This window comes from Pseudonocardia halophobica (assembly GCF_050948485.1).
Classification (GTDB): Bacteria; Actinomycetota; Actinomycetes; order Mycobacteriales; family Pseudonocardiaceae; genus Pseudonocardia; species Pseudonocardia halophobica.
Genome location: NZ_CP192046.1, coordinates 3,908,577 through 4,137,750, shown reverse-complemented (window position 1 = coordinate 4,137,750; position 229,174 = coordinate 3,908,577). Strand labels below are relative to the sequence as shown.

208 protein-coding genes and 1 pseudogene (2 of these 209 only partly in view) are annotated in these 229,174 nt (G+C 74.4%); 136 read left to right on the top strand and 73 right to left on the bottom strand.

Going from position 1 to position 229,174, the window contains the following annotated elements; all coding sequences use genetic code 11:
* A protein-coding gene (locus ACQP04_RS19775) for a ThuA domain-containing protein (protein WP_433502043.1) crosses the window boundary here: on the bottom strand, positions 1-194 show its beginning. 502 nt of this gene lie to the left of the window's left edge; only the first 194 of its 696 coding nucleotides appear in the window; its start codon is at positions 192-194; the stop codon falls past the left edge of the window.
* A 240-nt stretch (positions 195-434) separates the two neighbouring features.
* Here ACQP04_RS19775 and ACQP04_RS19770 point away from each other — a divergent pair, with 240 nt between their 5' ends.
* On the top strand, positions 435-728 hold the full coding sequence (locus tag ACQP04_RS19770; RefSeq protein WP_433502042.1) for a hypothetical protein: 294 nt from the start codon (positions 435-437) through the stop codon (positions 726-728).
* Between the two features lie 6 nt (positions 729-734).
* On the opposite strand, the gene ACQP04_RS19765 is transcribed toward ACQP04_RS19770, so the two are convergent.
* Complete coding sequence (locus ACQP04_RS19765) at positions 735-2,120, bottom strand: GAF domain-containing protein (protein WP_433502041.1); 1,386 nt, start codon at positions 2,118-2,120, stop codon at positions 735-737.
* A 129-nt stretch (positions 2,121-2,249) separates the two neighbouring features.
* Complete coding sequence (locus ACQP04_RS19760; protein WP_433502040.1) at positions 2,250-3,497, bottom strand: hypothetical protein; 1,248 nt, start codon at positions 3,495-3,497, stop codon at positions 2,250-2,252.
* Positions 3,498-3,791: 294 nt separating this feature from the next.
* On the opposite strand from ACQP04_RS19760, the gene ACQP04_RS19755 reads away from it, so the two are divergent.
* From ACQP04_RS19755 to ACQP04_RS19740, 4 genes are all read left to right on the top strand, one after another.
* Positions 3,792-3,980: a hypothetical protein gene (locus ACQP04_RS19755; protein WP_433502039.1), complete on the top strand. Its 189-nt coding sequence runs from the start codon at positions 3,792-3,794 to the stop codon at positions 3,978-3,980.
* A gap of 191 nt (positions 3,981-4,171) precedes the next feature.
* The gene (locus ACQP04_RS19750) at positions 4,172-4,612 is read left to right on the top strand and encodes a MarR family winged helix-turn-helix transcriptional regulator (protein WP_433502038.1); all 441 of its coding nucleotides are present in this window, start codon (positions 4,172-4,174) and stop codon (positions 4,610-4,612) included.
* A 7-nt stretch (positions 4,613-4,619) separates the two neighbouring features.
* On the top strand, positions 4,620-5,105 hold the full coding sequence (locus ACQP04_RS19745) for a MarR family winged helix-turn-helix transcriptional regulator (RefSeq protein ID WP_433502037.1): 486 nt from the start codon (positions 4,620-4,622) through the stop codon (positions 5,103-5,105).
* A 215-nt stretch (positions 5,106-5,320) separates the two neighbouring features.
* Complete coding sequence (locus ACQP04_RS19740) at positions 5,321-5,602, top strand: hypothetical protein (protein ID WP_433502036.1); 282 nt, start codon at positions 5,321-5,323, stop codon at positions 5,600-5,602.
* 103 nt (positions 5,603-5,705) lie between these two features.
* On the opposite strand, the gene fmdA is transcribed toward ACQP04_RS19740, so the two are convergent.
* The 3 genes from fmdA to ACQP04_RS19725 all read right to left on the bottom strand — a co-directional run bounded on the left by fmdA (position 5,706) and on the right by ACQP04_RS19725 (position 8,023).
* On the bottom strand, positions 5,706-6,959 hold the full coding sequence (gene fmdA / locus ACQP04_RS19735) for a formamidase (RefSeq protein WP_433502035.1): 1,254 nt from the start codon (positions 6,957-6,959) through the stop codon (positions 5,706-5,708).
* A 40-nt stretch (positions 6,960-6,999) separates the two neighbouring features.
* On the bottom strand, positions 7,000-7,653 hold the full coding sequence (locus ACQP04_RS19730) for an AmiS/UreI family transporter (RefSeq protein WP_433502034.1): 654 nt from the start codon (positions 7,651-7,653) through the stop codon (positions 7,000-7,002).
* A gap of 88 nt (positions 7,654-7,741) precedes the next feature.
* Positions 7,742-8,023, bottom strand: a complete 282-nt coding sequence (locus ACQP04_RS19725; RefSeq protein ID WP_433502033.1) for a zinc ribbon domain-containing protein — start codon at positions 8,021-8,023, stop codon at positions 7,742-7,744.
* 196 nt (positions 8,024-8,219) lie between these two features.
* Here ACQP04_RS19725 and ACQP04_RS19720 point away from each other — a divergent pair, with 196 nt between their 5' ends.
* The 6 genes from ACQP04_RS19720 to ACQP04_RS19695 all read left to right on the top strand — a co-directional run bounded on the left by ACQP04_RS19720 (position 8,220) and on the right by ACQP04_RS19695 (position 14,082).
* The gene (locus ACQP04_RS19720; RefSeq protein WP_433502032.1) at positions 8,220-9,026 is read left to right on the top strand and encodes an enoyl-CoA hydratase-related protein; all 807 of its coding nucleotides are present in this window, start codon (positions 8,220-8,222) and stop codon (positions 9,024-9,026) included.
* Between the two features lie 60 nt (positions 9,027-9,086).
* Positions 9,087-11,087, top strand: a complete 2,001-nt coding sequence (gene ligD, locus ACQP04_RS19715; protein ID WP_433502031.1) for a DNA ligase D — start codon at positions 9,087-9,089, stop codon at positions 11,085-11,087.
* 116 nt (positions 11,088-11,203) lie between these two features.
* Positions 11,204-11,851, top strand: coding sequence for a HemK2/MTQ2 family protein methyltransferase (locus tag ACQP04_RS19710; RefSeq protein ID WP_433502030.1), 648 nt, complete (start codon positions 11,204-11,206; stop codon positions 11,849-11,851).
* Positions 11,844-12,053, top strand: a complete 210-nt coding sequence (locus ACQP04_RS19705) for a CDGSH iron-sulfur domain-containing protein (RefSeq protein ID WP_358202868.1) — start codon at positions 11,844-11,846, stop codon at positions 12,051-12,053. Before ACQP04_RS19710 ends, ACQP04_RS19705 begins: the two co-directional genes overlap by 8 nt.
* Positions 12,050-13,066: an iron-containing redox enzyme family protein gene (locus tag ACQP04_RS19700; RefSeq protein ID WP_433502029.1), complete on the top strand. Its 1,017-nt coding sequence runs from the start codon at positions 12,050-12,052 to the stop codon at positions 13,064-13,066. The genes ACQP04_RS19705 and ACQP04_RS19700 overlap by 4 nt, the downstream gene beginning before the upstream one ends.
* 20 nt (positions 13,067-13,086) lie before the next feature.
* Positions 13,087-14,082 carry an L-histidine N(alpha)-methyltransferase gene (locus ACQP04_RS19695; RefSeq protein WP_433502028.1) on the top strand — a complete coding sequence of 332 codons (996 nt, stop codon included), beginning with the start codon at positions 13,087-13,089 and terminating at the stop codon, positions 14,080-14,082.
* On the opposite strand, the gene ACQP04_RS19690 is transcribed toward ACQP04_RS19695, so the two are convergent.
* A complete protein-coding gene (locus tag ACQP04_RS19690; RefSeq protein WP_433502027.1) occupies positions 14,070-15,155 on the bottom strand; it encodes a spore photoproduct lyase family protein in 1,086 nt (361 codons plus the stop codon). The two genes, ACQP04_RS19695 and ACQP04_RS19690, sit on opposite strands and share 13 nt — an antisense overlap.
* Before the next feature lie 436 nt (positions 15,156-15,591).
* Here ACQP04_RS19690 and ACQP04_RS19685 point away from each other — a divergent pair, with 436 nt between their 5' ends.
* The 3 genes from ACQP04_RS19685 to msrA all read left to right on the top strand — a co-directional run bounded on the left by ACQP04_RS19685 (position 15,592) and on the right by msrA (position 18,337).
* Positions 15,592-16,515: an NADP-dependent oxidoreductase gene (locus ACQP04_RS19685; protein WP_433502026.1), complete on the top strand. Its 924-nt coding sequence runs from the start codon at positions 15,592-15,594 to the stop codon at positions 16,513-16,515.
* A gap of 19 nt (positions 16,516-16,534) precedes the next feature.
* Positions 16,535-17,578 (top strand): methyltransferase domain-containing protein, encoded by a 1,044-nt coding sequence (locus ACQP04_RS19680; protein ID WP_433502025.1) that lies wholly within the window; start codon positions 16,535-16,537, stop codon positions 17,576-17,578.
* 243 nt (positions 17,579-17,821) lie between these two features.
* The gene (msrA, locus tag ACQP04_RS19675; protein ID WP_433502024.1) at positions 17,822-18,337 is read left to right on the top strand and encodes a peptide-methionine (S)-S-oxide reductase MsrA; all 516 of its coding nucleotides are present in this window, start codon (positions 17,822-17,824) and stop codon (positions 18,335-18,337) included.
* Between the two features lie 62 nt (positions 18,338-18,399).
* Here msrA and ACQP04_RS19670 read toward each other — a convergent pair whose 3' ends face one another.
* Together ACQP04_RS19670 and ACQP04_RS19665 are read right to left on the bottom strand one after the other, a co-directional pair.
* Entirely contained in the window at positions 18,400-20,250 is a 1,851-nt protein-coding gene (locus ACQP04_RS19670; RefSeq protein ID WP_433502023.1) for a putative nucleotidyltransferase substrate binding domain-containing protein, read from the bottom strand.
* A 60-nt stretch (positions 20,251-20,310) separates the two neighbouring features.
* Entirely contained in the window at positions 20,311-21,309 is a 999-nt protein-coding gene (locus tag ACQP04_RS19665) for a beta-ketoacyl-ACP synthase III (protein ID WP_433502022.1), read from the bottom strand.
* Between the two features lie 264 nt (positions 21,310-21,573).
* On the opposite strand from ACQP04_RS19665, the gene ACQP04_RS19660 reads away from it, so the two are divergent.
* Genes ACQP04_RS19660 through ACQP04_RS19645 form a run of 4 tightly spaced genes read left to right on the top strand, consistent with a single transcriptional unit; the run spans position 21,574 to position 24,612 of the window.
* Positions 21,574-22,080 carry an SRPBCC family protein gene (locus tag ACQP04_RS19660; RefSeq protein WP_433502021.1) on the top strand — a complete coding sequence of 169 codons (507 nt, stop codon included), beginning with the start codon at positions 21,574-21,576 and terminating at the stop codon, positions 22,078-22,080.
* Positions 22,080-23,138 (top strand): LLM class flavin-dependent oxidoreductase, encoded by a 1,059-nt coding sequence (locus tag ACQP04_RS19655; protein ID WP_433502020.1) that lies wholly within the window; start codon positions 22,080-22,082, stop codon positions 23,136-23,138. The genes ACQP04_RS19660 and ACQP04_RS19655 overlap by 1 nt, the downstream gene beginning before the upstream one ends.
* Before the next feature lie 51 nt (positions 23,139-23,189).
* Positions 23,190-23,792 carry a DUF1326 domain-containing protein gene (locus ACQP04_RS19650; RefSeq protein ID WP_433502019.1) on the top strand — a complete coding sequence of 201 codons (603 nt, stop codon included), beginning with the start codon at positions 23,190-23,192 and terminating at the stop codon, positions 23,790-23,792.
* Positions 23,793-23,796: 4 nt separating this feature from the next.
* Positions 23,797-24,612, top strand: coding sequence for a DUF2182 domain-containing protein (locus ACQP04_RS19645; RefSeq protein ID WP_433502018.1), 816 nt, complete (start codon positions 23,797-23,799; stop codon positions 24,610-24,612).
* A 69-nt stretch (positions 24,613-24,681) separates the two neighbouring features.
* Here ACQP04_RS19645 and ACQP04_RS19640 read toward each other — a convergent pair whose 3' ends face one another.
* The gene (locus ACQP04_RS19640) at positions 24,682-26,346 is read right to left on the bottom strand and encodes a sigma-54-dependent Fis family transcriptional regulator (protein ID WP_433502017.1); all 1,665 of its coding nucleotides are present in this window, start codon (positions 26,344-26,346) and stop codon (positions 24,682-24,684) included.
* A 181-nt stretch (positions 26,347-26,527) separates the two neighbouring features.
* A complete protein-coding gene (locus tag ACQP04_RS19635) occupies positions 26,528-26,677 on the bottom strand; it encodes a hypothetical protein (RefSeq protein WP_433502016.1) in 150 nt (49 codons plus the stop codon).
* A 220-nt stretch (positions 26,678-26,897) separates the two neighbouring features.
* Here ACQP04_RS19635 and ACQP04_RS19630 point away from each other — a divergent pair, with 220 nt between their 5' ends.
* The gene (locus tag ACQP04_RS19630) at positions 26,898-28,415 is read left to right on the top strand and encodes a catalase (RefSeq protein WP_433502015.1); all 1,518 of its coding nucleotides are present in this window, start codon (positions 26,898-26,900) and stop codon (positions 28,413-28,415) included.
* Between the two features lie 42 nt (positions 28,416-28,457).
* Here the strand turns inward: ACQP04_RS19630 and ACQP04_RS19625 are convergent, their stop codons facing one another.
* Complete coding sequence (locus ACQP04_RS19625) at positions 28,458-29,537, bottom strand: class I SAM-dependent methyltransferase (protein WP_433502014.1); 1,080 nt, start codon at positions 29,535-29,537, stop codon at positions 28,458-28,460.
* A gap of 65 nt (positions 29,538-29,602) precedes the next feature.
* On the opposite strand from ACQP04_RS19625, the gene ACQP04_RS19620 reads away from it, so the two are divergent.
* Together ACQP04_RS19620 and ACQP04_RS19615 are read left to right on the top strand one after the other, a co-directional pair.
* Entirely contained in the window at positions 29,603-30,670 is a 1,068-nt protein-coding gene (locus ACQP04_RS19620; protein WP_433502013.1) for a 2,3-butanediol dehydrogenase, read from the top strand.
* Positions 30,667-31,431 carry an acetoin reductase gene (locus ACQP04_RS19615; protein WP_433502012.1) on the top strand — a complete coding sequence of 255 codons (765 nt, stop codon included), beginning with the start codon at positions 30,667-30,669 and terminating at the stop codon, positions 31,429-31,431. Before ACQP04_RS19620 ends, ACQP04_RS19615 begins: the two co-directional genes overlap by 4 nt.
* Positions 31,432-32,068: 637 nt before the next feature.
* Here the strand turns inward: ACQP04_RS19615 and ACQP04_RS19610 are convergent.
* Both ACQP04_RS19610 and ACQP04_RS19605 read right to left on the bottom strand, forming a co-directional pair.
* Positions 32,069-32,446: a hypothetical protein gene (locus tag ACQP04_RS19610; RefSeq protein WP_433502011.1), complete on the bottom strand. Its 378-nt coding sequence runs from the start codon at positions 32,444-32,446 to the stop codon at positions 32,069-32,071.
* Between the two features lie 225 nt (positions 32,447-32,671).
* A complete protein-coding gene (locus tag ACQP04_RS19605; RefSeq protein WP_433502010.1) occupies positions 32,672-33,220 on the bottom strand; it encodes a dihydrofolate reductase family protein in 549 nt (182 codons plus the stop codon).
* A gap of 101 nt (positions 33,221-33,321) precedes the next feature.
* Here ACQP04_RS19605 and gabP point away from each other — a divergent pair, with 101 nt between their 5' ends.
* The gene (gene gabP / locus ACQP04_RS19600; RefSeq protein WP_433502009.1) at positions 33,322-34,746 is read left to right on the top strand and encodes a GABA permease; all 1,425 of its coding nucleotides are present in this window, start codon (positions 33,322-33,324) and stop codon (positions 34,744-34,746) included.
* Here gabP and ACQP04_RS19595 read toward each other — a convergent pair.
* Positions 34,683-36,503 (bottom strand): acyl-CoA dehydrogenase, encoded by a 1,821-nt coding sequence (locus tag ACQP04_RS19595; protein ID WP_433502008.1) that lies wholly within the window; start codon positions 36,501-36,503, stop codon positions 34,683-34,685. The genes gabP and ACQP04_RS19595 overlap by 64 nt on opposite strands.
* Positions 36,504-36,580: 77 nt before the next feature.
* Here ACQP04_RS19595 and ACQP04_RS19590 point away from each other — a divergent pair, with 77 nt between their 5' ends.
* From ACQP04_RS19590 to ACQP04_RS19575, 4 genes are read left to right on the top strand one after another with little or no spacing between them, the layout of a single operon-like run.
* Positions 36,581-37,225, top strand: coding sequence for a TetR/AcrR family transcriptional regulator (locus tag ACQP04_RS19590; protein WP_433502007.1), 645 nt, complete (start codon positions 36,581-36,583; stop codon positions 37,223-37,225).
* 4 nt (positions 37,226-37,229) lie between these two features.
* Positions 37,230-38,018 (top strand): carbon-nitrogen hydrolase family protein, encoded by a 789-nt coding sequence (locus ACQP04_RS19585; protein WP_433502006.1) that lies wholly within the window; start codon positions 37,230-37,232, stop codon positions 38,016-38,018.
* Between the two features lie 15 nt (positions 38,019-38,033).
* Positions 38,034-38,876 carry an MBL fold metallo-hydrolase gene (locus ACQP04_RS19580; protein WP_433502005.1) on the top strand — a complete coding sequence of 281 codons (843 nt, stop codon included), beginning with the start codon at positions 38,034-38,036 and terminating at the stop codon, positions 38,874-38,876.
* 28 nt (positions 38,877-38,904) lie between these two features.
* Positions 38,905-39,900 carry an adenosine deaminase gene (locus ACQP04_RS19575; RefSeq protein ID WP_433502004.1) on the top strand — a complete coding sequence of 332 codons (996 nt, stop codon included), beginning with the start codon at positions 38,905-38,907 and terminating at the stop codon, positions 39,898-39,900.
* Between the two features lie 45 nt (positions 39,901-39,945).
* Here ACQP04_RS19575 and ACQP04_RS19570 read toward each other — a convergent pair whose 3' ends face one another.
* Positions 39,946-41,232 (bottom strand): acyl-CoA dehydrogenase family protein, encoded by a 1,287-nt coding sequence (locus ACQP04_RS19570; RefSeq protein WP_433502003.1) that lies wholly within the window; start codon positions 41,230-41,232, stop codon positions 39,946-39,948.
* A gap of 248 nt (positions 41,233-41,480) precedes the next feature.
* On the opposite strand from ACQP04_RS19570, the gene ACQP04_RS19565 reads away from it, so the two are divergent.
* Both ACQP04_RS19565 and ACQP04_RS19560 read left to right on the top strand, forming a co-directional pair.
* Positions 41,481-42,293, top strand: coding sequence for a siderophore-interacting protein (locus tag ACQP04_RS19565; protein WP_433502002.1), 813 nt, complete (start codon positions 41,481-41,483; stop codon positions 42,291-42,293).
* Positions 42,294-42,345: 52 nt separating this feature from the next.
* A complete protein-coding gene (locus ACQP04_RS19560; protein WP_433502001.1) occupies positions 42,346-42,927 on the top strand; it encodes an Rv1733c family protein in 582 nt (193 codons plus the stop codon).
* A gap of 186 nt (positions 42,928-43,113) precedes the next feature.
* Here the strand turns inward: ACQP04_RS19560 and dinB are convergent, their stop codons facing one another.
* The 3 genes from dinB to ACQP04_RS19545 all read right to left on the bottom strand — a co-directional run bounded on the left by dinB (position 43,114) and on the right by ACQP04_RS19545 (position 47,298).
* The gene (gene dinB, locus ACQP04_RS19555; protein WP_433508402.1) at positions 43,114-44,328 is read right to left on the bottom strand and encodes a DNA polymerase IV; all 1,215 of its coding nucleotides are present in this window, start codon (positions 44,326-44,328) and stop codon (positions 43,114-43,116) included.
* 164 nt (positions 44,329-44,492) lie between these two features.
* On the bottom strand, positions 44,493-45,971 hold the full coding sequence (locus tag ACQP04_RS19550; protein ID WP_433502000.1) for an aldehyde dehydrogenase: 1,479 nt from the start codon (positions 45,969-45,971) through the stop codon (positions 44,493-44,495).
* Between the two features lie 76 nt (positions 45,972-46,047).
* Positions 46,048-47,298 carry an aspartate aminotransferase family protein gene (locus tag ACQP04_RS19545; RefSeq protein ID WP_433501999.1) on the bottom strand — a complete coding sequence of 417 codons (1,251 nt, stop codon included), beginning with the start codon at positions 47,296-47,298 and terminating at the stop codon, positions 46,048-46,050.
* Positions 47,299-47,429: 131 nt separating this feature from the next.
* Between ACQP04_RS19545 and ACQP04_RS19540 the strand changes: the two genes are divergently transcribed.
* From ACQP04_RS19540 to ACQP04_RS19530, 3 genes are all read left to right on the top strand, one after another.
* The gene (locus ACQP04_RS19540; protein ID WP_433501998.1) at positions 47,430-48,176 is read left to right on the top strand and encodes a dienelactone hydrolase family protein; all 747 of its coding nucleotides are present in this window, start codon (positions 47,430-47,432) and stop codon (positions 48,174-48,176) included.
* Positions 48,177-48,179: 3 nt separating this feature from the next.
* A complete protein-coding gene (locus tag ACQP04_RS19535) occupies positions 48,180-48,437 on the top strand; it encodes a DUF6295 family protein (RefSeq protein ID WP_433501997.1) in 258 nt (85 codons plus the stop codon).
* Positions 48,438-48,545: 108 nt separating this feature from the next.
* Positions 48,546-49,316, top strand: coding sequence for a DUF5995 family protein (locus tag ACQP04_RS19530; protein WP_433501996.1), 771 nt, complete (start codon positions 48,546-48,548; stop codon positions 49,314-49,316).
* A gap of 19 nt (positions 49,317-49,335) precedes the next feature.
* Here ACQP04_RS19530 and ACQP04_RS19525 read toward each other — a convergent pair whose 3' ends face one another.
* From ACQP04_RS19525 to ACQP04_RS19505, 5 genes are read right to left on the bottom strand one after another with little or no spacing between them, the layout of a single operon-like run.
* Positions 49,336-50,991, bottom strand: coding sequence for a thiamine pyrophosphate-dependent enzyme (locus ACQP04_RS19525; RefSeq protein ID WP_433501995.1), 1,656 nt, complete (start codon positions 50,989-50,991; stop codon positions 49,336-49,338).
* Positions 50,984-52,303: an MFS transporter gene (locus tag ACQP04_RS19520; protein WP_433501994.1), complete on the bottom strand. Its 1,320-nt coding sequence runs from the start codon at positions 52,301-52,303 to the stop codon at positions 50,984-50,986. Before ACQP04_RS19520 ends, ACQP04_RS19525 begins: the two co-directional genes overlap by 8 nt.
* Entirely contained in the window at positions 52,300-53,919 is a 1,620-nt protein-coding gene (locus ACQP04_RS19515; RefSeq protein ID WP_433501993.1) for an amidohydrolase, read from the bottom strand. The genes ACQP04_RS19520 and ACQP04_RS19515 overlap by 4 nt, the downstream gene beginning before the upstream one ends.
* A 3-nt stretch (positions 53,920-53,922) precedes the next feature.
* Entirely contained in the window at positions 53,923-55,596 is a 1,674-nt protein-coding gene (locus ACQP04_RS19510; protein ID WP_433501992.1) for an urease subunit alpha, read from the bottom strand.
* Positions 55,593-56,174 carry an urease subunit gamma gene (locus ACQP04_RS19505; protein ID WP_433501991.1) on the bottom strand — a complete coding sequence of 194 codons (582 nt, stop codon included), beginning with the start codon at positions 56,172-56,174 and terminating at the stop codon, positions 55,593-55,595. Before ACQP04_RS19505 ends, ACQP04_RS19510 begins: the two co-directional genes overlap by 4 nt.
* Positions 56,175-56,248: 74 nt before the next feature.
* Between ACQP04_RS19505 and ACQP04_RS19500 the strand changes: the two genes are divergently transcribed.
* The 10 genes from ACQP04_RS19500 to ACQP04_RS19455 all read left to right on the top strand — a co-directional run bounded on the left by ACQP04_RS19500 (position 56,249) and on the right by ACQP04_RS19455 (position 64,594).
* Positions 56,249-57,442, top strand: coding sequence for a PucR family transcriptional regulator (locus ACQP04_RS19500; protein ID WP_433501990.1), 1,194 nt, complete (start codon positions 56,249-56,251; stop codon positions 57,440-57,442).
* A gap of 11 nt (positions 57,443-57,453) precedes the next feature.
* A complete protein-coding gene (locus ACQP04_RS19495) occupies positions 57,454-57,822 on the top strand; it encodes an ArsR/SmtB family transcription factor (RefSeq protein ID WP_433501989.1) in 369 nt (122 codons plus the stop codon).
* Entirely contained in the window at positions 57,819-58,304 is a 486-nt protein-coding gene (locus ACQP04_RS19490) for an SRPBCC family protein (RefSeq protein ID WP_433501988.1), read from the top strand. The genes ACQP04_RS19495 and ACQP04_RS19490 overlap by 4 nt, the downstream gene beginning before the upstream one ends.
* Before the next feature lie 152 nt (positions 58,305-58,456).
* The gene (locus ACQP04_RS19485) at positions 58,457-59,032 is read left to right on the top strand and encodes a biotin transporter BioY (protein WP_433501987.1); all 576 of its coding nucleotides are present in this window, start codon (positions 58,457-58,459) and stop codon (positions 59,030-59,032) included.
* The gene (locus ACQP04_RS19480; protein WP_433501986.1) at positions 59,029-60,297 is read left to right on the top strand and encodes an AMP-binding protein; all 1,269 of its coding nucleotides are present in this window, start codon (positions 59,029-59,031) and stop codon (positions 60,295-60,297) included. Before ACQP04_RS19485 ends, ACQP04_RS19480 begins: the two co-directional genes overlap by 4 nt.
* A complete protein-coding gene (locus ACQP04_RS19475; RefSeq protein ID WP_433501985.1) occupies positions 60,294-61,436 on the top strand; it encodes a thiolase family protein in 1,143 nt (380 codons plus the stop codon). The genes ACQP04_RS19480 and ACQP04_RS19475 overlap by 4 nt, the downstream gene beginning before the upstream one ends.
* Positions 61,433-62,110, top strand: a complete 678-nt coding sequence (locus ACQP04_RS19470) for an energy-coupling factor ABC transporter ATP-binding protein (protein ID WP_433501984.1) — start codon at positions 61,433-61,435, stop codon at positions 62,108-62,110. The genes ACQP04_RS19475 and ACQP04_RS19470 overlap by 4 nt, the downstream gene beginning before the upstream one ends.
* Positions 62,107-62,793, top strand: coding sequence for an energy-coupling factor transporter transmembrane component T family protein (locus ACQP04_RS19465; RefSeq protein WP_433501983.1), 687 nt, complete (start codon positions 62,107-62,109; stop codon positions 62,791-62,793). Before ACQP04_RS19470 ends, ACQP04_RS19465 begins: the two co-directional genes overlap by 4 nt.
* A gap of 65 nt (positions 62,794-62,858) precedes the next feature.
* Complete coding sequence (locus ACQP04_RS19460) at positions 62,859-63,803, top strand: alpha/beta fold hydrolase (RefSeq protein ID WP_433501982.1); 945 nt, start codon at positions 62,859-62,861, stop codon at positions 63,801-63,803.
* Positions 63,800-64,594, top strand: a complete 795-nt coding sequence (locus ACQP04_RS19455) for an acyl-CoA thioesterase (protein ID WP_433501981.1) — start codon at positions 63,800-63,802, stop codon at positions 64,592-64,594. The genes ACQP04_RS19460 and ACQP04_RS19455 overlap by 4 nt, the downstream gene beginning before the upstream one ends.
* 147 nt (positions 64,595-64,741) lie before the next feature.
* On the opposite strand, the gene bldD is transcribed toward ACQP04_RS19455, so the two are convergent.
* Positions 64,742-65,233, bottom strand: coding sequence for a transcriptional regulator BldD (gene bldD, locus ACQP04_RS19450; RefSeq protein ID WP_037038677.1), 492 nt, complete (start codon positions 65,231-65,233; stop codon positions 64,742-64,744).
* 606 nt (positions 65,234-65,839) lie between these two features.
* On the opposite strand from bldD, the gene pyrR reads away from it, so the two are divergent.
* The 11 genes from pyrR to coaBC all read left to right on the top strand — a co-directional run bounded on the left by pyrR (position 65,840) and on the right by coaBC (position 77,484).
* Positions 65,840-66,502 carry a bifunctional pyr operon transcriptional regulator/uracil phosphoribosyltransferase PyrR gene (gene pyrR, locus ACQP04_RS19445; protein WP_433501980.1) on the top strand — a complete coding sequence of 221 codons (663 nt, stop codon included), beginning with the start codon at positions 65,840-65,842 and terminating at the stop codon, positions 66,500-66,502.
* On the top strand, positions 66,499-67,443 hold the full coding sequence (locus ACQP04_RS19440) for an aspartate carbamoyltransferase catalytic subunit (RefSeq protein ID WP_433501979.1): 945 nt from the start codon (positions 66,499-66,501) through the stop codon (positions 67,441-67,443). Before pyrR ends, ACQP04_RS19440 begins: the two co-directional genes overlap by 4 nt.
* Complete coding sequence (locus ACQP04_RS19435) at positions 67,440-68,729, top strand: dihydroorotase (protein ID WP_433501978.1); 1,290 nt, start codon at positions 67,440-67,442, stop codon at positions 68,727-68,729. The genes ACQP04_RS19440 and ACQP04_RS19435 overlap by 4 nt, the downstream gene beginning before the upstream one ends.
* A complete protein-coding gene (gene carA, locus ACQP04_RS19430; protein WP_433501977.1) occupies positions 68,726-69,925 on the top strand; it encodes a glutamine-hydrolyzing carbamoyl-phosphate synthase small subunit in 1,200 nt (399 codons plus the stop codon). Before ACQP04_RS19435 ends, carA begins: the two co-directional genes overlap by 4 nt.
* On the top strand, positions 69,925-73,227 hold the full coding sequence (gene carB, locus ACQP04_RS19425) for a carbamoyl-phosphate synthase large subunit (RefSeq protein ID WP_433501976.1): 3,303 nt from the start codon (positions 69,925-69,927) through the stop codon (positions 73,225-73,227). Before carA ends, carB begins: the two co-directional genes overlap by 1 nt.
* A gap of 82 nt (positions 73,228-73,309) precedes the next feature.
* The gene (gene pyrF, locus ACQP04_RS19420; RefSeq protein WP_433501975.1) at positions 73,310-74,140 is read left to right on the top strand and encodes an orotidine-5'-phosphate decarboxylase; all 831 of its coding nucleotides are present in this window, start codon (positions 73,310-73,312) and stop codon (positions 74,138-74,140) included.
* Positions 74,141-74,310: 170 nt separating this feature from the next.
* Positions 74,311-74,700 (top strand): response regulator transcription factor, encoded by a 390-nt coding sequence (locus ACQP04_RS19415; protein WP_433501974.1) that lies wholly within the window; start codon positions 74,311-74,313, stop codon positions 74,698-74,700.
* 302 nt (positions 74,701-75,002) lie between these two features.
* Positions 75,003-75,317, top strand: a complete 315-nt coding sequence (gene mihF / locus ACQP04_RS19410) for an integration host factor, actinobacterial type (protein WP_037038688.1) — start codon at positions 75,003-75,005, stop codon at positions 75,315-75,317.
* A gap of 11 nt (positions 75,318-75,328) precedes the next feature.
* Positions 75,329-75,946: a guanylate kinase gene (gmk, locus tag ACQP04_RS19405; protein ID WP_433501973.1), complete on the top strand. Its 618-nt coding sequence runs from the start codon at positions 75,329-75,331 to the stop codon at positions 75,944-75,946.
* 2 nt (positions 75,947-75,948) lie between these two features.
* Positions 75,949-76,221 carry a DNA-directed RNA polymerase subunit omega gene (gene rpoZ, locus ACQP04_RS19400; RefSeq protein WP_051736485.1) on the top strand — a complete coding sequence of 91 codons (273 nt, stop codon included), beginning with the start codon at positions 75,949-75,951 and terminating at the stop codon, positions 76,219-76,221.
* A gap of 48 nt (positions 76,222-76,269) precedes the next feature.
* Positions 76,270-77,484 carry a bifunctional phosphopantothenoylcysteine decarboxylase/phosphopantothenate--cysteine ligase CoaBC gene (gene coaBC / locus ACQP04_RS19395; protein ID WP_433501972.1) on the top strand — a complete coding sequence of 405 codons (1,215 nt, stop codon included), beginning with the start codon at positions 76,270-76,272 and terminating at the stop codon, positions 77,482-77,484.
* A gap of 82 nt (positions 77,485-77,566) precedes the next feature.
* On the opposite strand, the gene ACQP04_RS19390 is transcribed toward coaBC, so the two are convergent.
* Positions 77,567-78,088: an SH3 domain-containing protein gene (locus ACQP04_RS19390; RefSeq protein WP_433501971.1), complete on the bottom strand. Its 522-nt coding sequence runs from the start codon at positions 78,086-78,088 to the stop codon at positions 77,567-77,569.
* 332 nt (positions 78,089-78,420) lie between these two features.
* Here ACQP04_RS19390 and metK point away from each other — a divergent pair, with 332 nt between their 5' ends.
* From metK to ACQP04_RS19325, 13 genes and pseudogenes are all read left to right on the top strand, one after another.
* Complete coding sequence (gene metK, locus ACQP04_RS19385; RefSeq protein WP_433501970.1) at positions 78,421-79,623, top strand: methionine adenosyltransferase; 1,203 nt, start codon at positions 78,421-78,423, stop codon at positions 79,621-79,623.
* Between the two features lie 91 nt (positions 79,624-79,714).
* Positions 79,715-81,784: a primosomal protein N' gene (locus tag ACQP04_RS19380; protein WP_433501969.1), complete on the top strand. Its 2,070-nt coding sequence runs from the start codon at positions 79,715-79,717 to the stop codon at positions 81,782-81,784.
* Positions 81,785-81,875: 91 nt separating this feature from the next.
* A complete protein-coding gene (def, locus tag ACQP04_RS19375) occupies positions 81,876-82,424 on the top strand; it encodes a peptide deformylase (protein ID WP_433501968.1) in 549 nt (182 codons plus the stop codon).
* Positions 82,421-83,353: a methionyl-tRNA formyltransferase gene (gene fmt / locus ACQP04_RS19370; protein ID WP_433501967.1), complete on the top strand. Its 933-nt coding sequence runs from the start codon at positions 82,421-82,423 to the stop codon at positions 83,351-83,353. Before def ends, fmt begins: the two co-directional genes overlap by 4 nt.
* Before the next feature lie 524 nt (positions 83,354-83,877).
* Positions 83,878-85,323 (top strand): annotated as a pseudogene (locus ACQP04_RS19365) (RsmB/NOP family class I SAM-dependent RNA methyltransferase); the annotation flags it as partial.
* 103 nt (positions 85,324-85,426) lie between these two features.
* Positions 85,427-86,116 (top strand): ribulose-phosphate 3-epimerase, encoded by a 690-nt coding sequence (gene rpe, locus ACQP04_RS19360; protein WP_433508401.1) that lies wholly within the window; start codon positions 85,427-85,429, stop codon positions 86,114-86,116.
* Positions 86,117-86,154: 38 nt separating this feature from the next.
* The gene (gene ribD, locus ACQP04_RS19355) at positions 86,155-87,144 is read left to right on the top strand and encodes a bifunctional diaminohydroxyphosphoribosylaminopyrimidine deaminase/5-amino-6-(5-phosphoribosylamino)uracil reductase RibD (RefSeq protein WP_433508400.1); all 990 of its coding nucleotides are present in this window, start codon (positions 86,155-86,157) and stop codon (positions 87,142-87,144) included.
* Between the two features lie 31 nt (positions 87,145-87,175).
* Positions 87,176-87,847 (top strand): riboflavin synthase, encoded by a 672-nt coding sequence (locus ACQP04_RS19350; RefSeq protein ID WP_433501966.1) that lies wholly within the window; start codon positions 87,176-87,178, stop codon positions 87,845-87,847.
* Positions 87,848-87,852: 5 nt separating this feature from the next.
* Positions 87,853-89,172, top strand: a complete 1,320-nt coding sequence (locus ACQP04_RS19345) for a bifunctional 3,4-dihydroxy-2-butanone-4-phosphate synthase/GTP cyclohydrolase II (protein WP_051736563.1) — start codon at positions 87,853-87,855, stop codon at positions 89,170-89,172.
* A 70-nt stretch (positions 89,173-89,242) separates the two neighbouring features.
* The gene (ribH, locus tag ACQP04_RS19340) at positions 89,243-89,725 is read left to right on the top strand and encodes a 6,7-dimethyl-8-ribityllumazine synthase (protein WP_433501965.1); all 483 of its coding nucleotides are present in this window, start codon (positions 89,243-89,245) and stop codon (positions 89,723-89,725) included.
* Positions 89,722-90,222 carry a PH domain-containing protein gene (locus ACQP04_RS19335; RefSeq protein WP_433501964.1) on the top strand — a complete coding sequence of 167 codons (501 nt, stop codon included), beginning with the start codon at positions 89,722-89,724 and terminating at the stop codon, positions 90,220-90,222. The genes ribH and ACQP04_RS19335 overlap by 4 nt, the downstream gene beginning before the upstream one ends.
* An 85-nt stretch (positions 90,223-90,307) precedes the next feature.
* Positions 90,308-90,958 (top strand): MSMEG_1061 family FMN-dependent PPOX-type flavoprotein, encoded by a 651-nt coding sequence (locus ACQP04_RS19330; RefSeq protein WP_433501963.1) that lies wholly within the window; start codon positions 90,308-90,310, stop codon positions 90,956-90,958.
* 186 nt (positions 90,959-91,144) lie between these two features.
* The gene (locus tag ACQP04_RS19325) at positions 91,145-91,876 is read left to right on the top strand and encodes an HAD family hydrolase (protein WP_433501962.1); all 732 of its coding nucleotides are present in this window, start codon (positions 91,145-91,147) and stop codon (positions 91,874-91,876) included.
* Between the two features lie 30 nt (positions 91,877-91,906).
* Here ACQP04_RS19325 and ACQP04_RS19320 read toward each other — a convergent pair whose 3' ends face one another.
* Entirely contained in the window at positions 91,907-92,698 is a 792-nt protein-coding gene (locus ACQP04_RS19320; RefSeq protein ID WP_433501961.1) for a DUF2786 domain-containing protein, read from the bottom strand.
* Positions 92,699-92,850: 152 nt separating this feature from the next.
* On the opposite strand from ACQP04_RS19320, the gene uvrC reads away from it, so the two are divergent.
* The 9 genes from uvrC to ACQP04_RS19275 all read left to right on the top strand — a co-directional run bounded on the left by uvrC (position 92,851) and on the right by ACQP04_RS19275 (position 102,045).
* Positions 92,851-94,962, top strand: coding sequence for an excinuclease ABC subunit UvrC (uvrC, locus tag ACQP04_RS19315; protein WP_433501960.1), 2,112 nt, complete (start codon positions 92,851-92,853; stop codon positions 94,960-94,962).
* Between the two features lie 161 nt (positions 94,963-95,123).
* Complete coding sequence (rapZ, locus tag ACQP04_RS19310) at positions 95,124-95,981, top strand: RNase adapter RapZ (protein ID WP_037039238.1); 858 nt, start codon at positions 95,124-95,126, stop codon at positions 95,979-95,981.
* A 65-nt stretch (positions 95,982-96,046) separates the two neighbouring features.
* Positions 96,047-97,030, top strand: a complete 984-nt coding sequence (locus ACQP04_RS19305) for a gluconeogenesis factor YvcK family protein (RefSeq protein WP_433508399.1) — start codon at positions 96,047-96,049, stop codon at positions 97,028-97,030.
* 55 nt (positions 97,031-97,085) lie between these two features.
* A complete protein-coding gene (gene whiA / locus ACQP04_RS19300) occupies positions 97,086-98,069 on the top strand; it encodes a DNA-binding protein WhiA (RefSeq protein WP_433501959.1) in 984 nt (327 codons plus the stop codon).
* 107 nt (positions 98,070-98,176) lie between these two features.
* Entirely contained in the window at positions 98,177-99,190 is a 1,014-nt protein-coding gene (gap, locus tag ACQP04_RS19295) for a type I glyceraldehyde-3-phosphate dehydrogenase (RefSeq protein WP_433501958.1), read from the top strand.
* Positions 99,187-100,365, top strand: coding sequence for a phosphoglycerate kinase (locus tag ACQP04_RS19290; RefSeq protein ID WP_433501957.1), 1,179 nt, complete (start codon positions 99,187-99,189; stop codon positions 100,363-100,365). Before gap ends, ACQP04_RS19290 begins: the two co-directional genes overlap by 4 nt.
* Positions 100,366-101,151: a triose-phosphate isomerase gene (tpiA, locus tag ACQP04_RS19285; protein ID WP_433501956.1), complete on the top strand. Its 786-nt coding sequence runs from the start codon at positions 100,366-100,368 to the stop codon at positions 101,149-101,151. It begins immediately after the preceding gene.
* 252 nt (positions 101,152-101,403) lie between these two features.
* Positions 101,404-101,640 (top strand): preprotein translocase subunit SecG, encoded by a 237-nt coding sequence (gene secG / locus ACQP04_RS19280; RefSeq protein ID WP_037038713.1) that lies wholly within the window; start codon positions 101,404-101,406, stop codon positions 101,638-101,640.
* A 63-nt stretch (positions 101,641-101,703) separates the two neighbouring features.
* A complete protein-coding gene (locus ACQP04_RS19275) occupies positions 101,704-102,045 on the top strand; it encodes an RNA polymerase-binding protein RbpA (protein ID WP_233302257.1) in 342 nt (113 codons plus the stop codon).
* Between the two features lie 76 nt (positions 102,046-102,121).
* Here the strand turns inward: ACQP04_RS19275 and ACQP04_RS19270 are convergent, their stop codons facing one another.
* Both ACQP04_RS19270 and ACQP04_RS19265 read right to left on the bottom strand, forming a co-directional pair.
* Positions 102,122-105,373 (bottom strand): bifunctional cytochrome P450/NADPH--P450 reductase, encoded by a 3,252-nt coding sequence (locus ACQP04_RS19270; protein WP_433501955.1) that lies wholly within the window; start codon positions 105,371-105,373, stop codon positions 102,122-102,124.
* Positions 105,363-106,100 (bottom strand): hypothetical protein, encoded by a 738-nt coding sequence (locus tag ACQP04_RS19265; RefSeq protein ID WP_433501954.1) that lies wholly within the window; start codon positions 106,098-106,100, stop codon positions 105,363-105,365. Before ACQP04_RS19265 ends, ACQP04_RS19270 begins: the two co-directional genes overlap by 11 nt.
* Before the next feature lie 233 nt (positions 106,101-106,333).
* On the opposite strand from ACQP04_RS19265, the gene ACQP04_RS19260 reads away from it, so the two are divergent.
* Both ACQP04_RS19260 and ACQP04_RS19255 read left to right on the top strand, forming a co-directional pair.
* Positions 106,334-107,593 carry a TrpB-like pyridoxal phosphate-dependent enzyme gene (locus tag ACQP04_RS19260; protein WP_433501953.1) on the top strand — a complete coding sequence of 420 codons (1,260 nt, stop codon included), beginning with the start codon at positions 106,334-106,336 and terminating at the stop codon, positions 107,591-107,593.
* Between the two features lie 64 nt (positions 107,594-107,657).
* Entirely contained in the window at positions 107,658-108,782 is a 1,125-nt protein-coding gene (locus ACQP04_RS19255; RefSeq protein WP_433501952.1) for a lysylphosphatidylglycerol synthase transmembrane domain-containing protein, read from the top strand.
* Positions 108,783-108,787: 5 nt separating this feature from the next.
* Here the strand turns inward: ACQP04_RS19255 and ACQP04_RS19250 are convergent, their stop codons facing one another.
* The 3 genes from ACQP04_RS19250 to ACQP04_RS19240 form a co-directional block, all read right to left on the bottom strand.
* Positions 108,788-109,237, bottom strand: a complete 450-nt coding sequence (locus ACQP04_RS19250) for a rhodanese-like domain-containing protein (RefSeq protein WP_433501951.1) — start codon at positions 109,235-109,237, stop codon at positions 108,788-108,790.
* 81 nt (positions 109,238-109,318) lie between these two features.
* Positions 109,319-110,542 carry a formate-dependent phosphoribosylglycinamide formyltransferase gene (gene purT / locus ACQP04_RS19245; RefSeq protein WP_433501950.1) on the bottom strand — a complete coding sequence of 408 codons (1,224 nt, stop codon included), beginning with the start codon at positions 110,540-110,542 and terminating at the stop codon, positions 109,319-109,321.
* A 41-nt stretch (positions 110,543-110,583) separates the two neighbouring features.
* On the bottom strand, positions 110,584-111,072 hold the full coding sequence (locus tag ACQP04_RS19240; RefSeq protein WP_433501949.1) for a VOC family protein: 489 nt from the start codon (positions 111,070-111,072) through the stop codon (positions 110,584-110,586).
* Positions 111,073-111,191: 119 nt separating this feature from the next.
* On the opposite strand from ACQP04_RS19240, the gene ACQP04_RS19235 reads away from it, so the two are divergent.
* A complete protein-coding gene (locus ACQP04_RS19235) occupies positions 111,192-111,689 on the top strand; it encodes an Lrp/AsnC family transcriptional regulator (RefSeq protein ID WP_433501948.1) in 498 nt (165 codons plus the stop codon).
* A 64-nt stretch (positions 111,690-111,753) separates the two neighbouring features.
* Here the strand turns inward: ACQP04_RS19235 and ACQP04_RS19230 are convergent, their stop codons facing one another.
* From ACQP04_RS19230 to tkt, 7 genes are read right to left on the bottom strand one after another with little or no spacing between them, the layout of a single operon-like run.
* Positions 111,754-112,128 (bottom strand): hypothetical protein, encoded by a 375-nt coding sequence (locus ACQP04_RS19230; protein ID WP_433501947.1) that lies wholly within the window; start codon positions 112,126-112,128, stop codon positions 111,754-111,756.
* Between the two features lie 10 nt (positions 112,129-112,138).
* Complete coding sequence (gene pgl / locus ACQP04_RS19225) at positions 112,139-112,918, bottom strand: 6-phosphogluconolactonase (protein WP_037038728.1); 780 nt, start codon at positions 112,916-112,918, stop codon at positions 112,139-112,141.
* The gene (gene opcA, locus ACQP04_RS19220; protein ID WP_037038730.1) at positions 112,915-113,859 is read right to left on the bottom strand and encodes a glucose-6-phosphate dehydrogenase assembly protein OpcA; all 945 of its coding nucleotides are present in this window, start codon (positions 113,857-113,859) and stop codon (positions 112,915-112,917) included. Before opcA ends, pgl begins: the two co-directional genes overlap by 4 nt.
* Positions 113,860-113,869: 10 nt before the next feature.
* Positions 113,870-115,432, bottom strand: a complete 1,563-nt coding sequence (zwf, locus tag ACQP04_RS19215; protein ID WP_051736492.1) for a glucose-6-phosphate dehydrogenase — start codon at positions 115,430-115,432, stop codon at positions 113,870-113,872.
* Positions 115,433-115,469: 37 nt separating this feature from the next.
* Positions 115,470-117,230 (bottom strand): hypothetical protein, encoded by a 1,761-nt coding sequence (locus tag ACQP04_RS19210; RefSeq protein ID WP_433501946.1) that lies wholly within the window; start codon positions 117,228-117,230, stop codon positions 115,470-115,472.
* Between the two features lie 45 nt (positions 117,231-117,275).
* Positions 117,276-118,388, bottom strand: a complete 1,113-nt coding sequence (gene tal / locus ACQP04_RS19205; RefSeq protein WP_433501945.1) for a transaldolase — start codon at positions 118,386-118,388, stop codon at positions 117,276-117,278.
* A 29-nt stretch (positions 118,389-118,417) separates the two neighbouring features.
* Positions 118,418-120,511 carry a transketolase gene (gene tkt, locus ACQP04_RS19200; RefSeq protein WP_433501944.1) on the bottom strand — a complete coding sequence of 698 codons (2,094 nt, stop codon included), beginning with the start codon at positions 120,509-120,511 and terminating at the stop codon, positions 118,418-118,420.
* A 433-nt stretch (positions 120,512-120,944) separates the two neighbouring features.
* Here tkt and ACQP04_RS19195 point away from each other — a divergent pair, with 433 nt between their 5' ends.
* The gene (locus ACQP04_RS19195; RefSeq protein ID WP_037039253.1) at positions 120,945-121,814 is read left to right on the top strand and encodes a heme o synthase; all 870 of its coding nucleotides are present in this window, start codon (positions 120,945-120,947) and stop codon (positions 121,812-121,814) included.
* A gap of 91 nt (positions 121,815-121,905) precedes the next feature.
* Here ACQP04_RS19195 and ACQP04_RS19190 read toward each other — a convergent pair whose 3' ends face one another.
* Positions 121,906-123,921 carry a prolyl oligopeptidase family serine peptidase gene (locus ACQP04_RS19190; RefSeq protein ID WP_433501943.1) on the bottom strand — a complete coding sequence of 672 codons (2,016 nt, stop codon included), beginning with the start codon at positions 123,919-123,921 and terminating at the stop codon, positions 121,906-121,908.
* 156 nt (positions 123,922-124,077) lie between these two features.
* On the opposite strand from ACQP04_RS19190, the gene ACQP04_RS19185 reads away from it, so the two are divergent.
* Positions 124,078-125,250, top strand: coding sequence for an MFS transporter (locus tag ACQP04_RS19185; protein WP_433501942.1), 1,173 nt, complete (start codon positions 124,078-124,080; stop codon positions 125,248-125,250).
* Positions 125,251-126,073: 823 nt separating this feature from the next.
* On the opposite strand, the gene ACQP04_RS19180 is transcribed toward ACQP04_RS19185, so the two are convergent.
* The 4 genes from ACQP04_RS19180 to mptB all read right to left on the bottom strand — a co-directional run bounded on the left by ACQP04_RS19180 (position 126,074) and on the right by mptB (position 130,404).
* Complete coding sequence (locus ACQP04_RS19180; RefSeq protein WP_433501941.1) at positions 126,074-127,030, bottom strand: COX15/CtaA family protein; 957 nt, start codon at positions 127,028-127,030, stop codon at positions 126,074-126,076.
* A 25-nt stretch (positions 127,031-127,055) separates the two neighbouring features.
* Positions 127,056-127,772 (bottom strand): ABC transporter permease, encoded by a 717-nt coding sequence (locus ACQP04_RS19175; protein ID WP_433508398.1) that lies wholly within the window; start codon positions 127,770-127,772, stop codon positions 127,056-127,058.
* A gap of 59 nt (positions 127,773-127,831) precedes the next feature.
* The gene (locus tag ACQP04_RS19170; protein ID WP_433508397.1) at positions 127,832-128,746 is read right to left on the bottom strand and encodes an ABC transporter ATP-binding protein; all 915 of its coding nucleotides are present in this window, start codon (positions 128,744-128,746) and stop codon (positions 127,832-127,834) included.
* An 89-nt stretch (positions 128,747-128,835) separates the two neighbouring features.
* A complete protein-coding gene (gene mptB, locus ACQP04_RS19165) occupies positions 128,836-130,404 on the bottom strand; it encodes a polyprenol phosphomannose-dependent alpha 1,6 mannosyltransferase MptB (RefSeq protein WP_433501940.1) in 1,569 nt (522 codons plus the stop codon).
* Between the two features lie 229 nt (positions 130,405-130,633).
* Here mptB and ACQP04_RS19160 point away from each other — a divergent pair, with 229 nt between their 5' ends.
* From ACQP04_RS19160 to ACQP04_RS19130, 7 genes are read left to right on the top strand one after another with little or no spacing between them, the layout of a single operon-like run.
* Positions 130,634-131,401 (top strand): helix-turn-helix transcriptional regulator, encoded by a 768-nt coding sequence (locus ACQP04_RS19160; protein WP_433501939.1) that lies wholly within the window; start codon positions 130,634-130,636, stop codon positions 131,399-131,401.
* Positions 131,398-132,834, top strand: coding sequence for a Fe-S cluster assembly protein SufB (gene sufB, locus ACQP04_RS19155; RefSeq protein WP_433501938.1), 1,437 nt, complete (start codon positions 131,398-131,400; stop codon positions 132,832-132,834). The genes ACQP04_RS19160 and sufB overlap by 4 nt, the downstream gene beginning before the upstream one ends.
* On the top strand, positions 132,831-134,051 hold the full coding sequence (sufD, locus tag ACQP04_RS19150) for a Fe-S cluster assembly protein SufD (protein WP_433501937.1): 1,221 nt from the start codon (positions 132,831-132,833) through the stop codon (positions 134,049-134,051). Before sufB ends, sufD begins: the two co-directional genes overlap by 4 nt.
* A gap of 31 nt (positions 134,052-134,082) precedes the next feature.
* Positions 134,083-134,841 carry a Fe-S cluster assembly ATPase SufC gene (gene sufC / locus ACQP04_RS19145; RefSeq protein WP_433501936.1) on the top strand — a complete coding sequence of 253 codons (759 nt, stop codon included), beginning with the start codon at positions 134,083-134,085 and terminating at the stop codon, positions 134,839-134,841.
* Positions 134,838-136,130 (top strand): cysteine desulfurase, encoded by a 1,293-nt coding sequence (locus ACQP04_RS19140; RefSeq protein WP_433501935.1) that lies wholly within the window; start codon positions 134,838-134,840, stop codon positions 136,128-136,130. Before sufC ends, ACQP04_RS19140 begins: the two co-directional genes overlap by 4 nt.
* A complete protein-coding gene (gene sufU, locus ACQP04_RS19135; protein ID WP_037039267.1) occupies positions 136,130-136,582 on the top strand; it encodes a Fe-S cluster assembly sulfur transfer protein SufU in 453 nt (150 codons plus the stop codon). The genes ACQP04_RS19140 and sufU overlap by 1 nt, the downstream gene beginning before the upstream one ends.
* Positions 136,579-136,992 carry a metal-sulfur cluster assembly factor gene (locus tag ACQP04_RS19130; protein WP_433501934.1) on the top strand — a complete coding sequence of 138 codons (414 nt, stop codon included), beginning with the start codon at positions 136,579-136,581 and terminating at the stop codon, positions 136,990-136,992. Before sufU ends, ACQP04_RS19130 begins: the two co-directional genes overlap by 4 nt.
* 147 nt (positions 136,993-137,139) lie before the next feature.
* Here the strand turns inward: ACQP04_RS19130 and ACQP04_RS19125 are convergent, their stop codons facing one another.
* The 4 genes from ACQP04_RS19125 to ACQP04_RS19110 form a co-directional block, all read right to left on the bottom strand.
* Complete coding sequence (locus tag ACQP04_RS19125) at positions 137,140-138,207, bottom strand: adenylate/guanylate cyclase domain-containing protein (RefSeq protein ID WP_433501933.1); 1,068 nt, start codon at positions 138,205-138,207, stop codon at positions 137,140-137,142.
* A 7-nt stretch (positions 138,208-138,214) separates the two neighbouring features.
* The gene (locus tag ACQP04_RS19120; RefSeq protein ID WP_037038748.1) at positions 138,215-138,664 is read right to left on the bottom strand and encodes a universal stress protein; all 450 of its coding nucleotides are present in this window, start codon (positions 138,662-138,664) and stop codon (positions 138,215-138,217) included.
* 82 nt (positions 138,665-138,746) lie between these two features.
* A complete protein-coding gene (locus ACQP04_RS19115) occupies positions 138,747-139,946 on the bottom strand; it encodes a lycopene cyclase family protein (protein WP_433501932.1) in 1,200 nt (399 codons plus the stop codon).
* Positions 139,947-139,948: 2 nt separating this feature from the next.
* A complete protein-coding gene (locus ACQP04_RS19110; protein ID WP_433501931.1) occupies positions 139,949-140,728 on the bottom strand; it encodes an SDR family oxidoreductase in 780 nt (259 codons plus the stop codon).
* Positions 140,729-140,869: 141 nt separating this feature from the next.
* Here ACQP04_RS19110 and ACQP04_RS19105 point away from each other — a divergent pair, with 141 nt between their 5' ends.
* The 5 genes from ACQP04_RS19105 (at position 140,870) to ACQP04_RS19085 (ending at position 147,019) form a co-directional block, all read left to right on the top strand.
* Positions 140,870-142,492 (top strand): ABC-F family ATP-binding cassette domain-containing protein, encoded by a 1,623-nt coding sequence (locus tag ACQP04_RS19105; RefSeq protein ID WP_433501930.1) that lies wholly within the window; start codon positions 140,870-140,872, stop codon positions 142,490-142,492.
* 220 nt (positions 142,493-142,712) lie between these two features.
* On the top strand, positions 142,713-142,922 hold the full coding sequence (locus tag ACQP04_RS19100) for a helix-turn-helix domain-containing protein (protein ID WP_028932228.1): 210 nt from the start codon (positions 142,713-142,715) through the stop codon (positions 142,920-142,922).
* A gap of 245 nt (positions 142,923-143,167) precedes the next feature.
* Positions 143,168-145,084, top strand: coding sequence for an ABC transporter ATP-binding protein (locus ACQP04_RS19095; RefSeq protein ID WP_433508396.1), 1,917 nt, complete (start codon positions 143,168-143,170; stop codon positions 145,082-145,084).
* A 67-nt stretch (positions 145,085-145,151) separates the two neighbouring features.
* Positions 145,152-146,597: an MFS transporter gene (locus tag ACQP04_RS19090; protein WP_433501929.1), complete on the top strand. Its 1,446-nt coding sequence runs from the start codon at positions 145,152-145,154 to the stop codon at positions 146,595-146,597.
* Complete coding sequence (locus ACQP04_RS19085) at positions 146,594-147,019, top strand: MarR family winged helix-turn-helix transcriptional regulator (RefSeq protein ID WP_037038754.1); 426 nt, start codon at positions 146,594-146,596, stop codon at positions 147,017-147,019. The genes ACQP04_RS19090 and ACQP04_RS19085 overlap by 4 nt, the downstream gene beginning before the upstream one ends.
* A gap of 18 nt (positions 147,020-147,037) precedes the next feature.
* Here the strand turns inward: ACQP04_RS19085 and ACQP04_RS19080 are convergent, their stop codons facing one another.
* Entirely contained in the window at positions 147,038-148,006 is a 969-nt protein-coding gene (locus ACQP04_RS19080) for a helix-turn-helix domain-containing protein (protein WP_433501928.1), read from the bottom strand.
* A gap of 217 nt (positions 148,007-148,223) precedes the next feature.
* Between ACQP04_RS19080 and ACQP04_RS19075 the strand changes: the two genes are divergently transcribed.
* The gene (locus ACQP04_RS19075; protein WP_433501927.1) at positions 148,224-150,353 is read left to right on the top strand and encodes a molybdopterin-containing oxidoreductase family protein; all 2,130 of its coding nucleotides are present in this window, start codon (positions 148,224-148,226) and stop codon (positions 150,351-150,353) included.
* A 100-nt stretch (positions 150,354-150,453) separates the two neighbouring features.
* Here ACQP04_RS19075 and ACQP04_RS19070 read toward each other — a convergent pair whose 3' ends face one another.
* Positions 150,454-151,065 carry a TetR/AcrR family transcriptional regulator gene (locus ACQP04_RS19070; protein ID WP_433501926.1) on the bottom strand — a complete coding sequence of 204 codons (612 nt, stop codon included), beginning with the start codon at positions 151,063-151,065 and terminating at the stop codon, positions 150,454-150,456.
* A gap of 110 nt (positions 151,066-151,175) precedes the next feature.
* Here ACQP04_RS19070 and egtA point away from each other — a divergent pair, with 110 nt between their 5' ends.
* From egtA to ggh, 6 genes are all read left to right on the top strand, one after another.
* Positions 151,176-152,561 carry an ergothioneine biosynthesis glutamate--cysteine ligase EgtA gene (gene egtA / locus ACQP04_RS19065; protein ID WP_433501925.1) on the top strand — a complete coding sequence of 462 codons (1,386 nt, stop codon included), beginning with the start codon at positions 151,176-151,178 and terminating at the stop codon, positions 152,559-152,561.
* Positions 152,558-153,928, top strand: coding sequence for an ergothioneine biosynthesis protein EgtB (egtB, locus tag ACQP04_RS19060; RefSeq protein WP_433501924.1), 1,371 nt, complete (start codon positions 152,558-152,560; stop codon positions 153,926-153,928). Before egtA ends, egtB begins: the two co-directional genes overlap by 4 nt.
* Positions 153,929-153,931: 3 nt before the next feature.
* Positions 153,932-154,762, top strand: a complete 831-nt coding sequence (egtC, locus tag ACQP04_RS19055) for an ergothioneine biosynthesis protein EgtC (protein ID WP_433501923.1) — start codon at positions 153,932-153,934, stop codon at positions 154,760-154,762.
* A 54-nt stretch (positions 154,763-154,816) separates the two neighbouring features.
* Positions 154,817-155,800, top strand: a complete 984-nt coding sequence (egtD, locus tag ACQP04_RS19050; RefSeq protein ID WP_433501922.1) for an L-histidine N(alpha)-methyltransferase — start codon at positions 154,817-154,819, stop codon at positions 155,798-155,800.
* A gap of 171 nt (positions 155,801-155,971) precedes the next feature.
* Entirely contained in the window at positions 155,972-156,298 is a 327-nt protein-coding gene (locus ACQP04_RS19045; RefSeq protein WP_433501921.1) for a hypothetical protein, read from the top strand.
* A 314-nt stretch (positions 156,299-156,612) separates the two neighbouring features.
* Positions 156,613-158,028, top strand: a complete 1,416-nt coding sequence (ggh, locus tag ACQP04_RS19040) for a glucosylglycerate hydrolase (protein WP_433501920.1) — start codon at positions 156,613-156,615, stop codon at positions 158,026-158,028.
* Positions 158,029-158,090: 62 nt separating this feature from the next.
* On the opposite strand, the gene ACQP04_RS19035 is transcribed toward ggh, so the two are convergent.
* The 3 genes from ACQP04_RS19035 to ACQP04_RS19025 all read right to left on the bottom strand — a co-directional run bounded on the left by ACQP04_RS19035 (position 158,091) and on the right by ACQP04_RS19025 (position 163,866).
* Positions 158,091-158,801, bottom strand: a complete 711-nt coding sequence (locus ACQP04_RS19035; protein ID WP_433501919.1) for a sulfite exporter TauE/SafE family protein — start codon at positions 158,799-158,801, stop codon at positions 158,091-158,093.
* 443 nt (positions 158,802-159,244) lie between these two features.
* Positions 159,245-162,076 (bottom strand): aconitate hydratase, encoded by a 2,832-nt coding sequence (locus tag ACQP04_RS19030; RefSeq protein ID WP_433501918.1) that lies wholly within the window; start codon positions 162,074-162,076, stop codon positions 159,245-159,247.
* Between the two features lie 248 nt (positions 162,077-162,324).
* Positions 162,325-163,866, bottom strand: a complete 1,542-nt coding sequence (locus tag ACQP04_RS19025; RefSeq protein ID WP_433501917.1) for a flagellar basal body protein FliL — start codon at positions 163,864-163,866, stop codon at positions 162,325-162,327.
* 251 nt (positions 163,867-164,117) lie between these two features.
* Between ACQP04_RS19025 and ACQP04_RS19020 the strand changes: the two genes are divergently transcribed.
* From ACQP04_RS19020 to ACQP04_RS18990, 7 genes are all read left to right on the top strand, one after another.
* Positions 164,118-165,443 carry an NlpC/P60 family protein gene (locus tag ACQP04_RS19020; RefSeq protein WP_433501916.1) on the top strand — a complete coding sequence of 442 codons (1,326 nt, stop codon included), beginning with the start codon at positions 164,118-164,120 and terminating at the stop codon, positions 165,441-165,443.
* Between the two features lie 62 nt (positions 165,444-165,505).
* Positions 165,506-166,615, top strand: a complete 1,110-nt coding sequence (locus tag ACQP04_RS19015; protein ID WP_433508395.1) for an AAA family ATPase — start codon at positions 165,506-165,508, stop codon at positions 166,613-166,615.
* Complete coding sequence (locus ACQP04_RS19010) at positions 166,612-167,565, top strand: DUF58 domain-containing protein (RefSeq protein WP_433501915.1); 954 nt, start codon at positions 166,612-166,614, stop codon at positions 167,563-167,565. Before ACQP04_RS19015 ends, ACQP04_RS19010 begins: the two co-directional genes overlap by 4 nt.
* Positions 167,562-168,557 carry a VWA domain-containing protein gene (locus ACQP04_RS19005; RefSeq protein WP_433501914.1) on the top strand — a complete coding sequence of 332 codons (996 nt, stop codon included), beginning with the start codon at positions 167,562-167,564 and terminating at the stop codon, positions 168,555-168,557. The genes ACQP04_RS19010 and ACQP04_RS19005 overlap by 4 nt, the downstream gene beginning before the upstream one ends.
* A gap of 46 nt (positions 168,558-168,603) precedes the next feature.
* On the top strand, positions 168,604-169,314 hold the full coding sequence (fabG, locus tag ACQP04_RS19000) for a 3-oxoacyl-ACP reductase FabG (protein ID WP_433501913.1): 711 nt from the start codon (positions 168,604-168,606) through the stop codon (positions 169,312-169,314).
* Between the two features lie 44 nt (positions 169,315-169,358).
* Entirely contained in the window at positions 169,359-170,135 is a 777-nt protein-coding gene (gene fabI, locus ACQP04_RS18995; protein ID WP_037038772.1) for an enoyl-ACP reductase FabI, read from the top strand.
* A gap of 36 nt (positions 170,136-170,171) precedes the next feature.
* On the top strand, positions 170,172-171,200 hold the full coding sequence (locus ACQP04_RS18990) for a ferrochelatase (RefSeq protein ID WP_433501912.1): 1,029 nt from the start codon (positions 170,172-170,174) through the stop codon (positions 171,198-171,200).
* 162 nt (positions 171,201-171,362) lie between these two features.
* On the opposite strand, the gene ACQP04_RS18985 is transcribed toward ACQP04_RS18990, so the two are convergent.
* Positions 171,363-172,247 (bottom strand): SCO6745 family protein, encoded by an 885-nt coding sequence (locus ACQP04_RS18985; RefSeq protein WP_433501911.1) that lies wholly within the window; start codon positions 172,245-172,247, stop codon positions 171,363-171,365.
* Positions 172,248-172,312: 65 nt separating this feature from the next.
* Positions 172,313-173,494 (bottom strand): FAD-binding oxidoreductase, encoded by a 1,182-nt coding sequence (locus ACQP04_RS18980; protein WP_433501910.1) that lies wholly within the window; start codon positions 173,492-173,494, stop codon positions 172,313-172,315.
* A gap of 70 nt (positions 173,495-173,564) precedes the next feature.
* Here ACQP04_RS18980 and ACQP04_RS18975 point away from each other — a divergent pair, with 70 nt between their 5' ends.
* Complete coding sequence (locus ACQP04_RS18975; protein WP_433501909.1) at positions 173,565-174,422, top strand: LysR family transcriptional regulator; 858 nt, start codon at positions 173,565-173,567, stop codon at positions 174,420-174,422.
* Between the two features lie 170 nt (positions 174,423-174,592).
* On the opposite strand, the gene ACQP04_RS18970 is transcribed toward ACQP04_RS18975, so the two are convergent.
* Positions 174,593-175,381 (bottom strand): hypothetical protein, encoded by a 789-nt coding sequence (locus tag ACQP04_RS18970; RefSeq protein ID WP_433501908.1) that lies wholly within the window; start codon positions 175,379-175,381, stop codon positions 174,593-174,595.
* A 168-nt stretch (positions 175,382-175,549) separates the two neighbouring features.
* Here ACQP04_RS18970 and ACQP04_RS18965 point away from each other — a divergent pair, with 168 nt between their 5' ends.
* The 3 genes from ACQP04_RS18965 (at position 175,550) to ACQP04_RS18955 (ending at position 178,102) form a co-directional block, all read left to right on the top strand.
* Positions 175,550-176,374 carry a DUF3097 domain-containing protein gene (locus ACQP04_RS18965; protein ID WP_433501907.1) on the top strand — a complete coding sequence of 275 codons (825 nt, stop codon included), beginning with the start codon at positions 175,550-175,552 and terminating at the stop codon, positions 176,372-176,374.
* 70 nt (positions 176,375-176,444) lie between these two features.
* A complete protein-coding gene (locus ACQP04_RS18960; protein ID WP_433501906.1) occupies positions 176,445-176,876 on the top strand; it encodes an NfeD family protein in 432 nt (143 codons plus the stop codon).
* A gap of 14 nt (positions 176,877-176,890) precedes the next feature.
* Entirely contained in the window at positions 176,891-178,102 is a 1,212-nt protein-coding gene (locus tag ACQP04_RS18955; RefSeq protein ID WP_433501905.1) for an SPFH domain-containing protein, read from the top strand.
* On the opposite strand, the gene ACQP04_RS18950 is transcribed toward ACQP04_RS18955, so the two are convergent.
* The 5 genes from ACQP04_RS18950 to ACQP04_RS18930 all read right to left on the bottom strand — a co-directional run bounded on the left by ACQP04_RS18950 (position 178,103) and on the right by ACQP04_RS18930 (position 181,819).
* A complete protein-coding gene (locus ACQP04_RS18950) occupies positions 178,103-178,888 on the bottom strand; it encodes an energy-coupling factor ABC transporter ATP-binding protein (protein WP_433501904.1) in 786 nt (261 codons plus the stop codon).
* Positions 178,885-179,649 (bottom strand): cobalt ECF transporter T component CbiQ, encoded by a 765-nt coding sequence (gene cbiQ / locus ACQP04_RS18945; RefSeq protein ID WP_433501903.1) that lies wholly within the window; start codon positions 179,647-179,649, stop codon positions 178,885-178,887. The genes ACQP04_RS18950 and cbiQ overlap by 4 nt, the downstream gene beginning before the upstream one ends.
* Before the next feature lies 1 nt (position 179,650).
* Positions 179,651-180,019 carry a PDGLE domain-containing protein gene (locus tag ACQP04_RS18940; RefSeq protein WP_433501902.1) on the bottom strand — a complete coding sequence of 123 codons (369 nt, stop codon included), beginning with the start codon at positions 180,017-180,019 and terminating at the stop codon, positions 179,651-179,653.
* On the bottom strand, positions 180,016-180,741 hold the full coding sequence (locus ACQP04_RS18935; RefSeq protein ID WP_433501901.1) for an energy-coupling factor ABC transporter permease: 726 nt from the start codon (positions 180,739-180,741) through the stop codon (positions 180,016-180,018). Before ACQP04_RS18935 ends, ACQP04_RS18940 begins: the two co-directional genes overlap by 4 nt.
* Before the next feature lie 184 nt (positions 180,742-180,925).
* Entirely contained in the window at positions 180,926-181,819 is an 894-nt protein-coding gene (locus ACQP04_RS18930; protein WP_433501900.1) for a glycosyltransferase family 2 protein, read from the bottom strand.
* A gap of 419 nt (positions 181,820-182,238) precedes the next feature.
* Here ACQP04_RS18930 and ACQP04_RS18925 point away from each other — a divergent pair, with 419 nt between their 5' ends.
* From ACQP04_RS18925 to ACQP04_RS18895, 7 genes are all read left to right on the top strand, one after another.
* Entirely contained in the window at positions 182,239-183,462 is a 1,224-nt protein-coding gene (locus tag ACQP04_RS18925) for a glycosyltransferase (protein WP_433501899.1), read from the top strand.
* 208 nt (positions 183,463-183,670) lie between these two features.
* Positions 183,671-184,048, top strand: a complete 378-nt coding sequence (locus ACQP04_RS18920) for a hypothetical protein (protein ID WP_037038788.1) — start codon at positions 183,671-183,673, stop codon at positions 184,046-184,048.
* Complete coding sequence (locus ACQP04_RS18915) at positions 184,045-186,108, top strand: hypothetical protein (protein ID WP_433501898.1); 2,064 nt, start codon at positions 184,045-184,047, stop codon at positions 186,106-186,108. The genes ACQP04_RS18920 and ACQP04_RS18915 overlap by 4 nt, the downstream gene beginning before the upstream one ends.
* Entirely contained in the window at positions 186,105-186,503 is a 399-nt protein-coding gene (locus ACQP04_RS18910; RefSeq protein ID WP_433501897.1) for a hypothetical protein, read from the top strand. Before ACQP04_RS18915 ends, ACQP04_RS18910 begins: the two co-directional genes overlap by 4 nt.
* 132 nt (positions 186,504-186,635) lie before the next feature.
* On the top strand, positions 186,636-188,339 hold the full coding sequence (locus ACQP04_RS18905; protein ID WP_433501896.1) for a choline dehydrogenase: 1,704 nt from the start codon (positions 186,636-186,638) through the stop codon (positions 188,337-188,339).
* Between the two features lie 52 nt (positions 188,340-188,391).
* On the top strand, positions 188,392-189,642 hold the full coding sequence (locus ACQP04_RS18900) for a glycosyltransferase family 2 protein (RefSeq protein WP_433501895.1): 1,251 nt from the start codon (positions 188,392-188,394) through the stop codon (positions 189,640-189,642).
* A 100-nt stretch (positions 189,643-189,742) separates the two neighbouring features.
* A complete protein-coding gene (locus ACQP04_RS18895; RefSeq protein ID WP_037038794.1) occupies positions 189,743-190,615 on the top strand; it encodes a glycoside hydrolase family 16 protein in 873 nt (290 codons plus the stop codon).
* Positions 190,616-190,686: 71 nt separating this feature from the next.
* Here the strand turns inward: ACQP04_RS18895 and ACQP04_RS18890 are convergent, their stop codons facing one another.
* Together ACQP04_RS18890 and ACQP04_RS18885 are read right to left on the bottom strand one after the other, a co-directional pair.
* Positions 190,687-192,069 (bottom strand): glycosyltransferase family 4 protein, encoded by a 1,383-nt coding sequence (locus ACQP04_RS18890; protein ID WP_433501894.1) that lies wholly within the window; start codon positions 192,067-192,069, stop codon positions 190,687-190,689.
* 36 nt (positions 192,070-192,105) lie between these two features.
* Positions 192,106-193,806 carry a hypothetical protein gene (locus ACQP04_RS18885; RefSeq protein WP_433501893.1) on the bottom strand — a complete coding sequence of 567 codons (1,701 nt, stop codon included), beginning with the start codon at positions 193,804-193,806 and terminating at the stop codon, positions 192,106-192,108.
* 298 nt (positions 193,807-194,104) lie between these two features.
* Here ACQP04_RS18885 and ACQP04_RS18880 point away from each other — a divergent pair, with 298 nt between their 5' ends.
* The 3 genes from ACQP04_RS18880 to ACQP04_RS18870 all read left to right on the top strand — a co-directional run bounded on the left by ACQP04_RS18880 (position 194,105) and on the right by ACQP04_RS18870 (position 196,122).
* Positions 194,105-194,704: an N-acetyltransferase gene (locus tag ACQP04_RS18880; RefSeq protein WP_433501892.1), complete on the top strand. Its 600-nt coding sequence runs from the start codon at positions 194,105-194,107 to the stop codon at positions 194,702-194,704.
* A gap of 142 nt (positions 194,705-194,846) precedes the next feature.
* Positions 194,847-195,275, top strand: coding sequence for a hypothetical protein (locus ACQP04_RS18875; protein ID WP_433501891.1), 429 nt, complete (start codon positions 194,847-194,849; stop codon positions 195,273-195,275).
* Between the two features lies 1 nt (position 195,276).
* Positions 195,277-196,122, top strand: coding sequence for a polysaccharide deacetylase family protein (locus ACQP04_RS18870; protein WP_433501890.1), 846 nt, complete (start codon positions 195,277-195,279; stop codon positions 196,120-196,122).
* A 73-nt stretch (positions 196,123-196,195) separates the two neighbouring features.
* Here the strand turns inward: ACQP04_RS18870 and ACQP04_RS18865 are convergent, their stop codons facing one another.
* The 4 genes from ACQP04_RS18865 to ACQP04_RS18850 are packed head-to-tail and all read right to left on the bottom strand — an operon-like array spanning position 196,196 to position 200,595.
* Positions 196,196-197,320 carry a DegT/DnrJ/EryC1/StrS family aminotransferase gene (locus ACQP04_RS18865; protein WP_433501889.1) on the bottom strand — a complete coding sequence of 375 codons (1,125 nt, stop codon included), beginning with the start codon at positions 197,318-197,320 and terminating at the stop codon, positions 196,196-196,198.
* Positions 197,321-197,327: 7 nt separating this feature from the next.
* Entirely contained in the window at positions 197,328-198,452 is a 1,125-nt protein-coding gene (locus ACQP04_RS18860; protein WP_433501888.1) for a DegT/DnrJ/EryC1/StrS family aminotransferase, read from the bottom strand.
* 8 nt (positions 198,453-198,460) lie between these two features.
* Positions 198,461-199,465 (bottom strand): NAD-dependent epimerase/dehydratase family protein, encoded by a 1,005-nt coding sequence (locus ACQP04_RS18855; RefSeq protein WP_433501887.1) that lies wholly within the window; start codon positions 199,463-199,465, stop codon positions 198,461-198,463.
* Positions 199,462-200,595, bottom strand: coding sequence for a Gfo/Idh/MocA family protein (locus ACQP04_RS18850; RefSeq protein ID WP_231497986.1), 1,134 nt, complete (start codon positions 200,593-200,595; stop codon positions 199,462-199,464). Before ACQP04_RS18850 ends, ACQP04_RS18855 begins: the two co-directional genes overlap by 4 nt.
* A 688-nt stretch (positions 200,596-201,283) precedes the next feature.
* On the opposite strand from ACQP04_RS18850, the gene ACQP04_RS18845 reads away from it, so the two are divergent.
* Positions 201,284-202,639 carry a lipopolysaccharide biosynthesis protein gene (locus tag ACQP04_RS18845; RefSeq protein ID WP_433501886.1) on the top strand — a complete coding sequence of 452 codons (1,356 nt, stop codon included), beginning with the start codon at positions 201,284-201,286 and terminating at the stop codon, positions 202,637-202,639.
* A gap of 67 nt (positions 202,640-202,706) precedes the next feature.
* Here the strand turns inward: ACQP04_RS18845 and ACQP04_RS18840 are convergent, their stop codons facing one another.
* Positions 202,707-204,179 carry an NAD-dependent succinate-semialdehyde dehydrogenase gene (locus ACQP04_RS18840; RefSeq protein ID WP_433501885.1) on the bottom strand — a complete coding sequence of 491 codons (1,473 nt, stop codon included), beginning with the start codon at positions 204,177-204,179 and terminating at the stop codon, positions 202,707-202,709.
* A 66-nt stretch (positions 204,180-204,245) separates the two neighbouring features.
* On the opposite strand from ACQP04_RS18840, the gene ACQP04_RS18835 reads away from it, so the two are divergent.
* Together ACQP04_RS18835 and ACQP04_RS18830 are read left to right on the top strand one after the other, a co-directional pair.
* On the top strand, positions 204,246-205,427 hold the full coding sequence (locus ACQP04_RS18835; RefSeq protein WP_433501884.1) for an acyl-CoA dehydrogenase family protein: 1,182 nt from the start codon (positions 204,246-204,248) through the stop codon (positions 205,425-205,427).
* Positions 205,424-206,452, top strand: a complete 1,029-nt coding sequence (locus tag ACQP04_RS18830; protein WP_433501883.1) for an acyl-CoA dehydrogenase family protein — start codon at positions 205,424-205,426, stop codon at positions 206,450-206,452. The genes ACQP04_RS18835 and ACQP04_RS18830 overlap by 4 nt, the downstream gene beginning before the upstream one ends.
* 54 nt (positions 206,453-206,506) lie before the next feature.
* Here ACQP04_RS18830 and ACQP04_RS18825 read toward each other — a convergent pair whose 3' ends face one another.
* Both ACQP04_RS18825 and ACQP04_RS18820 read right to left on the bottom strand, forming a co-directional pair.
* Positions 206,507-206,992, bottom strand: coding sequence for a pyridoxamine 5'-phosphate oxidase family protein (locus ACQP04_RS18825; RefSeq protein WP_433501882.1), 486 nt, complete (start codon positions 206,990-206,992; stop codon positions 206,507-206,509).
* Between the two features lie 17 nt (positions 206,993-207,009).
* On the bottom strand, positions 207,010-208,155 hold the full coding sequence (locus ACQP04_RS18820; protein ID WP_433501881.1) for a cobalamin-independent methionine synthase II family protein: 1,146 nt from the start codon (positions 208,153-208,155) through the stop codon (positions 207,010-207,012).
* A 134-nt stretch (positions 208,156-208,289) separates the two neighbouring features.
* Here ACQP04_RS18820 and ACQP04_RS18815 point away from each other — a divergent pair, with 134 nt between their 5' ends.
* The 5 genes from ACQP04_RS18815 (at position 208,290) to ACQP04_RS18795 (ending at position 214,766) form a co-directional block, all read left to right on the top strand.
* On the top strand, positions 208,290-210,836 hold the full coding sequence (locus tag ACQP04_RS18815; protein WP_433501880.1) for a PEP/pyruvate-binding domain-containing protein: 2,547 nt from the start codon (positions 208,290-208,292) through the stop codon (positions 210,834-210,836).
* A 23-nt stretch (positions 210,837-210,859) separates the two neighbouring features.
* Positions 210,860-211,969 (top strand): type III PLP-dependent enzyme, encoded by a 1,110-nt coding sequence (locus ACQP04_RS18810; protein WP_433501879.1) that lies wholly within the window; start codon positions 210,860-210,862, stop codon positions 211,967-211,969.
* An 11-nt stretch (positions 211,970-211,980) separates the two neighbouring features.
* Positions 211,981-213,225 (top strand): adenosylmethionine decarboxylase, encoded by a 1,245-nt coding sequence (gene speD / locus ACQP04_RS18805; protein WP_433501878.1) that lies wholly within the window; start codon positions 211,981-211,983, stop codon positions 213,223-213,225.
* 114 nt (positions 213,226-213,339) lie between these two features.
* Positions 213,340-214,212 carry an SGNH/GDSL hydrolase family protein gene (locus ACQP04_RS18800; RefSeq protein ID WP_433501877.1) on the top strand — a complete coding sequence of 291 codons (873 nt, stop codon included), beginning with the start codon at positions 213,340-213,342 and terminating at the stop codon, positions 214,210-214,212.
* Positions 214,213-214,253: 41 nt separating this feature from the next.
* Positions 214,254-214,766: a pyridoxamine 5'-phosphate oxidase family protein gene (locus ACQP04_RS18795; protein WP_433501876.1), complete on the top strand. Its 513-nt coding sequence runs from the start codon at positions 214,254-214,256 to the stop codon at positions 214,764-214,766.
* 89 nt (positions 214,767-214,855) lie between these two features.
* On the opposite strand, the gene ACQP04_RS18790 is transcribed toward ACQP04_RS18795, so the two are convergent.
* Both ACQP04_RS18790 and ACQP04_RS18785 read right to left on the bottom strand, forming a co-directional pair.
* On the bottom strand, positions 214,856-216,520 hold the full coding sequence (locus ACQP04_RS18790; RefSeq protein WP_433501875.1) for a bifunctional 3'-5' exonuclease/DNA polymerase: 1,665 nt from the start codon (positions 216,518-216,520) through the stop codon (positions 214,856-214,858).
* 44 nt (positions 216,521-216,564) lie between these two features.
* On the bottom strand, positions 216,565-218,133 hold the full coding sequence (locus tag ACQP04_RS18785; protein WP_433501874.1) for an FAD-dependent oxidoreductase: 1,569 nt from the start codon (positions 218,131-218,133) through the stop codon (positions 216,565-216,567).
* A gap of 118 nt (positions 218,134-218,251) precedes the next feature.
* On the opposite strand from ACQP04_RS18785, the gene ACQP04_RS18780 reads away from it, so the two are divergent.
* On the top strand, positions 218,252-219,103 hold the full coding sequence (locus ACQP04_RS18780; protein ID WP_433501873.1) for an LLM class F420-dependent oxidoreductase: 852 nt from the start codon (positions 218,252-218,254) through the stop codon (positions 219,101-219,103).
* Positions 219,104-219,142: 39 nt separating this feature from the next.
* On the top strand, positions 219,143-221,356 hold the full coding sequence (locus ACQP04_RS18775; RefSeq protein WP_433501872.1) for an FUSC family protein: 2,214 nt from the start codon (positions 219,143-219,145) through the stop codon (positions 221,354-221,356).
* Here ACQP04_RS18775 and ACQP04_RS18770 read toward each other — a convergent pair.
* A complete protein-coding gene (locus ACQP04_RS18770) occupies positions 221,329-222,840 on the bottom strand; it encodes a DHA2 family efflux MFS transporter permease subunit (RefSeq protein WP_433501871.1) in 1,512 nt (503 codons plus the stop codon). The genes ACQP04_RS18775 and ACQP04_RS18770 overlap by 28 nt on opposite strands.
* Positions 222,841-222,920: 80 nt before the next feature.
* Here ACQP04_RS18770 and ACQP04_RS18765 point away from each other — a divergent pair, with 80 nt between their 5' ends.
* The 7 genes from ACQP04_RS18765 to ACQP04_RS18735 form a co-directional block, all read left to right on the top strand.
* Complete coding sequence (locus tag ACQP04_RS18765) at positions 222,921-223,652, top strand: enoyl-CoA hydratase (RefSeq protein ID WP_433501870.1); 732 nt, start codon at positions 222,921-222,923, stop codon at positions 223,650-223,652.
* Positions 223,653-223,862: 210 nt separating this feature from the next.
* The gene (locus tag ACQP04_RS18760; RefSeq protein WP_433501869.1) at positions 223,863-224,603 is read left to right on the top strand and encodes a L,D-transpeptidase; all 741 of its coding nucleotides are present in this window, start codon (positions 223,863-223,865) and stop codon (positions 224,601-224,603) included.
* 55 nt (positions 224,604-224,658) lie between these two features.
* Positions 224,659-225,012 carry a BlaI/MecI/CopY family transcriptional regulator gene (locus ACQP04_RS18755; RefSeq protein WP_232868589.1) on the top strand — a complete coding sequence of 118 codons (354 nt, stop codon included), beginning with the start codon at positions 224,659-224,661 and terminating at the stop codon, positions 225,010-225,012.
* A gap of 29 nt (positions 225,013-225,041) precedes the next feature.
* A complete protein-coding gene (locus tag ACQP04_RS18750; protein WP_433501868.1) occupies positions 225,042-225,944 on the top strand; it encodes a M56 family metallopeptidase in 903 nt (300 codons plus the stop codon).
* A 144-nt stretch (positions 225,945-226,088) separates the two neighbouring features.
* Positions 226,089-226,595, top strand: a complete 507-nt coding sequence (locus ACQP04_RS18745) for a pyridoxamine 5'-phosphate oxidase family protein (RefSeq protein ID WP_433501867.1) — start codon at positions 226,089-226,091, stop codon at positions 226,593-226,595.
* A 66-nt stretch (positions 226,596-226,661) separates the two neighbouring features.
* Positions 226,662-228,062 carry an ATP-binding protein gene (locus ACQP04_RS18740; protein ID WP_433501866.1) on the top strand — a complete coding sequence of 467 codons (1,401 nt, stop codon included), beginning with the start codon at positions 226,662-226,664 and terminating at the stop codon, positions 228,060-228,062.
* Positions 228,055-229,174 carry the 5' portion of a vWA domain-containing protein gene (locus tag ACQP04_RS18735; protein WP_433501865.1) on the top strand. Its footprint extends 836 nt past the window's final position, so 1,120 of the gene's 1,956 nt are visible here — the first part of the coding sequence; its start codon is at positions 228,055-228,057; its stop codon lies beyond the right edge, outside the window. Before ACQP04_RS18740 ends, ACQP04_RS18735 begins: the two co-directional genes overlap by 8 nt.

The window sequence follows — 229,174 nt, the reverse complement described above, 5'->3', positions numbered from 1 at the left end:
CCGGTCATGGACCACCGCAGGGCGTTGACGACGAACAGGGCCGCACCGGGCAGCGCCTCCAGGGCCGAGTCGACACCCGCCGTGCCGGTGTGTACCTCGACGGCGAACCCGGCCTCGTCGAGCAGGGTCTCGAGGCAGGCGGTGGTGGCGGGGAAGTCGTGGGTGAGCCCGCCCGACAGCACCACCGCGCGCACGGCCCACCTCCGCGTCGTCGTCCAGCTGTCGTCCACTCGTCGTCACAAGGCTGACGACTACTGGGACCCTAGCGGGGCGAGGGCCCCGGATCCAGCGCCGCGGCGCCCTCGCCGGGGCGTGCCCGGGTACCGGCTCAGGGTCCCCCCGGCCCTGCCGGGAGGGCCGGTGGTCCCTGTCGTCGGCCTGCCGCGTCGGTCAGGCTTCCGCCGTCCGCTGCACCGGCGGCGGGAGGAGGTCCGATGCGCGAGCTGTCCGAGCCGGTGCACCCGAGTCGGGTCGCGGCCGAGCGGGCCGCCCTGCTCGTGCGGCTCTGCCTGGACCTGGACCGGCGGGGCGCCCCGCCGGCCGCCCGGCTGGCCGCCCTCGACCAGGCGCGAGCGGCCGTCGCGACGGTGCCGCCGGGACGGATCCGGGACCGGCTCGCCACGGTGTGCGACATCCTCACCGACCTGCACCGCGACGACACCGCCGAGGCCGTGCGCGCCGCGATCGTCCGGGCCCGCGCGGCGCTCGGCCAGCCCGCCGCGGGCTGACGGGCCTCAGCCCACCCGGGGGTCCTCCGGCCGGTCGAGGTCGAACACGCTCGACCCGATGCCGCGGGCCACGCGGTCGAGGCGGTCCGCCTGGGCGAGCAGCTTGGCGCGGTGCACCGACGAGGTCACGCTGCCGGCGAGGCCGGTGAGGTCGGTGGCCACGGCGAGCAGCTCGGTGATGACCGAGGTGTTGAGGTCGTCGGCGATCCGGTCCCGGTCGTCGAGCCTGCGGCGCAGCTCCTGCTCCACCCGGACGCGGGCGTAGGCGGCCACGAGGCCGGCGTGCCCGGCCAGCGAGGCGACGGCGTCGAGGTCCTCCCGCCGGTAGGGCTCCCGGCCGCGGCGGCGGCACACCGCGAGCGCGCCCCGCGGGGCCCCGGCCGCGGTCAGCGGCGCCAGCAGCGCGGGCCCGACGTCGAGCCGGCCCAGCGGGATCCCGCCGAGCCGCGGGTCCGCGCGGGCGTCGGAGCTCGCCACCGCCTTCCCGGCCATCAACGCCCGGCCGGCCGCGCTGTCCCGGGCCCGCAGGCGGGTGTTCTCCACCTCGGCGAGGGAGTCGCCCTCGGCCACCGCCACCAGGAACTCGCCGGCGCCCTCGGCAGGCACCAGCAGAGCCGCCCCGTCGCTGTCGCTGAGGTCGCGCAGCGTCGCGACCAGGCCCTCCAGCACCTCGGCGGGCTCCTCGCCGGCGAGCAGGTCCGTCGCGACCTGCGTCGACGCGGCCTGCCAGGCCTGCCGGCGCCGGGTCTCGGCGAACAGCATGGCGTTCTCGATCGCCACCGCGGCCGACGTCGCCAGGGCCTGGACCAGCTCCTCGTCGTCCGCGCTGAAGCCGCCGCCGGCCTGCCGGTCGGTGAGGTAGAGGTTGCCGAACACCTCGCTGCGAACCCGGATCGGCACCCCGAGGAAGTTGGTCATCGGTGGGTGCCCGGGCGGGAACCCGGCGAAGCGTGGGTCGTCGTGCAGGGACGCGAGCCGGATCGGGTGGGGATCGTCGATCAGTACGCCGAGCAGGCCCTCGCCGCGCGGCGGCCGGCCGATCGCGCGGACCGTCTCGTCGTCCATGCCCTCGTGCAGGAACTCGACGAGGTGGCCGTCGGCGCCGAGCACGCCGAGCGCGGCGTAGCGGGCGCCGACCAGCGCGCGGGCCTCGGTGACGACGCGCTGCAGCACGACCGGCAGCTCGAGGTCCGCGCCCACCGCACGGTGGGCCCGGAGCAGGCCGCGCAGCCTGCCCTGGCTCGCCATGACCTCCTCGGCGCGCTCGACGATCTGCTCCAGGAGCTGGTCGAGCTCGAGCCGGGGGACGTCGACGAAGCCCAGGTCGGCATCCGGGTCGTTGTCGCCCGGCCCCCCGAGGCCGTTGCCGTTCTGCGGCCGCACCTGCACCACCGGCCGTCACCACCCGTCGCGTCGAGAGGTTCCCACCGACCGCTCGGGGGCACGGCCCGTGCGGCGAGACGTCCCACTATGGGCCCGGTGGCGGGCGCTGTCCAGACGCCCGCCCGGTGCGCCCCGGGCTCAGGACCAGCGGCCGCCGTCCCACTCGTCGTCACCGTGGGTGTCGGCGTACCGGTACTCGTCGTCCCACGAGTCGTCCCAGCGGTCGTGCCGGCCCCCGTCCCACGTCCTGTCGTAGGTCCTCTCCCAGGTCCCGTGCCGGGTGTCGTGCCCGGTGTCCCGATCGTCCGCGTCGCCGGGCGGGCGGGGAATCGGGGCCTCTGCGGGAGGGCGGGGCGGAGTCCGTGGAACCTCGCGGGAGCCGGGGTGCGCGGAGGCCCGCAGGGCCCGGGTGACCTGGGCCTGTGCCCCCGCCACGGCCTCGGCCAGCACCGGGATCACCACGGGCGGCGCGGGCAGCACGGTGGCGTCCCGAATCCCGGCCGACGCCGGCTCGGCCGCCCCCGCGGCGGCCGCGGCCGGGGTGGCGGGCGCCGGGGCGACGGGCCCGCCCGGGCCGAACGCGGGTCGGCCGACGACCACCGCGACCGCGGCACCCAGCGCCGCGACCACCGCGACCCGGCGGTGCGCCGTCGGCCGGGCGGGCCGCGCGGGCCCGGGGTCGCCGACCCGCCCGCACTCCCGGACCAGCCCGGCGGCGAGCCCGGCGGCGGTGGGCCGCGCGGCCGGGTCGGCGGCTGCCGCGCCGGCCAGCAGCGCCGCGACCCCCGCGGGCACCCCGGGCGCGGCCCGGCCCCACGAGCGGCGCGGGAGGCAGCGGTGGAGCAGCCGGCCGAGCTGGGCGACGTCCGCGGCGGCGCGGGCGTCGAAGGCGGTGGTGCCGTACGCCGCCTCCGGGGGCCGGTGGACGCGGCCGAGCAGGTGCGCCTCGCCGCCGCGGTCGAACCGCACCGCGTCCGGCTCCACCGCGCCGTGCGCCACGCCGTGGGCGTGCAGGTAGGCCAGGGCCTCGGCGACCCGGGTGCCGGCGGCCAGGAGCGCGGGCACCGACAGGGTGCGCCGGGTGGTGGGGTCGGCCAGCGACGGGCCGTCGACGAGCTGGGTGACGACGAAGTGCCCGTCGCCGCAGCTCCCGACGTCGTACAGCGCGGCGAGGTTCGGGTGGTGCAGCCCGGCCACGGCAGGACCGGTGGGGGAGGGCTCCAGGAGCTCGACGACGATGGGGCGGCACAGCACGTCGTCCCAGGCGCGGTAGAGACGCCGGCGCCGCCCGGAGCCCAGGCGGGCGTCGAGCCGGTACCGGTCCGGCAGCCCCGCCGGCCGCTCCGGTTCCCCCGCCTGCCGCACGACGTCACTGGTCGTGGCCACGCGCGTACCCCCCGTCGGCAGCCGGCCACCTGCGGACGCGCGCATGGTGGCCGTGCCGGTCGCGGTCCCCGGGCGCCGTGCCGGCCCCTGCCGGCGGCGCCCCTGTCGGTTCCCGCGTACCCCCGATTTCCCCCGGACTACCCCGCCCCGTGCCACGCACACCCTTCCGCACCCCACCGCGCGGGGGCAGGGCCGAAAGTCACGGCCCCGGGCGTGACGGGACGTCCGACCCTGGTGGGGGTGCGCAGGGGCCGGGCACGATCGCCCGGCTCGCCGGTCACCCAGGAGGTCACGATGCCGTCCGCACCGCACTCCGCGCCCGTCCCGGGCCGCTGGCCGAGGTCCGGCCACACGCACACGACGGGCTGCTACTGGGACGTCCAGGTGTGCTGCTGGCACTGTCCGCCCGCCACCGCCGAGCCCGTGCCGCCGCCGGCGGTCGACGCCGTCCCACCGGCCGAGCCCGCCGTGGCCCCGGTCTGACGCCGGCGGGGCCGCGCGTCCACCGCGGGCCGTGCCGGTCCGTGCCGGTCCGTGCCGCCCGCGAGGAGGAGGCCGTGGGGCCGTCGGTGGAGGTCGTGGAGGCCGGCGAGGAGCTCGACCGGCTCTCCGCGGTGCCCGACCGTCACCCAGCTTTCGCTAGGAAACCTAGCGACCGGCTAGGGTGCCGCGCCATGAGCACGGACAACGAGGTCGCCCGCGCCGTCCGCGACCTCGTGCTGGCCGGGGACCGGTACCGCGGGGCGGTCGGCCGGTCCGCGGGCCTGGGGGCCAGCGGGGTCAGCACCCTCGCGCTGCTCTTCCTCGAGGGGCCCGCCACGCCGGGCGCCATCGCACGGCACCTCGGGATCACCACGGCGTCGGCCACCCAGCTGCTCGACCGGCTCGAGGCCGCGGGCCACGTCCGCCGCCGGCCCAACCCGGCGGACCGCCGCTCCTGCCTCCTCGAGCTCGAACCCGTCGGCCGGCGGTACGTGGCGGCGACCTACGACGACTTCGCCGAGCGCATCGGCCGGGCGGTGGCCGGGCGTTCCCACGCGGAGATGGCCGCCGTCGCGGGGTTCCTGCGCGCGGCCAGCAGCATTCTGGCGGGCCCGGGTGCCGTCGCGGGGTGAGGACGCCGTGCGGACGCTGGCGGAGCGGGTGCGCGAGCTCGTCGTCGCGACCGACGAGTACCGGCGCACGATGGCGCAGGCCGCCGGGGTCGGCATCCACGAGGCCACGACCCTGGGCGAGCTGCTGCACCGCGGCCCGCTGCCGCCGTCGGCCATCGCCCGCCGCCTGGGCATCGCCTCGGCCAGCGTGACCTCGCTGCTGGACCGCATGACGGTCGCCGGCTTCGTCGAGCGGCAACCCAACCCGGTGGACCGGCGCAGCGTGCTCGTCGTGCTCACCCCCGGCGGCCGCTCGACGATCAGGGCGATGTTCGACCTGTTCACCGACGACGTCGAGCAGGCCGTCCGCACGGCGGAACCCCGGTACGTCGCCGAGTTCGCCCGGGCCCTGGGGCGGATGGCACCCGCGCTGCGGGCACGCGCGGCCGACCGTGCCGCCCTGGAGGAGGAGCTCACCCGCCGCACCCGGCGCCCGGACGGGACCCGGGGATAGCCGCAGGAACCGGACTTCTCGCGCACCGAACATCTCCGCCGGGAGTTGCGCCGTCCGGCGGTGGACCGCGCGCGGGGCGGGAGGGTGGGATCGGGCCACCCCAACGGCGAGTACCCCGGCGGTGACCCGTGCCCGATTACCGTCCCGACGACCCCGGTGGCGAGCTTCGCGCCCGCGCCGACGCACGGCCCCTCCCGCCCGGTCCCGTGGACCGGGTGGACGACCCCCTCGACCGGCCCAGCCGCCGGCGCGCCTCGATGCCGAACGACCAGCGCGTGCGGCTGCGCAGGGCCGCCCTGCTCGCCCCGGAGCGGTTCCCCGGCCCGGTCGGCGAGCTGCTCGCCCGCGAGCTGCTGATCTGGGAGGACTTCGGGCACCGCTTCGGCGCCCACGCCCTGGTCGCGCGGCTCGTCGAGGAGATCCTCGAACCGACGGTCCGGGCCGCCGTGCCGAACACGGCGTCCCCCGCCGAGCCCAGCGGCGGCACCGCCGCCTGAGCCGCGCACGGACCGGGGCCGCGCACCCCAGCCTGCGCGGCCCCGCCCCCCACCCCGCCCGGGTCCGGCCCGGGCGGGGTGGGGACGCCCGGGCCGGTGCGGGTCAGGCGCGTGCCACCGGCACGCCGGCACCCGGGTCGACCTTGTGCGGCTCGCCCTTGCCCGGGCGCACCTCGAAGTCGAAGATCTCCGTCGGCAGGTAGACCGTCGAGCACGAGTTCGGGATGTCGACGACGCCGGACAGCCGGCCCTCGATCGGCGCCGCACCCAGGATCATGTAGGCCTGGATGTCGGAGTAGCCGAACTTCTGCAGGTAGTCGATCGCGTGCAGGCAGGCCCGCTGGTAGGACAGGTGCGAGTCCAGGTAGCGCTGCTCGCCGCCGAGCGTCACCGAGGTGCCGGAGAAGGCCAGCCACTCGCTGTACTGCGGGTCCGTGCGGCCCGGCATGAACAGCGCGTTCTCGGACACGCCGAAGGTGTCCATCCCGCCCTTGATCACGTCGACGCCCAGGTCCATGAACCCGCCCATCTCGATGGCGCCGCAGAAGGTGATCTCGCCGTCGCCCTGGGAGAAGTGCAGGTCGCCCATGGACAGGTTCGCGCCCTCCACGAACACCGGGTAGAAGATCCGCGAGCCCTTGGTCAGGTTCTTGATGTCCTGGTTGCCGCCGTTCTCGCGCGGCGGGGCGGTGCGGGCGGCCTCGCGGGCCACGCGGTCGAAGTCGTCGCCGCCGAGCGAGCCGAGGATCGCCGAGTCCGGGTTCGGCGGCAGGGCCAGCGGGGGTACGCGGTCCGGGTCGGTGTCGATCAGGGCCTGCTCGCGCGCGTTCCACTTGCGGAGCAGGTCGTGCGACGGCGCCGTGCCCATCAGGCCGGGGTGCACGATCCCGACGAAGGACACGCCGGGAACGTGCCGGGAGGTGGCCACGCCGCCCCGGAAGTCCCAGATCACCTTGTAGGCGTCGGGGAACTGCTCGGTGAGGAAGCCGCCGCCGTTGCGGGTGGCGAACACGCCCGTGTAGCCCCAGCCCTGCCCGGCGAGCGGGCCGGAGTCCTCCTGCGGGATGGGCCCGACGTCGAGGATGTCGACGATCAGCAGGTCGCCGGGTTCCGCGCCCTCGACCGAGATCGGGCCGCTCAGTACGTGCACGCTCGGCAGCGGCGCGTTGAGGATGTCGTCGGCGGAGTCGTTGTTGTGGATGGCCCCGTCGAACCACTCCCGGCAGTCGACCCGGAAGGTGTCGCCCGGCTTGGCCCGCACCAGCGCGGGGATGTCCGGGTGCCAGCGGTTGTGGCCGACGATCCGCTGCTCGGTGAACCTCTTCATCGAGTCCAGGGGGAAGACGACCTCGGGCATGGTGGTACCTCGATTCGTGTGCCGGCGGAACGGGTGCGGATCAGGGTGAGACGGCCGCGCCGCGGTCCTGCGGCGTGCGCTCCGTCGGTGGGGTGGTGTCCGCGCTCGGGCGGGTCAGGCGCGGGTAGAGCAGGCCGAAGACCACGACGGCGAACACGGCGAGCCCGATGGCGGTCCACCCGGCCGAGTAGCCCCACCAGCCGTTGAGCAGCACGAACGCCGGGATCGCTCCGGTCACCCAGCCCTGGATCGCCGCGACCGCACCCGTGTAGCGCCCGATCCTGCCGACCCCGCGGCCCAGCAGCGCGTAGAACAGTGCCCACAGGAAGGCCCAGTAGAGCCAGATGACGCCGAAGACGGGGTCGCCGAGCTTGACGAAGTTGAGCACGGAGTACCCGATCGCGCAGATCGCGACGAACAGGGAGAAGTAGCCGACCCCGGTGCCGTCGAGCCCACCCCAGAGGTTGCACGCCACGTAGAGGTAGGTGAAGCCGAACAGGTACAGACCGGAGGCGTTGAGCACGATCGTCGGGTCACCGGCCGCCGTGAAGATCAGGTAGGTCGGGGTGACGACCTGGAGCAGGCCGACGAAGAGGTTCAGGGGTGCCGCGGACTTGGCCTCGACCCAGCCGAGCAGCATCGCGCCGTTCAGGAAGAGCACCGCTCCGACGTACAACAGGCCGACGCTGGCCATGAGATCTCCTCTCCGGGCAGGGCGGACCGCCCCGCGTCCGGTCCGGTCGTCCCGGCCGTGTCGTGGGGCGGCATGCCCGCCGGGCGGGTCAGGGGCGTGGCAGGCGCCGCTGCGCCGGGGTCGGCGCGACCGTGCGGCCGCCGGGCCTGCCGGGTACGCGGGTGACCACTTCCGGCTCGGTGCGGCTGCGCTCCGCCAGGTCGATCGCCTCGACGGCCGCCCGCGGTGCGAGGGAGACCATCGGCGCGGTCCAGACCCGGCGCATCGGCAGGCCGCACACCGGGCACGGCGCCACGGCGGGCGCCAGGCCGAAGCCGCGGCGGACGTCGACCGTGCCGTGCTCCTCGCACCGGAACGAGTACGTGGTCACCAGGTGTCGCTCCTTCCCGCTCGACGGGACGCCGAGAGTTCCAGTGCTCCCACCTGGCGCATCCGGGCGGAGGGCCCGGCACCGCCGGGCCGTTGGTCCCTGGGCCGCTCACCCCGGACGCCGTCCGCGGCCTCCTAGGCTCGGGCGGGGCGGTCCGCCCGGGCGCCCGTGACGACGATCGGAACGAGGTGGCCGAGTGCCCCGGTTCGAGGGGTCCGAGCACGTGCTCGTGTCCCGGCCCGAGCCCGGCGTGGCCGTGCTGGAGCTGGCCCGCGGCAAGGTCAACGCGATCGACCACGCGTTCTACGCCGAGCTCGGGGAGGTGTTCGACGCCGTCTCCGCCGACGAGGAGATCCGATGCGCGGTCCTGACGGGCCGCGGCCACGTGTTCTGCGCCGGCAACGACCTGCGGGACTTCGCGGCGATGGACGCCCGACACGGCGAGGAGCACATGCGGACGGTGCGGCGCTGCTTCTCCGCGCTGCTCGAGTGCGCGGTCCCGGTCGTCGCCGCCGTGAACGGGCCGGCGCTGGGCAGCGGGCTCGGCCTGGTGGCGTCGTGCGACCTCGTGGTGGCCTCCGAGCGCGCCACCTTCGGCCTGCCCGAGATGGGCGTCGGCGTGCTGGGCGGCGGCCGCTTCACCGCGCGGATGCTCCCGCAGCAGGCGGTGCGGCGGCTGTTCTTCACCGCCGAACCGGTCGACGCGGCCACCTTCCGGGACTGGGGCGCCCCGGCCGAGGTCGTCGCGCACGAGGAGCTGCTGCCCGCGGCGCTGCGGCTGGCCCGGTCGGTCGCGGCCAAGGACCGCCACGCCCTCACCCTGGCCAAGCAGTCGCTCAACGGCTGCGAGCCGCTCGACCTCGAACGCGGGTACCGGCTGGAGCAGACGTTCACCGTGCGGCTGTCCGAGCACGCGTCGTCGAGGGATGCGGTGGCCGGGCGGATGGCGGAGCTGGGCATGGCGGGGCCGAACACCGCGGACCGGGGCACGGCGGGGCCCTGACCTGCCACGACCGGGTGGTCCACGGTGGCCGCCCGGCCGCGGAGTCGGCAGGGTGGAGCCGTGCCCACCTCCTCCGCGAACGGCGACGAGCTACGCCCGATGCTGGCCACGGCCGGGCGGCCGCCCGTCGACCCGGGGTGGGCCGTGGAGTTCAAGTGGGACGGCGTGCGCGCCCTCGTGGTGGTCGAGGGCGGGAGCGTGCGGTTCGTCAGCCGCAACGGCAACGACGTCACCGGCGGCTACCCGGAGCTGGTCGCGGCGGTGCCGACCGACCGGGACCTCGTGCTCGACGGGGAGATCGTGGCCCTCGACGCCGCGGGCCGGCCGGACTTCGGGCTGCTCCAGCACCGCATGCACGTGCGGACCCCGCCGGCCACGCTGCTGGAGTCGGTCCCGGTGGAGCTGTACCTGTTCGACGTCCTGCGGATCGACGGCGGGTCGCTGCTCGGCGAGCCCTACGACCGCCGCCGCGAGCGGCTGGCCGACCTCGGGGTCGACGCGTGGCGCCGGGTGTCCGTGCCGCCGTCGTTCACCGACGTCACGCCCGCGCAGGCGCTGGAGGTGGCCCGCGAGCACCGGCTGGAGGGGATCGTCGCCAAGCGCCGCACCTCGCGGTACGAGCCGGGGCGGCGCTCGGCGGCCTGGGTGAAGACGGCGCTGTTCCACGGCCAGGAGGTCGTGCTCGGCGGGTGGACCGCCGGCCGCGGCAACCGCGGCTCCACCCTCGGCTCGTTGCTCCTCGGCGCGCACGACGCGGACGGCCGGCTGCGCTACGTCGGCAACGTCGGCACCGGCTTCACCGAGGCCACCCTGCAGGCGCTGCTGGAGCGGCTGGGCCCGCTGCGCCGCGCGACCAGCCCGTTCGACGAGCCGGTGCCGCGCGACCAGGCCCGGGGCGTCACGTGGATCGAGCCGTGCCTGGTCGGGGAGGTCGAGTACCGCACCCTGACCCACGACGGCCGGCTGCGGCACTCGGTGTGGCGGGGCCTGCGCCCGGACCGCGAGCCGGAGGAGGTGGTGCTGCCGGCCCTTTCCGCCGCGGCCGTACCGGCCCGCACCGAGGAACGCGCCGCGCCCCCGCCGCCCGACGACGAGCCGGGCGGCACCGTCACCCCCGACACCGTCACCCCCGAGGAGCTTGCCGCCCTGGACCTGCTGCGCCGAAAGGGCATCTGGGAGGTTGGGGGCCGCGAGCTGGCGCTGACCAACCTGGACAAGGTGCTGTTCCCCGGGCGCCGGGACGACCCGCTGACCAAGCGGGACGTGATCCGGCACTACGCCGCCGTCGCCCCCTACCTCGTGCCCTACCTGCGCGACCGGCCGGTGAACCTGCACCGCTACCCCGACGGCGTCGACCGTCCGGGGTTCTGGCAGAAGGAGGTCCCGTCGCACGCGCCGGAGTGGCTGCGGCGCTGGCGGAACCCGGAGGCCGACCCGGGGGAGACCCAGGTCTACGCGGTGGTCGACTCCGCCGCCGCGCTGGTCTGGATGGCCAACTTCGGCGCTCTGGAGCTGCACCCGTGGACCTCCGGGCTGCCCGACGTCCACGAGCCGACCTGGGCGCTGATCGACATCGACCCGGGGACGAACAGCACGTTCGCCGACGTCCTTGTGCTGGCCCGGCTCTACCGCACGGCGCTCGACCACCTGGGCGTGCGCGCCGCGCCGAAGGTCACCGGCAAGCGCGGTGTGCAGATCTGGGTGCCGGTCGAGGCGGGCTACACCTTCACCGACACCCGGCGCTGGGTGGAGCGGCTGTCGAAGGCGGTCGGCCGCATGGTGCCCGAGCTCGTGACGTGGGAGTGGTACACCGACCGCCGCTCCGGGCTGATCCGCCTCGACTACACCCAGAACGCGATCAACAAGACGCTCGTGGCCCCGTTCAGCGCCCGCCCCGCGCCCGACGCGCCGGTGTCCGTGCCGATCGAGTGGGACGAGCTCGACGACGAGGACCTGCGCCCGGACCGCTGGACCGTCCGCACCCTGCCGGCCCGCCTCGCCGCGCACGGCGATCCGCTCCGCCCGCTCATCGGGCTGCCGCAGACCCTGCCGCCCCTGTAGACCGGGCCGGGGAAGAACGGCATAGTCGCCCGGCGTACGGGTAGCTCCGCCTTGTCGCCCACCACGCTCACCCCTCCGCCCCCGGCGACGGGCCCGACGACAGGCAGGACCCCGACGTGATCCTCTTCTGCCCGCCCGGCGTCTACCGGGCCCAGTCCGACACCGAGCTCCTCTCCGGCAGCCTGTCCCGGCACGCCGCCGGCCGCGACGTGCTGGACCTCGGTACCGGCACCGGTGCCCTGGCCCTCGCGGCCTGGCGCGAGGGCGCGGCGTCGGTGACCGCGGTCGACCTCTCCCGGCGCTGCGTGGCGGCGACCCGGCTCAACTGCCTCCTGCACGGGGCGCCCGTGCGCGTGCACCGCGGCGACCTCTTCGCGCCCCTGCACGGCCGCCGGTTCGGGATGATCGTGGCGAACCCGCCGTACGTGCCGTCGGAGAGCTCGGTGCTGCCGCGGCACACCCCCGGCCGCAGCTGGGACGCCGGACCGGACGGGCGCGCGGTGCTCGACCGGATCTGCGACGGCGCCGCCGACCACCTCGAGCCCGACGGCGTGCTGCTGATCGTGCACTCGCAGGTCTGCGGCCCCGAGGCGACCGTCGAGCGGCTGGAGCGCACCGGTCTGGCGGCCGAGGTCGTCGAGCGTGCGCGGATCCCGTTCGGGCCCGTGATGCGCTCCCGGGCGAGCATGCTGGAGAAGCATGGCCTGATCGAGCCGGGCGACAGGTTGGAGGAGCTGGTGGTCGTGGAGGCACGCCGTGGCTGATCCCGAGCCGACGCGCGTCCTGCTCACCGACGAGGGCCCGGCGCTGATCTCCGGACCCGTCGAGCTGGAGCTGCCCGACGGCACCCGCGTCCGCTCCGACCGGGCCGTGACGGCCGTCTGCCACTGCCGGCGCAGCAAGCGCTACCCGATCTGCGACGCCAGCCACCGCCGCAAGGTGCGGCAGGAAGGACCCGACGCGTGACCAGCACCCTCGCACCGAGCTTCCTGGACCAGGCGGGGTCGCCGGAGCTGCCCGCACCCCGCGGCCCCCTCTCCGACGCCGTGATCGGAGCGCTGCGCGGCGGCCCGCTCGGCCCCGTGGACGCAGCCGGCGCCGAGCCCTACGGCGACGATCTGCAGCTCGCCCTGCACTGCTGCTACGAGCTGCACTACCGGGGCTTCGCCGGGGTCGACGCCGAGCGCGAGTGGGACCCGGAGCTGCTCGGCGTGCGCCGCGAGCTGGAGCGGGTGTTCCTCGCCGCGCTGCGGGCGGACGTCGAGCCCGGGGACGACGTCACCGCAGAGGTGGACGCACTCCTCGTCGAGCCGATCGGGCCGGGTGTGCGCGGGGTGTCGCACCACCTGCAGCGCGAGGGGACGCTCGAGCAGCTGCGCGAGTACGTGGCGCACCGCTCGATCTACCACCTCAAGGAGGCCGACCCGCAGGCCTGGGCGATCCCGCGGCTCAGCGGCGCGGCCAAGGCGGGGCTCGTCACCGTCGAGCACGACGAGTACGGCTCCGGGCGGCCCGAGCGCATGCACGCGCTGCTCTTCGCCGAGATGATGACCGAGCTCGGGCTCTCCGACGCCTACTGCGCCTACGTCGAGCACGTGCCCGGCGAGACCCTCGCCGAGGTCAACCTGATGTCGCTGTGCGGCCTGCACCGCAGCCTGCGCGGCGCCTCGGTCGGACAGTTCGCGATGGTGGAGCTGACCTCGTCGCCCGGCTCGGAACGACTGGTCCGCGGCATGCGCCGGCTGGACTGCGGGCCCGCCTCGATCCGGTTCTACGACGAGCACGTGGAGGCCGACGCGGTGCACGAGCAGGTCGTGCGGCGCAGCGTCCTGGCGCCGCTGCTGGCGGCGGAGCCGGAGCTGGCCGCGGACGTCGTGTTCGGGATCCGCGCGAGCCTGTTCCTCGGCGAGCGGATGGGGGAGCGGTTGCTGGGCTGCTGGGACCGCGGGGAGTCCAGCCTCCGCATGCCGCTGGCGTAGGTCGCCCCCACCATGGGCCCATGGACACCGAGATCCTCCCGGTCGACGACTCGTTCTGGGACGACGGCGAGCTGCTGGCCGCGTGCCTGCGCGAGCCGGTGCCGCGGATCCCGCCGCACTTCGGGTACGACGCCCTGGGGTCGCAGCTGTTCGAGGCGATCACCGAGCTGCCCACGTACTACCTGACGCGGGTGGAGCGGACCCTGCTCGAGCGGTACGCCGGGGAGATCGCGGCCGCGCTGGACACGCCCCGGCTGGCCGAGCTGGGCAGCGGCAGCGGGAAGAAGACCCGGCTGCTGCTTGACGCCTGCCTGCGCCTGCGGCCGACGACGTACCTGCCGGTCGACGTCAGCCGGGAGATGCTGGAGCACAGCGCCGCGGAGCTCATCGCGGCGCTGCCCGGGTTGGTCGTCCGCGGGCTGTGGGGGCGGTACGAGGCGGGGCTGGCGCAGCTGCGCGCGGACGGCGAGCCGGTGGTCGTCGCGTTCCTGGGGAGCAACGTCGGCAACACGACCCCGGCCGAGCGCCACGCCCTCTACGGCGAGATCGCCGCCGCGCTGCGGCCGGGCGACGGCCTGCTCGTCTCGGCGGACCTGGTGAAACCGTCCGGCGAGCTGGAGCGCTGCTACAACGACCCGCCGGGGTACGACGCCTTCCGCCGGTTCCGGCTCAACCACCTCAGCCACCTCAACCACCGGTTCGGGGCCGACTTCCGGCTGGAGCGCTACGAGCCGCGGGCCCACGCCGTCGGCCCGGTCGTCGAGGGGCACCTCGAGGTGCTGGCGGACCACACCGCCGCGCTCCCGGCGCTCGGGATGGAGCTGGACCTGCGCCGCGGCGGCTCGATCAACGTCGGCTTCTCGGCGAAGTTCGAGCCGGAGGGGATCGCCGCGGAGGTCGGCCGGCACGGCTTCACGCCGCAGACCGAATGGGTCGACGACGAGCACGCGTACGGGATCTTCCTGTACCGCCGAGCCGATCCCGATGCCGACGCCGGCTCCGATCAGGTCCAGTAGAGCAGCCGTCCGGCCGGCAGCAGGTCCGCCAGTGCGGCGGTGAACCACGTGCGCATCTCGGCCATCTCCGCGGCCGGGTACACGTACTTCACCGCGCCGAACCTGCCGTGCTTGCGGGAGCGCCGCTCGGGGTCCATCTCCAGCTTCGTGCGCGGGTACCAGCCCTCGAGCACCTCCTTGGAGCCCGGCGTGAACCGGTGGGTGATGCACTCGACGGTGAGGTCGAGCCCCGGCACGCCGTCGAGCTCCGCGGCGGCGTCGGCGAGCAGCGCGGTGTACCGCCCGCGCCAGCCGTCCACCGGCATGATCGGCGCGATCGTCAGGCCGACCGGGTAGCCGGTCCGGGCCAGCGCGCCGAGCCCGGCGAGCCGCACGGCCACCGGGTCGGTCCCGCCCTCGAACCGGCCGGCGACGGCGTCGGCGTTGACCGACGCGCGGATCCGGGTGCGCCCGTGGTGGGGAAGGTCGAGCAGCGGTTCCACCGCACCGAACTTGGTGGTCGCCCGCAGCTGCACGGGCCCGCCGAAGTCGTGCGTCCCGACGTGGGTGATCGCCGCGGCGAGGCTGCCGGTGACGTGCTCGATGACCAGCGGGTCGGTGTAGCAGGAGGCCTCGAAGGTCGTGCCCTCGTGGCCGCGTGCCTCGGTGCCCGAGGTGACCGCGCCGCTGCCGACGTAGGCGTGCATCCCGGCGAGGATCGTGTCGAGGTCGGCGTAGACCCGCGTGACCGGCGGGCCGCCGAGCGAGCCGGCCAGGTAGCAGTACTGGCAGTGCGCCGGGCAGCCGCGGGCCAGGTCGACGCGCCAGTCGGCGCTGGGCGGGATCGGCTGGAGCTTCCGGGCCGACGGTGGGCTGACGACCACGGCGAGCGTGGATTTGGCCCGCGCGTAGGTGGCGCGCTCGTCCGCGCCGCGCAGGCCGGTGAGGCGGTCGGAGCGCAGGAACTCGACGTCGTCGACGCCCGCGGCCTCGCAGCGGGCGAGGATCCCGGCGGTGTGCGGGAGCTCGGCGGCGGACCGGGTGACGACGACGTGCTTCGGCACCCAGAGCCGGGTGCGGAGGGGTGTGCTCATCTCACCTGTCAGAACACGCGGGGGGAGCCGCGCCGTCCCGTGGGGGACGAGACGTGCGCGACTCCCCGAGGTCGGAAGTCAGGAGGGGTCCTACTCGACGCCCACGATCTCCTCGGCCAGCGACGCGAAGTGCGTCTGCGCGGCGGAGACCACGCTCGAACGGTTCTTGTGCCGCTCCTCGTACCGGATCACGGCCCGGACGCCGTCCGCGGTGCGGAGCTCTGGAGCTCGGTGCGGGTGAGCTGTTCGAGCGTGCGGAGCTGGCTGATGACGGCGGCGTTCGCCATGGATGACCTTCCTCGTGCGTCGGTGAGGGCGTGCGATTCGGGTTGCTGCTCAAGGGTTTGCACGTGATCGACGCCGCGACACCCGGGTCCCGGCGGGGCCTGGCTCACCTTCCGGGGTGCGATCATCGGTCGCGGCGGAAGGAGCACCGATGCGGGCGTACGGCTTCATGGCGGTGGGCGGACCGGAGAACGAGGCGTTCCTCGAGGTGCCGGTCCCCGAACCGGGCCCCGGCGAGCTGCGCGTGCGGGTGCGCGCGGCCGGGGTGAACCCCGGCGACTGGCGGCTGCGCGAGGGCTCCTACGGCACGGTCGGATCGGCGGTGCTCGGCCGCGAGGTGGCCGGGACGGTCGTGGCCCTCGGTCCGGGCGTCGACGCGTTCGCGGAGGGCGACGAGGTCTTCGGCGGCTGCCCCGGGATGGTCGGGGGCTGGGCCGAGGAGGCACTGGTCACGGCCTCCTTCGCGGCACACCGGCCGGAGGGCGTCCCGCCGGAGGTCGCGGCGGCGCTGCCGGTGGCGGCCGGCACCGCGTACGACGCGCTCGAGGACCTGAAGCTCACACCGGGCTCGACGCTGCTGGTCAACGGCGCGGGCGGCGGTGTCGGCGTGCCCGTCGTCCAGCTCGCCCGGGCCCGCGGGATCCGTGTGGTCGGCACCGCGAGCCCGGCCAAGCGCGACCTGGTCGCCGGGCTCGGCGCCACCCCGGTGGCCTACGGCGAGGGCGTGCTCGACCGGATCCGGGAGGCGGCGCCGCAGGGGATCGACGCCGTGTTCGACCTGGTCGGCGGCGAGGCCCTGCGCACCGTCGCCACGCTGCTCACGGACCGGACCATGCTCCTGTCGGTCGCCGACAAGCCGCTGGTGAAGGAGCTGGGCGGGCGGGACGTGGAGCGCGACCGCAGCACCGCGGTGCTCACCGCGCTGGTCCGGCTGGTCGAGGAGGGCGCGCTCGACCCGCACGTCACGCGGGTGCTGCCGCTCGACGAGGCCGGGGCCGCGCTCGCCGAGGTGGAGGCGGGTCACGCGCAGGGCAAGGTGGTCCTCGTGATGCCGACCGCGTTCCCGGCGGCCTAGTTCCGGGCGGGAGGAGCGCATGGAGGGGACGCCGTCCGAGCGGCTGGCGGACATGCTGGCCGGCCACGTCGTGGTCACGATGGTCGCGCTCGGGCACCGGCTGGGCCTGCTCGACGCGCTGGCCGTGGGGCCGGCGTCGGCCGCGGAGCTCGCCGAGCGGGCCGGGGCCGACGCGCGGTACGTCCGCGAGTGGCTGGGCGCCCTGGTCGGCGCCGGGTTCGTCGAGGTCGACGCGGCCGGCGGGACCTACCGCTTCGCCGACGACGCCGCGGGCGTGCTCAGCGGGCCGACGGCCGCGAATCTCGCCCCGATCGCCGACATGCTCGTGCGGCTGACCGGGATGGCGCCCGAGGTCGCCGCGCGGTTCGGCGACGGCGCGGGCATCCCGCCGCAGGTCTACGCGGAGCGGGCCGGCGAGGCGCTCGGCGGTTCCCGCCGCTGGCTGTACGAGGAACGGTTCGTCGCGGGCTTCCTCGGCCCGGTCCCGGGGCTCGCCGACCGGCTGCGCGCCGGGGCCCGGGTGCTCGACGTCGGGTGCGGCGCCGGGCAGGTGGCCCGGCTGGTGGCCGACGCGTTCCCGGCGAGCACGGTGACGGGCGTCGACGTCGTCCCCGAGGCGGTCGCGGCGGCCGAGGCCGGGCGTGGGGAACGGCCGAACCTGCGGTACGAGGTGGCCGACGCGGCCGCGCTGCCGGGCGAGGCCGGGTCCGTCGACGTCGTGCTGGCGGTGGACGTGGTGCACGACCTCGCCGACCCCGGGGCCGCGCTGCGCGGGGTCCGGCGGCTGCTCGCGCCGGACGGGCTGTTCGTGATGGTCGACATCTCCTACACCGGCCACCTGCCCGACCTGGCCGGCGACCCCGGTGCGACCTCGGCCTTCGGCATCAGCGTCCTGCACTGCCTGCCCGTCTCCCTCTCCGGCGGTGGGGCCGGGCTCGGCGCGATGTGGGGCCACGAGCGCGCGGAGGCGCTCCTGGCCGAGGAGGGTTTCGCGGTGGAGGCGCGCCTGCCCTCCCCGCGCCCGCAGAACGCGATCTACGTGGCGCGGCCGGTAGGTGCCTGAGCTGCGACGGGCCGGTCCCGACGTCGAGATCCCGGGGGCGCGTGCAGTGCACATCACCCGCCGCTACGGCATGAGGACCGCGCGACCCTGGCCGGGCCGGCCCGCACGATCCGGGCGCACGACGACGCCGGGGCACGCTGGGCGATCACCGGTGGCGCCGGGGTACGGGACTATCGACGGACGCCGATCCGTTGACAATCGTGGGACTGCACAGCGCGGGAACAGCACGAGAAGGGAGCAGTGATGAGCCGCTACGAGAAGGCGATCCTGGCAGGGGGCTGCTTCTGGGGCATGCAGGACCTCATCCGCAAGCGGCCGGGCGTGGTGTCGACGCGCGTCGGCTACACGGGTGGGGACGTCCCGAACGCCACCTACCGCAACCACGGCACGCACGCCGAGGGCATCGAGATCGAGTTCGACCCGGAGCGGACCAGCTACCGCGAGCTGCTGGAGTTCTTCTTCCAGATCCACGACCCGACCACGAAGAACCGGCAGGGCAACGACGTCGGCCTGTCCTACCGCTCGGCGATCTACTACCTCGACGACGAGCAGAAGCGCGTCGCCGAGGACACCATCGCCGACGTCGACGCCTCCGGGCTCTGGCCGGGCAAGGTCGTGACCGAGGTCGAGCCGGCGGGCGACTTCTGGGAGGCCGAGCCCGAGCACCAGGACTACCTGGAGCGCATCCCGTGGGGCTACACCTGCCACTTCCCGCGGCCGGACTGGGTGCTGCCGAAGCGGGCCGAGTCCAAGGCCTGACCCACAGCCGAGCGAACGGCGCTCTCGTTCACCAGATGTGAGCGAGAGCGCCGTTCGTGCGTTCAGGCGTGGTCGGGGCGGCCCCACTCCTGCGGCGAGGTGTATTGCAGCAGGTTGTAGAGCCGCTTCTGCACCGTGGCGATCTCCCGCACCGACTGCGCGACCAGGCTGCGGTCGAGCGGGGAGAGGCGGCGCATCCACACGACGTCGGACAGCGGCTCGCCGCGGTCGAACTGCGCGAGCTGCTGGCGCAGCCGCACCCGCTGGAGCACCTCGAACACCTCGATGAGCGTGGTGCCCTGGTCGCGGGACAGCAGCACCGAGCCCGCCGCCGCGGCGAGCCGGGCCCGCGTCGACAGCTCGGGGGACCGCACGCTCAGCGCCGCCCACCGGGCCATCTCGACGACCGGCCGCAGGGCGTGCGCCTTGAGGTCGAACGTGCCGCCGCGCCCGGCGAGCACGTCGCGCACCGACCGCAGGTGCGCCCGGTGCGACAGCGACTCCCGGACCAGCAGCTTCATCGTGGCCGGGTGGTCGCGCACGCCGGCGAACACCTCGGTCACCACGGGCCGGGCGGGGTCGCCCTGGATGGGGCGGCCGTCGAGCAGCAGGGACGCCATGAGCATCCCCTGGCCGTCCAGGGGCGAGACCAGCCACTGCTCGGCGGCCGCGCGCCACTGGGACCGCGTGCGCGCGAAGGTGGGCGACGCCGGGGTGGCGCCGTGCGCGTCGACCCGCAGGCCCGCCCGGCGCAGCACGTCGGCGACCTCGGCGAACGCGCCCCGGTAGGCGGCCGCCCGGCGCGCGTCGACGGACTCGGCGAACACCACCGCGGAGTCGATGTCCGAGCCGAGGGTCGGTTCGCGGCGGGCGTTGCTGCCCAGCAGCATCCAGGTGACCTCGGCCTCGTCGAGGTCCGGACGCCCGGCGAGGACCAGGGTCAGGACCCGCCGCATCACGGCGTCGACCACGGTGGAGTACGCCGCCGTGGTCTCCGAGGCCTCCCGCCGCTGCCGGACGAGGTCGCCGAGCAGGAGCGGGAGCCGGCGGGCGAGGCTCACCACGTCGTCGAGCCCCTCGGCCCGCACCACCTGCTCGCGCAGCACCACCCCGGCCGCCGACGGCGAGGCGAGGAAGTCCTGCGGGTCCACCGCCCCGCGCAGCCGGCCGTCCGCGTCGACGACCAGCAGCAGGTCGAGCCGATGCTCGGTGAGCTCCTGCAGCACGTCGGCGGTGGGCGTGCCGGTCCGCACGGTGCGGGCCACCGGGGTCATGACGTCGGTGACCGGTGTGTCCCCGGGCCGCCCCTCGGCCACGACCCGCGCGCGCAGCACGGCGTCGGTGACCAGCCCGAACCGGCCGTCGCCGACCGGGACGGCGACATAGCCCGCCCCCCGCTCGGTCATCAGCCGCGCCGCCTCCGCCACCGTGGTCTCCGGCGTGCCGAGCACGGGCTCGGACACGACCAGGTCGTCGACGGTCCGGAAGCGGGGCGCCGGGCCGGTGCGACTGCGGGCGTCGAAGAGGTCGTGGGCGAGCAGCCGGACGCCCGCGGGGGAGGAGAACGCCGAGGCCACGGCCTTGCGCGGGATCCGCACCAGCCGCACCGGGCCGAGCGCCACCGCCCGCGGCCCGACGGCGGCGCCGGTCAGGACGGACGTCTGCCCGAAGACCCCGCCGCGGCCGACCGTCTCGTCGGCCGGCCGGTCGCAGGCGTCGTCGACGGTCCACATCTCGACCTGGCCGGAGAGCACGACGTGGACCGCCTCGCCGGCCTCCGCGAACGCGTCGAGGATCTGCGCGCCCGGCGGATGGTCGACGACCTCGGCCGCCTCGGCGACCCGCCGCAGCTCGCGCTCCGGCAGCGAGCTGAACGGCGCGGTCCGCCCCAGGAAGCCCGCGAGATCGTCCACGGGCGCCATCGTGGCAGGCGCCGGCCGCGGACCGGTCGACGCGGGCGGTCCGGACCGGCGTCAGCCCAGGTCGGGCCAGGTGAGCGTGGCGGCACCCCAGGTCGCACCGCCGCCGAACGCGGTGAGCACGACCTTGTCGCCGGGGCGCAGGATCCCGCGGTCGTGCGCGTCGGACAGCGCGACCGGGATGGAGGCGGCGGCGGTGTTCCCGACGCGGTCGAGGTTGGCGACGACCCGGTCCGCGGCCACGCCGAGCCGGTGGGCCACGGCGTCGAGGATCCGGCGGTTGGCCTGGTGGCCCACGAAGCGGTCGACCTCGTCGACGGCCCAGCCGGTGCGGTCGAGGATCTCCCGGGTGGAGCCGGTCATGCGGTCGACGGCCTGCCGGTAGACCGCCTGGCCCTGCATGGTGAACCAGCGCTCGTCCGACCCCGGCTCGCGGGAGCCGCCGCCGGGCGTGATGATCAGGTCCTCCTGCCCGCCGTCGCTGCCCAGGACGATGTCGTGGACCGTGGGGGCGTGCCCCGTGCGTGCGCCGCCGGCCCGCAGCACCACGGCCCCGGCGCCGTCGCCGAAGAGGAAGGCGGTGCGGCGGTCCGCGGGGTCGACGATGGTCGAGAACGTGTCGGCGGCGACCAGCAGCACGGAGTCCGCGGCGCCGGCGGTGACCATCGCGCTCGCCGTGGACAGGCCGTAGAGGAACCCGGAGCACACGGCGTTGACGTCGAACGCCGGAACCGTGCCGAGACCCAGCCGGTGCGCCACGAGCGGCGCGGTGGCCGGACAGGTCCGGTCCGGGGTGGTGGTCGCGAGCACGACGAGGTCGACCTCGCCGGTGCCGCCCGTGTGCAGGTCGGCCTTGAGCGCGCGGGCGCCGGCCTCGGCGGCCAGGTCGGAGGTCGCGGTTCCGGGGTCGACGTGGTGGCGGGTGGCGATGCCGCTGCGGCTCCGGATCCACTCGTCGGACGTGTCGAGCGTCCTGGCGAGGTCGTCGTTGGTGACGACCCGGGCGGGCAACGCGTGCCCGAGTCCGGTGAGGCGCGGAGCGCGGTCCTGCATTTCGTGGCACCCGGTTCCGAGTCGGCGACGGCATACCGGGTCGAGTGTCGTACCTCGCCCCGCATGCCCACAACCGGGCTGTGACCTGCGAATCTTCGAAGCAGCGCTCTACTCGTCGGTAGGGCGGTCACGCGCGGAGGATCGGCGCTGCGGGTCCTGGACCGACCGGCGGTGCGGAGCAGGACGACACTTGGGTTTTCGTGCGCAACTCTCCGTGCGACACTCTTCGGGACGACTACCCCGAGGACGAGGAGTGCCGCGCCGATGGAGTGGACCGGAGCCCGCTACGCCGACCAGCCGACGGTCGAGGTCGAGACCTGGGTCGACGCGCCGCCGGAGCGGGTGTGGCCCGCGGTGGTCGACGTCGAGGCGATGCCCGGGCAGAGCCCCGAGGTCCGGCGCGTGGAGTGGCTCGAGGGCGGCGCCCCGGCGGTGGGGGCGCGGTTCCGGGGCCACAGCGCGCACGACGCGCTGGGGGAGTGGTCCACGGTCTCGCACGTGGTCGAGTGCGAGGAGCCGCGGGTGTTCGCGTGGGCCGTCGAGGACCCCGAGAACCCCACCGCGACCTGGCGTTTCACCCTCGAGCCCGCCGACGGCGGCACCCGGCTGCGGCAGTGGATGCGGATGGGCCCGGCGCGGTCGGGGCTGAGCCTGGCGATCGACCGGATGCCGGACAAGGAGCAGAAGATCGTCTTCGTCCGGCTGCGGGAGTTCGAGGCGAACATGACCGGCACCGTCGAGGCGATCAAGAAGCGCGTCGAGGGTGCGTGATGCGCACCGCCACCACGGTCGAGGGCTCGGGCGGCGATTTCCGGCGGACCGTCGAGCTCGTCGTCGAGGCCGAGAAGCTGGGCATGGACGCGGTGTTCGTCGCCGAGGCGTGGGGGTCGGACGCCCCGTCCGTGCTCGGCTACCTGGCGGCACGCACGGACCGGATCACCCTCGGCTCCGGCATCGTGCAGGTCGGCACGCGCACGCCGGTCGCGATCGCGCAGGCGGCGCTCACGCTGGCGGACATGACGGAGGGCCGGTTCGTCCTGGGCCTCGGCCCCTCCGGCCCGCAGGTCCTGGAGGGCCTGCACGGCGTCCCCTTCGCCCGCCCGCTCACCCGGACCCGGGAGACGATCGCCGTGATCCGGCAGGCCTTCGCCGGGGAGAAGATCGCCTTCGACGGCGGGACCGTGCACATCCCGCTGCCCGGCGGTGAGGGCCGGCCGATGCGGCTGTCCACCGCGCCGAACCCGGACATCCCGATCTACCTCGCCACCCTGTCCCCGCGGATGCTGCGGCTCACCGGCGAGACCGCCGACGGCTGGCTCGGCACGAGCTTCGTCCCGGAGGGCGCCGCGGCCTACTTCGACCCGCTCGACGAGGGCCTGGCCGCGGCCGGCCGCACCCGCGCCGACCTCGACGTCTGCCAGGGGGCCGAGGTGGCCTTCGCCGCCGACGAGGACGAGCTGCACGGCATGGTCGCCGAGCGGAAGCAGGGTCTGGCGTTCAGCCTCGGCGGGATGGGCTCGGCGAGCACCAACTTCTACAACGAGGCCTACAGCCGGCAGGGCTGGGCGGAGGTCGCCGCCGAGGTCCGCGAGCGGTGGCAGGCCGGCGACCGCGCCGGGGCGGCCGGCCTGGTCACGGACGAGATGGTGCTGGGCACCACGCTCATCGGCACCGAGGAGATGGTCCGCGCCCGACTGCGGGTCTGGCGGGACGCGGGCGTGGACACCGTGCGGCTCTACCCGGCCGGCGACACGCTCGACGCGCGGCTGACGACGCTGGGGCGGGCCCTCGATCTCGTCCGGCAGATCGGCAGGTCGGACGACCGTTGACCGGCCGTTCGCCACAGCGGACAATCGTCGCCCTCGCGGAGGGAGCCGACGATGGCGTGGAACCTCAGGGGACGGTTCGTCGAGACGTGTTCGTGCGAGCTGATGTGCCCGTGCAACCTGACGCTCGACCACGGCGCCACCTACGACTTCTGCCGGGCGACCCTGGCCTTCGACATCGTCGACGGCGAGGTCGACGGCACGGACGTCCGGGGCCGCCGGGTGGTCGCCGTCATCGACACGCCGAAGGTGATGACGGACGGCAACTGGCGCCTCGGGATGTTCGTCGACGACGAGGCCACCGACGAGCAGTTCGACAAGCTGGTGAAGGTGTTCGGCGGGCAGCTCGGGGGCCCGATGGCCGCGCTGGCCCCCCTCGTGGGCGAGGTCGTCGGGATCGAGCGGGCGGCGATCGAGCTCGACCACGACGGGCTCCGGCACAGCGTGCGCGTCCCCGACCGGATCGACTTCGAGGTCGAGGACATCGTGCCGTTCGGCGCCGAAGACGGGCGGCCGGTGCGCTTCGACGGCATGTTTCACCCGGCCGGCTCGAACCTGACCATGGCGGAGGCGCGGCGCTCGCGGATCGACGCGTTCGGCATCCGGTACGAGGGCAAGACCGGGTTGTCCACGTCCGACTTCTCCTGGGCCGCCTGACCCGATGAGCGCCCCGGCGCAGGACCCCGGCCGGACCGGCGGTCTCGCGCCTGCGTACGCCGCCGTCCGGGCCCGGCTCGGACTCGTCGTCGTCCTCTTCGTCCTCGCCGCGCTCGCCTGGTGGTGGACGGCCGGCCGGATGCAGGGCATGGACGAGGGGCCGTGGACCGGCCTGGGCGAGCTCGGCTGGTTCCTCGGCATCTGGGTCGTGATGATGGCCGCGATGATGTTCCCGGCGGTGTCCCCGACCGTCGCGCTGTACGCCCGCCTGACCCGGGAGCGGTCCCCGGTGTCGCCGCTGTTGTTCACCGCGGGGTACGTCCTGACGTGGACCGGTGCCGGCCTGACCGCCTTCGCGATCGCCACGACGGCCAGGTACGTCCCCGGGGACGTCACGGCGTGGGACGGTGCGGGGCGGTGGGTCGCCGGGGGCACCCTCCTCGTCGCGGCCGGGTACGAGCTGACGCCGCTCAAGGACGTCTGCCTCGCCAAGTGCACGAGCCCGCTCGGGTTCCTGCTCACCTCCTGGCGCGAGGGCCGCTGGGGCGCCGTGCGGATGGGCGCGAAGAACGGGGCCTGGTGCGTCGGGTGCTGCTGGGCGCTGATGGCGTCGCTGTTCGCGCTGGGGGTCATGAGCATCACCTGGATGGCCGCCGTCGCCGGGCTCATCACCCTCGAGAAGACGTTGCCGTGGCGCCGGTTCACGACCTACGCGACGGCGGTCCTGCTGCTCGCGCTCGGCGTGCTGCTCCTCGTCGCCCCCGACGCGGTGCCGGCCCTCACCGTGCCCGGCACGGCACCGATGGACGACATGTCCTAGAAGACTGCTGAAGCACCCCGGTCGTCGTGAGCGGCGTCGCGCAGCAGGCCGGGGTGCTTCAGCGGTCTCCTAGATCCCGAACTCCCGCAGCTTCCGGTAGAGCGAGGACCGGGCGATCTGCAGCTGTGCGGCGGCCGCGACCTTGTTGCCCCCGCAGTCCCGCAGGGCCTCCCGGATCGCGTCGGCCTCGGCGGCCTCCATCGGGGTCAGCCGGGTCCGCGGGGCGTCGGCGCGCAGCCGGGCGGGCAGGTCGTCGGCGTCGACGACGGCGCGGTCCTGCCGGGCCAGCCAGCGTGCGACCCCGGCGAGCTGGCGGAGGTTGCCCGGCCACGGGTGCCGGCGCAGCAGCTCGGTCGCGGCCGGGGTGAGCCGGGGCCGCGGCGCGCGGCGGTCGACCGTCAGCTCGTCGAGCAGGCCGTCGAGCAGCGCGGGGATCTCGTCCGCGCGGCTGCGCAGCGGCGGGACGACGACGGCGTCGAGGTCGAAGCGGTCGAGCAGCGCCTGCTGGGCCGGGGTGGCGGTGGCGGGGTCGCCGGACCAGGTGCCGGCGATCCGGGCGGGCTGGCCGACGTCGTCGAGCAGCGCGCCGAGGGCCGCGCAGGCCGCCTCGTCGAGCGTGTGGAGCCGGGTCAGGGCCACCCCACCGCGAAGGTCGCTGCGCACCCCGTCGAGCCAGGCCGGCAGGCCGGTCGTGGGCACCCGCGCGGCGTCGTGCACCGCGAGGCCCACGCCGCCGAGCAGGGTGGCCTTGCCCGTGCCCGGCTCGCCGTGCACGAGCAACGGCTCGGCCCCGAGCCGGCGGCGCACGGTGTCGGCGAGCCCGTCGCCCGACGCGGAGGCGGCCGGCAGATTCGTGGGCAGGCCGGGCCGTTCGCCGGCCTCGGGGACCGTGACGATCAGGCCGACGGTCCGGCCTGCCGACGTCACGGTGCGGCAGCGGACCTCCGGCCCGTGCGGGCCCGCCGGGACGGTCACCTCGGTGGCCCCGGCAAGCTCGTCCTGCGCCCGGGCCCACCAGGCCCGGTGATCCAGCTCCAGGCGGGCGCCGGCGCGGTTGGCGATGAGGATGTCGCCGTCGAGCACCACGACCGCCGCCGAGCTGCGCCGCCGGGCGCTGAGGTAGTGCCGGAAAAGCTCGCGCTCCCGCGCGCTGCTGGTGCCGTAGAGCTCGGCCTCGATCTCCCGGACGAGCTTGAGCAGCGTGGGCCGGACCAGCGGGTTCGCGTCCTCGGCGCGGCAGGTCATGTTCAGCGCGCCGAGCACGCGCCGGGTCATCGGGTGCCGCACCGGGGCGGCCGCGCAGCTGAACCCGTGCAACGCGCCGGAGTAGTGGTCCGCGCCGGTCACGACGACCGGGCGGGCGGTCTCGAGCGCCGTGCCGATCCCGTTGGTGCCGACGTGCTCCTCGGCCCACTGGGTGCCGACCACGACCGAGCGCCGGTCCAGCCGGCGGCGCAGGCCGTCCGTGTCCGTCCAGCGCCACAGGACCGTGCCGGTGGGGCCGGTGAGCATCAGGCTCGTGTCGGCGCCGACCAGGGTGTCCGCCGCGGCCTCCAGCACCGGGGTCGCGGTGCGGCTGAAGCGGCTCTCCTCCGGCTGCGCCTGAGGTAGCTCGAGCTGGTCCGGATCGACCCCGGAGAGGCGCGAGCGCCGCCAGGACTCGACGATCTCGGGCCGGCGCGGAATGCGCCCGACCTCGCCGGCGAGCAGCCGCTCCCGGTCCCTGTCGATCATCCGTTGATCACCGCCCGCGCACCACCGCGCAGCCCCGTCGCCGTCGGACGTCCGACGCTACACGGCGCGGCGAGGCCGATCACCTCGGCGAAGGGTGAGGATCGGGGGAGATCGGGCCGGGGAGATCGGGCCGGGGAGATCGGGCCGGGGAGATCGGGCCGGGGAGATCGGGCCGGGAAGATCAGGACAGTGCGCGCAGCTCGCCGCGGGCGGGCTCGGCCAGCGACCGCACCACGTCCCACAGCTGGTCCTCGTCCATCGCCATCACGGTCGGGGGCGCCGCGGGGACCGTCGCGTCGTCGTTCTGGGGGAGCCGGTCGTCGTCGACCATCACGCACACCTCCGTGCTCGGACCAGACCGTCACTACCCCCGCAACGAGCGCGGTATGCAGCCCGGCGATACGCGGACCCGGACGCGTCGACGAGCGGCGGCGGAGGTGTCGCGCGCGCGAGGCCCGGGTACGCCTACCGACGGTGGCGGCGCGTCCGGCGCCGCCGGCCCGCCCACCACGCGAGCCCCCATCGATCGATCCACGAGGAGGCGCACCCCCGTGACGAGCACGCGCCCGAACCCCACCACCACCGATGCCGGCATCCCGGTCGAGAGCGACGAGCACTCGTTGACCGTCGGCCCCGGCGGGCCGATCCTGCTGCAGGACAGCTACCTCATCGAGCAGATGGCGCAGTTCAACCGGGAGCGCATCCCCGAGCGCCAGCCGCACGCGAAGGGCAGCGGGGCGTTCGGGTACTTCGAGGTCACCAACGACGTGAGCGCCTACACCAAGGCGGCGCTCTTCCAGCCCGGCACCCGGACCGAGCTCGGCGTCCGCTTCTCGACCGTGGCGGGGGAGCGGGGCAGCCCCGACACGTGGCGCGACCCCCGCGGGTTCGCGATCAAGTTCTACACGTCCGAGGGCAACTACGACATGGTCGGCAACAACACGCCGGTCTTCTTCGTGAAGGACCCGATGAAGTTCCAGCACTTCATCCGGTCGCAGAAGCGGCGCGCCGACAACAACCTGCGCGACCACGACATGCAGTGGGACTTCTGGACGCTCTCGCCGGAGTCCGCGCACCAGGTCACCTGGCTCATGGGCGACCGCGGCATCCCGCGCACCTGGCGGCACATGAACGGCTACACGAGCCACACCTACATGTGGATCAACGCGGCCGGCGAGGAGTTCTGGGTCAAGTACCACTTCAAGACCGACCAGGGCATCCAGACCTTCACCCAGCACGAGGCCGACCAGATGGCCGCGGCGGACACGGACTACCACACCCGTGACCTGTTCGAGCACATCCGCGACGGCGACCACCCGTCCTGGACCCTGTACGTGCAGATCATGCCGTACGAGGACGCGAAGACGTACCGCTTCAACCCGTTCGACCTGACGAAGGTGTGGCCGCACGGCGACTACCCGCTGACCGAGGTCGGGCGGATGACGCTGGACCGCAACCCCACGGACAACCACACCGAGATCGAGCAGATCGCGTTCCAGCCCAACAACCTGGTGCCGGGCATCGGGCCGTCGCCGGACCGCATGCTGCTCGCCCGGCTCTTCTCCTACGCCGACGCCCACCGCCACCGCCTGGGCGGCAACTACCAGCAGATCCCGGTCAACGCCCCCGTCGTGGAGACGCACTCGTACTCCAAGGACGGCGCGATGCGGGTGAAGAAGGTCTCCGACCCGGTGTACGCGCCGAACTCCTACGGCGGCCCGGCCGCGGACACCTCGCAGCACGTCCCGACCTGGCAGGTGGACGGCGACATCATGCGGTCCGCCTACGTCGACCACGCCGAGGACGACGACTGGGGTCAGCCCGGCACGCTCGTCCGCGAGGTGATGGACGACGCAGCCCGCGGTCGCCTGGTCGACAACGTCGTCGGGCACCTGCTCAACGGCGTCTCGGAGCCGATCCTCGAGCGCGCGTTCGAGTACTGGCACAACATCGACAAGGAGATCGGCGACCGGATCGAGGCCGGGGTCCGAGAGAAGTCCGCGGAGAAGGACCCGAAGGCGGACGACCAGGGCAACCCCGCGCGGGAGAGCATGCAGGCCAAGGCCTGAGGACCGCCCCGGGGGACCGGGGGGTGACCGGAGCGGCCGGGCTCAGCCCGGCCGCTCCGTCGCGTAGATCAGGTTGAGCGCCTGGCCGGGCGCCGGCGCCACGGTGACCTCGCCGAACCCGGCCTCGCCCAACATGCGCACCGCGAGCTCCTTCCCCCACGCCGCGCCCAGCCCGGCGCCGCCGCCCGCGAGCGAGACGGTCATGCAGTGCAGGGTGCTGATCGTGTAGATCCACGGGGCGAAGGGGTTGCCGACGTTGTCCGCGAGGTCGGTCTCCGCCGCCATGTCCACCATGACGAAGCGGCCGCCGGGCACCAGCGCGTCGTGGATCCCGCGCAGCACCGCGGCCGGATCGACCTGGTCGTGCACGGCGTCGATGGCGAACGCGACGTCGACGGGCTGGGGCGGGCGGAAGGCGGCGGCGTCGGCGCGCTCGAACCGCACATTCGTCAGCCCCTCGGCGGCGGCCTCGGCGCGGGCGTGGTCGAGGGCGTCCTCGGCGATGTCGTAGCCGGTGAACGTCGAGGCCGGGAACGCCTTCGCGAGGATCACCATCGCGTGCCCGGTCCCGCAGCCGACGTCGGCCACCCGAGCGCCCGCCGTCAGCCGCTCCGTCAGCCCGGGCACCAGCGGGAGCCAGGCGTCGACCAGCAGCTCGTCGAGCGGGCGGCGGTTGAGCTGGTCCATCACACCGGTGAAGTCGGGCGCGAACGCGTCGTAGGGCAGGCCGCCCCCGTTGCGGAAGACCTCGGCGACGGCGTCGAGGTTGCGGCCGAGCAGCGGCACCATGGCCGCCATCGGCGCCATGTTCTTCGAGCCGGGACCCGTCAGCGCGGCGGCGTGGGCAGCCGGCAGGGCGTACCGCCCGTCGTCGAAGGTCATGATCCCGCCGGTGACCATCGCGCCGAGCCATTCGCGCACGTAGCGCTCCTGCAGCCCGGCCCGCTCCGCCAGCTCGGCCGACGTCGCCGGGCCGCGCGCCGCGGCCTCGAACAGCCCGGTGCGGTGCCCGAGGTCGATCATCATCGTCAGCCCGCCGGCGGTGTAGACGCCGAAGAGGTGGCGGGCGAACTCGCGCACCGCGCGTCGGTCGGGGACGTCGGTGTCCGCGCTCGTGGTCATGGGGTGATCCTGCAACCTCGCTGCAACCGTTGCCCAGGGCCCCGCTCCGGCGTGACCGTGGACACATGAGAGCAGCGCGGTTCCACGGTCCCGGCGACATCCGCATCGACGAGGTCCCCGACCCGGTGGTGGGGCCGGGCCAGGTCGAGGTGTCGGTCGACTGGTGCGGCATCTGCGGCACCGACCTGCACGAGTTCCTCGAGGGGCCGATCTTCATCCCGAACAAGGGCGAGCCCCACCCGCTCACCGGCGTGGAGATGCCGGTCGTGCTCGGCCACGAGTTCGCCGGCGTGGTGTCGGCCGTGGGCTCCGGGGTGAGCGGCGTGGGCGAGGGCGACCGGGTCGCCGTCGAGCCGTACTGGGTGTGCGGGGAGTGCGTGGCCTGCAAGGCGGGCCGCTACAACATCTGCCGCAGCCTCGGCTTCGTCGGGCTGGCCGGTGACCAGGGCGGCTTCGCCGAGCGCTGCGTGGTGGACCAGCGGTGGGTGCACCCGCTCGGGGACCTGCCGACGGACCTCGGCGCGCTCGTCGAGCCCCTCGCCGTCGGCTACCACGCCGTACGCCTGTCCGGGCTGCGCGAGGGCGGCACCGCCGTGGTCTACGGCGCCGGCCCTATCGGGCTGGTCACCACCGCGGCACTCAAGGCCGCCGGTGCCTCGCAGGTCGTCGTCGTGGAGCCCGCGGCCGCGCGCAAGGCCAAGGCCACGCCCGCGGGTGCCGACGTGATCATCGACCCGATCGCCGACGACGCCCCCGCCGCGATCCTCGACCTCACCGGCGGCGGCGCGGACGTCGCCTTCGAGTGCGCCGGGATCGACGCCGTGCTGGCCTCGGCCATCGGCTCCGTACGCCCCGGCGGCACCGTCGTCAACGTGGCGATCTGGGGTCACGTCCCGCAGGTCGCCGTGAACGACCTGGTCATGAGCGAGGTCAACCTGATCGGCTCGCTCGCCTACTGCGGCGACCACCCCGACACCATCGCGCTGCTGCGCGACGGGAAGGTCGACGCCGCCCAGTTCATCACCGGCCGGATCGGGCTCGAGGACATCGTGTCCGGCGGGTTCCGGGAGCTGATCGACAACAAGGAGGAGAACGTGAAGATCCTCGTCTCGCCGAAGGAGGTCCTCGGATGACCGCCGCGCTGGTGACCGGGGCCGGGCGTGGGATCGGCCGGGCGATCGCCCTACGGCTGGCGAAGGACGGGCACGCCGTCGCCGTCAACGACGTCAACAAGGCCAACGCCGAGTCCGTCGCCGGGGAGATCGCCGACGCCGGCGGGTCGTCCGTGGCGCTGCCCTTCGACGTGACCTCGCGGGACGCGGTGTTCGAGGGCGTCGCGGCCACCGTCGAGCAGCTCGGCGGCCTCGACGTGATGGTCAACAACGCCGGGATCGCGCAGGTCAAGACACTGCTCGAGCTCACGCCCGACGACCTGCGGACCGTCTTCGACGTCAACGTCTTCGGGGTGGTCTACGGCATCCAGGCCGCCGCCGAGCACATGAAGGACCACGGCGGCGGAAAGATCATCAACGCCGCCTCGATCGCGGGGCACGCGGGCTTCGACTTCCTCGGGCACTACTCGGCCACGAAGTTCGCCGTCCGCGCGCTCACCCAGGCCGGGGCGAAGGAGCTGGCACCGCACAAGATCACGGTGAACTCCTACTGCCCGGGCATCGTCGGCACCGACATGTGGGACCTCATCGACGAGAAGATGGGCCCCTACCTGGGCAACGAGCGGGGTGAGACGCTCAAGCAGTACACCGAGCTGATCACGCTCAAGCGGGTCCAGACCCCCGAGGACGTCGCCGGCTTCGTCTCCTACCTCGCCGGCCCGGACTCGAACTACATGACCGGCCAGTCGGTGATGATCGACGGTGGGATCGTGATGGTCTAGGTCGGAAGGGCGGCTCCTCGTCGGGCTCCTCGTCGAGGTCGACGGCGGGCCGGTCCCGGGTTCGGGCTGCGCGGGTTCGATCAGCCCGCAGGCCTCGTCGTCGGGTCGGACGAAGGGCGGGACGTCGAGGTCGGCCAGGGCGCGGCGGATCGCGGACAGGACCGGACGCCAGTCGTGCCCGCCGGCGTCCGGTACCGAGTCCGGCGGTCCGCCCGCCCTCGGTCCGAGAAGGGCGTCGAGCTCCGCCTCGGTGAGCAGGATGTCGACCAGGCCGCCCGTCGGCCGGCTGGCGGTGCGAATTCGTGGTGGCGGATCGGTCGGCGAAGGCGGGCGTGCCCGCACGATCCCGCCTCTGACGTACCGGCCCTGCTGGTCGACGAGGGCGAACCGCCACAACGCCCCGCGCTGTCGTGCGACGACGCCGCGCCCGACCGAGGCCGGAATCGGTCCCTGGCCGGGCAGGAGGACGTGACGATCGTCCGCACCCAGCAAGGTGCTCAGCGCAGCCCGCACATGAACACCCCGCCGGGCGTGGTCGGTGGGCTCCTCCAGCGAAGCACCGCTGACCGCCTCCAGCTCGGGCACTGCCGCGGGTGTGAGGCGGATGTCAGCAGTGCTCGCAGTATCGCCCCGATCGTCACCCTCGCATTTGCCGCCAGGGCCGCGGTCGTTTTCGCGGCTCTCGCTGCCAGCACTGCTGTCGCCGCGTGACCGGCGGGGGCGCCATCCACCTCAATCGCGGTGCGGGTGAGGAACTCCCTGATGATCTGGTCTCGGGTGAGGTGATGCAGGGAGCCGTCGAGCAGGCCGAGAAAGACGTCGGCGCGCAGGTGGGCACGGGCGAGGGGTGCCCGGCGCGGCGGATCGCGAGGGCGAGGCGGTCGACCCGGTCGATCGCGGCCTGGGCCTGGTCGGCGGGCAGGCCGACCGCGGTGATGGTGACCGTGCCGTCGGCCAGCTCCGGGCCGGGCGGCATCACCGCCAGGTCCTCCGGAAGATCCACCACCTGCCGCATGGATCGAACATCATTCGACCACCGACAGAATCGGGCCACCCGGTGCAGCCCGGCCGACTTGCAGGTCGCACCACTGGGTCCTCCTGCATGTAGCGGACTGCCGTTCGGTGCGTCGTTCTCGAGCCCACGCACGCCCGGCCGGCTCCCCCTTCGCCCCGCCGCCCGCAGCTCGTCGAGGTGTGCGGCAAGCCGCCCGCGGCCTGATCCGCCCGCGGTCAGCCAGGACTACCCCCCAGCCTTGACCACCCGGTACCAGAGCGTGGTGGCGTGGGGGAGCCCCGTGAGCCGGGTCCGTTCCAGCTGCACCGACACCCCGCCCGCCTCGTGGAACAGCCGCACCCCGTCGCCGATCATCTCCGGCACCACGGACACCGCGATCTGGTCGACCGCGCCGAGCGCGAGGCACTGCCGCGCGAGGTCGGCGCCCAGGATGTGGACGTCCCGGTCCCCGGCGGCGGCGCGCGCCCGGTCCAGCCCCTCCACGACGGTCCCGACGAACGTGACGTCGGGCGGTGGCGCGGCGTCGGGGTGGTGGGTCACGACGATCGTCGGCCCGGACCACGTGCCCCCGAAGGCGCCCTCGGCGTCGGTACCGGCGTTGGGGTCGTCGCCGCGGTAGGTGCGGGCGCCGACGAGCAGCGCGCCGGCGCCCGCCGCGAGCTCCTCGGCGTCGGGGTCCGGCCCGAAGTGCCGTGCGAGCCAGGCCATGTCGCCGCCGGGGCCGGCGATGTAGCCGTCGAGGGACATGGCGGCGGAGTACACGACGCGGGCCATGCCGCGAACAGTGCCAGGCCGGGCTCCGCGCTGCGCGGACCGTTGCGCGGCGTGATGATTCCCGGACGCACTGTCGGGTGAGGCGGTCGAAGGGAGCCGGCATGACGGGGGACTCGCAGCTCAGCGCGGGCCTGAAGAACCGGCACATCACGATGATCAGCATCGCGGGCGTGATCGGGGCGGGCCTGTTCGTCGGCTCCGGCACGGCGATCGCGACGGCGGGGCCGGCGGTGCTGCTGGCCTACGCGTTCGCGGGGCTGCTGGTCGTCCTCGTGATGCGGATGCTCGGCGAGATGGCGGCCGCGACCCCGGACCCGGGCTCCTTCTCCACCTACGCCGACCGCGCGATCGGTCGCTGGGCCGGGTTCAGCGTCGGCTGGTTGTACTGGTGGTTCTGGGTGCTGGTCATCCCGGTGGAGGCGACGGCGGCCGCCACGATCCTCAACTCGTGGATCACGGCCGTGCCGCAGTGGACGTGGGCGCTGGTCATCACCCTGCTGCTGACGGTCACGAACCTGTTCAACGTGGCCAACTACGGCGAGTTCGAGTTCTGGTTCGCGCTGCTCAAGGTGGTCGCGATCGTCGCGTTCATCGCGATCGGCGTGCTCGCCGTGCTCGGGATCCTGCCCGGCACGCAGGTCAGCGGCGTCAGCCGCCTCTGGGACGCCGGCGGCTTCCTGCCCAACGGCGTGGGCGCCGTCGTCGCCGCCGTGCTCATCACGATGTTCAGCTTCATGGGCACGGAGATCGTGACCATCGCGGCGGCGGAGTCCGAGAACCCGGCCGAGAAGATCGGCCGGGCCACGCGCTCGGTGATCTGGCGGATCTCGGTCTTCTACCTGGCGTCGATCCTGCTGGTCGTGGCCCTGGTCCCGTGGACAGACCCGGGGCTGCCGCAGAACGGCTCGTACCAGACCGCCCTCGACGCCATCGGCGTCCCGGGCGCCAAGCTGATCGTCGACGTCGTGGTGCTGGTCGCCGTCGCGAGCTGCCTGAACTCGGCGCTCTACACCGCCTCGCGGATGATCTACTCGCTCGGCCGCCGCGGGCAGGCCCCGCGGGCGGTCATGCGAACCACCGCGGGCGGCGTGCCGCGGATCGCCGTGCTCGCGTCCACGGCCGTCGGCTTCCTCACCGTGATCGCGAACTACGTCTTCCCCGAGGAGGTCTTCTCGACGCTCCTCGCGACGTCCGGCGCCATCGCGCTGCTCGTCTACCTCGTGATCGCCGTGTCGCAGCTGCGGATGCGCCGCCGGCTGGAGCGGGAGGACGCCGCGCTCCCCGTGCGGATGTGGGCCTACCCCGTGCTGACCTGGGCGGTCATCGTCGTGATCCCGGTGATCCTGGTCTACATGGCCTTCCGCGAGGGCTCGCGCTTCGACCTGGCGATGACGGCGCTGATCGCCGTGGCCGTGGTCGTCGTGGGGATCGTGCTCACCCGCCGCGCCGGGCCGGACCCCGCTCAGAGCCAGGCGGGGTCGGTGTCGAGCGAGGTCCGGTCGAGCGAGGCCAACAGGTCCAGCTGAGGGCCGACCTTCGGCAGCTCGAACCGGAAGAAGTACCGCGCGGCGGCGCGCTTCCCGCGGCCGAGGTCGTCGTCCCGCCCGGCCGCGGCCAGCAGCTGTTCGAGCCAGACCCAAGCGACGACGACGTGCCCGGCCGCCTCGAGGTAGACCGACGCGTTGGCCAGCCGCTCCTCGGCGTCCGGATGGGCGTGCAGCACGGCCGTGACCTCGACGAGCCGGGCCAGCGCGGCCCGCAGCGCCGCGGCGTACTCGGCGGCGTCCCCGCCGGCCTCGGCCGCCCGCGAGATCGTGGCGGAGAGCGTCTCCTGCAGCGCGGTGAACCCGGCACCGCCGGCCATGACGACCTTGCGGCCGAGCAGGTCGGCGGCCTGGATGCCGTGCGTGCCCTCGTGGATCGGGTTGAGCCGGTTGTCCCGGTAGTGCTGCTCGACGTCGTACTCGCGGGTGTAGCCGTAGCCGCCGTGCACCTGGATGGCGAGCGAGTTGGCCTCCGGCCCCCACTGCGAGGGCCAGCTCTTGGCGATCGGGGTGAGCGTCTCGAGCAGCAGGTGCGCCCGGGCCCGCTCCGCCTCGGTCGGCGCCGTGCGCTCCTCGTCGACGAGCAGGCCGCAGTAGAGGACGAGCGCGAGCGCACCCTCGGCGTAGGCCTTCTGGGCGAGCAGCATCCGGCGCACATCGGCGTGCCGGACGATCGGGACCATCGGGGCGGCCGGGTCCTTGGCCCCGGCCGGACGGCCCTGCGGGCGGGATCTCGCGTAGTCCAGCGACTTCAGGTACCCGGTGTACGCGAGCGCGGCCGCGCCCGCACCGACCCCGATCCGGGCCTCGTTCATCATGTGGAACATGGCGGCCAGCCCGCCGCCGGCCGGGCCCACGAGGTACCCGACCGCTCCCGGTTCGCCGCCCGGGGTGTGCGCGCCCTCGCCGAGGTTGAGCAGGGTGTTGACGGTGCCGCGGTAGCCCATCTTGTGGTTCAGCCCGACCAACGCGACGTCGTTGCGCTCGCCGGGCCTCCCGTCGGCGTCGAGCAGGTACTTGGGCACCAGGAACAGCGAGATGCCCTTCACCCCGGCCGCGCCGCCCGGGATCTTGGCCAGCACCATGTGGACGATGTTCTCGCCGAGCTCGTGCTCGCCGCCGGAGATCCACATCTTGGTGCCGCGCAGCCGGTAGGTGCCGTCGGGCTGCGGCTCGGCGCGGGTGGTGATGTCGGCGAGCGACGACCCGGCCTGCGGCTCCGACAGGCACATCGTCCCGTGGAAGCGGCCCTCGAGCATCGGCGGCACCCAGGTCGCGATCTGCTCCGGCGTGCCGTGGGCCTGCAGAAGGTTGGCGTTGGCCACGGTGAGCATGGCGTAGGCCCAGGTGCCGATGTTGGCGGCGTGGAACCAGGCCTGCACCGCCGTGCCGACGACGTGGGGCAGCTGCAGCCCGCCCACCTCGGCGTCCATCGTCGCGGACAGCAGGCCGGCCTCGGCGGCGGCGCGCAGGGCGGGCGCGACCTCCTCGTGCAGGCGGACCCGCCCGACTCCGTCGGTACTGACGAACTCGGGCTCCTCGGCGTCGTTGCGCTTGTTGTGCGGCGCGAACTGCTCCGCGGCGAGGTCGGCGGCCAGCTCCAGGACCGCGTCGACCGTCTCGCGCGAGTGCTCGGCGAACCGCTCACGCTTGGTCAGCTCGTCCACGTGCAGCCAGTCGTGCAGCAGGAACCGCACGTCGTGGCGGGACAGGATGAGGTCGCGGTCGTCCCGTGCCATCGTCGCTCCCGAGTGGTTACTGATCGATCAGTAAGTAGAGTGGGCGCGTCGGGCGGCGGCGTCAAGGGGAGCGGGCCATGGGGCAGGTCACGGCGGACAGCACGAGGGCGGGCGAGCGGATCCTCGCCGGCCTCGACCTGTGGGCGGAGTGGCCGACGGCGACGCAACGGGCGATCGTCGGGGCCGCCCTGGAGTCGTTCGCCGAGCGGGGCTTCCACGGCACGTCGCTCAAGCACATCGCGCAGGGCTCCGGGCTGAGCACGGCCGCGCTGTACGTGCACTTCGCCTCGAAGGAGGAGCTGCTCTTCGCGCTGAGCCGGCGCGGCCACACCATCGCCCTGGAGCTCGTCCGGGCGGCCGCCGCGGAACCCGATCCGGGGGAGGCGATGCGGGTGCTGGTCTACTCCTTCACCCGGTGGCACGCCGAGCAGCGCACGACCGCCCGCGTCGTGCAGTACGAGCAGGGCGCGCTCACCGCCCCGCACGCCGAGGTGGTCGCGGAGCTGCGCGGGGACACCGAGCGGGTCGTCCGCGGCGTGATCGATCGTGGTGTCGCGGCGGGCGCGTTCACCGTGCCCGACGTCCGCGGGGCCGGCGCCGCCGTGCTCTCCCTCGGCATCGACGTCGCCCGGTGGTTCGTCCCGGGCGGGCCGTGGACGCCCGACGCGCTGGGCCTGCTGTACGCAGGGTTGGCGGGCCGCATGCTCGGGATGCCAGCCTGAGGTCATGCGGATCGCCCTGGCCCAGATCGTCTCGACCCCGTCGCCGGAGGAGAACCTCGGGCTCGTCGCGGACGGGGCCCGTGCGGCCGCCGCGGCCGGTGCGCGCATCGTCGTGTTCCCCGAGGCCACGATGTGCTGCTTCGGCGTGAAGCTCGGTCCCGTCGCCGAGCCGCTCGACGGCCCGTGGGCGGACCGGGTGCGGGCGATCGCCGAGGAGGCCGGGGTCACCGTGGTCGCCGGCATGTTCACCCCGGCCGAGGACGGGCGCGTGCACAACACGCTGCTGGTCACCGGCGGCGGGGTCGAGGCGTCCTACGAGAAGATCCACCTGTTCGACGCCTTCGGGTTCGCCGAGTCGGACACCGTCGCCCCGGGCACGGGGCTGCGCACGATCCAGGTCGACGGCCGCACGCTCGGCCTCACCACCTGCTACGACCTGCGCTTCCCGGGCCTGTACCAGGAGCTGGGCGACCGCGGGGCGCACCTGGTCCTGGCGCCGGCGTCGTGGGGCGCCGGGCCGGGCAAACGGGAGCAGTGGGACCTGCTGGTGCGCGCCCGGGCCCTGGACTCGACGGCCTTCGTGGCCGCCTGCGACCAGGCCGACCCCGAGACCGTCGGCCGGGAGCGCGGGAAGGCACCGACGGGGATCGGTGCGAGCCTGGTGGCGAGCCCGTACGGCGCGGTGGTCGCGCAGCTGGGGGAGGAGCCCGGGCTGCTCGTAGCCGACGTCGACCTGGACGAGGTCGACGCGGCCCGCAAGGCCATCCCCGTCCTGGCCAACCGCCGGTTCTAGAGAGGGGTGGGCGCGATGTCCTGGACCGTCGACGGTGTGCGGATCAGCCGGGTGGTGGAGCACGTGATGCCCTTCCCGATCGACTTCTTCGCCGAGGCCACCGCGGCCGACGTGGCCGCGGAGCCGGACCTCGCGCTCGACTTCGTCGACGCCCACGGCCGGTACCGGATGAGCCTGCACTCCTACCTGCTCGAGACGGACGGCCGGCGCATCGTCGTCGACACCTGCTGCGGGAACGGGAAGGTCCGCCCGCTGATCCCCGAGTTCGACCACCGCACCGGCCCGTACCTGGCCGATCTCGTGGTCGAGGGCTTCGCGCCCGACACCGTCGACGCGGTCGTCTGCACGCACCTGCACCTCGACCACACCGGCTGGAACACCCGTCTCGTCGACGGCGAGTGGGTGCCCACCTTCCCCCGCGCCCGGTACCTGCTCGGGGCGGCCGACATCGAGGCGTGGGGACGCTCCGACGACCCGCTGCACGCCCCGGCGTTCGCCGACTCCGTCCGGCCGGTGCTCGACGCGGGACTCGTCGATCCGGTCGAGGGCGACCTCCCGCTCGTCGGCCCGATCCGGCTGCGGGCCACGCCGGGACACACGCCGGGCCACCTCAGCGTCTGGATCGGCGACCGGTGCGTGATCACCGGCGACGTCCTGCACCACCCGATCCAGTGCCGGCACCCCGGGTGGACGGCGACGGGCGACGGCGACCCGGACCTCGCGCGGGCGACCCGGAGGGCGCTGCTGGAGGAGGCGGCGTCCGCGGACGCGTTGGTGCTCGGCACGCACTTCGCCGGCAGCAGCGCGGGGCACGTGGTGCGCGACGGCGACGCGTACCGGTTCGTGGCCGAGGACTGAACCCGAGCGCCGGGGGAAGGTTCGCAGGATGAGCGCTCCCACCCCGCCCACGGCCGAGCTGCACCTCCACGTCGAGGGCACGATCGAGGCCGAGCTGCTGGTGCGGCTCGCCGACCGGGACGGCCTCCCGCTGCCCTCCCGCGACCCCGCCGTGCTGCGGGAGCGGTACGAGCACTTCGCCGACCTGCAGTCCTTCCTCGACGTGTACTACGCGAACCTCGCCGTGCTCCGCACCGAGGAGGACTTCCACGACCTGGCGACGGGCTACCTCGACCGTGCGCGGGACGCGGGGGTGCGGCGGGCCGAGGTGTTCTTCGACCCGCAGACGCACGTCGACCACGGGGTGCCGCTCGAGGCGGTGATCCACGGGCTGAGCAGCGCCTTCTCCGCGGCCGTGGAGACGCACGGGGTGTCCGCGGCGATGATCCTCTGCTTCCTGCGCGACCTCGGCCCGGAGGCGGCGGAGGAGATCCTTCGGGCGGCGCTGCCCTTCCGCGAGCACTTCATCGGCGTCGGGCTGGACTCGGCGGAGGTCGGGTACCCGCCGTCGCTCTTCACCCGCGTCTACGCGATGGCCGCCTCCGAGGGCCTGCACCGGGTGGCGCACGCGGGGGAGGAGGGCGGCCCGGACTACGTCCGCGAGGCCCTCGATCTGCTCCATGTCGAGCGGGTCGACCACGGCATCCGTGCCATGGAGGACCCGGAGCTGGTGGCGCGGCTGCGCGAGGAGCGGATCCCGCTGACGGTGTGCCCGCTGTCCAACGTGTCCCTGCGGGCCGTCGACACGCTCCCCGACCACCCGCTCCCGCGGATGCTCGACGAGGGACTCGTCGCGACCGTGAACAGCGACGACCCGGCCTACTTCGGTGGGTACGTCGACGAGAACTACCGGGCCGTCGCCCGCGACCTCGGCCTCGACCGGTCGCGGCTCGCCCAGCTCGCCCGCAACTCCGTCGACGCCACCTTCGCACCGGAGGAGGACAAGCGGCGCTGGCACGCCGAGATCGAGGACTGGGCGGGCTGAGTTGCGCCGGCCGGGATCCCCCGTCGGATCCCGGCCGGAGCGGGCTCAGTTGTTCGCCGTGGCGAGCTCGAGGTACTCGGCGAACTTCGTGCGGGCGGCCTCGGTGCGCGTCGGCACGTGCTCGGACGGCACGTCGTGGGCCTCGTAGCCGCGCAGGATCCGCTTGGCGACGGTGGCCTTGTGCACCTCGTCCGGGCCGTCGTAGATACGGGCGGCGCGGGCGGCCCGGTACATCTGCTCCAGCGGCAGGTCGCCGGAGAACCCGAGCGAGCCGTGGATCTGGATGGCGCGGTCGATCACGTCGTGGAGCACCTTCGCGCCCCAGAACTTGATGATCGCGATCTCGTTCCGGGCGTTCGACGCGCCGACCTGGTCCATCTTCCACGCCGCCTGCAGGGTCAGCAGCCGCGCGGCCTGCATCTCCGCCGCCGAGGTCGCGACCCAGTCCTGGATCATCTGCTTGTCGGCGAGCACCGAGCCGTGCGCGTAGCGCGACACCGCACGCTCGCACAGCATGTCGAACGCGCGCTTCGACTGGCCGAGCCAGCGCATCGCGTGGTGGATGCGGCCCGGGCCGAGGCGCTGCTGGGCCAGCTTGAAGCCGTCGCCGGGGTTGCCGACGAGGTTCTCCTTCGGCACCCGCACGTTGTCGTAGATGATCTCCGCGTGCCCGCCCTCGAGACGCGGGTGCACCGTCGAGTGGTCCATGACCGGGATGTCGCGGAGGATGTTCACGCCGGGCGTGTCCGTCGGCACGATGATCATCGACGAGCCCTGGTAGGGCGAGACGTCCGGATCCGTGACCGCCATCACGATGAGGAAGTCGGCGGCCGAGGCGTTCGACGAGAACCACTTGTGGCCGTTGATCACGTACTCGTCGCCCTCGAGCACCGCGCGCGTGGTGAGGAGGGTGGGGTCGGCACCGGCGCCCGGCTCCGTCATCGAGAAGCAGGAGCGCAGCTCACCGCGCAGCAGCGGGTGCATCCACTGCTCCTTCTGCTGCGGCGAGCCGCCGATGGCGAGCAGCTCGGCGTTGCCCGAGTCCGGCGCCTGGTTGCCGAAGATGCCCGGCGCGAACTTGCACTGGCCCAGGATCTCGTGCATCAGACCCAGCTTGACCTGCCCGAACCCGCCGCCACCGAGCTCCGGCGGCAGGTGCGCCGCCCACAGGCCCTGCTCCTTGACCTTCTCCTTCATCGGAGCGGTGATGCGGGCGTAGGTCTCGCGGTCGATGTCCAGGGTCTCGAGCGGGATGATCTCCTCCCGGACGAACTCCTGCATCCACTCCAGCTTCTTCTCGAACTCCGGCTCGGTGGAGAAGTCCCACGCCATCGTGCCCGCACCTCCGCGACTCGCTTCGCCGACGCCTGCGTCGGTCGTTGCCTGGAGGCTAGTTGATGCAGGCGCCTTACGGCAGACCCCTCGTCGAAAGCCGGAGTGTGTCGAGCGCCGCGTCGAGCGCGGCCTCGAGATCGAGATGCGACGGGCGGTCCGATCGGGGGCGGTGGATCGACGGCGGGGTCCGGATTGGTTAGCCTCACCTCCGTTCCCCGAACGTCGTCCGTGGAGGTCCGCACGACATGGCCACCGAGCTGGAGAACGGGCCCGTCACCGTCGTGACGGAGACCGTCGAGCGGCTGTCGCCGACCCTGGTGCGCGTGGGCCTGGGCGGTCCCGGGCTCGCCGGCCTCGACTCGCTCGGGGTGCCGGACGAGGCCCTGGTCCTGCGGTTCCCCGGCGCCGAGGTCGGCCGCTGGTACACCGTGCGGCGGTGGGAGCCGGCTCGGTTGACCGTCGACATCGTGCTGCACCCCGGCGGGATCGGTGGCGAGTGGGCCGCGCTGGCACGCGTCGGCGACGAGCTGGAGATCACGCACCGCAACAGCTGGTTCCGCCGGCCCGAGGGGGCGCGCTGGCAGCTGCTGCTCGGCGACGTCACGGCGCTCCCCGCGATCGGCCGGATCGTCGAGGAGTCGGCGGACCGGCTCCCGACCACCGTGCTCGTCGAGGTGCCGGACCGCGAGGACGCCCAGGAGCTGCCCGGCGCCCAGGTGCGGTGGATGCACACCGCCGGGCTGGGGCACACGCCGAGCCGGCTGGACGAGCTCGTGCGCGGCGCCCGGCTGCCGCCCGGTCCCGGTTACGTCTACGTCGCGGGGGAGGCCTCGGCGACCCGGGCGGTGCGCCGCTACCTGCGTCAGGAGCTCGGGCTGCCGGCCGGTTCCTACGGGGTCGTCGGGTACTGGCGCGCCGAGTCCGAGAAGTGGTTCGCGCGGGTCGCCGAGACCGGCACCGACACCGCCGCCATCTACGCCGAGGAGCTCGACGCGGGCGGCGACCCGGAGGACGTCCGCGCCCGCTACGAGGAGCGTCTCGCCACCCTCGGGCTGTGACGGCCAGGGTCCCTGCGTAACGGGGAGGGTGGGCCCCGACGAGATCCCGGCCGTGGAGAGGCGACGCCGCGGGCTGCCGCGCAGGCGGACGGACCGGATCGAGGACGTCGTGGCCGTCCTGCTGTGCGGTCTCGGGGTCGTCGCGATGGTGCTCGCCGGGCTGGTCGGCACCGCCGCGCACGGCGCCGTGTCCGCACGGGCGTACCAGGAGGCGGCGGACCGCAGCCGGGTGGTCGTGACGGTCGTCGAGCCCGTGGACCTCGCCGGGTCGACGGAGGGCGTGGGCCCGGGCACCCGCCGCGCCACGGCCACCTGGACCGCGCCCGACGGCACCGCACGCGCCGGCGAGGTCACGATCCCGATGAGCGCCAAGGCCGGCTCGGCCGTCCCGGTGTGGGTGGACCGCGCCGGCACGCCCGCGCCCGCGCCGACCTCGCCCCGCGCCGGCCTGCTCGTCGGCGTGGTGGCCGCCGGTTGGGTCGCCGTTGCCGGCGTGCTCCTGCTCCTGGCCGCGTGGCGGCTCGTGCAGCGTTGGACCGCCCACCGCAACGACGCCGAGTGGACCCGCCGGTGGGCCGAGGTCGAGCCGGAGTGGTCGGGCCGCACGGCGGGACCGGCGGACCGGACCGGCTGATCAGGCACGCGGCACCGGCTCGCGTCCGGGTCCCCTGCACTTCACCCCGATGTCCGGAGCGTTCACGCGCCCGCAACGAACCCGACGGGCAACTCCCGGCGCCTCCGCTCGTTGAACCGAGTGCCGGTATCGGCGGGGACTGGGGAGCCCCCTCGCCGATACCGGCAGATCCGGCTCCGGGGCCGGTCAGCCGTCCGGCAGGATCGGCACCTCCAACCCCTGGTCGCGGCCCAGTCGCGCCGCCCGCGTGACGGACTCCGACCCGAACCGGGTCCGCAGCGAGTCCAACGTCCGGTCGAGCTCCGGCCCGCTCGTGCGGTTGAAGGGCAGGGCGAGCTGCATCGCGTCCTCCGTGTCGAGGTTCGTGAGCGAGATCCCGATGAGCGTGAGCCCGCGGTCGAGGATCATGCTCAACGACTCGCGGAGCAGCCGCCGCGCGGCCTCGAGCAGGGTCGGGGTGTGGTCCGTGGCCCGGGCGAGCGTGTGCGAGCGGGTGGCCCGGGTGTAGTCGCCGAAGCGCAGCCGCAGGACGACCGTGCGGCAGGTCCGGTCCGCCCCGCGCAGCCGCTTGCCGAGCCGGTCGACGATCCCGGCCAGGATCGCGTCCATCTCCTCCGGCGAGCGGAAGCGACGGCCGAGCGCCCGCTGGGAGCCGATGGACCGGCGGCGCCGGCCGGTCTCGACCACCCGCGGGTCGTGGTTGTGGGCCAGCGCGTGCAGGTGCCGTCCGCTCGCCCGGCCGAGCAGCGAGACCAGCGCCGGTTCGCCGAGGTCGGCCACCTCGCCGACGGTGCGGATCCCCAGCGCGTGCAGTTTCGCCGCGGTGACCTTCCCGACGCCCCACAGCCGCTCGACGGGCAGCGGGTGCAGGAAGTCCAGCTCGCCGCCCGGCGGGACCTCCAGCAGCCCGTCCGGCTTCGCGACCCCGCTGGCCACCTTCGCCAGGAACTTCGTGCAGGCCACGCCGACCGTGATCGGCAGGCCCGCCTCGGCCAGCACCCGGGCCCGCAGCCGCTCGGCGATCGCCACCGGCGCGCCCGCGATCCGCCACAGGCCCCCGACGTCGAGGAACGCCTCGTCGATCGACAGTCCCTCGACCACCGGCGTGGTGTCCTTGAAGATCGCGAAGACCGCCTTGCTGGCCTCGCCGTAGGCCGAGAACCGCGGCGGCACCACGATCGCGTGCGGGCAGAGCGCCCGGGCCTGCCGGCCGCCCATCGCGGTGCGTACGCCGAAGGCCTTGGCCTCGTAGCTGGCGGCGAGCACCACCCCGCCGCCGACGATCACCGGCCGCCCGCGCAGCCGCGGTGCGTCCCGCTGCTCGACCGACGCGTAGAAGGAGTCGAGGTCGGCGTGCAGGATGCTCGCCTCGGCGCGACTCTCGATCCGGGACACGAACAGATGTTCGCATGCGCCCCTGACAGAAACCGCCCCCGATCGCACGAACGGCGCGTTCGCTCACACCTACTGAACGAACGCGCCGCTCACCCACATCGAGCCTCGCCGGCACGAGCGGCGCTCTCGCTCACCAGGTATGAGCGAGAGCGCCGTTCGCTCGTTCAGGTCTAGCCGAGGGTGAAGGGGTCCCTCGTGCCGCCCGTGAGCTCCACCCAGACCGACTTGTTCTCCAGGTACTCGTCGACCGCGGCGACGCCGTTCTCCCGGCCCAGCCCGGAGGCGCCGAAGCCGCCGAAGGGCACGCTGGGCGCCACCACGCGGTAGGCGTTGATCCACACCGAGCCCGCCCGGATCCGCGCGGCGACCCGGTGCGCCCGGTGCACGTCCTTGGTCCACACGGCGCCGGCCAGGCCGTAGGGCGTGTCGTTGGCCAGCTTCACCGCCTCGTCCTCGTCGGTGAAGGTGTAGGCGGACAGGACCGGGCCGAAGACCTCCTCGCGCACCACCGTCGACGCGGGGCCGACGCCCGTGAGCACGGTCGGTTTCACGAAGTACCCGCCGAGCCCGTCCTCGGCCGCCCCGCCGTACGCGACGGTCGCGCCCTCGTCCTGCGCCGTCCGCAGGTAGCCCAGGACCTTCTCGTACTGCGGGGCGTTGGCGACCGGGCCCATCTCGGTCTCCGGGTCGTTCGGGTCGCCGAGCTTGATGGTGGCCGCGCGCTCGGCCACGAGCCGGACCAGCTCGTCGTGCACCGACTCGTGGACGATCAGCCGCGACCCGGCCATGCAGGTCTGCCCGGTCGCCGCGAACACGCCCGCGATCAGCCCGTTCGCCGCGGCCTGCAGGTCGGCGTCGGGGAACACGATCTGCGGCGACTTCCCGCCGAGCTCCAGGGTGACCTTGTTGAGGTTCTCCGCCGCGGCGTGCGCGACCGCGCGCCCGGTCGCCGTCGAGCCGGTGAAGGCCACCTTGTCGACGCCCGGGTGCCCGGCCAGGTGCGCGCCGACCTCCCGGCTCAGCCCGGTCACCACGTTGACGACGCCGGGCGGGAACCTGGCCTGCTCGATCAGCTCGGCGAACCCGAGGGTCGAGGCGGGCGCGTGCTCGGACGGCTTGACCACGATCGTGCAGCCCGCTGCGAGGGCCGGGGCGAGCTTCCACGTCATGAGGAGCAGCGGCGAGTTCCAGGGCGTGATCGCGGCGACCACCCCGACCGGCTCGCGGCGCGTGTACACGAGGTAGTTCGGGTTGGGCGAGGGGATTTGCCGGCCCTCGATCTTGTCGGCCAGCCCGGCGTAGTAGTGGTACCAGGAGCCCAGGCCGTTGAGCTGGCCGATCATCTCCCGGTACAGCTTCCCCGAGTCGTTGACCTCGAGCCGGGCGAGCCGCTCGGCGTTCTCGCCGACCAGGTCGCCGAGCCGGCGCAGCAGCGCGGCCCGCGTGAACCCGGTGGTCCGGCCCCACTCGCCGTCGAGCGCGGCCCGGGCGGCGGCGACCGCGGCGTCGACGTCCTCGGTGCCGGCGTCGGGGATCTCTGCCCAAGGTTCGCCCGTGTAGGGGTTCTGCGACTCGAAGGTGCGCCCCGACGCGGCGTCGGCGGGCTTGCCGCCGATCAGCATGCGGAACCGTTCCAGTCCTGCGCTCATCTGCCGTCCTCCTCGACGTTCCCGGACCGACCCTAGGGGAGTGGCATGCCACACTCCAGGGGCGTCACACGACCCGTCAGAGCACGCCGTCGAGGCCCTTCCGGACGGCGTCGGCCAACAGGTCCAGGTGCTCCTCGGTGGCGGTGAGCGGCGGCGAGAAGCCGAGCGAGGAGATCATCGGCCGGACCAGCACGCCGTGGTCGCGCACGGCGTTCGCGACGGCGCCGGACAGGCCGGGCGTCGCGGCCACCCGCTCCGGGTCGAGCTCGAGCGCGCCGAGGAAGCCCGTGCCGCCCCGGGCGTGGTCGACGAGCGGGTGGTCGGTCAGACCGGTGAGGCGCTCGGCCAGCGGGCCCTCCAGGGCGACGGCCCGGTCGAACAGGCCGTCGCGCTCGTAGACCTGGATCGTCGCGAGCCCGGCGGCGCAGGCGGCGGGGTGCCCGGAGTAGGTCTGGCCGTGCCGGAACACGCGGCCCGGCTCGTCCCAGAACGGGGAGGCCACCCGCCCCGACGCGACGACGCCGCCGAGTGGCTGCACCCCGGACGTCACCCCCTTGGCGAAGACGACGAGGTCCGGCCGCACCCCGAAGCGCTCGACGCCGAACCAGTTGCCGAGCCGGCCGAAGCCGCAGATCACGGCGTCGGCCACGAACAGCACGCCGTGCCGCGCGCACACCTCCGCCGCGGCCTCGACGTAGCCCGGGGGCGGCGGGAGCACCCCGCCCGCGCCGATCACGGGCTCGCAGAAGAAGGCGGCGACCCGCTCGGCGCCGATCTCCCGGATGGTCTCCTCGAGCATCTCGGCGTCGTTCCAGGCCGTCTGCACGACGTCCGGCACGAACGGCGGCGCCACCCGGTTCCCCGGGATGCCGGCGAGCGAGGTCCCGAGCCCGTGCGTGCCGTGGTAGCTGTGCTCGCGGTGCAGCAGGATCGTGCGGTCGGGCTGCCCGGTGAGCGCGAAGTACGCCCGCGCCATCTTGGCGGCGGTGTCGATCGAGTCGCCGCCGCCGCTGGTGAAGAAGACCCGGCCGTCGTCGACGGGCGCGCGGGCCGCGATCTCGTCGGCGAGCCGGAGCGCCGGCTCGTTCGCGAAGTCGGTGAACAGGTGGTAGGCGTCGAGCTCGCGCAGCTGTGCGGCCACGGCGTCGACGATCTCGCGCCTCCCGTGCCCGGCGTTGGCGTACCAGAGGCTGGCGGTCGCGTCGAGGTAGCGGGTGCCGGCGCTGTCCCAGAGCCAGACGTCCTCGGCGCGGGTGATCGTCACCTGCGACCGCCGCACCGCGTGCATGGCGGCGAACGGGTGCCAGAGGGTCTCGGTGCCGGTCACGGCGTCTCCTTCGGATCGGTTCGGGCGGTTCGTCCACGGGGTCGGCGCGGGCTGCGCGGCAGCAGGCTCGCCGGAGCCGCCCCCGGGAGAGTAAGCAGGGCGGGGACACGAGATCTTCGAGGAGGCGCGAAGTGGCGTACGACGCCGTGCTGGCCGAGACCGTGGGCATCCGCGGCCACGGCGACGACCTGGTCGAGGCCTACACCGCCCGGCCGATGGCCCCCGGCCCCCGCGGCGGGGTGGTCGTCATCCACCACATGCCCGGCTTCGACCGGGAGTCGAAGGAGGTCGTGCGCCGGTTCGCGGTGCTCGGCTACGACGCGATCTGCGTCAACCTCTACAGCCGGGAGGCGCCGGGCGCGGCCCCGGACGACGCCGCCGCGACCGCCCGCGCGCACGGCGGCGTGCCGGACGAGCGGTTCGTGGGCGACGCGAAGGCCGCGGCCCGCTGGCTGCGCGACCTGCCGACGTCGAACGGCAAGGTCGGCACGATCGGCTACTGCTCCGGCGGCCGGCAGGCCTTCCTGAGCAGCATCGAGGTCGACGTCCAGGCGGCCGTGGACTGCTACGGCGCGTTCGTCGTCGGGACGCCGCCGGAGGGCTTCCCGCTGCAGGTGCAGCCGCTCGCGGACCGGGTCGGCGAGGTGCGGGCGCCGATCCTGGGCCTGTTCGGCAACGACGACTCCTACCCGACCCCGGAGCAGGTCGACGAGCTGGAGAAGCTGCTGCAGGAGCACGGCAAGACCTACGAGTTCCACCGCTACGACGGCGCCGGGCACGCGTTCTTCTCCGTCGACCGGCCCAGCTACCGGCCGGAGGCGGCGGTCGACGGCTGGCGGCACGTCGAGGCCTTCTTCGCGACCCACCTGGCGGGCTGACCCGTGTGCACCTACTCCACGGAGAAGATCGAGGTCGCCCGCAGCAGCGGGAAGGGGGCCGCGGGCTGGTTCCCGCTGCGCACCGCGACGGTCTACTACGACCACCCCGTCCACGCCCCGGACGAGCACACGGTCAACATCGACTTCCTCAACCCCGAGCAGGGGCCGGGGGCGCGGGTGGCCGTGGAGCTCAGCCTCGACACCGCCCGTGAGCTGCTCGCCGCGCTGCAGACGACCCTGGAGCGCGCCGCCCACCACTGAGCCGCCCACTGCTGCTCCAGAGCCGAAGGTCCGGGCCGTCGGTCGGTATCGCCGGACCGCCGTCCGTGCTCTCCTCCTGCGGGGCGGGTGACGAGGGGAGCACGGACGGTGGCACGGAACCTGGCGGACTGCTGCAGCGACGTCGCGACGATCGCGGACGTGGTCACGGTGCTCGGCGCGATCCGGGACGCGTCGGCCGAGGACATCATGCGTCCGGAGGTCGACGGCATCTCCTGCTTCTCGCGGCTCTACACGATCATCACGCAGAACGTGCTGGACACCGTGGAGGGCCGCAAGCCGAAGCGGGAGTTCAAGGACCCGGACTTCCTGACCCTGCTCGACCTCGAGTTCGCGCGGCGGTACATCGCCGCGATCCGGGCGTACGAGGCCGGCCGCGGGGACACTCCGAAGAGCTGGGACGTGCTGTTCGAGCGCCGGCGCAAGGCCGGCATCGGGCACGTCAACTTCGCCGCCGCGGGCGTGAACGCGCACGTGAACTTCGACCTGGCCTTCGCGCTGCTCGAGACGTGGAAGACGTTCCCGCCGAACCCCGACCGGCGCTCGGACTACGACCAGGTCAACGAGATCTTCGCCGAGGAGATGGACCAGCTCCGCGAGGACTTCGACGCCTTCCTGGCCGAGGTCGCGCCGGACGGCAGCGCGGTCGATCGGTTCGGCAACGCCGCGTCGGACCTCCTCGTCCGGGTCACCCGGGCGCTCGCCTGGGAGGCGGCCGAGGAGGTCTGGGAGCACCACGACGAGAAGCAGGCGGACGGCGGCCAGGCCTACCGGAAGGCCTTCGACCGGATGGAGCGCCGGCTCGACCGCACCGCCTGGATCCTCGGCTGGGGCGTGCTGACCGCACCCGACCTGCCCTGACCCCACGGACGCCGGCACCTCACACCCCGCGCGGCTGGAGGATCTCCGGGTCCACGTCGAGGTGCAGCACCGCGGCCCGGCCCCCCGCGACGGCGGCGAGGGCGCGGTCGAGCGCGGCCGGGACGTCGTCGGTGCGGGAGACCCGCTCGCCGTGCAGTCCGAAGGAGCGGGCCAGTGCGCCGAAGTCCGGATTCACCAGCGCGGTGCCGCTGGGCCGGCCCGGGTGGTGGCGCTGCTGGTGCTGGCGGATCGTGCCGTAGCCCGAGTTGTCCGCGATCACCACGAGCGGCGTGGCGCCGTAGGCCGCGGCGGTGGCGAGCTCCTGGCCGTTCATGAGGAAGCAGCCGTCGCCGGCCACGCAGACGACCTGTCGCCCGGGGTGGACGAGCGAGGCGGCGACGGCGGCGGGCAGCCCGTAGCCCATCGCCCCGTTGCGCGGCGCGAGCAGCGAGGGGAACGAGTGCCGCGGCAGGAACCGCTGCGCCCAGATCGCGTGCTGGCCCGCGCCGTGGGCGACGATCGCGTCCGGCGTCATCCGCTCCGCCAGCGCGGCGGTGGCCACGTCGAGGTCGACGTACTCGCCGCGCACCGGCGCGCCGGGCGTCGCGAACTTCTCACGGGCGGCCCGCAGCCCCTCCCACCACCCCGGCTCCGCGGCGGGTCCCTCGGGGAGCGCGCCGGCGAAGGCGGCCGGGGTCGCCAGCAGGTGCAGGTCGACGCGGCGCTGGTGCGCCCGCAGGTCGGGGTCGGCGGAGACGACGACCGTCGGCGCGTCCGGGTTCCCCCGTGTGTAGCCGCCGGAGAGGACGTCGCCGTACTGCCCGCCGACGAAGAGCAGCAGGTCGGCGCGGTCGAGGGCGTCGAGCAGGCCGGGATCGGAGCCGTAGCCGAACCAGCCGGCGTAGGCGGGACTGTCGTGGTCGACCATGTCCTGGCACCGCCAGTCGGCGACGACCGGGAAGCGCCGCCGCTCGCACCACGCGGTCACGGCGGCCGCCGCGTCGGCCGTCCAGCCGATCCCGCCGACGATCACGAGCGGCCGCTCCGCCCGGCCGAACAGCACCTCGAGCTCCTCGGCCTGGGGTGCGGAGACGGCACCGCCGGAGAAAGCCCGCGCCGGGACGACGGGTGCGGAGGTCTTGGCCGTGAGGACGTCCTCGGGCAGCCCGATCACCACGGGGCCCGACCGGCCCGCCGTCGCCACCGCGAACGCCTCGGCCACCTGCTCGGCCGCGCGCTCCGGCCGGTCGAGGGTGATCACCCGCTTCGCGGTGGTGCCGAACCAGCCGCCGAGGGAGAACTCCTGGAAGGACTCCCGGTCCCGGTCGGCGACCGGGACCAGGCCGACGAGCAGGACCATCGGCGTGGCGTCCTGCCAGGCGGTGTGCACCGCGATGGCCGCGTTGGCCGCGCCCGGGCCGCGGGTCACGGCGACCACGCCGGGACGGCCGGTCAGCCGGGCCTCGGCCAGGGCCATGAACCCGGCGCCGCCCTCCTGCCGGCACACGACCATGTCGATCGGGGAGTCGTGCAGCGCGTCGAGCACCTCGAGGTAGCTCTCGCCGGGCACGCCGTACACGCGCGGCACCCCGAGCGCCTCCAGCTGCGCGACGAGCAGCGCGCCCGCGGTCCGCTCCACATCGGTCCGGACGGCCCCTGCCGACTTCTCACCCACGGATGTCGACCTCCTGCACCTCGTCGTCCCGCCCGAGGGCGACCTTGGGGGCGAGCATGCCCGAGATCGCGGTGATCAGGGCGATCACGATCAGCAGCAGCGCCGCCGTCCACGACGCCCCGCCGGCCCCGGCGAGGAAGGCCGAGGCGACGAGCGGCACGAACCCGCTGACCACGCCGGCGACGTTGGCCGACAGGGCCACGCCGGAGTAGCGGAGCCGGGCCGGGAACAGCTCGGTGAGCAGCGCACCGGAGACGGCGTAGGGGATCGACAGGCAGGCGACGCCCAGGGTCACGCCGATGATCACCAGCGCGGCGGCCTTCGAGTCGATCAACCAGAACATCGGGAACGCGGCGACCGCGGAGATGACACCGCCCGCGACGGTGACCCGGGCCGCCCCGTACCGCTCCGCGAGCCGGCCGCCGGTGATCAGCACGAGGATCTCGACGGCGGCCGCGACCAGCGTGGCGCCCAGCATCAGCGCCTGCGGCAGCTTGAGCGTGGCCGTGCCGTAGCTGATCACGAACGTGGTGGCCAGGTAGAACCCGCCGACGCCGAGGAACGCCGAGCCGGCGCCCACCATCAGCTGCGGGAAGGACCGCAGCAGGACGTCCTTGACCGGCGAGCTCGCCCGCTCGTCCTCGGCCAGCAGCTGCTCGAACAGCGGCGACTCCTCGACCCGGCGCCGCAGGTACAGCGCGACGGCGAGCAGCGGGAAGGCGATCAGGAACGGGATCCGCCAGCCCCAGGAGTCGAAGCTCTCCTTCGGCAGCGCGGACACCGCGAGGAAGGCCCCCGAGGACAGCAGCGTGCCGATGGGCGAGCCGATCTGCGGCATCGCGGCGTAGCGGCCGCGCTTGTCCTTCGGCGCGTGCTCCACGGCGAGGGTGACCGCGCCGCCCCACTCGCCGCCGACCGCGATGCCCTGCAGCAGCCGCAGCACGGTGAGGGCGATCGGGGCGAGGACGCCGATCGACAGGGCGGTCGGCAGCACGCCGATCAGCCCGGTGACGATGCCGATCATCGTGACGGTGACGATCAGGCAGGTCCGCCGGCCGATCCGGTCGCCGAGGTGGCCGAACAGGATCGCGCCCAACGGCCGGGCCGCGAACCCGACGGCGAACGTCGCGAACGCCGCGAGCGTGGCCGCCACCGGTGATCCGGTGAAGAACAGCCGGTTGAACACCAGCGAGGCCGCCGTGCCGAAGAGGAAGAAGTCGTACCACTCGAGGGCGGTGCCGACGAAGGCGCCGAAGGCGACCTTGCGCGCCTCGCGGTCGCTGACGACCGCGGTGCCTGCCGGTGTGCTCATGACATCTCCTGGGTGTCGAGACCGAGCGTGGTGGAGCCGTGGGTGGGACGGCCGCCGAGGAGGGTCGCGACCACCTCGGTCGCGCCGATCCGGTCGGCGGGGACGGCCAGCACGTCGTCGCCGAGGACGACGAGGTCGGCGTGCTTGCCGGGGGTGAGGGAGCCGCGGACCCGTTCGTCGCCGGCGGTCCACGCGGCGTCGAGGGTGTAGGCGCGCAGGGCCGCGGCGGCCGTGACGCGCTCGTCGGGGCCGAGCACCGCGCCGTCGCGCGTGCGCCGCTCGACCATCGACTGCATCCCGAGCAGCGGCGCGCCGAGCGCGACGGGCCGGTCGGAGCTGCCCGGGACGCGCAGGCCGGCACGGTGGAACCCGCCGACCCGGTAGAGCGAGTCGGCGCGGTCCGGTCCGACGGCGGCGGCCATCGTGTCGCCGATCTCGTAGAGGAACCGCGCCTGCGGGACCGGCGTGACGCCGAGGTCGGCCATCCGCGCGATCTGCGCCTCGGTGGTCACGGCGGCGTGCTCGATCCGGTGCCGCACCTCCGGCCGCGGGCGCTCCTTCTGCGCCTCGGCGAAGGTGTCGAGGGCGAGGTCCACGGCCCGGTCGCCGATGGCGTGCGCCGCGACGGTCCAGCCGGACACGTGCGCGTCGACCACGCGCCGGCGCAGCAGCTCCGGATCGTCCTGCAGGTAGCCGTGGGAGTGCCGGTCGCAGAAGGGGTGCAGCATGGCCGCGGTCCGGGCGACGAGCGAGCCGTCGAGGAAGATCTTCATCGGGCCGAGCCGCAGCATGTCGTCGCCGAAGCCGGTGCGCAGGCCGAGGTCGAGGCCGAAGCGGTCCGGGTCGCTCGCGTGCCCGCGCAGCGGGTGCAGGGCGTCGGAGACCGGCATGACCTGCACGCGGACCGGGAGGGGGCCGGCCTGCTGGTAGGCGCCGAGCTCGAGCCCGGACCGGCCGATCCAGCCGCCGCCCACGCCGCACTCGGTGACGTGGGTGAGGCCCTCGGACGCGTAGACCGCGGCCGCCCGGCGGATCGCCGCCGACAGCTCGGCCAGCGGGTGGGGCACCACGAGCTCGCCCACCAGGTTCTGGGCCTGCTCCTCCAGGGTCCCGGTCGGCCCGTCCGCGTCGGTCACGACCACGCCGCCCTCGGGCACCGGCCGGTCCCCGATCAGGTCGAGCACCGGCGAGTTGACCGTGCAGACGTGCCCGGAGCGGTGCTTGAGCCAGACCTTGCGGCCGCCCGCGGCCCGGTCCAGCTCCCGCCGGTGCGGGTGCCCGCCGAGGGTGGTGTCGTCGTAGCCGGAGCCGACCACCCAGGCGTCGGCGGGTAGGGTCGCCGCGCGCTCGGCGACGGCCGCGTACAGCGCGTCGAGGTCCGGCAGGCCGGCGAGTGCGATCTCGGAGAGGGACTGGCCGAACCAGCCCATGTGGTTGTGCGCGTCGCCGAAGCCGGGGACCACGGTGGCGCCCTGCAGATCGATCTCGCGGCGGGCGCGCAGGCCCTCGGGATCGAGGGCGAACACCCTGCCCTGGTGTATCGCGACGGACCGGGCGCGCGGGTGGTCGGCGTCCAGGGTGTGGACGGTCGCGTTGTGCAGCAACAGGTCGATCACTTGTCACCCCAGGTGGTGGAGCCGGGTCAGGGGCAGGGCGGGCGAGCGGTGCAGTGGCACGTCGCGGCCGTCGACGCGCACCGGGATCGGCTCGGGGGCCACCTCGACCTGTGGCGTCGCCGTGTTGTGCAGCATGTCCGCGCAGGTCAGGCCGCGGCTGTCCGCGATGCTCGCGTAGACGCGTCCGGCGGGCAGGCCCGCGCGCTCGGCGTGCTCGGAGACGAAGACGTGCGCCAACCGCGCCGGCGCCGTGCCGAGCCCGCCGTAGAAGGGCCGCATCCGCCGCGGCTGGGTGAGCCGCGTCGAGCCGGAGCCCGAGCCCGCTGCGCCCCAGGCGACGAACCCCGACTTGAGCACCAGGTCGGGCTGCGCGCCGAACCAGACCGGGTTCCACAGCACGAGGTCGGCGAGCAGCCCGGGCCGGACGGAGCCGACGTGGTGCGCGAGCCCGTGCGCGACCGCCGGGTTGTGCGTGAGCTTGGCCAGGTAGCGCAGGACGCGGGCGTTGTTGACGACGTCGGGGCCGGTCTCCCCGGCCAGCGTCGCCTGCACGTGGGCGAGCTGCCAGGTGCGGCGGGCGGTCTCGCCGATCCGGCCCATGCCCAGGGCGTCGGAGTTGACGATCGCGATCGCGCCTGAGTCGTGCAGGGCGTTCTCCGCGGAGATCGCGTGCTCGCGGATGCGGCTGGCCGCGATGCTCGCGTCGCTGGGCACGTGCGCGTGCCCGCGGTGCACCGTGAGGGTCATCGGGCCCAGCTCGGCGACGGTCGACGGGGTGAGCGGCAGCGTCGGCGTCGTCGACGAGGTGAGGACGTTGTCCTTCGAGACGATCTGCAGCAGGTCGGGATGCCCGCCGCCGCCCTCGACGTGGTAGGCGTGCACCGTCCGGCCGCCGACGGCGCCGAGGGTGTCGGCGAGGTAGCCGGACTCGTTGAGGGTGTCGGTGTGCAGGGCGACGGGCAGGTCCGCGCCCTCCGCCACGCCCAGGCAGGTGTCGATCACCGGGGGAGTGGCGCCCCAGTCCTCGTGGATCTTGAACCCGCCGGCGCCGGCGGCCACCGCCTCCTCGAGCAGCGCGGCGCTGGTGGAACTGCCGCGGGCGAGGAACGCGGCGTTGATCGGCACGTCCGCCCAGCCCTCGATCAGGGTGTGGAGGTTGGTGCGGGGGTTGGCGCCGACGTCCCACACCCCGCCCATCCCCATCCCGACCAGCGTGGTCACGCCGGCGGAGAGCGCGGCACCGGCGAGGTCGGCGTTGGACAGGTGCACGTGCGAGTCGACGACGCCGGGGGTGCAGATCAGCCCCTCGCCGGTGATCATGGCGGTGTGGGCGTCGACCTCCAGCTCGACGCCGGCCTGGACCTGCGGGTTTCCCGCCCGGCCGACGCCGACGACCCGGCCGTCCTTGATCCCGATGTTGGTCTTGCGGACGCCGAGCAGCGGGTCGACCAGCACCACCCCGAGGACGATCATGTCCAGGGCGCTGGCCCGGTCGGCGGAGCTGCTGACCAGGGCGCCGTGCCGCGCGGTCTTGCCGCACCCGCCGAGGAGCTCCTCGCCGGGCTCGGTGTCGTCGGCCTCGATCTCGATCCAGAGGTCGGTGTCGGCCAACCGGACCCGGTCGCCCGTCGTCGGCCCGTAGAGGCGGGCGTACTCGCGGCGCTCGACGGTCGTCATGCTCGCGTCCTTCCCATCCGGACCACCGGGACTTGCCGTTCCGCGCCGGCTTCCACCTTCAGCGACGTCCCGGCCGGCAGATCGAGGCGGAAGCTCCCGGCGTCGGCGAGCTCGACCTCCAGCGCCGGGTTGAGCCGGTCGAGCTGGACGTGCGACGACACCCAGATCGCCAGGTGCCCGCGGTTGCGCAGGCGCGCGTTGCCGCGCTCCCGGCCCGGGGCGAGCTCGCGGGGCGGGCCCTCCGCGCGGACGGCCCCCGGCCCGTCGGCGGGCGGGGCACCGAAGGGCTGGTCGACGTGCACGAGCACGGTCCCGTGCGGAAACAGGGCCTCGACCTGCAGCGCCGGCACGGCGGCGGCGACGCCGTCGACCAGGCGGGCCGGGTCGACGACCGTGCGGGCCCGGGCGACGACCTCCTCGTAGGGCAGGTCGTCCCAGGCCATCTCGCAGATCTCGTCGCAGACCAGGGCGATGGCGTCGGGCGCGCCGAGCTTCGCGCCCCGGTCGAGCCGGCGGCGCGCGAGCGACGCCGCGCTGTGCAGCAGCAGCCGCTCGGTCTCTCGCGGGGTCAGGTGCACGGGCACAGCCTGGCCGTTCCGCAGTCGATCCGGTAGCACTTCGCGCAGCGCGATGTGAGCTGGATGATGTGCAGATGCACAGCCCGCGTGACACGGACGCGAACTCCGCCGACGACGCCCGCTGGGCCGTCCTCGTCGGCCGGCTGCGGGCGGACTCCGGGGGACTGGTCGACGAGTTCGTGGAGCGGGTCCGGCGGATCGCCCCGTACGGCCGCGGGCTCGTCCCGCCGGACCGGCTGGTCACCGACGCGGACCTGACCTTCGACCACCTGCTGCGCCGGATCGCGGGGCAGGACGTCCCGGAGCGGCTCGCGGGCGTAGGCGAGGCGATCGGGCGGGACCGGGCCCGGCGCGGCGTCCCGCTCAACGAGCTGCTGTCGGCGGTGCGGCTCGATTTCCGGGTGCTGTGGTCGGCCCTGCGCGACCGCGCGACGCCCGAGGAGCGCGACGTGCTGGTCGCGCGGGTCGAGCAGGTGTGGGCGGTGGTCGAGGACTACACGCTGCAGATCCAGTCCAGCTACCAGGAGGAGGCCGCGCTGCTCGCGCGCGAACGGCACGGGGAGCGGACGGCGCTGGTGGGCGAGCTGCTCGGCAGCGAGAACCCCGACCCGGACCAGGTCGAGCGGGTGGCGCTCGCGCTGGCCGTCGACGTCGACGCGGACTTCCTCGTCGCCGCCGCCGGCGCGGCGTCCGGTGCGGCCCTGCGGCGGGCCGCGGAGGGGCTGGCAGCGGGGGACCGCGTGGTGCACGTCCAGTCGACGGGGGCGCACAGCGTGCTGATCGCGGAGTGGCAGGGCGTGACGGGCGCGCCGGTCAGGGCGGTGCTCGACGGCGTGCAGTGCGGGGTCGGGCCGCTCGCCCACGGGCTGGCCAACGTGCCCCGGTGCGCCCGGCTGGCGACCGAGATCGCGTCGGTCACCACCGGGCCCGGCCCGGTCGAGGTGTCCGCGGCCTGGCTGCCGCTCGCCGCCGGGCGGCTCTCCGACACCGCGGCCGAGCTCGTCGACTCGGTGCTGTCCGGGCTGGCGGCCGCGGCGCCGGGAGAGCGGGAGCGGCTGCTGGAGACGGTGCGCGCGTTCGCGGACTCGGGCTCGATCAAGGAGGTGGCGGAGCGGTCCTTCTGCCACCGCAACACGGTGCTCAACCGGCTGCGTCGCTTCACCGCCCTGACCGGGCGCGATCTCGCGGTGCCCGCGGACGCCGCGGTGGTGCTGCTGGCGCTGGCCGCCGCGAACCGGGGGCTTGTCGCGCTCGGGCGGATGCCCTAACGTACAACCATGTGGTTGTACGTGAGCTGAGCCCGGACGAGGTCGACCGGATCTTCCACGGCCTCGCCGACGCCACCCGGCGGGACATCGTCGAGCAGGTGCTGCGCGAGGCGCAGTCCATCTCGACGCTCGCCCGCCGGTACGAGATGAGCTTCGCCGCGGTGCAGAAGCACGTGGCGGTGCTCGAGCGGGCCGCGCTCGTCACCAAGCAGCGACGTGGACGGGAGCAGCTCGTGCACGGCAACCCGGAGGCCCTGCAGCGGGCCGCGCGCCTGCTCGAGGACTACGAGCGGATCTGGCGGCACCGCGTGCGGGCGATCGAGGACATCCTCGCCGAGGACGCCCTCATCCAGGATCCCGAGGAGAGGACCGGACCGTGACCGTGATCGACGTCCGCAAGGACCCGCAGGCCCTCACACTGACCTTCGTCGCCGAGTTCGACGCGCCCGTCGAGCGGGTGTGGGAGGTCTGGGCGGACCCGCGCCGTCTCGAACGGTGGTGGGGCCCGCCGACCTGGCCGGCCACGTTCGTGGAGCACCAGTTCGTCGTGGGCGGGCGGTCGCGCTACTACATGACCGGTCCCGAGGGGGAGAAGGCCGGCGGCTGGTGGGTGATCACCGCGATCGACGAGCCGCACCGCCTCGAGTTCGACGACGGCTTCGCGGGCGAGGACGGAGAGCCCAACACCGCCATGCCCACGACCCACGCCGTCGTCACGCTGGAGGCGGCGGGTCCGGGCACCCGCATGACCACCGTCAGCACCTTCACGAGCCTCGAGGACCTCGAGAAGCTCACGGCGATGGGCATGGAGGAGGGCATGCGCGAGGCGATGGGCCAGATCGACGCGGTGCTGGCGGGCTGAGGGGCGCGGCCGCGAGATCGTGGGGCCGCGGGTGCGAGGGGTGCCCGCGGTCTCCAGGTGCCGCAGGCGCCGACGTCCCACGGACCGGTGAGTGGCGCGGCTGACAGGGGTCGGACCTCGGGGAACGGCGTGCGGCTCGTTAGCCTCGTCGGGTGTCCGCCCGAGCGTCGTCGCCCGCCACCGATCTGGCCACCACCGTGGTGTTCGCCGCGTTCATCGCGGTGCTCGGTCTGTTCCCGGGGGTGTACGTCGGCGCCACCGGCGTGCCGATCGTGGTGCAGAACATGGGACCGTTCCTCGCGGGCGTCCTGGTCGGGGCGAAGCGGGCCGTGTTCGCGGTCGTGCTGTTCCTGGCGCTGGTGGCGATCGGCCTGCCGCTGCTGTCCGGCGGCCGCGGCGGGCTCGCCCCGTTCGTCGGGCCCAGCGGCGGGTTCCTGCTGGGCTGGATCCTGTCGGCGCTGGTGTCGGGCCTGATCGCGCAGGCCGGTGCGCGGCGCGGCCGGCCCGGGTTCCCCGTGCTGCTCCTGGCCGCCTTCGCCGGCCTCGTCGCGGACTACGTGATCGGCGTGCCGTGGCTGGCCGTGTACACCGGCTCGTGGAGCACCGCGTTCACCGGGTCGCTGGTCTTCGTGCCCGGTGACCTCGTCAAGGTGGTGGTCGCGGCGCTGATCGCGTCCGTGGTGCACCGCGCCCTCCCCGGACGCCTGGTGGGGACGCGGGCGCGGTGACCGCCGCAGCCGACCGGCCGGTCCCGCCCGTGCTCGGCGGGGCCGTGGTCCCCGCCGGCCTGCTGGCCCGGGCGCACGCCGCGGCCGCGGAGCTGGCGCGGCAGGGTGTGCGGAAGGGCGGCCGGGTCGCCCTGGAGGGGAGCGACGACCTCCTCGCGTGGTTCCTCGGCGCGGACCTGCTAGGCGCGGCGACCCTGGTCGTCGAGCCGCGGTGGACCGCCCGCGAACGGACGGCCGTGCTCGACGACGCGCGCCCGAACGTCGTCGTCCGGCCCGTTGCGACGGAGCCGGGCCCCGCCACCACGCCCGCGGGCGACGACCGCACCCCCTTCTACCTGCCCACCACCTCCGGCAGCAGCGGCCGCCCGACGGTGCTGCAGCGCTCGCGGGAGTCGTGGCTGCGCAGCTTCGAGGCCCTCGGCCCCGTGCCCGGCCCGGTGCTGATCGCGGGCCCGCTGAGCTCGTCGCTCTTCCTCTTCGGAGCGCTGCACGCGCTCCGGTGCGGCGCCGAGCTCCGCCTCGGGCGGGCCACGGACGCCCGCGCGGCCGCGACGACCCATGTCGTCCCGGCCATGCTCGCCGACCTGGTCGCCACCCAGGAACGCGCGCCCACGAAGACCGCGCTCCGGACGGTCGTCTGCGGCGGGGCGCACCTCGGCGACGGCCTGCGCGCGCGGTTCCGGAAGGCCTTCCCCGAGGCCGAGCTCGTCGAGTACTACGGCTCGGCGGAACACTCCCTGATCGCGGTCCGGCGCGGCGAGGGGCTGCGGCCGGTGCCGGGCGTCGACCTGGACGTCCGGGACGGCACGCTCTGGGTCCGCTCGCCCCTCGCCGCCGACGGCGCGCTCCGCGCCGGTCGCCTCGAGGCGGCCGAGGAGTGGACCACCGTCGGCGACCGCGTCGATCTCCACGACGGCCTGCTCACCGTGCACGGCCGCGGCTCCGCCGTGATCTCCAGCGGCGGCCGGCTCGTGGCCGCCGAGGAGGTGGAGACCGTGCTGCGCGAGGTCCCGGGCGTCGACGACGTCGTGGTCACCGGGACCCCGCACGCGCGCCTCGGCGCGTTGGTCACCGCCGTCGTCGAGGGGGAGCCCGCGCCGGCCGAGCTGCGCGCGGCGGCCCGCCACGCCCTCGAACCCGGCAAGCGGCCGCGGGTCTGGCTGCGGGCGAAGGCGTTGCCGCGCACCGCCTCCGGCAAGCCCGCCCGGGCCGTGATCGCCGACGAGCTGGCCGCGGGGACCCTCGGCGCGGAGCCCCTCCGATGAGCGCACCCGTCGTCGTCGCCGCCCGTCGCACCCCGATCGGCACCGCGGGCGGCGTGCTGCGCGACCTCGCCGCGGACGAGCTGGCCGCCCCCGTGCTCCGCGCCCTGCTCGACGAGGCCGGGTTCACCACCGTCGACGACGTCCTGCTCGGCAACGTCTTCGGCCCCGGCGGCAACACCGCCCGGGTGGCCGCCCTGCGCGCCGGCCTCGGCGCGGAGGTCCCCGGCCTGACCGTCGACCGGCAGTGCGCCAGCGGGCTCGCGGCGATCACGCTGGCCGCGACGCTGATCGGCGGGGGGGAGGGCGAGGTGTACCTGGCGGGCGGCGTCGAGAGCGCGTCGACCGCCCCGCACCGCCTGTGGCGCACGGATCCGCCGGCGCCGTACACGCGGGCCCCCTTCGCGCCGGCCGAGTTCGGCGACCCCGAGATGGGGGAGGCGGCGGACCTGGTCGCGGCGGAGGCAGGGATCTCCCGCGAGCGGCAGGACCGCTTCGCCCTGCGCAGCCACGAGCGCGCGGTGGCCGCCCAGGCCGCCGGCCGGTTCGACGACGAGCTGGTCGAGGTCGCCGGAGTCCGGCGCGACCAGCGGCCCCGGCCGGGGTTCACCGCTGCGCGGCTGGCCCGCTTCCGGCCCGCCTTCACGCCCGACGGCACGGCGACGGCGGCCAACTCGTGCGGCGTCAGCGACGGTGCCGCGGCCGTGCTGATCGTGTCCGAGCGCGTGCGGCGCGAGCTGAACCTGCCCGGGCTGCGGCTGGTGGCGAGCGGGACCTCCGGCTGCGACCCGCGGCGGCTCGGGCTGGGAGTCGTCCCGGCGCTGCGTGACATGCTCAAGCACGGCACGCCGCAGGTCACCGAGTTCACCGAGGCCTTCGCCGGGCAGGCGCTCGCCTGCCTCGACGCCGTCGGCCTCGACGAGGAGGCGGTCAACCCCGACGGCGGCGCCATCGCCCTCGGCCATCCCTGGGGCGCCTCGGGCGCGGTCCTGGTGGTGCGGCTGTTCTCGCAGCTCGTGCGGCAGGGGCGGGGCGGGGTCGGGCTGTCCGCGCTGTCCGCGGGCGGCGGGCTGGGCGTCGCGGCCCTGTGGCAGGCCGTCGGGCCGGACGGGTCGCCGGTGCCGGCAGGGGCGCCGCGGTGATCACGTTCGAGGGCGTCGGGCACCGCTACGAGGAGCGGGTGGTGCTGGAGGACGTCGACCTCGCGCTCCCGGAGCGGCGGATCGGCTTCGTCGGGGCCAACGGCTCGGGCAAGTCCACGCTGGCGCGCATGGTCAACGGGCTGGTCCTGCCGAGCGAGGGCCGGGTGGTCGTCGACGGCCTCGACCCGGCCGAGAAGGGCCCCGCGGTGCGCCGCCGGGTCGGGTTCGTGTTCACCAACCCGGACAGCCAGATCGTGATGCCGACGGCGGGCGAGGACGTCGCGTTCTCGTTGCGCCGCAGCGGGTTGTCGCGGTCCGAGCGCGCCGACCGGGCCGCCGAGGTGCTCGCCGCGCACGGCCTCGAGGGCTACGCCGACCATCCCGCGCACCAGCTCTCCGGCGGCCAGAAGCAGCTGCTCGCGCTGTGCGGGATGCTCGCCCTGGATCCCGACGTCCTGGTCTGCGACGAGCCGACGACCCTGCTCGACCTGCGCAACACCCGCCGGTTCGCCGAGATCGTCGCCGGGCTGCGGCAGCAGGTGCTGCTGGTGACCCACGACCTCGACCTGCTGGCGGACTTCGACCGGGTCGTGGTGCTCGACGAGGGCCGGGTCGTGGCCGACGACGAGCCGGAGCCCGCGATCCGGCACTACCGGAAGCTGTGCGACACGTGACCCCGCTCGGCCTCTACTCGCCCGGGGACAGCCCGCTGCACCGCGCGCCGGCCGGACCGAAGCTGCTCGTGCTGCTGGCGCTCGTGACCGCGGTCGTGCTCGTCGGGTCGCCGGCCTGGCTCGGCGGCGCGTGCGCGCTCGTCGCCGCCGGCTACGCGGTCGCGCGGATCCCGGCGCACCGGATCCTGCCGCTGGTGCGCACCCTGCTCCTGCTCGCCGTGCTGGTCGGGGCGTTGCAGGTGTGGCTGCTCGGCTGGCGCCCCGCCCTCGTCACGGTCCTGCGGCTCGCGGCCTCCCTCGCCGCGGCGGGCCTGTTCACGTTGACCACCCGCATCGACGCCGTGGTCGCAACCGTCGAGCGCGCGCTCGGCCCGCTGCGCCGGACCGGGGCGCGGCCGGACCGGCTCGGGCTGCTCGTCGGACTGACGGTGCAGGCCGTCACCACGTTGTCCGGCATCGCCGGGTCGGTGCGCGAGGCCGCCCGGGCGCGCGGCGCGGAGCGGTCGCCGACGGCGTTCGCGGTGCCCTTCGTCGTGCGCACCCTCCGGCACGCCGACGAGCTGGGCGAGGCGCTGGCCGCCCGCGGGATCGGCGACGAGGCGGACGACCCCGCCGATCATGACCGTCCCGACCACCCCGACACCGCTCCCGGACGGGGCCGGGGCGACCGTCCGGTGCCGTAACGTCCCGAACCGCGTCACCCATCACGACGACCGTCACGACCACCACCGCGACCCAGGAGCCGCCCGTGCCGCAGCCCGTGTCCGGGCGCGATCCCGCGCCCGGTACCCCGCCCGGTACCCCGCCCGACGCCCCGGCCTGGTTCCGGGCCGCCCTCGCCGCGGAGCCCGGGACGGGCGCGGTCGACGTCGACGGCGCCGCGGTCGCGTTCCGGGCGTGGGGCCCGCCCGGCGAGGGCGTCCTGCTGATCCACGGCGGCGCCGCGCACGCCCGCTGGTGGGACCATCTCGGGCCGCTGCTCGTCGGGCCCGAGGGCCGGCGGGTGGTCGCCATGGACCTCTCCGGGCACGGGGACTCCGGCCGGCGCGAGCGCTACACGCTGCAGCAGTGGGCCGCGGAGGCGCTCGCGGTGGCGGACGCCGCCGGCCTCGCCCCGATGCCGGTGATCCTGGGCCACAGCATGGGCGGCATGGTCGCGCTGATCGCCGCGCAGGAGTTCGGCGACCGGCTGGGCGGCGCCGTCGCGATCGACACCCCGGTGCGCGAGATGCCGCCGGAGGACAAGGCCGCCCGGCAGCGCCGGGCCTTCGGGCCGCTGCGCGTCTACGCCGAGCGGGAGCGCGCGATCCGGCACTTCCGGACCGTGCCGCCGCAGGACGGCGAGCCGTACGTGCTGGCGCACATCGCCGAGCACTCGCTGCGCGCGGTCGAGGGCGGGTGGTCGTGGAAGTTCGACCCGCGGGTGTTCGCCCGCAACCCGCTGACCCCGGACGACCTCGACATCCCCGGCTGCCGGGTCGCGCTGTTCCGCGCCGAGCACGGGCTGATGCCGAAGCACATGGGCGAGATGGTGAGCGACCGGCTGGGCCGCGGCGTCCCCGTCGTCGAGATCCCGGCCGCGGCGCACCACGTGATGATCGACTCACCGATCGCACTGGTCACCGGCCTGCGTACGCTGCTGGCCGACTGGCGGCACTCCCGAGCCGCGACCCCCGGGGAGGTTCACGCATGACGGCGACCGAGTCGCGCCGCACCCAGCCCACGCTCCGCGACCTGCTGGAGCTCGAGCGGATCGACCGCGACCTGTTCCGCGCGTGCACGGTCTTCGAGGAGGACTACGCGCTGTTCGGCGGGCAGGTCGCCGCGCAGGCGCTGCTCGCGGCCGGGCGCACGGTGGCCGACGACCGCGCGCCGCACTCGTTGCACGGCTACTACCTGCGCGGCGGGCACGCCTCGCGGCCCACGGTCTTCCAGGTGCACCGGGACCGCGACGGCCGCTCGTTCACCGCGCGCCGGGTCGTCGCGATCCAGGACGGCGAGGTGATCTTCAACATGGCGGCGTCGTTCGCGGTGCCGCAGGACGGCCCCGACACGTCCGTCGATCCCGTCCCGGAGGCGCCGGACCCCGACACGCTGTCCGGTGCGCCGGTGCCGCGGGTGTTCGGCTTCGAGGGCCGGACGGTGCACGCGCACCCGGGCGCCCGGAGCTACCCGGTCCGCTACTGGACCCGGTGCACCGAGCCGCTGCCGGAGGACCCGCTGGTGCACGCCTCGGCGCTCACCTACATCTCGGACATGTTCGGCGCGTTCCCGCCGGTCGACGGGGGCGTGCCGGGCCCGAGCCTGGACCACGCGATCTGGTTCCACCGGCCGGTGCGGGCCGACGAGTGGATGCTGATCGACCTCGTGCCGCGCAGCGCCGCGGGCGGCCGCAACTGGTACACGGGCACGCTCCACGACCGGACCGGCCGGCACGTCGCCAGCCTCACCCAGGAGTGCCTGTTCCGGGCACCCCGGTCCTGAGCCCCTCGAGGGGAGCACGACGGCGGCGGTCCGCAGCCCCGGGACCGCCGCCTCCGCATCGTCGCCCGCCGACCTCGTCCCGGTGCCGCGCGCCCTTCCCCGGTGCGCGGTCCCGTGCGGAGCGGGGGACCCGATGCCGTCGTGCCCCTACTCGACCCGGTGCGACGGCCGCGCCTCCGGCGGCAGCACGCCCCAGTCGATGAGCTGGTCGGTCAGCTCGCCCGGGGTCATGTCGTAGATGATCGCCAGCGAGCGCAGGTCCTCGGCACGGATGGAGAGGACCTTGCCGTTGTAGTCGCCGCGCTGGGACTGGATCGCGGCGGCGTAGCGGGCCAGCGGGCCCACCTTGTCCGCGGGCAGCTGCTGGAGGCGCTCGAGGTTGATGACGATCTTCGTGGCCGGCTCGGAGCCGGAGGGGACACGGCCCTCGGGCAGCAGCTCGGCCACCGGGACCCCGTAGAAGTCGGCCAGCTCGGCGAGCTTCTGGACGGTGACCGCGCGGTCGCCGCGCTCGTACGAGCCGACGACCACCGCCTTCCAGCGGCCCCCGGACTTCTGTTCGACGCCGTGCAGCGACAGCCCCTGTTGCTGCCGGATGGCCCGGAGCTTGCTCCCGAGGGCCTTGGCGTAGTCGCCCATGTGGCGATCTCCTCATTCCTGGTCTTCTCGGCCGTGGTGGGCCGAAAGCGGACCTCGTACCGCTGAGTGGTGAGCGGGTGGTGCTGAGCGCCGACGCGCTCCGGTGGTGCTCGCTGGTCTCGTCGTGGGACGAGGTCGGTGTCGCCGCCGCGGCGGCCACCCTCGCCACTGTCGATCAATACGCAGAGTAATCATGCGCCGGTGTTGCGTCGCAGGTCAAGCCGGGTGGCCCCGGACGGGTGCCAGGTGAGGCTTTCCCACCCAATCGAACGACGGTTCGTCCCCCGACGGCGGTATCAATCGGGCAGTCCGCCCGCCCGGCCGCGACGCCCCGCGAGCGTTGGGACGCATGGTGAACATGTGGGTGTGGCCCTGCGTGACGGTACGGGCCGTGACCGTCGCCGTGTGTCCGGGCGCGGTGCGCGGGCGACCGGACGGGGACCGGTGCGTTGCCCGATCGTGACGCCCCCGTGACCTGGCGGACCGGTGCCGCGGACGTGACGGACGGCGCTCCCGGCCGGGCGCGACGAACGCCCGCCGCTTGCTAACCTCGGGCACCGACAGTCCTTTAACCCCGTCCCGTGAGGCGGGAAAGGAGAGCACCTCGTGGCGAACGATCGCCGCGGGGACGTCGGCGCGGGGCAGCCCCCTGCCCGCGAGCTGCTGAGCAGCGCCGACGTCGCCCGCACCATCGCGCGCATCGCGCACCAGATCATCGAGAAGACGGCCTTCGGGCCCGGCAACACCGGCGACCTCGTCCTCCTGGGCATCCCCACCCGCGGGGCCGTGCTGGCCCGCAGGCTCGCCGCTGCGATCACCGAGTTCACCGGCGTCGCCCCCGCCGTCGGCTCGATCGACGCGACCCTCTACCGGGACGACCTGCGCCGCGGCCCGGCCCGCGCGCTCGTCGACACCGCGGTGCCGGAGAGCGGGATCGACGGCAAGCTCGTCGTGCTGGTCGACGACGTCCTCATGTCCGGCCGCACCACCCGCGCCGCGCTCGACGCGCTGAGCGACGAGGGCCGCCCGCGCGCGGTGCAGCTGGCCGTGCTGGTCGACCGCGGCCACCGCGAGCTGCCGATCCGGGCGGACTACGTGGGCAAGAACGTGCCGACCTCGCGCGCGGAGAAGATCCTGGTCCGGCTCATCGAGTCGGACGACCGGGACGGGGTGCTGATCGAGCGGCCGGAGGCGGAGCCCGCGGAGCCGACCGTCGGTGCGGAGGCGGAGCCCGCGGAGCCGACCGTCGACCGAGAGGAGCGCGGGTGAAGCACCTGCTCTCGATCGCGGACCTGGACGCGGCCACCGCGACCGGCCTGCTGGACACCGCGAGCAGGCTCAAGGACACGCTGCTGGGCCGGGAGGTCCGCAAGCTGCCGACGCTGCGCGGCCGTACCGTCGTCACCCTGTTCTACGAGGACTCCACCCGCACCCGGGTGTCGTTCGAGATCGCCGGCAAGTGGATGAGCGCCGACACGATCAACGTCAGCGCCAAGGGCTCGTCGGTGTCGAAGGGCGAGTCGCTGCGGGACACCTCGCTGACGATCTCGGCGATGGGCGCCGACTGCGTGATCGTCCGGCACCCGGCCTCCGGTGCGGCGCACCGGATCGCCGGGTGGGCCGACAAGGACGCCGGTACGACGGGCACCCACACCTCGATCGTCAACGCGGGCGACGGCACGCACGAGCACCCCACGCAGGCGCTGCTCGACGCGGCCACCCTGCGGGAGCGGCTCGGCTCGGTCGCGGGCCGGCGGATCGGGATCGTCGGCGACGTCCTGCACTCCCGGGTCGCCCGCTCCAACGTGCTGCTGCTCTCCACGCTGGGCGCCGAGGTCGTGCTGATCGCCCCGCCCACGCTGCTGCCCACGGGCGTCGGGGAGTGGCCCTGCCGGGTCGCGCACCACCTCGACGCCGAGCTCCCCGCGCTCGACGCGGTGATGATGCTGCGCGTGCAGGCCGAGCGGATGCACGGCGGCTTCTTCCCGAGCGCCCGCGAGTACTCGATCGCCTACGGGCTCAACGAGCGCCGGCTCGCCCTGCTGCCCGAGGGCGCGCCCGTGCTGCACCCCGGCCCGATGGTGCGCGGCATGGAGATCACGCCCGCCGTGGCCGACGCCCCCAACGCCGCGGTCCTCGCGCAGGTGCGCAACGGCGTGCACGTGCGGATGGCCGTCCTCTACCACCTGCTGGCCGGAGCGCCCGAATGACAGACCTGCTCATCACGAACGCCAAGCCCTACGGCGAGGAGGCCGTCGACCTGCTGGTCCGCGACGGGGTCGTCGCCGAGATCGGCACCGGCCTGACCGCCGAGGGCGTCGAGACCCTCGACGCCGGCGGCCACGTCCTGCTGCCCGGCCTCGTCGACCTGCACGTGCACCTGCGCGAGCCCGGCGGCGAGGAGTCCGAGACCATCGAGACCGGCTCGCACGCCGCCGCGCTCGGCGGCTTCACCGCGGTCTTCGCCATGCCGAACACGGATCCGGTGGCGGACACCGCCGTGGTCGTGGAGCACGTGCGGCGCCGCGGCGAGGAGGTCGGCCTGGTCGACGTGCACCCGGTCGGCGCCGTCACCACCGGGCTGCGGGGCGAGAAGCTCGCCGAGCTCGGGACCATGGTGGCGTCCGCGGCACAGGTCCGGATGTTCTCCGACGACGGCCGCTGCGTGAACGACCCGCTGATCATGCGCCGGGCGCTGGAGTACGCCGGCGCGCTCGACGTCGTGATCGCCCAGCACGCCGAGGACCACCGGCTCACCGGCGGCGCCCAGGCGCACGAGGGGGCGATCGCGTCCCGGCTGGGCCTGGCCGGCTGGCCCGCGACCGCCGAGGAGACGGTCATCGCGCGGGACGTCGCGCTGGCCCGCGAGGCGGGGGCGGCACTGCACGTCTGCCACGTCTCCTCGCTGCACTCGATCGCGGTGCTGCGGGCGGCGAAGGCGCAGGGCGTGCGGGTGAGCGCCGAGGTCACCCCGCACCACCTGCTGCTCACCGACGGCCGGCTGACCGGCTACGACCCGGTCAACAAGGTCAACCCGCCGCTGCGCACCGGGGCGGACACGCAGGCCATGCGGGAGGCGCTGGCCGAGGGCGTGATCGACGTCGTCGCGACCGACCACGCCCCGCACGCGTCGCAGTACAAGGACACGGAATGGGCGGCCGCGAAGCCGGGGATGCTGGGGCTGCAGACGGCGTTGTCGGTCGTGATCCACACGATGGTCGAGCCGGGCCTGCTGGACTGGCACGGGGTCGCGCGGGTGATGTCGGAGCGGCCGGCCGAGATCGGCAACCTGCCGGACCAGGGCCGGCCGATCGCGGTCGGGGAGCCGGCGACGTTCGCGCTGGTCGACCCGGACGCGCAGTGGACGGTGCGCGGCGCGGCGCTGGCCAGCAGGGCGGCGAACACGCCGTACGAGGGAATGCGGCTGCCCGGAGCGGTGGTCGCGACGGTTCTGCGTGGCCGGATGACGGCCCGCGACGGGAAGGTTGTGGCATGACCAGCCCCACCATCGACGCAGTGCTCGTCCTCGAGGACGGGCGGATCTTCCGGGGCGAGGCCTTCGGTGCCGTGGGGGAGACCCTGGGCGAGGCCGTGTTCACCACCGGGATGACGGGCTACCAGGAGACCCTGACGGACCCGTCGTACCACCGCCAGATCGTGGTGCAGACCGCCCCGCAGATCGGCAACACCGGCTGGAACGGCGAGGACGACGAGTCCACCGGCATCCAGGTCGCCGGGTACGCGGTGCGCGACCCCAGCCGCCGGCCGTCGAACTGGCGGTCGACCGGCTCGCTCGAGGACGCGCTGCGCACGCAGGGCGTCGTCGGGATCGCCGGGATCGACACCCGCGCGGTCGTGCGGCACCTGCGCGAGCGCGGCGCCATGCGCGCCGGCGTCTTCTCCGGCACCTCGCTGGGTTCGGACGAGATGCTCGTCGAGCGGGTCCGGCAGAGCCCCGGCATGGAGGGCGCTGATCTCTACGGCGCGGTCACCACGAAGACCCCCTACGTCCGGGAAGCGATGGGGGACAAGAAGTTCACCGTCGCCGCCCTCGACGTGGGGATCAAGTTCAACACCCCGCGGATGATGGCCCAGCGCGGCATCGAGGTGCACGTGCTGCCGGCCGACACCACCCTCGAGCAGTTGCTCGCCGTCAACCCCGACGGGGTCTTCATCTCCAACGGCCCCGGCGACCCGGCCACGGCCGACGTCCCGGTCGCGCTGACCCGGCAGGTCCTGGAGCGGCGGATCCCGCTGTTCGGCATCTGCTTCGGCAACCAGATCCTCGGGCGGGCGCTCGGCCGCGGCACCTACAAGCTGCGCTACGGGCACCGCGGCATCAACATCCCGGTCGTGGAGCACGCCACCGGACGGGTCGCGATCACCTCGCAGAACCACGGCTTCGCGGTCGAGGGCAGCGCGGGCGAGCGCTTCGACACCCCGTTCGGCACCGGCGTCGTCAGCCACACCTGCCCCAACGACGGCTGCGTCGAGGGGCTCACCGGCCTGGACTTCCCGGCCTTCAGCGTGCAGTACCACCCGGAGGCGGCCGCCGGCCCGCACGACGCCGCGGACCTGTTCGACCGCTTCTGCCAGCTCATGACGGACAACCCGGTGACCCACGGGCCGGCCGGGGCCGAGGAGTCCGGCGGCCGACACCGCCTGCTCGACCAGAACGGGGGAGCGGTCTGATGCCGCGCCGCGAGGACATCCGGCACGTGATGGTGATCGGCTCCGGCCCGATCGTCATCGGACAGGCGTGCGAGTTCGACTACTCGGGCACCCAGGCCTGCCGCGTGCTGCGCGCCGAGGGGATCCGCGTCTCGCTGGTCAACTCCAACCCGGCCACGATCATGACGGACCCGGAGTTCGCCGACGCCACCTACGTCGAGCCGATCACCGTCGAGTTCGTCGAGAAGGTCATCGCCGCCGAGCGGCCCGACGCCATCCTGGCCACCCTGGGCGGGCAGACCGCGCTGAACACCGCGATCGCCCTGCACGAGAACGGGGTGCTGGAGCGCTACGGCGTCGAGCTGATCGGTGCGGACGTCGACGCGATCCAGCGCGGCGAGGACCGGCTGAAGTTCAAGGAGATCGTGCAGCGGGTCGGCGGCGACGTGCCGCGCTCGGCCGTGTGCCACTCCATGGACGAGGTCCGCGCCGCGGTCGGCGAGCTGGGGCTCCCGGTCGTCATCCGGCCGTCGTTCACCATGGGCGGGCTCGGGTCCGGCATGGCGCACACCGACGAGGAGCTCGAGCGGCTCGCCGGGGCGGGGCTGGCCGCGTCGCCGGTCACCGAGGTGCTGATCGAGGAGTCGGTGCTCGGCTGGAAGGAGTTCGAGCTCGAGCTCATGCGCGACCACCACGACAACGTGGTCGTCGTCTGCTCGATCGAGAACCTCGACCCGATGGGCGTGCACACCGGCGACTCGATCACCGTCGCGCCGGCCATGACGCTCACCGACCGCGAGTACCAGCACATGCGGGACGTGGGCATCGCCGTGCTGCGCGAGGTCGGCGTCGACACCGGCGGCTGCAACATCCAGTTCGCGATCCACCCGGAGACGGGCCGACTCGTCGTCATCGAGATGAACCCGCGCGTGTCCCGGTCGTCGGCGCTGGCGTCGAAGGCCACCGGCTTCCCGATCGCGAAGATCGCCGCGAAGCTCGCCGTCGGCTACACGCTCGACGAGATCCGCAACGACATCACCGGCGAGACCCCGGCGGCGTTCGAGCCGACGCTGGACTACGTCGTGGTGAAGATCCCGCGGTTCGCTTTCGAGAAGTTCCCGGGCGCGGACCCCGAGCTCACCACCACCATGAAGAGCGTCGGCGAGGCCATGGCGCTCGGCCGGTCGTTCCCGGAGGCGTTCGGCAAGGCACTGCGCTCGATGGAGCGGCGCGCGATCGGCTTCTGGACCACCCCGGACCCGGCCGCCCCGCCGACGGACGACGAGATCCGCACGCCCACGGACGGCCGCATCTACGCCGTCGAGCGGGCGCTGCGGGCCGGGCGGACCGTCGACGAGGTCGCGGAGATCTCGGGCATCGACCCGTGGTTCCTCGACCAGATCCAGCTGGTCGTGGAGCTGCGCGCCGAGATCGAGGCCTCGCCCGTGCTCGACGCCGCGCTGCTGCGCCGGGCCAAGCGCGCGGGCCTGTCGGACCGCCAGCTCGCCGCGATCCGCCCGGAGTTCGCGGGCGAGGACGGCGTGCGCGCGCTGCGGCACCGGCTGGGCATCCGGCCCGTCTACAAGACGGTCGACACCTGCGCCGCGGAGTTCGCGGCGAAGACGCCGTACCACTACAGCGCCTACGAGACCGACCCCGCCGCGGAATCGGAGATCGCCCCGCAGACCGAGAAGCCGAAGGTGCTCATCCTCGGCTCCGGGCCCAACCGCATCGGCCAGGGCATCGAGTTCGACTACTCCTGCGTGCACGCCGTTCAGGCGCTGCGCGAGGCCGGGTTCGAGACCGTCATGGTCAACTGCAACCCGGAGACGGTCTCCACGGACTACGACACCGCGGACCGGCTGTACTTCGAGCCGCTGACCTTCGAGGACGTCCTCGAGGTGGTGCACGCCGAGCAGCGGTCCGGGCACGTCGCGGGTGTGATCGTGCAGCTCGGCGGGCAGACCCCGCTCGGCCTGGCCCAGCGGCTCACCGCGGCCGGCGTGCCGGTCGTCGGGACCTCCGCGGCCGCGATCGACCTGGCCGAGGACCGCGGGGCGTTCGGGGAGGTGCTGCGCAAGGCGGGCCTGCCCGCCCCGGCCTTCGGCACCGCGACCAGCTTCGAGCAGGCCCGGGAGATCGCCGAGCGGATCGGCTACCCCGTCCTCGTCCGGCCGTCGTACGTGCTCGGCGGGCGCGGCATGGAGATCGTCTACGACGAGTCCACGCTCGCGGGCTACATCGCCCGCGCCACCACGATCTCGCCGGACCGGCCGGTGCTCGTCGACAAGTTCCTCGACGACGCGGTGGAGATCGACGTCGACGCCCTGTGCGACGGCGAGGAGGTCTTCATCGGCGGCGTGATGGAGCACATCGAGGAGGCCGGGGTGCACTCCGGCGACTCCTCCTGCACGCTCCCGCCGATCACGCTGGGGCGCAGCGTGCTCGCGGCCGTGCGGACCTCCACCGAGGCGATCGCGCACGGCGTCGGGGTGCGCGGCCTGCTCAACGTCCAGTACGCGCTGCACGGCGAGACGCTCTACGTCCTGGAGGCCAACCCCCGGGCGTCGCGCACGGTGCCGTTCGTGTCCAAGGCCACCGCGGTGTCGCTGGCCAAGGCCGCCGCGCGGATCATGCTCGGCGCCTCGATCGCGGACCTGCGGGCGGAGGGGATGCTCCCGCAGCAGGGCGACGGCGGCGAGCTGCCGGCCGACGCGCCGGTCGCGGTCAAGGAGGCGGTGCTGCCGTTCAACCGCTTCCGCACCCCGAGCGGGCAGGGCGTCGACCCGCTGCTCGGCCCGGAGATGAAGTCGACCGGCGAGGTCATGGGCATCGACGCGTCCTTCGGGCCCGCGTTCGCCAAGTCCCAGGCCGCCGCGTACGGCTCGCTGCCGGGCGAGGGCAAGGTCTTCGTGTCGATGGCGGACAGGGACAAGCGCGCCATGGTGTTCCCGGTGCGCCGGCTCGCCGACCTGGGCTTCGAGGTCCTCGCCACCGAGGGCACCGCCGAGGTCCTGCGCCGGCACGGCATCACGACCACCGTCGTGCGCAAGCACTCGCAGAAGGACGAGGGCGAGACGATCGTCGACCAGATCCTGGCGGGCGACGTCGCGCTGATCGTCAACACGCCGTACGGCAACTCGGGGCCGCGCGTCGACGGCTACGAGATCCGCGCGGCGGCGGTCTCCCGCGGCGTCCCGTGCATCACGACGGTGCAGGGCGCCTCGGCGGCCGTGCAGGGCATCGAGGCGAAGCTGCGCGGCTCGATCGGCGTGCGGTCGCTGCAGGACGCGCACGCGGCGCTCAAGAAGTCCCGCCCGTGATCGCGGTATGGAACCATGATGCGATTCTCAACCGCCTTGTCGAGCGTCATGGAACCATGATGCGACTGGATCGGGGTGCGTCGTGAGCTTCGGGGAGCGGCTCGTGGCGGCGGTCGACCGCCTCGGGCCGCTCTGCGCCGGCATCGACCCGCACCCCGGGCTGATCGCGGAGTGGGGCCTCACGGACGACGCGGACGGGCTCGCCCGGTTCTGCAATGCGGCCGTCGAGGCCCTGGCCGGGCACGTGGCCGTGGTGAAGCCGCAGGCGGCGTTCTTCGAGCGGCACGGGTCGCGGGGGATCGCGGTCCTGGAGCGCACCCTCGCCGACCTCGCCGGCACCGGGACGCTCTCGCTGCTCGACGTCAAGCGCGGCGACATCGGCTCGACCATGGACGGGTACGCCGACGCCTACCTCGGCGTCGGCGCGGCCGTCGCGGCCGACGCGATCACGGTCTCGCCCTACCTCGGGTTCGGGTCCCTCGAGCCGGCCTTCCGGGCCGCCGAGGAGGCCGATCGGGGCGTGTTCGTGCTGGCTCGCACCTCGAACCCGGAGGGCGGGTCGGTGCAGCTGGCGACTGCCGACGGGCGCACCGTCGCGCAGGCGATGGTCGACGGCGCGGCGGGCCGGAACACCGGCGCCGCGCCGCTGGGCGGGGTCGGCGTGGTCGTGGGCGCCACCCACGACCACGGGCTGCAGCTCGGCGCCCTCAACGGCGCCGTGCTGGCGCCCGGGCTCGGCGCCCAGGGCGCGACCCCGCGGGACGTCGCCGAGCGGTTCGCGGGCCTCTCCGGGCTCGTCCTGCCCGCGGCGTCGCGTTCGATCCTGAAGGCCGGGCCGGGGGTGGCGGCCCTGCGGTCCGCCGCCGAGGCCCACCGGGACGAGCTGGCTGCGGCCCTCACCGCCCTCCGCTGACGACCGGCCCGCGAACGGCCGGGGCGGCCGGTGATACCTCCGGCGCTCGGATTCACCCGTTCGGAGGGGATGGTGGCACCATGGTGCCCGGCGCCGCGGCCCGGCACGCTGGGCGGACCGCGCGGTCGGGACCGGTGCCGCGCGGGTCGGGGAGCGCGGAGGTGTCGGCAGTGGCCGGAACGGTGGACGAGGTGGTGGACGTCCTCATCGTGGACGACCAGCGCCCGTTCCGGACGGTGGCGCGCACCGTCGTCGGGATGGTCGGCGGCTGGCGCGTCGCCGCCGAGGCCGAGACGGGCGAGCAGGCCCTGGTGGAGGCCGAACGGGTGCATCCCGCGGTCGTCCTCATGGACATCAACCTGCCCGGGATCAGCGGGATCGAGGCCACCCGGCGGATCCTGGCGAGCGATCCGGCCGCCGTCGTGGTGCTCCTGTCGACCTACGCGCTCGACGATCTCCCCGGCGACGCCGCGCAGTGCGGCGCCGTGGCGTACATCAACAAGGAAGACCTCACACCGGCACGCCTGCGCGCCCTGCGGTCGGTGGAGCAGGCCGGCTGAGCGCCGGAGCGCCCCCGCACGCACGATTCGTGACGCATTCGTGACGGAGACCACCGGCGACGCGCCGGTCCCGCGCGCCGAACGGGCGCGTCGCCGTAGCCTCCGCGCGGTTGCTCGTGGTATCACCCGGACGGGTGTGGACGACCGGGCCTGTGGCATCAAACCCACAGGTGGCACCCCCGTTGGCATCACGAACGGGTGCGTGGGTACGTTCGCTCCCGGCCCCCGGCACAACCCACCGGGGACGGCGGCCGCCGCCACCGGGCGACCGCCCTCGCGCACGACGAAAGACGGAGGAGACCGTGGCCCTTCCCCAGCTGACCGAGGAACAGCGTGCCGCCGCGTTGGAGAAGGCCGCGGCCGCCCGCCGGGCCCGGGCAGAGCTGAAGGACCGGCTCAAGCGCGGCGGGATCACCCTCGCCGAGGTGCTGAAGCAGTCCGACACCGACGAGGTGCTCGGCAAGATGAAGGTGTCGGCCCTGCTCGAGGCCCTGCCCAGCGTCGGCAAGGTCCGTGCGGCGCAGATCATGGAGCGCCTCGAGATCGCCCCGAGCCGCCGCCTGCGCGGCCTCGGCGAGCGGCAGCGCAAGGCGCTGCTGGCCGAGTTCCCTTCCTGAGAGGGGGCGGCGTGCCGGCAGGACCGCCGCCCCGCCGGGGCCGGCTGATGGTGCTCGCAGGGCCCTCCGGGGTCGGCAAGAGCAGCATCGTCGACCGGCTCCGCTCGGAGCTCCCCGACCTCCACTTCAGCGTCTCCGCGACCACGCGGGCGCCGCGGGAGGGGGAGGTCGAGGGGATCCACTACCACTTCGTGGACCGCACGGAGTTCGACCGGCTGATCGCCGACGGCGAGCTGCTGGAGTGGGCCGAGGTGCACGGCGGCCTGCAGCGCTCCGGCACCCCGCGCGAGCCCGTGGAGCGCGAGCTCGCGGCCGGCCACCCGGTGCTCGTCGAGGTGGACCTGCAGGGGGCGCGCTCGGTCAAGCAGGTCATGCCCGACTCGGTCACCGTGTTCGTCGAGCCGCCCTCGTTCGAGGAGCTGGCCCGCCGGCTCACCGACCGGGGCACCGAGACCCCGGAGGTCCGGGAGCGCCGGCTGCGCACCGCGGTCGAGGAGATGGCGGCGCGTGACGAGTTCGACGTCGTCGTGGTCAACGACGAGGTGCAGGCCGTCGTCGACCGGTTGGTAGAGTTGCTGGTTGCACCTGCGGGAGTCCCGCATTCGTCCGTCTCTGGAGTTTCTGAGTGAGCATGCCGCTGACCGGCGCGGTCGCCGGTTCCACCCCCGAGGGCATCACCAACCCGCCGATCGACGACCTGCTCGACAAGGTCAGCTCGAAGTACGCGCTGGTGATCTACGCGGCCAAGCGTGCCCGGCAGATCAACGACTACTACTCCCAGCTCGGCGAGGGCCTGCTGGAGTACGTCGGGCCGCTGGTCGAGCCCGGCCCCCGCGAGAAGCCGCTGTCGATCGCCATGCGCGAGATCCAGAGCGGCCTGCTCGAGCACACCGAGGGCGAGTGAGCCCGGCCGGCTGCGCGCGAACGGCATGTCCCGGGGCGTGAGGACGGCATGACCGCACCGAAGGTCCTGCTCGGCGTGGCGGGCGGCATCGCCGCCTACAAGAGCGCCGAGCTGCTCCGCCGGCTCACCGAGACCGGGCACTCCGTGCGGGTCGTCCCCACGGGGTCGGCGCTGAACTTCGTCGGCGCCGCCACCTTCGAGGCGCTGTCCGGGCAGCCGGTGCACACCGGCGTCTTCTCGGACGTGCCGTCGGTCCAGCACGTGCGGCTGGGCCAGGAGGCCGATCTCGTCGTCGTCGCCCCCGCCACCGCGGACCTGCTGGCCCGCGCGGTGCAGGGGCGGGCGGACGACCTCCTCAGCGGCTCCCTGCTCGTCGCCCGGTGCCCGGTGCTGTTCGTGCCGGCGATGCACACCGAGATGTGGGAGCACCCCGCCACCCGCGCCAACGTGGCGATGCTGCGCGAGCGGGGCTCGGTCGTCATGGAGCCCGCGTCCGGCCGGCTCACCGGCAAGGACACCGGCCCCGGCCGGCTGCCCGACCCCGCCGAGATCGCCGAGCTCGCCCGGCTGCTGCTGGAGCGGGCCGACGCGCTGCCGCGGGACCTCGCGGGCCGGCGCGTGGTCGTCTCGGCCGGGGGTACCCGCGAGCCGCTCGACCCCGTGCGCTACCTCGGCAACCGGTCGTCCGGCCGGCAGGGGTACGCGCTGGCCAAGGTCGCGGCCCAGCGCGGCGCGCACGTCACGCTCGTCGCAGGCCACACCGCCGAGCTGGCCGACCCGGCGGCCGTCGAGGTCGTGAAGGTCGGGTCCGCGCTGGAGATGCGCGAGGCGATGCACGCGGCCGCCAAGGGCGCCGACGCCGTGGTGATGTCCGCCGCGGTCGCCGACTTCCGGCCCGCCGCCCTCGCCGCACACAAGATCAAGAAGGACGGGTCCGAGCCCGAGCCGCTGCACCTGGCGCTCAACCCGGACATCCTCGCCGAGCTCGTCGCCGCCCGGGAGCCGGGCCAGGTCGTGGTCGGGTTCGCCGCCGAGACCGGGGACGACACCGCGGACGTGCTGGAGTACGGCCGCCGCAAGCTCGCCAAGAAGGGCTGCGACCTGCTGCTGGTCAACTGGGTCGGCGAGGGCGGCGCCTTCGAGAACACCGAGAACCAGGGCTGGCTGCTCGGTGCGGACGGTGGCGAGACGCAGATCCCGAACGGGTCCAAGGCGCTGTTGGCGTCGCGCCTGTGGGACGCGGTGGCGGCCCGGCTGGCCTGACCCGGGCTCCGCGAGCCGCGAGAACGCACGAGGGGCGGTCCCACCGGGACCGCCCCTCGTCTCGTGTGCGTGACGCCGGGCGTCAGCCGCCGAGCAGGCCGGGCACGCCGCCGCTGCGGGCCGGGGCCGGCTCCGCCGGGGCCTCCTCGTCGGCGCCGGTGCCGTCGGCGCCGTCCGCGCCCTCGGCCGGGGCGGCGTTCTCCGGCGAGTCGGTGCCGGAGGCCGGCGGAGTGGTCTCCGGAGCGCCGTCGTTGGCGTCGCCGCGCGACGGGGTGAGGCCGGCGTCGTCCGGGGTCTCGGCGGCGGTGCCGGTGCCGTCCGTCTTCACGTAGTCCTTGACGGCCCAGCCGTCGAGGTTCTCGAGCTTGACGAAGCCGTTGCGGGTCTCGCCGACCTCGACCTCGGTGCCGCGGTCGCAGACGGCCACGATGTCGGCGTCGGCCGCCGGCTCCTCGCGGACGTTGACGTTGTCGGTGCAGGTGCCCGTGGTCGCCGCGGACGCGGTGCCGGCCAGCACGGCCATGAGCCCGGCGGCGCCGACGGCGAGCACGCCGCCGACCGCCGCGGCCGCGCGGCCCGGTCGCTGCAGAGCAGTCACCTTCATGGGGAGGAACCTCCGAGAGTGTCGACCGCGACCCGGTTCGGGCGACGCGAGGGCGTCGGTGGGGCGCGGCTGCGGTGTCACCGGGCCCAACGACGCCGCTCGTTACCGATTCGGGACCCCGCTCGGGGTCCACCCGAAGGGGTGGTGGACGGCGCGCTCACGACACGGTCCGTCACGCAGCGTCATCGGGCGAGGTGTCCTCACCTGTGGAGGCCCGCGGTCGACTACCCTGCCGTCCGACAGCATCCAGCGATCTGCACCCCGCCCCGCCGCACGACGCGGCGGAGCCGGCAACGAGGCCAGGGGAGCGACGACCTCGGCAGGAGTGGCGCGTGGCGAACGTGGGCCGTCGGCTCTTCACCAGCGAGTCGGTGACCGAGGGTCACCCGGACAAGATGTGCGACGCGATCAGCGACACGATCCTCGACGCGCTCCTCGCACAGGACCCGCGCAGCCGCGTCGCGGTCGAGACCCTGGTGACCACCGGGCAGGTGCACGTCGCCGGCGAGGTCACGACGAGCGCCTACGCGGACATCCCCGGCCTGGTCCGGGAGAAGATCCTGGAGATCGGCTACGACTCGTCGTCGAAGGGCTTCGACGGCAACTCCTGCGGCGTCAACGTGGCGATCGGCGCGCAGTCGCCGGACATCGCCCAGGGCGTCGACACCGCGTACGAGAGCCGGGTCGAGGCGAGCGAGGACGAGATCGCCCGCCAGGGCGCCGGCGACCAGGGCCTGATGTTCGGGTACGCGAACACGGACACGGACGAGCTGATGCCGCTGCCGATCGCGCTCGCGCACCGGCTGTCGCGCCGGCTCACCGAGGTCCGCAAGTCCGGCGTGCTGCCCTACCTGCGGCCGGACGGCAAGACCCAGGTCACCATCGAGTACGACGGCGACAAGCCGGTCCGCGTCGACACCGTGGTCCTCTCCACGCAGCACGCGGCGGACGTCGACCTCGACGGGATGCTCGCGCCGGACGTGCTGGAGAAGATCGTCACCCCGGAGATCGCCGACCTCGGGCTGGACACCTCCAACGTCCGGCTCCTGGTCAACCCGACCGGGCGGTTCGTGATCGGTGGGCCGATGGGCGACGCCGGGCTCACCGGCCGCAAGATCATCGTCGACACCTACGGCGGGTTCGCCCGGCACGGCGGCGGCGCCTTCTCGGGCAAGGACCCGTCGAAGGTGGACCGCTCCGCGGCGTACGCCATGCGGTGGGTGGCCAAGAACGTCGTGGCGGCCGGGCTGGCCGAGCGCATCGAGGTGCAGGTCGCGTACGCGATCGGCAAGGCGGCGCCCGTCGGCCTGTTCGTCGAGACCTTCGGCACCGCGCGCGTCGACCCGGCGAAGATCGAGTCGGCCATCACCGAGGTGTTCGACCTCCGTCCGGCTGCGATCGTGCGCGACCTCGACCTGCTGCGCCCGATCTACGCACCGACCGCGGCCTACGGCCACTTCGGCCGCAACGACATCGCCCTGCCGTGGGAGGACAGCTCGCGCGCCGAGGCGCTGAAGTCGGCCGCGGGCGCCTGAGCCCGGCGTTGACCGCACGAACGGCACTCTCGTGCGTCAGGTCCGCGCGAGAGTGCCGTTCGTGCATGACGGGAGTGCGTGAGGGGCTGGTGTGAGCAGGCCGGTGCGGAAGGCGCCCGCCTCCCGGACGCGCGGCGAGTGGAGCGCGGCAGCCGTGCAGCCCGTCGCGCGGGTGGCCGTCGACGTGCCGCTGCCGCACCTGGACCGGCCGTTCGACTACCGGGTGCCCACGCACCTGGACGAGCAGGCCCGGCCCGGCGTCCGGGTGCGGGTCCGGTTCGCCGGGCGGCTGGTCGACGGGTTCCTGCTCGAGCGGGCCGAGGAGTCCGGGCACACCGGGCGGCTGGCGTGGATCGACAAGGTCGTCTCGCCCGAGCCGGTGCTGACCCCGGAGGTCACGACCCTGTGCCGGGCGGTGGCCGACCGGTACGCCGGGGTGTTCGCCGACGTCGTGCGGATGGCGGTGCCGCCGCGGCACGCCCGCGTCGAGGCGGAGACCCCGCGCGAGCGGGAGCTGCCGCCCGTCGAGGCGCCCGATCCCGCGGGGTGGGCGCGCTACCAGCACGGCGCGGCCTACCTCGACGCGCTCGCCGGCGGCCGGGCCGCGCACGCCGTGTGGCAGGCCCTGCCGGGGGAGTCGTGGGCCGCGCGGTTCGCCGAGGCCGCCGCGGCGACCGTCGCGGCCGGGCGCGGGGCGCTCGTCGTGGTGCCCGACCAGCGGGACGTCGACGCCGCCTGCGCCGCGCTCGGCGAGCGCCTGGGCCCCGACGCGGTGGTCGCGTTGACCGCCGAGTTGGGTCCTGCCGAGCGATACCGGCGCTGGCTCGCCGTTCGCCGCGGCGCCGTGCGGGCGGTCGTGGGCACCCGGTCGGCAGCGTTCGCGCCCGTCGAGAAGCTCGGCCTGCTCGCCGCGTGGGACGACGGCGACGACAGCCACGCCGAGCCGCGCGCCCCGTACCCGCAGGTCCGGGACGTGCTGGTGGCCCGGGCGCACGCCGCCGGAGCCGCGCTGCTGGTCGGCGGCTACTCCCGCACGGCCGAGGCCCAGCTGCTGGTGGAGTCCCGGTGGGCGAGCCCGATCGTGGCCGACCGGGCCACCGTGCGCGCCGCCGCGCCGCGGGTCACCGCGATCGGCGAGACCGACACCCAGCTCGCCCGCGACCCCGACGCCCGGGCGGCGCGGGTGCCCGCCGTCGCATTCGAGGCCGCGCGGCAGGCGCTCGGCGCGGGCCGGCCGGTGCTCGTCCAGGTGCCGCGGGCGGGCTACCTGCCGTGGCTGTCCTGCGCGCACTGCCGCGAGCCCGCCCGCTGCCGGCACTGCGCCGGCCCGCTCGGCCTGCCCCGAGGCGGGACGGACGCCGATCCCGGGCTGCCGATTTGCCGGTGGTGCGGCCGGGCGGAGCCCGCGTTCCGGTGCAGTGGCTGCGGGTCGCGCCGGCTGCGCGCGGGCGTCGTCGGGTCGCGGCGGACCGCCGAGGAACTGGGCCGGGCCTTCCCCGGGGTGTCCGTGCGGACGTCCGGGGGCGGGGCGCCGGTGCTGGCCACGGTGCCGGCGAAGGCCGAGATCGTCGTCGCGACGCCCGGGGCGGAGCCCGACGTCGAGGGGACCGCGGCCGGGTACGGCGCCGCCCTGCTGCTCGACGGCTGGGCCCTGCTCTCCCGGGCCGACCTGCGGGTGGCCGAGGAGGCCCTGCGCCGCTGGCTCGCGGCCGCGGCGCTGGTCCGGCCGCACGCCGAGGGCGGGCGCGTGATCGTCGTCGCCGAGTCCGCGGTCCCGGTGGTGCAGGCGCTCGTGCGGTGGGACCCGGCCGGGTTCGCCGCCGAGGAGCTCGCCTCGCGCGCCGAGGTCGGGTTCCCGCCGGCCGTGCGGATGGCGGCGGTGGAGGGCACGCCGGGCGCGGTGGCCGACGTGGTCGACGCCGTCCTGGCCGCCGCGCAGGACGGCGGGCCGGAGGTCGAGGTGCTCGGCCCGGTGGAGATCGACACTCCGCCCGAGCCCGGGGAGGCCGCGGGCGAGGTGCGGGAGCGGGCGCTGCTGCGCGTGCCGCGCACGGACGGCCGCGCGCTGGCCCGGTACCTGCACGCGGCCCAGGCCGCCCGGAGCACGCGCAAGGCACCCGACGCCGTCCGGGTGCGGCTGGACCCGGCCGAGATCGGCTGACCCCGGCCCCTGCCGGCGGAGCACCGGCGGCGCCAGGCCCGGCCGGGCCCGGGTGGCACAATCGGGGCAGATCCCGATCGTTTGGAGTTCCGTGTCCGTTCAGCCCGTCCGCCTGTTCGGCGATCCGGTGCTGCGCACCCCCGCCGCGCCCGTCACCACGTTCGACGCGGAGCTGCGCAAGCTCGTCGCCGACCTCACCGACACCATGCACGACGAGGGCGGCGCCGGCCTCGCCGCGCCCCAGATCGGCGTCGGGCTGCGCGTGTTCACCTTCGAGGTCGACGGCGTGGCCGGGCACATGGTCAACCCGACCTGGAACGCGGTCGACGGCGAGGAGCAGTTCGGCCCCGAGGGCTGCCTGTCGATCCCCGGGCTCGGCTGGGACTGCCGCAGGGCGCTGAACGTGGTCGCGACCGGCTGGAACATGCACGGCGAGCCGATCACGGTCGAGGGCACGGCCAAGCTCGCGCGGGCCATCCAGCACGAGACCGATCACCTCGACGGCGTGCTGTTCGTCGACCGGCTCGACCCGGAGACCCGCAAGCTCGCGATGTCCGAGATCCGGGCCGCCGAGTGGTTCGGCCGCCCCGACCCCGTCGTGAAGGTCAGCCCGCACCCGATGTTCGGGAAAGCCCGTTGAGACTGCTCTTCGCGGGCACCCCGGAGCCGGCCGTGCCGGCGTTACGGGCGCTGCTCGACTCGCCGCGGCACGAGGTCGTCGGGGTGCTGACCCGGCCGGACGCCCCCGCCGGGCGCGGCCGCCGGCTCGTCCGCTCGCCCGTCGGTGCCCTGGCCGACGAGGCCGGCCTCCCCGTGCTCACCCCCGTCAGGCCCCGCGACCCCGACTTCCTCGAGGCGCTGCGCGAGTTGGCGCCGGACTGCGTCCCGGTCGTCGCCTACGGCGCGCTGGTGCCGCGCGCGGCGCTCGACGTCCCGGCCCACGGCTGGGTCAACCTGCACTTCTCGCTGCTCCCGGCGTGGCGCGGGGCCGCGCCGGTGCAGGCGGCGATCAAGCACGGCGACGAGATCACCGGCGCCACCACGTTCCTGCTGGAGGAGGGCCTCGACACCGGCCCGACCTACGGCGTGGTCACCGAGGCCATCGGCGAGCGGGACACCTCGGGCGACCTGCTCGGCCGGCTCGCGCGCTCCGGCGCCGACCTGCTCGTCGCGACCATGGACGGCATCGAGGACGGCACGTTGCGCGCGGTGCCGCAGCCCGCCGACGGTGTGTCGCACGCGCCGAAGGTCACCGTGGCCGACGCGCGGGTGGACTGGTCGGCATCCGCGGTGCCGCTGGACCGGCTGATCCGGTCGACCACCCCCGAGCCGGGTGCCTGGACGGAGTTCCGGGGTGCGCGGCTGGGCCTGCGGCCGGTCACGCCCGTGCGCACCGGGGAGACCGACCTCAAGCCCGGCGAGCTGCGGGCGGAGAAGAAGCGTGTACTGGTGGGCACGGCCACGGTGCCCGTGCAGCTGGGCGAGGTGCGCCCGGTGGGGAAGAAGGCGATGCCGGCGGCGGACTGGGCCCGCGGCGTCCGGATCGAGGCGGGGGAGTCGCTGTCGTGAGCGAGCAGGACGACGAGCGGCGCCGGGACGACCGGCCCCGCGGCGACCGCACCGGTGGCGACCGGTTCGGCGACGACCGGCGTGGCCCGTCCGGTGGCGGCCGGCGTGATGGCGACCGGCGTGGCGGCGATCGGTCCGGTGGCGACCGGTCCGGCGGCGATCGGCGCGGCTCCGGTGACGGACCGCGCGGGGGCTCGCGGGGTGGTTTCCGCAGCGGCCCCCGTGAGGGCGGCTCCCGCGGCGGTCCGCGTGAGGGCGGCTTCCGCAGCGGCCCGCGTGAGGGCGGGTCGTGGGGTGGCCGGGCCGGCGGGGGCGTCGGCGGCCGGCGCGACGATCCGGGCGGTGGTGCCCGGCGCGAGCAGGGCCGCGACTTCGGCGACCGTTCCGACCGCGCCGCCCGCGGCGACCGGAGCGACCGCGACCGGGGCCGGGGCGACCGCGACCGGGGCCAGTGGGGTGATCGCGACCGGGGCGGCCGCGGTGAGAGGGGTGGTGACCGGGGCGGTGACCGCCGGCACGGCGGCCCGCGCCGCGACCGCAGCGCCGGTCCCCGCAACTCCGGCCCACCTCGTCGTCGGGCGAACCCGCCCGGCCCGCCCGCGGGCGACCCGGCCCGGCAGGCGGCGTTCGAGCTGCTCACCGCGGTGCGCGAGCGCGACGCCTACGCCAACCTCGTGCTGCCGTCGATCCTGCGCCGGTACCGGCTGAAGGACCGCGACGCGGCCCTCGCCACCGAGCTCGGCTACGGCACCCTGCGCGCCGCCGGCCAGCTCGACGCCGTGATCGAGGCGTGCGCCGACCGTCCGCTGCACCGCATCGAGGGCCCGCTGGTCGACGCCATGCGGCTCGGCACCTACCAGCTGCTGCGGATGCGCGTGCCCGAGCACGCGGCCGTCGCGACCTCGGTCGACATCGTCCGCGGCCTCGCGGGCTCCCGCTCGTCCGGCTTCGTCAACGCGATCCTGCGCAAGGTCGCCGAGACCGCCGCGGCGAAGGGGGCCGAGGAGTGGCTCGCGGAGCTCGCGCCCGACGAGAAGGAGGACCCGATCGGGCACGCGTCCTTCGTGCACGCCCATCCGAGGTGGATCGGCCAGGCCTTCGCCGACGCGCTCGGCTCCCACGAGGAGCTGCCCGCCGCGCTCGCCGCGGACGACGCCCGCCCCGCCGTGCACCTGCTGGCTCGGCCCGGCGAGATCACCGCCGAGGAGCTGGCGCTGGTCACCGGCGGCACCGAGGCGCCGTACTCGCCGTACGGGGTGCACCTCGAGCCCGGCAGCGGCGAGGTCGGCGAGCTCGACGCGATCCGCGAGGGCGTGGCGACGGTGCAGGACGAGGGCAGCCAGCTCGTCGCGCTGGCCCTGTCCCGCGCGGAGCTGGTGGGCGAGGACACCGGCCGCTGGCTCGACCTCTGCGCCGGCCCGGGCGGCAAGGCCGTGCTGCTCGGCGCGCTCGTGGGCCTCGACGGCGGCACGCTCGACGCCGTCGAGCAGACCGAGCACCGCGCCGACCTGGTGCGCAAGTCCACCGACGGGCTGCCGGTCACGGTGCACCACGCGGACGGCCGTGAGGCCCCGCTGCCCGACGGCGCGTTCGACCGCGTGCTCGTCGACGCGCCCTGCACCGGGCTCGGGGCGCTGCGCCGGCGGCCGGAGTCGCGCTGGCGGCGCAAGCCCGAGGACGTCTCCGCGCTGGCCAAGCTGCAGCGCGAGCTGCTCCTGGCGGCCCTGCGCCACGTCCGGGTGGGCGGGGTCGTGGGGTACGTCACGTGCTCGCCGCACCTGTCCGAGACCGTCGGCGTGGTCGGCGGGATCGTCCGCCGCAAGGACCTCGGGGTCACGGTCGAGCGGCTCGACGCGCGCGGGTACCTGCCGGGCGTCCCGGAGCTCGGCCCGGGCCCGCACGTGCAGCTCTGGCCGCACCGGCACGGCACGGACGCCATGTTCCTGACCCTGCTCCGCCGCACGGCCTGAGCGGGCGCCTCCGGCCCGGCGTGACCTGCCTCGCCCGGTCCGGCGAGGGGTGCGCGGGGGCGGAGGGGCGGCGGCCGGGCGATACCCTGCGGTGGTGCGTCCCCTGATCGCCCCGAGCATCCTGTCCGCCGACTTCGCCCACCTCGCCGACGAGGCCGCGAGGGTCTCCGACGCGGCCGCCGGTGGGGGACGGGGCGCCGACTGGCTGCACGTCGACGTGATGGACGCCCACTTCGTCCCGAACCTCACGCTCGGCCTGCCGGTGGTGGAGTCGCTGCTGAAGGCGACCGACATCCCGCTCGACTGCCACCTCATGATCGAGGACCCGGACCGCTGGGCGCCGGGCTACGCCGAGGCCGGCGCGCACAACGTGACGGTCCACGTCGAGGCCGCCGCCGACCCGGTGATGCTGGCCAAGAACCTCCGCGCGGCCGGGGCGAAGGCCGGGCTGTCGATCAAGCCGGGCACCCCGCTCGACCCGTACGTCGAGGTCCTGAAGCACTACGACACCCTGCTGGTGATGAGCGTCGAGCCGGGCTTCGGCGGGCAGGCGTTCATGCCCGAGGTGCTGGACAAGGTCCGGGCCGCGCGCCGGCTCGTCGACACCGGGCACCTCACCCTGCTCGTGGAGATCGACGGCGGCATCGCCGCGTCCACCATCGAGGCCGCGGCCGAGGCCGGCGTGGACTGCTTCGTGGCCGGCTCGGCCGTCTACGGCGCCGACGACCCCGGCAAGGCGGTGGCGGCGCTGCGGGAGCAGGCGGTCGCCGCCCATCCGCGGTGGTCGGGGTGACCGCTCCCGCCGGTCCGACGCCGCCGGTCGAGCGGGCGATGCGGCGCGCCCTGGAGGCCTCGGTGGCAGTGCACGGGGCGACCAGCCCCAACCCGCCGGTGGGCGCGGTGGTGCTCGACGCCGCGGGCGAGATCGTCGGCGTCGGCGCCACGGCCCCGGCCGGCGGCCCGCACGCCGAGGTCGTCGCGCTCCGGGAGGCGGGGGAGCGGGCCCGTCGCGGCACCGCCGTCGTCACCCTGGAGCCGTGCGCCCACCACGGACGCACCCCGCCCTGTGCCGAGGCGCTGCTCGGGGCCGGGATCGCGGCGGTGCACGTGGCCGTCGCCGACCCGAACCCGCTGGCCGCCGGTGGCGCGGAGGTATTGCGCCGGGCCGGCGTCGAGGTCAGTGTCGGAACGCTCGCCGACGCGGTCGCGGCCGGGCCGCTGCGGGCGTGGCTGCACGCCGTGCGCGCCGGGCGCCCGCACGTGACCTGGAAGCTCGCCGCGACGCTCGACGGGCGGAGCGCGGCCGCCGACGGGACCAGCCGCTGGATCACGGGTCCGGAGGCGCGCGCCGAGGTGCACGAGCTCCGCTCCCACGTCGACGCGATCGTCGTCGGCACGGGCACCGCCCTGGCGGACGACCCGGCCCTCACCGCCCGCCACCCCGACGGCACGGACCGGGAGCGCCAGCCCCTCCGCGTTGTGGTGGGCCACAGTGACATTCGCCGGGGATCGCGGCTCGACGCGCCGGACGTGCTACACCTGCGGACACACTCGCCGGACGACGTGTTGAAGGCGCTCACCGACCGTGGCGCCGTCGACGTGCTGCTGGAGGGCGGCCCGCGGCTCGCGGGGGCCTTCCTCGCCGCCAACCGGGTGGACCGGGTGCTGGCCTACCTGGCGCCCGCGCTCCTCGGGGCGGGCCCGGCGGCGCTGGCCGACGCGGGTGTGGGAACGATCGCCGGGATCCGGCGGTTGCAGGTGGACACGGTGCGCACCGTGGGGGGCGACGTGCTGGTGGACGCGCGTCCCGCCGCGGGGTAGAGCGGAGCGGGAAGGCAGGAGAGGCGGAGCCATGTTCACGGGGATCGTGGAGGAGGTCGGCGAGATCGTCGACGTCCGGCAGTCCGGTGAGGTGGTCGTGCTGACCGTGCGGGGACCGCGCGTGTCCGACGACGCCGCGCACGGCGACTCGATCGCGGTGAACGGCTGTTGCCTCACCGTCGCCGACCCCGGCGGCGCCCAGGGCGACGAGTTCCGCCTCGAGCTGGTGCCCGAGACGCTGAAGCGGACCTCGCTCGGCGGCGCCGCCCCCGGTGTGAAGGTGAACCTCGAGCGGGCGCTGCAGGCCGGCGCGCGGCTCGGCGGGCACATCGTGCAGGGCCACGTCGACGGCGTCGGCACGCTTCTCGAGCGCACCCCGGGCGAGCGCAGCGACGAGGTGCGGTTCAGCCTGCCCCCCGACCTGGCCCGGTACGTGGTCGAGAAGGGCTCGATCACGGTCGACGGCGTGTCCCTGACGGTGGCCGGCACGGACGGCGACACCTTCTCGGTCGCGCTCATCCCCACCACGCTCGCCGACACCACGCTCGGCCTGCGCGCCCCCGGCGACCCGGTGAACCTCGAGGTCGACGTCGTCGCCAAGTACGTGGAGCGGCTGACCGCCGGCTACCTCGGCGGCCCGACCCCCGCTCGGCGCGAGCCCGGGCAGCCCCAGGACCAGCACGGACAGGACGGTGCCAAGTGACCGAGATCGCTCACCAGGGGGCCGCCGCCGCAGCCGGCCTCACGGGCGGCTTCGAGCGGATCGAGCGGGCCCTGCGCGACCTCGCCGAGGGCAAGCCGGTCGTCGTGGTCGACGACGAGGACCGCGAGAACGAGGGCGACCTGATCTTCGCCGCGGAGAAGGCCACGCCCGAGCTGGTCTCCTTCGTGGTCCGCTACACCTCCGGCTACGTGTGCGTGGCGCTCACCGACACCGAGTGCGACCGGCTGGACCTCCCGCCGATGCACCACACCAACGCCGACGCGTACCGCACGGCCTTCACCGTGACCGTCGACGCGAAGGAGGGGGTGAGCACCGGCATCTCCGCGGCGGACCGCGCCCACACGATCCGGCTGCTCGCCGACCCGACCACGCAGCCGAACGACCTGGTCCGGCCCGGGCACGTGCTGCCGCTGCGCGCCCGCGAGGGCGGCGTGCTGCGCCGCCCCGGGCACACCGAGGCCGCGGTCGACCTCACCCGCATGGCCGGGCTGTCGCCCGCCGGCGCGCTCTGCGAGATCGTGTCGCAGAAGGACGAGGGCGAGATGGCCCGCGGCGACGAGCTGCAGGTCTTCGCGGACGACCACGAGCTCACCCTGGTCACCATCGCCGACCTCATCGCCTACCGGCGGCGCTTCGAGAAGCACATCCAGCGCGTCGCCCAGGCCCGGATCCCCACCGCGCACGGCGAGTTCGTGGCCTTCGGCTACGACTCCCTGCTCGACGGGATCGAGCACATCGCCATGGTCAAGGGCGACGTGGGCACCCCCGAGGGCGACGGCGAGGACGTGCTGGTCCGGGTGCACTCGGAGTGCCTGACCGGGGACGTCATGGGCTCGCTGCGCTGCGACTGCGGCCCGCAGCTCGACGCCGCGCTCGAGGCCGTGGCCCAGGAGGGCCGCGGCGTGGTGCTCTACATGCGCGGGCACGAGGGCCGGGGCATCGGCCTGCTGCACAAGCTGCAGGCCTACCAGCTGCAGGAGGCCGGGGCCGACACCGTCGACGCCAACCTCGCGATGGGCCTGCCCGCCGACGCCCGGGACTACGGCATCGGCGCGCAGATCCTCTCCGACCTCGGCGTGAAGTCGATGCGGCTGCTCACGAACAACCCGGAGAAGCGGGCCGGCCTCGAGGGCTACGGCCTGCGGATCACCGAGCGGATCGCGATGCCGATCCGGCCCAACCCGGAGAACCTGCGGTATCTGCGCACCAAGCGGGACCGGATGGGGCACGACCTGCCGAACCTGGGCGAATCGGACGGACCGGGCAACCTGTCCGACGGTCTGTCGGACGGCCTGGGCGGCTGACCCGGGCGCTCCGCGGCGGCCGGACCTGGGAGACTGGAGCCATGGACTCGAGTGGTGCCGGAGACGTGCGGTGAGCGGTGAGGGCAGGCCCGCGGACGCGGGCGACCTGACGGGCGCGGCGGGGCTGCGGGTCGGCGTCGTGGCGGCCACCTGGCACGCCGAGGTGGTCGACGCGCTCGTGGAGCGGGCGCTGGCCACGGTGGAGAAGGCCGGGGCGGTGCCCACGGTCGTCCGGGTGCCGGGGACGGTGGAGCTGCCGGTCGTGGCGCAGGAGCTGGCCCGCACGCACGACGCCGTGGTGGCGCTGGGCGTGGTGGTGCGCGGCGGCACCCCGCACTTCGAGTACGTGTGCGACTCGGTGACCGCCGGGCTCACCCGGGTGGCGCTCGACGAGTCGACCCCGGTCGGCAACGGCGTGCTCACCACCAACACCCTCGAGCAGGCCGTGGACCGCAGTGGCGTGCCCGGCAGCAGCGAGGACAAGGGCGCCGAGGCCACCGTGGCCGCGCTGCGGACGGCGATCGTGCTCGCCGAGCTGCGGGCGCTCTCGTGAGCGCGGAGACCCCGGTGTCGGCCGACGTGAGCGAGAAGCCGGCGCGCCCCGGTCGCGGCCCGGGCGCGGTGACGATCCGGCCGCGGCTGGCGCTGTGGCTCGGCTGGGTCTCCGCGGCGGCGGTCCTGGTGATCTTCGTCGTGATCGCGGTGATCCTGCGCAACACGGCGACCGGTGTGTTCTTCCGGCTCGCCGACCAGGTGGCCATGGTGCTGCTCGGGCTGTTCATCGCGGCGGGGCTGGCGCTGTTCGCCCGGCCGCGGGTGCGGGCGGACGAGCACGGCATCGAGGTCCGCAACGTGGCCCTGCCGCGGTACCTGCCCTGGTCGCAGGTGGAGCGGGTCGCCTTCCCCGACGGCGCCTCGTGGGCCAGGCTGGACCTGCCGGACTACGAGTACCTGCCGGTCCTGGCGATCCAGGCCGTCGACCGCCAGCATGCCGTCGACGCCATCCGCACGGTCCGGGCGCTGCACGCCGCAGCCCACCGCGGCGACTGAGCCCCGCCCGGCACTGAGCGTCCGCTGAGCGCGGGCCGGGGGACGGGCTCCCGCCGCGGCGGGAGTAAGGGTTACCTTACCCGTCATGGAGATCGCTCCCGCCCCGGCCGCGGCACCGGACCTGCAGACCGTCACCACCCTCGACGAGCTGCGGGAGGTGGTCCCCGAGCCGCACCCGTCGCTGTGGGAGAAGGACATCGGGCGGATCGACGAATCCGCCCGCACGTTCGTCGAGGCCTCGCCCTTCGTCCTCCTCGCGACCTCGGGCCTGGACGGCACCTGTGACGTGACGCCCCGGGGCGACCCCGCCGGCAGCGTCCTGGTGCTCGACGAGCACACCCTGGTGATCGCCGACCGGCGCGGCAACCGCCGGCTCGACGCCTTCCGCAACATCCTCGACAACCCCCATGTCGGCCTGCTCTTCGTGATCCCGGGACGGTCGGACACGCTGCGGGTGAACGGCACGGCGCGGCTCGTGCGCGAGGCCCCCTTCTTCGACCGGCTCACCGTGCAGGGCGTGCGCCCGGTGCTGGCGGTCGTGGTGACGGTCGAGGAGCTGTTCCCGCACTGCGCGAAGGCCTTCCTGCGGGCGGGGCTGTGGGAGCCCGGGTCGTGGCCCGACCCCGCGTCGGTGCCGAGCGTCGGCGAGATGGCCAAGGCGATGAAGAACCTCGACGTGGCCGCCGAGGAGATCGACGCCGCCCTCGCCCACGACGCCGAGCACAACCGCTACTGATCGACTTGCCCGCCGACCTGCCGCTGCTCGTCGCGAGATCACGACCGCTCGGCGCCGGCCGCCACTCGGAGCGCCGTGCGCGCCGCATGCCGGGTGAGGATGTTGCCCGCGTTGCGGAGCGTGATCGAACGCATACGGAATGCCGGGTCTCCCCGCCGCGACGCCCCGGCACGGTGAGGTGGACGCATGGCGATGGGTCACGGCGGGCGCGCCGGGGGACCACGGGCCGGAACGGCGGCGCCGCGGCGTCCGCGCCGCCCGCGGGCCGTCCTCGTCGACGTCTACGACACGGTCCTGCGGACGGACGCGCTGCGCCGCCGGTTCGTCGACGTGGGGCGGCCCGAGCACGAGTACGAGCTGTTCCTCGCCCACGCGCTGCGCGACGCCATGGGCTTCGCGCTGGCCGGCACCCCGACCGCCTTCGGCCGGGTGCTGACCGACGCGTTGCGCTCCGCGACCGGCCACAAGCTCTCCGACGACGCGCTCGCCCACATCCGGGCGGGCTTCACCGCCCTGCCCGCCTTCGCCGACGCCGAGCCCGCCCTGACCGTGCTCGCCCGCTCCCGCATCCCCGCCTGGGCGGTGGCGCAGGGCAGCGGCGACCACACCTCGGGCGCGCTCGACGCCACCGGGCTGCGCACCTACCTGCGCGGGACCGTGGCCAGCGACGACCTGGGGGTGCTGCCGCCGGACCCGGAGGCGTACCGGCTCGCCTGCGCCGCCGCACGGGTCGACCCGGAGACCACCGCCTTCGTGTCCGCCCACGGGTACCTCGTGCACGGGGCGATGCGGGCCGGCCTGGTCGGTGCGCTGGTGCTGCGCGAGGGCGAGGGCGCCCCCGCCACGATCGACCTGCCGCACGTGACGGGCACCTCGCTCGTCACGACCGTCGAGGCGCTGCTCGACCTGCCGAGCTGATCCCGGCTCGGCGGGGCCCGGGCCCGGCGGTCAGCCCGGGCCGGCGGCCAACCCGTGTGGCCCCGAGCGGCGACCGTCGATCCGCCGCCCGCCCAGGTCGGCCCGGCGGCCCGCCTCGGCCCCCTCGGCGAACCCGCTGCCCGAGAGCGACGGCCGCCGCGCCCGGGCCAGCTGCGGGAACGCCTCGGCGTAGGCCCGGTCGACCTGCGCACCGCGGTCGACCAGCACCAGCGCGGTGCCCACGGCCCGCTCCCCGCCGTCGCCCGCGGTCGCCTCGGCGGCGGCCCGCTCCTCGGCCTCCAGCAGCCGCTGGTGCACCTGGGCCGCGAAGCCCTGCAGCCAGGACCGCCGGTACGCCGCGACCGACTCGCCCGGCCAGGGCGGTCTCAGCCGCACCAGCTGGCCCGTGGCCTGCAACAGCAGCGAGGTGTAGAGCAGCTCGACCCGCTCGCGGTCCGACCCGAACCCGAACACCGTGACGGCGGCGACCTTGCCGCCGGCGGCCCCGTGCATCACCCACCGGCAGCGCAGCGCCGCCGCGGTCCAGCCCAGCAGCCGGGCCTTGCCCGCGGAGTACGGGTCCTCCATCCCGATCCGGACCATGCCGATCTCGTCCCGCCGCGGATCGTCCGCCGCGAGCAGCGCCTCGTCGATCCCGTGCCGGGCCATCAGCTCGACGGCCTTGGCGTTGTAGGTCTCGGCCTCCTCGGGCGTGCCGGCCCGCTCGGCCTTGGCCAGCAGCTTGCGGACGCGGTCCAGCCGGTCCGCACGATCGGCGCGGGCGGGGGAGACGCCGGGCGAGAGGGGGGTGCCGGTGGTCATCGGGGGAGCCTTCCTTCGAACGGCCGTTCGGGTCGAGGAACGGTCTACCCGACGGCACCGACAGTTCCGGTTGGATACACCCCCGGCCGCCGGGCGCCGACACCGCCCGGGCGGCACGGCGTGTCGGGGGGCCGCTCTACGCTGGGGAGGCCATGCCCGACCCCGCCACCTACCGCCCGGCCCCGGGGACGATCCCCGAGGCCCCGGGCGTGTACCGCTTCTCCGACCCGCAGGGCCGGGTGATCTACGTCGGCAAGGCGAAGAGCCTGCGCCAGCGGTTGAACAGCTACTTCGCCGACATCGCCGGCCTGCACCCGCGCACCCGGCAGATGGTGACCACCGCCGGCCACGTGCAGTGGACGGTCGTCGGCACCGAGGTCGAGGCCCTCCAGCTCGAGTACAACTGGATCAAGGAGTTCGACCCGCGGTTCAACGTCCGCTACCGGGACGACAAGACCTACCCGGTCCTCGCGGTCACGCTGAACGAGGAGTACCCCCGGCTGCACGTCTACCGCGGCCCGCGGCGCAAGGGCGTCCGCTACTTCGGCCCGTACGCCCACGCGTGGGCGATCCGCGAGACCCTCGACCTGCTCCTGCGTGTGTTCCCCGCGCGGACCTGCAGCGCGGGCGTGTTCAAGCGGCACGGCCAGATCGGCCGCCCCTGCCTGCTCGGCTACATCGACAAGTGCTCGGCGCCGTGCGTCGGCCGGGTGGACGCCGAGGAGCACCGCCGGATCGTCGAGGACTTCGCCGAGTTCCTGTCCGGCCGCACGGACCGGATGGTCCGCGAGCTGGAGCGCCGGATGCAGACCGCGTCCGAGGAGCTGGAGTTCGAGAAGGCCGCCCGGCTGCGGGACGACATCGGCGCCCTCAAGCGGGCCATGGAGCGCCAGGCCGTGGTGCTGGGCGACGGCACGGACGCGGACGTCGTGGCCTTCGCCCAGGACGAGCTCGAGGCCGCCGTCCAGGTCTTCCACGTGCGCGGCGGCCGGGTCCGCGGGCAGCGCGGCTGGGTGATCGACAAGACGGACGACACGCCGGACACCGCGGCGCTGGTCGAGCGGTTCGTCACCCAGTTCTACGGCGAGCAGGCGGCGCTGGCCGAGTCCGCCGACGACGCCTCCCAGCCGGTGCCGAAGGAGATCCTGGTCCCCGAGCTGCCGGTCGACGCGGGGGCGCTGCAGCAGTGGCTGACCGGGCTGCGCGGGTCCCGGGTGAGCCTGCGGGTGCCGCAGCGCGGCGACAAGCGCGCGCTCGCCGAGACCGTCGAGCGCAACGCCAAGGAGGCGTTCACCCAGCACAAGCTGCGCCGCGCCGGGGACCTCACGGCCCGGTCGGCCGCGCTGCAGGAGCTGCAGGAGGCCCTGGGTCTGGACCAGGCACCGCTGCGCATCGAGTGCATCGACGTCAGCCACGTGCAGGGCACCAACGTCGTCGCGTCGCTGGTGGTGTTCGAGGACGGGCTGGCGAAGAAGTCCGACTACCGCCGGTTCGAGGTCCGCGACGGCGCCCAGGGCGGCGACGTCGCGTCGATCGCCGAGGTGGTGCGCCGGCGGTTCCGCCGCTACCTCGCGGAGAACCGGGACGGGGCCGACGGCGCAGCCGGGATCGACGGGGTCGACGGTCCCGAGGACACCGCCGCCGGGTCCGAGGCCGTCGACGAGTCGATGCCGAAGGTCCGCACCGGCATCGACCCCGAGACCGGCCGGCCCAAGAAGTTCGCCTACGCCCCGAACCTGCTCGTGGTCGACGGCGGCCAGCCGCAGGTCGAGGCGGCCGCGGACGTGCTGGCGGACCTGGGCATCCACGACGTGGCGGTGTGCGGGCTGGCGAAGCGCCTGGAGGAGGTCTGGCTGCCCGGCGACCCGGACCCGGTGATCCTCTCCCGGACCAGTGAGGCGCTGTACCTGCTGCAGCGCGCGCGGGACGAGGCGCACCGCTTCGCCATCACCTACCACCGCCAGCGTCGTTCCAAGAGCATGGTGGCGTCCGAGCTCGACGGGGTCCCGGGCCTCGGCCCGGCCCGGCGGCAGGCGCTGCTGAAGCACTTCGGGTCGATGCGGAAGATCCGGGCCGCGGAGGTCGACGAGATCGCCGGCCTGCCCGGCTTCGGCCGGCGCACCGCGGAGGCCGTGGTCGCCGCCCTCCACCCGGCGGACGGCGCCGACTCCGGCGGCGGTAACCCGGGGGCCCGAAGAGACGAACAGCCCGCAGCCGAGCATCAGGCAGCGGGAACGAGCGCGGAGGGGGCGCCCGGCCGGTGAACGAGGAAGGCGAACCGACGACGACGGACACGGCGCCGGCGGTGGATCCGGGGGGCGGCCCCGGCGACACGGCGGCGGCCGCGGCGGCCCGGCGGGCGCCGTCGGCCCCCGCGGTCGGGCCCGGCGACGCCGGGGGCGGTGCGCCGCACGCCCCGTCGGGCATCGAGGTCGCGCTGGTCAGCGGCCTGTCCGGGGCGGGCCGCAGCACGGCGGCGAAGGTGCTGGAGGACCTCGGCTGGTTCGTCGTGGACAACCTGCCGCCCGAGCTGATCGAGACCATGGTCGACCTGGGGGCGCGCTCGAGCGGCGAGGTCACCCGGATCGCGGTCGTGATGGACGTCCGCAGCCGGGCCTTCACCCGGGACCTCGGCTCGGTGATCCGGGACCTCGACGCCCGCGGGTACAAGCCGCGGCTGCTCTTCCTCGAGGCGTCGGACGCGGTGCTGGTGCGCCGGTTCGAGCAGAACCGGCGCAGCCACCCGCTGCAGGGCGACGGCCGGCTGGTGGACGGCATCACGGCCGAACGCGAGCTGCTGCGCCCGCTGCGGGAGAACGCCGACCTCCTCGTCGACACCTCCACCCTGTCGGTGCACCAGCTGCGTTCCCGGATCGAGCAGGGCTTCGAGACGGGCGCCCCGGAGCCGACCCGGGTGAACTTCCTGTCCTTCGGCTACAAGTACGGCCTGCCGATGGACTCCGACCTGGTCGTCGACATGCGCTTCCTGCCGAACCCGCACTGGATCCCGGAGCTGCGCGAGCACACCGGACGGGACGCGGACGTCCGCGACTACGTGCTCTCCCAGGAGGGCGCCGAGGAGTTCCTGCGCCGGTACGTCGAGCTGCTCACCCTGGTCGGCGCGGGCTACCGCCGCGAGGGCAAGCGGTACCTGGCGGTGTCGGTGGGCTGCACCGGCGGCAAGCACCGCAGCGTGGCGATCAGCGAGGAGCTGGCCCGGCGGCTGGCCGGCGCGGAGGGGGTCGCGGTGAGCGTGACGCACCGCGACCTGGGCCGCGAGTGACCGGGCCCGGCACGGCGGCACGCGTGCCCGGACCGCGCGCGGACGGCGGCGCCGCCCGCGGGGGCCTGCGCGCCGTCGCGCTGGGCGGCGGGCACGGCCTGTCCGCGACCCTCGCGGCGCTGCGGCACTTGCCGGAGGTCGCCGACGTCACCGCCGTGGTCACGGTGGCGGACGACGGCGGCTCCTCCGGCCGGATCCGCCGCGAGCTGGGCGGCCTGCTGCCCCCGGGCGACCTGCGGATGGCGCTCGTCGCGCTCGCCGCGCAGGACGACGGCGGCCGCCGCTGGGCCGAGCTCGTCCAGCACCGCTTCGGCGGCACCGGGGCACTGGCCGGGCACGCCGTCGGCAACCTGCTGCTCGCCGGGCTGATGGAGATCCTCGACGACCCGGTGGAGGCGCTCGACGAGGTCTGCCGGCTGCTCGGCGTCCGCGGCCGGGTGCTGCCGATGAGCCGGGTCCCGCTGGACATGGAGGCCGAGGTCAGCGGCCTGGACGAGACCGAGCCCGGCCGCGTGCACCGCATCCGCGGGCAGGTCGCCGTGGCCTCCACCCCGGGCCGGGTCGAACGGGTGTGGCTGCACCCGGACCGGCCGCCGGCGTGCGAGCAGGCGGTCGAGGCCGTCCGCGCGGCCGATCTCGTGCTGCTCGGGCCGGGCTCGTGGTTCACCAGCGTGCTGCCGCACCTGCTGGTCCCGGGGCTGCGCGAGGCCCTGCACGAGACGGCCGCCCGGCGGGTCGTGGTGCTCAACCTCGCGCCCGAGCCCGGGGAGACCGCGGACTTCTCGCCGGAGCAGCACCTGGCGGTGCTCGCGGCGCACGCCCCGGAGCTGCGGGTGGACGCCGTGCTGGCCGACGCGGCGGCCGTGGCGGTACCCCATCGGCTGCGCCGGGCGGCACGGGCGATGATGGGACCCGGCGGCCGGGTGCACCTCGCCCCGGTCGCGGCGGAGGACCCGCTCGTGCCGCGGCACGAGCCGGCGGCGCTGGCGGCGGCGCTGCGGGAGGTCCTGGCGGCCTCCGCACCGATGCCGGCCGGGGGGCGGGCATGAGGGGGCAGGCGTACGCGACCGGCGTGCGGACGGACCGGAGGGGGAGGCGCACGGCATGGCGATGACCGCGGCGGTGAAGGACGAGCTCAGCAGGCTCACCGTGACGAAGCCCTCGTGCCGACGGGCGGAGGTCGCCTCGCTGCTCCGGTTCGCCGGCGGCCTGCACATCGTGGGCGGCCGCGTGGTGATCGAGGCCGAGGTCGACACCGGCTCGGTCGCGCGCCGGCTGCGCAAGGAGATCCACGACCTCTACGGCCACCAGGTCGAGGCGCACGTGATCACCGCGGGCGGGCTGCGCCGGGGCAACCGGTACGTCATCCGCGTGGTACGCGACGGCGAGGGGCTCGCGCGGCAGACCGGCCTGCTCGACCAGCGGGGGCGCCCGGTGCGGGGCCTGCCCCCGGCCGTCGTCTCCGGTGACCTCGACGACGCCGAGGCGGCCTGGCGCGGGGCGTTCCTCGCGCACGGCTCGCTCACCGAGCCCGGCCGCAGCTCCGCGCTGGAGGTGACCTGCCCGGGCCCGGAGGCCGCGCTGGCGCTGGTCGGCTCGGCGCGCCGGCTCGGGGTCACGGCCAAGGCGCGCGAGGTGCGGGGGGCGGACCGGGTCGTCGTCCGCGACGGGGACGCGATCGGCGCCCTGCTCACCCGGATGGGCGCGCACGAGTCCGTGATGGCGTGGGAGGAGCGGCGGATGCGCCGCGAGGTCCGGGCCACCGCGAACCGGCTCGCCAACTTCGACGACGCGAACCTGCGCCGCTCGGCGCGCGCGGCCGTGGCGGCCGCCGCCCGCGTGCAGCGGGCCCTGGAGATCCTCGGCGAGGACGTCCCGGACCACCTGCTGGCCGCGGGCCGACTGCGCGCCGAGCACACCCAGGCGTCGCTGGAGGAGCTCGGCCAGCTCGCCGACCCGCCCATGACGAAGGACGCGGTCGCGGGCCGGATCCGCCGGCTGCTGCACATGGCGGACAAGCGCGCCGCCGACCTGGGGATCCCGGACACCGAGTCCGCCGTCACCCCGGAGATGCTCGAAGAGGCGTGACCACCTGCGCAAATGCCGTGCAGGTCACGCCCGCGGGGCCCCTGTGGAGGGCGGCCGATGCCGCTAGGGTTGCCCCGATCCCCAAGACGACACCACAGGAGGTTCGTGTGACGGTCCGGGTAGGCGTGAACGGCTTCGGCCGCATCGGCCGCAACTTCTGGCGGGCGGTGGACGCCCAGCGCGCCGCCGGCACGAGCGACATCGAGATCGTGGCGGTGAACGACATCACCGACAACGCGACTCTGGCGCACCTGCTGAAGTACGACTCGATCCTCGGCAGGCTGCCGTACGAGGTCTCCTCCACCGACGAGGAGATCGTCGTCGACGGCAAGGGCTTCAAGGGCCTCGCGGTCCGCGACCCCGCCGAGCTGCCGTGGAAGGACCTCGGCGTCGACGTCGTCGTGGAGTCGACCGGTCTCTTCACCAAGCGCGAGGCCGCGTCCAAGCACCTCGACGCGGGCGCCAAGAAGGTCGTCATCTCCGCGCCGGCCACCGGCGAGGACATCACGATCGTCAAGGGCGTCAACGACGACCAGTACGACGGCAGCCAGACCATCGTCTCCAACGCGTCGTGCACCACCAACTGCCTCGCGCCGCTGGCCAAGGTGCTCGACGACCTGCTGGGGATCGAGAAGGGTCTGATGACCACGATCCACGCGTACACGCAGGACCAGAACCTGCAGGACGGCCCGCACAAGGACCTGCGCCGTGCGCGGGCCGCCGCGCTGAACATCGTGCCGACCTCGACCGGCGCCGCGAAGGCGATCTCGCTGGTCCTGCCGCACCTCAAGGGCAAGCTCGACGGCTACGCCCTGCGCGTGCCGATCCCCACGGGCTCGGCCACCGACCTCACGGTCGAGGTGCGCAAGGAGGCCTCCGCCGAGGAGATCAACGCGGCGTTCAAGGCCGCCGCCGAGGGCCCGCTCAAGGGCATCCTGAAGTACACCGAGGACCCGATCGTGTCGTCGGACATCGTGACCGACCCGCACTCCACGATCTTCGACGCCGGTCTGACCAAGGTCATCGGCAACCAGGTCAAGGTCGTCGGCTGGTACGACAACGAGTGGGGCTACTCGAACCGGCTCGCCGACATCACCGCGCTGGTGGCGTCGAAGCTGTGAGGACGGTCTCCGACCTCGTCTCCGAGGGCGTGAGCGGGCGCGCCGTGCTGGTGCGCTCGGACCTGAACGTCCCCCTCGACGGCGAGACCATCACCGACGACGGCCGCATCCGCGCGTCCGTGCCGACGATCTCCGCCCTGGCCGACGCCGGGGCGCGGGTCCTCGTCACCGCGCACCTCGGCCGGCCGAAGGGCGGGGCCGACCCGAAGTACTCGCTGGCCCCGGTGGCGGAGCGGCTCGGCGAGCTGCTCGGCAAGGAGGTCCCGCTGGTGCCGCACGGGCAGCGCCCGGAGCTGGCCGACGGCGGGGTCGCGCTGCTGGAGAACATCCGGTTCGACCCGCGCGAGACCAGCAAGGACGACGACCAGCGGGCCGAGTTCGCCCGCGAGCTCGTCGACCTCGTCGGGCCCGACGCGGCCTTCGTGTCGGACGGATTCGGCGTGGTGCACCGCAAGCAGGCCTCGGTCTACGACGTGGCGCAGGACCTCCCGGCCTACGCGGGCGGGCTGGTCCTGTCCGAGGTCGAGGTGCTGACGACGCTCACCGGCGATCCGGAGCGGCCGTACGCGGTCGTGCTCGGCGGCTCGAAGGTCTCGGACAAGCTCGCCGTGATCGAGGCGCTGCTGCCGAAGGTCGACTCGCTGCTGGTCGGCGGCGGGATGTGCTTCACCTTCCTCGCCGCGCAGGGTTACGGCGTGGGTTCGTCGCTGCTCGAGTCCGACCAGATCGACTCGTCCCGCAAGCTCCTGGAGTCCGGGAAGATCGTCCTGCCCACGGACGTCGTGGTCGCGGACAGGTTCGCCGCCGACGCCGCGACCGAGACCGTCCCGGTCGACGCGATCGAGGACGGCTGGATGGGTCTGGACATCGGGCCGGAGTCGGTCCGGGCGTTCGCCGAGGTGCTGTCCGGGGCAAAGACCGTGTTCTGGAACGGGCCGATGGGTGTGTTCGAGCTGGCGCCGTTCGCCGAGGGCACCCGCGGGGTTGCCCGGGCGATCGTGGACAGCACCGCCTCGGGGGCGTTCAGCGTGGTCGGCGGCGGGGACTCCGCCGCGGCCGTGCGCGCGCTGGGCCTGCCCGAGGACGGCTTCTCGCACATCTCCACGGGCGGTGGCGCCTCCCTCGAGTTCCTCGAGGGCAAGTCCCTGCCCGGCGTCGCGGTCCTGGAGCGGTAGATGGCACGCAAGGTCCTCATCGCCGGCAACTGGAAGATGAACCTCAACCATCTCGAGGCCATCGGCCTGGTGCAGAAGGTCGCCTTCGCGCTGCCGGAGAAGTACTACGACCACGTCGACGTCGCGGTGATCCCACCGTTCACGGACATCCGGAGCGTGCAGACCCTGATCGACGGGGACAAGCTCAAGCTCGTCCACGGCGCGCAGGACCTCTCGCCGCACGACTCCGGGGCCTACACCGGGGACGTGTCCGGGGCGATGCTCGCGAAGCTCGGCTGCACCTACGTCGTGGTCGGGCACTCGGAGCGGCGCGAGATCCACGGCGAGGACGACGGCGTCGTCAACGCCAAGGTGCGCGCCGCGCTGAAGCACGGCCTGCAGCCGATCCTCTGCGTCGGCGAGGGGCTCGACGTCCGCGAGTCGGGTGCGCAGGTCGCGCACACCACCGCGCAGCTGGTCGCGGCCCTGGAGAAGGTCACGGCCGAGCAGATCGGCCAGGTCGTCGTGGCCTACGAGCCGATCTGGGCGATCGGCACCGGCAAGGTGGCGAGCCCGGCCGACGCGCAGGAGGTCTGCCACGCGCTGCGCGAGGCGGTCCGCGAGAAGTACGGCGACCAGGTCGCCGACGCGCTGCGGATCCTCTACGGCGGCTCGGTGAAGGCGAAGAACGTCGGCGAGATCGTGGCCGAGGCGGACGTCGACGGCGCGCTCGTCGGCGGGGCCTCGCTCGACGCGGACGAGTTCGCGCAGCTCTGCGCGATCGCCGCGGGCGGCCCGCTGCCCTAGGCGTCCGGTCCGTACCCGGCGAACGGCGCTCTCGCTCACATCTAGTGAGCGAGAGCGCCGTTCGTGCGTTCGCGGGCCGGGGAACCCGGAGTGCTTCGCGGCCGTTGGACGGTCGGCGGGGTGCGGTCGGCGGTCCGGTAACGGAGCGCCTGCTCCCGGCGACCCACGGAACACGGCCCGGGGCGAGCGGGCGAGCGGCGCCGGTTACAGTGGACACCCCTGCCGGGCTTCGAGAGGGCGGATGAGAACGGGATGATCCTGGCGCTCCAGATCGTACTGATCGTCTCCAGCGTCGTGCTGGTGCTGCTGATCCTGCTGCACCGCGGACGCGGGGGCGGGCTGTCGAGCCTCTTCGGCGGCGGTGTGCAGTCGAGCCTCTCGGGGTCGAGTGTCGTCGAGAAGAACCTGGACCGGCTGACGCTGTTCACCGCGGCGATCTGGCTGGTCGCCATCATCGGGACCGGCCTGCTGGTCAAGGTCGGGGCCTGACCGAACGCCCTGCAGTCACGCCCTGCACCACAGCGGCGTCGAGCGGAGGAGAGCACCATGGCGATGTCCGGCGGCAACGCGATCCGAGGTACCCGGGTCGGGGCCGGCCCGATGGGGGAGTCGGAGCGGGGTGAGACCGCCCCGCGCGCCCGGATCCCGTACTTCTGCGCCAACGGCCACGAGACGCGGCCCTCGTTCGCGGCCGAGGCGGAGATCCCGGAGTTCTGGGACTGCCCGCGCTGCGGCCTCCCGGCCGGTCGCGAGCAGGCCTCGCCGCCCGCCGCCCCACGCAACGAGCCGTACAAGACGCACCTCGCGTACGTGAAGGAGCGCCGCTCGGACGAGGACGGCGCCGCCATCCTCGAGGAGGCCCTCGCGCGGCTGCGCGCCTCGCGCGAGCTCTGACCCGCAGCGAGACGCCTGCTGAGACCGGCCGCCGGCCCCGCTTCCCGCGGGGCCGGCGGCGTTCTCGGGGGTGGCGTCAGCCGGTGCCGCTGCCCCAGATGTCCTCCAGGAACCGGTCGGCGGCGCGCAACCCGGTCAGCCACGCGTCGGCGTCGGCCTCGGACGCGCCGGTCCGGTCCCGGAACACCTGCCGCAGCGCCGCCCGTACCCCCGGGGCGATGGTCGAGGCGTTGCCGCACACGAACACCGCGGCCCCCTGCTGGAGCAGCTCCCACACCTCGTCGGCGTGTTCGAGCATCGACTCCTGCACGTACTGCCGGGGCGCCCCGGCGTAGCGCGAGTACGCCGGGACGACGTGCACGAGGCCCTGCTTCTCGAGCCCGCGCAGCTCGTCGGCGTAGAGCTCGTCGGTCTCCGGGCTGCGGCAGCCGAAGAACAGCAGCGAGCGGCCGACGGTCCGCCCCTCCGCGGCGTCGGCGGCCCGGTCCTGCAGGAACCCGCGGAACGGCGCGAGCCCGGTCCCCGCCCCGATCATGATCATCGGGGTGCTGGGGTCGGCCGGCGGGCGGAAGGCGATCGTCGGCTTGCGCACGAACACGAACGCCGTTCCCTGCTCCGGCAGCGCCGACAGGTGCCCGGAGCAGGTGCCCTGGTAGACACCCGACCCCGAGCGGGCGGGCCCGCGGACCACGCCGACGGTGATGCTGCAGTCGTCGTGGCCCGCCCGCGGCGACGAGGAGATCGAGTAGTACCGCGGCCGCAGCGGGGGCATGAGGTCGAGGAACTCCGCGAAGGGCAGGTCGCACGCCGGGAACGCCTCGAGGAGGTCGAGCACCGAGCGGTAGGGCTCGGCCACTCCCGCGCGGTACCCGTCGCCGGCGAGCGCCTCGAGCTCGGCCCTCGTGGCGGGGTCGTCGGTGTAGCGGGCGAGGGTCTCGACGTCGCCGCGGGTCGCCACGTCCTGCAGCTCCACGCAGGTGGCGAGCACCCCGAGCAGCGGGGCGGGTTCGTCGACCGGCAGATGGGTCGGCGCCGTGCCCGTCGGGATGATCGTGAGGTACTGCGCGCCGTCGAGGCCGAAGTGCGTGATCACGCGGCGGATCGGGTCGATCCCGTTGCGCGGCAGCACGCCGAGGTGGTCGCCCGCCCCGTAGGTCACGCCCTCGGGCAGCGCGATCTCCACGTGCCGGGTCGAGCGCTCCGGCGGCTTGCCGTCCGACCCGAGGATCATCTCGCGGTTGGCGGTGATCCGGCCCGGCCGCGCGTGGTACGAGAGCACCACCGGGTTGGTGACCTGCCGGTTCGTGAGCGTGACCGTCAGCCGCGGGCCCTGCCGCAGCTCCGCGCCCACCTCGCCCGGCAGGCCGAGCGCTCCGGCCAGGTCGGCCCACAGGCCCGCGTGCCAGTCGCGGTAGGCCGCGTCGAAGTCGCCGCTCGCGTCGCCGCCGGCGCGCGGGTGGACCCGCCGGCCGCCCGCCGCGGCCAGCCCGTCGTCGAGCCGGGTCGGGACGGCCTGGTAGGTGCCGGCCCACTCGCTGTCGCCGCACCCGAAGACCGCGAAGGCCGTGCCCGGCACCCGGGCGTCGGGCCCGCCGAGCCAGTCGCAGAACTTCGCGGCGTTGTCCGGCGGGGTGCCGTTGTACGAGGAGCTGACGACGATCGCCGCGCCCTTCTCCGGCAGCGCGCCGACGTGGTCGTCGAGCGGGCCGAGGGTCACGTCGAACCCGCGCGCGGTGCCCTCGCCGGCGAGCGTGGTCGCCAGCGCCTCCGCGGTGCCGAGGTTGGACCCGAACAGCACGGCGAGCGGGGTGCCGTGCCGCCCGACCAGCGGCTCCGGTGCCGCGGCGGGCACGGCCTCGCGCACCGTCCCGGTGCCCGCGCCGTCGTCCGTGGCCGGGGCCGCGCGGAGGGTGCGGCCGGCCCGCGGGCGCACGAGGATCCGGAAGTCGTCCGGCTTGACGGTCAGGGTGGTCTTCGTGTGCAGCTGGTAGTCGAGCTGGTCCTCGAGCTCGAACCGCTGCAGCAGCATGCCGAGCACCAGCGTGGCCTCCTGCAGCGCGAACTGCCGGCCGATGCAGGCGCGCTGCCCGGTGCCGAACGGCTTGTAGGCGTGCGGCGGGAGGGCCGCGATCCTGTCCGCGGCCATCCGGTCGGGCTCGAAGCGCTCCGGGTCGTCCCAGACCGAGGTGTCGCGGTGCAGCGCGCCCGCCAGCACGGTGATCGGCGTGTCCGCCGGGATCGCGTAGCGGCCGCCGATGACCGTGTCCTCGCGCGGCCGGCGGGTGAAGCCGGGCGCGGTCGGCCACAGCCGCAGCGTCTCGTCGAGCACCTGGCGGACGTACCGGAGCCGGCCGATCTGCTCGAAGGTCGGCGCGGCGTCGTCGCCGAGGATCTCGTCGACCTCGTCGCGGGCCCGCTGCGCCGCCTCCGGGTTCTTGAGCAGCTCGTAGATCGCGAAGGACAGCAGACCGGAGGTGGTCTCGTGGCCGGCGATGAGGAAGGTGATGCACTGCGCGCGGATGTTCTCGTCCGGCAGCGACTCGCCGTCGCGGGTCCGGCCGACGAGCATGCGGCCGAGCAGGTCGGTGTTGTCGGCGGCCTCGCCCTGGGCCCGGCGGTCGCGCACCAGGCCGTCGACGAGGTCGCTCATGAAGGTCGCGTCCTCCTCGAGCTGCCGTTGCGCGCGCACCCGCAGGCGGGTCTGGATGGGCAATTGCCGCTGCCGGCCCTGTGCCTCCGTGAGCACCCGGGTCATGGCCTGCACGAAGGGGTGCGGGGTGTCGCGGTAGAAGGAGTTGAACCGGTAGCCGAACCCGCAGAGCGCGATCGTGTCGAGGGTCAGCCGGGTCATGTCGGCCGGGACGTCGACCTCCTCGCCGGGGTTGAGTCGCGCCCACTTCTCCATGAGCTGCTCGGCGATGTCGACCATCCGCGGCACGTAGTCCCGCATCGCCCGCATCGAGAAGGGCGCCATGAGGATCTCGTGCGCCCGGTGCCAGAGCGGGTCGTCCGTCCGGGAGGTGAACAGCCCGTTCCCGATCGGTCCCTCGCTGAGCTGGGCCAGCCCGCCGCCCAACGCCTTGTCGAACCGGCTGTCGTCGAACACCTCCTGGGCGAGCGCGGCGCCGGAGAGGATCAGCCGCGACCCGCCCGGCATGCTGATCCGGTAGATCGGCCCGTACTCCTTCGCCATCCGCGCGAACCCGTCGAGCGGGGCCACGCTGTCGATGTCGAGCAGGTTGCCGAGCAGGGGCAGCGGGTGCGGACCGGGCAGGTCGTCGATCCCGATGATCCCGCCCGTCCCTGCGCTGCCGGTCTCACTGCTCATCCTGGTCCTCCTTCGTGGGGCCGTCCTCCCGCCCCGGGCGGCGCACCAGCAGCAGGACGCTCAGCACGAGCACCCAGCCCGGGAACACCAGCAGGACCGAGGGATGGAACGTGGTACTGACCAGCAGGAATGCCGCGGCCAGGTAGAAGACGACGGCGAGCGGCCGGGGGAGCGCGCGACCCAGCCCGGTCGTCGTCGTGATCATGAACATGCCGGCGGCGCGGACGCCGTAGACGAAGACCATGGTGAAGCCGACCGTCATCAGGGTGCGGACGACGTCGGGCGGCGGGGGCGCGGCGGACGAGAAGCGGGTGAGCAGGGCGGCGCCGCCGGCGGTGGCGGTGCCGGCGAAGAGCAGGGCCACGAAGAGCACGCCCGACGCCAGGTGCAGCCAGTGCGGGATCCGCGCCCACGAGCGCGGCGCCATGACCTGCAGGTACGTCCGGGTCGCCGCCATGTGCCAGAGGAACGCGATCCCGGTGAAGGGCACCACGTAGAGGCCGACGGAGACGAGCAGCGAGTCGCGGCCGGTGGTGAAGAAGGCGGTGTAGGCGTCGTCCGGGGCGTCGAGGCCGGGGCCCTGCGACACCAGCACGAGCGCGACGACGAACAGCGCGGCGAACACGATCCCCGAGCCGCCGGCGGCACGGGCGAGTGCGGTGGCCTCGGCGCGGTCCGGCCGGGCCACGGGAGCGGTGGGCGGGTCGGGACGGACCGGTGCCGGCATGGAGCCTCCCGCGACGGCGCCGCCGCGACCCCGGCCGGGCAGGGCGCCCGGCCGGCCGCCGCGACCGCGCGGCCGTGCTGTGCGGGCGATGCTCGTGACGCCGCCGCGGGCCGGTCAAGGACCACAGGTCCCGCTCCGTCCGGGCGGACCCGGCCGGACGTGCGTACGCAGGTGCCGGCGGAGCAGTCGGTGGGCCCTTCCTCCTCGGCCGGGTGATCGCTAGCCTGCGCGCCATGAGTCGCTGGACGCTGCCGCCCGACAGGATCCCGAGCGCCTGGTTCAACGTGGCGCCGCACCTGCCGGAGCCGGTGGACCCGCCGCTGCACCCGGCCACGCGCGAGCCCGTCGGTCCCGAGGACCTGGCGCCGCTGTTCCCGATGGAGCTCATCGGGCAGGAGGTGTCGACCGCGCCGTGGGTCGACGTCCCCGGCGAGGTCCTGGACATCCTGAAGCTGTGGCGCCCCACCCCGCTGGTCAGGGCCGAACGGCTGGAGCGGGCGCTCGGCACGCCCGCCCGGATCTACTTCAAGGACGAGTCCGGCTCGCCGTCGGGCAGCCACAAGACCAACACCGCCGTGCCCCAGGCGTTCTACAACGCCAAGGAGGGCATCACCCGCCTCACCACGGAGACCGGGGCCGGGCAGTGGGGCACCGCGCTGTCCTACGCGGCCGCGCAGTACGGCCTGGAGCTGCAGGTCTACATGGTCCGCGCCTCGTACGAGCAGAAGCCGTACCGCCGGATCGCGATGGAGACCTGGGGCGGCTCGGTGGTCCCGTCCCCGGTCGACGAGCCCGGCCACCCCGGCTCGCTCGGTGCCGCCATCTCCGACGCCGTGCGGGACTGCGTGGGCCGCGAGGACACGCACTACGCGCTGGGCTCGGTGCTCAACCACGTGCTGCTGCACCAGACCGTGATCGGGCTCGAGGCCAAGGAGCAGCTGGAGCTGGCGGGCGAGCGGCTGCCGGACGTCGTCCTCGCCTCCTGCGGCGGCGGGTCCAACCTGGGTGGGATCACGTTCCCGTTCGTGCCGGACGAGGGCGTGCGGCTGCTCGCCGTCGAGCCGCTGTCCTGCCCGACCCTGACCCGGGGCCGGTTCGACTACGACTTCGGTGACGTCGCCGGGCTGACCCCGCTGATGCCCATGTACACCCTCGGGCACGACTTCGTCCCGCCGCCCATCCACGCGGGCGGCCTGCGCTACCACGGCGACTCACCGCTGGTGTCGTCGCTGGTCAAGGCGGGTCGGATGGAGGCGGTGGCCTACCCGCAGGGCAAGGTGTTCGAGGCGGCGGTGCAGTTCGCCAGGGTCGAGGGCAAGATCCCGGCGCCGGAGTGCGCGCACGCGGTCCGGGCCGCGATCGACGAGGCGTTGGCTGCCAAGGAGACCGGGGAGGAGAAGGTGATTCTCTTCAACTACAGCGGCCACGGCTTCCTCGACCTGTCGGCCTACGACGACCACAACAACGGCCGGCTGCCGGAGGAGCAGGGCTGAGACCCGGTCTCCCGCCCGGACCGGGGGCTAGCCTGGGTCGGAGGCGGAGCACCGGGGAGGGTCGATGGCAGCACCACGCCTGCGTTCGGCCCTGACGTGGCCGCTGCGGCACCTCAAGACGGTGCTGCACTGGATCCTGGTCGCGGCCGCGCTCGGCTACATCGCGTGGCAGCTGCCGGAGATGGCGCGCGCCGTCCGCGAGGCGGACGAGCCGCTGTCGCACCTGCGTCCGGGCTGGCTCGGGCTCGCGGTGGCACTCGCCGTGGCCGCGCTCATGCTCTACGGCGAGCTGCACCGCCTGATGCTCGTGATCGGCGGGGCGCGGGTGTCGGGCCGCACGGTCCAGGCCATCACCTTCGCCGAGAACGCCATCGCCAACACGGTCCCGGTCGTGGGCGGGGCCGGTGCGCTCGCGTACTCCATCGCCCGGCTCCGCAGCCGCGGCGTGGACGCGGCCCTGGCCTCGTGGTCGGTGTTCCTGCCCGGCGCACTGTCCACGATCGTCCTGCTGGTCGGCGCGGTGTTCATCGTCAGCGCGGCCGGCTGGATGCCGATGTGGCTGGCCCTGATGGTCGCGGCCGCCATCGCCGTCGGCACGATGGGGTTCTGGTCGGTGCTCACGCACGCCTCGGTGCTGCACCGGATCCTGCTCGGCCTGGTGCACCTGTGGCGCCGGGTGCCGGGCGTGTGCCACGACTGCCGCGGCGGCTGGGCGTCGGACCCGGAGGCCACTGCGAACCGGCTGACCGAGCGCATCAACATCCTGCACCCGACGCCCTGGCAGTGGTTGCTGCTCACCGGCACCGCCCTGGCCAGCTGGGCCGCGGACTTCCTGGCCCTGCACGCCTGCGCCACCGCCCTCGGGCTCGACGCCCGGTGGACGACCCTCGCCCTCGGTTTCCTCGTCGTCCAGCTCAGCATCGCGCTGCAGGTGCTGCCCGGCGGGGCGGGCCTGGCCGAGACCGGGCTGCTCGGCGTGCTGCTCGCCTCGGGTGCGCCGGCCGCGCCCGCCGCCGCGACCGTGCTGGTCTACCGGCTGATCACGTGGCTGGGGCTGTCGGTCGCAGGCTGGATCGTCTACGCCGCGCAGATCCACCTCACGCCGCCGCACTGGCACCGCCACCGCGCCGCGGACGGCACCTCGGACGGGGAGCGGGAGCTGCCGCCGGGCACCGTGCCCAGCACCTGACCCGCTCAGCAGCCGCAGGGCGTGGTCAGCGGGTCCGGCTCGCCTCTGCGCAGACCCTCGGTGGTCTCGACGGGGAAGCCCTCGCGGATCCAGTACTCGATCCCGCCCAGCATCTCCTTGACCCTGAAGCCCGCGCGGGCCAGCGCGAGCGCGCCGCGGGTCGCGCCGTCGCAGCCCGGGCCCCAGCAGTAGGTGACCGCGGGGACCGCCGGGTCGAGATCGCCGGGGAGCGCGGCGTGGGGGAGGTGCACCGCGCCAGGTACGTGCCCCTGGTCCCAGGCCACGCGGCTGCGGGTGTCCACGAGCACGAAGCCGGGGCGTGGTCTCGTGATGGCGGCGTGCACGTCGGCGACGTCGGTGAAGAAGGCCAGCCGCGCCGCGAAGTGGGCGGCCGCCTCGGCGGGGGACGCGGGCGGGACGGCCAGGACGGGCGAGACCGGAGCGGAGATCGTCATGCCCCCGACGCTAGGCAGGCGCCGCGACCTCGGGAAGGCAGAATCCACGGCGCACTAGCGTCGTCGCCGTGGATTCCCCGGTCACTCCGTGACGACGCGGATGAGTCCGGCGGCCTCCTTCGCCCGCTCGCGGGCCGTCCCGACGTCGTCGGCCGCGGCGACCGCCACACCCATCCGACGCTTCAGGAAGCTCTCGGGCTTACCGAAGAGGCGGAGGTCCGAGCCCGGTACGGCCAGCGCCGCGTCGACGCCCTCGAACCCGACGGCCTTGGCGTCGACCCCGCCGTAGATCACCGCCGAGGCGCCGGGGGAGCGGAGGGTGACGTCGACCGGCAGGCCCAGCACGGCGCGGGCGTGCAGCTCGAACTCCGAGAGCCGCTGGGTCGCCAGCGTGACCAGCCCGGTGTCGTGCGGACGCGGGGAGACCTCGGAGAACAGCACCTCGTCGCCGCGCACGAACAGCTCGACCCCGAAGATGCCGCGGCCACCGAGGGCTTCGGTGATCCGGCCGGAGACGTCCCGGGCCGCCGCGGCCGCAGCCTCGGACATGGGCTGCGGCTGCCACGACTCGACGTAGTCCCCGTCCTCCTGCACATGTCCGATCGGCGCGCAGAAGTGGGTGCCGGTGGTGTGGTCGGGGCCGGCCGCCCGCACCGTGAGCTGGGTGATCTCGTAGTCGAAGTCGACGAAGCCCTCGACGATGACCCGGGTCCCGGCGACCCGGCCCCCGGCCATCGCGTACTGCCACGCCGGCTCGAGGTCCGCCGCCGAGCGCAGCACGGACTGCCCCTTGCCCGACGACGACATCACCGGCTTCAGCACGCACGGGTAGCCGATCCCGCCCCCGGGGCCGCTGTCGATCGCGTCACGGACCTCGTCGAGCGAGTCGGCGAAGGCGTACGGCGAGGTGGGCAGGCCGAGCTCCTCGGCAGCCAGCCGGCGGATCCCCTCGCGGTCCATCGTCAGCCGGGTGGCGCGGGCGGTCGGGACGACCGTGGCCGTGCCCGCCTCCTCGACGGCCAGCAGCGCGCTGGTGGCGATGGCCTCGATCTCGGGGATGACGTAGTGCGGCTGCTCCTGCTCGATCAGCGCCGTGAGCGCGACCGGGTCGGTCATGTCGATCGCGTGGGCGCGGTGTGCGACCTGGTGACCGGGCGCGCCGGGATACCGGTCGACCGCCACGACCTCGACGCCGAGCCGCTGGAAGGCGATCACGACCTCCTTCCCGAGCTCGCCGGAGCCGAGCAGCATGACGCGGGTGGAGGAGGGGGCGAGCGGGGTGCCGATACGCACGTGGCCGGTCATGCGACCAGCGTAGGTTCCGCGTGGATCGACACCCCGGCCGCTCAGGCGTCGGCCGTCTCGCCGAGGTGGGCCTTGCGCATCGCCTCGACGTCCGGCTTGCCGAACTGGGACAGCATGGCCTGCATCGTGCGGTTGGCCGCCGCGGTGTCGGGGTCCTTCATCCACTCCTCGGCCTCGAGCGACACGACCTGCCAGGACACGCCGAACTTGTCCTTCAGCCACCCGCAGGGCTGGGGCTCACCGCCCTCGATCAGCGCGTCCCAGTAGTGGTCGATCTCCTCGGTGGTCTCGCACGGCACCACGAACGAGATCGCCTCGGTGTGCGGGAACTGCGGTCCGCCGTTGAGCCCGGCGAACTCGCGCCCGTCGAGGGTGAAGTACACGATCATGACCTCGCCGGCGGGCCCGGGCGCGCCCTCCGGATAGCGCTGGATCTCGGTGATCTCCGAGTTCGGGAACACGGAGGTGTAGAACTCCGCGGCCTGCTGCGCCTGGCCGTCGAACCACAGACAGGTGGCGATCTGCTTCATCGGGGACTCCTCGTGCTCGGCTCGTGCGGTTCCTGCTCGGTTGCAGGGGAGACGGCACGAAGCGGACGAACTCATCGGTGGCGGGCAGGAGCCGTGGATTCGACGGCTAGAGTGCCGCCATGCCCGCGGATTCCCTGGACGACACCGACTGGCGTCTGCTGGAAGCACTCCAGCGCGACGGGCGGGCGAGCTACGCCGACCTGGGCCGGCTGGTCGGGCTCTCGCCCAGCGCGGTCACCGAGCGGGTGCGCCGGCTCGAGGAGAGCGGGGTGATCACGGGCTACGGCTGCGAGGTCGACCCCGAGAAGCTCGGTCTGCCGATCATGGCGCTGGTCCGGCTGCGCTACCCGAGCGGCAACTACACGCCCTTCCGCGACCTGCTCGCCACCACACCGGAGATCATCGAGGCGCACCACGTCACCGGCGAGGACTGCTTCGTGCTCACCGTCCGGACCCGCACCATGCGGCACCTGGAGGAGGTCACGGGCCGGGTCGCCGGGCTCGGCGGGGTGACCACCAGCGTCGTCTACTCCAGCCCGCTGCCGCGCCGCTCCGTCGTCGCCGGCGCGGTGCACGCCCGCGCCGCCGCGGCCGCCCGCTCCACCCGCGGCCGCTGACCCCGCCCCGGAACTGCACGAACGGCACTCTCGTGCGCTAGGTCCGCACGAGAGTGCCGCTCGTTCACAGGAGGGCGAGGAGGGCGCGGGGCTTGACGGTGGTGGCGCCGACCGCGTGGAGGAGCCGGGTGAGCTCGCGGTCCGCGGTCACCACGCACACGTCCTCGTCCCGTTCGCCGAGGTCGTGGGCGAGCTCGACCATCGCCGAGTCGCCGTCCCGCGGGGCGAGCAGGACGTCGAGGTCCTCGGGCACCTCGGCGCGTCTGGCCGCACCCTCCAGCACCAGCAGGACCCGGTCGCCGAGCTCGGCCAGCGCCCCCGACCGACGGGCCTCGGCGAGCTGCGCGGCGAGCCGGCCGGCCGCGCCCGCCCGGTCCCGCCACCAACCGTCCGGCCGGGAGCCGACCACGTTGGCGCCGTCGACGATCAGGTGCCGCACGGAGCCGCCGCTACGGGTTGCGCAGGTCCGACGGCAGCTTCGACGCGGCGGCGCGGTCGAGGAGCCAGCGGGTCCTCAATCGGCCCCGCGCCCCCGCGACCGGGATCGCCACCTCGCCTGCCCCGCCGAGCGCCATGCTCACGGCCGCGGCCTTCTCCTCGCCGGCCGTGACGATCCAGACCTCCTGGGAGGTGCGGATGGCCGGGAGCGACAGCGAGACCCGGGTCGGCGGGGGCTTGGGGCAGTTGTAGACCGGCACCACGGTCCGCTCGGTCTCGTAGACCGCCGGCGACTCGGGGAACACCGAGGCCGTGTGCCCCTCGCCGCCCATGCCGAGCAGCGTGATCTCGAACGCCGGCACGTCCCCGTGGTCCTCGGGCCGCGCCTTACGGGCCAGCAGGTCCGCGTACTCCGCGGCCGCCTCGTCCGCACCCGACGGACCGGTGCCCACGTCCGCGCCCATCGGGTAGACCAGCGACGGGTCGACGTCGACGTGGTCGAGCAGCGCCTCGCGGGCCTGGGTCTCGTTCCGCTCGGGGTCGCCGGCGGGCAGGAAGCGCTCGTCGCCCCAGTAGAACTCCACACGCGACCAGTCCACCGCGGCGCGGGCCGGCGAGTCCCGGATGTGCGCGAGGAGCTTGATGCCCACCCCGCCGCCGGTCAGCACCAGGCGTGGGATGTTCCCGGTGGCCTGCAGGTCGACGAGCCGGGTGACCAGCCGCGCCGCCGTGGCGGCGGCCAGCACGTCGGCGTCGGAGTGGAGGGCGATCTCGGGGGCGCCGCCGCTCACACCTTCACCGCCGTCCGGCCGCGGGAGATGTTGTCGACGCCGGCGAGGGCCTCGCCGTAGGTGTCGTCCGGGTCGAGCCGGCGCAGCTCCTCGGCGAGGCAGTCCGGCACGCCGCGGCGGGCCAGCGCGATCATCCGGTCCGGCTGGCCGGGCTGCGACAGCGTGGCCGTCTTGCCGTCCGGCCGGATCAGCTCGACCGCACCCGACGCCCGGCTGAGCCGGACCAGCGACATGCCCTGGCCGCGCGAGGCGGGGGAGCGCTTGACCTTCACCCCGAGCCGGGTGACCAGCCAGCCCGCGAGCAGGTCGGTCGACGGCGAGACCTGCTCGCCGGCCACCAGCGCGCCGGTGACCTCGTCGTGCGGCGGGAAGTCGAGCGCCGCCGCGAGCAGCGCGCGCCACTGGGTGAGCCGGGTCCAGGTGAGGTCGGTGTCGCCGGCGACGTGGTGCGCGCGGCGCTGCTCGAACGCCTTGATCGGGTTCTTCGACGACAGCGCGTCGGTGATCCGGCGCTGCGCGAGCTGGCCGATCGGGTCCTCGGCCGGGACGGCCGGGGCCTCCTCCGGCCACCAGGCGACGACCGGGGCGTCGGGCAGCAGCAGCGGCATCACCATGCCGGCGCCCGCCTCACCCCCGGCCAGCGCGCCGTAGCCGCGCAGCACGATCACCTCGCTGGCGCCGGCGTCGCCGCCGACCCGGATCTGCGCGTCCAGCCGGGCCGCGGCCTTGCGCTGGCCGCGCGCCAGGACGATCACCCGGCAGGGGTGCTCGCGGCTCGCGGTGTTGGCGGCCTCGATGGCGCTCTCGATCGCGGCCCCGTCGTCCGTGACGACGACGAGGGTGAGCACGCGGCCGAGGGCGAGCACGCCGCCGCGCTCGCGCAGCTCGACCAGCTTCTTGTTCACCGCCGAGGTGTTGCTCGACGGCAGGTCGACGATCATCCGGGGCTCCTTACGGCCGGCGCCAGCTGCGGCCGGTACGGGCGAGCATCTCGTTGGCCTGCTCCGGACCCCAGCTGCCGGCCGGGTACGGCGGCGGACCCTCGGGCAGCGCGTGCCAATGGTCGATGACCGGGTCGAGGATCTCCCAGGACCGCTCGACCTCGTCGTTCACCGGGAACAGCGAGGGCTCGCCGAGCAGCACGTCGAGGATCAGCCGCTCGTAGGCCTCGGGGGACGCCTCGGTGAAGGCCGTGCCGTAGCCGAAGTCCATGGTGACGTCCCGGACCTCCATCTGGCTGCCCGGCACCTTCGACCCGAACCGCATGGTGACGCCCTCGTCCGGCTGCACCCGGATGACCAGCGCGTTCTGCCCGAGCTCCTCCGTCATCGTGGAGTCGAACGGCAGGTGCGGCGCCCGCTTGAACACGACGGCGATCTCGGTGACCCGGCGACCGAGGCGCTTGCCGGTGCGCAGGTAGAAGGGGACGCCCGCCCAGCGGCGGGTCTCGATCTCGCAGGTGATCGCGGCGAAGGTCTCGGTGGTGGAGTTCGGGTCGTAGCCCTCCTCCTCCTTGAGCCCGCGGACCAGCTCACCGCCCTGCCAGCCGCCGCTGTACTGCCCGCGGGCGGTGGTCTCGTCGAGCGGCTGGACCAGCTTCGTCGCCCGCAGCACCTTGATCTTCTCGCCGCGCAGCTCGTCGGAGGAGAAGGAGGTCGGCTCCTCCATCGCCGTGAAGGCGAGCAGCTGCAGGAGGTGGTTCTGGATGACGTCGCGGGCCGCGCCGATGCCGTCGTAGTACCCCGCGCGCCCACCCAGGCCGATGTCCTCGGCCATCGTGATCTGGACGTGGTCGACGTAGTTGCTGTTCCAGATCGGCTCGAACAGCTGGTTGGCGAAGCGCAGCGCCAGGACGTTCTGCACCGTCTCCTTGCCGAGGTAGTGGTCGATCCGGAAGACCGAGTCCTCGGGGAAGACGTCGTTGACGATCGCGTTGAGCTCCTTGGCCGACTGCAGGTCGTGGCCGAAGGGCTTCTCGATGACGACGCGGCGCCACTGGTCGGCGTCCTGCGCGGACAGGCCCGACCGCGCCAGCTGCTTGCACACCACCGGGAAGGCCGACGGCGGGATCGACAGGTAGAAGGCGTGGTTGCCGCCGGTGCCGCGGACCCGGTCGAGGTCCCGCACGGTCTGCTCGAGCCGGTCGAAGGCGTCGTCGTCGTCGAAGGTGCCCTGCACGAAGCGGAAGCCCTCGGCGAGCCGGTCCCACACCTCCTGCCGGAACGGCGTGCGCGCGTGCTGCTTCACGGCCTCGTACACGACCTGGCCGAAGTCCTGCGCGTCCCAGTCACGGCGGGCGAAGCCGGTGAGCGCGAAGCCCGGCGGCAGCAGCCCGCGGTTGGCGAGGTCGTAGATGGCCGGCATCAGCTTCTTGCGCGACAGGTCACCGGTCACACCGAAGATCACCAGCCCGCACGGGCCCGCGATGCGGGGGAGCCGCTTGTCGCGGGGGTCCCGCAGCGGATTCACCCAGTGCGCGGTCGTCGCGGGGATGCCCTTGGTCCCGCTGGTCATGACACGCTCCGTCTCTCGGCTCGGTCTCTCGGCTCGATCAGTCGGTCCGGGTCGCCGGACCCGGGCGCAGCCCCTGGACCGCGCGGGCGAGCGAGACGAGCCCGGCCACCCGGTCCGTGAGGTGCAGCCGCAGCACGGGGACGCCCCGTGCCGCGACGTCGGCCGCGACGCTGCCTGCCTCGGTCAGCGCCAGACTAGTCAGGGCGGGCCCGGGATCGGGAACGAGATCGTCCGGCGGGTCGCCCGTGACCAGGCACAGGACACCCGGTCGGGGGTCGTCCCGGCGGAACGGCGCCAGCACCCCGCGGTCCCGCGGGCCCCAGCCGAACGTCACGGGCACGCCCGCCCGCCGGGCCAGCTCGCCGCGCAGCACGGCCACGGACGCGTCGTCGGCCGGGTCCAGCCACACGGACAGGGCCAGGTGCCCGCCCGGCGGGACGGCGTCGACCAGCGCCTGCAGCGCGGTGCCGGGATCGTCGGCCGCGCCGCTCAGCGACTCCGCCGCGTGGACGTCGACGAGGCCGTCCGAACCCCGCCGCGGCAGGGGCTCCGGTGTGGTCGCGCCCGCGGTGGCGGGGGCCTCGGGGCCGAACGCCTCGCCGTCGAGCAGCCGTGAGGCCGCCGCGGCGGCGTACTGCCACAGCAGCAGCTCGGCACCCAGCGGGCCGCCGGTGCGCACGATCTCGTCGGCGGGGTCGCCGACGAGGTCCTCGTCGTCGTCACTGCCCTCGTCCGGGTCGTCGCCCACCCCGGTCACCTCGGCGAGCAGCGCGTCGACGGTCGGCTCGACGCCCGTGTGCCCGATGCTGCCGCCGGATCTCCCGTCGAGGAGCTCGGACAGGTCGTCCGGCGCGGCGTCGGGATGTCGGGCGGAGGCGGGCGCGAGGGCCGGCCCGTCCGGCAGCCCGTCGGGATCGGTCCCGTCGACGAGCACCGGCGAGCCCCCGGCCGCGGCGACCAGCGCGGCCACCCACTCCGCCAGCGCCGGCGGGCCCTCGGCGGGGTCGAGGCGCACCGCCCCCGCCCCGACGGCGACCAGCACTCCGGCCAGCTCCAGTGCGGGGTTCTCCGCCTCGTCGGCGGTGAGCAGCTCGGCCACCGACCGGGCGTCGTCGAGCACCTCGCCGACCGGCGCGCCGGCGAGGCCGGCGGGCACCAGCCCGGGTGCCCCGAGCACGGACCACGCGCCGGGCACGTCCCGCTCGGTGGTGATCACCACGGATCCGGCGGCCCGCGCGCTCTCGTCGAGCGGCGAGCCGGCCTCGGTGAGGACCACGGTGCGCTCGGCCGCCCGGCGTGGGCCGACCTCCTCGGCGACGGCCGCGGTGAGCAGCTCGTGCACCGTCGCGATCCACGGTGTGTCGCCCGCCGGGTCCGCGACGACGAGCACCGTTCCGCTCAGGTCGGCGGCCAGCGCGTGCGAGACCGCGCCGGGATCGGGGGAGTCGAGCACCCGGAGCAGGCCGGACTCGCCGGCGAGGACCTGCGGACCGAGCGTCCAGCGCGCGTCGCCGACGAGCAGCACGCGCGCGGCGCCCTCCACGCGGAAGGCCTCGCGCAGGGCGTCGACCTGGCCGACGAGCGGGCGCGAGGTGCGGGGCAGCGCCGCCCAGCCCAGGCCGTCGCCGGCGGCCGGCCCCCACGCGGAGGGATCCGCGTCGGTGATCCGGGACGCGACGACGTCCGTGGCGAGCTCGGCGGCGATCCGCCGGGCCTCGCGGGCCAGCGGACCGGTGCCGGGACGGGAACCGCCGCCGAGCTCCACGACGGGGAGCCCGACGGCGGGTCGCGAGGTCACGGGGGTGAGCCTCCTGGGGTCGTGCGGTGCGGGCTGGTTCGCGGCCTACTTCGCGGCGTCGAGCTGCTGCTGCACCGACTCCTGCAGCTCGGACCACGACTTCTCGAACTTGTCCACGCCCTCGTTCTCGAGGGTGAGGAAGACGTCCGTGAGGTCGATGCCGACGCGCTCGAGGTCGTCGAACACCTGCTGCGCCTCGGCGGCGGTGCCGGTGACCTTGTCGCCCTCCACCTCGCCGTGGTCGGCGAAGGCCTGCAGGGTCTTCTCCGGCATGGTGTTGACGACGTTCGGGACCACGAGCTCGGTGATGTACAGCGTGTCTGGGTACTCCGGGTTCTTCACGCCCGTCGAGGCCCACAGGGGCCGCTGCCGCCGGGCGCCCTTGGCCTCCAGCGCGGCCCACCGCTCGGAGCCGAAGACCTCCTCGTAGGCGGCGAAGGCCAGCCGGGAGTTGGCGACGCCCGCCTTGCCCTTGAGCGCCTTGGCCTCGTCCGTGCCGATCTTGTCCAGTCGCGCGTCGATCTCGGTGTCCACCCGGGACACGAAGAACGATGCGACCGACGCGATCCGGGAGACCTCCTGGCCGTTCTTGTCGGCCTGCTCGAGGCCGCTGAGGAACGCCTCCATCACGGCCTCGTACCGCTCGACCGAGAAGATCAGCGTGACATTCACGCTCACGCCCTCGGACAGCGCGCGGGTGATCGCCGGCAGGCCGGGCTCGGTGGCCGGGATCTTCACCAGCAGGTTCGGCCGGTCGACGGCCTTCCACAGGTCCACCGCCTGCGCGACGGTGGCCTCGGTGTCCCGGGCCAGGGTCGGGTCGACCTCGAGCGACACGCGCCCGTCGATCCCCTGGGTGGCCTCCCAGGTGCCGCTGAAGACGTCGCAGGCCTGCTGCACGTCCGCCACGGTGATCTCGCGGATCGACGCCGCGATGTCCGCGCCGCGGCCCGCCAGCTCGCTGACCTGGGCGTTGTAGGCCTCACCGTTCTTCAACGCGGCGGCGAAGATGGTCGGGTTGGTGGTGACGCCGACGACGCACCGCTCGGTGATCAGCTCGACCAGGTTGCCGGACGTGATCCGCTCCCGGGACAGGTCGTCGAGCCAGATGGAGACGCCCGCCTCGGACAGCGCGGCGAGCCGTTCGTTGGTGCTCATTGCCGGTACTCCTTCTTCAGGTGGCGGGTTCAGGACTTGCCGAGGCTCGCGCGGGCGGCGTCGACGACGGCCTCCGGCGTGAAGCCGAACTTCTCGAACAGCGTGGCCGCGTCGGCGCTGGCGCCGTAGTGCTCGATGCTCACGATCCGCCCGGCGTCGCCGACGAACCGGTACCACGGCATCGCGATGCCGGCCTCGACCGCGACGCGGGCCTTCACCGACGGCGGGAGCACCGAGTCGCGGTACGCGGCGTCCTGCGCGTCGAACCACTCCACGCAGGGCATGGACACCACACGAGTGGGAACGCCGTCCGCCTCGAGGGTCTTCCGGGCGGCGACCGCCAGCTGGACCTCGGAACCGGTGGCGATGATCACGATCTGCGGGTCGCCGTCGGAGGCGTCGGCCAGGACGTAGCCGCCCTTCTTGACGCCCTCGACCGAGGTGCCCTCCAGCGTCGGCACGTTCTGCCGGGTCAGCGCCATGCCGACCGGGCCGTCCTGCCACTCGATGGTGGCCTTCCAGCCGGCGGCGGTCTCGTTCGCGTCCGCCGGGCGCAGGACGGAGAGGTTCGGGATCGCGCGCAGCGCGGCGAGGTGCTCGATCGGCTGGTGGGTGGGGCCGTCCTCACCGAGGCCGATGGAGTCGTGCGTCCACACGAAGATGGCCGCCGACTTCATCAGCGAGCCGAGCCGCACCGCCGGCCGCATGTAGTCGCTGAACTGCAGGAACGTGCCGCCGTACGGGCGGGTCGGGCCGTGCAGGGCGATGCCGTTGAGGATCGCGCCCATCGCGTGCTCGCGGACGCCGAAGTGCAGCGTGCGGCCGTAGGGGGTGGCGTTCCACATCTTGGTGGCGGCGCTCTTGGGGCCGAACGAGTCGGCGCCCTCCATCGTGGTGTTGTTGCTCTCGGCCAGGTCGGCCGAGCCGCCCCACAGCTCCGGCAGCACCGGGGCCAGCGCCTTCAGCACCTCGCCCGACGCCTTGCGCGTGGCGAGGCCCTTCGCGTCCGGCTCCCAGGTGGGCAGCGCGTCGGCCCAGCCGTCCGGCAGGGCGTTGGCCAGCAGCCGGTCGAAGAGCTGCTTGCGCTCCGGCTCCCGCATGGCCCAGTCGTCGAAGGCGTTGCGCCAGTGGTCGATGGCGCCGCCCTGGCGCTCGCCGACCGAGCGGGTGTGCTCGAGCACCTCGGAGGCGATCTGGAAGCTCTCGTCCGGGTCGAAGCCCAGGATGCGCTTGACCTCGGCGACCTCGTCGGCACCCAGTGCGGAGCCGTGCGCCTTGCCGGTGTTCATCCTGGTCGGCGCCGGGAAGCCGATCACCGTCCGGAGCAGGATGAACGAGGGGCGGCCGGTCTCGGCCTTGGCGTTCTCGATCGCCTCGAGGATCCCCGAGACGTTCTCGCCGCCCTCGACGACCTGGACGTGCCAGCCGTAGGCCTCGTAGCGCTTCGCGGTGTCCTCGGACAGCGCGATGGTGGTGTCGTCCTCGATGGAGATCTTGTTGTCGTCGTAGAAGACGATCAGGTTGCCGAGCTCCTGGCGGCCCGCGATGGACGACGCCTCGCTGGTCACGCCCTCCTCGATGTCCCCGTCGGAGGCGATGACGTAGATGAAGTGGTCGAACGGCGAGGAGCCCTCGGGGGCGTCCGGGTCGAACAGGCCGCGCTCGCGGCGCGAGGCGATGGCCATGCCGACCGCGGAGGACAGGCCCTGGCCGAGCGGCCCCGTCGTCATCTCGACGCCGTTGGGGGTGGCCTCCAGCTCCGGGTGGCCCGGGGTCTTGGAGCCCCAGGTCCGCAGCGCCTCCAGGTCCTCCATCTCCATGCCGTAGCCGGCGAGGAAGAGCTGGATGTAGAGCGTGAGGCTGGAGTGGCCGGCGGAGAGCACGAACCGGTCCCGCCCGACCCAGCCCGGGTCGCTCGGGTCGTGCCGCATGACGCGCTGGTAGAGCAGGTACGCCAGCGGCGCGAGGCTCATGGCGGTGCCGGGGTGACCGCTCCCGCACTTCTGCACGGCGTCGGCCGCGAGCACGCGGATCGTGTCGACGGCCCGCTTGTCCAGCTCGGTCCAGTCGTCCGGAACGTGCGCCGTGGTCAGCGCTGCGATGTCGGGCTCCGTCACAGACACGCCTGAAGCTCCTGTCCTCGTGGGTGGGGGCGCCGACCTACCCGGCGAGGGCAACGTCCATGCCCCTCGGGTCCGCCACGTCCTCGGCGGCGTGGACCGGTCGGCGCGTCCGGCTCGACCCCGGACTCTAGCGGCCGGGGGACGGACGCCGCCCGATCCTGCGTCGATCGGACACCGACGGGACTACCCGGGGACCCCGGCGCCCACTCCACCGGTTAGCATCGACGCGTTGTAGAAGTCGGTCCGTGGGCTGTGGGTTCGATACGGGCCGGTGGACGCGGCACCCACCACAGTCCGTCGGCATGCGAGGTAGCAACTGGTGAGCGCACCCGTCTCACACCGGGGAGCGGCCGAGAGGCCCGAGCGGACGGGAACCCCGGGGCAGGCGTCGCCGGCACCCGCCCGCGGCAGGCTCGCACGGTTCCGGGACACGGTGCGCGCCTACCTCGGCCTCACCAAGACGCGCATCATCGAGCAGCTGCTCGTGGTCACGGTCCCGGCGATGATCCTCGCCGAGCGCGCCATGCCGTCGGTCTGGCTGATCCTGGCCACGCTGGTCGGCGGCGCGATGGCCGCCGCGAGCGCGCACGCCCTCAACTGCGTGGCCGACGCCGACATCGACGCGAAGATGAAGCGCACGTCGCGGCGGCCCACCGCCCGCGGCGAGGTGCCCCGGCGCAACGCGCTGATCTTCGGCCTGGTGCTCGGTGCGCTGTCGGCGGTGTGGCTCTGGGCCACCACCAACCTGCTGTCCGCGTTGCTCTCGGTGGCCGCGATCGCGTTCTACGTGCTCGTCTACACGCTGGTGCTCAAGCGGCGGACCTCGCAGAACATCGTGTGGGGCGGCGCCGCGGGTTGCATGCCGGTGGTCATCGGCTGGTCGGCCGTCACCGGCACGGTCGGCTGGCCCGCCCTGGTGATGTTCGGCGTCATCTTCTTCTGGACGCCGCCGCACTTCTGGGCGCTGGCCATGAAGTACAAGGACGACTACGCCGCCGCCGAGGTGCCGATGCTCCCGGTCGTGGCCACGCCGCGGCAGGTGTCGGTGCGGATCGTCGCCTACTCCTGGGTGATGGCGCTGTGGACCTTCCTGCTCTTGCCGGTCACCTCGTGGATCTACGCCGCGTTCGCGCTGGCCGGCGGCGTCTACTTCGTGGTCTCCGCGCACCGGCTGCACGCCGGGGTCAAGGCGGGCCGGGAGGTGGCGCCGATGCGGCTGTTCCACCTCTCCAACCTGTACCTCTGCGGCCTCTTCCTCACCATCGCCGTCGACGCCGCGATCGGCCTGCCGACCGTCCTCTGACCCGCGAGTCGGCACTTTCCGTCCACCCAACCCCACATCCCCGTCGCCCGGGATGTGGGGTTCGGTCTTTCCGCAGTGCCGGCTCGCGGGGTCAGCGCAGCAGGTCCGGCGTCTGCCAGGGCTCGCCGAGGACGTGGTGGGCGAGAAAGGCGTACACGGTCTCGTACCAGAGCACGGCGTGCTGCGGCGTGAGCACCCAGTGGTTCTCGTCCGGGAAGTACAGGAACCGGTGCGGGTTGGCGGCGGGGTCCGGCACGCGCGACTGCAGGTCCCACCACAGCCGCAGGCCCTCGCCGATCGGGACGCGGTAGTCCTTGTCCCCGTGGATCACCAGCATCGGCGTGGTGATCGCGTCGACGTGGTGGTGCGGGCTGTTCGCCGCCGCCATCTCCGGGGTCATCTCGGTGAGCCAGTAGTCGGCGAAGTCCGTGGTCGTGCCGAACTGGTCGAGCGCCCAGAGGCTGGCGTGCGTGACGATCGCGCGGAAGCGGCCGGTGTGCCCGGCGATCCAGTTGGCCATGTAGCCGCCGAACGAGCCGCCCATGGCCGCGGTGCGGGACGCGTCGATCTCGGGGAGGGCCTCGGCGACGTCGGTGAGGGCCATCAGGTCGGTGAAGGGCGGACCGCCCCACGCACCCCAGCCACGCTGCACGAACTCCTGGCCGTAGCCGGTGGACAGCGCAGGGTCCGGGAGCAGTACGGCGTAGCCGCGGGCCGCCATCAGCCACGGGTTCCAGCGCCACTGCCAGGCGTTCCAGCTGTTCAGCGGCCCGCCGTGCACCCAGAGCAGCAGCGGGGCGGGCTCGGCGGAGTCCGGCAGCACGAGCCAGGCGCGCAGCGGGGAGCCGTCCTCGGCCGTCGCCGTGACCTCGGTGAGCGTGCCCGGCAGGACCGGTGCCTCCGCGGGGCCGGGCAGCGGCGTGGGCTGCTGGTCCGGGGTGTGCGCGTCGAGCCGGACCGGGGCCGGCGGACTGTCGACGGCCGACCGGAGCGCGAAGACGTAGGCGCCGTCGGGCGAGACGACCGGGTCGGTGTAGGCCCCGTGGTCGCCCGTCAGCCGCGTGACGGCACCGGACCCGACCTCGACCCGGAACAGCGGCCCGCGGCCCTGCTCGTCGGCCGTCACGACCAGCGCGGACGAGTCGGGCGCCCAGGTCAGGCCACTCGGCCAGCGGTCCCACTCGGGGGCGAGCACGCGGGCCTCGCCCCCGGCGAGCGGGACGAGGACGAGCGTCATCCGGGGGGCCCGCTCGGGCGTGGAGCGGCGGGTCCGCACCGCAGCCACGGTGGTCCCGTCCGGGCTGACGCGCGGCGTGCCGTGGTCGTGGTCCGCGTCGTCGAGCAGCGTGCGGCGCTCGCCGGTGGCGGTGTCGAACGCCACCACGACTGCGCGGGACACCCCGTGGCCGTCCGACACGGTCCAGCCGGTCACCGCGGTGCGGCCGTCCGGCGCGATGTCGGCGCTGGTGTCGACGAGCGCGCGGCCCGGGGCGGGGGTGAGGTCGGTCCACGGCTCGCCGGGGCGCGCGGCCAGCAGCCGGGCCTCGTCGGCGCCCAGGTCGTGGTCCCAGAACCGGACGGGGTAGCCGTCGTGCAGGATCGCCGAGACCTTCTTGTCGGTGCGGGCCCTGCGGCGGGCGGCGTCGTCGTCGCCCGTCACGGCCCCGGGCAGGGTCGCCGAGGTCGCGAGCACCGTGCCGGCCTCACGGGCCACGAGCGGGGCGGCGATCCCGCCCGGGCGGGTCCGGACGACGTGCGCCTCGCCGCCGGCGGCGGGCAACGACCAGAGCGCGGCCGTGTCCGGCGCGTCGGCGCTCGCGTCGGGATCGGGGCGGGCGGAGACGAAGAGGAGGTCACCCTCCGGAGTGAAGACGGGTGACGACTCGCCCTTGGGGCCGCGGGTGAGCCGTCGGGCCGGGGCCTCGCCGGCCGGGTCGATCTCCCACAGCGCGGGCCGCCACGCCGTCCGGTCGCGGTCGAGCCCGGCGACGGTCGTGACCAGCCGAGACCCGTCGGAGGAGAGGGCGAGCCCAGCGAGGCGGGGGAGCGCGACGAACGACTGCAGGTCGGCGAACGGGGTGGGGGGTGGGGACACCGGATCGGACACGTGCCATACCTACACCGTGACGTGCGTCGGGAGGGGAGGGTTCCGGCGGCACGCGGCGTTGCTCCGGTCGGATGCGACGGAAGAATGGCCGCGGCACGACGGAAGGGGACCGGGGTGACGTCATCGACCGCAGCGCGGGCGACCGGACGGCGGGTGATGAGTAGGGGCGCGGGGACGGCGGTCGTCGCCGTGACGTTCGTCGTCACCATGATCGGGACCACCCTCCCGACACCGCTCTACCCGCTCTACGAGCAGCGGTACGGGTTCGGCGGCCTGATGGTGACGGTCGTCTTCGCGACCTACGCGGTGGGCGTCGGTGCCGCGCTGGTGGTGCTCGGCAACCTCTCCGACCGGATCGGCCGGCGGCCCGTGCTGCTCGCCGGGCTGGCGGCCGCGGTGCTCAGCTCGCTGGTGTTCCTGATCCCGGTGGAGCCGGCGCTGTTCGTGGGGCGCTTCCTGTCCGGGGTCTCGGCGGGCATCTTCACCGGCACCGCCACGGCCACGATCATCGACCTCGCCCGCGAGGACCGGAAGGCCCGCGCCGGGCTGGTCGCCGCGGCCGTCAACATGCTGGGGCTGGGGCTCGGGCCGGTGCTCGCCGGCATTCTCGCCCAGTACGCACCGCTGCCGCTGGACCTGTCCTACCTCGTGCACGTGGCGCTCGTGATCGCCGCGACCGTGGCGCTGTGGTTCGTGCCCGAGCCCGTCGAGCAGCGCCGGCCCTTCCGCATCGAGCCGCTGCGGGTCGGCGGGGTGCCGGAGGAGGTGCGCGGGGTGTTCGTCCGCGCCGCGATCGGCGGGTTCGCCGGCTTCGCCGTGCTGGGCCTGTTCACGGCCGTGTCGCCGTCCGTGCTGGTGCAGGTGATGGGGCGGAGCAGCCACGTCGTCGTCGGCCTGGTGGTGTTCCTGATGCTCGGGGCGTCGGCGCTGGGGCAGGTGCTGTCGTTCTCCGTCCCCGAACGGGTGGCGTTGCCGGCCGGCTGCGCCGGGCTGGCGGTCGGTGTGGCGCTGATCGGGACGGGCATCGCGACGGCCTCGCTCGCCCTGTTCTGCACCGGCGCGGCGATCGCCGGGTTGGGGCAGGGGATGAGCTTCCGGGCCGGATTGGGTGCGGTCGGTTCCCGCGCCCCGCAGGCGGTTCGGGGCGCAGTGGTCGCGACGTTCTTCCTGGTCCTCTATGTCGCCATCTCCCTGCCGGTGATCGGGGTCGGCGCCGCCGCCCAGGCCTTCGGGCTGGTGCCGGCGGGAGTGGTGTTCTCCGCGATCATCGCGGTACTCGCGCTGGTGGCGTCGGGGCTCACGGTTCGGGCGAGCCGCCGGGAAGGGTGAGCTCCGGGGGCGGCGTCGCCCGTGGGCCACCGGGTCGGCGTACGGTCGCGACTCGCAGCTCCACCGCGGCCGGGCAGTAGTCCCGCCTCGGCACGTCCGCTGCTGTCCCGGCACACCCGCTCCTGTGGTGCTTCACACCCGCGAGGAGCGCGACACACGCCGTCGACGGCCTGTGCGGCGATTGAACGGGTGTGCAGCGATTCGAGCGGGTGTGCGCGGGCCTGGAGGCCAGGAAGTCACGGCTCGTCGGGTGTCGGCGGGTGCAGCAGTGGCGTGCAGGCTGAACGACGGCCCGATCCCGCGACTTCTCGGCGGGCGCTGGCAGCCGACACATCCGGACGGGCGCGGCACAGGCTGTCGACCGGGTGTGGGGCGGGTGTTGCAGTTGTGCGACCGCTTCCGAGCGGTTGTGCGGCGACCGAATCCGGATCCTGAGCTAGCGCCGTCATGTGCGCGGGCCGGATGCGGGCTGGACGAGGCCCGATCCCGCGAGTGCCTCCCGCGAGTGCCTCCGGCGGGAGCCGACAGCTCGCACACCCGGCCGGACGCCGCACAGGCCGTCGACCGGATGCGCGACGAGCCCCGAGGGTGTGGGATCGGGCCTGAGCGGGTGTGCGACGGCCCGGCGGGTGTGCGTCGGCCCGGCGGGTGTGCGACGGCCCGGCGGGTGTGCGACGGCCCGGCGGGTGTGCGTCGGCCCGGCGGGTGTGCGACGGCAACCGAGCGGGTGTGTCACCTCGGTCGAGTCAGCCGGCGGGAGCTTCGAATGTGGCAGGACCCGCCGTGGGGTGCGCGCGCCGCGGCGTGGCCGCGTCCGCCGCCCTCAGCGGCTGGCGGCGAGAGTGGGCTCGGAGGTCGGGGACTCAACAGCGGGGACGGCGGGGGCGCGGTGGCTCGTGGCCGCCCAGACCCCTGCGGCGGCGGCGGTGGTGAGCGCCGCACCGAGGACGTGCAGGGCGACCAGCACCTCCGGCACCCCGAGCGTGTACTGAACCCCGCCGAGCGCGCCTTGCGCCAGCACCACGACCACGAGTACGCCGTAGCGGCGCTTCAGCCGGGCGTCGGCACCCGCCGTCCAGAGCGCGAAGCCGAGGCCGACGAGGAGACCGAGGTAGGCGAACAGCAGGTCCGCGTGCAGCTGCGCCAGTGCGGGCACGCCGATGTCGAGGCGTGGGGTGGCGGCGTCGCCGGCGTGCGGGCCCGCGGCGGTGACGAGCGTGCCGGCGACCAGGAGGGCACCGAGCACCACGCTGCTGACCACGGTCAGCATCCGCACCGGCCGCGGGACCGTGCGCGTGACCTGGCCGCCGCCGGCGGCCTCGTCGACGAGCTCGACGGCCAGCCACACCAGGATCGTCGAGGCCAGGAAGTGCGGCATGACGCTCCACCACACCAGCCCCGCGAGCACGGTGAACCCGCCGATCACGGCCTGCGCGACCACCCCGAGGGGCATCGCCAGCGCCAGCCAGGTGAGCCGGCGGCGGCGCGGGCGCGTGTTGAGCGCCGCGAGGAAGGTCAGCGCGGCCACGATCACGAGGAACACCGACAGCAGCCGGTTGCCGAACTCGACCCACTGCGTGAGCGGCGCGATCTCGGGGTGCGGCTCCGGGACGAGCGAGCCCGGGAAGCAGTTCGGCCAGGTCGGGCAGCCCAGGCCGGAGCCGGTCACCCGCACGACGGCCCCGGTGACCATGATCCCGGCCTGGCCGATCAGCGACAGGATCGCCAGCCGCCGCATCCACAGCGGGGACGTCGCCGGCACGCGCCGCAGGAGGTTCACGACTACAGATGGTAGAAGATGCGCCTCAGCGCAGCCGGACGGCCTTCACCGCCACCCCGCCGGCCACGACGGCCCACGCGACCAGCACCAGGACCGGGCCGACCCCGGGCGCGGTTCCCGCCACGAGCGGCGCGCGGAGGCCCTCGGCCAAGGCTCCGGACGGCAGCGCCGCCGCCACCGTGGCGATCCCGGCGGGCAGCTGGTCGAGCGGGATCACGATGCCGCCGCCGAGCAGCAGCACGAACCACACGAGGTTGGCGACGGCGAGCACGATCTCCGCGCGGAGCGTGCCGCCGAGCAGGATCCCCAGTGCGCCGAAGGCGGCGCAGCCCAGCAGCACCATCAGCAGGGCCCAGCCCAGGCCGGCGGCGTCGGGGCGCCAGCCGAGCAGCGCCGCGACCACCCCGAGGATCACCAGCTGCACCACGACGACGGCCAGCACGGCCGCGAGCCGCCCGGCCACCAGCAGCCACCGGGGCAGCGCGGTGGCGGCGAGCCGCCGGATCACGCCGTAGCGGCGGTCGAAGCCCAGTGCGATGGCCTGGCTGGTGAAGGCCGTGGACATCACCGCGAGCGCCAGGACGGACGGCACCACGGAGTTCACCCGCGGCTCGGGCAGCGGGACGACCTTCAGCACCGACAGCCCGACGAGCAGCACGACCGGGATCAGCAGGGTGAGCAGCACCTGCTCGCCGTTGCGCAGCGCCAGCCGGGTCTCGGTGCCGGCCTGGGCCAGCAGCATCCGGCCGAGCCGGCCCCGCCCGGGCGCGGGCGTGAACGTGCCGGGTGCGAAGAGCTCACTCACGACCGCAGCTCCCGTCCGGTCAGGTCCAGGAAGACGTCCTCGAGGCTGCGCCGGGCGACCTGGACGTCGTCGGCGAGGGCGCCCTGGCCCGCGCACCAGCCGGTGATCGCGGAGAGGACGTGCGGGTCGATGCGCCCGCGGACGACGTACCGGCCAGCCACGGTCTCGGCCGCGCGGTAGCCCGCGGGCAGCGCGGCGGTGAGGGCCTCGACGTCCATGCCGGTGCGGGCGCGGAAGCGCAGCTCCTGCTCGTCCCCGCCCGAGGTGAGCTCCGCCGGGCTGCCGGCGGCGACGACCCGGCCGTGGTCGACGATCACGACCTCGTCCGCCAGCGCCTCGGCCTCCTCCATGAGGTGCGTGGTCAGCAGGACCGCGACCCCGTCCCGGCGCAGCGCGGAGACGAGCTCCCACACCACCCGGCGGGCCTGCGGGTCCATGCCCGCGGTGGGCTCGTCGAGCACCACGAGCTCGGGCCGCCCGACGACCGCGCACGCCAGCGCGAGCCGCTGCTGCTGGCCGCCGGAGAGCCGCTTGTAGGGGGTGCGGGTGGCACCGGAGAGGCCCAGGACGTCGATCAGCCAGGCGGGGTCGAGCGGGTTCGCGGCGCAGGCCGCCACCACGCGCAGCATCTCGCCGGCCTTGACGCCGGGGTAGGCACCGCCGCCCTGCGGCATGATCCCGATCCGGGCGCGCAGCGCGTCGGGCGCGCCCGCCGGGTCGAGCCCGAGGACGCGGACCTCACCGGAGTCGGCGCGCAGGAAACCCGTGCAGACCTCGATCGTGGTGGTCTTGCCGGCGCCGTTGGGGCCGAGCAGCGCGAGCACCGAGCCGCGGCGCAGCGTGAGGTCCAGCCCCGCGACGGCCGTGGTCGCGCCGAACCGCCTGACCAGGCCGCGCACGGACACGGCGATGTCCGCCGCGGACTCCGCGACGGGCGCGGCAGGGTCCGGAGCGGCCTCGCCCGACCGGGCCGACGGGGGGATCTGCACAGCCGACGAGTCTAGGCAGGGGTCCGGGCGGCGGGCGCGGCACCCGGATCGCGGGCCGCCTCGCGGCGCAGGGCGCCCCGGACCAGCAGCAACCCGACGAGCAGGATCACGGCGCCCGCGACGATCCCGAACGGCAGCTGGTAGGCCCGGAAGTTGAAGTCCGCCCCGGTGGGCGGGACCATCAGCGCGATCACCGCCGACGCGGCCAGGGCGAAGCGCCGGTAGCGCGGCATGCCGCGGGTGGCGGCGAGCGGGATCGCGGCCCACAACAGGTACCAGGGGTGCACCACCGGCCCCAGCAGCACCACGGCCCCCAGCCCGACGCCCACGCCGGTCACCGGGTCGACCAGGCCCTTGAGGCACAGCCACAGCAACCACCCGCAGGCGACCGCGGCGGCGAGCCCGCCGAGCCCACGGGTGATGGTCAGCGTGGTGTCGGTGTGGTCGCCGAGCCCCGCGAGGATGCCGATCTGCCCGGAGAGCTGGCCGAGGTCCGTGGACAGCGACATCCAGCTGCGGATGGTGTTGGCCGTGCCCTGGGTGGAGATCCAGCCGAAGCCCAGCCCGGTGCCGACGCCGATGACGGCGTAGACCGCGACGGCCACCCCGACGAGGGCGGCGGCCGCGGCCACGACGTCCCGGACCCGCCCGCCCCACCGCCGGGCCAGGTCCATCCCGAGGAACCCGAGGGCGAGCAGGGCGGGCAGCTTCACCGAGGCGCCCAGCGTGATGAGCACCGCGCCCGCGACCCACCGGGGCCAGGGGACCGGCACGTCCCGCTCGCCGAGCGCCAGGTACAGGCCGGCGAGCAGCAGGCCGAGCATCAGGGCTTCGTTGTGGATGCCGCTGACCAGGTGGAACAGCACCAGCGGGTTGGCCGCGCCGAGCCACAGCGCAAGGCCGGGTTCCACGCCGCAGCGGCGGGCCAGCTTCGGCAGCGCCCACAGGACCAGGGCCACGCCACCCAGCGCCAGCGCACGGTGGGCCAGGACGCCGACCACGACGTCGTTGCCGGTCAGGGCCGTGATCCCGCGCCCGACGACGAGGAACAGCGGCCCGTACGGCGCCGGTGTGTCCCGCCAGATCGTGGGGATCGTGCGCGTCAGCGGGTCGTCGACGCCGAGGGCCTGTGCCGGACCGAGGACGTACGGATCGAGGCCGCGGGCCACGATCGCCGACTGCGCGAGGTAGCTGTAGACGTCCTTGGAGAACATCGGCGGCGCGACGGCCAGCGGCAGCGCCCAGAGGATCCCCGCCCGGCCGAGGGAGAGCCGGTCCGGCGCGGGCGGCACCGCGCCGCGCGCCGAGAGCATCCGACCGATCCACAACCAGGCGAGCACGAGCATGCCCATCCCGGCGTAGGTCAGGGCGATCGCGAGCGTGGCGTTGCGGGAGGGAAGGCCGATCAGCCGCAGGCCGTTCAGCGGGTTGGGGACGGGCAGTGCCCCGGCCCCCAGGGCGCCGACGGCCATCAGCAGGGCGCCGGTGAGCCCGAGCCGCCGGGCGAGCCGGGCCGGATCGGCCCCGACGGGCCGGTCCACCGGCGGCGACCCGGCCGGGTCCAGGGCGGGGGCGGCCATGCCGGGAGCGTATCGACCGGCCTCGTGACGACCTCCCGGAGTCGGGCTCCCGGCACTGCGGACGGCCCGCCACGGGCGGACGAACGGCACCGGACCGGTGCCCATGGTGAGTCCGATCACCTGCCCGGGGGCCGCCTTTGCCGCGCCGGGGCATATACGCAACACTGGTGTTGTGAAAACAGCCGGACCGAGCACCACGACCCGGGCGCCGCAGGCGTCCGCCGTCGCCGTGCCCGCACCGGCCGGGCACGCGGCGCACGTCCCCGCCCATGCCGAGGGCCGCACGCGGCTGGCCGTGGCCCGGCTCCTGCTGGAGCAGGGGCCGATCACGGCCGCGGAGGTCGCCGCCGAGCTGGAGCTCTCGGCCGCCGCCGTGCGCCGGCACCTGGACGCGCTGATCGCCGACGGCGAGGCGGAGACCCGGGACGCGCCGCGGCGCACCCGGCGCTCGCGCGGCCGTCCGGCCAAGCACTTCCTGCTCACCGACGCCGGCCGGGTCCGCTTCGGGCACGGCTACGACGACCTCGCCACCTCGGCCCTGCGGTTCCTCGCGGCACACGCGGGGGAGCAGGCCGTCGGCGAGTTCGCCCGCTCGCGCGTGCACGAGCTCCTCGGCGGCGCCGAGGACGAGATCCACGCGGCCGGCACGCCGGAGGAGCGGGCCGAGGCGCTGGCGAAGGTGCTCACGTCGCGGGGCTACGCCGCGGCGGCCCGCGAGGCCGGGCACGGCGTGCAGCTGTGCCAGCACCACTGCCCGGTGGCCCACGTCGCGGCGGAGTTCCCGGAGCTGTGCGAGGCCGAGACCGCGGCCTTCGCGGAGGTCCTCGGCACGCACGTGCAACGCTTGGCCACCATCGCGCGCGGCGACTCCGCGTGCACCACCCACGTCCCCACCGTGTTCCCGGAGGCTCCCGAACGCCTCCGTACCGGGCAGCGCCCGGGACCGTTGGGGCAGCAAGCGACCACCACGTCCCCGAGAGGGAGGCAGTCTTCATGACGACCACTCCTGAGGTGAAGCCAGGGCTCACGCAGGAGGAGACGCTCGCGACGCTCGGCCGGTACGACTTCGGCTGGTCGGACCCGGACGTCGCCGGCGCGTCCGCCCGTCGCGGCTTGTCCGCCGACGTGGTGGCCGACATCTCCCGCCTGAAGAACGAGCCGCAGTGGATGCTCGACTTCCGGCTCAAGGCGCTGGACCTGTTCGAGCGCAAGCCGATGCCGCGGTGGGGCTCCGACCTCTCCGGAATCGACTTCGACAACATCAAGTACTTCGTGCGGTCCACGGAGAAGCAGGCCTCCAGCTGGGAGGACCTGCCCGAGGACATCAAGAACACCTACGACAAGCTGGGCATCCCGGAGGCCGAGAAGGCCCGCCTGGTCGCTGGTGTCGCCGCGCAGTACGAGTCCGAGGTCGTCTACCACCAGATCCGCGAGGACCTGGAGGAGCAGGGCGTCATCTTCCTGGACACCGACACCGGCCTGCGCGAGCACCCGGAGCTGTTCCAGGAGTACTTCGGCTCGGTCATCCCGAGCGGCGACAACAAGTTCTCGGCGCTGAACTCCGCCGTGTGGTCGGGCGGCTCGTTCATCTACGTCCCGCCGGGCGTGCACGTCGAGATCCCGCTGCAGGCCTACTTCCGGATCAACACCGAGAACATGGGCCAGTTCGAGCGGACGCTGATCATCGCGGACGAGGGCTCGTACGTGCACTACGTCGAGGGCTGCACCGCGCCGATCTACAAGTCGGACTCGCTGCACTCCGCGGTCGTCGAGATCGTCGTCAAGAAGAACGCCCGGGTCCGGTACACGACCATCCAGAACTGGTCGAACAACGTGTACAACCTGGTCACCAAGCGGGCCAAGGCCGAAGAGGGCGCCACCATGGAGTGGGTCGACGGCAACCTCGGCTCCAAGGTGACCATGAAGTACCCGGCCGTGATGCTGATGGGCGAGTACGCCAAGGGCGAGGTCCTGTCCATCGCGTTCGCCGGCGAGGGTCAGCACCAGGACGCGGGCGCCAAGATGACGCACCTCGCGCCGAACACGTCGTCGACGATCATCTCGAAGTCGGTGGCGCGCGGCGGCGGCCGGACGTCATACCGCGGCCTGATCCGGGTCAACCCGCGGGCCAAGAACTCGAAGAGCACGGTCAAGTGCGACGCGTTGCTGGTCGACACGATCAGCCGCAGCGACACCTACCCGTACGTCGACATCCGCACGGACGACGTGCAGATGGGCCACGAGGCCACCGTCTCGAAGGTGTCGGACGACCAGCTCTTCTACCTGATGAGCCGCGGTCTCACCGAGGACGAGGCCATGGCGATGGTCGTGCGCGGGTTCGTGGAGCCCATCGCGCGCGAGCTCCCCATGGAGTACGCCCTCGAGCTGAACCGCCTGATCGAGCTGCAGATGGAGGGTTCCGTCGGATGACGGTTCCGAGCAACGCCCCGGAGGTTGCGGGGCTCGCCCCCGAGCTGGCCGGCGCGAAGGAGGGGCAGGGCGAGAAGCCCGTCCTCTCCGCCGGTGAGCGTTTCACCTCGTACGACGTCGAGGCCTTCGAGGTCCCCGGCGGGCGCGAGGAGAACTGGCGGTTCACCCCGCTCAAGCGCCTCAAGGGCCTGCACGACGGCAGCGCGGCGCTCGACGGCCGGGCGCCGGTCACGGTGCCGGCCGCCGAGGGCGTGACCGTGGAGACCGTCGGGCGGGACGACGCGCGGATCGGCGAGGGCGGCGTCCCCGCCGACCGTGTGGCCGCCCAGGCCTGGTCGGCGTTCGCCGAGGCCACCGTCGTCACGTTCGACGGCACCCTGGAACCCCTCACGATCACCGTCCACGGCCCCGGCGCCGGTTCGACGGCCGCGGGGCACCTGCAGCTGCGCACCACCCCGTTCGCGGAGGCCACCGTGGTGCTCGAGCACCACGGGTCCGGCGTGCTGGCGGACAACCTGGAGGTCGTGCTCGCGGACTCCTCGCGGCTGACCCTGGTGGTCACCGAGGAGTGGGCGGACGACGCCGTGCACGTGTCGGCGCAGCACCTGTCGATCGGCCGGGACGCGACCCTCCGGGTCGTCTCGGTCTCGCTCGGCGGGGACCTCGTCCGCGTCAGCCCGACGGTGACCTACCGGGCACCGGGCGGCGACGTCGACCTGGTCGGGCTGGGCTACGCCGACGCGGGGCAGCACCTCGAGCAGCGCCTGCTGGTCGACCACGCGGTGCCGCACTGCAAGTCGAACGTGCTCTACAAGAACGCCCTGCAGGGCCGCGCGGGCACCACGGACGCGCACACCGTGTGGATCGGCGACGTGCTGATCCAGGCGGCCGCGGAGAACACCGAGACCTTCGAGTTCAACCGCAACCTGGTGCTCACCGAGCACGCCCGCGCGGACTCGGTGCCGAACCTGGAGATCGAGACCGGCGAGATCGTGTCGGCGGGTCACGCCAGCGCGACCGGCCGGTTCGACGACGAGCAGCTGTTCTACCTGCAGAGCCGCGGCATCCCCGACGACCAGGCCCGGCGCCTGGTGGTCCGCGCGTTCTTCGGCGAGATCCTGCAGCGCATCCCGACCCACGGCGCAGGCGCCCTCCCGGCGCTGCGTGAGCGGCTCGACGCGGCCATCGAGGCCGAGCTCGCCGTCACCGGCGTCTAGCCCCTTCCCACCACAGGAGTTCCGAACAGCGATGTCCACCCTGGAGATCAAGGACCTGCACGCGTCGGTCAACACCGACGACGGTCCGAAGCCGATCCTGCGCGGGGTCGACCTGACCGTGAAGGCCGGGGAGACCCATGCGATCATGGGGCCGAACGGCTCCGGCAAGTCCACGCTCGCCTACGCGATCGCGGGCCACCCGAAGTACGAGATCACCTCCGGTGAGGTGCTGCTCGACGGAGAGTCCGTGCTGGACATGACCGTTGATGAGCGGGCCCGCGCCGGCCTGTTCCTCGCCATGCAGTACCCGGTCGAGGTGCCCGGCGTGTCGATGGCGAACTTCCTGCGGTCCGCGGCCACCGCGATCCGCGGCGAGGCGCCGAAGCTGCGCACATGGGTCAAGGAGGTCAAGGGCGCGATGGCCGACCTCGACATCAAGGAGGAGTTCGCCGAGCGCTCGGTCAACGAGGGCTTCTCCGGCGGCGAGAAGAAGCGCCACGAGGTGCTGCAGCTCGCCCTGCTCAACCCGAAGATCGCGATCCTCGACGAGACCGACTCCGGCCTCGACGTCGACGCGCTGCGGGTCGTGTCCGAGGGCGTCAACCGCTACCGCTCGCCCGAGAACGGCGTCCTGCTGATCACGCACTACACGCGGATCCTGCAGCACATCACGCCGGACTTCGTGCACGTCTTCTCCGCCGGCCGGGTCGTCGAGTCCGGCGGCCCCGAGCTGGCCGACGACCTCGAGAAGAACGGTTACGAGCGCTTCGTGGCGGCGGCCGCGTCATGACCGCCGTTCAGACCCCCTCCGCGGCGGGTCTGGATGTCGCCACAATCCGCGACGACTTCCCGATCCTGTCGCGCACCGTCCGCGAGGGGCGCCCGCTGGTCTACCTGGACTCGGGCGCCACGTCGCAGCGCCCGCGCCAGGTGCTCGACGCCGAGCGGCTCTTCCTCGAGACGCACAACGCGGCGGTGCACCGCGGGGCGCACCAGCTCGCCGAGGAGGCCACGGACGACTACGAGGCCGCGCGGTCGAAGATCGCCGTCTTCACCGGTGCCGAGCCCGAGGAGCTGGTGTTCACCAAGAACGCCACCGAGGCGATCAACCTCGTCGCGTACGCGATGAGCAACTCGTCGATCCGCACGGGCCTCGGCCCGGAGTCGGAGCGGTTCGCGGTCGGGCCCGGGGACGAGATCGTCGTCACCGAGCTGGAGCACCACGCCAACCTGGTGCCCTGGCAGGAGCTGTGCCGGCGCACCGGCGCGACCCTGCGCTGGTACTCGGTCACCGAGGACGGCCGGATCGACCTCGACTCGCTGGAGCTCACCGAGCGCACCAAGGTCGTGGCCTTCGCCCACCAGTCCAACGTCCTGGGCTCCATCGCCCCGGTCGAGGAGCTGGTGCGGCGGGCGCAGGCCGTCGGCGCGCTCACGGTGCTCGACGCGTGCCAGTCCGTGCCGCACATGCCGGTCAACCTGACGGAGCTCGGCGTCGACTTCGCCGCCTTCTCCGGGCACAAGATGCTCGGCCCGTCCGGGGTCGGCGTGCTCTACGGCCGCACCGAGCTGCTCGACGCGATGCCGCCCTTCATCACGGGCGGCTCGATGATCGAGATGGTGCGGATGGAGGGCTCGACCTACGCGCCGCCGCCGCAGCGGTTCGAGGCCGGCGTGCCGATGACGTCGCAGGCCGTGGGCCTGGGCGCCGCCGTGGACTACCTGTCCGCGATCGGCATGGACGCGGTCTTCGCGCACGAGCGGGAGCTGACCGGGGTCGCGCTGGACACGCTGCGCGAGGTCGAGGGCGTGCGGATCATCGGGCCGGACTCGCTCGAGCAGCGGGGCGGCGCGGTGTCGTTCGTGGTCGACGGGGTGCACGCGCACGACGTCGGGCAGGTGCTCGACGACCGCGGCATCGCCGTGCGGGTCGGGCACCACTGCGCCTGGCCGCTGCACCGGCGCTTCGGAATCGCGGCGACCGTCCGGGCGTCCTTCCACGTGTACACCACGGTGGAGGAGGTGGCCCAGCTCGCCGACGGCGTGCGGGCCGCCCGGGAGTTCTTCGGGGTCGCGTGATGCAGCTCGAACAGATGTACCAGGAGATCATCCTGGACCACTACCGCCAGCCCCACGGGGCCGGCCTGCGGGACCCGTTCGACGCGGAGACCCACCACGTCAACCCCACCTGCGGGGACGAGGTGACCCTGCGGGTCAAGCTCGACGGGGACGGCGCGAACCGGACCGTGCAGGACGTGTCCTACGAGTCCCTCGGCTGCTCGATCAGCCAGGCGTCGACGTCGGTGCTCACCGACCTCGTCGTCGGCAAGAGCGTCGAGGAGGCGTTCCGGATCCTCGAGTCCTTCCAGGAGATGGCGCAGAGCCGCGGCAAGATCGCGGGCGACGAGGAGGTCATCGGCGACGGCATCGCGTTCGCCGGGGTCTCCAAGTACCCGGCGCGCGTGAAGTGTGCTCTGCTGGGCTGGATGGCGTTCAAGGACGCGGTGGCGCGAGTGAAGGAGGAGGCATGAGCGACAACACCGCCGGGACGACCGACGCGGAGATCGTCCGAGGGGCGGCCGGCATGCCGGAGCCGCCGGCCGCGCAGGCCGCCGGCGAGGGCCCCTCGCTCGACGACATCGAGGAGGCCATGCGCGACGTCGTCGACCCCGAGCTCGGGATCAACGTCGTCGACCTGGGCCTGGTCTACGGCCTGAAGGTCGAGGACAACAAGGCGATCATCGACATGACCCTGACGTCGGCGGCCTGCCCGCTGACGGACGTGATCGAGGAGCAGGCCCGCTCCGCCCTCACCGGCGGCAGCACCGGCGGCCTGGTCGAGGACATCACGATCAATTGGGTCTGGATGCCGCCGTGGGGTCCGGAGAAGATCACCGAGGACGGCCGCGAGCAGCTGCGCGCCCTCGGCTTCCGCGTCTGAGCAATCGCACTATGGAACCGTAATGCGCAGGAACGGCCGACGATCGCACATCATGGTTCCATAGTGCGGCGGAGTCGACTGTGAAGCGCATTACGGTTCCATGCTGCGTCCAGGACGGGTCGAGAATCGCGTCATGGTTCCATGAGCTCAGGCGCCGTCGCCGCGCTCGCGGAGCAGGTAGGGCTGTAGGTGCCGGTAGCCCCGGACCTGCAGGGGCTTGAGCCGGCGCACGCTGAACCGCTCGTCGCCCTCGATCCCGTGCGCGACCTCGCGGTCGACCAGCACCGTGTCCGGGCGGGCGTGGGTGGTGAGCCGGGCGGCGATGTTGACCGGCTCGCCGTAGACGTCGCCGAAGCGCAGCAGCACGTCCCCGGCGGCGAGCCCGATCCGGAGCCGGGGGAGCGAGGGCTCGCGGCGCACCCGGTCGCGCAGCCGCAGGGCGAGCCATGCGGCCTCGGCGGGCTCGTCGGTCACGAACAGCACCTCGTCGCCGACGGTCTTGACCAGCCGCCCGCCGCACTCGGTGATCACGTCCGTCGTGCTGGCCTCGAAGTGCTCGATCATCTCGGACAGCTCGGCGGGGGAGCGCCGGCGCGTGGTGCGGGTGAAGCCGACCATGTCCGCGAACCCGACGCTGAGGGTGCGGGTCTCGGCGGCGGTGTCCGCGGCGGGGTCGTCCTGGATCCCGCCGACCACGAACCGGGACATCGTGGCGGCCAGGTGCCGCCGCCAGATGTAGACCTGCAGCAGCTCGAGCTGCGGCAGCAGCCCGGCGGTGAACTCCACGGCCTGCTCGGCGGAGACCTGCCCGGCGCGGTCGGCCAGCATCCGGGCCAGCATGCCGATCTGCCACTCGGCGAGCCGCGAGACCGACTGGGCGACGGCCCGCAGCATCGCCTCGCGGACGTCGGCGGGAATGGCCGCCGCCGCGGGGTCGCGGCCGAGCATCGACGCCGCCTGGACGTCCCGGTCGGTGAAGAACACCGCGTCGTCGGGCACCTCGGGGAAGCCGAGGGCCCGCCAGAGCCGCACGCCCTCCTCGTCGGAGAGGCCGGCCAGCTCGACGACCTCGGCGCGGGTGTGCCGCCGCGGGCCGCCCAGGACGATCTCCTCGAGCGCCGTGACGAGTGCGGTGGACTCGTCGAGCCGCCGCCGTTCGCCGCGGTCCGCGGCCGCGAGGAACGCCTCGAGGTCCCGGACCCAGCCCTCGCTCACGGGCTGCTCAGGTGGTGTGCACGATCAGGACGTCGACGCCGGAGCGGCGGGCGACGTCGGACGGGACCGAGCCGAGGATGCGGCCGCTGAGCGTGTTGAGGCCCTTGTTGCCCACCACGAGCAGGTCGGCGTCGTGCTCCTTGACCGCCTTGCGCAGCACGTCGGCGGGGGCGCCGTCCTCGGCGACCTTGGTGATCTTGGTGGCGCCGACCGCGGCGGCCTTGTCCTCGGCGGTGCGCAGCGCCTCCTCGGCGGGCGACCAGCCACGCACCTGGTAGGCCTCCGCGCCGAGCGCGTCCTCGGCCTCGAGGGTGTCCTCGCGGGAGGCCGGCGTGTAGGCCGAGACGAGCACGAGCTCGGCGTCGGAGTCGCGCGCGACGGCCGCCGCGCGCTCCACGGCGACGTACGAGGTCGGGGATCCGTCCGTGCCGACGACGACGGTGGTGTAGGCGGACATGTGCCCTCCGGGGAATCGGTCACACGATGGTCCCGGCAGATTACCGGCGGGTAGTTCGCTGACCTGCCCCGACTCGCGATCGTCACCCGGTGGTGGCGGACCGGGCCCGGGGCAGCAGCGCGGGACCCACGAGCCGGGCGCGCAACGGCCAGTCCGCCCGCGCCCAGAGCGCCCGCATCGCGGCCGCAGTGCCGGGCAGGTCGGCGCGGCCGGTGAGGTAGGCCCAGCGGTGGTGCGCGGGCAGGCCGAGGAACGCCTCGAAGAAGGCCGGCACCCGGTCCGGCGGCATCCGCAGCAGCGCCTCCAGGCCGCGGTGCCGCAGCACGTGCACCGCGCGTGCCTGCGCCGGCCACACGACCGACCGCGCCGCGCGCCGGGGCGCGGACCCCGCGAGTGCCGCCGCGAGCAGCGGGGCCAGCCGCAACGCGGTCGCCACCGAGAAACCGGTGGCGGGGTGGACCAGCGCGCCCGCGGCACCGAACGCGGGCCCGGGGGCGAGCGTCGCGCCGATGGGCCCCTCGACGGGGAAGCGGACGCGCTCCTCCTCCGCGGCGGCGGGCGGGTGCACCCCGCGGTGCGCGAGGCGGGCGTGCAGCCGCTCGCGCAGCTCGGGCAGGGGCAGCCCGGGTCGACGGGCGAGGGAGGTCTCCTCGACCAACACCCGGCCCCCGCCGAGCGGGACGGCGTAGAGGAAGGTCGGCCAGGCGCCGGCGGGCCGGCCGTGGTCCTGCCGCCAGTCCATGAACAGCGCCTCGCCGGGCGCCACCAGCGGGGCGGCGACGGTCTCGTCGACGACCAGCCCGTACGCGGTCTGCTCCGCGGCCTGACGACGGTCCCGGCGGTGCCCCGTGGCGTCGACGACCAGCCGCGCCGGGATGCGCCCGTCGGCCAGCCGGGCGTACCCCGGCTCGCTGCCCACCACCTTCGCCCGGTGGACGGTCACGCCGGTCAGCCCGGCGTCGAGGTGGGCGCGCAGGGCCGCGGTGTCGAGCACCGTGTACTCCCAGCCCAGCCGGTGCTCGGTGAGCGCCACGGCACGGCCCCGCGCCCGCGTCGCCACCACCTCCGCCGGCAGGTCCGCCGGCAGCTCGCCCGCCCACGCCGCGTAGGTCGCGCGCCACGGGCGGTCCGGGGCGGGGTCGGCGAGAGCGGTGCGCAGCCCGGTCCGCGCGCAGGCGGCGGCGAGCGCGCGCCCGGCCGGGCCGCCGCCGGCGACCAGCACGTCGACCGCGCCCGGGGGAAGGGCCGGGACGTGCGCCGTCCCTGCCGCGGGCTCCCGCACGTTCAGCCGTTCCCCCCGGAGGCCAGGGCGCCGCCGTCGAGCCGGACGGTCTCGCCGGTGATCCAGCCCGACGCGTCGGACACCAGGAACCCGACGGCCGCGGCGACGTCCTCGGGGGTGCCGAGCCGCTTCATCGGGTAGCGGTTCGCCACGCCCTCCTCGTCCCGCTCGTACAGCGCGGCCGCGAACCGCGTCTTGACGACGGCGGGGGCCACGGCGTTGACCCGGATACCCGGGCCGAGCTGGCCCGCCAGCTCCTCGGTGAGCCGGATCAGCGCGCCCTTCGACGCCCCGTACGCCCCGATGACGCCGGTCGCCCGGATCCCCGCCATCGACGCGACGTTCACGACCGCGCCGCCGTGCTCCCGCATCCACGCCCGGTACGCGAGCTGCACGAACCCCAGCGGGGCGACCACGTTGACGTCGAAGATCTTCGAGACCGCGCCGAGGTCGGCGTCGACCAGCGGCCCGTACTGAGGGTTGATGCCGGCGTTGTTCACGAGGATCGCGAGGTTGCCGAACTCCTCGACGGTCCGCGTGACCGCCTCCGCGCGGTGGGCGGCGTCGCCCGCGTTGCCGGCGATCGTCAGCACGCGCCCCGGCGCGCCGAGCTCCGCGGCCGCGGCCTCGAGGTCGGGGAGCTTGCGGCCGGTGATCGCGACGGACGCGCCGCGGGACAGCAGCTCGGCGGCAACCGCGAGCCCGATCCCGCGGCTGGCGCCCGTGACGAGCGCGGCGCGACCGGCGAGGTCCCCCGTGCCGTCGGCGGTGACTTCGGTCATGGCGGTGACCCTACGGGGGAAATCGGGGTGCGCGTGCCGGTAGCCTGGTGGCGTGATCCTGATCGAGTAGGCGCCGCGCCCGGGCACACGTGTGCCCGCAGGCCGCCCTCCTCGTCCGACCCCGTCCCCGGAGTCCTTCTCATGATCACCGCCACCGACCTCGAGCTGCGCGCCGGCTCCCGCATCCTGCTGTCCGGTGCCACCCTGCGCGTCCAGCCCGGCGACCGGATCGGCCTCGTCGGCCGCAACGGCGCCGGCAAGACCACCTCCATGCGCGTGCTGGCGGGGGAGGGCGAGCCCTACGGCGGCACCGTCACCAGCAACTCGCCCGTCGGCTACCTCCCGCAGGACCCGCGGGAGGGCGACCTCTCCGTCACCGCGAAGGACCGGGTGCTCTCCGCGCGCGGCCTCGACGAGCTGCTGCGCAAGCTGGAGAAGGTCCAGACCGCGATGGCCGAGCTGGTCGACGGCCCGGAGAACGAGAAGGCCGTCCGCGAGTACGGGCGGCTGGAGGAGCGGTTCGCCGCCCTCGGCGGGTACGCCGCCGAGAGCGAGGCCGCCCGGATCTGCACCAACCTCGGGCTGCCCGAGCGGGTGCTGAACCAGCAGATCGCCACCCTGTCCGGCGGGCAGCGCCGGCGCGTCGAGCTGGCCCGGATCCTGTTCGCGGCGTCGGACGGCGGCTCGCAGAGCGCCACCACGCTGCTGCTCGACGAGCCGACCAACCACCTCGACGCCGACTCGATCACCTGGCTGCGCGGGTTCCTGCAGTCCCACGAGGGCGGGCTCGTGGTGATCAGCCACGACACCGACCTGCTGGCCGCCGTGGTGAACAAGGTGTGGTTCCTCGACGCCACCCGCGGCGAGGTCGACCAGTACAACATGACCTGGAGGCGCTACCTCGAGGCGCGCGCCACGGACGAGAAGCGTCGCCGCCGCGAGCGGGCCAACGCGGAGAAGAAGGCCTCGGCGCTGCACGCCCAGGCCGCGAAGATGGGCGCGAAGGCCACCAAGGCCGTCGCGGCCAAGAACATGGCGCGCCGGGCGGACGAGCTGCTGGCCGGGCTCGAGCCCGAGCGGCAGGCGGACCGGGTGGCCAAGATCCGGTTCCCCACGCCGGCCCCGTGCGGGCGCACGCCGCTCACCGCCGAGAACCTGTCCAAGGCCTACGGGTCGCTGGAGGTGTTCACCGGCGTCGACCTGGCCGTCGACCGCGGGACCAAGGTCGTGGTGCTGGGACTCAACGGCGCCGGCAAGACCACCCTGCTGCGGCTGCTGGCCGGGACCGAGACGTCGGACTCCGGCGGGGTCGTGCCGGGCCATGGGCTGCGCACCGGCTACTTCGCGCAGGAGCACGACACGCTCGACATGGACGCCAGCGTCTGGGACAACATCCGGCACGCCTCACCCGACGCGCCGGAGCAGCAGCTCCGCACGGTCCTGGGCACGTTCATGTTCTCCGGCGAGCAGCTGGAGCAGCCGGCGGGCACGCTCTCCGGCGGCGAGCGGACCCGGCTCGCGATGGCGGGGCTGGTCTCCAGCGCGGCGAACGTCCTGCTGCTCGACGAGCCCACGAACAACCTCGACCCGGCCAGCCGGGAGCAGGTGCTCGACGCGCTGCGCCGCTTCGAGGGGGCCGTCGTGCTGGTCACCCACGACCCGGGTGCCGTCGAGGCACTCGAACCCGACAAGGTGATCGTGCTTCCGGACGGTACCGAGGACCACTGGTCGGCGGACTACCTGGAACTCGTCCAGCTGGCGTAGGCCATCCGCCCGTGACGCGGAGGTGACCTCACCGTCGCGAGAGGGCCCGTAGCGATCACCCGTCCGCGTGATCCGAACGGGGGAACCGTTCACCGATCATGCGGGATGTTGCGCTGGCCACATCTCGACAGAAGGATCATCATGGCTCGCACCGACGAGCCGATCGGCGGCTCCGGTCCGCGGGCGGGGTTCCGCGGTGGGGCAGAGGAGGTCAAGTGTCGTGGCCGACCTGAAGAAGGGCGCCCGGATCACGGGCACCCAGCGGGACAAACTCGCCACCGATCTGAAGAAGAAGTACGAGAAGGGCGCCAGCATCCGCGCCCTGGCCGAGCAGACCGGACGGTCCTACGGCTTCGTGCACCGTGTACTCAGCGAGACCGGGGTGACGCTCCGCGGCCGCGGCGGGGCGACCCGCACCAAGAAGAAGTAGCGCCACAGCGCGGCCCTGTACGTCACGCACAGAGACACGTCACGCGCGCCCGCCACCGTCCGCTGCGCACGGCGGCGGGTCGGCGCGCGTGCACCCGGGCCGGGGCGCATCATGGAACCGTAACGACGCGAATCGGGCGCTCGGAACGCATTGTGGAACCATAATGCGCGCGATGAGCACGGAAATTCGCCTTATGGTTCCGTGATGCAGTCCGGGTGAGGTGTGTGGACAGGCCTTTCACGATCATGCGCGGGATGACGCGCGCGGCGGACGCGCCGCGCTCCGTCGCCAAGGGCACGATCCCGCGGATCTGGGCGTTCGCCCGCCCCTACCGTCGCTGGCTGCTGGCCTTCCTGCTGCTCACGACCTGTACGGCCGTGATCGGCGTCGTCACCCCGATCCTTGCCGGGCGGGTCGTCAACGCGATCGTCGCAGGCGGGTCCGGCGCCGCGCGCAGTGTCGTCACGCTGGCTTTGGCCATCGCCGCGCTCGCCGTGGGCGAGGCGCTGATCGGGCTCGGCGCCCGCTGGTTCTCCGCCCGCATCGGCGAGGGCCTGATCGTCGACCTGCGCACGGCGGTGTTCACGCACGTGCAGCGGATGCCGATCGCGTTCTTCACGCGCACCCGCACCGGCGCGCTGGTCAGCCGGCTCAACAACGACGTCATCGGCGCGCAGTCGGCGATCACGACCACGCTGGCGAGCGTCCTCTCCAACGTCATCCAGCTGACCCTCGCGCTCGCCGTGATGATCGGGCTGGCGTGGCAGGTCACGGTGCTCGCGCTGCTCCTGCTGCCGATCTTCGTGCTGCCCGCCCGGAGGATGGGCCGGCGGATCGCCGACCTGCGGCGGGACTCGGCGAACCTCAACGCCTCGATGAGCACGCAGATGACCGAGCGGTTCTCCGCGGCCGGCGCCACGCTCGTCAAGCTGTTCGGGCGGCCGCGGGAGGAGGCGCGGGAGTTCGGCGAGCGCGCCGAGCGGGTCCGCGACATCGGGGTCCGGACGGCGATGGTCTCCCGGGTCTTCGTCGCCTCCCTGTCGCTGGTGTCGGCGCTGGCCCAGGCGCTGGTCTACGGCCTCGGCGGATGGCTGGCGGTCACCGGGCAGATCGAGCCGGGCACCGTCGTCACCCTGGCCCTGCTGCTCACGCGCCTCTACACGCCGATGACCGCGCTGGCCAACGCCCGGGTGGACGTCATGACCGCGCTCGTCGCCTTCGAGCGGGTCTTCGAGGTCCTCGACCTGCAGCCGATGATCACCGAGCGGCCGGGCGCCCGCGGGCTGCGGCCCGGTCCCGTGTCGGTGCGGTTCCGCGACGTGCACTTCTCCTACCCGACGGCCGAGCAGGTGTCGCTCGCATCGCTCGAGGACGTCGCCGTGCTGGACCGCCGGGCGCCGGGGGAGGTGCTCCACGGCATCGACCTGGAGGTGCCGGCGGGCTCGCTGCTCGCGCTCGTCGGGGCGTCCGGGGCGGGCAAGTCGACCATCGCCTCGCTCCTCCCGCGGCTCTACGACGTCGACTCCGGGGCCGTCGAGCTCAGCGGCGTCGACGTGCGGGACCTGACGTTCGAGGCCCTGCGCGGCACCGTCGGCGTCGTGACGCAGGACGGCCACCTCTTCCACGACACCATCGCGGCCAACCTGCGCTACGCCCGCCCCGAGGCGACGGACGACGAGCTGCGCGAGGCCCTGCGCCGCGCCCGGCTCGGCGAGCTGCTCGACCAGCTGCCGGACGGGCTGGAGACGGTCGTGGGGGAGCGCGGCTACCGGCTCTCCGGCGGCGAGCGGCAGCGGCTCACGATCGCGCGCCTGCTGCTGGCCCGCCCCCCGGTCGTCGTGCTCGACGAGGCCACGGCCCACCTCGACTCGGAGTCCGAGGCCGCGGTGCAGGAGGCGCTGGCCGAGGCGCTGGTGGGGCGCACCGCGATCGTCATCGCGCACCGGCTGTCCACCATCCGGGCCGCGGACCGGATCGCGGTGGTCGAGGCGGGACGGGTGACCGAGCAGGGCACGCACGCCGAGCTGCTGGCGGTCGAGGGGCGCTACGCCACCCTGCACCACACCCAGTTCGCCGATCCCGACAGCCCGACCGACACGCGCTGCCTCGTCCCCGGCTGCGACCACACCCACGACGAGGGCGATCTGCCTCTCATGCGCTGACGCCGCGGCACAATCGGTTGTACCGTGCTAATGATTGTGTCGCCGCAACCGCCGCGGAGAGGACCCCGTGCCCGAACTCGACCGCAGGCACCGCCTGCTGGTGCTGGTGATCTGCTGTTCCAGCCTGTTCGTGGTCAGCATGGACGTCACGATCGTCAACCTGGCGCTGCCGGCGATCCAGGCGGACCTGTCGGCGTCCGTCACCTCGTTGCAGTGGACGATCGACGCCTACACGCTCACCCTGGCGAGCCTGCTCATGCTGGCCGGCTCGACCGCGGACCGGGTGGGGCGCAAGCGGGTCTTCCGGATCGGGCTGGTGCTGTTCGGCCTCGGCTCGCTGCTGTGCAGCGTGGCACCGTCGGCCGGCGCGCTCGTCGGGTTCCGGGTGGTGCAGGCCCTGGGCGGCGCGATGCTCAACCCCGTCGCCATGTCGATCATCGTCAACGTCTTCACCGATCCCCGCGAGCGCGCCCGCGCGATCGGGGTGTGGGGCAGTGTCGTCGGGCTCAGCATGGCGCTCGGCCCGGTGATCGGCGGCGCGCTCGTCGACGTCGTCGGCTGGCGGTCGGTGTTCTGGATCAACGTGCCGGTGGTCGTGGCGGCCGTGGTCCTGGCCACGCGGTTCGTGCCGGAGTCCCGGGCGCCGCGGCCGCGGCGGCTCGACCCGGTGGGGCAGCTGCTGATGGCGCTGCTGCTCGGCGGCGCCACGTTCGCCATCATCGAGGGCCCGGCGCAGGGCTGGACCTCGCTCGGGGTCCTCGCCTGCGCGGCCGTGGCCTTCGCCGCGCTGGTCGCGCTGCTGCCGTGGGAGCGGAGCCGGCGGGAGCCGCTGCTCGACCCGCGCTTCTTCCGCAGCGTTCCCTTCGCCGGCGCCACGGTGATCGCGGTCTGCGCCTTCGCCAGCCTCGCCGGCTTCCTCTTCGTCAACGCGCTCTACCTGCAGACCGCCCGCGGGTACTCGCCGCTGCACGCCGGGCTGCTCACGCTGCCCATGGCCGCGATGGCCGCGGTCCTGCCGACCGTCGCGGGGCGGCTCGTCGCCACGCGCGGCGCGCGGATCCCGCTCGTCGTCGGTGGGGTGGGGATCGTGCTGTCCGGCGTGGTGCTGCTGTGGCTGCGCACGGACTCGCCGCTGTGGGTGCCGATCACGGCGTACGTGCTGTTCGGGATCGCGTTCGGCATGGTCAACCCGCCGATCACGAACACCGCGGTGTCCGGCATGCCGGCTGCGCAGGCCGGGGTGGCCTCCGCGGTGGCGTCGACGAGCCGGCAGGTCGGCACCGCGCTCGGCGTCGCGGTGATCGGGTCGGCGGTCACGGCGTCCGTCGTCGGGCCGCTGCCGACCGGGCTCGCCGAGGCCACGCACGTCGGCTGGGCGGTGCAGATCGCGTGCGGCGCCGTCGTCCTCGTGCTGGGCCTGGTCACCACGACGGCGTGGGCGCGGCGGAGCGCGACCCGCACGGCCGAGCTGTTCGCGACCGCGGACGCCCCGGCCAGGGCGGGTGTGGCGTGACGGCGCCGCGGGAGCTCGACCCGGCCGACCCGGCCGTGCGTGCCTGGGGCCGGATGCGGGCGCTGGTCGTGGACCAGCACGACCGGCGGCGCGAGGCCTGCGAGGCCGTGGGGTTGAGCTTCGTGCGGGTCAAGGCGCTGCTCGAGGTGGCGCGCGAGCCCGGGACGCTCTCCGATCTCGCCGACCGGCTCTCGGTGGACCGGCCCTACGCCACGGTCGTGGTCGACGAGCTGCAGAAGCGCGGCCTCGTCCGCCGCGAGCACCACCCGGACGACCGGCGCTGCAAGATCGTCAGCGCGACGCCGGACGGGCTGCGGGCCGCCGCCACCGCCCGGGCGATCCTGGGGGACCCGCCCCCGGTCCTGCGTGCCCTGCCGGCCGAGGACCTCGCCCAGCTCGACCGGATCCTGGCGGCGCTCTGACCCGGCCGCAGCTCTGACTCAGCCGCCGAGGTGGCGTGCCCGGTAGGTGGTGGGGGAGACACCGTAGGCGCCCCGGAAGGCACGGCTGAAGGTGGCCAGGTCGGGGAAACCCCAACGCCGCGCGACGTCCGTGACCGGGTCACCCGCCCGCCGCCGGTCGGCCAGCTCGCGGCGGCAGTGTTCCAGCCGCAGCCGGCGGATCCGCCGGTTCACCGTCTCGCCGGTGGTGGCGAAGAGCCGGTGCAGCTGGCGGACCGACACGAAGTGCGCCCGCGCCACGGCGGCCGGGCCCAGCCCGGGGTCGGCGAGGTGGGCGTCGACGTAGGTGAGCATCTCCCGCAGCAATGCCTGCTGCGGCCGGTCGACGGCGAGCGGCCCGGCCAGGTGCTCCACGGCCAGGGTGGTGACCAGGTCGCCGGTCTCGTCGGCCACCCGGGCCGCGCCGGCGGCCGTCAGCCGTGGCGGGGCGGCGAGCAGCCCGCGCAGCATCCCGCCGACGATCCCGGACAGGCCCTCGCGGCCGTCCATCCGCAGCGCGGTGGCGCGGGCCGACTCCCCGGCGTCGAGCCCGACGGACGCCCGGGGCCAGGTGAAGACCTCGAGGCACCAGTCCCCGCCCAGCCGCCAGCGGAACGGCCGGCCGGTCTCGTAGATCGCGAAGTCGCCGCCGGCGAGCGCGGCCCGGCGGCCGTCCTGCTCCAGCACGCCCGTGCCCCGCGTGACCATCCCGATCTGCAGGAACTCGTGGTCGTCGGCCGCGGCCAGCGAGGGTGTGCGGCGGCAGACCTGGTCGACCGAGCAGACCTCCGAGACCTGCAGGTGGGCGACGGTGGCGTTGCGCACGGTGCCGGCGAACGTGCCGACCCGGCGGTCGGCGGCGATGTCGAGGGCGACGAAGTCGTGCCGGATGGTGTCCCGCCACTCGTCGAACCGGCGGGTGGCGTGTCTGTCCGTGCCGCCGGGCGCGGAGCCTGGTGCGAGGACCACGGTCACCTCCTGCGGACGGCGGCCTTCCCGCCGGCCCGTTCCGGAGGGAACCAGACGAAGGTTCGCAGCGTGTTGCGGGCACGTCAAACGCGATCGCGCCCAACGGGTCCGCGCACGGCCGTCACTCGCTGCCCACCTCCGGTCGCTCGGTGCCAAGCCGGGCCGGGCCGCGGCGACCGAGGATGGATCACCCCACCACGATCCGGGAGCGACCGCGATGACTCTCGCCGACCTGCCCCTCCTCGCCGTCGGGGAGACGGGCACCCACCGCGCCATCTGCCCGCACGACTGCCCCGACGGCTGCTCGATGCTCGTCTCCGTCGAGGACGGGCGGGCGACCGGGGTGCGGGGCGACCCCGACCACCCCTTCACCCGGGGCGGGCTGTGCGTGAAGGTGAACAACTACGTGGACCGGGTCTACAGCCCCGACCGGGTCACCACACCACTGCGGCGCAGCGGGCCGAAGGGCTCCGGCCGGTTCGAGCCGATCTCGTGGGACGAGGCGATCGCGGAGATCACCTCCCGGTTCCGGTCGGTGGTCGCCGAGCACGGCGCCGAGGCGATCATGCCCGTGAGCTACCTGGGCACCCAGGGCACGCTCAACGGGCTCAACGTCGGCGACCCCTTCTTCAACAAGCTGGGCGCGACCGTCGCCGAGCGCACCTTCTGCGACTCGGGTGCGTCGACGGCGTACGTCATGAGCCTCGGCCCGACGGCCGGCGTCGACCCCGAGAGCCTGGTGCACTCGCGGTACATCGTGATCTGGGCCTGCAACATGGTCTCGACCAACCTGCACCTGTGGCCGTTCGTCGCCGAGGCGCAGAAGCGGGGCGCCAAGGTCGTGGTGATCGACCCGGTGAAGCACCGCACGGCCAAGCGCGCCGACTGGCACATCCCGATCCGCCCGGGCACGGACGGCGCGCTGGCCCTGGCGCTGATCCACGTCATCCTCGCCGAGGGCCTGACCGACGCCGAGTACGTCGCCGAGCACACCGTCGGGGTCGAGGAGCTCGAGGAGCGGGTCCGCGACTGCACGCCGGAGTGGGCCGCCGCGGAGACCGGCATCCCGGCCGAGGACATCCGGACCCTCGCCCGCGAGTACGCGGCCGGCCAGCCGTCGATGATCCGGATCGGCGTCGCGATCGAGCGGCACTCCGGTGGCGGGCAGACCGTGCGGGCGATCTCCTGCCTGCCCGGCCTGGTGGGGGCCTGGCGCAAGCCCGGCGGCGGCCTGCTGGCCCTGCCGCTGTGGGCCTTCCCGGTGAACTGGGACGCGCTGTCGCAGCCGCAGCTGCGGCCCGAGGGCACCCGCGTGGTCAACCAGTACCTGCTCGGCAAGGCGTTGACCGGGGAACTGGGGCTCGACCCCGGGATCCACGCGCTGATGGTCTACAACGCCAACCCGATGATCGTGTGCCCGGACCAGGAGAAGATGGTCGCCGGGCTGTCCCGCGAGGACCTGTTCACCGTGGTCAGCGAGCAGTTCCTCACCGACACGGCCCAGTACGCGGACATCGTGCTGCCGGCCACCACGCAGCTCGAGCAGCTCGACGTCATGTTCTCGTGGGGGCACTTCTACATCGGGCTCAACCGGCCCTCGATCGCGCCCGTGGGCGAGGCGATCCCCAACACCGAGCTGTTCCGGCGGCTGGCCGCCGCCATGGGGTTCGACGACGAGTGCTTCGGGATGACGGACGAGGAGCTGATCGAGCAGGCGTACGACTGGGGCGCGCCGGCGCTGCGGGGGATCACGCCGAAGTCGCTGGCGAAGACGGGGTGGGCGCGGCTGACCCTGCCCGACGCCGACCACTACGCCCCGCACGACATCGGCGGCTTCCCGACGCCGTCGGGCAAGCAGGAGTTCGCGTCCGCCGCGGCGGCGGGCGGGAACTTCGTGCTCCCGCTGTTCCGGCAGGGCAGCAACGAGGCCCAGCCCGGCGGCGAGGTGGACCCGTTGCCGCACTACATCCCGCCCGCGCACAGCGACTACCCGCTGCACCTGGTCTCGCCGAAGGCGCACGCGTTCCTCAACTCGTCCTACGGGAACCTCGGCGCCCAGCAGCGGGTGCAGGGCGAGCCGACGGCGATCGTGCACCCGGCCGACGCGGAGACCAGGGGGATCGTCGAGGGCTCGCTGATCCGGGTCTTCAACGAGCGCGGGGAGTTCCTCGTCAAGGTGAAGGTGTCCGACGAGGTGGCCCGCGGCGTCGTCCTGGCGTCGATGGGGCAGTGGCGGTCGCAGGCCAAGGGGCTGGCCACCGTCAACGCCGTCAACCCCACGGAGTTCGCCGACCTCGGCAACGCGCCGACCTTCTCCGACACCCGCGTGGAGGTCGAGCCCGCCTGAGGGATCCGTCCGACCCGTCCGCTCCCGACCTGCCCGCCGGCCCCGCCCCCCTCCGGGGCCGGCGGGCCTGCCGTCGTCGGAGGACGTGTCGGTCGCCGGGTCAGCGGGGGAGGGTGCGCACGCTCTGCTCGACGAGGTCGAGCACGCCGTCGAGCGCGTCGGCCGGCAGGCCCATGGCCAGGTGCGAGACCAGCCCCTCCAGCACCAGCTCCAGGTACTGGGCCAGCACCGGGACCGGGACGTCGTCGCGCAGGGCCCCGGCCGCGGCCTGCCGCTCGAGCCGCTCCCGGGTGGCCGCGGTGAGCTCGGCGGAGTGCGCCTGCCACCGCTCCCGGAAGTCCGGGTCGGTCCGGAGCCGGCGGGACACCTCCAGCCGGGTGCCGAGCCAGCTGCGGTCGCTCGCGCCGTCCGCCTCGGCGGCCCCGTCCGTCCCCTCGCCGCGGGCGGTCCCCAGCAGGTCGCGCATGACCTGGACCAGGCCCTGCTCGGCGACGACGTCGGCCATCCGGCGGGCGTCCTGCTCCGCGAGGGCGAGGAACAGCGCGTCCTTGTCGCGGAAGTAGTGGAAGATCGCGCCGCGGGAGAGCCCCGTGCTCTGCTCGAGCCGCCGGACCGTCGCCCCCTCGTACCCGTGCGCGGCGAAGCACCGTCGGGCGCCGTCGAGGATGTGCTGGCGCCGGGCGGCGAGCTGGTCGGTACTCACACGGGGCACGCGGCCAGTATCCCGTACGTACGTCTTGTGGCGCAGGCCGCGCGTACGCGTCCGGTAAACGTTGCGTGGAGGACCTGAAAGTGTCGGACCCCGCGGGTAGCGTTCGCTCCGTGCTTCCAGACGCGGGGATCGTGCCCGCCGTCCCGGGGCCGGAGGGCGGACCGCCCTCCGGGGTGTCGGGCGTGGCGAGCCAGGTGTCGGAGCTGCCCGCGGACGGCGCGGAGCTGCGCAGCCGGGCGGAGGCGGAGGCCTTCGTCGCCTCGGTCTGCTTCAAACACGGACCCCCGCGGTACGTGGGCGTGGAGCTCGAATGGCTCCTGCGCCCCGCCCGGCCCGCCGACCCCGCCGATCTCGCCGACCTGCTCGGCGCGCTCGGCCCGCACGCCCCCACCCCGCTCGTCCCCGGTTCCCCCGCCGCCCCGCTGCCGCACGGTTCGCTCGTCACCGTCGAACCCGGCGGCCAGATCGAGCTCGCCAGCCCGCCCCTGGAGGGGCTCGGGCCCCTCGTCGCCGCCGTCGAGGGCGACACCGCCGCGCTCCACGCCCGGCTCGCCGCCCGCGGCCTCACCCCCGAACCCCGCGCCGCCGACCCCGTCCGGCCCGCGCGGCGGCTCCTGCAGCTCCCGCGCTACCGCGCCATGGAGCGCGCGTTCGACCGGTTCGGCCCGCACGGCCGCAGCGGGATGTGCTCCACGTCCGCGGTGCAGGTCGCGCTCGACGCCGGGGAGCACACCGAGCTCCCCGCCCGCTGGGCCGCGCTGCACGACCTGGGCCCGGTCCTGGTGGCCGCGTTCGCCAACTCGCCGCTGCTGCACGGACGGCGCACCGGCTGGAAGTCCAGCCGGCTGGCCGCCTGGCTGGCGCTCGACCCCGCGCGCACCGCGCCGCCGCCGTCGGTCGACGGCGACCCGGCCCGGGCCTGGGCCGAGCGCGTGGTGGACACGCCGCTGCTGTGCGTGCGCGGCGCGGGCGAGTGGACCACGCCGGAGGGCGTGACCTTCGCCGACTGGGTCGAGGGCCGGCTGGACGGTCGGCGGCCGACCGTCGCGGACCTCGAGTACCACATCTCCACACTGTTCCCGCCGGTCCGCCCCCGCGGGTTCCTCGAGGTCCGGTACGTCGACGGGCAGCAGGGCGCGGACTGGGCTCTCCCGGTGGCCGTGCTCGCCGCGCTCACCGCCCGGGCCGCCGTCGTCGACCGGGCGCGGGAGATCTGCGCCCCCGCCCGGCTGCGCTGGACCTCCGCGGCCCGGCACGGCCTGGAGGACCGCGTCCTCGCCGCGGCCGCCGTCGAGGTGTTCACGCTGGCCTGCGCGGAGCTGCCCGCGCTCGACCCGCCGCCGGGCCTGCTGTCCCGGCTGGTGGAGGTCACCGAACGCCGCGTCGCCGCGGGCCGCTGCCCCGCGGACGACCCGCTGCCCGGGGAGCCGCCCGCCGGCGGCCCCCTCGAGACCCTCGAGATCATCCCGTCCCCGACGGAGGGAGCACTCCCGTGACGATCACGCCCGAGACCGACCCCTTCGGTACCCCGGAGCAGCTCCGCAGCCACGTCGCGGCGCTGCTCGACCGGTCCCGCACCCGCAGCACCGGGCTCACCGACGCCGTCGACGAGGGCGACCTCGTCGCGCAGCACTCGCCGCTGATGTCCCCGCTGGTCTGGGACCTCGCGCACATCGGCAGCCAGGAGGAGCTCTGGCTGGTCCGGGACGTCGGCGGCAGGGAGCCGCTGCGCCCGGAGATCGACGGGCTCTACGACGCGTTCCAGCACAGCCGCGCCAGCCGCATCGAGCTGCCCCTGCTCACCCCGGCCGAGGCCCGGCAGTACGTCGCCGAGGTGCGGGAGAAGGCGCTCGACGCGCTGGAGCGCAGCCCGCTGCGCGGCCGCCGGCTGGAGCACGAGGGCTTCGCCTTCGGCATGATCGTGCAGCACGAGCAGCAGCACGACGAGACGATGCTGGCCACCCACCAGCTTCGGGCCGGGGCGCCGGTGCTGCAGGCGCCCGAGCCCCCGCCCGGGCGCCGGCTCGCCGCGCGCGAGGTGCTGGTGCCCGCGGGCGTGTCCACCCAGGGCACCTCCACCGAGCCGTGGGCGCTGGACAACGAGCGCCCGGCGCACGCCGTGTCGCTGCCGGCCTTCTGGATCGACACCCACCCGGTGACCAACGGCGAGTACGTCGCGTTCGTCGAGTCCGGCGGGTACACCGACCCGCGGTGGTGGAGCGCGGAGGGCTGGCGGCACCGCACCGCCGAGGGCCTGGTCGCGCCGCAGTTCTGGGAGCGGGACTCCGCCGGCGGGTGGCGGCGGCGGCGGTTCGGCGTGGTCGAGCGCGTGCCGGCGGACGAGCCGGTGGTGCACGTCTGCTTCCACGAGGCCGCGGCGTACGCCCGGTGGGCCGGCAAGCGGCTGCCCACCGAGGCGGAGTGGGAGAAGGCCGCCCGCTTCGACCCGGCGACCGGGCGCAGCCGGCGCTACCCGTGGGGGGACGAGTCCCCGACCGAGCGGCACGCCAACCTCGGGCAGCGCCACCTGCGGCCCGCCCCGGTCGGCGCCTACCCGCAGGGCGCGTCGGCGCTGGGCGTCGAGCAGCTGATCGGGGACGTGTGGGAGTGGTGCGACTCGGGTTGGCACCCGTACCCGGGGTTCGAGGCCTTCCCGTACCGCGAGTACTCCGAGGTCTTCTTCGGCGGCGACTACAAGGTCCTGCGCGGCGGCTCGTTCGGCACGGACCCCTCGGCGGTCCGGGCGACCTTCCGGAACTGGGACCACCCGATCCGCCGGCAGATCTTCTCCGGCTTCCGCTGCGCGCGGGACGCCACGCCCACCGACACGGCCGACAGGGCCGACGCCGCCGGGCTGCCCTGACCGGTGTGCCGCCACCTGGCCCACCTGGGCCCGCCGACGACGCTGTCCGCGCTGCTGCTGGAGCCGCCGCACGGGCTGCTGCACCAGTCCTACGCCCCCGCCGACATGCGCAGCGGGGGCACCGTCAACGCCGACGGGTTCGGCGCGGGTTGGTACCCGCCGGCCGACCCGGCCGGCGACGGCCACGCGGCCGAACCGGCCCGGTACCGCTCCGACCAGCCGATGTGGTCGGACGGTGCGTTCGCCTCGCTGGCCGCGGCCACCCGCAGCTCCGCGGTGCTCGCCGCGGTCCGATCCGCGACCACGGGGATGCCGGTCACGAGCACCGCGGCCGCCCCGTTCGCCGAGGGCCGCTGGCTGTTCAGCCACAACGGCGTGGTGCGCGGGTGGCCCGGCGCGGTCGCGGACCTGGGCGCCGGGCTGCCCGTCGTCGACCTGCTGACCCTCGACGCCCCCACGGACTCGGCCCTGCTGTGGGCGCTGGTCCGGCACCGGCTACGGGCGGGGGAGGACCCGGCGCGGGTGCTGTCCGGCACCGTGCTCGCCGTCGAGGCCGCCGCGCCCGCGTCCCGGCTCAACCTCCTGCTCACCGACGGCACCACGATCTGGGGCACGGCCTGGGACCACGCGCTGTCGATGCGGGTCACGGACCGGGCCGCCACCGTGGCGTCGGAGCCGATCGACACCGATCCGGGCTGGGAGCCGGTGCCGGACCGGCACCTCGTCGTCGCGGCGCCGGGCCGGCTGGACCGGCGGCCGATCGGGCCCTCGAGCACCGACCTCCCCACCGACACCGGGATCCCGGACCGCGGGACCCGCGCGCCCCACTCCTGAGCAGGCCCCCCTGCTCGACCGGGCCCGCCCGGACGCACCGCGAGGAGCACGATCATGACCCGGCCGAACCGCTTGACCGAGCTCGACGTCCATCTCACCGCGGCCGACGCCGAGGCCGCCCTCAGGGCAGATGCCCGCGCCGGGCTCACCGCCGACCCCAAGGAGCTCCCGCCCAAGTACTTCTACGACGCCCGCGGCAGCGAGCTCTTCGAGGAGATCACCGAGCTCCCCGAGTACTACCCGACGCGCACCGAGCGGGCCCTGCTCGAGGAGTCGGTCGCGGCGATCGCGGAGGCGTCCGGGGCGGACACGGTCGTCGAGCTCGGGTCGGGCTCGTCGGCCAAGACCCGGCTGCTGCTCGACGCCTTCCGCGCGGCCGGCACCCTGCGCCGGTACGTCCCGCAGGACGTCAGCGAGGCGGCACTGCGCGGGGCGCTCGACGCGCTCGCCGTCGAGTACCCCGACCTGGCGCTGCACGGCGTGGCCGGCGACTTCACGAAGGACCTCACCGCGCTGCCGACCGGCGGCCGTCGCATGATCGCCTTCCTCGGCGGCACGATCGGCAACCTGCGGCCCGCGGAGCGCACAGCCTTTCTCGCGCACGTCCGCTCGGTGCTCGAGCCCGGCGAGCAGCTGCTCCTCGGTACGGGCCTGGTGATCGACGAGCCCACCCTGCTCGCCGCTTACGACGACGCCGCGGGCGTCACCGCGGAGTTCAACCGCAACGTCCTGCACGTGCTCAACCGCGAGCTGCGCGCCGACTTCCTCCCCGAGGCGTTCGCGCACGTCGCGGCCTGGGACGCCGAGCACGAGTGGATCGAGATGCGGTTGCGGGCGGAGAAGGACATGCGGGTGCGGGTGGAGGAGCTGGACCTCGCGGTCGACTTCGCGGAGGGCGAGGAGATGCGCACCGAGATCTCGGCCAAGTTCCGGCCCGCCGGCGTGCGGGAGATGCTGGCCCAGGCGGGCTTCGACCTCGGGCGCTGGTGGGCCGACGAGGACCGCCGCTTCGCCCTGAGCCTGGCCACAGCCGTCTGAAACGCAGTATGGAACCATGACGCGACTTCAGGCCGCTTTCTGGTTCGCTACGGTTCCGTACTGCGTTCTCGGCGGCCGGTGTGACGGGTTATGGGTTCATCAGTGCGCTCTCGCTCTGCGTGATCGGTCCTGTCTGGATGGTGTCCGTCCCACCGGGTGGGGGAGGGCGGCATGGGGGTGTCGCGGCGCGAGGTACTGCGGCTCGGGCTGGGTGCGGCCGCCACCGGCCTGCTCGCCGGCTGCGCCCTCGACACCACCGGCGCCCCCGGCTCCCAGGGGTCGGACGGGCTGGTCTTCTACTCGGCCCAGCTGGCGACCACCGAGGAGGCCGAGGCCGTCCGGCGGCAGATCCTCGCCGCGTTCCCGCGCGAGGTGCAGTTCGCCGGCGACAGCTCGGCCGGCACGATGTTCGACCGGGTCCTCGGCTGGTTCGACCCGGCGAGCGCGCGCGCCCTCGACGGGACCGACCGCGCCGGCGCGGCCGTGAGCAGCGGCTGAGTGCCTTTCCGTCCGGTGTCCAGACCGGATTGTGTGGGCGCGGGCGTCACGCGCCTGAATCGTGATCGGAATACGGGGGAAACGACCGTCCCTTTCGGCGTGGACCGATCCCCGCCCGCTGGTCGACGCATCGTGTCGCCGCCCCTGCTCGTTGACCACGCGTCGGGGAGGCCCGGAGGGCGTAACGCCTCTGTGGCGACCCCGATGAAGCGAGCGGCGAGGTATTGAGCCGTCGGATACCTGTTGTTACTCTGTAGTTAAGTACCGCTGATACCGATCAGGCGTCGAAATACGCCGGAAGGAAGCACATCCCCGTGAGCACGGAGTCCGACACCGGCAATCATCCGGCCGCTCCCTTCACCGCTCCCCCCGCTCCCGGGACCTCGAGCGCGGCGTACGGCACCGCCCTCACCGAGGTCGGACTCGGCGCCCACGCCGCCGAGGTGCTGCGGACGAACGACATGGGCGGGTGGACCAAGGCGGCTCCGCTGCTCTACCCGCACCAGTGGAGCTGGGACAGCGCGTTCGTGTCGATCGGCTGGGCCCAGGTCGACGTGCGCCGGGCGATGACCGAGCAGGAGCGGCTGTTCGAGGCACAGTGGCGCACCGGGATGGTGCCCCAGATCGTGTTCAACCCGCTCGCGGGGCCGGAGTCGTACTTCCCGGACCCTGGGCGCTGGGCCGTCGAGGTGTCGCCGGAGGCGCCGGTGGGAGTCGCCGAAACCAGCGGCATCTGCCAGCCGCCGGTGCACGCCATCGCCGTGGCGCGGATCTGGGAGGTCGCGCTCGGGACCGAGGCCGAGGAGGACGTCCGGAGCCGGCTGCGGGCGCTGTTCCCGAAGCTCCTGGCCTGGCACCGGTATCTGGCCGAGCACCGCGACCCGTCGGCGTCGGGCCTGGTCACGACGTACCACCCCTGGGAGGGCATCGACAACTCCCCGCGTTGGGACGGCGTGCTGGGCCGGCTCGAGGTCGGCGAGGTCCCGCCATACACCCGCCGGGACGTCCAGCACGTCGCCGACGCCGGGCAGCGGCCGACCAACGCGCACTACGACCGCTTCCTCTGGCTGCTCGAGATGCTCAAGCAATACCGCTACGACGACGCCGTGATCCACGAGCGGTACCCGTTCCTGGTCAAGGACGTCTTCTTCACCTCGGTGCTGATCATGGCGAACCGGGCGCTGCTGGAGATCGCGGACGTCGTCGGGGCCACGCAGGCCCAGCGCACGACGATCCAGGGCTGGATCGGCCGGGCCCGCGCCGGGGTGGCGGCGGCGACCGATCCCGCGAGTGGCATGACCTACGACGTGGACCTCGGCGCGGACGCGCCGATCGAGGTCGCGACCTTCGCCGGCATGTCCCCGCTGCTCGACGCCGGCGCCCCGACCGTGCAGCGCGCCCGCGCGCGGGCGCTGTTCGACTCCGAGGACTTCGCCGGCCACCCGGACCTGCGCTGGGCGATGCTGCCGAGCACCAGCCCCCGCGAGGAGTGCTTCGACCCGCGCAACTACTGGCGCGGCCCGGTCTGGCCGATCGTCAACTGGCTGTACTGGAAGGGCCTGCGCGACGGCGGCGACACCGCCCGCGCCGCTGCGCTGCGCGAGGCCTCCCTCGACTCGCTGCGCCACGTCGGCTTCGCGGAGTACTTCGACCCGATGACCGGCGAGGCCCTCGGATCGGCCATGCAGTCCTGGACCGCAGCCGTCGCCCTGGACTGGCTGGCCTCCTGACCCCGTGAGTGCCGACTGCCCCTGGAGGGGCAGCCGGCACTCACGACCCCGTTGACCTGCGGTTACGTGAACTGGGCCTGGACGAGGAGTGTGACGGCGCCGGCAGCGGCCAGGCCCAGGACGGCCGGGCGCGTCCACCCCCGGTCGAGGATCCGACGCAGCGGGTTCGACAGCAGCAGACCGGCGGCCGCGAACGGGACCAGCACCGCGCCCTGCAGCAAGTGGGACACGTCGACCTGGCCGCCGGCGGCGAGGACGCCGAGCGACATCGCGGTGCCGACACCGAAGTAGGCGCCGAGGGTCGCGCGGACCGTCGCGCCGTGCTCGTCCTGGTACAGGATCGCGACGGGCGGACCTCCGATCGCGGCCGCCGTGCCCGACACCCCGCTGACCGCCCCGGCCACCAGCAGGGCGGGCCGCGTCGGGCGCAGATGCAGCCGGACGAGCGAGGCCGCCACGCACAGCAGCACCGCCACGGCCACGAACGATGCGAAGGCCCGGTACGGCAGCAACGCCACCACGGTCGCGCCGAGCACCGCGCCGGGAACGCGCCCGGCCAGCGCCCACCCCACGCCGCGCCAGTCGGCGTCGCGCCATTCCCGCACGAGCTGGAACACCGCATGGACGCCCGCGACGACGATCAGCGGCACCGGCACGTACTGCGGGTCCAGCAGCGCCAGCAGCGGCGCGGCCACGAGCGCCAGCCCGAACCCCACCGTTCCCTGGATCACCGCCCCCGCGGCCACCACGAGCCCGGCCCACAGCACCACCACGATCCGACCGTAGGTGGTGCGGGCGGTCGACGGACGACTCGCGCGCCGTGATCGTCGTTCGTGTGCAGTGCAAGTCGCGCCGGCAGCCGCCGCTGCACGCAGATGGTGATCATGGTGGATCGACGCGCGATCGATGGGCCGCCCCGGGCACGAGACCGGCTGATCGGCATCTGCGTGCGCTCAAGGCTGTGCTCACGACCGCCACCGCACGTCGATGACCATCATTGAGGCCCGCACGAGCCGACCCGGCCCGTGATCGTCGTTTGTGTGCGGTCAGGGCTGCGCAGCCGGCCATCACCGCATGCAGACGGTGATCCTCGGTGCGGCGGGAGGCGAGAACGAACGAAGCCCCGCACCGGGATGGTGCGGGGCTCGTTCTCGCAGCTCAGGGCAGGTCGTGAGTGGGAACTGACCCTCTATAGGGGCAGTCGCCACTCACGGGGTCAGGAGGCGAGCATGCCCCGGAGCACGTACTGCAGGATGCCGCCGTTGCGGTAGTAGTCCGCCTCGCCAGGGGTGTCGATGCGGACGACCGCGTCGAACTCGACCTTCCCGCCGTCCGCCTTGGTCGCGGTGACCGTGACGGTGCGCGGGGTGGTGCCGTCGTTCAGCTCGGTGATGCCCGCGATGTCGAAGGTCTCGGTGCCGTCGAGCCCCAGCGACGAGGCCGACTCGCCCTGCGGGAACTGCAGCGGGATGACGCCCATGCCGATGAGGTTCGAGCGGTGGATGCGCTCGAAGGACTCGACGATGACGGCCTTCACGCCCAGCAGCGCGGTGCCCTTGGCCGCCCAGTCGCGCGACGACCCGGATCCGTACTCCTTGCCGCCCAGCACGACCAGCGGGGTGCCCGCGGCCGCGTAGTTCTGCGCGGCGTCGTAGATGAACGCCTGCGGGGCGCCGTCCTGGGTGAAGTCCCGGGTGTAGCCGCCGGAGACGTCGTCGAGCAGCTGGTTGCGCAGCCGGATGTTCGCGAACGTGCCGCGGATCATCACCTCGTGGTTGCCGCGCCGCGAGCCGAAGGAGTTGTAGTCCTTCTTCTCCACGCCGTGCTCGTCGAGGTACTGCGCGGCCGGGGTGCCCGGCTTGATCGCGCCGGCGGGGGAGATGTGGTCGGTGGTGACCGAGTCCCCGAGCAGCGCGAGCACGCGGGCGCCCGAGATGTCCTCGACCGGCGCGGGCTCCGAGGCCATGCCCTCGAAGTACGGGGGCTTACGGACGTAGGTGGACTCCTGGTCCCACTCGAAGGTCTGGCCCTCCGGCGTGGGCAGCGAACGCCACCGCTCGTCGCCGCGGAAGACGTCCGCGTAGTCCTTGGCGAACATCTCCTCGGTGATGGCGCCGTCGATCGTCGCCTGGACGTCCTCGGCGGACGGCCAGATGTCGGCGAGGAAGACGTCCGTGCCGTCCGTGTCCTTGCCCAGCGGCTGCGACTCGAAGTCGAAGTCCATCGTGCCGGCCAGGGCGTAGGCGATGACCAGCGGCGGGGACGCCAGGTAGTTCATCTTGACGTCCGGGTTGATCCGGCCCTCGAAGTTCCGGTTGCCGGACAGCACCGAGACGACGGCGAGGTCGGCCTCGTTGACCGCCGCCGAGACCTCCTCGGGCAGCGGGCCCGAGTTGCCGATGCAGGTGGTGCAGCCGTAGCCGACCAGGTGGTAGCCGAGCTTCTCGAGGTAGGGCCAGAGGCCGGCCTTCTCGTAGTAGTCGGTGACGACCTGCGAGCCCGGCGCCATCGAGGTCTTGACCCACGGCTTGACCGCGAGGCCCTTGTCGACGGCGTTCTTGGCCAGCAGGGCCGCGCCCAGCATGACCGACGGGTTCGACGTGTTGGTGCAGGAGGTGATCGAGGCGATCACGACGGCGCCGTGGTCGATCTCGAACTCCGCGCCGCCCATGGTGACCTTGGTGGGCTTGCTGACCCGCCCACCGGAGCCCACCGCGGCGGAGATCGGCGCGTGCGGCTTGCCGGCGTCGCCGTTGCCGTCGTGCGCCGGGGAGGCCGGGTCGCTGGCCGGGAAGGACTCCTCACCGGCCTCGTCGACCGTGGAGCCCGACGACGCGGCGTCGTCCGGGTCGGTCTGGTCCGGCGTCGAGGCGTAGTCCGCCAGGGAGGACCGGAACGCCTCCTTGGCCTGCGACAGCTCGATGCGGTCCTGCGGCCGCTTCGGGCCGGCGATCGACGGGACGACCGTCGACAGGTCCAGCTCGAGGGTCTCGGAGTACTGCGGCTCGGCCTTCGGGTCGTGCCAGAGGCCCTGCTCCTTGGCGTAGGCCTCGACCAGGGCGACCTGCTCGGCGGAGCGGCCGGTGAGCTTGAGGTACCGGACGGTCTCGTCGTCGATCGGGAAGATCGCGGCGGTGGAGCCGAACTCCGGGCTCATGTTGCCGATGGTGGCGCGGTTGGCCAGCGGCACGGCGCCGACGCCCTCGCCGTAGAACTCGACGAACTTGCCGACCACGCCCTGCTTGCGCAGCATCTCGGTGATCGTGAGCACGACGTCCGTGGCGGTGGCGCCGGGCGGGATCTCGCCCGTCAGCTTGAAGCCCAGCACCTTCGGGATGAGCATCGAGACCGGCTGGCCGAGCATCGCGGCCTCGGCCTCGATGCCGCCGACGCCCCAGCCCAGCACACCCAGGCCGTTGACCATGGTGGTGTGCGAGTCCGTGCCGACCAGGGTGTCCGGGTAGGCCTGACCGTGGCGGGCCATGACGGTGCGGGCCAGGTGCTCGATGTTGACCTGGTGCACGATGCCGGTGCCCGGCGGGACGACCTTGAACTCGTCGAACGCGCCCTGGCCCCAGCGCAGGAACTGGTAGCGCTCGCGGTTGCGCTCGTACTCGAACTCGACGTTGCGCTCGAACGCGTCCGGCCGGCCGAAGACGTCGATGATCACCGAGTGGTCGATGACCAGCTCGGCCGGGGCGAGCGGGTTGACCTTCGACGGGTCACCGCCCATCTCGGTCACGGCCTCGCGCATGGTCGCCAGGTCCACGACGCACGGGACGCCGGTGAAGTCCTGCATGATCACGCGGGCGGGCGTGAACTGGATCTCGGTGTCGGGCTCGGCCGTCGGGTCCCAGTTCGCCAGCGCCCGGATGTGGTCGGCGGTGACGTTGGCACCGTCCTCCGTGCGCAGCAGGTTCTCCAGCAGCACCTTGAGGCTGTAGGGCAGTTTCTGCGAGCCCTCGACGGCCGAAAGCCGGAAGATCTCGTACTCGCTGCCCCCGACCCCGAGGGTCCCCTTGGCTCCGAAGCTGTCGGTACTGGCCACTGTTCGGCTCTCCTCCTGGTGGCGTGGTGGGCGCGTCTTCTCGGGTGTCCCGCGGGAGTCTCGCGCACCGTGGGCTCCACGGCAGCGTGACCCCCGTCCCGCCCCAAACAGTACGCCTGTCCTATATACCGGGTCGAGGCAGGGGGTCGCAGGTCACGGGCGTACCCCGAATTGGCCCGGGAACGCACGACGGCCGGCGGCGCGGGCGCGCCGCCGGCCGTCGGGTCGGGCGGGGGATCAGGCGGGGATCAGTTGCCGGCGATCAGGGCGTCGAGATCACCGGGCCGCAGCGCGCCGAGCAGGTCCGCGTAGAGCTGCACGACGGTCTGGCCGGGGGAGACGTACCAGGACCCGCCGTCCTCGGACGTCACCACCTTGACGTTCAGCACGGCCGTGGCCAACCGCGGCGTGAGCTCCTGGAGGGCGGGCGAGGTGCCGACCTGGGCGCCGACGAGCGACCCGAGCTGGTTCGCGCACAGCTGCGGCGGCGCGCCCTCGACGCCGCTGATCGTCACGCAGTCGCCGGTGCGGGTCACGGTGACCCGGGCGCCGGTGCCGTCGTCGACGGTCACGCTCGCCAACGACAGGGCGGTGTGCCCGCGGACGTCCGTCTCGGTGGTCTGCAGGTCCACGATCTTCGCGCCGGTCGGCTGCGCGGCGGCCGCGCCGTCGACGAGGGCGGGCCCGGCGTCGTGCAGGGCCGCCATCTCGGTCGGGTCGGTCAGCTCGATGACCCGGCGGACGTCGGCGTCGAGCGCGCCCTGGACCAGGTCGCGGACGGCGTCCTGGGCGGTGGTGGCCCCGCGCGCGTCGATCGACGTCGTGGGCCACGGCTCCACTGCGTCCTTCAGCGCGTAGTCGGCCGCGGTGTAGAGGCCGCTGACGTACCACTCGCCGTCGACCTGCACGGTCGCGATCCGGATCGGCTCGCCCTGCTCGCGCACGACCTGTGCGATGTCGATCGTCTCCGGGACGTGCGCGGGCGGGGCCCCGTTCGGGTAGACCTTCGCCTTGAACGAGTCGGTGAAGGGCAGGCTCGCCGGGTCCTGCGTGGCCGTGATGGTGCCGGCGACCAGCTTCGTGATCGTGACGTTCGGCCGGACCTGCTCGGCGCCGGCCTCGTCGAACCGCAGCCCGGAGAAGGTCACGGTGTCGAGGCTCGCGTCCGCGCGGGCGTCCGGACGCAGCACGTCGAGACGCTGCAGCTCGGTGGTGAGCACCGAGCTCAGGTCGATGAGCAGGGTCGCCTCGTTCGGTGCGATGCGGCTGTAGGCGCGCAGGTAGTCGCGGCCCTCCAGGTCCGCGGCCAGCGAGGTGACGGCCGCGTTCGGGCTGCTCGTGCCGCCGCTGCCGCCGAGGAACGTCCACGCCGCCAGGCCGCCGCCCGCCAGCAGCACGACGACCGCGACGATCGCCGTGATCAGCGGCCACCGACGCTTCTTCCGGGGCGCACCGCCGTCGCCGTACCCGGGCGGCGGGCCCCAGGCCGGCGGCTGACCGCCGCCGTACTGCGGCGCCTGTGCCGGATAGGCCTCGGTGGGGAACTGCGGGGTCGGGTGGTGGGGGGCCGGGTACTGCTGCGTCGAGCCGGGCTGCGCGGGGTGCTGCGCCGGGTACCGGGCCGTCCCCTGCCCCTGCGGCGACCACCCCTGCCGGTACGGGTCCGGGGCCGCGCCCGCGCCCGGGCCCTGCGCCCACTGCCGGTCCGCCCCCTGCGGATCGGCCCACCGGGGGTCGGCCGGGTCCGGTCCGCCCGGCACCCCGCCGGGTCGGTGTCCGCCGTCGCTCACTGTTCCCACCCCTCGTCGGGCACCCGGGACCGGATGCGTCCGGAGGATCATGGTGGACGCGCCGCTGTCCGAACAGGGTGGAAGTACCGAGATGCGGTGCTCCGTCCGGACTAGCGAGCGGCCCGGCCCGGGGGCCCGCAGTCCACCGAGTGGTGGAAGTTGCCGCGTCGTACCGGCGTGGCGACCGGGCGTGACGACCCGCCGGTGCCAGGGTGCCGACCATCCAGTCGATCATCGGTGGGGGGAGAGCGGTGCGGATCGCGCGGGGGCTGCTGCTGGTCCTGCTCGTCGCCCTGCTCACGGTCACCTCGGTGACGACCGCCGGTGCCGCGCCCGACCCGACCCCGCCGCCGAACCCCAGCAACGAGGACCTGCAGCGCAGCCGGGACGCCGTGAGCGGGCGGGCCGCCGACGTCGCCCGGCTGACCCAGCGGCTCTCCGAGCTCCAGGCGGAGGCCGACGACCTGCAGATCCAGGTCGCCGAGCAACACGAGTCCGCCAACCAGGCGCTCGACGTCCTCACCGGCGCCCAGGCCGAGGCCGACGCCGCGGCCGCCCGCGCCGACTCGGCCCGCGCGCAGACCCAGGCCGCGGGCAGGGCCGTTTACGCCGCCCGCACCCGGCTCGACGACTTCGTCGCCGGCACCTACTCGCAGGGCCTCGACCTCGGCCCGATCGGGCTGCTCACCACGGCGACCGGCCCGCAGGACCTCGTCGACCGGGCCCAGCTCACCGACGCCCTCGCCCAGCAGCAGGCCGCCGCGCTGGACGGGCTCGAGCGCGCCCGCGTACAGCAGGCCAACGCGGACTCCACCGCGCGGAAGGCGCAGGAGGAGGCCGAGCAGCGCCGGCAGGCCGCCGCCGAGGCCAAGACCGCGGCCGACCAGGCCCTCGCCGGCGCGCAGCAGGCCGCCGACGAGCAGGCGCAGCGGCTGCGGGCGGTGACGGGGGAGCAGGCACAGGTCCAGGCGCAGCTCGACACCGCGGAGAACGCCGACGCCGGGCTCCGCGCCCAGCGGCAGCGGTTCCAGGACTGGCAGCGGGCGCAGGAGGAGGCCGAGGCGGCCCGCCAGCGCGCCGCCCGCGAGGAGGCCGCCTCCCGCGCCGGCTCCTCCGCCTCGGCGCCGCCGCCGACGACCCGCCGGACCGGGTCCGCCGCCGTGCAGACCGTGATCGACCGGGCGATGGCGCAGCTCGGCGTGACCTACGCCTGGGGCGGCGGGACGGCCCGCGGCCCGTCGCGCGGCATCCGCGACGGCGGCGTGGCCGACAGCTTCGGCGACTACCGCAAGGTCGGCTTCGACTGCTCCGGGCTGATGCTCTACGCCTTCGCGGGCGTCGGGGTGAAGCTGCCCCGGTACAGCGGCAACCAGCACGCCTACGGCGACCAGGTCCCGCTCGCGCAGATGAGGCCCGGGGACATGCTGTCGTGGGCCCGCAACGGCCGCGTCTACCACATCGCCCTCTACATCGGGAACGGCAAGATGATCGAGGCGCCCTACTCCGGCGCGTCGGTGAAGATCTCGCCGGTGCGGTACTCGGGCGGGCTGCTGCCGACCGTCGCCCGGGTGATCTAGGAACGCCGTGCCCCCCGCTCACCCGTAGTTCACGGGGTGTCCGGTGTGATGGTGCGGTGAGCGTGCAGCCATCCCCCGAGTCGACGCCGCCCTCCGGTACCGCGGCGGTCCCCGCCGCCACCTCCACCCCGAAGGACGACGCCGAGCTCCTCGAGCGCGCGGTCTTCGAGATCAAGCGCGTGATCGTCGGGCAGGACCGGCTGGTCGAGCGGATGCTCGTCGGGCTGCTCGCCAAGGGGCACCTGCTGCTGGAGGGCGTCCCGGGCGTCGCGAAGACCCTCGCGGTGGAGACGGTCGCGAAGGTCGTCGGCGGCACGTTCGCGCGCCTGCAGTTCACGCCGGACCTCGTCCCCTCGGACATCCTCGGCACCCGGATCTACCGGCAGGGCCGCGAGGAGTTCGACGTCGAGCTGGGCCCGGTCGTCGCCAACTTCGTGCTGGCGGACGAGATCAACCGCGCCCCGGCCAAGGTCCAGTCGGCGATGCTCGAGGTCATGGCCGAGCGGCACCTGTCGATCGGCGGCCGCACCTTCCCGATGCCCGACCCCTTCCTGGTCCTGGCCACGCAGAACCCGATCGAGAACGAGGGCGTCTACCCGCTGCCCGAGGCGCAGCGGGACCGGTTCCTCTTCAAGATCATCGTGGAGTACCCGGGCGTCGAGGAGGAGCGCGAGATCGTCTACCGGATGGGCGCGACGCCCCCGGTGGCCGAGCAGATCATGGAGCCGGCGGAGCTGGTCCGGCTGCAGGACGTGGCCTCGCAGGTCTTCGTGCACCACGCCCTCGTCGACTACGTCGTGCGGCTGGTCGTGGCCACCCGCACCCCGGCGGACCACGGCCTGCAGGACATCGCGGGCTGGGTCTCCTACGGCGCGTCGCCCCGCGCCACGCTCGGCATCGTCGCGGGCGCCCGCGCGCTCGCGCTGGTCCGCGGCAGGGACTACGTACTGCCGCAGGACGTCCTCGACGTCGCGCCGGACGTGCTGCGCCACCGGCTCGTGCTGTCCTACGACGCCGTGGCCGACCAGGTACCGATGGAGCACATCCTCCAGCGCGTGCTGCAGACCGTGCCGCTGCCGCAGGTCACCGCCCGGCCGCAGGTGCAGCCCGCACCGGCCGCACAGCCGGCGCAGCCGACGGCCGCCTACCCGCCGGCGCCCGGTCCGTCGTGACGGCCCCGAACCCGGCGGGCCCCCGCACGGGCCGTTCCCACGGCCCGCCGTCGTTGCGCGGGGGAAACCTCGAGGCGGCGCTGCGCACCCTGGAGCTGAGCGTGCGCGGCCGGCTCGACGGGCTGCTGCAGGGCAACCACCTCGGCCTGCTGCCCGGGCCCGGCTCCGACCCGGCGGAGGCGCGCCCGTACCGGGCGGGCGACGACGTCCGGCGGATGGACTGGGCGGTCACCGCGCGGACCACCGAGCCGCACGTCCGCGAGACCATCGCCGACCGCGAGCTCGAGACGTGGGTGGTCGTCGACCTGTCGCCCAGCCTCGACTTCGGCACCGCGGACTGCGAGAAGCGCGACCTGGCGGTCGCGGCGCTGGCCGCCGTCGCGCACCTGACCCGCGGCGGCGGGAACCGGATCGGGGCGATCGTCTCGACGGGGGCGGAGACCGTCCGGATCCCGGCCCGCGGCGGGCTCGCCCACACCCGCAGCGTGGTGCGCCGGGTCGCCGAGGTGCCCCGGGCCGGGGACGGCACGCGCGGCGACCTCACCGCGGCCCTCGAACAGCTGCGCCGCCCGCCGCGCCGGCGCGGCCTCGCCGTCGTGATCTCGGACTTCCTCGGGGAGCCGGACTGGGAGCGGTCGCTGCGCGGCCTGAGCGCCCGGCACGACCTGCTCGCCGTCGAGGTCCTCGACCCGCGCGAGCTGGACCTGCCCGACGTCGGGACGGTCGTCCTGGCCGACCCGGAGACCGGCCGGCAGCGCGAGGTCGAGACCACGCCGCTGCTGCGCCGGGAGTACGCCGCGGCCGCGTCGGAGCACCGCGACGAGGTGGCCGACGCGCTGCGCCGCTGCGGGGCCGCGCACCTGCGGCTGCGCACCGACTCGGACTGGATCTCCGACATCGTGCGGTTCGCCCTGGCCCGCAAGCGGACCTGGTCGGGGGGCGGGCGGTGACGTTCTCCTCGCCGTGGTGGCTGCTCGGGCTGCTGGTCGTCGCCGCGGCGGTGGCCGGCTACCTGCTGCTGCAGCGGAGGCGGCGCCGGGACCTCGTCCGGTTCACCAACCTCGAGCTGCTGGAGAAGGTCGCCCCGAAACGTCCCGGCTGGTACCGGCACCTCCCGGCGGCGGCGCTGATCACCGCGCTGGCGGTGCTCACGATCGCGCTCGCCGGGCCGCAGGCCGAGGCCAAGGTCCCGCGCAACCGGGCCACCGTGATGCTGGTGATCGACGTGTCGCTGTCGATGCAGGCCACGGACGTCGAGCCCACCCGGCTCGCGGCCGCGCAGGCCGCGGCGAAGTCGTTCGCCGACCAGCTCACGCCGGGGATCAACCTCGGGCTCGTGTCGTTCGCCGGCACCGCCGCCGTGCTCGTCTCGCCGACCACGGACCGCACCGCGGTCAAGCGGGCCGTCGACAGCCTGAAACTGTCCGAGTCCACGGCCACCGGCGAGGCGATCTTCGCCTCGATGCAGTCGATCGAGTCGTTCTCGCAGTCCGTAGCGGGCTCGGGCGGCACCGGCACCGAGGACGCGCCCCCGCCCGCCCGGATCGTGCTGATGAGCGACGGCAAGCAGACCGTCCCGGGCCCGGACGGGGAGAACGAGCCGCGCGGCGCGTTCACCGCCGCGCGGCAGGCCGCCGAGGCCAAGATCCCGGTCTCGACGATCTCGTTCGGCACGGAGTACGGGACGATCGACATCGAGGGCGGGCGCACCCGTGTCGCCGTCGACGACGCCTCGATGAAGCAGATCGCCGACCTCTCCGGCGGCCAGTTCTTCACCGCCGCCAGCGAGGACGAGCTGCGCCGGGTGTACGCCGACCTGTCCGAGCAGATCGGGTACGAGGTGCGGCGCGTCGACACCAGCAGGCCGTGGCTCGCCGGCGGGGCGCTGCTGCTCGTGGTCGGTCTCGGCAGCGGGCTGCTGCTGGGCCGCCGCCTGCCGTGACGCGTGTCGCGGCCCCGTGCACGCCCGTGCACTAGGTTCTGTGCCCGTGGGTAGGAGCGTGCTGGTCACCGGAGGAAACCGCGGCATCGGCCTGGCGATCGCGGAGGCGTTCGCGGCCCAGGGGGACCAGGTGGCGGTGACGTACCGCAGTTCGGCGGAGGGGCTCCCGGGGGAGCTGCTGACGGTGCAGTGCGACGTCACCGACGCCGCCGCCGTCGACGCCGCGTTCACGACCGTCGAGGAGAAGCACGGGCCGGTCCAGGTCCTCGTCTCCAACGCCGGGATCACGGACGACGGGCTGCTCATGCGGATGAGCGAGGACTCGTTCACCTCGGTGCTCGACGCCAACCTCACCGCCGCCTACCGGGTCGCGAAGCGCGCCTCCCGCGGGATGCTCAAGGCCAAGGGCGGCCGGATGATCTTCATCTCGTCCGTGGTCGGGCTGCTGGGCAGCGCGGGGCAGGTCAACTACGCCGCCTCCAAGGCCGGGCTGGTCGGGCTGGCCCGCTCGGTCGCCCGCGAGCTCGGGTCGCGCGGCATCACCGCCAACGTCGTCGCCCCCGGCTTCGTCGACACGGACATGACCCGCGCGCTCTCCGACGACCGGCGCGCCGAGATCACCAAGCAGGTCCCGCTGGGCCGCTACGCCTCCGTCGAGGAGGTCGCCTCGGCCGTGACCTGGCTCGGCTCGGAGCAGGCCGGCTACGTCACCGGGGCGGTCATCCCGGTCGACGGCGGCCTCGGCATGGGCCACTGAGCGTCAGCTCCCCGAACTCCCCGAACGACGGCGAAAGGGTCCTGATGGGACTGCTCGAGGGCAAGAAGCTGCTGATCACCGGTGTGATCACCGACGCGTCGCTGGCGTTCCACGCGGCGAAGATCGCGCAGGAGCAGGGCGCGGAGGTCGTCCTCACCGGGTTCGGCCGGATGCGGCTGGTGGAGCGGATCGCGCAGCGGCTGCCCAAGCCCGCCCCGGTCGTCGAGCTCGACGTGTCGAACCAGGAGCAGCTCGACTCGCTGGTCGAGCGGGTGTCCCCGCACCTGGGGGACTCGCCCTCGCTCGACGGGGTGCTGCACTCCATCGGGTTCGCGCCGGCGTCCTGCCTGGGGGAGGGGGCCTTCCTCAACGCCCCGTGGGAGGACGTCGCCACGACCATCCAGGTCAGCGCGTACTCGTTCAAGTCCCTGTCGACGGCGCTGCTGCCGCTGCTCGGGCCGGGCGCGTCGATCGTCGGGATGGACTTCGACAACCGGCAGGCCTGGCCGGCCTACGACTGGATGGGCGTCGCCAAGTCCACGCTCGAGTCCGTCACCCGGTACCTGGCCCGTGACCTCGGGCCGAAGGGCATCCGGGTCAACCTGGTCGCCGCCGGCCCGGTCAAGACCATGGCCGCCAAGTCCATCCCGGGCTTCTCGGCGTTCGAGGACAACTGGGACTCCCGCGCCCCGCTGGGCTGGGACGTCACCGACCCGGTGCCCGTCGCCAAGACCGTGTGCGCGGTGCTGTCGGACTGGCTGCCCACCACCACCGGCTCGATGGTGATGGCGGACGGCGGGTTCCACGCCGTCGGGGTGTGACGCGCGGGGCCCACCGGCGCGCGGTTGAATGAGGCCGTGGGTTCCTACGACGCGCTGCTGTTCCTGTCCTTCGGCGGTCCCGAGGGGCCGGACGAGGTGCGCCCGTTCCTGGAGAACGTGGTGCGCGGCCGCGGGGTGCCGCCGGAGCGGCTCGACGCCGTCGAGGAGCACTACCAGCACTTCGGCGGCGTCTCGCCGATCAACGCCCGCAACCGGGAGCTGATCGCGGCGATCCGGTCACGGACGGACCTCCCGGTGTACTTCGGCAACCGGAACTGGCACCCGATGGTCGAGGACACCGTCGCGGAGATGGCCCGGGACGGCGTGCGCAACGCGCTCGTGTTCGCCACCAGCGCCTACGGCGGCTACTCGGCCTGCCGGCAGTACGACGACGACATCGCCCGAGCCCGCGCCGCCGTCGGCGACGGGGCGCCGCACCTGACCAAGCTGCGGCACTTCTTCGACCACCCGCTGTTCGTGGAGGCCAACGCCGACGCGGTGCGGGCCGCCCTCGCGACCGTGCCGGAGGGGGCGCGGCTCGTGTTCACCGCGCACTCCGTCCCGGTGGCCGCCGACGCCGCCGCCGGAGTGCCGGAGGAGGGCGGGCACCGCTACTCGCGGCAGATCGCCGAAGCCGCCCGGCTGGTCGCGGCCGAGGTGGGGATCACCGACTACGACGTCGTGTGGCAGTCGCGGTCCGGGCCGCCGCAGATCCCGTGGCTGGAGCCGGACGTCGTCGACCACATCGAGGCGCTGCACGAGAAAGGTGTCGAGGCGGTCGTCGTGGCGCCGGTCGGGTTCGTGTCCGACCACATCGAGGTCATCTGGGACCTCGACAACGAGGCCGCGGAGAAGGCGGAGGAGCTGGGCATGGCCTTCGCCCGCGCCGCCACCGCCGGCCCCGACCCCCGCTTCGCCGACATGGTGGTGGAGCTGATGGCCGAGCACCTGTCCGACGCGCCCGCCCGATCCCTCGGCGGGGTCCCGCGGGCGGGCTGCACGACCGACGGCGCCCCCTGCGCCGTCACCTGCTGCGAACCGGTCCGCCGCCCCACCCGCCCCTAACAGCCCCGCGAGTCGGGAGTTCCTGCACCGCGAGTCGGGAGTTCCTGCACCGCGAGTCGGGACTTCCTGCACCGCGAGTCGGGAGTTTCGGGTGTCCGAACCACCCATCCCGGGAGGTCCTGGGATGTGCTGCTCGGTCGCCTGGAACCGCCGACTCGCGGGTCACTCGGGCTTGCGGATGCCCAGCGTGCTGACGGCCGGGAGCAGCCCGGACTGCGCGATCGTCGCGGTCAGCGGCCCGACGAGCTGCGGGAGCCGCGCGATCTCCGGCATCCCGACGGCGACGTAGGGCTGGGCGGCGAGGGCGTCCGTCCGGGCCTCGACCCGCTCGCGCAGCGCCCGCCCGGCCTCGGTGGCCACGCCGTCGTCGTCGAGCAGGCCCCGGGCGCGCAGCCGCTCGGCGGCGGCCTCCCACTCGTCGTCACTCCAGCCGCGGCTCGCGAAGGTCTCCCGCGGTGCGGCCCCGACGGCGGCGAAGGACACCAGCGCCTCGCACGGGTCGAGCTCCGCGTCGAGCAGGGCGGCGACGTGCCCGTCCCCGCGGTGCTCGCGCAGGATCGTGGCGGCGTGCCAGAGCCGCAGCAGCGGCTCGTCCGGGACGTCGAGTCCCGCGTCGGCGGCCGCCAACGGCCGCCCCGCGGTCACGGCCGCCTCGGCCGCCCGCCACGCGAGCTCGACGGCCTCTCCGGTGGCGGGTGCGTCGGCGAGCGGGCCGAGCAGCGCGCGGAGTCCGGCGTCGACGCCGCGGAGCCGGGCGGCGCGGACGTCGTCGGGCGACGACGTGGTCCAGGCGCTCCGCATGTGCTCGGCCACCATCGCCGGGCTGAAGCTGTAGAAGGCCGAGGTCACGACCTCCGCGCCCGGCCGGCCGAGCGGCGCGGCCCGCAGCGGGAAGTACGACGGCCAGCGGGTGGCGGTGTCGAAGCCGAGCGCCGCCACCTCCGCGGCGACCTCGGGTGCGTAGTAGAGCACCGCGTGCACGGGCTCCAGGACCTGCCAGTTCCCGCGCACCAGGGGCATGGGGACCGTGGTCGTCAGGACGGACATCGCGAGCTCCTCTCGTCGAACTAGTCACTGACAAGACTGGCGCGAGCGAGGGAACTTGTCAATGACTAGTTCGGAGCGGTGAGGCCGTAGGCGAAGGACCACGCCCGGCCCAGGTCGTCGGCGGCGAACGGGCGGAACAGGTTCCGGTGGAGCGCGCGGGCGGCCGCCTCGTCCGGGCCGTCGACGATGGTGATGGCCCGGAGCAGGTATTCGGCCTCGCGGAACGCGGCGGGCACGGTCCGGCCGCGCGTGTACGCCCCACCCAGGCGACGCACCTCGACCACGGACGGGACCGGCGCGGACGGGCCCGTCAGAGCCGGGATCGCCCGCAGCCCGTCGCCGTCGAGCGTGCGGAGCAGGCGGGCGTCGCCGGCGTAGGGCTCGGGTTCGGTCGGGTCGTGGTGGATCGTGTGCGACTCCGCCACCGGGAGCCACCCGAGCCGCTGGTGGAGCGCCGGGGCCAGCTCGCGCAGGGATCCGACGAGACCGTCGACGTCCGCGGTGGCGGCGACCGTGATCATGGCGATGTGCCGCCCGCGGAACGGCGGGGGCAGGGCCGGGTCGTCGGGGAAGGGCACGAGCGAGATCCCGGTCGTCACCTCCTCCGGCAGGTCCGCGCTCCAGGCGGCCCAACCGTCGAGCACGGCCGGCGTGACCTCGAGGGCGAGCGAGCCGCCCCAGACCTCGGTGAGCTCGACGAGCTCGACCTCGACGGCCGTGACGACGGTGCCGTCCTTCGGCAGGTGGTCGAGCTCGACCGCCTCACCGGAGGTCGTGACGCCCTCGACCCGACCGATCCGGTCGGCCGCGAACCCGAAGGTGCGGCCGAGCAGGCCGAACCCGCCGCCGAGCAGGTAGCCGACGACCCCGACGCCGGGGGAGCTGCCGCTGAGCGGCGCGAGGCCGCGCGGAGCTGCTGCGGCGACGACGTCCCCCCACGTCGCACCCGCCTCGACGCGGGCGCGGCGGGTCACCGGGTCCACCGTGACCGTGCGCATCCGACGAGTGCTGATGAGCAGTCCGCCGTCGAGCGGGGCGGCGAGCCCGTGCCCGCTCGACTGGATGGCGAGATCGAGCCCGCGGTCGCGGGCATGGTTGACGGCGGCACGGACGTCGGCCGGGCTCGAGGCGACGACCACGAGGTCCGGACGGTGCGCGCGGGCGGCCTGGAACCCGCGGCGCTCGGCGTCGTAGCCGGGGTCGTCGGGGCGGAGGACGGTGCCGGTGAGGGTGCTGGTCGTGGACACGGCTCCACCCTCGGCCGCCGTCCGCCAGAAGTCCAAGAGATGGATCGTCTCGCCACTAGCATCATCGGTTATGGAGCTGCGTCACCTGCAGTATCTGGTCGCGGTGGTCGAGGAGGGGACCGTCACGGCAGCGGCCGCCCGCCTGCACGTCGCCCAGCCCGGGGTGAGCGCCCAGCTCAGACAGCTGGAGCGCGAGCTCGGGGAGCCGCTGCTGACCCGGACCTCCCGTGGGGTCACGCCGACGGCCGCGGGAGAGGCCGTGCTGCCCTACGCCCGGGCGGCGCTCGCGGCGGTCGAGGGGGTGCAGCTGGCCGTCGACGAGCTGAAAGGCCTGGTCCGCGGGCGGGTGGCGGTCGGGATGGCGCCGTCGCTGGCCGCCACCGATCTGCCGGACCTGCTCGCGGAGTTCCGCCGGGCGCACCCCGCGGTCGAGATCTCGCTGCGGGAGGGGACCTCGGAGGCGCTGCTCGCGCAGCTGGTCGCGGGGGAGGTGGACCTGGTGTGGGCGGGCGTCGCGGGCGATCCGCCGCCGGGCGTCGCGACGCGGACGATCACCGAGCAGCCGTTGGTCGCCGTCGGGCTGGACACCGACGAGGTGGGGCTGCACGAGCTGCTCGACCGGCCCCTGATGTGCATGTCGCCGGGGACGGGGCCGCGCGGCGCCTTCGACGCGGCGTGCGCGTCGGCCGGCGTGCGCCCTCGGATCGCCTTCGAGGCGGGGGACCCGCTGCTGCTCGCGCGGCTGTCCGCGCGCGGGCTGGGGGTCGCGGTGCTGCCGGCGAGCGCGATCCGCGCGGCGGGGCTCGACGTCGGGGCCGCGCGACTGGTGCCGGAGGTGCGGAGCCGCATCGAGCTGGCGTGGCGGGCGGACGGTCCCAACGGACCGGCGGCGCGGGCCCTCATCACCGCGGCGCGGGGCCGGAACTGAGTCCCGCGAGTCGGCATCTGCGGGTCACCGAACGTCACAATGTCGAGAGCGACGGAGATGTGCATCTCGGGCGCCCGAAACTGCCGACTCGCGGTGCTGGAACTCCCGACTCGCGGTGCTGGAACTCCCGACTCGCGGGACCGGGCTGTCGAACCCTCGAGTTCGCCGCGTTACGGGGTGGGGGCGTAGGTGCGGACCGCTTCGGCGACCGCGGCGCGGCGGGCGATCCGGACGGCGGTGTCGAGGGGGCGGAGGGCCTCGCGACGGGCGGTGGCGGCGGAGGCCGAGAGGGCGCCCCCGGGCTCGTCGGCGGAGGCGGCGGCGAGGATCGCCTCCACCTCGTCCGCCTGCTGCAGCACGCGCAGCGCGCGCCCCGGCATCCCGGCGGGCCAGTGCGTGGCCGGTCGGGCGCGCAGGGCCGCGGCGATCTCCTCGCGCACCCCGGGCCGGTGCCGGGCGACGCCGAGCTCGGTGAGGAGCGAGGTCGACTGCCGCACCTGCGACCGCAGCTCGTGCTCGGCCTCCGCCAGCGGCACGTGCTCCGCCGGCGGCACCGGCGCGGGGACGGTGTGCACGGTCCAGCGCAGGACGCCGTCGGCGATCGGGCTCGGCACCACTCCCAGCCCCGCCTCGCCGTACAGCACGCCCTCACCGGCGGCGATCGCGGCCGAGGTGAAGGACCCGGGCCCGGGCAGGCCGCGGATGTCGCCGGCGACCGGGAGCACCAGCCGGCCGGCGCCGCGCGGTGCCCGGCGCAGCGCGGCGAGCAGGAAGGTCAGCGACGAGACGGGGGCGCCCGGGGCGGGGAGGTCCGTGGCGGCGGCAGTGGCCTCGTCGGCGGCGACGACGTCGTGCGCCTCGGCCCAGGCGGTGAGCGCGTCGAGCACGTCGTCCGGCGCGGCGGCCCCGGCCAGCCAGGCCGAGGACCACACCGCGAAGGTGGCGGAGGAGCGGGGCACGAACGCCAGGCTAACCACGGGCGACGGGAACCCGGCCTCTGCCGTGCGGGTGACGCTGCGTGACGTTCGGTGAAGGGCGGCCGGTCGGCCGCACGGGTGATGCGCTCTTCGGGCGCCCCTCCGCGTGTCGCCCGCGACCCGATGTGCCCCTTGGGATACAACCCGGACATGCCCGCACCCCGCACGCACGACTACCGCGGCGCGTTCGGCGCCGACGGGACCCGGGTCCGCACGCGGAAGGAGATCCCGGAGGTCCCCGCCGAACCCGGTCTGGTGGTGGAGGACCCGGCGAGCGGGTTCTGCGGCGCGGTCGTGAAGATCGACGTCCGCGAGGTCACCCTCGAGGACCGTTTCGGCGCCCGTCGGGTGTTCCCCCTGCGCCCGGCGGCCTTCCTGTTCGAGGGTCGCCCGGCCACCCTCGTGAAGCCCGCGGCCGCGCCGACGGGGCCGGTCCGGTCGGCATCGGGCTCGGTCCGGGTGGAGAACCTGAAGGCGCGCACCGCCCGTGCGGCCCGGATCTGGGTCGAGGGCATTCACGACGCCGCGCTGCTCGAGACGGTCTGGGGCCACGACCTGCGGGTCGAGGGCGTGGTCGTCGAGCCGTTGCACGGCGTGCACGACCTCGCCGCCGCCGTCCGCGAGTTCGGCCCGGCCCCGCACCGGCGGCTCGGGATCCTTGTCGACCACCTCGTGGCCGGGAGCATGGAGACCCGCCAGGCCGCCTCCGTCGCCGGGCCGAACGTCCTGGTGACCGGCCACCCGTTCGTCGACGTCTGGGAGGCGGTCAAGCCGCAGGCCGTCGGGATCCGGGCCTGGCCGAAGGTCCCGCGCGGCACGGACTGGAAGACCGGCGTGTGCGAGGCGCTGCGCTGGGGCGAGCCCGCCGACGGCGCCCGCCGCGTGCTCGGCGCCGTGAAGTCCTTCCGCGACCTGGACCCCTCGCTGATCGGCGCCGTCGAGCAGTTGATCGACTTCGTCACCCAGGAGGGCTGACCACGACCGTTGTGCGACCGAAATGATCATTTCGGCCACCCCGGTCCGTGACCTCTGCCATCCTGGGGTCATGGTTCCGCTGATCTGGTTGATCGCCGGGATCGCCCTGCTCGCCGGCGAGATGCTGGCGGGGGAGTTCGTGCTGCTGATGCTCGGCGGCGGGGCGCTCGTCGCGGCGGGGGGCTCGGCGCTGTTCGGCCTGGGGTGGCTGGGCAGCACCCTGCTGTTCGCGATCTCCTCGGTGCTGCTGCTCGCGGGGGTGCGGCCGGTGCTGCGGCGCAAGGCGCAGAAGTCGGTGGAGGGCTACGTGCACCACACCGACAAGATCGTCGGGGGGCCGGCGGTGGTCTCCCGGCGGGTCGACGGGCACGGCGGCCGCGTGCGGATCGGGCCGGACGAGTGGTCCGCCCGCTCCTTCGACGGCGAGCAGGTCATGGAGCCCGGGGACCGGGTCACGGTGGTGCGCATCGAGGGCGCCACCGTGCTCGTGCTCGCCGAGTAGACGGGGGAAGGGACATGGAGACGGTGAACGTCGGACTGCTCGTCGTGGTCGTGCTGATCGTGATATTCGTGATCATCACGCTCGCGAAGGCGGTGCAGATCATCCCGCAGGCGACCGCCGCGGTGGTCGAGCGGCTGGGCCGGTACAAGACCACGCAGGACCCGGGGCTCGCGTTCCTGGTGCCGTTCGTCGACCGGATCCGGGAGCGGATCGACCTGCGCGAACAGGTCGTGTCCTTCCCGCCGCAGCCGGTGATCACGCAGGACAACCTCACGGTGAACATCGACACCGTCGTCTACTTCCGGGTCAACGACCCGAAGTCCGCGGTGTACGAGATCTCGAACTACATCACCGGCGTCGAGCAGATCACCACGACCACGCTGCGCAACGTCGTCGGCGGGATGACGCTGGAGGAGACGCTCACCTCCCGGGACCAGATCAACAACGTGTTGCGCGGCGAGCTCGACGACGCCACCGGGCGCTGGGGCATCCGCGTCGAGCGCGTGGAGATCAAGGCCATCGACCCGCCGCCGTCGATCCAGGAGTCGATGGAGCGGCAGATGAAGGCGGACCGCGAGAAGCGGGCCATGATCCTCACCGCCGAGGGCCAGCGGGAGTCGGCGATCCGCAGCGCGGAGGGCCAGAAGCAGAGCCAGATCCTCACCGCGGAGGGTGCCAAGCAGGCGGCGATCCTCAACGCCGAGGCCGAGCGGCAGTCCCGGATCCTGCGGGCGCAGGGTGAGCGGGCGGCGCAGTACCTGCGGGCGCAGGGTGAGGCGAAGGCGATCGAGAAGCGGTTCGCCGCGATCAAGGCCGGCCGCCCGACCCCGGAGCTGCTCGCCTACCAGTACCTGCAGACCCTGCCGCAGATGGCGGCGGGCGAGGCGAACAAGGTGTGGCTGGTGCCGTCGGACTTCGGCAAGGCGCTCGAGGGCTTCACCAAAATGCTCGGCGCGCCGGGCGAGGACGGCGTCTTCAAGTACACCCCCTCACCCGACGACGGCGTGCGCTCGGTCCCCGAGGAGGACGAGGAGTCCGTCAAGGACTGGTTCGACACCACCGGGGACCCCGAGATCGCGCGGCAGGTCGCGGCGGCCACGGCCGAGGCGACCCAGCACGTGCCGGCGATCGGGGAGGAGGCGCGACCCGCCCTGGGCACCGGGGAGCTCCCACCCAACGGCGTCCCCGCCCGCGGCGACTGGTCCGAGGAGGCCCCGCCCCGCTAGCTAGTCGCCCTGGCCCAGGGTGAAGCCGAACGGGAGCTCCAGGCGGTGCCGCTCCAGCAGGGCGCGGTCCGCCAGGAGCTCCCGGGTGGGTCCGTCGGCCACGACCACGCCGTCGTCGAGCACCACGCTGCGCGGGCAGAGCTGCAGCGCGTACGGCAGGTCGTGGGTGACCATCAACATCGTCCGGCCCAGCCCGAGCAGCACCTCCGCGAGTTCGCGGCGCGCGACCGGGTCGAGGTTCGACGACGGCTCGTCGAGCACCAGGATCTCGGGGTCGCAGGCCAGTACCGTGGCCAGCGCGACCCGGCGGCGCTGCCCGCCGGAGAGGTGCAGCGGCGAGCGGTCGGCGTGCTCGCCCATCCCGACGGCCGCGAGCGCCTGGTCGACCCGCTCGGCGAGCGCCGGCCCGCTCAGCCCGAAGTTGGCCGGCCCGAAGGCGACGTCCTCGCGGACCGAGGGCATGAAGAGCTGGTCGTCGGGGTCCTGGAAGACGATCCCGACCCGGCGCCGGATCTCCTGCAGGTGCTCCTTGCCCACGGGCAGTCCGCCCACCTCGACAGTGCCCTCGCCGGGGGCGAGGATCCCGTTGAGGTGCAGCACCAGGGTGGTCTTGCCGGCGCCGTTGGGGCCGAGCAGGGCGACCCGCTCGCCCGGCTCGATCCGCAGGTCCACGCCGTGCAACGCCTGGTGGCCGTCCGGGTAGGCGAACAGGAGGTCCCGCACGAGGAGGGACGGCGGCGCGGGGACCACCGCGTCGGTGTCGTCCAACGGGTCGGCCCGGGTCATGTGATCACCCATCCGGTCACGGCCAGCGCCGCGGCGACGGCGACCGGCGCCAGCCCGGCGGCCCAGTCCCGCCGGGTCGTGCGGTTCTCGGCGAGGACCGGCATCGCGCCCGTCCAGCCGCGGGACAGCATGGCGAGGTGCACCCGCTCGCCGCGCTCGTAGGAGCGCACGAACAGCGCCCCCACGCCGCGGGCGGTCGCACCGGCCTGCCAGAGGAACCGCGGGTCGTGCCCGCGGGCGACCCGGGCCAGCCGCATCCGCCGGGCCTCTCCGGCGATCACGTCGACGTACCGGAGCATGAGCGTGGCGATCGTGGTGACCAGCGCCGGGGCCCGCAGCCGCTGCAGCCCCACGAGGAGGTCTCGCATCGGCGTCGTGGCGGCCAGCGTGAGCGAGGTGAGGACACCGAGCGTGCCCTTGACCAGGATGTTCCACGCGCCGAGCAGCCCGGGCTCGGAGAGCGACATCCCGAGCCACTCGATGCGCGGGTCCGGTCCGGTGATCGGCAGCAGCACTGCGAGCACCACGAACGGCAGCTCGATCACGGAGCGGCGCAGGATCCAGCCCACCGGGATGCGGGCCGCGAGCCAGACGCCGAGGAGCAGCACGAGGTAGCCGGCGAAGACCGGGAAGGCCTCGCGCGGGGTCGCGACCACGCACACCACGCCGAGGAACGCCGCGACGATCTTCACCTGCGGCGGCAGCCGGTGGACGGGGGAGTCGCGGTGCAGGTGCAGCGGGTGGGCGTGTCCCGCGCCCACGTCAGTCGTCCTCGGGCTCGGTGGACGGCGCGGACCGGGCGGGGGACCGCCGGGCCAGCACACGGAACAGGGCGAAGGCCACACCGAGGGTCACCAGCACGCCCACGACGCCGGCGATCCCGACCGTGCCGTCGCCGCCGAACACCGAGTAGTCCGCCAGCGGCGAGCCCGAGGTCGCGTGCTCGCCGGCGTTCTGCGCGATGCACGTGCCGTCGAGCTGCTCGCCGCCGCCGGTCTCGGTGACCTGGCAGCCGTGCAGCGCGACCGTGTCCAGCCCGTCGGGGCTGGAGCTGGCGAAGTAGGAGAGCCCGCCCGCGACGAGCAGGGCGACCACCAGGAAGCCGAGGAGGAACCCGCGCCGCCCGTTCACGTCGCACCCCCGGCGGCCGGCGTGGTCGGCGCGGACCTGCGGACCAGCGGCGTCGCCGTGCCCCGCAGCAGGTGGACGAGGTCCGGGCGCACGGCCGCGACGGCGCCGACGGTCGCGGCGGTGATCACGCCCTCACCGATGCCGATCAGCGCGTGCAGGCCCACCATCAGCGCGAACACGGTGCCGAGCCCGGCCCCGCCGCTGCCGCCGATCGCGTACTCGAGGACGAAGCCCAGCGAGGCGACCACCGTGTTGACGAAGGCGGCGACGAACGCCGTGGCGACCAGGCCGCTGCGGCTGCGCCGGGCGACCCGGCGCAGCAGCAGGGCCACGCCGTAGCCGGTGAAGACGCCGATGAGCGCCATGTTCGTGATGTTCGTGCCCAGCGCGGTGAGCCCGCCGTCGGCGAACAGGAGCGCCTGGACGAGCAGCACGATCGCGATGCACACCGTGCCGACCCACGGGCCGACGAGGATCGCGACGAGGGCGCCTCCGAGGAGGTGGCCGCTGGCGCCGGGCAGGATCGGAAAGTTGATCATCTGCACGGCGAACACGAACGCGGTGACCAGCCCGGCCATCGGCGCGGTGCGCTCGTCGAGGTCCGCGCGGGCGCGGACGAGGCAGAGCACGAGGCCGACGACGGCCACGGCCCCGAAGACGAGCGAGGTCGTGGCGTTCACCAGCCCGTCGCTCATGTGCATGGCGGTGACCATGGTGACCATGGAGGAGGCCTCCCGGGTGCCGAGGGGAGCGCCGGAGACGGCGCCGCCCCCATCTCAACGCGTCGGCGAGGCAATCGCAAACAATGTGCGGGAGCGAGACCGGTGCGACTGTCCGGTCGGAGGGGTCGGCCCGTCCGACGGGCAGGTCCGGTCGGGTCGGTCGGCCGCCGACCGGGGTCCGGGGTCAGGTCGCGGCGAGCGCCCGCTCGCGTTCCCGCTCCTCGCGCTTCTCCGAGCGCGAGGCCAGCACCGACAGACCGGACCGCCGCAGCGCACCCACGGGCGCGAGCACCGCACCGACCAGCCGGTCGAGCGCGCGGACCTCGTAGGCGGGGGAGTCGCCGAGCTCGGCGACGATCGCCGTGTGCTCCCCGCGGACCCGCTCGGCGTAGCCGGGCTGGCGCGGGCCGCCGCTGATCCGCACGGCCGCGAGCGGCTCGGGCCGACCGAGGAAGTCCCCGTGGTGCAGCAGGCGCAGCCAGCAGTCCAGGTCGAGCAGCTCGTCCCGGCGGCCCCGCCAGCCGCCCGCCGCGGTGAAGCTCTCCCGCCGGAACGTGACGTTGCACGCGTCGCCGATCAGGTTGCTGCGGCTGCGCACGATCTTGCGGGCCACCTCGTCGCCGCTGCGCGTGCCGATCAGCCCGTTCAGCCCGCGGCGGGGGACCAGCACCCGGCTCTTGTCGTCGACGACGTGCCGGCGGGCCGCGACGAGCGTGAGGCCCGGGTCGTCGAGCAGCGGCTGGATCTGCAGCTCGAGACACCGCGGGTGGAGGATGTCGCCGTCCGTGATCGTCTTCACGAGCGGGGACCGGCTCAGCGCGACGGCCCGGTTGCGGGCCTCGGCCCGGGGGAGCCGCTCGCCCGTCCGCTCCACCCGGATGCGCGGGTCGGCGAAGGAGCGCATGATGTCGTGGGTCGCGTCCGTGCTGGCGTTGTCGAACAGCACGAGCTCGAACTCGGGCTCCGTCTGCTCGAGGACCGAGCCGATCGTCTCGGCCAGGTGCCGCTCGCCTTCCGTGACGGCCGCGGCCACGGACACGGTGGCCTGGTAGCCGCCCGGGAAGCCGGCCGCGGTCACCGGGCGCCCGGTTCCCGCTGCTCCGCCGCGTGGGCGTGGCGGTCCGTGCTGTCCATGGGGCGGCACTCTACCGAGCACACAGGACGCCCCCGGTCGGCGGGCCGATCGCACTGTCCGTAAGGTTCGCGTGGTGGACCCGGAGCAGCCGAGCGCCCGCGGAGTGACCGGAGCGTGGTCGTCCGGGACCCGAACGGGGGGCGCTGTGAACGGTGTGCACGCGGTCAGGGCAACGCCCCGTCACGTAACGCACCGACGAGGCCGACAGATAAGCCAAGCGATGACGGAGTACCGGGTGACATCTCGACCTGCAGAAGTCGGGCGCCGATGCGTCAGCGCGACAGCACACGAGGTGCGACGAGGGGGAGACTGCGATGCAGCGCAGTGATCGGCGCAGGTTTGAGCGCAGTGACGATCCGACCGTGTCCGTGGTGGTCCCCACCCGGAACGAGGCCCGTAACCTGCAGGTGGTGCTGCCCGCGATCGCGGCCGTGCGGCCCGCGGTGCACGAGGTGATCGTCGTCGACGGCAACTCCGTCGACGGCACGGTGGAGACCGCGCGGCGCGTGCTGCCGTGGGTGCGGATCGTCGAGCAGACGCGCAAGGGCAAGGGCAACGCGATGGCGTGCGGGTTCGCCGCCGCCACCGGCGACATCATCGTGATGTTCGACGCCGACGGCTCGGCCGACCCGGCGGAGATCCCGGCGTTCGTGGCGGCGCTGAAGGCGGGCGCCGACTTCGCGAAGGGCACCCGTTTCGCGCGCGGCGGCGGCAGCGACGACATCACGCTGCTGCGGCGGACCGGCAACGCGGGGCTCAACGGCGTGGCCAACGCGCTGTTCGGCACGCGGCACTCGGACCTCTGCTACGGCTACAACGCCTTCTGGGCCGACCTCTTGCCCCTGCTGGAGCTGCCGGCGGTGGACGCTCCCGCACCGGACGACGGGTCGATGCTCTGGGGGGACGGCTTCGAGATCGAGACCGTGCTGGCCTGCCGGGTCGCCGCGGCCGAGCTCAAGGTCACCGAGGTGCCCTCCTACGAGCGCGAGCGCCTCTTCGGCGACACCAACCTGCGGACCTTCGCCGACGGCACGCGGGTCCTGCGCACCCTCGCCGCCGAGCGGCGGCGGGCCAACCAGCGGCGCGTGGAGCCACCGGCGGTGGCGGCTCCGGCCGCGGCGCGGTACGGCACGCCCCACGACGGCCCGCTGAGCGGCCCGGTGGGCGCCCCGCTGAACGGTTCGGTGAACGGAGCTGTGAACGGCGCTGCCCACGGACACGCGCGGAACGGGCACGCGCCGTCGAACGGCCACGGTGGACAGAACGGGCACGCCGTCCACAACGGACACGTGAACGGCAACGGCCACTCGAACGGCCACACCAACGGACACGGCAACGGCCGCCCGCTCGGGACCGCCGACACCTTGCCGGTGCCCCCGACGACCGAGCCCGCCCAGCCGATCGAGCAGGTCGAGGCGGCCACGGCCGTGCCCCCGTCGCCGCCCGCGGCGACCGCCCCGCCGCGCCAGTCGCCGCGCCCGGGCAACCGTCCGGCGGCCGGGACCGACCGTCCCGCGCCCCAGCGCGCCACGGCGCAGCGTGAGGCGCTCGACGCGCGTTACGCCCTCGAGGAGGAGGCCTCCTGAGGGGTCGCCTCCTGCGGATCACCGGCGCCCGGCATACTCCTGACGGGCGCCGGGGTCCGTCCGGCGCCGGACGGTGTGCCGCGGTCCCGCCGCGCGGACCGGTGCGCCACGCGGTGTCGAGCGAGACGGTGCCGAGCATCCCCACGGTGCCGAGCACGGGAACGGTGTCGGCCACGGACCACGTCCGGCGAGGGAACGGAGTGACGCGGTGAGCATGCCCTCCGCGGCGGAGCTGACGCGCGCCCGCACCGCGCGTCGCGGCGTCGCGCTGATGCTCGTCGTCGCCGGCGTCGCGGCCTGCGCACTGAGCCTGCTGAAGGTGACCGGCGGCACCGTCGGCGACATCCGCCTCTTCGTCACGATCGGCTTCCTGCTGCTGGGCCCCGGCTGGTCCGCGGCGGGCTTCCTGCGCCGCGCGCCCGCGGCGCACGTCTGGCTGCTGACCCTGGGCGTCGGCGTGGCGACCACGCTGCTCGCCGCGCAGATCATGGTCAGCACCGTCTGGTGGCACCCCGACCTGATGCTCTACATCGTCACCGGGATCAGCATCCCCTTCCTGCTCCGGCACGCGGTGGTCGCCCAGTGACCACGCAGGACACCCGCCGGGGCGCCCACGACCGCGGGACCCCGCGCGAGGACGGTGGCCGCGCCACGGACGCGCAGGGCGGCACCGTCCGCAGCGACCCCGAGGCCACGCAGGTCCTCCGCCCCGTCGGCGCGACGCCGGGGAACGGCCCGGACGGCAGCGACCCGCCCACCGCGGCGATCCCGCTCGTCCCGCCCCCGGTCCCGCCGGCCGACGCCGAGCCGCCCGCCGAGCCGTCCTGGTTCGGGCGCAACCGGGTCGTGATCGACCGCTGGCTCTCGCCGGCCCTCGCCCTGCTCGCGGTGGCGATGCTGCCGCTCGCGGTGGTCACCACCGACCTGCAGGCGCTCGACGGCTGGGGCCTGGCCAAGGTGCTCGGCATCCCGGGCTGGCTGGCCCTGCTGTTCGCGATCGGCTCCTGCCTCTCCGAGCTCTACGCCCGGCGCCCGCGCATCCCGATGCTCGGCACCGCCACCGGCGTCCTCATCCTCTGCTCGACGGGCCTGCCGTCGGTCGTCGAGCCCGCCGCGCGGTTCGGCACGGCCTGGACGATCACCGGCTTCGTCGACGCCGTGGCGGTCGCCAACGGCGTCCCGCCGCAGGGTCTCGACGCCCGGTTCTCCTGGCCCGCGTTCTTCGCCCAGTGGGCGTGGTTCCGCCAGGCCGGTGGCGCCGACCAGCTCGACGAGGTGCTGCGCTGGTTCCCGCCCGCCGTCGTCACGGTGTGGGCGATCGGCATCTACGCGCTGGCCCGCTCGATGCTGGGCGGCACCCGTGCCCCCTGGGCCGCGGCCTGGCTGTTCGTCGGCCTGAACTGGATCGAGCAGGACTACTTCTCGCCGCAGGCCACGGGCATCTGCCTGCTGCTCACGGTGCTGACGTTCGCCCTCGGCCCGCTGGCCACCCGGCGGACGGACCCGAGCGGCGTGCCGGGCTGGCCGGCCCCGCACCGCGGCGCGAAGCGCCTGCCGCTGCTGCACCGCTGGCTGGTCTCCGGCATGACGCCGCCGAACCGGCCGACGCTGCCCCCGCGCCAGCTGCTGCTGGTCTACTTCTGCGCGGCGCTGTGCATCCTCGCCGTCATCCCGGCGCACCAGCTCACCCCGTTCGCGATCCTCGGCCAGCTGTTCCTGCTGGCCGTCGTGGGCCGCTACCGGGGTCGCGGGCTCGTGCTGGTCGGCATGATCGGCGTGATCCTCTTCATCCTGATCGCCGCCCGTTCCATCTGGATGAACCAGATCACGCTGTTCATCGGCACCGGCGACACGGGCGCCGCGCTGCAGGAGGGCGTGGCCGACCGGCTGACCGGCGACGCGGGCCAGATCGTCGTCAAGTACGGGCGCGTGCTCGTCGCGGGGCTGTCGTACCTGCTGGGCATCGTGGGCGCGTGGGTCTACTGGCGGCGCCGCCGCGACCTCGTGCCGATCGGGCTCGCCGTGGTGCCGATGGCGTTCGCCGCACAGGGCTACGGCAGCGAGGGCTTCCTGCGGATCGTGCTGTTCGGTCTGCCGATCCTCACGATCCTGGGCGCCGACTTCCTGCGCTGGACGGTCCGCAAGCGCGCGTGGATGCGGCCGGTGCTGGCGGTCGGGATGGTCGCGCTGTTCGGCATGCTCGTGTTCCTGCGCGGCGGCAACGACTCCTACCAGGTCGTCTATCCCGAGGACGCCGCGATGTTCCGGTCGGTCGTCGCGACGACCCCACCCGGGCAGAACGTCATCCCGGTCTCCGACCCGGGGCCGTTCGCGATCGAGGGCCTCACGCTCTTCGGGCGCGGCGGCGGCGTGCCGGGCTGCGGCCGGATCGGCGTCTCGGACGACCCGATCGGCTGCACGGCCAAGGTCTCGCCCGACGTCATCGTGAACTTCGGGTCCATCGAGGCCCAGGGCGTCTACCTCTACGGCAAGCCGCACAACTGGTCGCTGGACTACGCCAACACCCTGGTCCAGCAGGGCACGTACTACTTCTGGTACCAGAGCCCGGACGACCCGTACGACTACGTGCTGCGCAAGGTCGGGGCGCCCGTGCTCCCCGGCGGTACCGCGGGGAGGCCCGGATGACGATCGACCCGGGATTCGACAAGTGGGTGTGGCTGTCGTTCCTCGGCCTGCTGGTCGTCCTCGGCATCCGGGCCTGGGTGGTGGAGAGCAGCCGCGGCCGGCCGGGGCGCACGCCCACGCGGGTGCGGGCGCTCACGGTGGCCTCGGTCGGCGTGGTCGCCGTCGTCGTCGCGCTGCTCACCGTCCAGGGTGGACAGCAGGTGGTGCACTCCGTCCTGACCCGCACCGACCCCGTCACCGGGCTCCCGCTGGACCAGCCGCGACAGCCTGCTCCGGCCCCGCCCGCGGACCCGAACGCCCCCGCCGCGGCGGACCCGAACGCCCCCGCGGCCACCGACCCGAACGCTGATCCGAACGCAGACCCGAACGCACCCGCGGCAGGAGCCGCGCCCTGACCTGAGTCGGGGTGGTGGATTTCACCGCGATATCGTGACCGCCGCTGCGGCCGCGGCGACCCGGGGAGTGCCGGGCCGCGGCGACGCGGGGCGCAGGTACGCAGCGTTCCCAGGAGGAGGGCCCAACACCTCATGTCGGACAAGGTCTACGACTTCGTCGTGGTCGGCGGCGGTGCGGCCGGGTGCGTCCTGGCCAACCGGCTGAGCGCCGATCCCGCCCACCGGGTGCTCCTTCTCGAGGCCGGGAAAGCGGACCCGTTCTGGGACGTGTTCACCCACATGCCGGCCGCGATGGGCCTGGCGATCGCCAGCAAGAGCCACAACTGGCACTACGTCTCCGAGCCCGAGCCGTTCATGCAGAACCGCCGCATGGACCTGCCGCGCGGCAAGCTGCTCGGCGGCTCCGGCTCGATCAACGCCATGACCTACGTCCGGGGCCACCCGGCGAACTTCGACCAGTGGGCGAAGGTCGTCGGCGACGACGCCTGGGACTACGCGCACGTCCTGCCGTACTTCAAGAAGATCGAGGACTCGCTGACCTTCGGCGGGAACGAGTACCGCGGTCGCGGCGGCCTGCAGACGGTGGAGCGCGCCCCGGCCGACCACCCGCTGTTCGCGCTGTTCTTCGAGGCCGCCCAGCAGGCCGGGTACAACCTCACCGCGGACCTCAACGGCGCGGTGCAGGAGGGCTTCGCGGCGTTCGACCGCAACATCCGGCGGGGCCGGCGGCAGTCGTCGTCGCAGGCGTACCTGCACCCGGTGATGGGGCGGCCCAACCTCGAGGTCCGCACCCGCGCACTGGCCACGCAGGTCGTGTTCTCCGGGACGCGCGCGGTCGGGGTGACCTTCCGCGCCGCCGGCGGCCACGAGGAGATCGTCCGGGCGAAGGAGATCATCCTGTCCGGCGGCGCCTTCAACACCCCGCAGCTGCTGCAGCTGTCCGGGGTCGGCCGCGCCGAGGAGCTCGAGGCGGTCGGCGTGGCGCCGATCCACGACCTGCGCGGGGTCGGCCACAACCTCGAGGACCACCTGGCCGTCCAGGTCCAGCACCGGTGCACCCAGCCCATCTCGATGGTGCACATGAAGGACAAGAAGAACTGGCCGAAGATGGGCCTGCAGTGGCTCGCCGGCCGGGGCCCGGCGGGCAGCAACCTGTTCGAGGCGGCGGGCTTCGTCCGCAGCAACGAGGACATGGAGTTTCCCGACGTGATCGTCGGGTTCGCGCCCATGGCGATGGCCTTCGACGAGAAGCGGATCGTGGAGGGGCACGGCTACCAGGTGCACGTCGGCACCATGGCCGCGCGCTCCCGCGGCAGCGTCACGCTGCGCTCGGCCGACCCGGCCGCCCATCCGCGGATCATCTTCAACTACCTGGACAACCAGCGGGACCGGGACGACTGGGTCAAGGCGATCCGCATCGCGCGCGACATCATGGCCCAGCCGGCCTTCTCGGGCGTCGACGGCGGCGAGGTCGTCCCCGGGCCGGAGTTCCAGACGGACGAGCAGATCCTCGACTGGATCTCGCACACCGCGCAGACCGGGCTGCACCCCACGGGCAGCGCCCGGATGGGCCGCACCCCGGACGACGTCGTGGACCCCGACACCCTGCGGGTGCACGGCGTCGACGGGATCCGGGTGGTCGACGCGTCGATCTTCCCGACGGTCACCAACACCCAGACCTACGCGCCCACCCTGATGGTGGCCGAGAAGGCCTCGGACATGATCCTCGGCAACACGCCGCTGGAGCCGGTGCACCTCGCCCGCCCGCAGGTCGTCTCGCACGCGCGGCCGTCCGCGGCCCCCGAGGACGTGGTGGCGCCGGCCGGCCAGGCCTGACGCGACCGGGCGGTGCGGGAGGCGCACCGCCGACGAACCACGAAGGAGAAGCATGGAGCTGCCGGGGCGGGCGCCGGCCTGGGTCGGCCGGGTCGAGCGGCGGACCGACGGGCAGGACGCCCTCGACCTGTCGGTGGACCCCCGGTACCTGGCGGCCAGGCTGCTGGTGACCGCGGGCGGCGTGCCCGCGGGGCTGATCTCGGTCGGCCTCACCGGCGGCCGCGCGACGACGTCGACCGTGCGGGCCGCGATCGAGGCGCAGCTGGGCCCGGACACCGGGGAGGAGCAGGCGCTGCCGCCCTCGGTCGATCCGCTCACCGTGGTGATCGCGACGCGTGGCCGGGCGGAGAGCCTGCGCACCAGCATCGCCGCCGTGGTGGCCGGTGACCACCCGGCCGTCACCGTGGTCGTGGTCGACAACGACCCGCCGGACGAGAGCACCCGGCTGGTCGCCGAGGAGTTCGCCGACCGGGGCGTGGTCTACGTCCGCGAACGGCGCCGCGGCCTCTCGGTGGGCCGCAACCGCGGGCTGCGCGAGGCGGTCACCCGGCTCGTCGCGTTCACGGACGACGACACCGAGGTGGACCGGCACTGGGCCAGCCGCATCGCCGCCGTGTTCGCCGCCGAGCCGGACCTGGCCTGCCTCAGCGGCCCCGTGGTCGGCGCCGTGCTGGAGACCGAGGAGCAGCTGGCCGCCGAGCGCGCCCTGGTGTGGAACCGTGGCTTCGAGGCGCGCCGCTACTCGCTGGCCGACCCGCCCGCGGACTCCGCGATCTTCCCCTTCTCGCCGGGCCTGTTCGGGATCGGCGCGAACTTCGCCGTCCGGGCGGACATCGCGCGCGCCGTCGGCGGGTTCGACGAGGCGCTCGGCGCGGGCGCCCCGACCCGCGGCGGCGAGGACTGCGAGTTCATGGTCCGGCTGGTCCTGGCCGGGCACCGGGTGGGCTACGACCCGGGCGCGTTCGTCTGGCACCACCACCGGTCGTCGCCGGAGGAGCTGCGCAGCCAGCTGCGCGGCTACTCGATGGGCCTGGGCGCCTTCCTCACCAAGATCGCCCTGGACCCGCGGGCCGGGGCGATGGCGGCCAAGCGCATCCCGGCCGCGTTCGCGCAGTTCCGGCAGATCGGCGCGCGCGAGTCCACCGCCGGCGAGGGCGTGGCCGCGGGGAGCCTGGGGGAGCGGCTCGCGTGGATCGTCGACGGCGGCTCGGCCTACGTCCGGGGGCGCCGCGCGACTCGGCGGGTCGGCGGGCGGGTGCCCCCGCTGTCCCCGGTGAACTCGGACGTCACGTCCGACCGCTGACGTCGTTGGACTCGGTGACGGGGGCGTCCACGCGGTGCTCTACGCTCGCCATCTGTCCGGAATGTCCGATCTGAGCTGTCTGATGTGACGAGGAGTCCCAGTGTCCGAAGAGTCCGGGCCCGGTGGCGGCGGAGCGCCCACCCGGGGGATCTCCCGCCGCACCGGCCTGATCATCGGCGGCGTCGCCGTCGTGGCCGTGCTCGCGCTGATCGCCGTGCTCGTCGGCAGCCCGTCGTCGGACTCCGGGAACACCTCCGGCAGCGGCAGCGTGTCCGAGCCGCCCGGCCCGACCACGCCCACGCAGACCCAGAGCGCGGGCTCCGACACCAGCGCCGCCACCCTGCAGGGCTGGGGTGAGCCCAGCCGCGTCGACGAGTTCGACGGGCCGCGCCCCGCCGGCTGGAGCATCTACAAGGGCGAGGGGCACGACGGCAACGGCCGCCGCACGACCGAGTCGATCCACGTCAACGACGGCATCCTCACCATCAAGGGCGACGCGCAGGGCAACACCGGTGGCCTCGCGCTCAACCCGGGCCAGATGTACGGGCGCTGGGAGGGCCGGGTGAAGATGCCGGCCAGCGACCCCACCTACCACGCCCTGCTGCTGCTGTGGCCGGACGAGGAGAACTGGCCGGAGGGCGGCGAGGTCGACTTCATGGAGGCGACCTCGGGCGACCGGCAGAACGTGAACTCGTTCCTGCACTACAGCGAGGACAACAAGCAGATCGAGCACTCCGTCGACGTCGACGGCACCGAGTGGCACAACTGGGCCGTGGAGTGGACCCCGGACCACGTCATCGGCTACCTCGACGGCCGCGAGTGGTACCGGATCGAGGACAAGGACACGCTGCCGCCGGGCCCGATGCACCTGTGCATCCAGCTCGACTGGTTCCCGGAGGACGGCGACCCGAACAACGTGAAGCCCTCGGAGATGCAGGTCGACTGGATCAAGGAGTACAAGTACTCCGGCTGACCCACCCGGACACGAACCGGCCGGTGCCCCCGCGGGGGCACCGGCCGGTGTCGTTCTCGGGCCGCGGCTGCTCAGGCCCGGCGGACCGCCCTCAGCTTCAGTGTCTTCGCGTTGGCGATGTCGATGCTGCCGGTGTCGGTGTCGATGTCCGGGTCGAACCAGTCCGGCACCGGGCCGGCGATGCCCGGCGCGATCCGCTCGGAGCTGTTGAACGTGTCCGGCTCGACCCGTCCCGCCGCCCGCGCCGCGAACCAGGCGCCGACGGACGCGACCGTGCGCGCCACCTCGCTGCGGCTCGGGCGGACGTGCTCGGCGAGCGCCTTCTGGTACCACTCCATCTGCACCCGCAGGGCGTGCTCGAGGCTGTAGTGCCGGCGCACGAGCTCGAGGGCGAACGCGGCGTTCTCCTTGCGGCGCACCTGGTCGTCCAGGAGCGTGGTCAGCTCGCGGACCAGCGCGTCCTCCCCCGTGCCGCCGTCGCCGATGCCGTAGAAGCCGCGCCAGCGGAACAGCCTGGCCGACTCGCGGTCGAGCATCTGGAAGTAGCCGCGCTCGCCCTGCACGATGCACGGCTTGCCGAAGGCCATCGCCCGCAGGATCGACCCGCCCATGCCGAGCGCGATGTCCGCGGAGGCGTAGGCGGGGCGCGGGTCGACGCGCATCCCGGGGAGCAGCACGACCTCGCGGCCCGCGCGGGCGTTCGTCGCGTCGGCCAGGGCCCGCAGCTCGGGCATCGCCGGCCCGTCGCCCACCATCACCAGCCGGAGCCGGTGGTGCGGCGGGATGCGGCCCGCGGCGCGGATCGCGGTCTCCAGGCCCTCCTGCTTGAGTGCCCGGGCGAACCGGCTGACCACGACGACGGCGATCTCGTCCGGCGCGATCCCGAGCTCGGCCCGGAACGCGTCGCCCCCGGGGTAGTCCGGGTACTGGCCGACCGTGTCCGTCGGGATCTCGAGGACGCCGATGGAGCCGCTGCGCTCGCGGGTCTCCATGGCGATCAACGGCCCGCAGACCTGCAGCGGCACCGAGCCGGGCATGAAGTCCGGCACGGACATGCTGTTGATCGTCATGGTCATCGGCACGTCGTCGAGGCGGTGCGGGCCGAGGAAGGCGAGCAGCGCGGGCGTGAGCTCGTAGGCGTGGATCAGGTCCGGCTGCAGCCGCCGGGACAGGTCCCGGATCCGCTTGTACGCGGCCCGCGCGGTGGGCGCGATGTTGTCCGGGACCAGCTCCTCGACCGCCTCGAACCGCACCCCGCGCTTGTGGATGACATCCTCGAGGACACCGGGGGGCCCGGCGACCACGACCTCGTGGCCCAAGTCCCGCACGCCGGCGGCCAGGTCCACGGAGTTGCGCTGGCTGCCGCCGATGTCCAGGTTGTGCAGGACGACGAGCAGCCGCAGCGGCCGGTCCGTGGGCCAGCGGCTCGCGCGGGGAGCGCTGTGCGCGTTCACTCCTCGGGTCTCCCTCGTGTGTGAGGACGCCGTCCGTCAGGACGGGCGCCGGCCCGCTCCCGTCGCCAGTCCGGCGACGGGGGTCGGCTCTGTCGGGGGGTCGGATCGGTCGGTGTCGTCGCCCGGCTCCGACGTGCGGCCGGTCTCCTCCTCGACGGCGTCGTGCCGCAGGGTCCGCATGAAGCGGACGAGCGGGACGGCGACGACGAGCGCCGTGACGGCCTGGGCGAGGAGGAACGCCAGGCCGGCGCCACCGATGCCCATGCGGTCCATGAGCACCACCGCGAGCCCGATGACCAGCGCCGCGGTGAACACCTCGAGCACGACGACGCGGCCCATCTGGTTGCGCAGCCGGGAGGTGTTGATGAAGTTCATGTTGATGATCGTGAAGGGGATCGCCAGGACCGCGTAGCGCAGCACCCAGGTGCCCTGGTCGGAGTAGGTGTCGCCGAGCACCGACAGCACCCACGGGGCCAGGAAGAACAGCGCGGGCACCCCGAGGCCGCCGATGAGGTAGCTCAGCCGGAAGGTGCGCTTCATCAGTGCCCACTGCTCGCGCCGGTCGTGGCTGGCCTCCACGACGTAGGAGGAGCTGATGTTCCAGATCAGCACGCTGAACGACTCGGCGATCAGCCACGGCAGGGCGTAGTAGGCGTTGGCCTCGGTGCCCAGCCGCGCCACGACCAGCAGCGGCAGCACCAGCGGGATGATCACCGTGACGGCGCCGGTGGCGTACTCGGCCAGGAAGATCGACAGCAGCCCGCGGCGGTCCGGCATCGGCGGCGTGCCCTCGCCGGGCGGGGGCACGCGGGGGAGCAGCCGTAGGAACAGGATCGGCGAGATCACCAGCTGCAGCGCGATGATCGGGAGTGCCCAGGCGACGAGGATGCCCTTCTCGAACGCGAGGTTCGCGAAGAGGATCAGCAGCCCCATCTTGCCCAGCGCGAACAGCAGCTGCTCGAGCGGGATCCAGGTGGAGCGGCGCAGCCCGGTGAGCACCCAGTCCTGCAGCGTGGACAGCGCCAGCAGCGCGACGAGCAGCGGGAACGCCGCCCGGTCCCACAGGGTGGGGAACAGCTCGTCGTGCGGGAAGAAGACGAGGAAGCCCGCGCCGAGCAGCAGGGCGATGGTGGTCGCGATGGCGTAGCCGCCCACGACGAGCTTGCGCGCCTTGGTGCCGGCCGACGCCAGCACGCGGCCGAACAGCAGCCCGACGTTCGACGCCGCGACCTGCGACAGCATCGTGGCGGTGGACAGGATCGCCGAGGACCGGCCCACCTCGGCGGCGGGCAGCCGCGCGGCGATCGCCCAGAAGCCGAGACCGACGAGCGCGGTGATGCCGGTGGCGGCCATGAGCGCGAAGGCGTTGAGCTCGAGGCTGGGCAGGAGCGAGCGGCGCCTGCGCGGCGGCTCGGTGCCCGGTGTCTCGCTGCCCGGTGTCTCGGGCAGCTCGGCCGTCTCGGGGGACGTCGGCTCGGCGGCCGGGGCCACCGGGGCCACCGGGGACTCCGCGGCCTCGGGCACCCGCGCGTTGCGGAGACCGACGGTGTCGAGCGCGGCGTTCTCCGCGGTGCCCGGCGCGGGGACCTGGACGGCGGCGAACCGCTCGGTGGGGGGATCGGCGTACGGGTCCGCACCCGGTCCGGTGATCCGGTTCGTCGGCGCGCCCGCGGCGGGTCGGCCCGGGCCGCCCGCGATCCGCTCGTCGCCGCGCACCGGACCCCTGTCTCGCTCCACTACCGAAGTACCCCGTCAGACCTGTCCGTGCCGCGCGCACCCGATGGGCGCCGGCGCCGCTCCTCGTCTCGGTCCCCGGAGCCTAATGGTCGACTCGCCGCCACCGGTCCCGGGGTGTAGCGTGCGCGGCTTTGCGCCGGGGTCCCGAGGGCGACCCCGCGTCGTCCATCGATCACCCGACGGAGCGTGTTACGCCGCCCGTCCCGGTGTCCCGCCGGTCACGCGGTGCCGCGGAGGACGGCCGGGGTGCGCGGCTATCGTCGGCGCCGCACACGACGGACGACGAGCGGGAGCGCGCATGGCCGCCACGACGGGCAGCACGACCGGGGTGCGGGTACACCCGCAGGGCCTCTGCGAGAGCACGGACGTCGGCGAGGGCACCCGGGTGTGGGCCTTCGCGCACGTCCTGCCCGGCGCCCGGGTCGGCCGGGACTGCAACATCTGCGACTGCGCCTTCGTCGAGGACGGGGCCGTGCTCGGCGACAACGTCACCGTCAAGAACGGCACCCTCGTCTTCTCCGGGGTGACCTGTGAGGACGACGTGTTCCTCGGTCCGAACGTGCTCTTCACCAACGACCTGCGCCCGCGCGCGGCTATCAAGCGCGGGCCCGAGGCCCTGCTGTCCACCGTGGTCCGGCGCGGCGCGACCCTCGGGGCCGGCTCCGTCGTGGTGTGCGGCACGGAGATCGGCGACCACGCCTTCGTCGCGGCGGGCGCCGTCGTGACCCGGTCGGTGCCGGCCCACGCCTTCGTCGCCGGGAACCCGGCGCAGGTGAAGGGCTGGGTCTGCGTGTGCGGCGAACGGCTCGGCGACGACCTGGTGTGCCCGGAGTGCGGCACCGCCCACGAGCGGGCGGGGAAGGGACTGCGCGTCCGGCCCCGACCGGCCCGTCGCTAGAGTCCCCCGGCGGGAGAGTCCACCGGGGTCCCCGCCGGCGTCCGGCCGGCCACCCCGCCGCGGGACGCCGCCTCCGCCACCCCGACGGCGGAGCGAGCCGGGCGCCCCGTGCCGACCACACCGGACCGAGGAGCAGACCGAGATGGCCCGTGCCACCCAGACCACCGCCTCCACCGCGAGCACAGCGCTGCGCGCCCTGCGCGACGTCGGCGCGGCCGCCTGGTTCGGCGGCTCGCTGATGGGGGCGTCGGGCCTCAACGCCGCCGCCGACGCCGCCGGGGGCCCGCTCGAGCGCGAGCGCGTCGTCTCCGCCGGCTGGGCGCGCTGGACCCCGATCTTCCGCGCCGCGGCGGCCGCGCACCTGCTCGGCAGCGTCGGCCTGCTGGCCCAGCGCCGCAGCAAGGCCGATCTGGTCGGCCTCGGTCTCACCACGGCCGCCGTGGGCGCGGTGGCGGGCACGGCCGTCCTGGGGAGCAAGGAGGTCCCCGAGACGACCATCCACGCCGTGGAGTGGACGGTCCCCGCGCTGCTGGCCGGCGTGATCCTCAGCGGCGTCGGCCGGAAGGGCTGACGTGCCGGTCTCCTCCCTGCGCAGCAGCCTCGGCGAGCTCCCCGCGGCCCAGGCCGCCTACCGGTGCGCCGTCGCCGGCCGGATGCGGGCGGAGCGGTGGGGTCTGGCGCTCGACGAGGCGCTGCGGACCCGCACCGGCCTGACCCGCCCGCGCGGCACCGCGGTCGGCCGGATCCTCGCGTACCACTCGATCGGCACGGACGAGTGGGGCGTCAACGACGTACGGCCGGCCGACTTCGAGCGGCACCTGCAGGCCGCCGTGGACGACGGCTGGACCTTCGCCACCCCAGCCGAGGTGCTGGCCGCCCCACAGCGCAGGCAGCTGGCGATCACGTTCGACGACGGCGCCACCAGCGTGCTGGACAACGCCGTGCCGGTGCTGCGCCACCACGGCGTCCCGTCGACCATGTTCGCGGTCAGCGGGTGGGCGGACGGCGGACACGACGCCGGGTACGCGCACGTCCTCGACTGGGCCGGGCTGGCCCGGCTCGAGGCGGCCGGGGTCACGCTGGCCAGCCACTCGGCGTCGCACCCCGACTTCGGCCGGCTCGACCCGGCCGCGGCCGAGCGCGAGCTCGTCGAGTCCCGGAACCGACTCGAGAGGATGCTCGGCCACGAGATCGACGAGTTCGCCATCCCCTTCGGACAGTCGGCGAACTGGACGCCGGAGGCCGGGGCCATCGCGAGCCGCGTCTACCGCACGGTGTACGCGCAGGCCGTCGACACGCGGCCCGCGGGAACGATCCCGCGCACCTTCATCACGCAGATCGACCGCCCGCTGATCTTCCGCGCCGCCCTGAACGGCGCCTTCGACAACTGGGAGGAGTGGTTCCTCGGCCCCCGCTGAGCCCCTCCGGGAAACGGCGAACGGCGCTCTCGCTCACCAGGTATGAGCGAGAGCGCCGTTCGCCGGTGGGGAGTTACAGGGCGGAGCGGAGGGTGTCCACCACGAGCCGCTGCTGCTCCTCGGTGATCTGGGGGTAGAGCGGGAGGCTCAGGATCCGGTCCGCCAGCGCCTCGGCGACCGGGAAGTCGCCGGTCTTGCCGAGGTGCCCGAAGGCGCCGGTGAGGTGCACCGGGGTGGGGTAGTGGATGCCCGCGCCCACGCCATGGGAGTTGAGGTGCGCCAGGACCTCGTCGCGGCGGTCCACCTCGATCACGTACAGGTGCCAGACGGGCTCGTTGCCCGGTGTGACCGTCGGGGTCGTGACGCCGGGGAGGTCGGCGAGGAGGGCGTCGTACCGGGCCGCCGCGGCCCGCCGCGCAGCGTTCCACGCGTCGAGCCGGCTGAGCTTCGCCGACAGCACGACGGCCTGCAGCGCGTCGAGCCGGCTGTTCACGCCGACGACGGTGTGCTCGTACTTGCGCGGCGAGCCGTGCGCGCCGAGCAGCCGGACCCGGTCGGCCAGCTCGGCCGAGCCGGTGAGCACCGCACCCGCGTCGCCGTAGGCCCCGAGGTTCTTGCCCGGGTAGAAGCTGGTGCCGGCGATGTCGCCGATCGCGCCGGCCTGCAGCCCGTCCCGCCGCGCGCCCTGGGACTGCGCCGCGTCCTCGCAGATCGCGACGTGGTCCGGCAGACCAGCCTTCAACCGCGCGACGTCGGCGACCTGGCCGTAGAGGTGCACCGGCAGGACCGCGCGGGTCCGGTCGGTGACCGCGGCCAGCGCGGCGTCGACGTCGATCAGCGCGGTGCCCGGCTCGCAGTCGACGAGCACGACCTCGGCCCCGGCGCGGGCGACCGCCTCGGCGGTGGCGATGAACGTGTTGGCCGGGACGATGCACTCGTCGCCCGGCCCGACGCCGAGGGCGCGCAGGGCGAGCTCGAGCGCGTCCGTGCCGTTGGCGACGCCGACGACGTGGTCCACGCCGGAGTACGCGGCGTAGGCGGCCTCGAACTCGGCGACGGCCGGGCCGCCGACGAAGGCGGTGCGGGCGAGCACCTTCTCCCAGCCCTCGGCGACCTCGGCGGCCACCTCGGCGTGCTGGGCGGCCAGGTCGACGAGGGGGATCGGGGCGTGCGGGACCGGGGTGGTGGGGGCGGCCATGCGGCTCCTAGTGGCTCGGGGAGCTGGTGGCGAGGCCGAGGGCACCGGCCAGCGCGTCGACGACGGCGCGCTGCTCGGTCTCCCCGATCTCGTGGTGCACCGGCAGGATCACGGTCCGGCGCGTGAGGTGTTCGGTGACGGGCAGCGGCCCGTGCGGGTGCCCGGCGTACGCGGGCTCCAGGTGCGCGGCCATGATCCCGCGGCGGGCGGAGATCCCCGACTCGGCGAGCGCGCCGAGCACGGCGACCTGGTCGGCCCCCTCGGGCAGCTCGACCCAGAAGGACTGGTAGTTGGCCGTGCCGTGCGGCGGGTCGACGACCGCGCGCACCCCGAGCGGGGCGAGGAGCTCGCGGTAGCGCTCCGCGATGGCCCGGCGCTGCGCGACGATGCCGGGCAGCCGGCCGAGCTGGACCAGCCCCATCGCGGCCTGCATGTCCGTCATCCGGTAGTTGAAGGCGGTCTCGTCGTAGCCCTCGAGGACGACCTTCGTGCCGGCGGCGTGCCGGTCGGCCGCGGAGACGGTCATGCCGTGCTCGCGCAGCCGGCGGATCCGCGCGGCCCACTCGGCGTCGTCCGTGGTGACCATGCCGCCCTCACCGGTGGTGAGGAGCTTGCGCGGGTGGAAGGACCACGCCGCGAGCAGCGCACCGGTTCCGACCGGGTTCCCGTGCAACGTGGCACCGGCGGCACACGCGGCGTCCTCGACGACCGGGACGTCCCCGCAGACCGCCTTGATCGCCGGGATGTCGGCCGGCTGCCCGCCCTGGTGGACGGCCAGCACGGCCTTCGTCCGCGGGGTGAGCACCGCCGCGACGGTCTCGGCGGTGACGTTGCCCGTCCCCGGCTCGACGTCGGCGAACACCGGGGTGGCGCCGCAGTAGCGGATCGCGTTGGCGGTCGCGATGAACGAGAACGACGGGCACACGACCTCGTCGCCCGGGCCCACACCGAGCACGTACAGCGACAGGTGGAGCGCGGTGGTGCAGTTCGAGGTCGCGACGGCGTGCGCGGCGCCGACGTGGGCGGCGAACGCCTTCTCGAACTCGGCGACCCGGGGACCCTGGGCCACCCAGCCGGACCGGACGGCGGCGGCGACGGCCTCCGCCTCCTCGTCGCCGAGGAGGGGCTTCATCACCGGGATCATGCGCCGACCTTCGTGCCGGTCTCCTCGCTCCACCACTGCACGAGCCCGCGCAGACCCTCGTCCATCCCGATCGTCGGCTTCCAGCCGAGGTCGCGGGCGGCGGCGGAGATGTCCGCGAGCCGGCGGGTGACGCCGTTGACCTGGCGGGCCGGGCCGAACTCCGGGGTGAGGTCGGAGTCCATGGCCTTCAGCAGCGCCTCGGCCAGCCCGGCCAGGCTGATCTCCTGGGCCGTGGCGATGTTGTAGACGTCGTCCGTGACCGGGGCCTGCGCCGCGAGCACGTTGGCGCGGGCGATGTCGTGGACGTGGACGAAGTCCATCGTCTGCTTCCCGTCGCCGAAGATCAGCGGGCGGTCGCCGCGGGCGATCCGCTCCATCCAGCGGATCAGCACCTCGGTGTAGACGCCGTAGGCGTCCATCCGCGGGCCGTAGACGTTGAAGTAGCGCAGCGCGACGTAGTCCAGGCCGTTCATGGCGTGGAAACTGCGCAGCATGCCCTCGTTGAACGCCTTGGCGGCGCCGTAGAAGGTGTCGTTGTTGTACGGGTGGTGGCGCTCGGTGGTGGGGAACTCCTCGGCCAGCCCGTAGACCGACGCCGACGAGCTCGCGACGACCTTCTTCACCCCGTGCTCGACGGCGGCCTCGATGATCGTGAACGTGCCGTCGACCAGGCTCTCCAGCGCGGTCCGCGGCTGCTCGGCGCACTGGGTGATGCGCAACGCGGCGAGGTGGAACACCAGGTCCTTGCCGGCCGTCAGCTCGCCGACCAGACCGCGGTCGTTGATGTCGCCCTCGACGAGGGTCAGCCGGTCGCCCGCGGCCTGCTGCGCCGCGGCGATGTTCTCCCGCCGCCCGCGCACCAGGTTGTCCAGTACGACGATCTCGGCCGCGCCGGCCTCGACGAGCTGGTCGACCAGGGTCGAACCGATGGTTCCGGCACCGCCGGTGACCAGGACCCGCTGGCCCTCGACCGGCTGGGCCGCCTTCTCGCTGCTGGTCACACCGTCACCTCTCCGCGGCCGCGCTGGGCCATCGTGGTGGGAACGTCCTCGATCACCCCGGCGGTGGTGCGCGGGGTCTCCTGGATCGCGCGGATCGGCACGGACATGCCGTCCTTCGCGAGGCTCTCGGAGGCGGCCTCGAGGATCGCGAGCACCCGCAGGCCCGCGAAGCCGTCCGTGAGCGGGCGCCGGTTCTCGGCGATGGCCGCCGCGAACTCGACCATGACCGACCGCAGGGCCTCCAGGTTGGCCAGGGCCGGGGCGACGGTGTCGCCGGTGCGGTACGAGACGAGCCGGCGGCCGCGGACGTCCGCGTCCTCCAGCTCGGGGGAGATCCGGTCGACGCCGCGGTCGTGCTCCGACAGCCGCTGGGTGGGGTTGAGGTCGTCCCAGATCACGGTCCGGTTCGACCCGCCCACCACGAAGGTGCGGATCTTGGTGGGGGAGAGCCAGTTGACGTGCACGTGGGCGAGCGCGCCGTTGGACAGCCGCAGCGTGAGGTGCGCGACGCAGGCGTGCCCCGCGCCCACCGGGTCCGAGCCGTGCGCGGCCACCGAGACCGGGAACACGTCGTCCGGCAGGATCGCGTCGAAGATGGACAGATCGTGCGGGGCCAGGTCCCACAGGACGTCCACATCGGGCTGCACGATGCCGAGGTTGATCCGCACCGAGTCGATGTACTGCAGGTCGCCGAGCCGGCCGCTGCGCACGACCTCGCGGATGTGCCGGACCTCGGACGTGTAGCAGAAGGTGTGGTCGACCATGAGCACGCGGCCGAGTCGCTCGGCGGCCTCGACCAGTTGCCGGCCCTCCTCGTAGGTCGGCGCCAGCGGCTTCTCGATCAGCACGTGCTTGCCGGCCTCGAGCGCGCGCATCGCCACGTCGAAGTGGGTGGCGGCCGGGGTCGCGATCGCGACGGCGGACACCGCGGGGTCGGCCAGCACCTCGTCGAGCGAGGTGGACACCCGCACGGTCGAGTAGTTGCCGAGGACCTGCCGGGCCCGGTCGGCGTTGAGGTCGCACAGGTACTCGAGGTGCAGGCCCGGGGTCTGCTGTGCGTTGCGGACGAGGTTGGGACCCCAGTACCCGCCGCCGACGACGGCTATCCCGATCGGACCGTTGCTCTCCACTGTGTACCCGTCCCCCATTCCGTCCGGTCCCCCCTGAGTGCGGCGGCGATCTCGGGACCGGACCCTACAAGGACCCCATCGGGTGATCCCCAGCGCGTCGGCGCGGGCCCGGAACGCCCCACCGGGTACACGCGCGGGCGAGCCGCCCCGGGGCGTCCGGTTCGTCCCGCGCGGCACGCCCGGTCGCGCTCGGCCGCACGGGGGGCGCTGCGAACCCGCCGGTAGCATCGGCGCTCATGTTGACGGCCAGGCCTCCCCACCTGCCCCCCGTGGTCGGAGCTGTCCCGTCGTCCGCTCCCGTCGCTGCCGAGGCGCAGTGACACGACCGGACTCCGAGGCCAGCACCCCTGTCTCCGCGCACCGGCGCGAGGAGCCCGACCCGCCCTCGGGCGGCACACGACCCCCGGTCCCCGACCCCGACCGGCGACCGGCACCCCTCTTCGACGACGCCGTCCCCGGTGCACCCGGCGACCGGCGGACCCCCCCGGGCGGCACGGCGGCGGGCCGCCCCGGGGGATCCGCGGCGGGCCGCCCCGGGGGATCCGTGGCGGGCCGCCCCGGGGAATCCGCGGCGGACCGCCCCGGCGACTCCGCGGGATCCCCGGCGGCGAGACCGGCCGGCTGGTTCGACAGCCCGCCCCGGCCCCACGACCCCCCGACCGTCGAGCTCGCGCCCGGTGCGGTGGCCGTGCGCAGCGACGCGTCACCCGACGACCCCCCCGAACCGCCGGCCGAGGCCGGGAAGGACCTCGGGTCGTCGTCGGGCGGCTCCGGCAAGCGGGCCCTCTCCGACGGCCTGTCCCTCTCGATCAGCGGCGCCGTCGGCTCGCTGGCCGGGTTCGTCAGCTGGCTGATCGCGGCGCGGATCATGCCGCAGGAGGCGGTCGGCTACGCCTCGGCGTTCGTGTCGGCGTTCCTGCTGGTCGCCGGGGTGGCGCAGCTGAACCTCGACTCCGCGATGATGCTGTGGATGCCGCGGTCGGGCCGCAAGGCGTCGACCCTGTTCTGGCGCAGCCACCTGGTGATCATCCCGTCCTGCGCGCTGGTCGGGTTGGCCTACGTCCTGCTCGAGCCGCTCATGGCCACGACGGGCGCGGGCGAGGTCCTGCCGGTCTGGGCGGGTGGGCTGCTGTTCCTCGCCGCCGCCATCGGCTGGGGCCTGTGGGGCGTGCACGACTTCAGCCTCATCGCGGTCGGCAAGACCTGGTGGGCGTCGTGGCGCAACATCGCCTTCGCCATCGCCCGGATCGGCATGCTGGTCGCCCTGGGCGCGAGTCTCGGGCCGTTCGGCGTCGTGCTCTCGTGGGTGGTGCCGATCGCGCTGTGGACGCTCGGCAGCGCGGTGATCGGCGGCATCTACACCCGCAAGTTCGCACAGCTCTCGGACAAGGAGTGGCTGCCGACGCGCCGCGAGGCCGTGTCCTTCCTCGGCCCCACGACCCTGGCCCACTGGGGCACGGTGCTGCTGTTCAACCAGGTCACGGTGATCGTGACCCAGCGCTTCGGCGCGACGACCGGCGCGGCGTTCTTCATCGCCTGGCAGGCGGTCATGGTGATCGACATCGCCGCGCAGCGGTTCATGCAGTCGCTGTCGGCGCAGCTGGCCCGGGACCCGGAGAACGCCGCGGCGCACGTCCGGGCCTCCCGCAAGCGGCTGTACCTGATCTTCCTGCCGATGATCGTGGTCGGCGTGCTGCTGGCCCGGTTCGGGCTGGAGTTCTTCGGGCCGGGCTACGCCCAGGCGGACGACGTGCTCCGCGTGCTGCTGATCGGCATGATCGCCCGGCTGGTGATCTCGCACGAGCTCGGCGTGCGGCAGGCGCGGCACGACGGCGTCGGCTTCGCGCGGCTGCAGCTGATCAGCACGGCCTTCGTGATCGTCGTGGTGCTGTTCATCCCGATCGGGCCTGCCGACGCCTCGGGCGCGCACCCCGTCGAGCAGCTGATGCCGGTGGCGGTGGGCTACGCGATCTCGCAGGTGGTGTGCGCGGTCGCGGTGATCGTGTGGCCGCGGCTGCGGCGCCGGACCCCCGCCCGGGCCTGAGAACGACGGGGGCGCGTGGCGGACGTCGCCACGCGCCCCCGGTCCGTCGGCCCCGTCGGGCCTCGGGTCAGCCCAGGCCGCCGATGGCGACGTACTTGAGCTCGAGGAACTCCTCGATCCCGACCGTGCCGCCCTCGCGGCCCAGCCCGGACTCCTTGATCCCGCCGAACGGGGCCGCCGGGTTGGACACCAGCCCGGTGTTGAGCCCGACCATCCCGCTCTCGAGCTTCTCCGACACCCGCAGCGCCCGGTTCAGGTTCTCCGTGAACACGTAGTTGACCAGGCCGAACTCGGTGGCGTTGGCCGCGGCGAGGGCTTCGTCCTCGGTGTCGAACACCGAGATCGGCGCGACCGGGCCGAAGATCTCCTCGTGGTTGAGCCGTGAGTCCTGCGGCACGTCCGTGAGCACCGTCGGCGGGTAGAAGTAGCCGGGGCCCTCCGCGGCCTCGCCGCCGACCTTGACCTGGGCGCCGTTGGCGATCGCGTCGCCGACCAGGTCGACGACCTTGTCCCGGCCCTTGGCGTCGACCAGCGGGCCGACCTGCACGCCGTCCTCGGTGCCGCGACCCACCTTCAGCGCGCCCATCCGGTCGGCGAGCTTCGCCGCGAACTCCTCCGCGACGCCGCGCTGGACATAGAAGCGGTTGGCCGCGGTGCACGCCTCGCCCATGTTCCGCATCTTCGCCAGCATCGCGCCGTCGACGGCCTTGTCGAGGTCGGCGTCGTCGAACACGAGGAACGAGGCGTTGCCGCCCAACTCCATCGACGTCCGCAGCACCTTGGCGGCGCACTGCTCCAGCAGGATCTTGCCGACGCCGGTCGAACCCGTGAACGAGAGCTTGCGCGCCCGGCCGTCCTTGACGATCGGCTCCATCACGCCGCCCGCGTCGGTGGCCGTGATGACGTTGAGCACGCCGGCCGGCAGCCCGGCGTCGAGCAGGATCTGGCCCAGGGCCAGCATCGACAGCGGGGTCTGGTGGGCGGGCTTGATCACGACGGTGCAGCCCGCCGCGATCGCCGGGCCGATCTTGCGGGTGCCCATGGCCAGCGGGAAGTTCCACGGCGTGATGAACACGCACGGCCCGACCGGCTGCTTCATCACGAGGAACCGGCTGCCGCCCGCGGGCGCGGTGGCGTAGCCGCCGTCGATCCGCACGGCCTCCTCGCTGAACCAGCGGAAGAACTCGGCGGCGTAGGTGACCTCGCCGCGCGACTCGGCCAGCGGCTTGCCCATCTCCAGGGTCATCAGGAGGGCGAGGTCCTCGACCCGCGCGATCATCGTCTCGTACGCGCGGCGCAGGATCTCACCGCGCTCGCGCGGGGCCATGGCTGCGAAGCCGGCCTGCGCCTCGTGGGCGGCGGTGAGCGCCGCGAGCCCGTCCTCCCGGCCCGCGTCGGCGACCTCGACGAGGACCTCGCCGGTCGACGGGTCCTCGACCTTCGTCGTCGCCCCCGACGCCGCCTGCCGCCACTCGCCGCCGATGAGCAGCCCGGTGGGGACGGCCTCGAGGACCTTCCTTTCGAGATCGGGGTTCGTCATGTCCCGGATGTTCCCATCCCGCCACACCTTGATGCACGGGCTCGATCCGTGGGCTAGGAAGGACGGGTGACGGACACGATGGCGACACTGCCGGATCTCGTCCCCCCGCCGGTGGAGCTGCCGGAGCGCGTCGCGGCGCTGCGGTCCGAGGTGCGTGCGTTCCTCGCGGAGGAACGCGCCGCCGGGGCCTGGCGTCCGCGCGCGGACACCTGGCTCTCGGGGTGGGACGAGCGGTTCACCAAGGAGCTGGCCCGGCGCGGCTGGCTGGGGATGACGATCCCGACCGAGTACGGCGGGCACGGCCGCGGCGCGCTGGACCGGTACGTGGTGACCGAGGAGCTGTTGGCGGCGGGCGCGCCGGTGGCCGCGCACTGGGTGGCGGACCGGCAGATCGGGCCGTCGCTCATGCGGTTCGGCACCGAGGAGCAGCGGCAGAAGTTCCTGCCCGGGATCGCGGCGGGGGAGGTGTACTTCGGCATCGGCATGTCGGAGCCGGACTCGGGCTCGGACCTGGCGTCGGTGCGGTCGAAGGCGGACCGGGTCGACGGCGGCTGGGAGCTGACCGGCACGAAGGTCTGGACGTCCGGGGCACACCACGCGCACGCGTTCTTCGCGCTGGTCCGGACCTCGCCGAAGGACGACACCAACCGGCACGCCGGGCTGTCGCAGCTGATCGTGGACCTGAAGGCGCCGGGGGTGACGATCCGGCCGATCCCGCTGCTGACCGGGGCGCACCACTTCAACGAGGTGGTGTTCGACAAGGTCTTCATCCCGGACTCGATGGTGCTCGGCGAGATCGGGCAGGGCTGGCACCAGGTCACCTCGGAGCTGGCCTTCGAGCGCTCCGGCCCGGAACGGTACCTGTCGACCTTCCCGCTGGTCGTGGCGCTGCTGGGGGAGATCGCCGGCAGTGACCTGGACGCCGGGCGGCGCCGGGACCTGGGCGGGCTGGTGTCGCGGTACTGGACGCTGCGGCGGATGTCGCTGGCCATCGCCGGTGCACTGGAGGCGGGCAAGGCGCCCGAGCTGGCCGCGGCCGTGGTGAAGGACCTGGGAACCCGGTTCGAGAACGAGGTGATCGACGCGGCCCGGCTGCTGGTGTCGATCCCGCCGGACCCGGGCGCGGCGCAGGGCGGGTTCGCCCGGCTGCTGGCCGACGCGGTGCTGCACGCCCCGGGCTTCACGCTGCGGGGCGGGACGAACGAGATCCTGCGCGGGATCGTGGCACGAGGACTGGGTCTGCGATGAGCAGTGAGCTTCGGGAGATGGCGGAGTCGGTCTTCGGCGACGCCTGGGACCACTCCAGCGACGCGTTCGACGCCGAGCTGTGGAAGACCGTCGAGCAGACCGGGCTGGCCCGGCTGACCCTGCCCGAGGAGGCCGGGGGCAGCGGCGGCACGGTGTCGGACGCGGCGGCGGTGCTGACCGCGGCCGGGCAGTTCGCAGCCCGGGTGCCGCTGGTCGAGACCGACCTGCTGGCGGCGTGGCTGCTGCACGCCGCAGGGCTGGAGGTGCCGTCCGGGCCGTTGTCGGCGACGGTCGCGGGGCACCTGACGATCCAGCCGGCGGCCGGCGGGGCCGGGGCGGACGTGTCCGGGACGCTGCGCCGGGTGCCGTGGGGCCGCGCGGTCTCGGCGGTCGCGGTGCTGGCGGGCGAGCAGGTGCTGCTGGTCGACACCACCGGCGCCGGGGTCGAGGAGGGGACCAACCTCGCCGAGGAGCCCCGCGACGACCTGGTGTTCAACGAGCTGACCGTGCGGCACGTGGCCGATGTCCCGTCGGTGGCGCTGGTCGAGTTCCCGCTGCGGGCGGCGCTGGGCCGGGCGCTGCTGCTGGCCGGTGCGGCCCGCGGGGCGGTGGCGATGGCGGTCAGGTACGCGACCGAGCGGGTGCAGTTCGGCCGCCCGATCGCGAAGCTGCAGGCCATCCAGCAGACCCTCGCGCTGGCCGGTGCCGAGGTGGCCGCGGCCGCGGCGGCGACCGAGGCCGCGGCGCGGGAGGTGGACAAGCACGGCTTCGCCGAGGCGTCGTTCGCGATCGCCGCGGCCAAGGCCCGCGCCGGGGAGGCGGCCGGGCAGGTCGCCCGGATCACCCACCAGGTGCACGGCGCCATCGGGTTCACCCGCGAGCACGACCTGCGCCTGGTCACCACCCGGCTGTGGGCCTGGCGGGACGAGGACGGCTCGGAGGCCTACTGGAACGACCGGGTCGGCGCCCGCGCGCTCGAGGCCGGCGCCGACGGTCTCTGGCCGCTGCTCACCGGCACGCCCTGAGGGGTGCGGCCGGCATCCCCACGTGGGGGATGCCGGCCGGCAGGGAGCGGCGGGTCAGATCCCGGGCTGCTGCCGCGCGCCCGGCAGCTTGCGGAAGTCCCAGCTGCTGATCTTCTCCGGGATGAGCCGGAGCCACGCGTGCCGGCCGTCGATCACGACGTGCCCGCCGGTGTACTTGTCCGCGAAGGCCTGCTCGACCCGCTCCAGCTCGGGGTTCGGCTCGCCCGTGCGCGGGGTCTCGCCCACCGGCTCCACCCGCCCGCGGATCTCGACGCCGCGGAGCTGGTCGTAGTCGTGCCCCGCGTCGACCACCGCGCCGATCCGCGGGTCCTTCTCCAGGTCGGCCCAGCGCTGCGCGCGGACGAGCGAGGTCAGCCACATCGCGGACCCGTCCCAGTGGAACCAGAGCGGCGTGGCGTGCGGGCCGTGGGTGCCGTTGGTGGCCACGCGGACGGTCCGCTCCTCGGCGAGGAAGGCGTCCCGCTCGTCGTCGGTCATGGCGATGGCCCGGCCCCGGCGCTGGGTCTTGGGTGCGGTCATGGCCCGGACATTACCGATCAGTAGAGACGTGCGGTGGCCAGCCGGGCACCCTCGGCGAGCGCCCGGAACTTCTCCCGGACGACGGTCGGGTGCACCTCGGGATGGAAGGTCGCGCGGGAGGAGAAGCCGCAGTCCGCGCCCGCGAGCAGGTTCTCCCGGCCGACCAGGCCCGCGTAGGTCACGAGCTGGTCGGCGATCAGCTGCGGGTGCTCGACGTAGTTGCTGGCGTGCCCGAGCAGGCCGGGGATCAGCACCTTCCCCTCGGGCAGGGCGAGGTCCTCCCAGACCCGCCACTCGTGCTGGTGGCGGGGGTTGGCGACCTCGAAGGAGTAGGCCCCGGCGTGGATCCGCAGCATCACGGGCGCGATGTCGGCGAAGGGCAGGTCGTGGATCCGCGGGCCGTGGTTGAGCCCGTAGCAGGTGTGCAGCCGGACCCTCTCCTCCGGGATCCCGCGCAGCGAGTGGTTGAGGATCTCGACGTGCTGCTCCGCGAGGCGGCGGCCCTCGGCGCGGTCGTCGTGGCTGAGGTACTCGATCAGCCACGGGTCGTCGACCTGCAGGAGGAACCCGGCGTCGACGATCGCCAGGTACTCCTCGCGCAGCGCCTCGGCGACGGCGGCGAGGTAGTCGGCGTAGGAGGAGTAGTACTCGTTGCGGCCGAAGCCACTGGGGCTGGTGCTCGGCAGGAAGGCCTCGGCGGCGTCCTGCCCGTCGAGCGCCGCGCGGAGGTTCTCGACGTCCGTGCGCAGCTGGTCGTGCCCGGCGTAGCCGACCGGCCCGGTGCAGACCATGGTGGACATGGGGGAGACGGTGTCCTTGTACTTGCCGAGGTAGCCGGCGTAGTAGTCCGGGAACGCGTCGATCTCCGCCTGCCACGAGGGCGGCATGAGCTTCTCGCCGGTGCTGCCGGAGAACCCGGTGAGCCGGTCCTTGACGTAGGTCAGGAAGCTGACCTTGCTCATCTCGCCGTCGGTCACCACGTCGATGCCGTCGGCGGCCTGCTCGCGGACGCGGTCGGCGACGGCGGCGGCGACCTGCTTGGCGTACGCGTCGGCGTCGTAGGGCCGGCCGTGCTCCTTCTCCCGCATGACCTCGAGCAGGTCGTGGGGCCGGGCCAGGCTGCCGACGTGGGTGGTGAGGATCCGCTCCGTGCTGCGCCGCATGGTCCCCGGACGGTAGGAGCCGGGCCGGGTCCACGGGAGCGCGTCGTTCCCCGCTCGCGAACCACCTCATTCAACGCTCGTTGAAAAACGGGCGGAGCGGGGCTACGCTCCTGCCACGCACGAGGAGGCGCGCCATGACGCACACGCTGCCGCTCACGGACGGCCCACGGATCCTCGACCTGGCCGCGGCCGCCGATCCGGCGCTGGTCGGCGGGAAGGCCGCCTCGCTCGGCCGGCTGATCCGCGCGGGCTTCCCGGTCCCGCCCGGCAGCTGCGTCACCACGACGGCCTACCGGGCCGTGGCCGACCCGGTCGTCCGGCCCCTGCTCGACGCCGGCGCCGCACCCGCCGACCTGCGCGCGGCCGTCCGGTCCGCCCCGGTACCCGCGGTGCTGGCCGCGGCGATCCGGGCGCTCGCCGACGGCCCGGTCGCGGTGCGGTCGTCGGCCACCGCCGAGGACCTGCCCGACGCCAGCTTCGCCGGCCAGCAGGACACCTTCCTCGACGTCGAGGGCCCCGACGCCGTGCTCGACGCGGTCCGCCGCTGCTGGGCCTCGCTCTGGACCGACCGCGCCGTCGCCTACCGGGCGGCCAACGGGATCGACGACCGCACGGTCGCCCTCGCCGTCGTCGTGCAGCGGATGGTGCCCGCCGCGGCGGCGGGCGTGCTGTTCACCGCGAACCCGGTCACCGGTCGGCGGGGCGAGACGGTGATCGACGCGGCGCCGGGGCTGGGCGAGGCCGTCGTCTCGGGCACCGTCGATCCCGAGCACCTGGTGCTCGACGCGGGCGGCAGGGTCGTCGAGCGACGGGCCGGCGGCGTGGGGCCCTGCCTGTCCGACGAGCACGCCCGCGAGCTCGCCGCGCTCGGCCGGCGGGTTGCGGAGCAGCACGGCGGACCCCAGGACCTGGAGTGGGCCGTCGACGGCACGGACCGGGTCTGGCTGGTGCAGGCGCGGCCGGTCACCACGCTCTACCCGCTGCCGGAGAACCCGGCGTCCGGCCTGCGCATCTACCTGAACGTCAATGTGGCGCAGGGGGTCCTGGGCCCGCTCACCACCGCCGGACAGGGCGCCTTCCGGGTCCTGACCGGCTCGATCGCCCGGCTGTTCGGGGTCGCGGTCACGGACGTCCGGGCGGGTGCCCCGGTGCTGACGGTGGCGGGGGAGCGGCTGCTGGTCGACGTGACCGGGGCGCTGCGACACCCTGTCGGGCGGATCGTGATCCCACGCCTGTTCGACGTCATGGAGGCGCGCTCCGCCGCCGTCCTGCGCCGCGTCCTCGCCGACCCCGCGTTCGCGGTGCTGCCGGGGCGTCGGCTCCGCTTCGCCCGCGCGCTGGCCCGGGTGTTCCGCCGGTTCCGGGTGCCGCCGCGGCTGGTGGGAGCGCTGGTGGCGCCGGACCGAGCGCGCCGGGCGGTCGACGCGGCCGTCGGCGACCTGCGCGACCGGCTCGACGACCGCGGCCCGTTGCCCCCGAGGGCGCGCCTCGACCGGCTGGAGGCGACGCTCGCGCAGGAGATGCCGGCCGTGGCGGGCCGGGCCTTCCCGGTGGCCGCGGCGGGGTTCGTGGCGTTCGGGCTGGCCGCCGCGTTGCTGCGCGGCCGGGCCCGGCCCGGCGAGCTGTCGACGGTCCTGCGCGGGCTGCCGCACAACGTCACCACCGAGATGGACCTCGCGCTGTGGGCAGTGGCCGGCCGGATCGCCGCCGACCCGCCCTCGCGTGCGCTGGTCGGCGGCCCGGTCGAGGCGACGCGGGCCGCGCTCGAGGCCGGCACGGCACCGGCGGTCCTGACCGACGGGCTCCGCGAGTTCCTCGGGCGCTACGGGCACCGCGGAGTCGCCGAGATCGACCTCGGCGTGCCGCGATGGCGCGAGGACCCGTCGTACCTGCTCGGGGTCCTGGCGGGGTACCTGCGGGCCGACCAGGGGCGCACACCGGACCGGGTCTTCGCCGCCGCGGCGGCCGAGGCGGAGCAGACGGCCGCGGCCCTCGCCGCCGGGGTGGGCGGCATGCGTGGCCGGGTGGTGCGGCTGCTGCTGGACCGGGCCCGGGCGCTCGCCGGGCTGCGCGAGCTGCCGAAGTTCACCCTGGTCACGGTGCTCGACGCGGCCCGCGCCGATCTCCTGGCCGTCGGCGAGGCGCTGGCCGCGGAGGGCCGGATCGCCGCGGCCGGCGACGTCGTCCACCTCACCATGGACGACTGCCGGGCCGGCCTCGCCGGGGCCGACCTGCGGGCGCTGGTGGCGACCCGGCGCGCGGTGCACGACCGCGAACGGCGGCGCCGGCACGTCCCGCGCATCCTGCTCTCGGACGGGACCGAGCCCGAGGCCCTGCCGGATCCCGCGGCGCCGCCGGCGGTCCCGGGGGAGCTGCGCGGCACCCCGGCGTCGGCGGGTGTCGCCGAGGGACCCGCGCGGGTGGTGCTCGATCCCGCCGACGCCCGCCTCGAGCCGGGCGAGATCCTGGTCTGCCCCTCGACCGACCCCGGCTGGACGCCGCTGTTCCTCACGGCCGCCGGGCTGGTCATGGAGATGGGCGGGGCGAACTCGCACGGCGCGGTCGTCGCGCGCGAGTACGGGATCCCGGCCGTGGTCGGGGTGCCGGGTGCGGTGGCGCGCATCAGGACCGGGGAGCGCGTGGTCGTCGACGGGACGGCGGGCCGGGTGCGGCCCTGCTGATCGGCGGGCGGCAGGATCGAGCCGTGCCCACCCCCGCCCTGGAGGCCTTCCTCGCCGAACCGCGACCGACGCCGTTCCTGGTGCTCGACACGGGGGTCGTCGCGCAGCGGTACACCGAGCTCGCGGTGGCCTTCCCCGGCGCGGAGATCCTCTACGCGGTGAAGGCGTGCCCCGAGCCCGAGGTGCTGCGCACGCTCGCCGCCCTCGGCAGCGGCTTCGACGTGGCCGGCGCCGAGGAGATCGCGTCGTGCCTCGACGCGGGCGCCGACCCGGCCAGGCTCTGCCACGGCAACCCCGTCCGGGGCCCGGGCGCCGCGGCGGCCGCGGCCGCGCAGGGCGTCCGCCGATTCGTCACGGACAGTGCGGAGGATCTCGCGGGCCTGCCGGCCGGCGCCGAGGTGCTCGTGCGCGTCCTCGTCGCCGACGACGGCGCCGCGACCCCGTTCCTCGGCAAGTTCGGGGCGACCCCGGCCGAGGCCGCCCGGCTCGCCCGCGGGACCGCCGGGGTCGCGTTCCACGCGGGATCGCAGCAGCTCAGGCCGGCCGCGTTCGCCGAGGGGGTCCGGGTCGCGCTGCGGGTGGCGCACGCGGCGGGCATCGCGGCCCCGGTCCTGGACGTCGGCGGCGGGCTGCCCGTCCGCTACCGCGCCGAGGTCCCGCCGCTCGCCGCGTACGCCGAGGCGATCCACGCGGCCGTCGCCGCCGCGGCCACGGCCGGTGACGTCGACGGGGTCCGGCTGATCCTCGAACCCGGCCGCGTGCTCGTCGCCGAGGCGGGGGTGCTGCGGACGACCGCGTTGCGGGTCTCCCGGCGGCCCGGGATCGACCACCGCCGCTGGGTCTATCTCGACGCAGGCCGCTACCAGGGGATCGCCGAGGCGGAGGGGGAGGCGATCGACTACCCGGTGCGGGCGCCCGGCCGCAGCGGCCCGCCCGGCCCGGTCGTCCTGGCCGGCCCGACCTGTGACGGCGACGACGTCCTCTACCGCCGCAGGCCCTACGCCCTGCCCCTCGACCTCGCCGCCGGCGACGCCGTCGACCTGCTGCACGCCGGCGCGTACACCGCGAGCTACGCCTCGGTCGGGTTCAACGGGTTCGGCCCGCTGCCCGTGCACGTCCTGGCGCCCGCCTAGGGTTCTGCCCCGTGCAGACGTCCCATCCCGTCGGCCGGCACGTCCTCGGCGAGCTGCGCGGCATCGACCCGGCCCTGCTCGACGACGCCGACGGCCTCCGGCACGCGCTGCGCACGTCGCTGCTGGCCGCGGGCGCGGACGTGCGGCAGGTGATCGCGGAGCCGTTCCAGCCGCAGGGGGTCACGGTCGTCGCGCTGCTGGCCGAGTCGCACGCGTCGATCCACACCTGGCCCGAGCTCGGGTCGGCCTTCGTCGACGCCTTCACCTGCGGCGACGGCGCCGATCCCGTCTACGCGGTCCGACGGCTGGCGCTCACCCTCGGCGCCGACGACGCCGCCATCGAGGTCGTGGACCGCGGCGGCGCGGGACGGGTCGACGAGCCGATCTCGCCCGGGCTGACCCGGCACTGGCAGCTCGACGCGGTCCGCGTGCGCACCCGCACCGCGCTGCAGGAGGTGCTGATCGCGGACACCGCGCACGGCGTCACGCTGTTCTGCGACGGCGAGCGGCAGAGCGCCGAGCACACCCAGCTGACCTACCACGAGGCGCTGTTCGTGCCGGCCGCGCTGCTCGCCGAGCGCCGCGAACGCGTGCTGGTGATCGGGTCGAGCGAGGGCGTGGTGAGCGAGCTCGCCATGGCGTGCGGCGCCGTGACCGTGGACCACGTGGACCTGGACCGGGAGTGCGTGCGGCTCTGCGCCGAGCACCTGCCGTACGGCTACACGCCCGCCGCGCTCGCCGCGGCCGAGGCGCACGCCGGGCCGGTCCGGATGCACCACGACGACGGGCTCGCCTTCGTCGACAAGGCCGACGGCACCTGGGACGTGATCGTCGTCGACCTGCCCGACGAGCGCCCCGACGAGCCCGGCGCCCAGCTCAACCGCCTCTACACCGGCGACTTCCTCACCCGCTGCGCGGCCCGGCTGCGGCGGGGCGGGGTCGTCGTGAGCCAGGCCGGGAGCCCGGCGCAGTGGCGCGACGCCACCCTCCGCGCGGCGTGGGACCGGTTCGGTGCGGTGTTCCCGCACCGGGCGTACGTCGGCAGCCCCGAGCACGAGTGGGCGTTCGTCTGCGGGCTGCCCGACGCGCCCCCCGGAGACCCCGCCGAGCTGGTCGCCGCCCGCCTCGACGGGCTGGGCTACGCGCCGCGCACGCTCGACGCCGCGTCGCTGCGGGCCGCGCTCGTCCCCCCGCTGCGCCTGCGGCGTTCACTCACCCGGATGGAGATCGATCCCGCCGCGCGATCATCTCGTTAGTGTCCCGGTGGTGCCGGGCCCGGCGCCGTCCGCCCGCCTCCTCGGCGGGCGCTCCCCGCCCCGCCCGCTCCCCGGAGGCCGCCCGTGCGCCGTGTCCCGCCTGCTCGTCGCTCCTTGGCCGTCCTCGTCGGTGCGGTACTCGCGGTCGTGGGCACCGTCGGGACGGCGGGCACGGCCCTGGCCGACGACACCGAGCAGGCCGGCCGGTACGTCGCCCTGGGTGACTCCTACAGCGCGGGACCGCTCGTCCCGCCGCCGACCGGGCACCCCGCCGGGTGCCTGCGGTCGGGCTCCAACTTCCCGTCCGTGGTGGCCGAGGGGACGGGCGCCACGGACTTCGTCGACGTGAGCTGCAGCGGCGCCACCACCACGGACTTCACCGCCCCGCAGAAGGTCACCCTCGGCGAGAACCCCGCCCAGTTCGACGCGCTGACCGGGACCGAGGACCTCGTCACCTTCACCATCGGCGGCAACGACATCGGGTTCGGCGAGATCATCCAGGAGTGCGCGCTCCGGTCGCCGCAGCAGCCGCTCGGCGCCGCCTGCCGGGACTTCTACGGCGACCAGCTGAACCAGCGGATCGCGGAGACGGCGCCGAAGATCGCGGCCGCGCTCGGGGAGATCGGCACCCGTTCGCCGGGGGCGCGCGTCGCCGTCGTCGGATACCCGGCGCTGCTGCCCGACGAGGGGCCGGGCTGCTTCCCGGTGGTGCCGTTCAGCCCGGGCGACGTCGCGTGGCTGCGCGGGATCGAGAAGGACCTCAACGCGATGCTCGACGCCCAGGCGAGCGCGGGCGGGGCGACGTACGTCGACACCTACACGCCGACGATCGGGCACGACATGTGCCAGCTCCCGGGCGTGAAGTGGATCGAGGGGCTGTTGCCGACCTCGCCCGCGGCGCCGGTGCACCCCAACGCGCAGGGCATGGAGGCCATGGGGGCCGCGGTCCTCGCGGCACTCGGTGCACCCGTCCCGGCGGCCGCGTAGCAGCCCTACCAAACGGCCGTCCGACGGCCTACCCTCGGCTCGTGACGCGCGTCGGCGAGCGGGACCTCGAAGGCATGGACCAGGCCCGGCTGGCCGCGGCCGACCGGGCGGAGCTGGTCGAGGCCGCCCGGGAGTGCACGTTCCTCTTCACGGACGAGGAGGGCTGGCCCGCCGGGGTCACGATGAGCCACCTGTTCCACGACGGCGTGTTCTGGCTGACCGCGGTCACCGGGCGCGCCCACGCGGCCGCGGCCGAGCGGGACCCGCGCGTCGGGCTGGTGATCAGCAACCTCGGGACGGACCTGCCGGGCCGGCGGATGGTGCGGATCCGCGGGCGGGCGACGGTGCACCGGGACCGGGCGACGCTCGACGCCGTGCTCCCGCTCCTCGCCCGACGTCTCCAGCCCCGCGACCCCGGCCGGATGCTGCGGCTCCTCGACAGCCCCCGCCGGGTGCTGATCCGGGTGGAGCCGGTCTCGTACCCGCAGACCCACGACTCCCGCAAGATCGCCGGCGACGGCCGCGGCGGCCCGGATCGCAGTACGGAACCATGACGCGATCGAGGGGCGACATCCGACGCGTGATGGAACCATGATGCGGGCTGGGGCGCAGAGATCGCGCGTTGTGGAACCATGGTGCGGCGTTATTTCTCGGCGTAGGACTCCACGACCCGGGCGGGCATCGGGACGCGGACGGGCGTGGCGCCGAAGAGCGTGCGGGTGGCGGAGTCGGCGGCTGCCTGGACCAGCTCGGCGGCCTCCGGCGCGGCCGCGGCGGGGCCGTGCAGCAGCACCTCGTCGTGCTGGAAGAACACCAGGCGGGACGGGTTGCCGGCCCGGTGCAGCATCGTCCGCAGTTCCGCGAGCAGCACCAGCGCCCATTCCGCCGCGGTGGCCTGCACGACGAAGTTGCGGGTGAACCGCCCGCGCGCCCGCGCCCGGGACGGCACCTCGTCGCCCGGCCGCGCCGGCGGGCACGTGCGGCCCAGCCACGACCGGACCAGCCGTCCCTCCTCGCCGGCCCGCGCCGCGTCCTCGACCACCGCGACCGCGGCCGGGAAGCGGCGGCGCAGCAGCGCGAGGTGGGCGCCGGCGTCGCCCGACGTCTGCCCGTAGATCGCGGACAGCACCGCCAGCTTGGCCTTCGCCCGCCCGTCCGGCACACCCGCCCCGAACAGCTCGGCGGCGAGACCGGCGTAGAGGTCGGAGTTCCGCTCGGTGCCGCCGGCGCGGGCCAGCGCGGCGTCGCCCGCGATGGCGGCGAGGATCCGCGGTTCCAGCTGCGCGGCGTCGGCCACCACGAGCCGGCACCCTGCGTCGGCGCGCACCGCCGCCCGCACGGCCTTCGGGATCTGCAGCGCCCCGCCGCCGCGGGTGGCCCAGCGCCCCGACACCACCCCGCCGACGACGTACTCGGGCCGGAACCGCCCCTCGTGCACCCAGGTCCGCAGCCAGTTCCAGCCGTGCGCGGCGTGCAGCCGCGCGAGGTCCTTGTACGCCAGCAGCGGCGCGACGGCCGGATGGTCGACCCGCTTGATCACCCAGGACCGGGTGCTGGGCAGCTCGAACCCGGCCCGGGCGAAGGCCCGCAGCAGCTCGGCGGGGGAGTCGGGGTTCACCGGCCGCCCGAACGCCTGCTCGACCTGGGCCGCGAGCGCGGCGAGCCGCGGGGGCCTGCCGTGTCCGGCCGGCCGGGGCCCGAGCGCCTCGGTGAGCAGGGCGTCGTGCACGTCGGCGCGCCACGGCAGGCCTTCGGCGCGCATCTCCTCGGCGACGATCCCGCCGGCCGACTCCGCCGCGGCGAGCGTCCGGAGCCGGGGGTCGGCGGCGAGCCGCCGCTGCTGGGCGGCGTGCACCGCGACGGCCGCGGCCAGGGTCCCGCTCGGGTCGGGCTCGGCGCGGCGGAAGAGGGCCGGCGGCTCGTCGGCCGACTCCTCGGGCTCCTCGTCCGGCGGAGCGGGCTCGCCGGCCAGTCGGGCGGCCGCGGCGGCCAGGCCGCGGGGCGCGCCGAAGGCTCCGTCGGCGCCGACGAGCAGGCCCTCGACCAGCTCGACGTCGTGCGCCCGCTCCGCCCGCACGCCCGCGGCCAGCAGGGTCCGGTACGTGCGGGCGTTGCGCCACACCGCCCGCTGCCCGCCGAGGTCCAGCTCCGGCAGCGGCACGGGACGGACGGCGGCGACGGGCTCGCCCACCGCGTCGAGCGGGTGCACCAGCGCCACGCCGCGCTCGGCGTCGACGTGCACCGCGAGCCGGGCGGCGCGCACGGCCATCTCGACGGACGCAGCGCCCAGGCGACCCGAGGCGCTCACCGCATCGCCGGGTGGGCGAGCGGCGGCCACGCGACCCGAGGCGCTCACCGCAGCGCCGGGTCCGGGAGCGGCACCGCCGGACCGCCCCGCCCGAGCCGGCCGAGCCGGTGCACGGGCATCCCCGCCAGCAGCCCACGCGCGGCGATCCCGCGGATCTCCTCGGGCCCGGCCCCGACGGCGGCGAGGACGTCGTTGGCGGCGAGCACCCCGGTCATCGCGGCCCGCTCCATCAACCCCGAGGGGTAGGGGCACTCCACGAAGTCGCCGGCGACCCGCACCCCCGGCGCGTCCGTGACGACGCCCGGGCGGGTGCCCGCGGTGCCGGGCGGGAACGCGGGTGCGGTGGCCTCGAGCCGTTCCTGCAGATGGACGACCCCGGCGGCATCGGTCTCCGGCCACAGCGCCGCCAGCTCCGCTCGCATCCGCGCGGTGGCGCCGGTGACGTCCGGCGCCCGGCAGGCGTAGGAGTGCAGCTCCACGACGGACCCGCCGGTGCGCGCGGCCCACCGCGCCGACTCGCCCTCCAGCCGCGAGTACACGGTGACGGAGTCGAGCGTGGCCTCGCCCGAGACCGCGCTGAACACCGCCCGCTCCGGCCGCACGTCCCGGTCCAGCCACAGCCGCGTGACGGCGAAGGGCGGGGCGGCCGCCAGCGCCGCGGCCCGCGTCGCGAGGTCCGGCGCGATCGGGGATTCCGCCAGGAGCGTCCGCAACGCCCCGGGGTCGAGCGCGAGCACCACGTGCTCGGCCTCCACCGGCCCCGCCGCGCCGTGCACCCGCCACGCCCGCCCCGCGCGTTCGAGCGAGGTGACGCGCGCCCCCGTGCGGATCTCGGCCCCGAGACCGCGCAGGTGGGCGGCCAGCGGCGCCCAGATCGCCGTGAGGTGGTCCTCGGCGGGCGCGTCGAAGCCGATGCCCGCCGGGTTGCCCAGGAAGTAGTAGTGGAACATCGCCACCAGTTCGGCGGCGGACAGCCCGTCCTGGTCGCAGAAGAAGGACCGCGCGAAGGCCTCGAACAGCATCTGCCGGGCTCGCTCCGACACCCCGAGCCGCGCGAGGAACTCACCGGCGCTCAGGTCGTCGAACCGCGCGGCGGTCGCGGACGGGTCGTGTGCCAGCAGGGCGAACCCGAGCGCCGCGTCGGCCCCCGCGATCTCCCGCAGCCGCAGGCTCGGGGAGCGGGCGAACAACGCGAGCAGGTTGAACGGCGGCGCGGCCGGCAGGTTCCCCAGGTCCTCGGCCGGCCAGCGGCGGGAGATCACCGGGTAGCCCTCGACCGGGCGCAGGAACCCGAGCTCCGGGTCGATCCGCCGCAGGATCGAGCGCCAGGTGTCGTAGTGCCGGAAGAAGGCGTGGAACCCGTGCTCGACGACCTGCTCCGACCCGTCCGGCAGGGTGTGCGGCCAGGCGCCGAGCCGCCCGCCCAGGGTGGGCGCGGCCTCCAGCAGCGTGACCGCCACCCCGCGCTCGGCGAGCACCACCGCCGCGCTCACGCCCGCGATCCCGCCGCCGACCACGACCGCGCGCGTGCCGGGCCGCACCCGGCGGGGCCGGTCCGGCCGGGCGGGGACGAGGACCTGCGGCCGGCGGCGCCACGGGAGGGTGCGGCTCACGCCCCGATGATTCACACCCGGGAGCCTACGGACGGGCACCGACAGGAATGCGCGGCGTGTGAGGGCCGGTTGCCGGGGAAGGGGAACACCCCGCAACGACGCACGCGAGGAGGAACGCATGTCGGTGGACCTGGGCCGCTACGGGATCTGGCTGCGCCGCGACCAGCTCACCCCCGGGCTCGCGACGGAGATCGAGGCGCTCGGCTACGGCGCGATCTGGATCGGCGGCTCCCCGCCCGCCGACCTGGCGCTGCCCGAGGAGCTGCTGGCCGCGACCACGCGGATCGCGATCGCGACCGGCATCGTCAACATCTGGCAGGCGCCGGCACCCGAGGTCGCGGAGTCCTACCACCGCATCGAGAAGGCCTACCCCGGCCGCTTCCTGCTCGGTGTCGGGATCGGGCACCCCGAGGCCGTCCGGGAGTACCGCTCGCCCTACGAGACGATCGTCGGCTACCTCGACGAGCTCGACGCCGCCGGGGTCCCGGTCGAGGCCCGCGCCCTGGCCGCCCTGGGCCCGAAGGTGCTGCGCCTGTCCGGGGAGCGGACCGCCGGGGCCGCCCCGTACCTGACGACCCCGCGGCACACCGCCGAGGCCCGCGAGATCCTCGGCGACGGCCCGCTGCTCGCCCCGGAGCACAAGGTCGTCCTCTCCACCGACCCGGAGTACGCCCGCACGGTCGGCCGGCCGAAGGTCCGCGACCCGTACCTGCGGCTGTCGAACTACCGCCGCAACCTGCTGCGCACCGGGTTCACCAAGGAGGACCTCGACACCGCGAGCGACCGCACGATCGACGCGCTGGTCCTGCACGGCGACGCGGCCGCCGTCGCCGCCGGGCTGAACGCCCACCTCGAGGCGGGCGCCGACCACATCTGCGCCCAGATCCTCACCGCGTCCGGCACGCCCGACGACGAGTACCGCGCGGCCCTGCGCGCGCTCGCCACCGAGCTGGGCCTGAGCCGAGCCTGACGTGAGCGGGCCGATCACCGCGGTGGGAGACTCCGAGCCGTGCGCGGGCGGGCGTGGATCGGGGAGCTGCGCACCTGGGTGACGGGCGTGGACCCCGGGCTGGGCCGGCTGCGGCTCGCCGGGGTGGCGACGGCGGCCATGGTGCTCGCCGTCGCCCTCATGTCCGTCGTCCACGCGCTCACCGGGCAGCCCGTCACCGTCGTGGTGTTCGCGGCGGTGCTGGCGATGGTCAGCAACCTGTCGGTGAACGAGCCGGACCTCCACCGGCGCCGCGTCACCACCGCGCTGATGGTGCTGCCCGCCGCCGCGGCGACCGTCCTCGGCACCCTGCTGGCCGAGCACCGCCTCGTCTCGGACACGGTGTTCGTGCTGGTCATGATGGTGGCGGTGTGGATCCGCCGGTACGGCCCGCGCGGGATGGCGCTGGGCATGGCGATGTTCGTGCCCTACTTCTTCACCCAGTTCCTGCAGGCGAGGCCGGAACAGCTGCCCACCCTGCTGGCGGCGGTGGCCGTCGGCTTCGGGTCGACGCTCCTGCTGCGCGGCTTCGTGTTCGCCGAGAAGCCGGAGAAGGTGCTCGACGACCTGCTCCGTGCGGTCCGGGCGCACGTGCACGCCCTCGCCCTCGCCGTCATCGACGTGCTCGAGGCGCCGGCGGACGACGAGAAGGACATCGGCGCCGCACTACGGGACCTGCACCGCCGCCGAACCCGGCTGAACGACACGATGCTGCTGGTCGTCGACCGGATCGAGCAGCTGCGCGACGAGCGGGAGGACCCGGACGAGGAGGCCAGCGAGGACGACCCGCGGCGCGCGCTGTCCCTCGCCGTCGCCGACCTGGAGCTGGCGGCCGAGCGGCTCGCGGTCTCGACCCGGCGGCTGGCCGACGACCCCGAGCGGCCGGGCGCGCTCGAGCCCGAGGTGCGGGAGGCGCTGCTCGACGGCGTGCGCGGGCTCGCCTCGGCCACCGCGACCGGTGCGCCGGAGGCGATGCGCGGGGCGGTCCTCGCCGGGGCGCGGCGCAGCGTCGAGGAGCTCGCCGAGGAGCACAGCGGTGCGCGGCCCCGCGAGCAGCGGGTGGCGTTCGCGGTCATCCGGCTGGCCGACGCGCTCGAGGGCGGCGAGAGCGCCCTCCCCGCCCCGATCACGCTGGCCGAGCAGAGCGAGGACCCCGAGGACGAGGAGGAGATCCCGGGCCGGCCCGTCGACCGGATCGCGCTGTCCACCCGCCAGGCCGTGCAGGTCGGGGTCGCCACCAGCCTCGCGATCGTGGCGGGCGAGTTGATCTCCCCGTCCCGCTGGTACTGGGCGGTGATCGCGGCGTTCGTGGTCTTCGCGGGCACGGCGAGCCGCGGCGACGTCCTCGCCCGCGGCTGGCAGCGGCTGATCGGGACCGTCGGTGGGGTCGTGGCGGGGATGCTGCTGGCCTTCGCCGTCGGCGGCCGGGCGGTCCCGACGCTGATCCTGCTGGCGGCGTGCGTGTTCCTCGCGCTCTACCTGTTCCGGATCTCCGTCGGGCTGCTCGCCTTCTGGATCACCGCGGTGCTGGCCCTGCTCTACGGCCTGATCGGGCAGTTCTCGGTCGAGACGCTCGTGCTGCGCGTGATCGAGACGGCAGCCGGCGGCGCGCTCGGCGCCCTGGCCGCGCTCGTCATCCTGCCCAAGCACACCCGGGCCGCCTTCCGCGAGGCGCTCGACGACACCGTGCTCGCCCTCGACGAGGCCCTCGAGGCCACGGTCGACCGGCTGACCGGGCGCCCACCCACCGGCCTGCCGGTCGAGCTCGCCCGCACCGCCGACGAGAAGCTCGGCACGCTGCGGCAGCGGGCGAAGCCACTGGACAACCCGCTGCCTCGGCGTCACGGGCGGGGCAGCTACCAGCGCGCCCTGCGGGTGCTGACGGCCGTGGACCACTACACCCGCGCGCTCGCGCGGCTGTCGGACCGGATCGTCGTCCCGGGGTGGGCGCCGACACTCGACCCCGCCGTCGAACGGATCCGGGCCAACATCGCCGGCCTCGGCGACCTGCTGCGGCCCGGCGGGCCGGCCGCGGGGGACGGGATCGTGTCGGCCGAGGACCTCGTCGACGCCGCCGAGGCGTGGGCCTCGCGCTGCGACGACCCCGGGCTGCGCCGGGACCTGCTCGCGGCGGTCCGGCCCCTGCGGCGGATCGACCAGGTCGTCGTCGGGTTCGCGGGCGACCTGGCGGGCCGACCGGCGCGGGCTCAGGAACCCGTGGAGTCGCGCGGGTAGGCCTGCGGGGCCGAGATCCCGCAGTGCGCGCAGCGCTCGAGCGGGATCCGCTCCAGCGGCGGCCCAACCGGCTCGGCCTGCGGCTCGGCCTCCGCGCGCAGCCGGCTGCGGATCGTCAGCGCGGACACCAGCCCGCCCAGAACCAGCAGCGCGGCGCCGATCAGCAGCGCGGTGTGGAACCCGGCGTTGAAGGCCACGGGGTCGGAGTAGTCGGCGTTGCCGATCCCGGCCACCCCGGGGATCACCGCGACGGCGAGCAGCCCGGCGGCGCGGGCCACGGCGTTGTTCACGCCGGAGGCGGCCCCGGCGTAGCGGTCGGGCGCGGCGTCGAGCACGGTCGCGGTGAGCGGGGCGACGGTGAGGGTGAGGCCCGCGGCGAAGACCAGGACCGCGGGCAGCACGTCGAGCAGCCAGGACGCGGCCGGTCCGATGCGCATCATGAGCAGCAGGCCGCACGCGGCGAGGATCGGCCCGACGGTCATCGGGATCCGCGGCCCGATCCGTTCCGCGAGCGCCCCGGACCGCGAGGAGAACAGCAGCATGACGACGGTGACGGGCAGGAGCCCGGCGCCCGCCAGGACCGGCGGGAACCCGGCGACGATCTGCAGCTGCAGCACCAACAGCAGGAAGAGGGCCCCGAGGGCGGCGTACACGAGCAGGGTCACGACGTTGGCGGCGGTGAAGACCCGGTCCTTGAACAGCACCGGCGGCACGAGCGGGTGCCGGGAGCGCCGCTCCACCACCACGAACACCAGCAGCGCGCCGATCCCGACGGCCAGCGCGGCCCACACCGCGGCCGAGCGCACGCCGGCGCCCAGTTCGGTGAGCGACCAGGTCAGGCCTGCGAGCCCGGCCACTGCCAGCGCCGTGCCGGACAGGTCCAGCCCGCGGGCCGCCGCCACGTCCCGGCTCTCCGGCACGTGCCGCAATGCCACGGCCACGACGACGACCGCCAGCGGCAGGTTGAGCAGGAACACCGCGCGCCAGGTCCACTCCACGAGCCAGCCGCCGAGGAACGGCCCGACGGCGCCGGCGATGCCGCCGAGCCCGGACCACGCCCCCACCGCGGCCGCCCGGTCCTTGCCGTGGAACGACGCGGAGATGATCGCGAGGCTGCCCGGGGTGAGCAGCGCCCCGCCGACCCCCTGCAACGCCCGGGCCGCCACCAGGGTCTCGATGTTCGGGGCCAGCCCGCACGCCAGCGAGGCCAGCGCGAACCACACGACCCCGATCACGAAGATCCGCCGCCGCCCGTAGCGGTCCCCGAGCGACCCGCCGAGCAGGATCAGCGAGGCCAGGCTGAGGGTGTAGGCGTTGACGGTCCACTGCAGCCCGGTGAACCCCGCGTCGAGGTCCTCGCCGATGTGCGCGAGGGCCACGTTGACCACCGTGCCGTCCAGCATCGCGAGGCTGGAGCCGAGGACGGTCGTCAGCAACACCCAGCGCCCGGCCGGTGTCCCCATCCGCAGCCCCTGCTCCGCCATGCGCCGGACCCTAGCCCCGGACCGGCACCCGCACCTCGTAATCTCGGCCGGTCGGTCGGCGGGCGAGGGGGAGTGTGGACGTGGCGGTCAACGTGACGGTCGGGGCGGACCGGGTCGGCGTGATCGAGCTGGACCGGCCGGAGCGGCGCAACGCGCTCAACGTCGAGACCTGCGGGCGGATCGTGGCCGCCGCCGAGGAGCTGCGGGCGGCCGCGGTCCGGGCGGTCGTGGTCACCGGGACCGGCACCAGCTTCTGCTCCGGCGCCGACTTCGGCGAGGTCTACGGCGAGGGCTTCCGGGACGCCCTGCACGCCGCCCTCGGGGCCGTGCACTCCCTGCCGGTGCCCGTGGTCGCCGCCGTCAACGGCCCGGCGATCGGGGCCGGCACGCAGCTCGCCATCGCCTGCGACCTGCGCGTCGCTGCGGAGGGCGCGGTCTTCGCGCTGCCCACCGCCCGGCTCGGACTGGCCGTGAACCCGTGGACGATCCGCCGGCTCGCGCAGGTCGCGGGCGGCGCCACTGCCCGCGCGCTGCTGCTCGCCTGCGACACCGTCGGCGCCGAGCTGGCCCTGAACCGCGGCCTCGTCGACCGCCTCGGCGCGCTCGACGACGCCCGTGCCCTCGCCGCGGAGCTCGCCGGCCTCGCGCCGCTCACCCTGGCCTACAACAAGCTGGTGCTCGACCGTGTCGAGCTGGGGGAGGAGGACCCCCTCCTCACCGACGCCTTCGAGGGCTGCTGGCGCAGCGCGGATCTCGAGGAGGGCCGGACGGCGCGCTCGGAGAAGCGCGTGCCGGCCTACGAGGGTCGCTGACGCCGGCCCGTCCGACACCAGCACTGCTCCGTTCGGTCCTGCTCGACCACTCCGGGTAGCCGAATCGGCCAGGTGGTCGTGAGGGTGGAACCTCCGTCTCACCCGAAGGTCTCGATGTCGACGGATCGTCACCTCGGCGCGGCCGCGGGCGTCACCCGCCCCGGCGGCCGGTCGTTGAGCCGGGAAGGACGTGCGGCAGGTGAGGTGAGGATGGTCCGGCAGGACGGACGGCGGGCGGCCGGGCGGGCACGACCCGCGGCGGTCAGCGGCGCCGTGATGGCGGGGGCGGTCGCCCTCGTCGTCGGACTCGTCGGCTTCGGTCCCGCGGCGGCCCGGCCGGACACCCGCCCGGCGGTGCCCTCGCTGGGCGGCCTGCTCGACCCGTCGCCCGCGTCGGACGCCGAGGACAGCGAGCCGGCGGAGGGCACGCACGAGGACGCGACCACGGAGCCGGACCCCGCGCCGAGCACCGACGAGACCGACGACGCCGAGGACACCGGCACCGGTGCGCCGACCCGGCTCGGTGCGGCGGCCCCGGCCGCGTCGTCGGGCTCGTCCGCCGCCCGCGGTGAGGCCCCCGCGACCTATCCGAACGGCGTCGCCGGCACCCCGTGCACCGCGACGGCCCGGGCCTGCGTCGACGTGGCCGGCCGCAAGGCCTGGCTGATGGACGGCGGCACGGTCGTCCGCGGGCCGGTGCAGGTGCAGACCGGCGACCAGGAGGACCCGACCCCGCTCGGCACCTTCTCCGTGCAGTGGAAGGCCGAGCGGTACACGAGCCGCGAGTACCTGGTGCAGATGCCGTACTCGGTCTTCTTCGCCCCCGGAGGCATCGCCTTCCACCAGGGCCGGCAGGACACGCCGTCGGCCGGCTGCGTGAAGCTCCTCGAGGCCGACGCGAAGGCGTTCTTCACCCACCTCCAGGTCGGCGACGAGGTACAGGTCACGTGAAGGACACCCTAAGTTCTGGCGCCGGTCGGCTTCTACGTCGAGTAGAATCGATCCCGTGCCGAGCCTGGGTGAGTTGGAACGTGCGGTCATGGAGGTCCTCTGGGCCGCAGCCCACGAAGGACGGGGCGCGCTGACCGCCCGTGAGGTGCAGGAGGCGCTCGCCGACCGCGAGCTCGCGACCACGACCGTGCTCACGGTGCTGGGCCGTCTCGAGCGCAAACAGCTCGTCGTCCGCACGCGCGACGGGCGGGCGCACCACTACCGCGCCACGGCGAGCCGCGAGGACCACGTCGCCGAGCTGATGAACGACGCGCTCGACGGCGCCCCGGACCGCGGGGCCGCCCTCGCCCGGTTCCTCGGCTCGATCCCGGACGAGGAGCGGCGCAAGTTGCGGGACCTGCTCGACTAGCCCCGCCCGGCCTCCCGGACAATGGGCCGATGGCGCTCGCGGCGCTCGGCCTCCTCCTTCTCGGTGTCCTCCTCGCCGAGCCGGTCAGCCGTGCCTTCGCCCGGGCGCGCTGGACCCGGCGCGACCCCGTCGGCGCGCTGCTCGTGTGGCAGGCGATCGGCCTGGCCGGTGGGCTCTCGCTCGTCGGTTCCGGGGTCGTCTACGGGCTGTCCCCGCTCGGCGACTCCCTCCCGTCGGCCGTCGGCGCGCTGTTCGCGGAGTGGAACGAGGGGCACTGGCCGGACCGGCTCGACGCCGTCCACCTGATCGCGATGCTCGTGGCGCTCGGAGTGGGCGCGCGGCTGGTGTGGGTGCTGGGCACGATGTACCTGCGGACCGTCCGCGCCCGCCGGCGGCACCGGGACCTGCTCGACGTGCTGGCCACACCCTGGCCGGACTCGCCCGGTACGCGCGTGCTCGACCACCCCCAGCCCGTCGCCTACTGCCTGCCCGGCCGCAGCTCCCGGCTCGTGGTCTCGGCCGGGGTCCTGGAGGCGCTGTCGCCGGAGGAGGTGTGGGCGGTCCTCGCCCACGAGAAGTCGCACCTGCGGGAGCGGCACGATCTCGTCGTCCTGCCCTTCGTCGCCTGGGGCGCCACGGCCCCGTTCGTGCGCGGGATGGTGTGCGCCCAGGTCGCGGTGGCCGAGCTGATCGAGATGCGGGCGGACGACGTGGCGGCCTGCCGCTCCGAGCCGCACGAGCTCGTCGGGGCACTCAAGACGGTCGGCGGGTCGGCCCCCGCTGCCGCGCTCAGCTCCTTCACCGACGCCCTCGACGCCCGCATCGAGCGCATCACCGCCCACCCCTGCCCGCTGCCCTGGTACTCCCGCGTGGCCGTCCGCCTCGGCGCACTCGCGTTGGTGGCGGTCCCGACGGTGCTGCTCCTCCTGTGAGTGCCCACTGCCGCTGGAGGGGCACTCGGCACTCACGACCCCGTACGTATTCCTCCGTATTGCGGAGGCGCTCGAGCGCGGCGAGCCTTGCCCTCTGCCGTGGTCGGGAGTCAGCCGCGGTGGGAGTCGGGCAGGTGCATGAACATGTCGTCGGACCCTGCCGTCCACAGCAGGACGGCCCGCGCGGACCTCGACGATCCGGTGGCCCGTGAGTTGTTGTCGTCCAGGATCCCGGCCCGCCTGGCCTACTCCTGGCGGGACGGGACTCCGCGGGTAGTGCCGATCTGGTTCCACTGGGACGGCGCAGAGATCGTCATGGCGACGCTGCCGGGTGCACCCAAGCTGAAGGCGCTCGACGACGGCGTTGCGGTCGCGATCACCATCGACTCCGAGGAGTGGCCGTACAAGGTCCTCTCGGTCAGGGGCCGGGCGCACGTCTCGAAGGTCACCGGCGTCTGCGCCGAGTACGCGAAGGCAGCCGAACGCTACTTCGGCCCGGAGCACGGTACGGCGTGGGTGAGCGGGTTCCCGCCCGAGGTCGAGATGTGGCGCATCGCGGTCACCCGAGCAGGTGCGCATCCTCGACTTCCGCACCCGCTTCCCGAGTGCGATGCCGATCTGATCCCGGCCGGCTCCGCGAGCGGTCACTAGTCCATTGACCTGCGCGAACGCCGAAACGTTGCGCGGTAATCATGACGCGGGCGTAGCGTGGAGGACGTGCCGTTCACCGCACCTTCCGATCTTCCCCGCACCCTCGGCGCCCTCCGTGCCTCCGGGCACGAGCTCAAGGGTGTCAAGACCGAGATCCGTGACAACCTCCTCGCCGCCCTCCGCGAGCGCCGCGACCCCTGGCCGGGCATCGTCGGCTTCGAGTCCACCGTGCTCCCGCAGCTGGAGCGGGCCCTGATCGCCGGCCACGACGTCGTGCTGCTCGGCGAGCGCGGCCAGGGCAAGACCCGCCTGCTCCGTTCCATCGCCAACCTGCTCGACGAGTGGACCCCCGTGGTCGAGGGTTCCGAGCTCGGCGAGCACCCGTACGAGCCCATCGCGCCCGAGACCGTCCGGCGCGCGGCCGAGCTGGGCGACGACCTGCCCGTCGGCTGGGTGCACCGTTCCGAGCGGTACACCGAGAAGCTCGCCACCCCGGACACCGCCGTCGCCGACCTGATCGGCGACGTCGACCCCGTCAAGGTCGCCGAGGGCCGCTCGCTGGGCGACCCCGAGACGATCCACTTCGGCCTCGTGCCGCGGGCGCACCGCGGCGTCGTGGCGATCAACGAGCTGCCCGACCTCGCCGAGCGCATCCAGGTCGCGCTGCTCAACGTCATGGAGGAGCGGGACATCCAGGTCCGCGGCTACACGCTGCGCCTGCCGCTCGACGTGCTCCTCGTGGCGAGCGCGAACCCCGAGGACTACACCAACCGCGGCCGGATCATCACGCCGCTCAAGGACCGCTTCGGCGCGGAGGTGCGCACGCACTACCCGCTCGAGGTGTCCGACGAGGTCGACCTCGTGGTCCAGGAGGCCCACCTGGCCGCGGAGGTGCCGCGGCACCTGATCGAGGTCGTCGCCCGGTTCACCCGGCACCTGCGCGAGTCGAGCGCGGTCGACCAGGGCTCCGGCGTGTCCGCCCGGTTCGCCGTGGCGGCCGCCGAGACCGTCGCCGCCGCCGCCCTGCGGCGCGCGGCGCTGACCGGGGAGGCCCGCGCGTACGCCCGGCCCGTCGACCTCGAGGCCGTGCCCGCCGTGCTCCGCGGCAAGCTCGAGTTCGAGTCCGGCGAGGAGGGCCGCGAGGAGGAGATCCTCGAGCACCTGCTGCGCCGGGCCACCGCCGACACCGCCCGGTTCGCGCTGCGCGGGGTCGACCTGGGCGAGCTGGCCGACGAGGTCGCCACCCGCCCGGTCCGCACCGGCGAGCGGGTGCCGGCGGCCGAGGTCGTCGCCAAGCTGCCGACCGTCGACTCGCTCACCGAGGTCGCGAAGCGGCTCGGCGCCGAGGGCACCGAGGACCCGGGCCCGATGGCCAGCGCCGCGGAGCTGGCACTGGAGTACCTGTTCCTCACCCGCAAGCTCGCCAAGGACGAGACCGACGACGGAGAGACGGTCGAATATGGCTGATCCGCGGCGCAGACGGCTCCGCTACGCGTACGGCCCGTACGCCGGCGGGCCGGACCCGCTCGCCCCGCCGTTCGACATCCGGTCGGCGATGGACCAGATCGGCCGGGACGTCATGGAGGGCTCCTCGCCGCGCCAGGCGCTGCAGGAGCTGCTCCGGAGGGGGCTCGACGGCCGGCGCGGGCTCGACGACCTGACCCGGCAGGTCTGGGAGCGCCGCCGGAACCTGCAGCGGGACAACCGGCTCGACGGCACGCTGCAGGAGGTCCGCGAGCTGCTGCAGCGCGCCCTCGACGCCGAGCGGGAGTCGCTGGGCAACGAGGACTCCGACGACGCCCGGTTCCGCGAGATGCAGCTCGACGCGCTGCCCAACGACACCGGCGGCGCCGTCCGCGAGCTCAACGAGTACGACTGGCGGTCCGCCGAGGCCCGGCAGGCCTACGAGGACATCCGCGACCTGCTCGGCCGGGAGATGCTCGACCAGCGCTTTCAGGGCATGAAGCAGGCGATGGAGAACGCGACGCCCGAGGACGTCGAGCGGATCCACGAGATGATGTCGGATCTCAACGACCTGCTCGAGCACCACGCGGCCGGCCAGGACACCACGGACGAGTTCCGCGAGTTCATGCAGAAGCACGGGGACTTCTTCCCCGAGAACCCGCAGAACACGGACGAGCTGGCGGACCTGCTGGCGCAGCGGGCCGCGGCGGCGCAGCGGATGCTCAACTCGATGTCCGCCGAGCAGCGCGCGGAGCTGATGGAGCTGGCCCAGCAGGCCTTCGGCGACCCGCGGCTGGCCCAGCAGATGGCCCGGCTCGACTCGATGCTGCAGGCCATGCGGCCCGGCGAGGACTGGGAGGGCTCCGGGCGGTTCCGCGGGGAGAACCCGATGGGCATGGGCGAGGCCACCCGGGCGCTCGAGGAGCTGGGCCGGCTGGACTCGCTGGCCGAGCAGCTCTCGCAGAGCTACCCGGGCGCCCGGCTCGACGACATCGACCTCGACGCGCTCACCGAGATGCTCGGCGAGCAGGCCGGGGTCGACGCCCGCACGCTGGCCCAGCTGGAGCGCGAGCTGCAGCGGCAGGGCCTCTTCGAGCGGGCTGCCGACGGGTCAC

Excerpts from the sequence above, each read along its gene's own strand:
- ACQP04_RS19255 (WP_433501952.1), top strand. The coding sequence starts at position 107,658 with ATGGCAGCACCACGCCTGCGTTCGGCCCTGACGTGGCCGCTGCGGCAC.
- ACQP04_RS19570 (WP_433502003.1), bottom strand. The coding sequence starts at position 41,232 with ATGGCGTGGGACTTCTCCACCGAGCCGGAGTTCGAGAAGAAGCTGGAG.
- ACQP04_RS19690 (WP_433502027.1), bottom strand. The coding sequence starts at position 15,155 with ATGAGCACACCCCTCCGCACCCGGCTCTGGGTGCCGAAGCACGTCGTC.
- ACQP04_RS19350 (WP_433501966.1), top strand. The coding sequence starts at position 87,176 with ATGTTCACGGGGATCGTGGAGGAGGTCGGCGAGATCGTCGACGTCCGG.
- ACQP04_RS19665 (WP_433502022.1), bottom strand. The coding sequence starts at position 21,309 with ATGCAGGACCGCGCTCCGCGCCTCACCGGACTCGGGCACGCGTTGCCC.
- tal (WP_433501945.1), bottom strand. The coding sequence starts at position 118,388 with ATGAGCACCAACGAACGGCTCGCCGCGCTGTCCGAGGCGGGCGTCTCC.
- ACQP04_RS19685 (WP_433502026.1), top strand. The coding sequence starts at position 15,592 with ATGCGGGCGTACGGCTTCATGGCGGTGGGCGGACCGGAGAACGAGGCG.
- uvrC (WP_433501960.1), top strand. The coding sequence starts at position 92,851 with ATGCCCGACCCCGCCACCTACCGCCCGGCCCCGGGGACGATCCCCGAG.
- purT (WP_433501950.1), bottom strand. The coding sequence starts at position 110,542 with ATGACCGGCCACGTGCGTATCGGCACCCCGCTCGCCCCCTCCTCCACC.
- ACQP04_RS18825 (WP_433501882.1), bottom strand. The coding sequence starts at position 206,992 with ATGACCGCACCCAAGACCCAGCGCCGGGGCCGGGCCATCGCCATGACC.
- ACQP04_RS19500 (WP_433501990.1), top strand. The coding sequence starts at position 56,249 with ATGCACAGCCCGCGTGACACGGACGCGAACTCCGCCGACGACGCCCGC.
- ACQP04_RS19270 (WP_433501955.1), bottom strand. The coding sequence starts at position 105,373 with ATGAGCAGTGAGACCGGCAGCGCAGGGACGGGCGGGATCATCGGGATC.
- ACQP04_RS19130 (WP_433501934.1), top strand. The coding sequence starts at position 136,579 with ATGAGCGACAACACCGCCGGGACGACCGACGCGGAGATCGTCCGAGGG.
- whiA (WP_433501959.1), top strand. The coding sequence starts at position 97,086 with ATGGCGATGACCGCGGCGGTGAAGGACGAGCTCAGCAGGCTCACCGTG.
- sufD (WP_433501937.1), top strand. The coding sequence starts at position 132,831 with ATGACGGTTCCGAGCAACGCCCCGGAGGTTGCGGGGCTCGCCCCCGAG.
- ACQP04_RS19645 (WP_433502018.1), top strand. The coding sequence starts at position 23,797 with ATGAGCGCCCCGGCGCAGGACCCCGGCCGGACCGGCGGTCTCGCGCCT.
- secG (WP_037038713.1), top strand. The coding sequence starts at position 101,404 with ATGATCCTGGCGCTCCAGATCGTACTGATCGTCTCCAGCGTCGTGCTG.
- ACQP04_RS19625 (WP_433502014.1), bottom strand. The coding sequence starts at position 29,537 with ATGACCACGAGCGCGGACACCGACGTCCCCGACCGACGCGCGGTGCGC.
- tpiA (WP_433501956.1), top strand. The coding sequence starts at position 100,366 with ATGGCACGCAAGGTCCTCATCGCCGGCAACTGGAAGATGAACCTCAAC.
- ACQP04_RS18840 (WP_433501885.1), bottom strand. The coding sequence starts at position 204,179 with ATGACGAACCCCGATCTCGAAAGGAAGGTCCTCGAGGCCGTCCCCACC.
- ACQP04_RS19075 (WP_433501927.1), top strand. The coding sequence starts at position 148,224 with ATGACTCTCGCCGACCTGCCCCTCCTCGCCGTCGGGGAGACGGGCACC.
- ACQP04_RS19475 (WP_433501985.1), top strand. The coding sequence starts at position 60,294 with ATGAGCGCACCCGTCGTCGTCGCCGCCCGTCGCACCCCGATCGGCACC.
- ACQP04_RS19320 (WP_433501961.1), bottom strand. The coding sequence starts at position 92,698 with ATGACCACCGGCACCCCCCTCTCGCCCGGCGTCTCCCCCGCCCGCGCC.
- ACQP04_RS19330 (WP_433501963.1), top strand. The coding sequence starts at position 90,308 with ATGGAGATCGCTCCCGCCCCGGCCGCGGCACCGGACCTGCAGACCGTC.
- ACQP04_RS19455 (WP_433501981.1), top strand. The coding sequence starts at position 63,800 with ATGACGGCGACCGAGTCGCGCCGCACCCAGCCCACGCTCCGCGACCTG.
- ACQP04_RS19110 (WP_433501931.1), bottom strand. The coding sequence starts at position 140,728 with ATGACCGAAGTCACCGCCGACGGCACGGGGGACCTCGCCGGTCGCGCC.
- sufC (WP_433501936.1), top strand. The coding sequence starts at position 134,083 with ATGTCCACCCTGGAGATCAAGGACCTGCACGCGTCGGTCAACACCGAC.
- ACQP04_RS19520 (WP_433501994.1), bottom strand. The coding sequence starts at position 52,303 with ATGAGCACACCGGCAGGCACCGCGGTCGTCAGCGACCGCGAGGCGCGC.
- ACQP04_RS18745 (WP_433501867.1), top strand. The coding sequence starts at position 226,089 with ATGTCGTCGGACCCTGCCGTCCACAGCAGGACGGCCCGCGCGGACCTC.
- ACQP04_RS19595 (WP_433502008.1), bottom strand. The coding sequence starts at position 36,503 with ATGGCACGGGACGACCGCGACCTCATCCTGTCCCGCCACGACGTGCGG.
- ACQP04_RS19140 (WP_433501935.1), top strand. The coding sequence starts at position 134,838 with ATGACCGCCGTTCAGACCCCCTCCGCGGCGGGTCTGGATGTCGCCACA.
- egtD (WP_433501922.1), top strand. The coding sequence starts at position 154,817 with ATGACCCGGCCGAACCGCTTGACCGAGCTCGACGTCCATCTCACCGCG.
- ribD (WP_433508400.1), top strand. The coding sequence starts at position 86,155 with ATGCGGCGCGCCCTGGAGGCCTCGGTGGCAGTGCACGGGGCGACCAGC.
- ACQP04_RS19610 (WP_433502011.1), bottom strand. The coding sequence starts at position 32,446 with ATGCGGCAGGTGGTGGATCTTCCGGAGGACCTGGCGGTGATGCCGCCC.
- fmdA (WP_433502035.1), bottom strand. The coding sequence starts at position 6,959 with ATGCCCGAGGTCGTCTTCCCCCTGGACTCGATGAAGAGGTTCACCGAG.
- ACQP04_RS18875 (WP_433501891.1), top strand. The coding sequence starts at position 194,847 with ATGGCCCGTGCCACCCAGACCACCGCCTCCACCGCGAGCACAGCGCTG.
- ACQP04_RS19770 (WP_433502042.1), top strand. The coding sequence starts at position 435 with ATGCGCGAGCTGTCCGAGCCGGTGCACCCGAGTCGGGTCGCGGCCGAG.
- ACQP04_RS19265 (WP_433501954.1), bottom strand. The coding sequence starts at position 106,100 with ATGCCGGCACCGGTCCGTCCCGACCCGCCCACCGCTCCCGTGGCCCGG.
- ACQP04_RS19640 (WP_433502017.1), bottom strand. The coding sequence starts at position 26,346 with ATGATCGACAGGGACCGGGAGCGGCTGCTCGCCGGCGAGGTCGGGCGC.
- ACQP04_RS19660 (WP_433502021.1), top strand. The coding sequence starts at position 21,574 with ATGGAGTGGACCGGAGCCCGCTACGCCGACCAGCCGACGGTCGAGGTC.
- ACQP04_RS19575 (WP_433502004.1), top strand. The coding sequence starts at position 38,905 with ATGAGCGCTCCCACCCCGCCCACGGCCGAGCTGCACCTCCACGTCGAG.
- ACQP04_RS18975 (WP_433501909.1), top strand. The coding sequence starts at position 173,565 with ATGGAGCTGCGTCACCTGCAGTATCTGGTCGCGGTGGTCGAGGAGGGG.
- msrA (WP_433502024.1), top strand. The coding sequence starts at position 17,822 with ATGAGCCGCTACGAGAAGGCGATCCTGGCAGGGGGCTGCTTCTGGGGC.
- ACQP04_RS19590 (WP_433502007.1), top strand. The coding sequence starts at position 36,581 with ATGGGGCAGGTCACGGCGGACAGCACGAGGGCGGGCGAGCGGATCCTC.
- ACQP04_RS19565 (WP_433502002.1), top strand. The coding sequence starts at position 41,481 with ATGGCCACCGAGCTGGAGAACGGGCCCGTCACCGTCGTGACGGAGACC.
- ACQP04_RS18860 (WP_433501888.1), bottom strand. The coding sequence starts at position 198,452 with ATGAAGCCCCTCCTCGGCGACGAGGAGGCGGAGGCCGTCGCCGCCGCC.
- ACQP04_RS18820 (WP_433501881.1), bottom strand. The coding sequence starts at position 208,155 with ATGCGGCGCAGCACGGAGCGGATCCTCACCACCCACGTCGGCAGCCTG.
- ACQP04_RS18905 (WP_433501896.1), top strand. The coding sequence starts at position 186,636 with ATGTCGGACAAGGTCTACGACTTCGTCGTGGTCGGCGGCGGTGCGGCC.
- sufU (WP_037039267.1), top strand. The coding sequence starts at position 136,130 with ATGCAGCTCGAACAGATGTACCAGGAGATCATCCTGGACCACTACCGC.
- ACQP04_RS18910 (WP_433501897.1), top strand. The coding sequence starts at position 186,105 with ATGACGATCGACCCGGGATTCGACAAGTGGGTGTGGCTGTCGTTCCTC.
- ACQP04_RS18985 (WP_433501911.1), bottom strand. The coding sequence starts at position 172,247 with ATGTCCGTCCTGACGACCACGGTCCCCATGCCCCTGGTGCGCGGGAAC.
- ACQP04_RS19435 (WP_433501978.1), top strand. The coding sequence starts at position 67,440 with ATGACAGACCTGCTCATCACGAACGCCAAGCCCTACGGCGAGGAGGCC.
- ACQP04_RS18815 (WP_433501880.1), top strand. The coding sequence starts at position 208,290 with ATGACGCACACGCTGCCGCTCACGGACGGCCCACGGATCCTCGACCTG.
- ACQP04_RS18880 (WP_433501892.1), top strand. The coding sequence starts at position 194,105 with ATGGCCGCCACGACGGGCAGCACGACCGGGGTGCGGGTACACCCGCAG.
- coaBC (WP_433501972.1), top strand. The coding sequence starts at position 76,270 with ATGACCGCACCGAAGGTCCTGCTCGGCGTGGCGGGCGGCATCGCCGCC.
- ACQP04_RS19250 (WP_433501951.1), bottom strand. The coding sequence starts at position 109,237 with ATGACGATCTCCGCTCCGGTCTCGCCCGTCCTGGCCGTCCCGCCCGCG.
- ACQP04_RS19550 (WP_433502000.1), bottom strand. The coding sequence starts at position 45,971 with ATGAGCGCAGGACTGGAACGGTTCCGCATGCTGATCGGCGGCAAGCCC.
- ACQP04_RS18830 (WP_433501883.1), top strand. The coding sequence starts at position 205,424 with ATGAGCAGTGAGCTTCGGGAGATGGCGGAGTCGGTCTTCGGCGACGCC.
- ACQP04_RS19635 (WP_433502016.1), bottom strand. The coding sequence starts at position 26,677 with ATGGTCGACGACGACCGGCTCCCCCAGAACGACGACGCGACGGTCCCC.
- ACQP04_RS19680 (WP_433502025.1), top strand. The coding sequence starts at position 16,535 with ATGGAGGGGACGCCGTCCGAGCGGCTGGCGGACATGCTGGCCGGCCAC.
- ACQP04_RS19605 (WP_433502010.1), bottom strand. The coding sequence starts at position 33,220 with ATGGCCCGCGTCGTGTACTCCGCCGCCATGTCCCTCGACGGCTACATC.
- ACQP04_RS19755 (WP_433502039.1), top strand. The coding sequence starts at position 3,792 with ATGCCGTCCGCACCGCACTCCGCGCCCGTCCCGGGCCGCTGGCCGAGG.
- zwf (WP_051736492.1), bottom strand. The coding sequence starts at position 115,432 with ATGACCAGCGGGACCAAGGGCATCCCCGCGACGACCGCGCACTGGGTG.
- ACQP04_RS18760 (WP_433501869.1), top strand. The coding sequence starts at position 223,863 with ATGGTCCGGCAGGACGGACGGCGGGCGGCCGGGCGGGCACGACCCGCG.
- rpoZ (WP_051736485.1), top strand. The coding sequence starts at position 75,949 with ATGCCGCTGACCGGCGCGGTCGCCGGTTCCACCCCCGAGGGCATCACC.
- ACQP04_RS19260 (WP_433501953.1), top strand. The coding sequence starts at position 106,334 with ATGAGTCGCTGGACGCTGCCGCCCGACAGGATCCCGAGCGCCTGGTTC.
- ACQP04_RS19120 (WP_037038748.1), bottom strand. The coding sequence starts at position 138,664 with ATGTCCGCCTACACCACCGTCGTCGTCGGCACGGACGGATCCCCGACC.
- sufB (WP_433501938.1), top strand. The coding sequence starts at position 131,398 with ATGACGACCACTCCTGAGGTGAAGCCAGGGCTCACGCAGGAGGAGACG.
- ACQP04_RS18780 (WP_433501873.1), top strand. The coding sequence starts at position 218,252 with ATGTCGGTGGACCTGGGCCGCTACGGGATCTGGCTGCGCCGCGACCAG.
- ACQP04_RS19730 (WP_433502034.1), bottom strand. The coding sequence starts at position 7,653 with ATGGCCAGCGTCGGCCTGTTGTACGTCGGAGCGGTGCTCTTCCTGAAC.
- ACQP04_RS18950 (WP_433501904.1), bottom strand. The coding sequence starts at position 178,888 with ATGACCCGGGCCGACCCGTTGGACGACACCGACGCGGTGGTCCCCGCG.
- ACQP04_RS18935 (WP_433501901.1), bottom strand. The coding sequence starts at position 180,741 with ATGGTCACCATGGTCACCGCCATGCACATGAGCGACGGGCTGGTGAAC.
- gabP (WP_433502009.1), top strand. The coding sequence starts at position 33,322 with ATGACGGGGGACTCGCAGCTCAGCGCGGGCCTGAAGAACCGGCACATC.
- ACQP04_RS19175 (WP_433508398.1), bottom strand. The coding sequence starts at position 127,772 with ATGCTGCTGGCCCAGGCCGGCACCGAGACCCGGCTGGCGCTGCGCAAC.
- ACQP04_RS18770 (WP_433501871.1), bottom strand. The coding sequence starts at position 222,840 with ATGGCGGAGCAGGGGCTGCGGATGGGGACACCGGCCGGGCGCTGGGTG.
- ACQP04_RS18955 (WP_433501905.1), top strand. The coding sequence starts at position 176,891 with ATGGAGACGGTGAACGTCGGACTGCTCGTCGTGGTCGTGCTGATCGTG.
- ACQP04_RS19620 (WP_433502013.1), top strand. The coding sequence starts at position 29,603 with ATGAGAGCAGCGCGGTTCCACGGTCCCGGCGACATCCGCATCGACGAG.
- ACQP04_RS18750 (WP_433501868.1), top strand. The coding sequence starts at position 225,042 with ATGGCGCTCGCGGCGCTCGGCCTCCTCCTTCTCGGTGTCCTCCTCGCC.
- fabI (WP_037038772.1), top strand. The coding sequence starts at position 169,359 with ATGGGACTGCTCGAGGGCAAGAAGCTGCTGATCACCGGTGTGATCACC.
- ACQP04_RS19655 (WP_433502020.1), top strand. The coding sequence starts at position 22,080 with ATGCGCACCGCCACCACGGTCGAGGGCTCGGGCGGCGATTTCCGGCGG.
- ACQP04_RS19580 (WP_433502005.1), top strand. The coding sequence starts at position 38,034 with ATGTCCTGGACCGTCGACGGTGTGCGGATCAGCCGGGTGGTGGAGCAC.
- ACQP04_RS18900 (WP_433501895.1), top strand. The coding sequence starts at position 188,392 with ATGGAGCTGCCGGGGCGGGCGCCGGCCTGGGTCGGCCGGGTCGAGCGG.
- ACQP04_RS19185 (WP_433501942.1), top strand. The coding sequence starts at position 124,078 with ATGAGTAGGGGCGCGGGGACGGCGGTCGTCGCCGTGACGTTCGTCGTC.
- ACQP04_RS19095 (WP_433508396.1), top strand. The coding sequence starts at position 143,168 with ATGCGCGGGATGACGCGCGCGGCGGACGCGCCGCGCTCCGTCGCCAAG.
- ACQP04_RS19275 (WP_233302257.1), top strand. The coding sequence starts at position 101,704 with ATGTCCGGCGGCAACGCGATCCGAGGTACCCGGGTCGGGGCCGGCCCG.
- ACQP04_RS18960 (WP_433501906.1), top strand. The coding sequence starts at position 176,445 with ATGGTTCCGCTGATCTGGTTGATCGCCGGGATCGCCCTGCTCGCCGGC.
- ACQP04_RS19235 (WP_433501948.1), top strand. The coding sequence starts at position 111,192 with ATGCCCGCGGATTCCCTGGACGACACCGACTGGCGTCTGCTGGAAGCA.
- ACQP04_RS19045 (WP_433501921.1), top strand. The coding sequence starts at position 155,972 with ATGGGGGTGTCGCGGCGCGAGGTACTGCGGCTCGGGCTGGGTGCGGCC.
- ACQP04_RS18965 (WP_433501907.1), top strand. The coding sequence starts at position 175,550 with ATGCCCGCACCCCGCACGCACGACTACCGCGGCGCGTTCGGCGCCGAC.
- ACQP04_RS19695 (WP_433502028.1), top strand. The coding sequence starts at position 13,087 with ATGGACACCGAGATCCTCCCGGTCGACGACTCGTTCTGGGACGACGGC.
- ACQP04_RS19585 (WP_433502006.1), top strand. The coding sequence starts at position 37,230 with ATGCGGATCGCCCTGGCCCAGATCGTCTCGACCCCGTCGCCGGAGGAG.
- ACQP04_RS19750 (WP_433502038.1), top strand. The coding sequence starts at position 4,172 with ATGAGCACGGACAACGAGGTCGCCCGCGCCGTCCGCGACCTCGTGCTG.
- opcA (WP_037038730.1), bottom strand. The coding sequence starts at position 113,859 with ATGATCGTCGACCTGCCGTCGAGCAACACCTCGGCGGTGAACAAGAAG.
- ACQP04_RS19325 (WP_433501962.1), top strand. The coding sequence starts at position 91,145 with ATGGCGATGGGTCACGGCGGGCGCGCCGGGGGACCACGGGCCGGAACG.
- ACQP04_RS19240 (WP_433501949.1), bottom strand. The coding sequence starts at position 111,072 with ATGAAGCAGATCGCCACCTGTCTGTGGTTCGACGGCCAGGCGCAGCAG.
- carA (WP_433501977.1), top strand. The coding sequence starts at position 68,726 with ATGACCAGCCCCACCATCGACGCAGTGCTCGTCCTCGAGGACGGGCGG.
- ACQP04_RS19510 (WP_433501992.1), bottom strand. The coding sequence starts at position 55,596 with ATGACGACCGTCGAGCGCCGCGAGTACGCCCGCCTCTACGGGCCGACG.
- mptB (WP_433501940.1), bottom strand. The coding sequence starts at position 130,404 with ATGGCCGCCCCCGCCCTGGACCCGGCCGGGTCGCCGCCGGTGGACCGG.
- ACQP04_RS19390 (WP_433501971.1), bottom strand. The coding sequence starts at position 78,088 with ATGAAGGTGACTGCTCTGCAGCGACCGGGCCGCGCGGCCGCGGCGGTC.
- ACQP04_RS19105 (WP_433501930.1), top strand. The coding sequence starts at position 140,870 with ATGATCACCGCCACCGACCTCGAGCTGCGCGCCGGCTCCCGCATCCTG.
- ACQP04_RS18865 (WP_433501889.1), bottom strand. The coding sequence starts at position 197,320 with ATGGCCGCCCCCACCACCCCGGTCCCGCACGCCCCGATCCCCCTCGTC.
- ACQP04_RS19650 (WP_433502019.1), top strand. The coding sequence starts at position 23,190 with ATGGCGTGGAACCTCAGGGGACGGTTCGTCGAGACGTGTTCGTGCGAG.
- carB (WP_433501976.1), top strand. The coding sequence starts at position 69,925 with ATGCCGCGCCGCGAGGACATCCGGCACGTGATGGTGATCGGCTCCGGC.
- ACQP04_RS19615 (WP_433502012.1), top strand. The coding sequence starts at position 30,667 with ATGACCGCCGCGCTGGTGACCGGGGCCGGGCGTGGGATCGGCCGGGCG.
- bldD (WP_037038677.1), bottom strand. The coding sequence starts at position 65,233 with ATGGGCGACTACGCCAAGGCCCTCGGGAGCAAGCTCCGGGCCATCCGG.